The 188,400-nt window shown below is 73.4% G+C and carries 160 protein-coding genes, 2 pseudogenes and 1 riboswitch; of the genes and pseudogenes, 94 read left to right on the top strand and 68 right to left on the bottom strand.

Annotation, left to right across the window (positions count from 1 at the left end; genetic code table 11):
• Positions 1–144 precede the first annotated feature (144 nt).
• The 10 genes and pseudogenes from ACX9I7_RS13975 to ACX9I7_RS13930 form a co-directional block, all read left to right on the top strand.
• Positions 145–735, top strand: coding sequence for a CDP-alcohol phosphatidyltransferase family protein (locus ACX9I7_RS13975; RefSeq protein WP_189450851.1), 591 nt, complete (start codon positions 145–147; stop codon positions 733–735).
• A 128-nt stretch (positions 736–863) separates the two neighbouring features.
• Positions 864–3,359: a mannose-1-phosphate guanyltransferase gene (locus tag ACX9I7_RS13970; RefSeq protein ID WP_126913189.1), complete on the top strand. Its 2,496-nt coding sequence runs from the start codon at positions 864–866 to the stop codon at positions 3,357–3,359.
• Between the two features lie 138 nt (positions 3,360–3,497).
• Complete coding sequence (locus ACX9I7_RS13965) at positions 3,498–4,379, top strand: DUF881 domain-containing protein (protein WP_387578109.1); 882 nt, start codon at positions 3,498–3,500, stop codon at positions 4,377–4,379.
• Entirely contained in the window at positions 4,376–4,708 is a 333-nt protein-coding gene (locus ACX9I7_RS13960) for a small basic family protein (RefSeq protein ID WP_071964751.1), read from the top strand. The genes ACX9I7_RS13965 and ACX9I7_RS13960 overlap by 4 nt, the downstream gene beginning before the upstream one ends.
• 5 nt (positions 4,709–4,713) lie before the next feature.
• Positions 4,714–5,688, top strand: a complete 975-nt coding sequence (locus ACX9I7_RS13955) for a DUF881 domain-containing protein (protein ID WP_387578111.1) — start codon at positions 4,714–4,716, stop codon at positions 5,686–5,688.
• A 130-nt stretch (positions 5,689–5,818) separates the two neighbouring features.
• The gene (locus ACX9I7_RS13950; protein WP_387578113.1) at positions 5,819–6,664 is read left to right on the top strand and encodes an FHA domain-containing protein; all 846 of its coding nucleotides are present in this window, start codon (positions 5,819–5,821) and stop codon (positions 6,662–6,664) included.
• A gap of 41 nt (positions 6,665–6,705) precedes the next feature.
• Positions 6,706–7,485 (top strand): transcriptional regulator FtsR, encoded by a 780-nt coding sequence (gene ftsR, locus ACX9I7_RS13945; RefSeq protein WP_358634625.1) that lies wholly within the window; start codon positions 6,706–6,708, stop codon positions 7,483–7,485.
• A 51-nt stretch (positions 7,486–7,536) separates the two neighbouring features.
• Positions 7,537–8,010: a bifunctional nuclease family protein gene (locus ACX9I7_RS13940; RefSeq protein WP_126913184.1), complete on the top strand. Its 474-nt coding sequence runs from the start codon at positions 7,537–7,539 to the stop codon at positions 8,008–8,010.
• A gap of 148 nt (positions 8,011–8,158) precedes the next feature.
• Positions 8,159–8,800 carry a MerR family transcriptional regulator gene (locus ACX9I7_RS13935; RefSeq protein WP_459387507.1) on the top strand — a complete coding sequence of 214 codons (642 nt, stop codon included), beginning with the start codon at positions 8,159–8,161 and terminating at the stop codon, positions 8,798–8,800.
• 96 nt (positions 8,801–8,896) lie between these two features.
• Positions 8,897–10,228, top strand: a pseudogene (locus ACX9I7_RS13930) (DNA polymerase IV); the annotation flags it as partial.
• A gap of 71 nt (positions 10,229–10,299) precedes the next feature.
• Here ACX9I7_RS13930 and ACX9I7_RS13925 read toward each other — a convergent pair.
• Entirely contained in the window at positions 10,300–10,734 is a 435-nt protein-coding gene (locus tag ACX9I7_RS13925) for a PRC-barrel domain-containing protein (protein ID WP_459387506.1), read from the bottom strand.
• A gap of 120 nt (positions 10,735–10,854) precedes the next feature.
• Positions 10,855–10,964, top strand: a riboswitch (glycine riboswitch).
• 190 nt (positions 10,965–11,154) lie between these two features.
• On the opposite strand from ACX9I7_RS13925, the gene gcvP reads away from it, so the two are divergent.
• Complete coding sequence (gene gcvP, locus ACX9I7_RS13920) at positions 11,155–14,040, top strand: aminomethyl-transferring glycine dehydrogenase (protein ID WP_459387505.1); 2,886 nt, start codon at positions 11,155–11,157, stop codon at positions 14,038–14,040.
• Between the two features lie 106 nt (positions 14,041–14,146).
• Here gcvP and ACX9I7_RS13915 read toward each other — a convergent pair whose 3' ends face one another.
• Together ACX9I7_RS13915 and ACX9I7_RS13910 are read right to left on the bottom strand one after the other, a co-directional pair.
• Positions 14,147–14,353: a DUF5999 family protein gene (locus ACX9I7_RS13915; protein ID WP_459387504.1), complete on the bottom strand. Its 207-nt coding sequence runs from the start codon at positions 14,351–14,353 to the stop codon at positions 14,147–14,149.
• Between the two features lie 358 nt (positions 14,354–14,711).
• A complete protein-coding gene (locus ACX9I7_RS13910) occupies positions 14,712–15,299 on the bottom strand; it encodes a hypothetical protein (RefSeq protein ID WP_387578125.1) in 588 nt (195 codons plus the stop codon).
• Positions 15,300–15,782: 483 nt separating this feature from the next.
• On the opposite strand from ACX9I7_RS13910, the gene ACX9I7_RS13905 reads away from it, so the two are divergent.
• Complete coding sequence (locus tag ACX9I7_RS13905) at positions 15,783–17,288, top strand: glutamate--cysteine ligase (RefSeq protein ID WP_459387503.1); 1,506 nt, start codon at positions 15,783–15,785, stop codon at positions 17,286–17,288.
• Between the two features lie 131 nt (positions 17,289–17,419).
• On the top strand, positions 17,420–18,214 hold the full coding sequence (locus ACX9I7_RS13900) for a CPBP family intramembrane glutamic endopeptidase (protein ID WP_459387513.1): 795 nt from the start codon (positions 17,420–17,422) through the stop codon (positions 18,212–18,214).
• 18 nt (positions 18,215–18,232) lie between these two features.
• On the opposite strand, the gene ACX9I7_RS13895 is transcribed toward ACX9I7_RS13900, so the two are convergent.
• The 4 genes from ACX9I7_RS13895 to ACX9I7_RS13880 all read right to left on the bottom strand — a co-directional run bounded on the left by ACX9I7_RS13895 (position 18,233) and on the right by ACX9I7_RS13880 (position 21,658).
• On the bottom strand, positions 18,233–19,054 hold the full coding sequence (locus ACX9I7_RS13895; protein WP_459387502.1) for a PhzF family phenazine biosynthesis protein: 822 nt from the start codon (positions 19,052–19,054) through the stop codon (positions 18,233–18,235).
• 321 nt (positions 19,055–19,375) lie between these two features.
• Positions 19,376–19,879, bottom strand: coding sequence for a hypothetical protein (locus tag ACX9I7_RS13890; RefSeq protein WP_459387501.1), 504 nt, complete (start codon positions 19,877–19,879; stop codon positions 19,376–19,378).
• A 370-nt stretch (positions 19,880–20,249) separates the two neighbouring features.
• Positions 20,250–21,170, bottom strand: a complete 921-nt coding sequence (locus ACX9I7_RS13885) for an NAD(P)H-binding protein (protein WP_459387500.1) — start codon at positions 21,168–21,170, stop codon at positions 20,250–20,252.
• A complete protein-coding gene (locus ACX9I7_RS13880; protein ID WP_459387499.1) occupies positions 21,167–21,658 on the bottom strand; it encodes a nuclear transport factor 2 family protein in 492 nt (163 codons plus the stop codon). The genes ACX9I7_RS13885 and ACX9I7_RS13880 overlap by 4 nt, the downstream gene beginning before the upstream one ends.
• Before the next feature lie 86 nt (positions 21,659–21,744).
• On the opposite strand from ACX9I7_RS13880, the gene ACX9I7_RS13875 reads away from it, so the two are divergent.
• The 5 genes from ACX9I7_RS13875 to ACX9I7_RS13855 all read left to right on the top strand — a co-directional run bounded on the left by ACX9I7_RS13875 (position 21,745) and on the right by ACX9I7_RS13855 (position 27,682).
• Entirely contained in the window at positions 21,745–22,353 is a 609-nt protein-coding gene (locus ACX9I7_RS13875; RefSeq protein WP_459387498.1) for a TetR/AcrR family transcriptional regulator, read from the top strand.
• Between the two features lie 125 nt (positions 22,354–22,478).
• Entirely contained in the window at positions 22,479–23,090 is a 612-nt protein-coding gene (locus ACX9I7_RS13870) for a PadR family transcriptional regulator (RefSeq protein WP_387578138.1), read from the top strand.
• Positions 23,091–23,188: 98 nt separating this feature from the next.
• Positions 23,189–25,597 carry a glycoside hydrolase family 3 N-terminal domain-containing protein gene (locus ACX9I7_RS13865; protein ID WP_459387497.1) on the top strand — a complete coding sequence of 803 codons (2,409 nt, stop codon included), beginning with the start codon at positions 23,189–23,191 and terminating at the stop codon, positions 25,595–25,597.
• 125 nt (positions 25,598–25,722) lie between these two features.
• Positions 25,723–26,250, top strand: a complete 528-nt coding sequence (locus ACX9I7_RS13860) for a Clp protease N-terminal domain-containing protein (protein ID WP_459387496.1) — start codon at positions 25,723–25,725, stop codon at positions 26,248–26,250.
• A 319-nt stretch (positions 26,251–26,569) separates the two neighbouring features.
• Positions 26,570–27,682: a DMT family transporter gene (locus ACX9I7_RS13855; RefSeq protein ID WP_459387495.1), complete on the top strand. Its 1,113-nt coding sequence runs from the start codon at positions 26,570–26,572 to the stop codon at positions 27,680–27,682.
• Here the strand turns inward: ACX9I7_RS13855 and ACX9I7_RS13850 are convergent.
• On the bottom strand, positions 27,669–28,382 hold the full coding sequence (locus ACX9I7_RS13850) for a pyridoxamine 5'-phosphate oxidase family protein (protein ID WP_459387494.1): 714 nt from the start codon (positions 28,380–28,382) through the stop codon (positions 27,669–27,671). The genes ACX9I7_RS13855 and ACX9I7_RS13850 overlap by 14 nt on opposite strands.
• Positions 28,383–28,417: 35 nt before the next feature.
• Between ACX9I7_RS13850 and ACX9I7_RS13845 the strand changes: the two genes are divergently transcribed.
• On the top strand, positions 28,418–29,749 hold the full coding sequence (locus ACX9I7_RS13845) for an aminotransferase class I/II-fold pyridoxal phosphate-dependent enzyme (RefSeq protein WP_459387493.1): 1,332 nt from the start codon (positions 28,418–28,420) through the stop codon (positions 29,747–29,749).
• On the opposite strand, the gene ACX9I7_RS13840 is transcribed toward ACX9I7_RS13845, so the two are convergent.
• Positions 29,740–30,783 carry a DMT family transporter gene (locus ACX9I7_RS13840; protein WP_387573002.1) on the bottom strand — a complete coding sequence of 348 codons (1,044 nt, stop codon included), beginning with the start codon at positions 30,781–30,783 and terminating at the stop codon, positions 29,740–29,742. The two genes, ACX9I7_RS13845 and ACX9I7_RS13840, sit on opposite strands and share 10 nt — an antisense overlap.
• A 75-nt stretch (positions 30,784–30,858) precedes the next feature.
• Here ACX9I7_RS13840 and ACX9I7_RS13835 point away from each other — a divergent pair, with 75 nt between their 5' ends.
• The gene (locus ACX9I7_RS13835) at positions 30,859–31,773 is read left to right on the top strand and encodes a LysR family transcriptional regulator (protein ID WP_387572999.1); all 915 of its coding nucleotides are present in this window, start codon (positions 30,859–30,861) and stop codon (positions 31,771–31,773) included.
• Between the two features lie 45 nt (positions 31,774–31,818).
• Here the strand turns inward: ACX9I7_RS13835 and ACX9I7_RS13830 are convergent, their stop codons facing one another.
• Complete coding sequence (locus ACX9I7_RS13830; protein WP_459387492.1) at positions 31,819–32,286, bottom strand: pyridoxamine 5'-phosphate oxidase family protein; 468 nt, start codon at positions 32,284–32,286, stop codon at positions 31,819–31,821.
• A gap of 141 nt (positions 32,287–32,427) precedes the next feature.
• Here ACX9I7_RS13830 and ACX9I7_RS13825 point away from each other — a divergent pair, with 141 nt between their 5' ends.
• Entirely contained in the window at positions 32,428–33,105 is a 678-nt protein-coding gene (locus ACX9I7_RS13825) for a cysteine hydrolase family protein (RefSeq protein ID WP_387572995.1), read from the top strand.
• On the opposite strand, the gene ACX9I7_RS13820 is transcribed toward ACX9I7_RS13825, so the two are convergent.
• Positions 33,092–33,631, bottom strand: a complete 540-nt coding sequence (locus tag ACX9I7_RS13820) for a Rieske (2Fe-2S) protein (RefSeq protein ID WP_387572992.1) — start codon at positions 33,629–33,631, stop codon at positions 33,092–33,094. The two genes, ACX9I7_RS13825 and ACX9I7_RS13820, sit on opposite strands and share 14 nt — an antisense overlap.
• Before the next feature lie 122 nt (positions 33,632–33,753).
• Here ACX9I7_RS13820 and ACX9I7_RS13815 point away from each other — a divergent pair, with 122 nt between their 5' ends.
• The 5 genes from ACX9I7_RS13815 (at position 33,754) to ACX9I7_RS13795 (ending at position 37,719) form a co-directional block, all read left to right on the top strand.
• Complete coding sequence (locus tag ACX9I7_RS13815; RefSeq protein WP_189450804.1) at positions 33,754–34,581, top strand: HipA family kinase; 828 nt, start codon at positions 33,754–33,756, stop codon at positions 34,579–34,581.
• The gene (locus tag ACX9I7_RS13810) at positions 34,578–35,039 is read left to right on the top strand and encodes a DUF3037 domain-containing protein (RefSeq protein WP_387572987.1); all 462 of its coding nucleotides are present in this window, start codon (positions 34,578–34,580) and stop codon (positions 35,037–35,039) included. The genes ACX9I7_RS13815 and ACX9I7_RS13810 overlap by 4 nt, the downstream gene beginning before the upstream one ends.
• Before the next feature lie 175 nt (positions 35,040–35,214).
• Positions 35,215–35,976, top strand: coding sequence for a 3-oxoacyl-ACP reductase FabG (fabG, locus tag ACX9I7_RS13805; RefSeq protein WP_459387491.1), 762 nt, complete (start codon positions 35,215–35,217; stop codon positions 35,974–35,976).
• Positions 35,977–36,138: 162 nt separating this feature from the next.
• A complete protein-coding gene (locus ACX9I7_RS13800) occupies positions 36,139–36,909 on the top strand; it encodes an SDR family oxidoreductase (protein ID WP_459387512.1) in 771 nt (256 codons plus the stop codon).
• Positions 36,910–37,032: 123 nt separating this feature from the next.
• Positions 37,033–37,719, top strand: a complete 687-nt coding sequence (locus ACX9I7_RS13795) for a uracil-DNA glycosylase (RefSeq protein ID WP_459387490.1) — start codon at positions 37,033–37,035, stop codon at positions 37,717–37,719.
• Positions 37,720–37,799: 80 nt separating this feature from the next.
• On the opposite strand, the gene ACX9I7_RS13790 is transcribed toward ACX9I7_RS13795, so the two are convergent.
• From ACX9I7_RS13790 to ACX9I7_RS13780, 3 genes are all read right to left on the bottom strand, one after another.
• Positions 37,800–38,507, bottom strand: a complete 708-nt coding sequence (locus ACX9I7_RS13790) for a hypothetical protein (RefSeq protein WP_459387489.1) — start codon at positions 38,505–38,507, stop codon at positions 37,800–37,802.
• Positions 38,508–38,590: 83 nt separating this feature from the next.
• Positions 38,591–39,106 carry a DinB family protein gene (locus tag ACX9I7_RS13785; RefSeq protein WP_387572974.1) on the bottom strand — a complete coding sequence of 172 codons (516 nt, stop codon included), beginning with the start codon at positions 39,104–39,106 and terminating at the stop codon, positions 38,591–38,593.
• A 105-nt stretch (positions 39,107–39,211) separates the two neighbouring features.
• Positions 39,212–39,817 carry a TetR/AcrR family transcriptional regulator gene (locus ACX9I7_RS13780; RefSeq protein WP_387572971.1) on the bottom strand — a complete coding sequence of 202 codons (606 nt, stop codon included), beginning with the start codon at positions 39,815–39,817 and terminating at the stop codon, positions 39,212–39,214.
• 80 nt (positions 39,818–39,897) lie between these two features.
• On the opposite strand from ACX9I7_RS13780, the gene ACX9I7_RS13775 reads away from it, so the two are divergent.
• Positions 39,898–41,118 carry an FAD-dependent monooxygenase gene (locus tag ACX9I7_RS13775; protein ID WP_387572969.1) on the top strand — a complete coding sequence of 407 codons (1,221 nt, stop codon included), beginning with the start codon at positions 39,898–39,900 and terminating at the stop codon, positions 41,116–41,118.
• 54 nt (positions 41,119–41,172) lie between these two features.
• Here the strand turns inward: ACX9I7_RS13775 and ACX9I7_RS13770 are convergent, their stop codons facing one another.
• From ACX9I7_RS13770 to ACX9I7_RS13740, 7 genes are all read right to left on the bottom strand, one after another.
• Positions 41,173–42,150 (bottom strand): terpene synthase family protein, encoded by a 978-nt coding sequence (locus ACX9I7_RS13770; RefSeq protein ID WP_387572966.1) that lies wholly within the window; start codon positions 42,148–42,150, stop codon positions 41,173–41,175.
• Between the two features lie 552 nt (positions 42,151–42,702).
• Positions 42,703–44,238, bottom strand: coding sequence for an apolipoprotein N-acyltransferase (gene lnt / locus ACX9I7_RS13765; protein ID WP_459387488.1), 1,536 nt, complete (start codon positions 44,236–44,238; stop codon positions 42,703–42,705).
• A 114-nt stretch (positions 44,239–44,352) separates the two neighbouring features.
• Positions 44,353–45,783, bottom strand: a complete 1,431-nt coding sequence (locus ACX9I7_RS13760) for a cytochrome P450 (RefSeq protein WP_387572960.1) — start codon at positions 45,781–45,783, stop codon at positions 44,353–44,355.
• Positions 45,780–46,403, bottom strand: coding sequence for a GTP-binding protein (locus ACX9I7_RS13755; RefSeq protein ID WP_126913123.1), 624 nt, complete (start codon positions 46,401–46,403; stop codon positions 45,780–45,782). Before ACX9I7_RS13755 ends, ACX9I7_RS13760 begins: the two co-directional genes overlap by 4 nt.
• Positions 46,384–46,758, bottom strand: coding sequence for a DUF742 domain-containing protein (locus ACX9I7_RS13750; RefSeq protein WP_387572956.1), 375 nt, complete (start codon positions 46,756–46,758; stop codon positions 46,384–46,386). The genes ACX9I7_RS13755 and ACX9I7_RS13750 overlap by 20 nt, the downstream gene beginning before the upstream one ends.
• A complete protein-coding gene (locus ACX9I7_RS13745) occupies positions 46,755–47,141 on the bottom strand; it encodes a roadblock/LC7 domain-containing protein (protein WP_126917876.1) in 387 nt (128 codons plus the stop codon). The genes ACX9I7_RS13750 and ACX9I7_RS13745 overlap by 4 nt, the downstream gene beginning before the upstream one ends.
• 28 nt (positions 47,142–47,169) lie before the next feature.
• On the bottom strand, positions 47,170–48,678 hold the full coding sequence (locus ACX9I7_RS13740; protein ID WP_189450780.1) for an ATP-binding protein: 1,509 nt from the start codon (positions 48,676–48,678) through the stop codon (positions 47,170–47,172).
• 386 nt (positions 48,679–49,064) lie between these two features.
• Between ACX9I7_RS13740 and ACX9I7_RS13735 the strand changes: the two genes are divergently transcribed.
• Entirely contained in the window at positions 49,065–51,845 is a 2,781-nt protein-coding gene (locus ACX9I7_RS13735; RefSeq protein WP_459387487.1) for an ATP-binding protein, read from the top strand.
• Positions 51,846–51,931: 86 nt separating this feature from the next.
• On the opposite strand, the gene ku is transcribed toward ACX9I7_RS13735, so the two are convergent.
• Complete coding sequence (gene ku, locus ACX9I7_RS13730) at positions 51,932–52,942, bottom strand: non-homologous end joining protein Ku (RefSeq protein ID WP_459387486.1); 1,011 nt, start codon at positions 52,940–52,942, stop codon at positions 51,932–51,934.
• A 32-nt stretch (positions 52,943–52,974) separates the two neighbouring features.
• Here ku and ligD (ACX9I7_RS13725) point away from each other — a divergent pair, with 32 nt between their 5' ends.
• Positions 52,975–53,880 carry a non-homologous end-joining DNA ligase gene (ligD, locus tag ACX9I7_RS13725; RefSeq protein ID WP_387572947.1) on the top strand — a complete coding sequence of 302 codons (906 nt, stop codon included), beginning with the start codon at positions 52,975–52,977 and terminating at the stop codon, positions 53,878–53,880.
• A gap of 57 nt (positions 53,881–53,937) precedes the next feature.
• Here the strand turns inward: ligD (ACX9I7_RS13725) and ligD (ACX9I7_RS13720) are convergent, their stop codons facing one another.
• Both ligD (ACX9I7_RS13720) and ACX9I7_RS13715 read right to left on the bottom strand, forming a co-directional pair.
• Positions 53,938–54,861: a non-homologous end-joining DNA ligase gene (gene ligD / locus ACX9I7_RS13720; protein WP_459387511.1), complete on the bottom strand. Its 924-nt coding sequence runs from the start codon at positions 54,859–54,861 to the stop codon at positions 53,938–53,940.
• A gap of 47 nt (positions 54,862–54,908) precedes the next feature.
• Positions 54,909–55,922, bottom strand: coding sequence for a PHP domain-containing protein (locus ACX9I7_RS13715; protein WP_459387510.1), 1,014 nt, complete (start codon positions 55,920–55,922; stop codon positions 54,909–54,911).
• Positions 55,923–56,064: 142 nt separating this feature from the next.
• Between ACX9I7_RS13715 and ACX9I7_RS13710 the strand changes: the two genes are divergently transcribed.
• Positions 56,065–57,486: an NAD(P)/FAD-dependent oxidoreductase gene (locus tag ACX9I7_RS13710; protein ID WP_459387485.1), complete on the top strand. Its 1,422-nt coding sequence runs from the start codon at positions 56,065–56,067 to the stop codon at positions 57,484–57,486.
• A 151-nt stretch (positions 57,487–57,637) separates the two neighbouring features.
• On the opposite strand, the gene ACX9I7_RS13705 is transcribed toward ACX9I7_RS13710, so the two are convergent.
• The gene (locus ACX9I7_RS13705) at positions 57,638–59,071 is read right to left on the bottom strand and encodes a lipase maturation factor family protein (protein WP_459387484.1); all 1,434 of its coding nucleotides are present in this window, start codon (positions 59,069–59,071) and stop codon (positions 57,638–57,640) included.
• 72 nt (positions 59,072–59,143) lie between these two features.
• On the opposite strand from ACX9I7_RS13705, the gene ACX9I7_RS13700 reads away from it, so the two are divergent.
• The 8 genes from ACX9I7_RS13700 (at position 59,144) to ACX9I7_RS13665 (ending at position 70,125) form a co-directional block, all read left to right on the top strand.
• Positions 59,144–61,231 carry a SpoIIE family protein phosphatase gene (locus ACX9I7_RS13700; RefSeq protein ID WP_459387483.1) on the top strand — a complete coding sequence of 696 codons (2,088 nt, stop codon included), beginning with the start codon at positions 59,144–59,146 and terminating at the stop codon, positions 61,229–61,231.
• A gap of 123 nt (positions 61,232–61,354) precedes the next feature.
• On the top strand, positions 61,355–62,386 hold the full coding sequence (locus tag ACX9I7_RS13695) for a CinY protein (RefSeq protein ID WP_459387482.1): 1,032 nt from the start codon (positions 61,355–61,357) through the stop codon (positions 62,384–62,386).
• 82 nt (positions 62,387–62,468) lie between these two features.
• On the top strand, positions 62,469–64,349 hold the full coding sequence (locus tag ACX9I7_RS13690; protein WP_459387481.1) for a methylmalonyl-CoA mutase family protein: 1,881 nt from the start codon (positions 62,469–62,471) through the stop codon (positions 64,347–64,349).
• Entirely contained in the window at positions 64,349–66,550 is a 2,202-nt protein-coding gene (gene scpA, locus ACX9I7_RS13685; protein ID WP_459387480.1) for a methylmalonyl-CoA mutase, read from the top strand. Before ACX9I7_RS13690 ends, scpA begins: the two co-directional genes overlap by 1 nt.
• Positions 66,551–66,554: 4 nt before the next feature.
• Positions 66,555–67,544, top strand: coding sequence for a methylmalonyl Co-A mutase-associated GTPase MeaB (gene meaB / locus ACX9I7_RS13680; RefSeq protein ID WP_387572926.1), 990 nt, complete (start codon positions 66,555–66,557; stop codon positions 67,542–67,544).
• Positions 67,545–67,735: 191 nt separating this feature from the next.
• The gene (locus ACX9I7_RS13675) at positions 67,736–68,620 is read left to right on the top strand and encodes an ATP-grasp domain-containing protein (RefSeq protein WP_387572923.1); all 885 of its coding nucleotides are present in this window, start codon (positions 67,736–67,738) and stop codon (positions 68,618–68,620) included.
• Complete coding sequence (locus ACX9I7_RS13670; protein ID WP_459387479.1) at positions 68,617–69,444, top strand: ATP-grasp domain-containing protein; 828 nt, start codon at positions 68,617–68,619, stop codon at positions 69,442–69,444. Before ACX9I7_RS13675 ends, ACX9I7_RS13670 begins: the two co-directional genes overlap by 4 nt.
• A 132-nt stretch (positions 69,445–69,576) precedes the next feature.
• On the top strand, positions 69,577–70,125 hold the full coding sequence (locus ACX9I7_RS13665; protein ID WP_387572917.1) for a glycoside hydrolase family 25 protein: 549 nt from the start codon (positions 69,577–69,579) through the stop codon (positions 70,123–70,125).
• A gap of 30 nt (positions 70,126–70,155) precedes the next feature.
• Here ACX9I7_RS13665 and ACX9I7_RS13660 read toward each other — a convergent pair whose 3' ends face one another.
• Positions 70,156–71,580: an ATP-grasp domain-containing protein gene (locus ACX9I7_RS13660; protein WP_459387478.1), complete on the bottom strand. Its 1,425-nt coding sequence runs from the start codon at positions 71,578–71,580 to the stop codon at positions 70,156–70,158.
• A complete protein-coding gene (locus ACX9I7_RS13655; protein ID WP_459387477.1) occupies positions 71,561–71,854 on the bottom strand; it encodes a hypothetical protein in 294 nt (97 codons plus the stop codon). Before ACX9I7_RS13655 ends, ACX9I7_RS13660 begins: the two co-directional genes overlap by 20 nt.
• Positions 71,855–71,941: 87 nt before the next feature.
• Here ACX9I7_RS13655 and ACX9I7_RS13650 point away from each other — a divergent pair, with 87 nt between their 5' ends.
• Complete coding sequence (locus tag ACX9I7_RS13650; RefSeq protein WP_459387476.1) at positions 71,942–72,907, top strand: pirin family protein; 966 nt, start codon at positions 71,942–71,944, stop codon at positions 72,905–72,907.
• Positions 72,908–73,027: 120 nt separating this feature from the next.
• Here the strand turns inward: ACX9I7_RS13650 and ACX9I7_RS13645 are convergent, their stop codons facing one another.
• The 3 genes from ACX9I7_RS13645 to ACX9I7_RS13635 all read right to left on the bottom strand — a co-directional run bounded on the left by ACX9I7_RS13645 (position 73,028) and on the right by ACX9I7_RS13635 (position 75,310).
• Positions 73,028–73,969 (bottom strand): M56 family metallopeptidase, encoded by a 942-nt coding sequence (locus ACX9I7_RS13645; RefSeq protein ID WP_387572905.1) that lies wholly within the window; start codon positions 73,967–73,969, stop codon positions 73,028–73,030.
• 146 nt (positions 73,970–74,115) lie between these two features.
• Positions 74,116–74,706 carry a DUF5134 domain-containing protein gene (locus tag ACX9I7_RS13640; RefSeq protein ID WP_387572902.1) on the bottom strand — a complete coding sequence of 197 codons (591 nt, stop codon included), beginning with the start codon at positions 74,704–74,706 and terminating at the stop codon, positions 74,116–74,118.
• A 211-nt stretch (positions 74,707–74,917) separates the two neighbouring features.
• Complete coding sequence (locus tag ACX9I7_RS13635; RefSeq protein ID WP_189450714.1) at positions 74,918–75,310, bottom strand: VOC family protein; 393 nt, start codon at positions 75,308–75,310, stop codon at positions 74,918–74,920.
• Between the two features lie 78 nt (positions 75,311–75,388).
• On the opposite strand from ACX9I7_RS13635, the gene ACX9I7_RS13630 reads away from it, so the two are divergent.
• From ACX9I7_RS13630 to ACX9I7_RS13615, 4 genes are all read left to right on the top strand, one after another.
• Complete coding sequence (locus ACX9I7_RS13630) at positions 75,389–75,940, top strand: GNAT family N-acetyltransferase (RefSeq protein WP_387572899.1); 552 nt, start codon at positions 75,389–75,391, stop codon at positions 75,938–75,940.
• Positions 75,941–76,208: 268 nt separating this feature from the next.
• Positions 76,209–77,606: a DUF6421 family protein gene (locus ACX9I7_RS13625; RefSeq protein WP_387572896.1), complete on the top strand. Its 1,398-nt coding sequence runs from the start codon at positions 76,209–76,211 to the stop codon at positions 77,604–77,606.
• A 26-nt stretch (positions 77,607–77,632) separates the two neighbouring features.
• A complete protein-coding gene (locus ACX9I7_RS13620; RefSeq protein ID WP_459387475.1) occupies positions 77,633–78,397 on the top strand; it encodes an SDR family NAD(P)-dependent oxidoreductase in 765 nt (254 codons plus the stop codon).
• Entirely contained in the window at positions 78,376–79,467 is a 1,092-nt protein-coding gene (locus ACX9I7_RS13615) for a threonine aldolase family protein (protein WP_387572890.1), read from the top strand. Before ACX9I7_RS13620 ends, ACX9I7_RS13615 begins: the two co-directional genes overlap by 22 nt.
• Before the next feature lie 107 nt (positions 79,468–79,574).
• Here the strand turns inward: ACX9I7_RS13615 and ACX9I7_RS13610 are convergent, their stop codons facing one another.
• Positions 79,575–80,291: a lysophospholipid acyltransferase family protein gene (locus ACX9I7_RS13610; protein ID WP_358632708.1), complete on the bottom strand. Its 717-nt coding sequence runs from the start codon at positions 80,289–80,291 to the stop codon at positions 79,575–79,577.
• Between the two features lie 259 nt (positions 80,292–80,550).
• On the opposite strand from ACX9I7_RS13610, the gene ACX9I7_RS13605 reads away from it, so the two are divergent.
• The 4 genes from ACX9I7_RS13605 to ACX9I7_RS13590 all read left to right on the top strand — a co-directional run bounded on the left by ACX9I7_RS13605 (position 80,551) and on the right by ACX9I7_RS13590 (position 83,520).
• The gene (locus tag ACX9I7_RS13605; RefSeq protein ID WP_459387474.1) at positions 80,551–80,892 is read left to right on the top strand and encodes a TlpA family protein disulfide reductase; all 342 of its coding nucleotides are present in this window, start codon (positions 80,551–80,553) and stop codon (positions 80,890–80,892) included.
• An 89-nt stretch (positions 80,893–80,981) separates the two neighbouring features.
• The gene (locus ACX9I7_RS13600; RefSeq protein ID WP_189450703.1) at positions 80,982–81,488 is read left to right on the top strand and encodes a flavin reductase family protein; all 507 of its coding nucleotides are present in this window, start codon (positions 80,982–80,984) and stop codon (positions 81,486–81,488) included.
• A 189-nt stretch (positions 81,489–81,677) separates the two neighbouring features.
• A complete protein-coding gene (locus ACX9I7_RS13595; RefSeq protein WP_189450701.1) occupies positions 81,678–82,466 on the top strand; it encodes an electron transfer flavoprotein subunit beta/FixA family protein in 789 nt (262 codons plus the stop codon).
• Positions 82,467–82,557: 91 nt separating this feature from the next.
• The gene (locus ACX9I7_RS13590; protein WP_358632715.1) at positions 82,558–83,520 is read left to right on the top strand and encodes an electron transfer flavoprotein subunit alpha/FixB family protein; all 963 of its coding nucleotides are present in this window, start codon (positions 82,558–82,560) and stop codon (positions 83,518–83,520) included.
• A gap of 79 nt (positions 83,521–83,599) precedes the next feature.
• On the opposite strand, the gene ACX9I7_RS13585 is transcribed toward ACX9I7_RS13590, so the two are convergent.
• Positions 83,600–84,850 carry a neprosin family prolyl endopeptidase gene (locus tag ACX9I7_RS13585; RefSeq protein WP_459387473.1) on the bottom strand — a complete coding sequence of 417 codons (1,251 nt, stop codon included), beginning with the start codon at positions 84,848–84,850 and terminating at the stop codon, positions 83,600–83,602.
• 238 nt (positions 84,851–85,088) lie between these two features.
• On the opposite strand from ACX9I7_RS13585, the gene ACX9I7_RS13580 reads away from it, so the two are divergent.
• Positions 85,089–85,301, top strand: coding sequence for a hypothetical protein (locus ACX9I7_RS13580; RefSeq protein ID WP_189450695.1), 213 nt, complete (start codon positions 85,089–85,091; stop codon positions 85,299–85,301).
• 119 nt (positions 85,302–85,420) lie between these two features.
• Positions 85,421–86,719, top strand: a complete 1,299-nt coding sequence (locus tag ACX9I7_RS13575) for a DUF6986 family protein (RefSeq protein ID WP_387572881.1) — start codon at positions 85,421–85,423, stop codon at positions 86,717–86,719.
• An 84-nt stretch (positions 86,720–86,803) separates the two neighbouring features.
• Here ACX9I7_RS13575 and ACX9I7_RS13570 read toward each other — a convergent pair whose 3' ends face one another.
• Positions 86,804–87,793, bottom strand: coding sequence for a LacI family DNA-binding transcriptional regulator (locus ACX9I7_RS13570; protein WP_459387509.1), 990 nt, complete (start codon positions 87,791–87,793; stop codon positions 86,804–86,806).
• Between the two features lie 368 nt (positions 87,794–88,161).
• On the opposite strand from ACX9I7_RS13570, the gene ACX9I7_RS13565 reads away from it, so the two are divergent.
• Both ACX9I7_RS13565 and ACX9I7_RS13560 read left to right on the top strand, forming a co-directional pair.
• The gene (locus ACX9I7_RS13565; protein ID WP_387572878.1) at positions 88,162–89,163 is read left to right on the top strand and encodes an ROK family protein; all 1,002 of its coding nucleotides are present in this window, start codon (positions 88,162–88,164) and stop codon (positions 89,161–89,163) included.
• A gap of 216 nt (positions 89,164–89,379) precedes the next feature.
• Positions 89,380–90,417, top strand: coding sequence for an NUDIX hydrolase (locus tag ACX9I7_RS13560; RefSeq protein WP_387572875.1), 1,038 nt, complete (start codon positions 89,380–89,382; stop codon positions 90,415–90,417).
• Between the two features lie 240 nt (positions 90,418–90,657).
• Here ACX9I7_RS13560 and ACX9I7_RS13555 read toward each other — a convergent pair whose 3' ends face one another.
• Genes ACX9I7_RS13555 through ACX9I7_RS13545 form a run of 3 tightly spaced genes read right to left on the bottom strand, consistent with a single transcriptional unit; the run spans position 90,658 to position 93,739 of the window.
• Positions 90,658–91,632: a hypothetical protein gene (locus ACX9I7_RS13555; RefSeq protein ID WP_459387472.1), complete on the bottom strand. Its 975-nt coding sequence runs from the start codon at positions 91,630–91,632 to the stop codon at positions 90,658–90,660.
• Positions 91,629–92,144, bottom strand: a complete 516-nt coding sequence (locus ACX9I7_RS13550) for a potassium channel family protein (protein WP_459387471.1) — start codon at positions 92,142–92,144, stop codon at positions 91,629–91,631. Before ACX9I7_RS13550 ends, ACX9I7_RS13555 begins: the two co-directional genes overlap by 4 nt.
• The gene (locus tag ACX9I7_RS13545; RefSeq protein WP_459387470.1) at positions 92,141–93,739 is read right to left on the bottom strand and encodes an MFS transporter; all 1,599 of its coding nucleotides are present in this window, start codon (positions 93,737–93,739) and stop codon (positions 92,141–92,143) included. The genes ACX9I7_RS13550 and ACX9I7_RS13545 overlap by 4 nt, the downstream gene beginning before the upstream one ends.
• Before the next feature lie 260 nt (positions 93,740–93,999).
• Here ACX9I7_RS13545 and ACX9I7_RS13540 point away from each other — a divergent pair, with 260 nt between their 5' ends.
• Complete coding sequence (locus tag ACX9I7_RS13540) at positions 94,000–95,325, top strand: hypothetical protein (protein WP_459387469.1); 1,326 nt, start codon at positions 94,000–94,002, stop codon at positions 95,323–95,325.
• Positions 95,322–95,735: an SHOCT domain-containing protein gene (locus ACX9I7_RS13535; RefSeq protein WP_387572860.1), complete on the top strand. Its 414-nt coding sequence runs from the start codon at positions 95,322–95,324 to the stop codon at positions 95,733–95,735. Before ACX9I7_RS13540 ends, ACX9I7_RS13535 begins: the two co-directional genes overlap by 4 nt.
• 54 nt (positions 95,736–95,789) lie before the next feature.
• Here ACX9I7_RS13535 and ACX9I7_RS13530 read toward each other — a convergent pair whose 3' ends face one another.
• A complete protein-coding gene (locus tag ACX9I7_RS13530) occupies positions 95,790–97,178 on the bottom strand; it encodes a dipeptidase (protein WP_358628866.1) in 1,389 nt (462 codons plus the stop codon).
• 162 nt (positions 97,179–97,340) lie between these two features.
• On the opposite strand from ACX9I7_RS13530, the gene ACX9I7_RS13525 reads away from it, so the two are divergent.
• The gene (locus ACX9I7_RS13525; protein ID WP_459387468.1) at positions 97,341–98,552 is read left to right on the top strand and encodes a geranylgeranyl reductase family protein; all 1,212 of its coding nucleotides are present in this window, start codon (positions 97,341–97,343) and stop codon (positions 98,550–98,552) included.
• A gap of 56 nt (positions 98,553–98,608) precedes the next feature.
• On the opposite strand, the gene ACX9I7_RS13520 is transcribed toward ACX9I7_RS13525, so the two are convergent.
• Both ACX9I7_RS13520 and ACX9I7_RS13515 read right to left on the bottom strand, forming a co-directional pair.
• Positions 98,609–99,502: a DUF2797 domain-containing protein gene (locus ACX9I7_RS13520; protein WP_459387467.1), complete on the bottom strand. Its 894-nt coding sequence runs from the start codon at positions 99,500–99,502 to the stop codon at positions 98,609–98,611.
• Positions 99,503–99,541: 39 nt separating this feature from the next.
• A complete protein-coding gene (locus ACX9I7_RS13515) occupies positions 99,542–100,849 on the bottom strand; it encodes an MFS transporter (protein WP_459387466.1) in 1,308 nt (435 codons plus the stop codon).
• Between the two features lie 17 nt (positions 100,850–100,866).
• Here ACX9I7_RS13515 and ACX9I7_RS13510 point away from each other — a divergent pair, with 17 nt between their 5' ends.
• Entirely contained in the window at positions 100,867–102,087 is a 1,221-nt protein-coding gene (locus tag ACX9I7_RS13510) for an ROK family protein (RefSeq protein ID WP_387572848.1), read from the top strand.
• A 28-nt stretch (positions 102,088–102,115) separates the two neighbouring features.
• Here ACX9I7_RS13510 and ACX9I7_RS13505 read toward each other — a convergent pair whose 3' ends face one another.
• Together ACX9I7_RS13505 and ACX9I7_RS13500 are read right to left on the bottom strand one after the other, a co-directional pair.
• Positions 102,116–102,715, bottom strand: a complete 600-nt coding sequence (locus tag ACX9I7_RS13505; protein WP_459387465.1) for an ATP-binding protein — start codon at positions 102,713–102,715, stop codon at positions 102,116–102,118.
• A 197-nt stretch (positions 102,716–102,912) separates the two neighbouring features.
• Positions 102,913–103,251, bottom strand: a complete 339-nt coding sequence (locus ACX9I7_RS13500) for a hypothetical protein (protein ID WP_189450666.1) — start codon at positions 103,249–103,251, stop codon at positions 102,913–102,915.
• Between the two features lie 138 nt (positions 103,252–103,389).
• On the opposite strand from ACX9I7_RS13500, the gene cds1 reads away from it, so the two are divergent.
• A complete protein-coding gene (gene cds1 / locus ACX9I7_RS13495) occupies positions 103,390–104,499 on the top strand; it encodes an L-cysteine desulfhydrase Cds1 (protein ID WP_387572839.1) in 1,110 nt (369 codons plus the stop codon).
• A gap of 44 nt (positions 104,500–104,543) precedes the next feature.
• Here cds1 and ACX9I7_RS13490 read toward each other — a convergent pair whose 3' ends face one another.
• The 5 genes from ACX9I7_RS13490 to ACX9I7_RS13470 form a co-directional block, all read right to left on the bottom strand.
• A complete protein-coding gene (locus ACX9I7_RS13490) occupies positions 104,544–105,392 on the bottom strand; it encodes a DeoR/GlpR family DNA-binding transcription regulator (protein ID WP_387572836.1) in 849 nt (282 codons plus the stop codon).
• Positions 105,393–105,531: 139 nt separating this feature from the next.
• A complete protein-coding gene (locus ACX9I7_RS13485) occupies positions 105,532–107,937 on the bottom strand; it encodes a right-handed parallel beta-helix repeat-containing protein (protein WP_387572834.1) in 2,406 nt (801 codons plus the stop codon).
• 110 nt (positions 107,938–108,047) lie between these two features.
• Complete coding sequence (locus ACX9I7_RS13480; protein ID WP_387572831.1) at positions 108,048–108,707, bottom strand: Rv1733c family protein; 660 nt, start codon at positions 108,705–108,707, stop codon at positions 108,048–108,050.
• A gap of 189 nt (positions 108,708–108,896) precedes the next feature.
• Positions 108,897–109,733, bottom strand: a complete 837-nt coding sequence (locus ACX9I7_RS13475; RefSeq protein WP_459387464.1) for an MOSC domain-containing protein — start codon at positions 109,731–109,733, stop codon at positions 108,897–108,899.
• Between the two features lie 64 nt (positions 109,734–109,797).
• Positions 109,798–110,331 (bottom strand): DUF6643 family protein, encoded by a 534-nt coding sequence (locus tag ACX9I7_RS13470; protein WP_387572826.1) that lies wholly within the window; start codon positions 110,329–110,331, stop codon positions 109,798–109,800.
• Between the two features lie 167 nt (positions 110,332–110,498).
• Between ACX9I7_RS13470 and ACX9I7_RS13465 the strand changes: the two genes are divergently transcribed.
• Positions 110,499–111,755, top strand: coding sequence for a TerD family protein (locus tag ACX9I7_RS13465; protein ID WP_459387463.1), 1,257 nt, complete (start codon positions 110,499–110,501; stop codon positions 111,753–111,755).
• Between the two features lie 18 nt (positions 111,756–111,773).
• On the opposite strand, the gene ACX9I7_RS13460 is transcribed toward ACX9I7_RS13465, so the two are convergent.
• Positions 111,774–112,934, bottom strand: a complete 1,161-nt coding sequence (locus ACX9I7_RS13460) for a glycosyltransferase (RefSeq protein ID WP_459387508.1) — start codon at positions 112,932–112,934, stop codon at positions 111,774–111,776.
• A 67-nt stretch (positions 112,935–113,001) separates the two neighbouring features.
• Here ACX9I7_RS13460 and ACX9I7_RS13455 point away from each other — a divergent pair, with 67 nt between their 5' ends.
• From ACX9I7_RS13455 to ACX9I7_RS13435, 5 genes are all read left to right on the top strand, one after another.
• On the top strand, positions 113,002–113,799 hold the full coding sequence (locus ACX9I7_RS13455; RefSeq protein ID WP_387572823.1) for a glutamate racemase: 798 nt from the start codon (positions 113,002–113,004) through the stop codon (positions 113,797–113,799).
• A gap of 90 nt (positions 113,800–113,889) precedes the next feature.
• Positions 113,890–114,477, top strand: a complete 588-nt coding sequence (locus ACX9I7_RS13450) for a hypothetical protein (RefSeq protein ID WP_126913063.1) — start codon at positions 113,890–113,892, stop codon at positions 114,475–114,477.
• Positions 114,478–114,602: 125 nt separating this feature from the next.
• Positions 114,603–115,094: an NUDIX hydrolase gene (locus ACX9I7_RS13445; RefSeq protein ID WP_387572819.1), complete on the top strand. Its 492-nt coding sequence runs from the start codon at positions 114,603–114,605 to the stop codon at positions 115,092–115,094.
• Positions 115,095–115,628: 534 nt separating this feature from the next.
• Positions 115,629–117,119, top strand: a complete 1,491-nt coding sequence (locus ACX9I7_RS13440; RefSeq protein ID WP_387572816.1) for an MFS transporter — start codon at positions 115,629–115,631, stop codon at positions 117,117–117,119.
• Positions 117,120–117,301: 182 nt separating this feature from the next.
• Positions 117,302–118,705: an NADP-dependent succinic semialdehyde dehydrogenase gene (locus tag ACX9I7_RS13435; protein ID WP_387572814.1), complete on the top strand. Its 1,404-nt coding sequence runs from the start codon at positions 117,302–117,304 to the stop codon at positions 118,703–118,705.
• A gap of 16 nt (positions 118,706–118,721) precedes the next feature.
• Here ACX9I7_RS13435 and dhaK read toward each other — a convergent pair whose 3' ends face one another.
• Positions 118,722–119,714: a dihydroxyacetone kinase subunit DhaK gene (gene dhaK / locus ACX9I7_RS13430; protein WP_387572811.1), complete on the bottom strand. Its 993-nt coding sequence runs from the start codon at positions 119,712–119,714 to the stop codon at positions 118,722–118,724.
• A 126-nt stretch (positions 119,715–119,840) separates the two neighbouring features.
• On the opposite strand from dhaK, the gene ACX9I7_RS13425 reads away from it, so the two are divergent.
• The 3 genes from ACX9I7_RS13425 (at position 119,841) to ACX9I7_RS13415 (ending at position 122,490) form a co-directional block, all read left to right on the top strand.
• Positions 119,841–120,641, top strand: a complete 801-nt coding sequence (locus ACX9I7_RS13425; RefSeq protein ID WP_459387462.1) for a GNAT family N-acetyltransferase — start codon at positions 119,841–119,843, stop codon at positions 120,639–120,641.
• Between the two features lie 49 nt (positions 120,642–120,690).
• Entirely contained in the window at positions 120,691–121,059 is a 369-nt protein-coding gene (locus tag ACX9I7_RS13420) for a hypothetical protein (protein ID WP_387572806.1), read from the top strand.
• Between the two features lie 102 nt (positions 121,060–121,161).
• The gene (locus ACX9I7_RS13415; RefSeq protein ID WP_387572803.1) at positions 121,162–122,490 is read left to right on the top strand and encodes a DUF1266 domain-containing protein; all 1,329 of its coding nucleotides are present in this window, start codon (positions 121,162–121,164) and stop codon (positions 122,488–122,490) included.
• 4 nt (positions 122,491–122,494) lie between these two features.
• On the opposite strand, the gene ACX9I7_RS13410 is transcribed toward ACX9I7_RS13415, so the two are convergent.
• Positions 122,495–123,442 carry a glycoside hydrolase family 25 protein gene (locus ACX9I7_RS13410; RefSeq protein ID WP_387572800.1) on the bottom strand — a complete coding sequence of 316 codons (948 nt, stop codon included), beginning with the start codon at positions 123,440–123,442 and terminating at the stop codon, positions 122,495–122,497.
• A 220-nt stretch (positions 123,443–123,662) separates the two neighbouring features.
• Here ACX9I7_RS13410 and ACX9I7_RS13405 point away from each other — a divergent pair, with 220 nt between their 5' ends.
• The 6 genes from ACX9I7_RS13405 to ACX9I7_RS13380 all read left to right on the top strand — a co-directional run bounded on the left by ACX9I7_RS13405 (position 123,663) and on the right by ACX9I7_RS13380 (position 132,027).
• Positions 123,663–124,022: an effector-associated constant component EACC1 gene (locus ACX9I7_RS13405; RefSeq protein ID WP_459387461.1), complete on the top strand. Its 360-nt coding sequence runs from the start codon at positions 123,663–123,665 to the stop codon at positions 124,020–124,022.
• 4 nt (positions 124,023–124,026) lie between these two features.
• Entirely contained in the window at positions 124,027–126,651 is a 2,625-nt protein-coding gene (locus ACX9I7_RS13400) for a substrate-binding domain-containing protein (RefSeq protein WP_459387460.1), read from the top strand.
• Between the two features lie 20 nt (positions 126,652–126,671).
• Positions 126,672–128,159 carry an extracellular solute-binding protein gene (locus tag ACX9I7_RS13395; RefSeq protein WP_459387459.1) on the top strand — a complete coding sequence of 496 codons (1,488 nt, stop codon included), beginning with the start codon at positions 126,672–126,674 and terminating at the stop codon, positions 128,157–128,159.
• A gap of 226 nt (positions 128,160–128,385) precedes the next feature.
• Positions 128,386–129,390 carry a CapA family protein gene (locus ACX9I7_RS13390; protein WP_459387458.1) on the top strand — a complete coding sequence of 335 codons (1,005 nt, stop codon included), beginning with the start codon at positions 128,386–128,388 and terminating at the stop codon, positions 129,388–129,390.
• Between the two features lie 191 nt (positions 129,391–129,581).
• Complete coding sequence (locus ACX9I7_RS13385) at positions 129,582–130,889, top strand: phosphatase PAP2 family protein (RefSeq protein WP_459387457.1); 1,308 nt, start codon at positions 129,582–129,584, stop codon at positions 130,887–130,889.
• A gap of 121 nt (positions 130,890–131,010) precedes the next feature.
• Positions 131,011–132,027 (top strand): aldo/keto reductase family protein, encoded by a 1,017-nt coding sequence (locus ACX9I7_RS13380; protein ID WP_459387456.1) that lies wholly within the window; start codon positions 131,011–131,013, stop codon positions 132,025–132,027.
• Between the two features lie 62 nt (positions 132,028–132,089).
• Here ACX9I7_RS13380 and ACX9I7_RS13375 read toward each other — a convergent pair whose 3' ends face one another.
• The 3 genes from ACX9I7_RS13375 to ACX9I7_RS13365 are packed head-to-tail and all read right to left on the bottom strand — an operon-like array spanning position 132,090 to position 141,092.
• A complete protein-coding gene (locus tag ACX9I7_RS13375; protein WP_459387455.1) occupies positions 132,090–133,298 on the bottom strand; it encodes a cytochrome P450 in 1,209 nt (402 codons plus the stop codon).
• Positions 133,295–133,525, bottom strand: coding sequence for an MbtH family protein (locus ACX9I7_RS13370; RefSeq protein ID WP_387572777.1), 231 nt, complete (start codon positions 133,523–133,525; stop codon positions 133,295–133,297). The genes ACX9I7_RS13375 and ACX9I7_RS13370 overlap by 4 nt, the downstream gene beginning before the upstream one ends.
• Before the next feature lie 31 nt (positions 133,526–133,556).
• Positions 133,557–141,092: an amino acid adenylation domain-containing protein gene (locus ACX9I7_RS13365; protein ID WP_459387454.1), complete on the bottom strand. Its 7,536-nt coding sequence runs from the start codon at positions 141,090–141,092 to the stop codon at positions 133,557–133,559.
• A gap of 460 nt (positions 141,093–141,552) precedes the next feature.
• Here ACX9I7_RS13365 and ACX9I7_RS13360 point away from each other — a divergent pair, with 460 nt between their 5' ends.
• From ACX9I7_RS13360 to ACX9I7_RS13350, 3 genes are all read left to right on the top strand, one after another.
• Complete coding sequence (locus ACX9I7_RS13360) at positions 141,553–142,722, top strand: tryptophan dimethylallyltransferase family protein (RefSeq protein ID WP_387572772.1); 1,170 nt, start codon at positions 141,553–141,555, stop codon at positions 142,720–142,722.
• A gap of 76 nt (positions 142,723–142,798) precedes the next feature.
• Positions 142,799–143,998: an acyl-CoA dehydrogenase family protein gene (locus tag ACX9I7_RS13355; protein ID WP_387572769.1), complete on the top strand. Its 1,200-nt coding sequence runs from the start codon at positions 142,799–142,801 to the stop codon at positions 143,996–143,998.
• A gap of 117 nt (positions 143,999–144,115) precedes the next feature.
• Complete coding sequence (locus tag ACX9I7_RS13350; RefSeq protein ID WP_459387453.1) at positions 144,116–144,685, top strand: hypothetical protein; 570 nt, start codon at positions 144,116–144,118, stop codon at positions 144,683–144,685.
• A 45-nt stretch (positions 144,686–144,730) separates the two neighbouring features.
• Here the strand turns inward: ACX9I7_RS13350 and ACX9I7_RS13345 are convergent, their stop codons facing one another.
• Positions 144,731–146,317 (bottom strand): GMC oxidoreductase, encoded by a 1,587-nt coding sequence (locus ACX9I7_RS13345; protein ID WP_459387452.1) that lies wholly within the window; start codon positions 146,315–146,317, stop codon positions 144,731–144,733.
• A 296-nt stretch (positions 146,318–146,613) separates the two neighbouring features.
• Here ACX9I7_RS13345 and ACX9I7_RS13340 point away from each other — a divergent pair, with 296 nt between their 5' ends.
• The 3 genes and pseudogenes from ACX9I7_RS13340 (at position 146,614) to ACX9I7_RS13330 (ending at position 151,810) form a co-directional block, all read left to right on the top strand.
• Positions 146,614–148,899 (top strand): serine/threonine-protein kinase, encoded by a 2,286-nt coding sequence (locus ACX9I7_RS13340; protein WP_387572760.1) that lies wholly within the window; start codon positions 146,614–146,616, stop codon positions 148,897–148,899.
• A gap of 152 nt (positions 148,900–149,051) precedes the next feature.
• Positions 149,052–150,131, top strand: a pseudogene (locus tag ACX9I7_RS13335) (NAD(P)H-dependent flavin oxidoreductase); the annotation flags it as partial.
• Between the two features lie 128 nt (positions 150,132–150,259).
• Positions 150,260–151,810: an acyl-CoA synthetase gene (locus ACX9I7_RS13330; protein ID WP_459387451.1), complete on the top strand. Its 1,551-nt coding sequence runs from the start codon at positions 150,260–150,262 to the stop codon at positions 151,808–151,810.
• Between the two features lie 50 nt (positions 151,811–151,860).
• On the opposite strand, the gene ACX9I7_RS13325 is transcribed toward ACX9I7_RS13330, so the two are convergent.
• From ACX9I7_RS13325 to ACX9I7_RS13310, 4 genes are all read right to left on the bottom strand, one after another.
• Complete coding sequence (locus ACX9I7_RS13325) at positions 151,861–154,302, bottom strand: penicillin acylase family protein (RefSeq protein WP_459387450.1); 2,442 nt, start codon at positions 154,300–154,302, stop codon at positions 151,861–151,863.
• Between the two features lie 94 nt (positions 154,303–154,396).
• Positions 154,397–155,689 carry a phenylacetate--CoA ligase PaaK gene (gene paaK, locus ACX9I7_RS13320; protein WP_387573051.1) on the bottom strand — a complete coding sequence of 431 codons (1,293 nt, stop codon included), beginning with the start codon at positions 155,687–155,689 and terminating at the stop codon, positions 154,397–154,399.
• A 123-nt stretch (positions 155,690–155,812) separates the two neighbouring features.
• A complete protein-coding gene (locus ACX9I7_RS13315; RefSeq protein ID WP_459387449.1) occupies positions 155,813–157,762 on the bottom strand; it encodes a phosphocholine-specific phospholipase C in 1,950 nt (649 codons plus the stop codon).
• Positions 157,763–157,886: 124 nt separating this feature from the next.
• Entirely contained in the window at positions 157,887–159,563 is a 1,677-nt protein-coding gene (locus ACX9I7_RS13310; protein ID WP_459387448.1) for an acyl-CoA synthetase, read from the bottom strand.
• Between the two features lie 152 nt (positions 159,564–159,715).
• Here ACX9I7_RS13310 and ACX9I7_RS13305 point away from each other — a divergent pair, with 152 nt between their 5' ends.
• From ACX9I7_RS13305 to ACX9I7_RS13280, 6 genes are all read left to right on the top strand, one after another.
• The gene (locus tag ACX9I7_RS13305) at positions 159,716–160,516 is read left to right on the top strand and encodes a crotonase/enoyl-CoA hydratase family protein (RefSeq protein ID WP_459387447.1); all 801 of its coding nucleotides are present in this window, start codon (positions 159,716–159,718) and stop codon (positions 160,514–160,516) included.
• A 15-nt stretch (positions 160,517–160,531) separates the two neighbouring features.
• Positions 160,532–161,476 carry an OB-fold nucleic acid binding domain-containing protein gene (locus ACX9I7_RS13300; protein ID WP_459387446.1) on the top strand — a complete coding sequence of 315 codons (945 nt, stop codon included), beginning with the start codon at positions 160,532–160,534 and terminating at the stop codon, positions 161,474–161,476.
• Between the two features lie 30 nt (positions 161,477–161,506).
• Entirely contained in the window at positions 161,507–162,577 is a 1,071-nt protein-coding gene (locus ACX9I7_RS13295; RefSeq protein WP_387572739.1) for a thiolase domain-containing protein, read from the top strand.
• Positions 162,574–163,740 (top strand): thiolase domain-containing protein, encoded by a 1,167-nt coding sequence (locus tag ACX9I7_RS13290; protein WP_387572737.1) that lies wholly within the window; start codon positions 162,574–162,576, stop codon positions 163,738–163,740. Before ACX9I7_RS13295 ends, ACX9I7_RS13290 begins: the two co-directional genes overlap by 4 nt.
• 79 nt (positions 163,741–163,819) lie before the next feature.
• Entirely contained in the window at positions 163,820–164,059 is a 240-nt protein-coding gene (locus ACX9I7_RS13285; protein ID WP_387572734.1) for a DUF397 domain-containing protein, read from the top strand.
• 94 nt (positions 164,060–164,153) lie between these two features.
• The gene (locus ACX9I7_RS13280; RefSeq protein WP_126913029.1) at positions 164,154–164,654 is read left to right on the top strand and encodes a hypothetical protein; all 501 of its coding nucleotides are present in this window, start codon (positions 164,154–164,156) and stop codon (positions 164,652–164,654) included.
• 90 nt (positions 164,655–164,744) lie between these two features.
• Here the strand turns inward: ACX9I7_RS13280 and ACX9I7_RS13275 are convergent, their stop codons facing one another.
• Both ACX9I7_RS13275 and ACX9I7_RS13270 read right to left on the bottom strand, forming a co-directional pair.
• Positions 164,745–166,742 carry an N-acetylmuramoyl-L-alanine amidase gene (locus tag ACX9I7_RS13275; RefSeq protein WP_459387445.1) on the bottom strand — a complete coding sequence of 666 codons (1,998 nt, stop codon included), beginning with the start codon at positions 166,740–166,742 and terminating at the stop codon, positions 164,745–164,747.
• Positions 166,743–167,001: 259 nt separating this feature from the next.
• Positions 167,002–168,108, bottom strand: coding sequence for an aminoglycoside phosphotransferase family protein (locus tag ACX9I7_RS13270; RefSeq protein ID WP_387572728.1), 1,107 nt, complete (start codon positions 168,106–168,108; stop codon positions 167,002–167,004).
• A gap of 235 nt (positions 168,109–168,343) precedes the next feature.
• Here ACX9I7_RS13270 and ACX9I7_RS13265 point away from each other — a divergent pair, with 235 nt between their 5' ends.
• Positions 168,344–169,831, top strand: coding sequence for a DNA-binding protein NsdB (locus ACX9I7_RS13265; protein WP_358628724.1), 1,488 nt, complete (start codon positions 168,344–168,346; stop codon positions 169,829–169,831).
• 81 nt (positions 169,832–169,912) lie between these two features.
• On the opposite strand, the gene ACX9I7_RS13260 is transcribed toward ACX9I7_RS13265, so the two are convergent.
• On the bottom strand, positions 169,913–171,448 hold the full coding sequence (locus ACX9I7_RS13260) for a PP2C family protein-serine/threonine phosphatase (RefSeq protein WP_459387444.1): 1,536 nt from the start codon (positions 171,446–171,448) through the stop codon (positions 169,913–169,915).
• Between the two features lie 331 nt (positions 171,449–171,779).
• On the opposite strand from ACX9I7_RS13260, the gene ACX9I7_RS13255 reads away from it, so the two are divergent.
• The 3 genes from ACX9I7_RS13255 to ACX9I7_RS13245 all read left to right on the top strand — a co-directional run bounded on the left by ACX9I7_RS13255 (position 171,780) and on the right by ACX9I7_RS13245 (position 174,157).
• Positions 171,780–173,207: a HEAT repeat domain-containing protein gene (locus ACX9I7_RS13255; protein WP_459387443.1), complete on the top strand. Its 1,428-nt coding sequence runs from the start codon at positions 171,780–171,782 to the stop codon at positions 173,205–173,207.
• Positions 173,208–173,295: 88 nt separating this feature from the next.
• Positions 173,296–173,856 (top strand): hypothetical protein, encoded by a 561-nt coding sequence (locus ACX9I7_RS13250; RefSeq protein ID WP_387572719.1) that lies wholly within the window; start codon positions 173,296–173,298, stop codon positions 173,854–173,856.
• 103 nt (positions 173,857–173,959) lie between these two features.
• A complete protein-coding gene (locus ACX9I7_RS13245; protein WP_189450529.1) occupies positions 173,960–174,157 on the top strand; it encodes a DUF5302 domain-containing protein in 198 nt (65 codons plus the stop codon).
• A gap of 89 nt (positions 174,158–174,246) precedes the next feature.
• Here the strand turns inward: ACX9I7_RS13245 and ACX9I7_RS13240 are convergent, their stop codons facing one another.
• Together ACX9I7_RS13240 and ligD (ACX9I7_RS13235) are read right to left on the bottom strand one after the other, a co-directional pair.
• A complete protein-coding gene (locus ACX9I7_RS13240) occupies positions 174,247–174,753 on the bottom strand; it encodes a hypothetical protein (protein ID WP_387572716.1) in 507 nt (168 codons plus the stop codon).
• A 154-nt stretch (positions 174,754–174,907) separates the two neighbouring features.
• Positions 174,908–175,921, bottom strand: coding sequence for a non-homologous end-joining DNA ligase (gene ligD, locus ACX9I7_RS13235; protein ID WP_459387442.1), 1,014 nt, complete (start codon positions 175,919–175,921; stop codon positions 174,908–174,910).
• 78 nt (positions 175,922–175,999) lie between these two features.
• Between ligD (ACX9I7_RS13235) and ACX9I7_RS13230 the strand changes: the two genes are divergently transcribed.
• Positions 176,000–177,076, top strand: coding sequence for an ATP-dependent DNA ligase (locus ACX9I7_RS13230; protein WP_459387441.1), 1,077 nt, complete (start codon positions 176,000–176,002; stop codon positions 177,074–177,076).
• A gap of 109 nt (positions 177,077–177,185) precedes the next feature.
• The gene (locus ACX9I7_RS13225) at positions 177,186–178,247 is read left to right on the top strand and encodes a glycoside hydrolase family 6 protein (RefSeq protein ID WP_387572707.1); all 1,062 of its coding nucleotides are present in this window, start codon (positions 177,186–177,188) and stop codon (positions 178,245–178,247) included.
• 18 nt (positions 178,248–178,265) lie between these two features.
• Here the strand turns inward: ACX9I7_RS13225 and glxA are convergent, their stop codons facing one another.
• The gene (gene glxA, locus ACX9I7_RS13220; RefSeq protein WP_459387440.1) at positions 178,266–180,242 is read right to left on the bottom strand and encodes a radical copper oxidase GlxA; all 1,977 of its coding nucleotides are present in this window, start codon (positions 180,240–180,242) and stop codon (positions 178,266–178,268) included.
• A gap of 55 nt (positions 180,243–180,297) precedes the next feature.
• Positions 180,298–182,127, bottom strand: a complete 1,830-nt coding sequence (locus tag ACX9I7_RS13215; protein ID WP_459387439.1) for a glycosyltransferase family 2 protein — start codon at positions 182,125–182,127, stop codon at positions 180,298–180,300.
• Between the two features lie 207 nt (positions 182,128–182,334).
• On the opposite strand from ACX9I7_RS13215, the gene ACX9I7_RS13210 reads away from it, so the two are divergent.
• From ACX9I7_RS13210 to ACX9I7_RS13200, 3 genes are read left to right on the top strand one after another with little or no spacing between them, the layout of a single operon-like run.
• Positions 182,335–182,520, top strand: coding sequence for a hypothetical protein (locus tag ACX9I7_RS13210; protein WP_126913020.1), 186 nt, complete (start codon positions 182,335–182,337; stop codon positions 182,518–182,520).
• 5 nt (positions 182,521–182,525) lie between these two features.
• A complete protein-coding gene (locus tag ACX9I7_RS13205; RefSeq protein WP_387572699.1) occupies positions 182,526–182,870 on the top strand; it encodes an ArsR/SmtB family transcription factor in 345 nt (114 codons plus the stop codon).
• Positions 182,871–182,925: 55 nt separating this feature from the next.
• A complete protein-coding gene (locus ACX9I7_RS13200) occupies positions 182,926–183,054 on the top strand; it encodes a DUF6126 family protein (RefSeq protein WP_229357789.1) in 129 nt (42 codons plus the stop codon).
• Here ACX9I7_RS13200 and ACX9I7_RS13195 read toward each other — a convergent pair.
• Positions 183,030–183,596: a TetR/AcrR family transcriptional regulator gene (locus ACX9I7_RS13195; protein WP_459387438.1), complete on the bottom strand. Its 567-nt coding sequence runs from the start codon at positions 183,594–183,596 to the stop codon at positions 183,030–183,032. The genes ACX9I7_RS13200 and ACX9I7_RS13195 overlap by 25 nt on opposite strands.
• A 109-nt stretch (positions 183,597–183,705) precedes the next feature.
• Between ACX9I7_RS13195 and ACX9I7_RS13190 the strand changes: the two genes are divergently transcribed.
• The gene (locus ACX9I7_RS13190; RefSeq protein ID WP_387572693.1) at positions 183,706–184,152 is read left to right on the top strand and encodes a nuclear transport factor 2 family protein; all 447 of its coding nucleotides are present in this window, start codon (positions 183,706–183,708) and stop codon (positions 184,150–184,152) included.
• Here the strand turns inward: ACX9I7_RS13190 and ACX9I7_RS13185 are convergent.
• Complete coding sequence (locus ACX9I7_RS13185; protein ID WP_459387437.1) at positions 184,094–184,660, bottom strand: cupin domain-containing protein; 567 nt, start codon at positions 184,658–184,660, stop codon at positions 184,094–184,096. The genes ACX9I7_RS13190 and ACX9I7_RS13185 overlap by 59 nt on opposite strands.
• Positions 184,661–184,672: 12 nt before the next feature.
• Positions 184,673–185,890, bottom strand: coding sequence for a cytochrome P450 (locus ACX9I7_RS13180; protein WP_358628686.1), 1,218 nt, complete (start codon positions 185,888–185,890; stop codon positions 184,673–184,675).
• A 186-nt stretch (positions 185,891–186,076) separates the two neighbouring features.
• On the opposite strand from ACX9I7_RS13180, the gene ACX9I7_RS13175 reads away from it, so the two are divergent.
• Entirely contained in the window at positions 186,077–187,063 is a 987-nt protein-coding gene (locus tag ACX9I7_RS13175) for a DUF6528 family protein (protein ID WP_459387436.1), read from the top strand.
• 4 nt (positions 187,064–187,067) lie between these two features.
• Here the strand turns inward: ACX9I7_RS13175 and ACX9I7_RS13170 are convergent, their stop codons facing one another.
• Positions 187,068–188,276, bottom strand: coding sequence for a hypothetical protein (locus ACX9I7_RS13170; protein WP_459387435.1), 1,209 nt, complete (start codon positions 188,274–188,276; stop codon positions 187,068–187,070).
• Positions 188,277–188,400 lie beyond the last annotated feature (124 nt).

The raw sequence follows: 188,400 nt of genomic DNA, 5'->3' as shown, positions 1-188,400 counted from the left end.
CCTTTTAGAGAAAGCCCTGGTGGGGTTACCCGCCAGGGCTTTCTTGCGTTTACGGCCAGATCTGCCCCCTCTGCGTGACCCCCGGACGGCTGGGGGTAAGGTCAGGGGGAATCGTTGGTACATATCCCCACAGGAGGCCCCCGGGTGGAGGTCCAGGAGACGCGCGTCCAGACCGACCGCGTCCTCACCATCCCGAACATCCTCAGCATGGCGCGCCTCGTCGGCGTTCCCCTGTTCCTGTGGCTGATTCTTCAGAAGTACGACGGCTGGGCGCTCCTCGTCCTGGCGCTCAGCGGTGTCAGCGACTACCTCGACGGAAAGCTCGCCCGGCGCTGGAACCAGGTCAGCAGCCTCGGCCGGCTGCTCGACCCGGCCGCCGACCGGCTCTATGTCCTCTCCACCCTCTTCGGTCTGACCTGGCGTGAGATTCTTCCGCTCTGGCTGACCGTGGCCCTGCTGGCCCGTGAGGCGATGCTGCTGGTCATGGTGTGGATCCTGAGGCGGCACGGCTATCCGCCGCCGCAGGTGAACTTCCTCGGCAAGGCCGCGACCTTCAACCTGATGTACGCCTTCCCGTTGCTGCTTCTCAGTGATGGATCCGGCTGGCTCTCGTCCCTCGCCGCGATTTTCGGATGGGCGTTCGCCGGATGGGGTACAACCCTCTATTGGTGGGCAGGGATCCTCTACGTGGTCCAGGTCCGCCGACTCGTCCGGGCGGATGCCACGGCCGACTGATCTCGCCGTACCCACCGGCCTCGCAGGGCAGGAGCCCCTGCGGGCGCGCGTGGACGCGCGGCCCCGGCCGGGCTCGTCGGGCGGTTTCGTCGGCATGACCGTCGTCTCTCAAGGAGGACGCTTCCGACATGAAGGCCGTCGTGATGGCCGGAGGCGAAGGCACCCGCCTTCGCCCCATGACCTCGAGCATGCCCAAGCCGCTCCTGCCCGTGGCCAACCGCCCGATCATGGAGCATGTGCTCCGCCTGCTGAAGCGGCACGGGCTCACCGAAACCGTGGTGACCGTACAGTTCCTGGCCTCCCTGGTACGGAACTACTTCGGTGACGGTGAGGAACTCGGCATGGAGCTCACCTATGCCAACGAGGAGAAGCCACTCGGCACCGCGGGCAGCGTCAAGAACGCCGAGGAGGCGCTCAAGGACGACGCCTTCCTCGTCATCTCGGGCGACGCCCTCACCGATTTCGACCTCACCGACCTGATCCGTTTCCACAAGGAGAAGGGCGCCCTGGTCACGGTCTGTCTGACGCGCGTCCCCAATCCGCTGGAATTCGGCATCACGATCGTCGACGAGCAGGGCAAGGTCGAACGCTTCCTGGAGAAGCCCACATGGGGTCAGGTCTTCTCCGACACCGTCAATACGGGCATCTATGTCATGGAGCCCGAGGTCTTCGACTATGTGCGGCCCGATGTTCCGGTCGACTGGTCGGGGGACGTCTTCCCGCAGCTGATGAAGGAAGGCAAGCCCATCTTCGGCTATGTGGCCGAGGGCTACTGGGAGGACGTCGGCACCCACGAGAGCTATGTGAAGGCGCAGGCTGATGTCCTGGAGGGCAAGGTCGATGTCGACATAGACGGCTTCGAGATCTCGCCCGGCGTCTGGGTGGCCGAGGGCGCCGAGGTGCATCCCGACGCGGTCCTGCGCGGCCCGCTCTACATCGGCGACTACGCGAAGGTCGAGGCCGGCGCCGAGATCCGCGAGCACACGGTCGTGGGCTCCAACGTCGTCGTCAAGAGCGGCGCCTTTCTCCACAAGGCCGTCGTCCACGACAACGTCTACGTCGGCCAGCAGAGCAATCTGCGCGGCTGTGTCATCGGGAAGAACACCGACATCATGCGGGCGGCCCGGATCGAGGACGGCGCCGTCATCGGCGATGAGTGCCTCGTCGGTGAGGAATCGATTATCCAGGGCAATGTCCGGGTCTATCCCTTCAAGACCATCGAGGCCGGCGCATTCGTCAACACCTCCGTCATCTGGGAGTCCCGGGGGCAGGCCCATCTCTTCGGCGCGCGCGGTGTGTCCGGGATCCTCAATGTGGAGATCACGCCCGAGCTGGCGGTCCGGCTCGCCGGGGCGTACGCGACGACGCTGAAGAAGGGAGCCACCGTCACCACGGCACGTGACCACTCCCGTGGCGCCCGTGCTCTCAAGCGCGCGGTGATCTCGGCCCTTCAGGCCAGCGCCATCGACGTCCGCGACCTGGAGAACGTCCCCCTGCCGGTGGCCCGGCAGCAGACCGCGCGGGGCAGTGCCGGCGGCATCATGATCCGTACGTCGCCCGGGGTGCCGGACTCGGTGGACATCATGTTCCTGGACGAGCGCGGCGCCGACCTCTCCCAGGCGGGGCAGCGCAAGCTCGACCGGGTCTACGCCCGCCAGGAGTACCGGCGTGCGTTCCCCGGCGAGATCGGCGATCTGTCCTTCCCCTCCAGCGTCTACGACTCCTACACGGGCTCACTGCTGAGGTCCGTGGACACCACCGGGGTCGCCGAGGCGGGGCTGAAGGTGGTCGTCGACGCCTCGAACGGCAGCGCGGGGCTCGTTCTGCCCAGCCTGCTGGGCCGGCTGGGCGTGGACGCGCTCACCATCAACCCCGGGCTGGACGAGGCCCGTCCCACCGAGACCGCCGACACCCGCCGGTCCGGGCTGGTGCGGCTGGGGGAGATCGTGGCGTCGGCGCGGGCCGCGTTCGGGGTGCGGTTCGACCCGGTGGGCGAGCGGATCTCGCTGGTGGACGAGCGCGGCCGCATCGTGGAGGACGATCGCGCGCTGCTGGTCCTGCTGGACCTGGTGGCCGCCGAGCGGCGCAGCGGACGGGTGGCGCTGCCGGTGACCACGACCCGGATCGCCGAGCAGGTGGCCGCGTACCACGGGACGCAGGTGGAGTGGACGACGACGTCGCCGGACGATCTGACGAGGGTGGGCCGGCAGGAGTCGACGATCTTCGGCGGCGACGGGCGCGGCGGCTTCATCATCCCGGAGTCCAACAGCGTCTTCGACGGTACGGCCGCTTTCGTCCGGTTGATCGGGCTGGTGGCCCGGACCCAGCTCACGCTCAGCCAGATAGACGCGCGGATCCCCAGGGCGCACGTCCTGCGCCGGGACCTGGCCACGCCGTGGGCCGTCAAGGGCCTGGTGATGCGGCATGTGGTGGAGGCCGCCGGGGACCGTTCGGTGGACACGACGGACGGGGTGCGGGTGGTCGAGGCCGACGGGCGCTGGGTGATGGTGCTGCCGGACCCGGCGGAGGCGGTGACGCATCTGTGGGCGGAGGGGCCTGACGACGCCTCCGCGCAGGCGCTGCTGGACGAGTGGTCGGCGGTCGTGGACGGCGCCGGGCGCTGACGGCCCCGGGGGGCGTCGTCCTGCCCGGGCCGGGGGATGTTCCCCCGGTGTTCCGGGAGTGTCGTGAATCCGTACCGGATCCGGCACGCCGGTGGGGCCATTGGGAGACGACGCCCCCGACGTGCGACGATGTGCGGCATGCCGCAGCAGCCCCCCGTTCGGAGCACCTCGTCGCCACCGTCGCGTCCCGACGCGTCGATGTCGCTGCTGACCAATGTGATGGATCACAGCCTCGACGAGGGCTACGCGGAGGCGGCGGCCCGGCGGGCCGAGGGCGGCAAGGGCCTGCCGAGTACCCTGCGGGCGAAGTTGGGGCTGGCCGCCGCCTTGCTGCTGTCGGCCGTCGTGGTGACGCTGGGGGCCGCGCAGGCGCGGATATCGGCACCGACGCTGGCCAAGGAGCGCGAGCAGCTCATCCAGCGGATCGAGGCGGAGACCTCCGCCGCCGACAGCCTCCAGAAGAACGTCGACTCCCTGCGGGACGCGGTCGGTACCAAGCAGCGTGACGCGCTGCGGAAACACGGTGGGGACAAGGCCGAGTTGGTGTCGCTGCTCGCCGGGGCCACGCCGGTGCGCGGGCCCGGGATCAAAGTGGTGGTCGACGACGCCAAGCAGGCCAGGACCAGTGGGGGCGGGCCCCGGGAGAGCAGTGGCTTCTCCGACACCGGGCGGGTGCGCGACCGCGACATGCAGCGTGTCGTCAACGGTCTGTGGCAGTCCGGCGCCGAGGCGATCGCCATCAACGGTCAGCGGCTGACGGCGCTGTCGGCGATCAGGGCCGCGGGTGACGCCATACTGGTCGACAACAGACCGCTGGTGCCGCCGTACACGGTGCTGGCGATCGGGGACGGGCAGCGGCTCAGCACCGCGTTCCAGGACAGCGTCGACGGCCAGTACCTGCATGTGCTCCAGCAGAACTACGGGGTCCGCGCGAGCATTTCCACTCAGGACGAGGTCCGGCTGCCTCCCGCGCCGAGTCTGATCGTACGTACCGCAACACCAGGGAAGGGCACATCGTGATCGCCGTATTGGGCCTCATCGTGGGAGTCGTGGTCGGGCTGGTCGTCCGTCCCGTGGTGCCGACGGCGGTCGAGCCCTACCTTCCCATCGCCGTCGTGGCGGCGCTCGACGCGGTGTTCGGCGGCCTCCGGGCGATGCTGGACGGGATCTTCGACGACAAGGTCTTCGTGGTCTCGTTCCTGTCCAACGTGGTCGTGGCCGCGCTCATCGTCTTCCTGGGCGACAAGCTCGGCGTCGGCGCGCAGCTGTCCACCGGTGTGGTGGTCGTCCTGGGCATTCGTATCTTCTCCAACGCGGCCGCCATCCGGCGGCACATCTTCCGGGCGTGAGACCGATGAGCGCAGACGACACTCCCGACAAGTCCGGACAGCAGGGACGACCGGAGGAGCCGGGGAAAGAGGAGAAGCGGGAGCGGCCCGAGCCGCCGGCCGGGGCACCGGGCGAGCCGGAGGCGGAGCGCCCGGAGGAGGAGCGCCCCGAGGAGGCCGCAGAGCCGGAGGCCGGGGTGCCCGGGCCCGGGGAGCCCGGTCCGGAGCAGCCCGTACCCGGTCCCGTCCCCCCAAAGAAAACCGTTCCCGAGGCCGCCCCGTTGACGGGACGTCAACGGCTGATGAGCGGGCTGTGGCCCCCAAGGCTGACGCGTGCCCAGCTCACCGTGGCGGTGCTGCTGTGCGTCCTCGGGCTGGGCCTGGCCATCCAGGTCCGTTCGACGAGCGACAACAGCGCCCTGCGCGGCGCCCGGCAGGAGGATCTCGTACGGATCCTGGACGAACTGGACAACCGCACCAAGCGGCTGGAGGACGAGAAGCGCCGGCTGGACGGTCAGCGGTCCGAGCTGGAGAGCAGCTCCAACCAGGCCGCCGAGGCCCGTAAGCAGACCGCGCAAAAGGAGGAGCAGCTCGGGGTGCTCGCGGGTACGGTGGCGGCCGAGGGGCCCGGCATCGAGCTCACGGTGAGCGACAGCAAGGGGACCGTCGAGTCGGACAAGCTGCTCGACACGATCCAGGAGCTCCGGGCCGCGGGCGCGGAGGCGATCCAGATCAACGATGTCCGGGTCGTCGCGGGCACCTACTTCTCGGGCTCCGCGGGAAAGGTGGAGATCGATGGGAAAAAGGTCTCGCAGCCCTATAAGTTCAAGGTCATCGGCAAGCCCCAGGACCTGGAGCCCGCGCTGAACATCCCCGGTGGTGTGGTGCAGACTCTCGAGAAGGAGCAGGCGTCGGTGAGTGTCTCCCGGTCTGAGAAGATCATTGTGGACGCCTTGCGCCCGGCGAAGCGGCCTGACTACGCTCGGTCGTCATCGCAGTGAGACGGGCGCGCGAGCGGGGCCCATGGGGAGGGCGGGAGGTTGCGGGGGGTCGGCGCACCAAGTCAAGGGTGCGTGATGGAAACTGTCTGTTGACTGCGGACGTTGTAGAGATGTCCAGGTCGGACGGTGTGTGCAGCAAGGGTTTGTCCTGCCCCACGGGCGGGTCTGTTTCGGTCAAGGGGAATCGCCCGTGAAGTTGTTTGCGAAGTTGTTCGGCAAGAGCGCACGCCAGGACGGCGGTACCGCCCGGCACCGGGCGCCGCGGTCCGGCGACGGCGGCGAGAACGTCCAGGAAGGCCGCCCGCTGTTCCGGGACCAGGTCGACGCCCAGGGCTACGGGGGCGACATTCCGGGCGGTCCGGGCGCGTCCTCTGTTGACCCTGCCCAGGCGGGGCGCATAGGTTTCGGGGCACCAGCGACCTCAAGTGCGGGTGGAGGGTTTGCCTTGCCGGTATGTACGAGGTGTGGCCACCGGAACGCCGAGGCCAGCCGGTTCTGTTCCAACTGCGGTGCTCCGCTGCGGCCGGGCGCGGTCGCCGAGCGCGCGTCGGAGACGACCTCGACCATCTCCATCTCCGGTCTCGAGGCGTACGACTCGGAGACCACCGGCCAGACGGCCATCCCGGCGCTCTCGCCCGAGGCGCAGGCCGCGGTCGAGGCGCTGCCCCAGGGCTCGGCCCTGCTGGTGGTGCGCCGGGGCCCCAACTCGGGCAGCCGTTTCCTGCTGGACGCGGAGGTGACCACCGCGGGCCGGCACCCGCAGAGCGACATCTTCCTCGACGACGTCACCGTCTCGCGCCGGCACGTGGAGTTCCGCCGGGGCCACGACGGCAGCTTCACCGTCACCGACGTCGGCAGCCTCAACGGCACGTACGTCAACCGTGAGCAGATCGAGTCGGTCGTCCTGTCCAACGGCGACGAGGTGCAGATCGGCAAGTACCGGCTGGTCTTCTTCGGCAGCCAGCGGGGGATCTGACCGTTCCCGGACGTGGTCCGGGGCACCTCCAGGGAAGGGCCATGCTTCGAACACCGTCGGGCGGTACCGGATCCTCCGGTGCCGCCGGCGCGGAGGGCCGGCTGGTGAGCATCGGAACGGTGCTCAACCTGTTGCGCGAGGAGTTCCCCGAGGTCACCATCTCCAAGATCCGTTTCCTGGAGGCGGAGGGCCTGGTGGAGCCCCGGCGCACCCCGTCCGGCTACCGCAAGTTCAGTACGGAGGACGTGGCCCGGCTCGCGTACGTGCTGCGGGTGCAGCGCGATCACTACCTCCCGCTCAAGGTCATCCGGGAGCAGCTGGACGCCCTGGCCCGGGGCGAGCGGGTCCAGCTGCCCGCCCCCGCGCAGCCGAGGGACGCCCTCGACCTCGCGGACGTCCTGGACGAGCCCGGGGCGCCCGCTACGGCCCCCACAGGGCCCGAGGGGCCCGTGACGGCCCGTATCGGCCGTACGGAGCTGCTGGCGGGCGCCGGGGTCACCGAGGAGGAGCTGGCCGAGTGGGAGTCCTACGGGCTGCTCACGGCCCACCCGGACGGCGGATTCGACGCCGACGCCCTCACGATCGCCAAGCTCGTCGCCGACCTGGGCCGTTTCGGTCTTGAGCCGCGCCACCTACGGGCCGTGAAGGCCGCAGCCGAGCGGGAGGCCGGTCTCGTCGAGCAGGTGGTCGCCCCCCTGCGCCGCCACCGCAATCCGCAGACCAGGGCCCATGCCGAGGCCACGGCCAGGGAACTGGCCGCCCTGTCCGTACGGCTCCACGCGGCCCTGGTGAGGGCCGCGCTCCAGCCCCGTGGCCAGTGACAGTGAGTGCCCGACTACCCAAACCCGCCGGGCACGGCCTAGGGTTGCTGTGTGAACGAGCTCGATGTCGTGGGTGTCCGGGTGGAAATGCCCTCAAACCAGCCGATCGTGCTCCTGCGTGAAGTGGGAGGCGATCGCTACCTCCCGATTTGGATCGGACCGGGAGAGGCGACGGCGATCGCCTTCGCCCAGCAGGGCATGGCGCCTGCCCGTCCGCTGACCCACGACCTGTTCAAGGACGTGCTGGAGGCGGTCGGACAGCAGCTCGCGGAGGTTCGCATCACGGATCTGCGCGAAGGCGTCTTCTACGCGGAGCTCGTCTTCGCCAGCGGGGTGGAGGTCAGCGCGCGGCCGTCCGACGCCATAGCGCTCGCGCTGCGCACCGGCACGCCGATCTACGGCAGTGACGGGGTGCTGGACGACGCGGGGATCGCCATCCCGGACGAGCAGGAGGACGAGGTGGAGAAGTTCCGCGAGTTCCTCGACCAGATCTCGCCGGAGGACTTCGGCAGCAGCAGCCAGTAGGGCCGCATTCGAGTAGCTTTTCCCGCTACCTGGACACGTAAAACCACTCTCAGGGTGATTATCACTCGGCGTGCCGAGTGTGGCGATCGTTGACGCACCCCGAGCGACTGCCTACCGTCGAGAAGGCAGGTCAAGGACGGAGGTCGGCGTGAGAAGCACGGGCGACGGTACGGCGGTCGGCGGTCCGTATCCGCTGCATGGGGGAACGGTCGAACCAGTGCCCCGCTATTCCGCGACGGCGGCGGTGACCACCCCACGGGGAAGCGAGTCCGAGGGCGTGGTTGCCTCCCGGAGCTCCGAAGGCATCGGGTACCGGGGGCCGACGGCGTGCGCGGCCGCGGGCATCACCTATCGGCAGCTCGACTACTGGGCGCGCACGGGGCTCGTGGAGCCCAGCGTGCGGCCCGCCTACGGGTCGGGCAGCCAGCGGCTCTACAGCTTCCGGGACGTGGTCGTCCTGAAGATCGTGAAGCGGCTGCTGGACACCGGGGTCTCGCTCCAGAACATCCGCACCGCCGTGCAGCATCTGCGCTCGCGCGGCATGGCGGATCTGGCGCAGATGACGCTGATGAGCGACGGCGCCACGGTCTACGAGTGCACCTCGCCCGACGAGGTCGTCGACCTCCTCCAGGGCGGCCAGGGTGTCTTCGGGATCGCCGTGGGCGTCGTCTGGCGCGATGTCGAGAGCGCCCTCGCCCAGCTCCACGGGGAGCGGGTGGACACCGGTGAGACGCTCGTGGGCCACAACCCGGCCGACGAGCTCGCCCGCCGCCGCAACCGGGCGGGCTGAGGCCCTCCGGGGCCCGTGGTACGACAGCGTGACAGGGCGCCCCGCGCAGGCCGTGACAGCGGCCGGCGCGGGGCGCCTCTTCGTACATCGGTGCGAATGTCAGTGGTATGCGGCAGCATCTGTCCTGTGAGGGGTGCGCCGACGATTCTCCATCTGGACATGGACGCGTTCTACGCTTCGGTGGAGCAGGCGTCCAAGCCGAGCCTGCGCGGAAAACCCGTGGTGGTGGGCGGGCTGGGCCCCCGCGGCGTGGTGGCCACGGCCTCGTACGAGGCGCGGGTCTTCGGCGTCCACTCCGCCATGGCGACGGCGCAGGCCCGCAGGCTCTGCCCCAACGCCGCCTATCTCACCCCGCGGTTCGCCCTGTACCAGCGGGTCAGCCAGGTGGTGATGGCGCTGCTGGGCGAGCTGTCCCCGCTGGTGGAGCCGCTCAGTCTCGACGAGGCGTTCGTCGACCTCGAAGCGGGCGGGGTGCCGCCCACCGGTGCGGCCGCCCGCGCGGTGGCGGAGCGGCTGCGGCGCGACATCGAGGCGGCCACGGGGCTCACGGCCTCGGTGGGGCTGGCCGGCTCCAAGATGTTCGCGAAGATCGCCTCCGAGGAGGCCAAGCCGGACGGCCTCAAGATCATCGAGCCCGGCACGGAGCTGGAGGTGCTCGGCCCGATGTCGGTCCGGACGATTCCGGGCGTCGGCCCCGCCACCGCCGAAACGTTGCGGCGCGCCGGCATCACCACCGTGGCGGAGACGGCCGAGGCCGGTGAGGACGAGCTGGTGCGCCTCCTCGGCAAGGCCCATGGCGCCGGGCTCCACGCCCTGGCCACCGGGCACGACGACCGCCCCGTCGTCGCCGAGCGGGACGCCAAGTCCGTGTCCGTGGAGGACACCTTCGCCGAGGACCTCACCGACCGGACCCGGGTGCAGCTGGAGATCGCCCGCCTCGCCGACCGCTGTGTGACCCGGCTGCGCGGCGCCGGGCGCTCGGGCCGCACGGTCGTCATCAAGGTCCGGCGGTACGACTTCTCGACCCTGACCCGCTCGGAGACCCTGCGCGGCCCGACCGACGACCCCGCCGTGGTGCGCGAGGCGGCCGCCCGGCTGCTGGAGGGAGTGGACACCACGGCCGGGGTGCGGCTGCTGGGCGTGGGCGTCTCGGGCCTCGCCGACTACACCCAGGAGGACCTCTTCGCCCAGGCCGCCGCCGGCGCCGCCGAGGCCGCAGCGGCGGCCAGGGCGGCCGAGGACGCCGAGGCCGCACCCCAAGAGCCCGAGACGTCCCAAGAGCCTCAGAAGGCCCCCGAGGGTCCGCCGCGATGGCTTCCCGGGCTGGACGTCCGCCACGACGAGCACGGGCCGGGCTGGGTGCAGGGCAGCGGCGTCGGACGCGTCACCGTCCGCTTCGAGGAACCCTGGTCGGCGCCCGGCCGGGTGCGGACCTTCCGCGTCGACGACCCGGCGCTCCACCCCGCCGACCCCCTGCCGCTGATCCGCCCGGCCGACGATCAGCCGCCCGCGCCGCCCGCCCCCTCAGGGTCCCCGGACGAGGACTCCCCGGACGCGGGCTCCCCGGCGGCCGTGCCGTCGGGCGCCGGCGCCGGCGGCGGTGGCGGTGCCGGCTCGGGCGAGGGCAGCTCCAGCCCGTAGTGCCGGTAGAGCCGCAGCTCCTGCGCGGGGGAGAGGTGCCGGCCCACCCCGAAACCGGGCGCCTCCCTGATCAGCGCGCGCTCAAAGGGGATGCGCAGGCCGTCGTCCTCCACCCGGCTCGGCTCCAGCGGCACGAAGGCGTCCCGGCCGAACAGGCCGGTGCGCACGGCCGCCCACTCCGGCACCCCGGTCGCGTCGTCCAGGTACACCTCGTCCACGGTGCCGATCTTCACGCCGTCCCGGTCGAAGGCCTTGCGCCCGATGAGGCTCCGGGGGTCGATGTCGGTCTGCACGGCTCCTCCGCTGCTCCCCGCCCATGACGGTCCTCGTCACCACGAAAAACCACGAAGGTGAAACCGGCCACTCGGGAGATCCACCCGGAAACCCTCGCTGGTAGGCTGGCCAGTGGCCGCAGACCCCGTGCGGGAGAGCTCTTCTCGAAGCCCACAAAGGCGTTCGTGGAAGGCGCCGAAGGAGCAAATCCTCCCCGGAATCTCTCAGGCACCCGTACCGCATGGACGAGGTCACTCTGGAAAGCAGGGCGGGCCCAGGTCAGGCAGTAACGCCGAAGCCCCTCCTCACCGACGGTGAAAGCCGGGTCGTGCGCCGCGGTCCGGTGAAGCTCTCAGGTTGAGATGACAGAGGGGGAGGCCGTCCGGGTACCCGCGCCGTGGTGCCCCTCGCAGGTCGCATCGACCAGGAGGCCTCCGCAGATGACCGTCCACCGCATCGCCCTCACCGACCTGGAGCGCGGCACGCCCTTCGAGGCGCGCCACATAGGTCCCGACACCGCCGCCCAGGCCAAGATGCTCGCCCAGGTCGGTTTCGGCTCGCTCGACGAGCTCACCGCCGCCGCGGTGCCGGACGCGATCAAGAGCGCCGGGGCGCTCGGTCTGCCCGAGGCCCGCACCGAGGCCGAGGTCCTCGCCGAGCTCCGCTCCCTCGCCGACCGCAATACCGTGCTCACCTCCATGATCGGCCTGGGCTACCACGGCACGTTCACCCCGCCGGTGATCCTCCGCAACGTCATGGAGAACCCCGCCTGGTACACGGCCTACACGCCCTACCAGCCGGAGATCTCCCAGGGCCGCCTGGAGGCCCTCCTCAACTTCCAGACGGTCGTCGCCGACCTGACCGGGCTGCCCACCTCCGGCGCCTCCCTCCTCGACGAGGGCACCGCCGCCGCCGAGGCCATGTCCCTCTCCCGGCGCGTCGGCAAGGTCAAGGACGGTGTCTTCCTCGTCGACGCCGACACCCTCCCGCAGACCGTCGCCGTCATCGAGACGCGCGCCGAGCCCACCGGCGTCGAGGTCGTCGTCGCCGACCTGTCCGCGGGCATCCCCGAGGAGCTCGCCGAGCGCGGCGTCTTCGGCGTCCTGCTCCAGTACCCCGGGGCCTCCGGCGCCGTGCGCGACCTCCGCCCGGTCATCGAGCGGGCCCACGAGCTCGGCGCGATCGTCACCGTCGCCGCCGATCTCCTCGCCCTCACCCTCCTCACCCCGCCCGGCGAGCTCGGCGCCGACATCGCCGTGGGCACCACCCAGCGCTTCGGCGTCCCCATGGGCTTCGGCGGCCCCCACGCCGGATTCATGGCCGTCCGCGACAAGTTCGCCCGCAGCCTGCCCGGCCGCCTCGTCGGCGTCTCCGTCGACGCCGACGGCGACAAGGCCTACCGCCTGGCCCTCCAGACCCGCGAGCAGCACATCCGCCGCGAGAAGGCCACCAGCAACATCTGCACCGCCCAGGTGCTCCTCGCCGTCATGGCCGGCATGTACGCCGTGTACCACGGCCCCGAGGGCCTCGCCGCGATCGCCCGCCGCACCCACCGCTACGCCGCGATCCTCGCCGAGGGCCTGCGCGCCGGGGGCGCCGAGGTCGTCCACGGCGCCTACTTCGACACCGTCACCGTGCGCGTGCCCGGCCGGGCCGCCGAGGTCGTCGAGGCCGCCCGCGAGCGCGGCGTCAACCTCCGCCCGACCGACGCCGACCACGTCGGCATCTCCTGCGACGAGACCACCACCCGCGCCCACCTGGCCGCCGTCTGGGCCGCGTTCGGCGTGGAGGCCGACGTCGAGGCGCTCGACCGGACGACCTTCGACACGCTCCCCGAGGGCCTGCTGCGCGGCGACGAGTACCTCACCCACCCGGTCTTCCACCAGCACCGCTCCGAGACCGCGATGCTGCGCTACCTGCGCCGCCTCGCCGACCGCGACTACGCCCTGGACCGGGGCATGATCCCGCTCGGCTCGTGCACCATGAAGCTCAACGCCACCACCGAGATGGAGCCGGTCACCTGGCCGGAGTTCGGCCAGCTGCACCCCTTCGCGCCCATCGAGCAGGCCGAGGGCTACACCACCCTCATCACCGAGCTCGAGGAGCGGCTCGCCGAGGTCACCGGCTACGACAAGGTCTCCCTCCAGCCCAACGCCGGCTCCCAGGGCGAGCTCGCGGGCCTGCTGGCCGTCCGCGCGTACCACCGCGCCAACGGCGACACGCAGCGCACCGTCTGCCTCATCCCGTCCTCCGCGCACGGCACCAACGCCGCCAGCGCCGTGATGGCGGGCATGAAGGTCGTCGTCGTCAAGACCGCCGACGACGGCGAGGTCGACGTCGAGGACCTGCGCGCCAAGATCGAGCAGCACCGCGACGAGCTCGCCGTGCTGATGATCACCTACCCCTCCACCCACGGCGTCTTCGAGGAGCACGTCGCCGACATCTGCGCGGCCGTCCACGACGCCGGCGGCCAGGTGTACGTCGACGGCGCCAACCTCAACGCCCTGGTGGGCCTGGCCAAGCCGGGCCGGTTCGGCGGCGACGTCTCGCACCTGAACCTCCATAAGACCTTCTGCATCCCGCACGGCGGCGGCGGCCCCGGCGTCGGCCCGGTCGCCGTCCGCGCCCACCTCGCCCCGTACCTGCCCAACCACCCGCTCCAGCCCACCGCGGGCCCGGCCACGGGCGTCGGCCCGATCTCGGCCGCGCCCTGGGGCTCCGCGGGCATCCTGCCGATCTCCTGGTCGTACGTCCGCCTGATGGGCGGCGAAGGCCTCAAGCGCGCCACGCAGGTCGCGGTGCTCGGCGCCAACTACATCGCCAAGCGCCTGGAGCCCCACTACCCGGTGCTCTACACCGGCCCGGGCGGCCTGGTCGCGCACGAGTGCATCGTGGACCTCCGGCCGCTGACCAAGGCGACCGGCGTGAGCGTCGACGACGTCGCCAAGCGCCTGATCGACTACGGCTTCCACGCGCCGACCATGTCCTTCCCGGTCGCCGGCACGCTGATGATCGAGCCGACGGAGAGCGAGGACCTCGCCGAGCTCGACCGGTTCTGCGAGGCGATGATCGCCATCCGCGCCGAGATCGAGAAGGTCGGCACGGGGGAGTGGCCCGCCGAGGACAACCCGCTGCGCAACGCCCCGCACACCGCCGCCTCGGTGACGGGCGCGTGGGAGCACCCCTACACCCGCGACGAGGCCGTCTTCCCGGGCGGGCAGTCGAAGGCCGACAAGTACTGGCCGCCGGTGCGCCGCGTGGACGGCGCCTACGGTGACCGCAACCTGGTCTGCTCCTGCCCGCCGCTGGACGAGTACGAGGGCTGACAAGTACCCGCACGGGTGGGGGCCGGTCCGGCGCTACGGCGCCGGACCGGCCCCTTCGTGTCGTACGCCGCCGTGCGGCGTGCCGGGCGAGGGCGGTGGGGCCGCGTCAGGCGGCGGTGACCACCTGGTCGGTGCCCAGCGCCCGGTGCGGAGCGATGATCTGTCCGTCCGGCAGCAGCTCACCGGTGTCCTCGAAGCAGAGGACGCCATTGCACAGAAGACTCCATCCCTGCTCCGGGTAGGCGACCACGAGGTGGGCGGCCTCCCGGTCGGCGGAGTCGGCTGACGGGCACGTGGGCTGGTGCGGGCACATGGAAGTGATCTTTCGCTCTGATGTGGTGGCTGTCCTGCGGCTCGACGCGTCGCTCATGCCGCCCCCCGTTGTCATCGTCGGTCGGTCCCAGTCTTGCCCTACGGGCCTCGTTCCGCAGGGATTTCCCAGGGACGCTCCTCACGGGGTGATGACGCGTCACCCGCGCGGGCGGTTGCTCCCAACTGGACGGTCCCTTCGGGGGGTTCGGGATGGCCGCATCGGACTAGCCCGGAAGGGTGAAGGGCGGGGACAGCGGTGCGCCCCGCGACTCCCCTGGTGCGGGGAGGCACGGGGCGCGACGGTTCCGGGGCCCGGCCGGGTCGGCTCCGCCGGTCCGTGAGGTCCGGTCGGGCGGTCGTCAGGCCGTCGCCCGCAGCCGGTGCGGGGGCGCCAGCCGGGGCGTCAGCGCGGGCAGCAGATCGGCGGCCCGGTGCGGGCGGTGGGCCGCGATGCCGGGCGGCGCCGGTGCGAGGGGGACGAGCACGTCGCCCGGGGCGAACAGCTCGGAGGCGGCGTCGGCCGTGATGTCCGCGTGCAGCCAGAGGGTGAGCATGTAGAGCTCGGGCACCGACAACAGCCGTGGCTGGTACGCGGTGGTCAGCGCCTCGGCCTGGCGCAGGGCCAGCTCGGTGGAGGCCACGTACGGCCCCTCGCAGAAGTGGGAGAACGCCCAGCCGTCGGCCGTGAGCACGGCCTCGCCGGCCGCCACGGCCCGCTCTCCCTCCTTGATCTGGAACCGCCAGCCGGTCAGCCGGGTGCGCGGCACCCCGCCGGGCTTGCCCGCCCGCTCCAGCAGGTGGACGGGCAGCGGGAGTTCGGTGCTGAGCGGGGTCCGGGCGGACCGCAACGAGGGGGTACGGGCCTCACGGACGGCGGTGGGGGAACCGAGGGCCGCCAGGACCGTGCGGAGGGCAGGCGCGGGAGCAGGGGGAACATGCAGCGGCATGGTGGGTCGCCTCTCGCTCAAGGAAAGACACGGGGGTGCGGGGCGGGGTGCGGACGACGCTGTCGGCGTGCGGGGTCAGAGGGGGGCCGGGACCGACTCCGGGGCGCCTGCTCTCTGCCTCATTCCGGAGTTTATACGACACTTGTTCACATGATGTTTCGGCTAGCTGTCGCGGGTATTTCCGGCAAGGGCAATTCAGGTCCCGATTCCGGGGGGATTTCGGTGTTTTTGTGAAGGCCGCGCGCCCATGACCTCGGCTTCGTCACCGTATACGGTGGGCCGGATCCGATCGGTGTTTATCACCAGCGCATTGCGCCCCGCCCGCCGCTTGTTTCATGCCGACGGAATGTGCCGGAGCGCACCGGGTGAGAGCCTATCGCTTCCCCGTGCGCCGCGGGGCGTTATGGATCGTCCCGCCTGGGCATCATCGACCGTGACAAGAGGCCGGTGCGGCGGGCGGCCCGTCCGGGAGGGAGGCTTCGCATGGGGGAGAAGGTCGCGGCCCTGGGGTTCGATCTCGCCGACCGGCAGCGCCACCGGGAGAAGCTCCGGCGGTGTCTGGACGGGCTGGCGAGGCTGCTGGAGGAGAAGCGCTTCGACCGTCCCCGCAATCTCATGGGGCTGGAGATCGAGCTGAATCTCGCGGGCCCCGACGGTATGCCGAGCATGGTGAATGCCGAGGTGCTGGAGCGTATCGCCAGCCAGGATTTCCAGACCGAACTCGGGCGATTCAACCTTGAAGTGAACATCGTCCCGCACCGGCTCTCGGGAAGGGTTCTCGACCAGCTCGCCGAGGAACTGCGCACGGGCCTGTCCTACGCGGACCGCAGGGCCATGGAGGTGGGCTCCGGCATCGTCATGATCGGAATACTGCCCACGCTCACCGACCGGGACCTGGTCCATGCGAACCTCTCCGCCGCCGACCGGTACTTCCTGCTCAACGACCAGGTCGTGGCCGCCCGGGGCGAGGAGTTCACCATCGACATCGCCGGAGTGGAACGGCTGACCTGCACCGCCCGCTCCATCGCCCCCGAGGCCGCCTGCACCTCCGTCCAGCTCCATCTCCAGGTCACCCCGGGCCGGTTCGCCGCCGTGTGGAACGCCGCCCAGGCCGTCGCCGCGGCGCAGATCGCCGTCGGCGCCAACTCGCCCTTCCTCTTCGGCCGCGAGCTGTGGCGCGAGTCCCGGCCACCGTTGTTCGTGCAGTCCACCGACACCCGCCCGCCCGAGCTGCGGGCTCAGGGGGTCCGGCCGCGCACCTGGTTCGGGGAGCGCTGGGTCTCCTCCGCGTACGAGCTCTTCGAGGAGAACCTCCGCTTCTTCCCCCCGCTGCTGCCCATATCCGGGGACGAGGACCCGCTGCGCGTCCTGGACGCGGGCGGCGTCCCGGAGCTCGCCGAACTGACCCTCCACAACGGCACGGTCTACCGCTGGAACCGGCCCGTCTACGGCATCGCCGACGGCGTCCCCCACCTCCGGGTGGAGAACCGCGTCCTGCCGGCCGGGCCCACCGTCACCGACGTCATCGCCAACGTGGCGTTCTACTACGGTCTGGTCCGCACCCTCGCCGAGGAGCCCCGGCCGGTGTGGTCCCGGATGCCGTTCGGCGTCGCCGCCGACAACTTCGACACCGCCTGCCGCGACGGCATCGACGCCGTCCTGTGCTGGCCCCGGGCGGGCCGGACCGGCGTCCTCGCGCGGGTCCCGGCCGTCCGGCTCGTCCTGGAGGAGCTCCTGCCCATGGCCTCGGCCGGGCTGGACGCGTGGGGGGTGGAACCCGCCGACCGCGACCACTACCTCGGGGTCGTCGAGGAACGCTGTCTGCGCCGGGTCAACGGGGCCTCCTGGCAGGCCGCCGCCTACCACCGCGCGCTGGAGCACGGCCTGGACCGGGAGCGCGCCCTCGCCGTCACGACCCGCCGCTACCGCGAGCTGATGCACACCGGCGAGCCCGTCCACACCTGGCCCACGGACGCGCCCTCCCTGTGACCCCTCCTTCCGGGGCGTCGCGGCACCCCTGTGCGCGGGGGCCCGGGAGCTTCGGGCAAGCTGTGACCGTCGTGAGGACGGGCAGCTGGGAGGCGACGGTGCGGCAGAACGCTCGGGACGGCGGCGCGGGCATCCGGCCGGAGGCGCCCTCCGGGCCGGCGTCCGGCGCCGGGCCCGCCCGGCGTGTGCTGCGCTCGGAGACGCTGATCGTCCTGGCGCTCTCGCTGGGCGCCAGCGCGGTCTCGGCGCTGATCAGCTTTGTCGGCGCGGCCACCCGGCCGGGTGGCCTCAAGCACCAGGCGGCCACCCTCAACGGCTCGCACGCCCCCGGCCGCCCCTGGCTCGACCTCGCCTGGCAGCTCTTCGGCATCGCGACCGCGCTCGTGCCCGTCCTCCTGGTGGCCCACCTCCTCACCCGCGAGGGCGCGGGGCTGCGGAGCATCGGCTTCGACCGGACGCGCCCCGGCGCCGACCTGGCCCGGGGCGCGGCGGTCGCGGCCGCCATCGGCGGCAGCGGCCTGCTGTTCTACCTCGCCGTACGGGCGGCGGGCTTCAACCTGACCGTCGTACCGGAGAACCTGCCCCACGTCTGGTGGCGGATCCCGGTGCTGATCGCCTCCGCCGCGCAGAACGCGGTGCTGGAGGAGGTCGTGGTCGTCGGCTATCTGCTGCGCAGGCTGGGGCAGCTGGGCTGGACCCCGGCCGCCGCCCTGGTGGCGAGCGCGGCGCTGCGCGGCTCGTACCACCTCTACCAGGGCATCGGCGGCCTGGTCGGCAACGCGGTGATGGGCGTGGTCTTCGTCCTCCTCTACCGGCGGTGGGGGCGCGTCGGGCCGCTGGTCGCGGCGCACGCGCTGATCGACATCGTGGCGTTCGTCGGCTACGCGCTGCTCGCGGGCAAGGTGGGCTGGCTGCCCACGGCGTGACCGCCCCGTTTCGACGGCTCACACCAGCAGTTCGCCGTCGATGACGGTCACGGCGGAGCCGGTCAGCAGGGTGCGGTCGCCGCGCGGCGTGGTGCGCACCAGGCCGCCGCGGGCGGACGCCTGGAACCCGGTGAGCTCGTCGCGGCCCAGCCGGGCGGACCAGAACGGGGCGAGCGCGGTGTGGGCGCTGCCGGTGACGGAGTCCTCGTCGACGCCGACGTTGGGGAAGAAGCAGCGCGAGACGTAGTCGTAGCCGCGCGCCGGGTCCTCGGCCGGCGCGGTGGCGATGACGCCCCGGCGGGAGTGGCGGCCCAGCGCCGCGATGTCCGGGGCGAGACCCCGTACGGTCGCCTCGTCGGCGAGCTCCAGCAGCAGGTCGCCGATGTGCGGGCCGGTGTCGTGGGCCGAGCGGGGCGTGGCGCCGAGGGCCCGCTCCAGCCCGTCGGGGACGGCGGTGGGGGTGAGCGGCGCCGTCGGGAAGTCCAGGGTGATCATGCCGTCCTCATGGGCGGTGGTGACGAGGACGCCGCAGCGGGCCGTGAACCGCACGGTGCCGGTGGCGGTGCCCGTGGTGTGGAGGACGTGCGCCGTGGCGAGCGTGGCGTGGCCGCACATGTCGACCTCGGTGGTGGGAGTGAACCAGCGCAGCGCCCAGTCGGCGTCGGAGCCGGGCGGCAGCGGGTGGGCGAAGGCGGTCTCGGGGTGGTTGACCTCGCTGGCGACGCCCCGCAGCCAGGCGTCATCGGGGAAGCCGTTGGAACCGGAGTCCAGGAGCACCACTCCCGCCGGATTGCCGGCGAAGGAGCGGTCGGTGAAGGCGTCGACGATTCGAATCCGCATGGCCGTGAACCTAGGGGCCCGGCGGGGGCGGTGGCCACGGCCAATTCCCGGAATGTGGCCCGGGATGGGGGCGGGGGGATGGGGCCGGGTGGGATCGGGGTGGCCGGGATCAGGCCGGGGGAGGCTCAGCGTCTGTCGGCGGCTTTCTCGGCCTGTCGTACACGGCGGCCGCCGTACTGCCGGCGCTCCCGAGCGCACGGGCCGACTCGGCACGAAGAGCGCCGCTGTCACGGCGTACGGAGCCCCTGTTCTGTGGCGGGGACAGCGTCGAGGCGGCGCGGCGCCGGCTCTGGGCGGGCGGTCGTCGCAGGGACGCGTCTCTCACATCGCGATGTCGAGGATCGCCCCCAGCAGTCCGCTGCCGAGTGCGCACCAGAAGGTGCCCTTGAGGAGCAGTTCCTGCATACGGGCGCGCCGCGCGTCCATCGGCCCGCCGTAGATCAACGCCGGGACGCCCACGCACAGGAAGGTCAGCCCGAGACACGTCCCCGCGAGCCAGCCGAACGCATACGCGGGGTGGACCACGTAATAGGTCCAGGGGGCCTTGGCCACCTCGACCCGGTATCCCACCGCGTAGTCCGGCTCGACCTTCGCGTGACGATCCATGACTCGCCCGTCCGGCGAACGGAAAGTTCCGTGGGAGGTCACATTGACCCCGCCCCGGCTGCTGGTCGTGTATGCGTGGGTCTCCACCGTGAGCGTGCCACGCGTGCCCGCGATGCCGGCCGCGAACGGGAGGGCACACGCGCTGAAGCCGCCGACGAGACAGGCGAGCAGCAGCACGACCACGCCGCCGAACCGCGCCTTGGCGGGTGATGCGTTCATTCTGGCCGGGTCCTCTCCCGTGCTCGGCTGGCCGGATCGCGGTTCACCGTAGACATCGGTCGCGACGCCGCAGCCGCCCAATTCGGCACAAGGAGGCGGCTGTATAGGCAATCCATATGCAGCCTTGGCCGCGGACCGGTCGTTGATTGACCGCTCGTTTACCCGGGCCGGCCGTCGGCACGAAGGTATAGGGCCATGGGGGAGGGGCCAGGTGGTGGTCGCCGCAGCGCAAGCCGGCGACCGAGACGGACGTGCCGACGGCGGCACGGATGTGGACACCCTCGCCCGTGCGGTGACCGTAGACGTCGTCGGCGCAGGCCGGCGCGGCCAGGGCCGCGCCCCCGTGACGTGCCGTCATATCGCCTGAGCGTCAGCGCCCGGGGCGCAGCTCTCGCTCCGCGACGGCGCGGAAGCCGCGCGCGGGGCGCCCGGTGACGCGCCGGACGGAGTCGGTGACGCGGTCCTCCGCCCCCTCGGCGATGGCCCGGTCCATGCCGGCCAGCATCGCGGCGAACTCCTCGGGCATCAGCGCGGCGAGCCGGTCGCGCAGTTCCTCGTAGGACAGCGGCCGGTGGACCACGGGCCGGCTCGTGACCTCCGTGACGATCGCGGCGATGTCGTCGTGGCTGAGCGCCTCCGGTCCGGTGAGGACGAGGTCGGTGTCGGGGGCCTGGACGTCGGTCAGGGCGTGGGCGGCGACGGCGGCGATGTCGTCGGCGTCGACGAAGCCGACCCGGCCGGTCCCGGCGGCGGTGCGGATGACGCCGTCGGCCCGGATGCTCCGGGCGTGGAGGTGGCCGCCGGTGAAGTTCTGCATGAACCAGGACGGCCGCAGCACGGCCCACTCGTCGAAGATGCCGGGCAGCGCCTGGTGGACCTGCCCCACGGCCGGTCCGCCCTCCGGGATGGAGGAGGCGCTCAGGAGCACCGCGCGCCGCACGCCGCCGGCGCGGGCCCGGCGCAGGAACGGGAGGACGACGGCGGCGGGGTCGGGATCGCCCACGGGCGGGATCACGTGGACGCGGTCGACGCCGTCGAGGGCGGCGGCGTGGGTGCCGGGGTCGTACCAGTCGAAGCGCACCGGCTCGGCCCCGGTCACCGGTGAGCCCTTGCGGCTGGCCGCCTTGACCGCGTGACCGGCGGCCGTCAGCCGTGCGACGGTACGGCTGCCCGTGGTCCCGGTGGCACCGATGACCAGCGTGGAGCCGATGGCGGGAGCGGCACGGGTGGACACAGAGGTGTCGGCAGCGATGGGAGAGACGTCGACGGGAGAGGCGTCGGCGGTGGTCATCGGCCGCTCCCGGTCGCGGTGGCGGTGGCGGTCCCGGTGGTGGTCCCAGTCCCGGTTCCGGTCCCGGCGAAGTCGACGCCGGGTTCGAGGACGGCGAGGGGGTTCCAGTAGTCGCGGTAGGTGGTGAAGCGCCCGTCCTCGACGGTGACCACGGCGATGTACGTCATGTCGAAGGGGCGGTCGTTCCGCACCAGCCGGCCGACGCCGCGCATCTCGGTCACGATGGTCCGGGGGTCGGCGGTCCGGTGGATCCGCAGGTCGGCCTCGGGGAAGTCGTGCAGGTCGATGTGGTCGGGGTAGGGGCGCATGTAATCGGCGATCGCCTCCCGGCCCACCAGTCGCGCGGGCCGGCCCGGGGGCGCGAACGGGAACTCCATCAGGCCGTCCTCGGCCCACAGGCCGATCCAGCCGGGAATGTCCTTGGCGAGCAGAAGCCGCAGGCTGTGGCGGTACAGCTCCGCCGGAGCGGTCGATACGGGTATGGACATGGGTATCCTCCGTCTCAGAAATACGGACCTCGGGTCCGGTTCGAACGATACGGACCCAGGGTCCGTTTTTCAATGGGAGGAACCGCGTGACCGACCCCGAGCGCAGGACCCGCAAGGACGCCGCCCGTAACCGGCAGGCCGTCCTGGAGGCCGCCGACGCCCTCTTCGCCCGCTCCGAAAGCCCCGAGGACCTGACCATGGCCGACATCGCGACGGCGGCCGGCGTCGGCAAGGGCACGCTCTTCCGCGCCTTCGGCGACCGTGCCGGCCTGCTCCGCGCGCTGTACGAGGTCCGGCTCGAACCGGTCCGTGAGGCCGCGGAGTCGGGCCCGCCGCCGCTGGGGCCCGCCGCCCCGCCGCAGGAGCGCGTGCCCGCCCTGCTCGACGCCGTCCTGTGCTTCAAGCTCGATAATCGCCGCCTCGCGCTGGCTCTGGAGGAGAGCGGAAGTGGCGGCCCGTACCAGGCGGAGCACTACGCGCGCTGGCACGCCCTGCTCCGGTCCGTGCTGGAGCGGATCCCCGGCCTGACCGACGCCGACTTCACCGCGCACGCCCTGCTGGCCGCCACCCGGGCCGACCTCGTCGAACGCCTGGCGGACCAGGAAGGCGTGCCGCGCGAACGCCTGCGCGCTCAACTGGCGGCCTACGCCGCCAAGGTCGTGGCCGTCCCTCCGGCCGCATTCCGTCAGGACTGATCGGCCTCCCAGGACTGACCGGCCTCGCCGAAAGTCGATGCCCGCGCCGAAGGGCATTGTCATCCGATCGGTTCCGATATATCGTTGAGGCATCGCGAACGATCGATGAAGAAAGGAGCGGCATCATGCGCTTCCAAGGGCACGGTCATGAGCACCACGGCTACGGCCCCGGGCGCGGCCGGGGGGCCAGCGAGCCCGGTCCGGGCGGTTTCGGTGGGCGCCGGGCCTTCGGGCCCTTCGGGCCTCCGTTCGGCGCCCCGCCCTTCGGCGGGCGCGGGCGGGGCGGTCCGGGCGGCAGGGCGCGGCGCGGCGATGTGCGCGCCTCGATCCTGGCGCTGCTCAAGGACCGCCCGATGCACGGCTACGAGATGATCCAGGAGATCGCCGAGCGCAGTGGCGGCGCCTGGAAGCCGAGCCCCGGCTCGGTCTACCCCACCCTCCAGCTGCTGGAGGACGAGGGCCTGATCAGCAGCGCGAGCGAGGGCGGCAAGAAGCTGTTCACGCTCACCGAGGACGGTCACGCCGAGGCCGAGTCCGGCCCGGGCACTCCCTGGGAGGACGCGGGGCGCGGCGTCGACTGGGCGGCGATGCAGGAGATCCGCCAGGCCGGCTTCGGGCTGATGGAGGCCTTCGGCCAGGTCTGGAAGACCGGCAGCGCCGAGCAGAAGGAGAAGGCGCTCGCGGTCGTCAACGACGCCCGCAAGAAGCTCTACCTCATCCTGGCCGACGAGGGCTGAGCCCGGCGGTCGAGGTCTGGAGCGGGGCGGCCCGGGGATCACCCGGGCCGCCCCGCGCGCTTTCTTGACGGCACGTCAGCGGGTGGGAGACTCCGGCCATGCCCCCGCTCCCACGCCGCCGGCACCCCCTCCCCGCCCTCGTCCCCGGCCCCGTCATCGCCCTCGCTGCCGTCGCCGTGTGCCTGGCGGCGGCCCTCTCCGGCGCCCCGGCCGGAGCGGAGGCCGGGGCCCAGACCGGAGCCGAGGCCGGGGCAGCCGAGGCCGGCGGGCCGCGCTACCGCGACGCGCGCGCCCCCGTGGACGAGCGGGTGGCCGACCTGCTGCGCCGGATGACGCTCGACGAGAAGATCGGGCAGATGACCCAGATCGCCGTGGTCAAGCTCCAGGGCGACTGCGGCGAGACCGGCGGCGGCGAGCTGAACGAGCGCTGCCTGGCGGCCGTGCTCCGCGACCGCGCGGTGGGCTCGGTCCTCTCCGGGGGCGGCAGCGGCCCGCCCGTGAACACGCCGCGCGACTGGGCCCGCATGGTCGACGCGGTGCAGAGGTACGCCGTCGAGCACAGCAGGCTGGGCGTCCCCGTCCTCTACGGCGTCGACGCCGTCCACGGCCACAACAACGTCCTCGGCGCCACCGTCCTCCCGCACCAGATCGGCCTCGCCGCGACCTGGGACCCGGAACTCGTCCGGGCCTGCGCCGAGGCGACCGCACGGGCCGTCGCGGCCACCGGCGCCGACTGGGCCTTCGCCCCCGTCGCCGACCTCGCCCGCGACCGGCGCTGGGGCCGCTACTACGAGACCTTCGGCGAGGACCCGCTGCTCGCCGGCGCCCTGGCCGCCGCGGCCGTGCGCGGCACCGAGAACGCCGGGGGCGCCGGCGGCGCCAAGAACGTCGCAGCGACCGTCAAGCACTTCGCCGGCTACTCCGAGCCGTCCAACGGCCACGACCGCGTGCCCGCCGACGTCTCCGCGCGCTATCTCCAGGACACCCTCCTCGCCCCCTACCGGGCGGCCGTCGAGGCCGGGGCGAAGACCGTCATGGTCAACTCCGGCGCACTCAACGGCGTCCCCGTCACCGCCTCCCGCCATCTGCTCACCACGGTCCTGCGCGAGCGGTGGGGCTTCACCGGCGTCACGGTCAGCGACTGGCAGGACGTCCGTGCCCTGTGGACGACCTACAAGGTGGCCGCCGACTACCCGCACGCCGCCGCCCTCGCCGTCAACGCGGGCGTCGACATGGCCATGGAGCCCTACGAGGCGGGGGAGTTCGCCGACGCGCTGCGCACGGCCGTACGGGCCGGGCTGGTGCCCGGCCGTCGGATCGACGAGGCCGCCGGGCGCGTCCTGCGGCTCAAATTCACCCTGGGGCTCTTCGAGCGACCGTATGTCGACGCCGAGCGCGCAAACACGGAAGTCCTGGGCGCGGGGCGGGAGCTCGCCCGGCGTGCCGCGGCCGCCTCACAGGTGCTGCTGCGCAACGCCAAGGGCGTCCTGCCGTTCGGGCCGTCCGTGAAGAAGATCGTCGTCACCGGCCCCCACGCGGACGATCTCGCCGCCCAGGCCGGCGGCTGGACCGTCGGCTGGCAGGGGCTCCCCGACGGGGTGCGGATCCCGGGCACGACCGTGCTCGAGGGCATCCGGCAGGCGGCTCCCAAGGGCACCCGCGTCGTCCACGCCCCGGCCCCGGCCGACGCCGTGGCGGGGGCCCGGGACGCCGACGCGACGGTCGTGGTGGTGGGGGAGCGGCCGGGCGCCGAGGGCGGAGCCGACAGCCCCCGGCCCGAACTTCCCGCGGACCAGCGGGAGCTGGTGCGGCAGCTGAAGGAGACCGGCCGCCCGGTCGTGGTGGTCGTCCTCGCCGGCCGCCCGCTGGTGCTGGGCGACGCCGACGGGACGGAAGGGCTGCTGATGTCCTGGCTGCCGGGCGGCGAGGGCGGGCACGCCGTCGCGGACGTCCTGTTCGGGGCGGTCGGCCCGGACGGCCGGCTGCCCGTCTCGTGGCCCCGGCGGACCGGCAACGAGCCCCTCTACTACCAGCAGTTGCCGGGCACCAACGCGGGCGCCGAGTCCGGGCACGACGTGGCGTACGACTTCGGGGACGGCCTGTCGTACACCGCCTACCGCGTCGAGTCGCTCACGCTCGACGCGCCCTCCGTCCCGGCCGGCGCGGACGTCGGGATGACCGTGCGGGTACGCGACACCGGGCCGCGCGACGGCGAAATGATCCTCCCCGTCCATGTTTCACGGCCGGTCGGCGACGTACTGTCGCCGCCGCGCAGACTCGTGGCCTTCACCAAGGTGCGCCTGAAGGCGGGGGAGACGAGGACCGTGCGGCTGACCGTGCCGTCGAAGGCGCTCGCGGTCACTCCCGGCGACATCGACGGGGCCGGTCCGCCGCGCGTCGAGCCCGGGCCGTACGTCTTCCGCGCCGGGGCGCGGACGGCCGCGCTGGAGGTCACCCAGAGGGCGGGGGAGGGGGCGCGCCCCCGAGGGAAGTCCGTGCGCCCCTGAGACGGATCCGGCCGCCCTCCTCCTGAAGGATGACGCCCCGGCGGGCCGTGCCCAACTCGCGTCGGACACGCGAATGCAACCTTCCGGGGATGTTCTCACCACTCGGGACTGATGGGGTGGGAAGGGTGCGAAGCCGTACACCTGACACCGGACGGGCCGGGGCCCCGGGCGAGGATCCGCTCAGCGCGGAACTGGCCACGGCGGTCGTGGGCGCCCGCAGGCGGGCCGCGCGCGACGGCGACCGGCAGGCCGACACCGCCCACCTCCTCCACACCCTGCTGGAGGCCGACCCGGCCGCCCGCCATGCCTTCGAGGGCGGCCCGGCCCAGGTCGCCCGGCTGCTGGGCTACCTCGTCCAGCGCACCATCGGCTACGGGTTGCGCTGGAGCGGAACGATCGAGGACTCCGGCGCCCTCCCCTCGCTCGCCGGGAGCGCCGTGCCCGGCTGGTCGCCCGCGGCCGCCGGGGCCATGCGGGAGGCCCGCGACCGGGCCCGCGCACGGGGTGCCGCCCAGGTGGAGGGAACCGATCTGCTCGCCGCGCTGGTGCGCGACTCCCGCTCCCGGGCGGTCGAGGTGCTGCGCCGGGCGGGCGTGGACCCGGTGGCGCTGGGCGCCCGACTGGACGCGGCGGCCCGCTGCGAGTGCGGCTGAATCCTTTCCGCAGAACCCTCTGAACAACCCTTTCCGCTGAAGGCTTCGGCCGAGGGCTTCCGGCACGGACCTCTGCCGAGGGCTCCGTCGGTCGGGGGCTCCGCCGGTCGGGGGCCCCGACGAAGGGAGTTGCCCCGCGGCCGTTCACCCGCCTAGGGTGCCGATCATGCCGACGACCGCTGTTCTTCCGCCTCCCGCCGCCTAGCGCGGGCGGCCGCTTCCCGGAGGACCCGGGCCCGGACGGGCCACGGGCCGATCGCCGCTGCCCGCAGACGGAGCGATCGATCACCGATGTCTTCCGCGGGAGAACAGAACAGTCATGCGCAACTCCTCTCTTCCGGCCTGCCCCGCTCCGGGCGGGCCGTCCGACGACGTGCCCTCGCACGCCGGTCCCGGGCTCTCCGTCGGCCGGGGCCTGGCCTGCGTCGTCGTCGCGGGTGTCGCCTGGGGCACGGCGGGCGCCACCGCCGCGCTCGCCTCCGCCAGCAGCGGCCTGGGTCCCGTCGCCCTCACCTTCTGGCGCACGGTCGGCGGCCTCGTCCTGTTGCTGGCCGTACGGGCCGTGCGGCCCCGGCCCGTCCGCCCTCTGCGCGCGCCCGAGACGGGGCGGCGCCGGGCGACCCGCCTCCTGATCACCGGCGGCGGGCTCGCCGTCTTCCAGGCCGCCTACTTCGCGGCGGTCGACGGGACGGGACTGGCGGTCGGCACGGTCGTCACCCAAGGCGCCGCGCCCGTGCTGGTGGCGCTGGCGGGCAGGCTCTTCATGGGCGAGCGGCTCGGCGCGGGAGGCCGGGTCGCGGTGGCCGGGGCGCTGACCGGCCTGGTGGTGCTGGTGCTCGGCCGTGACGGCGCGGGCACGGTGCGGCCCGCCGGAGTGGCCTGGGGGCTGGTGTCGGCAGGGGGCTACGCGCTGCTCACCCTGTACACCCGGCGCCTCGGCCGTGAGGGCCGGGCCACGGACCCGTTCACCACGACGCTCACCTCCTTCGCCGTGGGCGCGGTCTGCCTCCTGCCGCTCGCGGCGGCCGAGGGCCTGTGGCCCCGGGCCCAGGAACTGGGGCGCACGCTGTGGCTGCTGGGGTATCTGGTGACGGTGCCGACGGCGTTGGCCTACGGGCTGTTCTTCGCGGGCCTCGTGGCTGTCCGGGCCACGACTGCCTCGGTGATCACCCTGCTGGAGCCGGTCACGGCGGCGGCGATCGCCGTGACCCTGCTCGGGGAGCGCCTGACCGCCGCGACCGCGCTGGGCACGTGCGTGCTGCTGGGCGCCGTCGCGGCGCTCGCCCTCGCGGAGGCCGGCGGCAGCGGGCGGCGGCCGGGACCGACGAGGACGGGCAGCGGGGACGCGGTCGCGGACGCGGCGGCGACCGGTGCCGACGGGGACGGGCGGCGGCCCGGGGCCGCGCGGTCGCGGCCGGTCAGCGACCGGTGAGGTAGTCCGGCACGGGGATGCCGGGGGCGAGGTCGTCCGCCGGGACGGGAGTGCCGTAGGACGTCGTCACGGGGACGACCCCGCTCCAGTGGGGGAGGCCCAGGTCCTCCTCGTCGTCACCCGGGCCGGCGTGGCGGACCTTCGCCGACACCTCGGTGAGGTCGACGCGCAGCACGGCCGTGGCGGCGAGCTCTTTGGCCGACGCGGGCCGGGAGTCCGCCGCCCGGCCGGGCACGACCTGGTCCACCAGGGCGTCGAGGGCATCGCGCAGCTCGGCGGGGTCCGTGACCCGCCGGGCCGTGCCGTGCACCACGACGGAGCGGTAGTTGAGCGAGTGGTGGAAGGCGGAACGGGCCAGGACGAGCCCGTCGACATGCGTCACCGTCACGCAGACGGGCATGCCGGGCTCCCGCGCCTCGCCCGCCGAGCGCAGGGGCCGGGAGCCGGTGGAGCCGTGCACGTAGAGGCGGTCGCCGACGCGTCCGTAGAGGGTGGGCAGGACGACGGGGGCGCCGTCGCGGACGAAGCCGAGATGGCAGACGTAGCCCGCGTCGAGTATCGCGTGCACCAGGTCGCGGTCGTAGGACGCGCGGTCGCGGTAGCGGGTCGGGGTCGTGCGCTCGGTCCGCTCGTACTTCCCGGCCCCGGGAATCGGCGCGGCGGCCGTGGGAGTCGGGGTGGCGGCCGTGGAAGAAGGCATTGCGTTCTCCATTGCACTAGTGCATAGTTGGTTTTGTGCTAGGAGAGTATCGGATCGAAGGCCGTCGCGCAGCGGACATCTCCGCGAGCGTGGAACGAGCGGTGGGTGCGGGCAGGCTCGCCCCCGGCGAACTGCTGCCGCCGATGCGGGAGTTGGCGGTGGAGCTGGGGGTCAATCCCAATACCGTCGCGGCCGCCTACCGCACGCTGCGCGACCGCGGAGTGATCGAGACGGCGGGCCGGCGCGGCAGTCGGGTGCGCGAGCGCCCGGCCAGCACGCCCCGCGAGCTCATCCGGGTGGAGGCGCCGGAAGGCGTGCGCGACGCCTCCGCCGGCAACCCCGACCCGGCGCTGCTGCCCCCGCTCGGCGAGGCCCTCGCCGCGGCCGCCGAGCGCGCCCGCCGCAGACCCGTGCTCTACGGCGATCCGGCCGTCGATACGGACCTGGAACGCATGGCCCGCGCCGCCTTCACGGACGAGGGCGTCCCGGAGGGCCCCGTGGCCGTCACCTCGGGCTCGCTCGACGCCATCGAGCGGGTGCTGAGCGCGCATCTGCGGCCGGGCGACACGGTCGCCGTCGAGGACCCGGGGTGGGGGAGCCTGCTCGATCTCATCCCCGCGCTCGGCCTGCGCGCCGTGCCCGTCGCGGTCGACGACGACGGCCCGCTGCCCGACGAGGCCGACCGGGCGCTGCGCCGGGGCGCCCGGGCCATGGTCGTCACCGACCGCGCGCAGAACCCGACGGGCGCCGCGATCGGCGAGGCGCGCGCCCGGGAGCTGCGGGCCGTGCTCGCCAGCCACCCCGAAGTGCTGCTCATCGAGGACGATCACGGCCACGGCATCGTCGATCTGCCCCTGTGCCCCCTCGCCGGGGTCACCGACCACTGGGCGCTGGTGCGTTCCGTCGCCAAGGCATACGGGCCGGATCTGCGCCTCGCCGTACTCACTGGCGACGCCGTCACCGTCGACCGGGTGCGCGGCCGGCAGCGGCTGGGGCCCGGCTGGGTGAGCCATGTCCTGCAGGACGCGGTGGTGCATCTGTGGCGCAGCGGCGCCGTGGACGCGGCGCGGGTCGCCGCCTCGTACGGGCGGCGGCGGGAGGCGCTCGTCGCGGCGCTGCGGGAGCGGGGCGTCGAGGCGCACGGGCGCAGCGGGATGAACGTGTGGCTGCCCGTGCCGGACGAGACGGGGGCCGTGGCCCGGCTGCTCCAGGCGGGCTGGGCGGTGGCGCCGGGGGCGCGGTTCCGGCTCGCGTCGCCGCCCGGTGTGCGGCTGACCGTGTCCGCGCTGGGGATGCACGAGATAGGGCCGGTCGCGGACGCGCTGGCGTCCGCGACCGGCCCGGTGCCGGCGGGGCGCTACGACTGAGCGGCCCCGTTCCCCCGCGTGGCGTCCCCCGCCGCCACGGTCCGGCCGGTCCGGAAGGAACGCCCCTTGCCCGAGCGGCCCTTGCTCTGGGTGAGGGCCGCTCCGGCCAGCACGATCAGCGCGCCGACCGGGGTGTTCCAGGTGAGCTCCTCGCCGAGCAGGGTGACGCCCGCCGCGGTCGCCACGACCGGGATGAGATACGTCGTCATGGTCGCGGTCGTCGGCCCGACCTCGGCGACCAGCCCGTACTGGAGGAGGAAGGCGAGCCCCGTGCCGAGCGCGCCCAGCGCGAAGACCGCGAGCAGCGGCACGACGGGCAGGGCGGACGGCAGCGGGCTGAGCAGCGGCGCGGCGACACCGAGCTGGACCGCGCCGACGAGCAGCTGGCCGCCGGACAGCGCCAGATGTCCGTCGCCGGTGCCCGACAGCGTGCGCCGGACGTAGATCCAGCCCAGGGCGTAGCTCATCGAGGCGACCAGGGCCATGGCGGTGCCCTTCGGGTCCTGCCCCGAGAAGCCCTGCCAGGCCCCGAGCACCACGAGCACCCCGATGAAGCCGAGGCCGAGCCCCGCGAAGCGGCGGCGCGTCGGCCGGTCCTCGGAGAGCGCCACGAGCGAGAGCACCATGCCCCACAGCGGGGTCGTGGCGTTGCAGACCCCGGCGAGGGTGGTGGGGATCGTCAGCTCCGCGTAGGCGAAGAGCGTGAACGGAAAGGCGTTGCAGAGGAAGGCCGCGACGAACAGATGGCCCCAGGTGCGCGGGGAGCGCGGCAGCCGCTGCCGCTTGATCACCAGCGCCGCCATGAGCACGGCCGCGCCGAAGAACATCCGGCCGAAGGAGACATAGGGAGGAGCGAAGCCGTCGGTGCCGAGCTTGATGAAGAGGAAGCTGAATCCCCAGACGACCGAGAGCACGGCGAATTTGATCCGCCAGTCGAGGCCCCGGCGCCCGGGGTGAGTGACCGTCGTGACGGTGGCGGAGGGGGCGGCGGATACGGAGGAGGAGGGGGGTTTCGGCGTCGCGACGGTGCTCATGACCACTACCATGCAGGGCCATGAGTCATTAGAACAAGCAAATAATTCTATGAGACATCGCGTAGCATCGCTTACATGTTGAACCTGGAGCGCCTGCGCACCCTCCACGCCCTCGCCCGCCACGGCTCCGTCAGCGGCGCGGCGGAGGGGCTGCACGTGACGACCTCGGCCGTCTCGCAGCAGCTGTCCAAGCTGGAGCGCGAGGCCGGTCAGCGGCTGCTGGTCAAGAGCGGCCGCGGGGTGCGCCTCACCGACGCCGGGCGGCTGCTCGCCGAGCACGCCGGGCGCATCCTCTCCCAGGTGGAGCTGGCCCAGTCCGACCTGGAGGCCCAGCGCGGCCACGCCGTCGGCGAACTGCGACTCGGCGCCTTCCCCACGGCCGCCCGGGGCCTGTTCCCGGCCGCGCTTATGGCCCTGCGCGCACAACACCCGCAGTTGCGCGCGCGGCTGGTGGAGATGGAGCAGGAGGAGGCCGTCGAGGGGACGGTGCGCGGCGACATCGACCTCGCCGTGGTCCTCGACTGGTACAACAAGCCGCTGCCGGTGCCGGACGAGCTGGTCAGGGCCCCGGTCCTGGACGACCCCGTCGACATCGCCGTCCCCGCCGGGCATCCGCTCGCCGACCGCACGGACGTCTCCCTCACCGACTTCGCGGATTTCGCGGAGGACGAGTGGATCGCCTGGCCCAAGGGCGAGTTCTGCCACGACTGGCTGCTGTCCACGCTGCGCGGCCAGGGCATCGAGCCCCGCATCTCGCACATGGCCGAGGAGCACGCCACCCAGCTCGCCCTCGTCGCCGCGGGCCTGGGCATCGCGGTCGCCCCCCGGCTCGGCCGCGGCCCGCTGCCGGAGGGGGTGCGCGCGGTGCCCGTACGGCACACGATGTGCCGCCACGTCTTCGCCATCTGGCGCGCGGACGCGGACCGCAGGCCCTCGATCCGGGCGGTGGCCGACGCGCTGCGGGAGGCGGCCGGCGGCATAGGGGAGTGACGGGAGCGATCCCGCCCGCGTCGGGTCATCCCCGTCCGCTCCGTGTCATCGTCTCCGCAGTTTGCGGAAGTCCCAGGAGACGACGGCTTCCGGCGTCAGCCGGAGCCAGCCGTGCCGGCTGTCGTGGGGCATCGCCGCCAGGCCGAAGTACTTCTCCGCGAACAGCCGCTCGGGCACCACGAGCTCCGGGCACGCCACGCCCCGGCGCGGGGCCTCGCCCACCACGGCCACCGTGCCGGACAGCTCCGCGCCGCGCAGCTCGTCGTACTCCTCGCCGTCGTCGACCACCACCGCCACCCGCGGGTCGTGCCGCAGATCGGCCCAGCGCCGGCTGCGGACCAGGGAGTACAGCCACAGCGCCCGCCCGTCCCAGACGAACCACAGCGGGCCGACGTGCGGCCGCCCGTCCCGCCCGGCCGTCGCCACCCGGCAGGTGCGCCGCCCGGCGAGGAAGGCGTCCAGCTCGTCCCGCGTCATCATGGCCCGACGGCCCCGCCGCTGTGTGACGGTCATCCCGCGCACCCGCCTTCCCGGACCCGACCGCATCTGACCCCCGGTCAGAAGAATGCTGCCCCTTCCCCGGCACCGCAATGCCCACTAGCCTCACGCGGGCCCCGGGCGGGGCGCGGGTACGAACCGTTGCGGGGGAGCGTCATGGCCACTCAGGATCCGTTCGCCGAGGAGACCGACCCGGCGAGCACCGTGCTGCTGACCGTCGAGTGCCAGCGCGGGGTCGTCGGCCCCGACAGCGCGCTCCCGGAACTCGCGGCCGTCGCCCGTGCCTCCGGGGCACTCGTCAACGTCGCCCGGCTCGTCGCCGGGGCGCACGAGGCGGGCGTGCAGGTCGTGCACGCCATCGCCGAACGCCGCCCGGACGGTCGCGGCGCCAGCCGCAACGCCCATCTCTTCCGCGTCGCCGAACGACTGCCCGTACAACAGCTGACCGGCACCCACGCCGTCCGGGTGGCCGAGCCCGTACCCGTCGGCGACGGGGACCTGGTCGTCCGCCGGCTGCACGGGCTCTCGCCGCTGGCCGGTACGGGCCTGGACGCCCTGCTGCGCAACATCGGCTGCCGCACCCTGATCGTCACCGGTGTGTCGGCCAACGTCGGCATCCCCAACGCCGTCTTCGACGCCGTCAACCTCGGCTACACGGCCCTCGTCCCCTCCGACGCCATCGCCGGGGTGCCCGCCGACTACACGGCGGCGATGGTGCGCCACACCCTCGCGCTGGTCGCCACCGTGACCACGACCGAGGCCGTCCTGCGCGGCTGGCGGCGGCGCGGACGGCCTCGGCGGACGCCCGGCCCCGAGGGGCTCAGCCCAGCGTGATGGAGCCCCCGTTCACCGAGATCCGCTCCTCGGGCAGCGGCTTCTGCGCCGGGCCACCCCTTACGGCTCCGTCGGTCACCGCGAACCTGCTGCCGTGGCAGGGGCAGTTGATGGTGCCGTTCGCGACCTCCTTCACCACGCATCCCTGATGGGTGCAGACCGCCGAGAACGCCTTGAACTGCCCTTTCGTCGGCTGGGTGACCACGACCTTCCGGTCCGGGAAGACCTTGCCGCCGCCCTCGGGGATTTCCGAGGTCCGGGCCAGGGCCGCACCCTCGCCCGCCCCGGACGTGGCGCCCGGCCCGGGCGTGCCCTTGTCACCGGCCGCCTGCCCCGGCGTGCCCTTCGACGCGTCCGACGTGTCCGGCGCGCCGCCCGAATAGCCGGAACCGGAGCCGGAGCCCGTGTCGTCGGAGCCGCCGCACGCGGCGAGGACGGCGGCGAGACCGGCGGCTCCGGTCGCCGCGACGACGGTACGGCGGGTGGTGCCGGCCGGCACGGATGGCTCGGGTGACGAATGCGTCATGATCGTTCCTTTGCTGTCGCTTCGCATCAGCTGGATCGAGTGGTTTGAGTGATGCGAGGACACATACGGCCGCGCCGCGCCTGGCGTTCAACCGGCCGCCGCCGGGCGATTAATCTGGGGCGATGCTCCCCGAAGTCACGGCCACCCGCTATGTCACGCCCTTGCGTGAGGGCGGCTCGCTCCCCGGCATCGTCGAGGCAGACGATCTGGGCACCTACGTCATGAAATTCACCGGCGCCGGCCAGGGCCGCAAGACGCTCGTCGCGGAGGTCATCTGCGGACAGCTCGGCCGCCGCCTCGGCCTGCGCGTCCCGGAGCTGGCCCGCATCCAGCTGGACCCGGTCATCGGCCGCGCCGAGCCGGACCAGGAGGTCCAGGCGCTGCTCAAGGCCAGCGGCGGGCTCAACCTCGGCATGGACTTCCTGCCCGGGGCACTCGGCTTCGACCCGCTCGCCTTCGAGACCGACGCCGCCGAGGCCGGCCGCGTGATCTGGTTCGACGCGCTCATCAACAACGTCGACCGCTCCTGGCGCAATCCCAACCTGCTCGTGTGGCACGGCTGCCTCTGGCTGATCGACCACGGCGCCACCATGATCTGGCACCACAACTGGCCCGGCGCCGCGACCGCCGCCGGCAAGCCGTACGACGCCTCGGACCACGTCCTCGCCACCTTCTCCCCGGACATCGCCGGGGCGGCGGCCGAACTGGCCCCCCGGGTCACCGAGGAACTGCTGACCGAGGCGGCCGCCGACGTCCCCGACGAGTGGCTCGCCGACGAGCCCGGCTTCGACAGCCCGGACGCCCTGCGCCGGGCGTACGTCGAGGTGCTGCTCGAACGCGCGGCGACCATCGGCGAGAGGATCACCATGGGCGAACGCACCGCGGAGAAACCGTCGCAGGCGCCGGAATGGGTACGAGTCAGGCTGAACGGAAAGGGCGCCGCGAAGTGACGGGCCGCGAGAACGGTCACGGGGCGCAGCAGCCGCACCGTGTCTCCCACCCCCAGGACCACAAGGGCCGCGACGGCGCGAAGCGCGACGTCTTCGAGTACGCGCTGCTGCGCGTCGTGCCCCGGATCGAGCGCGGGGAGCAGATCAACGCCGGAGTGGTCGTCTACTGCCAGGCGCAGTCGTATGTGACCGCCCGTGTCCACCTGGACGAGAACCGGCTGCTGGCCCTCGACCCGGCGGCGGACGTGGCCGGCGTACGGGCCGCGCTGCACGCCGTCGAGGGGGTCTGCGCAGGAGGCGAGCGCGCCGGGCAGGCGGCCTGCGACGACGCCGGGCGGCGGTTCCGCTGGCTGATCGCGCCGCGCAGCACGGTGGTGCAGCCGGGGCCGGTGCACACCGGGCTGACGGTCGACGCGGAGCGCGAGTCGGAGCGCCTGCTCGATCTGCTGGTGCGATAGCGCCCGGGCGACGGCGGGGACGCAGGAGAGGGCGGGTGGTGGGGCGTTGACAGCGCGTGGCGGGACTTCTAGCGTCTGATCGACCAAGCTACTGAGCGGTTGCTCACCCCGCCGCCGCTCCCCTGGTCGGAGCGCGCCGCCGGGGCGGGCCGCCTTCGAGGTGAGGAGAACCCGCATGTCCACCACCGAGCAGCGCGTGGCCCTCGTCACGGGCGCGGCCCGTGGCATCGGCGCCGCCACCGCGGTGCGCCTGGCCGCCGAGGGACGCGCGGTCGCCGTCCTCGACCTCGACGAGGCGGCCTGCGCGGGCACCGTCGAGAAGATCACGGCGGCGGGCGGCAGGGCGCTCGCCGTGGGCTGCGACGTCTCCGACGCCGCCCAGGTGGACGCCGCGGTGGCCCGCGTCGCCGCCGAGCTGGGCGCGCCGGTCGTCCTCGTCAACAACGCGGGCGTCCTCCGGGACAACCTGCTGTTCAAGATGAGCGAGAACGACTGGGACACCGTCATGAACGTCCACCTGCGGGGCGCGTTCCTGATGGCGCGCGCCTGTCAGAAGCACATGGTGGACGCGGGCTTCGGCCGGATCGTCAACCTCTCCAGCAGCTCGGCCCTCGGCAACCGCGGCCAGGCCAACTACGCGGCCGCCAAGGCCGGCCTCCAGGGCTTCACCAAGACCCTTGCCAAGGAGCTCGGCAAGTTCGGCGTCACCGCCAACGCCGTCGCCCCCGGCTTCATCGCCACCGACATGACGGCGGCCACGGCCGCCCGCGTCGGCATGAGCTTCGAGGACCTCCAGGCAGCGGCGGCCACGCAGATTCCCGTGCAGCGCGTCGGCGAGCCCGAGGACATCGCCAACGCGATCGCCTTCTTCACCGGGGACCAGGCCGGTTTCGTCTCCGGCCAGGTGCTGTACGTGGCCGGCGGCCCGCTCGACTGACCCGGCCCGCACGGCCCGGCACACCACCCCACCCCCATGCAGGCCGGGGGCCCCGCGAGCGGACGGCACGTACGTGCTCATCGGCCGCCGAGGAGAGAACCGAGGAGAACGGACAGCATGCCCGCCACGCCCGACGCTTCCGCCACGCCCAGCGCATCCGCCATGCCCGCCACGCCCGCTCAGGGAAGCGAACCCTCCGGCAAGGTCGCCCTCGTCACGGGTGCCAGCCGCGGCATCGGTTACGGCATCGCCCGGGCCCTGGTGGCCCGTGGCGACCGCGTCGTCATCACCGGCCGCAACGAGGACGCCCTCAAGCAGGCCGTCGAGTCCCTCGGCCCCGACCGGGCCGTCGGCGTCCCGGGCAAGGCCCACGACGAGGCCCACCAGGCCCAGGCCGTCGAGCGTGCCATGGAGGCCTTCGGCCGCGTGGACTACCTCGTCAACAACGCGGGCACCAACCCCGTCTTCGGCCCCATCGCCGACCTCGACCTCGCCGTGGCCCGCAAGGTCTTCGAGACCAACGTCGTCTCCGCGCTCGGTTTCGCCCAGCGGACGTGGCACGCCTGGCAGAAGGACAACGGCGGCGCGATCGTCAATATCGCCTCCGTCGCCGGGGTCGCGGCCTCCCCCTTCGTCGGCGCGTACGGCATGAGCAAGGCCGCCATGGTCAACCTCACCCTGCAGCTCGCGCACGAATTCGCCCCCGGCGTACGCGTCAACGCGATCGCCCCGGCCGTGGTGAAGACCAAGTTCGCCGCGGCCCTCTACGAGGGGCGTGAGGAGGAGGCCGTCGCCTCCTACCCCCTCGGCCGGCTGGGCGTGCCGGAGGACATCGGCGGCGCGGCCGCCTTCCTGCTGTCGGACGCCGCGGGCTGGATCACGGGCCAGACGCTCGTCGTGGACGGGGGCCTCTTCCTCAACGCGGGAGTCTGAGCACGCGGACGAAGCCGGGCCCGGGACCAGCGGCCCCGGCTCCGGGGACTCCGGGGCGGGCGTTGTCAGTGGTCGGCGGTAAGTTCTCCGGCGAGAACGGAACGAACCCCGGAGGTTGTCGACGTGACCGTCACCGACGTGCTGCCCGAGTCCTGGCACGCTGTCCTCGGCGAAGAGCTGGAGAAGCCCTACTTCAAGGAGCTGACCGAGTTCGTGGAGGAGGAGCGGGTGAAGGCCCCGGTGTACCCGCCGCGCGGAGAGGTCTTCGCCGCCCTGGACGCCACCCCGTACGAGCGGGTGAAGGTCCTCATCCTCGGCCAGGACCCGTATCACGGCCCGGGCCAGGGCCACGGCCTGTCCTTCTCGGTGCGGCCGGGCGTCCGGACGCCGCCGTCGCTGCGCAACATCTACAAGGAGATGCGCGAGGAGCTCGGCTACGACGTCCCGGACAACGGCTACCTCCTGCCGTGGGCCGAGCAGGGCGTCCTGCTGCTCAACGCCGTGCTGACCGTCCGGGGCGGCGAGCCCAACTCCCACAAGGGCAAGGGCTGGGAGAAGTTCACCGACGCGGTCATCCGCGCCGTCGCCTCCCGCCCCGACCCGGCCGTCTTCGTGCTCTGGGGCAACTACGCACAGAAGAAGCTGCCCCTGATCGACGAGGAGCGGCACGTCGTCGTCAAGGGCGCCCACCCCTCGCCGCTGTCGGCGAAGAAGTTCTTCGGCAGCCGTCCCTTCACCCAGATCAACGAGGCGGTCGCGGCCCAGGGCCACGAGCCGATCGACTGGCGGATCCCGACCATCGCGGTCTGAGGGTCTGAGGGCCTGAGGGCCTGACGGTCTGAGGGTCCGGGGGACCGGTGGCCTGACGGCCGACGGTTCCCGGCCGGGGCTCAACGCCCGTACACCTGGTGGCAGATCCGCGACGCGTCGCCGCCCTTCTCCCACTTCCCATAGGTGTCGCCGAGGGCGCACAGGCCCTTGCCCTGCTGGCCCCGCGACGCCGGGGCCGGTGCGGGGGCCGGGGCCGCGTGGTGCTCCTCCGGTTCGGGAGCAGGCCGGGGGGCCTGGCGCTGGGGCTCTGGTGGCGCCGGGGCGGGCTCCTGCCGCTCGGCGCGCCGCTCCGGGGAGGGGGCCTGCCGGGCGCCGCCCGGATCGGTGGCGGGCGGCGGGGGAGCGACGAGCGACGGCGCGTCCGGGGAGCGGCGCGCCCCCTGGTCGCCCCCGGCCGCCCGTGAGGGCGTCGGAGGGTCCCACGGCATGGTCGGGTCGGCCGGGTCCTTGGGATCCGCCGGGACTTTCGGGTCGTACGGGCCGATCCGGAAGGGGTCGGCCGTCCGGCCCGGGGCCCCGTTCGCCTCGGGAGCCCCGTTCACCCCGTTCGCCCCGTTCGCTCCCGGCGTCGGGGTCCCGTCCGGCGAAGGGGGCCGGGAGGCGCCCGGGCCCGTGACGGTCAGCGACTCACGGGCCGGGCCCTGGTGGACGGCCCGGGGCCCGCCGGGCCCGCCGGGCGCGAGGGGCCGGGGGGAGACGGAGACACAGCCGACCGCGGCCGACATGGCCACCGCCACCAGGACGGCGGCTGAGGGCACTCGATGCATTCGGCCAACCCTGCTGCCCACGAAGGGACATGGGGAATTCCCCGCAGGGGTGACATGGATTCACGGGCCCGGCCGCGCTCCGCTCAGAGCCCGGTCGCGCCGTCGACGCGCTCGCGGATGAGGTCGGCGTGGCCGTTGTGCCGCGCGTACTCCTCGATCATGTGGGTGATGATCCAGCGGAGGCTGAAGGGCTCGCCCTCGCGCCACCTGACGCCGGCGCCGGTGTAGTCCAGCGACCGTTCGGCGGCGAGCTCCCGGGCCTTGGCGATCTCGGCCTGCCAGGTGGCGAGGGCCTCCTCGCCGGTGTCCTTCTCCGTGACCTTGAAGTCCTTGTCGCGGTCGTTGTCGTCGTAGTAGATCGGCGGCGCGTCCTCCCCGGACAGCACCCGGCGGAACCAGTGGCGCTCCACCTCCGCCATGTGCCGCACGAGCCCCATGAGGGACATGATGGACGGCGGCGCGGACGCCGTCCGCAACTGCTCGTCGTCCAGGCCGGCACACTTCGCGGCCAGCGTGGCCCGGTGGAAGTCCAGCCAGCCTTCCAGCATTTCGCGTTCGCCCGCGGTGGTCGAGGGCAGGGGGCGCTCATTGATCGTCATGGGGACATCATCGCGGCGAGGTTCGAGCCCAGGCCAGGGATTATCGTTCAGGCGGTCCGAGGGCCGAGGGAGGGCCGGGCGCCGGGGAAGGGCAGGGAGCCGGGGTCATCGTCCCAGCGCTCCCCGCAGCAGCTCCCTGAATCCCCGCCGCAGTTCCGTACGGCCGGGCACCTCGGCGTGGTAGCTCCCCGCCACGCACGAGAACATCAGCCCGTCGCACCACGCGATGAGCGACATCGCGTGCCGCTCCGGTTCGGGGGAGCCCGCGGCCGTCATCAGCGCGATCACCGGAGCGCGGAAGCGGTCCCGGCCCGTCACGTCGTAGACCTCCCTCAGCTCCGGCCGGCGCGCCGCCTCCAGCGCCAGCTCGTAACGGGCGAGGACGAGTTCGCGCTGCCCGGTCAGCGAGCGGTGGAGCGCGAGCGCGAGGGCGTCGGCCAGCGAGTCGAGCCCGTCCGCCTCCGCCGGGTCCGGCATCTCGCGGGGCGTCAGCACCGCCACCTCGCGCTCGGCCAGCCGCCGTACGGCCGTCTCCAGCAGCGCGGCACGGGTACGGGCGTGGTTCGACGTCGAGCCGGGCGGCAGCCCGGCGGCCTCGTCCACGGCGCGGTGGGTCAGGCCCCGCATCCCGCGCTCGGCGAGCAGGGCGAGCGCGGTGTCGGCGATCAGCTGGGCGCGGGGACGGGCGGGGACGGTCTTCTCGGGGCGCACGCCCCCAACCTACCGCTTCCACTACAGGCGTAGTAACTTGGCTGCCACTACACCTGTAGTTCCGCTCTCGGGAGGAACCCATGGCACAGCCCCGCGCCGTCGTCATCGGCGGCGGCATAGGCGGCCTCACCGCGGCCTGCGCTCTGCACCACACCGGCTGGCACGTCACCGTCCTCGAACGCGCCGCCGCCCTCGAACCCGTCGGCGCCGGCATCGCCCTGGCACCCAACGCCCAGCGCGCCCTCGACACCTTCGGCGCCGGCGACGCCGTACGCGCCCTCTCCGGCTGGCAGGCCGACGGCGGACTGCGACTGCCCGACGGCCGCTGGCTCTCCCGCACCAGCAACGAGGCCGCGGCCCGGCGCTTCGGCGGCCCGGTCGTCGTCGCCCACCGCGCCGACGTCGTCGGCCTGCTCGCCGCCCGCCTCCCCGAGGGCGCCGTACGCACCGGCAGCCCCGCCGCCCTCACCGACCCCGGCGCCCCCGACCGGCCCGCCCGCGTCACCACCCCCGACGGCGAACTGGAGGCGGAGCTCGTCGTCGGGGCCGACGGCATCCACTCCGCCGTCCGCGCCGTCCTCTTCCCCGGCCACCCCGCCCCCCGCTACACCGGGGCCACCGTCTGGCGCCTGGTCGTCCCCCGCCCCGCCACGCCCTTCCCGGCCCACGAGACCTGGGGGCCCGGCCGGCTGTGGGGCACCGTCCCCCTGCGCGACGGCCGCGTCTACGCCTACGCCCAGGCCGTGGCCCCCGCCCGGGCCGTCTCGCCCGGCGGCGAACTCGACCGGCTCCGCCGCCTCTTCGGGGACTGGCACCACCCCGTGCCCGACATCCTCGACGCCGCCGACCCCGCCGCGATCCTGCGCAACGACGTCCACACCACGGCCCGCCCCCTGCCCGCCTTCCACCGCGGCCGGGTCGCCCTCCTCGGCGACGCCGCCCACGCCATGCCCCCCAACATCGGTCAGGGCGGCTGCCAGGCCATCGAGGACGCCGTCGTCCTCGCCCACGCCCTGGCCACCGCCGCCCCTGGCGACGCCCTCGCCGAATACACCCGGCAGCGCCTGCCGCGCACCACGGCCGTCGTCCGCCGCTCGGCACGCGTCGCCCGCCTGACCCGCCTCTCCTCACCCTTCGCCTGCGCCCTGCGCACCGCGGCCCTCACCACCGTCAACCGCCTGGGCCCCCGCGTCGCCCTGCGCGGCCTCGACGGCGTGGCCGACTGGCGACCGCCCGCACGCCCCGAGCGTCAGGCGGCGGACCTTCCGGCAAGCCGCACGAGCAACTCCGCGAGCTCGTGAGCGTCGGCACCACCGGCCGACCGTGGGCGACGCCCGACCGCCGCGGTCGGCTCGTTACGGCACCCGCTCGAGATCGGCCGACTTCTGATCCTGGACGGGCGCTCGTAGCACGTCGTCGGTGACGCCGCTCAGGTTCTCCGCCCAACTGACCCGGTCGCCGTGACCCGGCGCGTGTTCCACGTCCAGGTAGCGGGCGGTGCGCAAGGACCAGTCGAGATTTCCTCGGATCCACGATTCGAGGCCGGCGATATAGCGCTCGACCGCCCGCCGCGTCAGGGGAGACGCCTGGGACTCCTCCAGCCACGTTGGAATTCTTTCCTTGTGGTCGAGGAACAGGCGAATCCTCGAGGTCTGCATCGCGTTGACGAGTTCCACGGACTGCTGGACCTCACCGCCGGTCAGATACTGGGCGATGGGGACGATGTTGTTCACCTCGCCACGTGCCATCTCTTTCTCGTGCGACAGGATGTCGTTCGACATGCAGATCACGTCGATGGCCGCGAGCTCCATGGTCCTGAGAAGGAGATCGTCGTTGAGGCGGGCGGGCACCTCCAGGGATTCCGTGAAGGGTATGAGGTCGAAGCCGATCCACGTCGCCCCGGTGTCCCGCCGCATCTCGATGTACATGACCAGGTCCGGAGTGTAGCGTCGGGATCTGTTGGAGATCTCCCAGAAGTACGACATCAGGTAGTCGTGCATGTGCCCTTTGAATCGTTCCTGCCAGGAGAGGGACATCTTGGCCGCCGTCTGGTGCCAGAGATCCAGCAGGCCGGCCTCCAGCGGGTTGGTCGCGGTCTGCGGCTCGATTTCCGGGTTGGTCAGGAACCGGAGCAGGTTGGGAAGAATGCTTTCGGCTTCGACCCTGCTGCGTCCCAGATAGCAGTCGTCGAAATGGTCGTCGAACAGGAACAGCCAGGCGCACCACTTGGCCGCCACCGCGAGACGATCCGCGGGCGCGTCAGGATATGTGCGGGCTGCGAACTCGCCGTAGAGAGCGGATTCGAAACGCTTCTCGGCGGATGACGAAGTCACCAGTTCCCACTCGCGAGCCCACTCCAGTGCCTCGTCGGAGGCTATTTTCAGGTAGGGGCTCAGACGGGAAGGGAACGGGTTGTAGAATTGCGGCAGTGTGAAGGAAGGAATGACGTCCTCCTTTTCCGTGCTCCTCGGTAGGGCGAGGGTTGCTCGGACGGCTGCGACGCGTGCTCGATGAGAGTGTCGACCATCTTGCGTCCAGGAACAATCGCGACGACTTCGTTTTTGGCGCGAACCCGCCGACACTCTCCGGCTGGTCTGGTGCGTTGATCACTACCTGGCCCGGGCCGGACGGTCGCCTGGAGGTGACCAAAGAGGAGGCTCCGGCTCAGGTTGCTTCCACCGTGACGCGAGAGCGATATCCGCAGGCAGAGCGCGAAGCGGGGGCGCTCGAAGCGCCGGTGGCCCGTTCGCAAGCCTGTAAATAAGGCATGAGACAGGCGGTGTTGGCGCGTTTGGGGTGGTTTTGGGGGGCCGTTCCGCGTGATCGGTAAACAGCCATCCTGCGCATTGGGGACCAGTCAGAGCGCATGTGCGAATCGCGACTGGCTACTTCCTGATGGCCAGCCGGGAGACCTCGGTGGCACAGAAGAGGGCCACGATCGCCACCGCCCCGTACAGGGTCCAGTCGCCGGTGCGCACATAAGGGCTGGTCCCACGGGCCAGTGGTACGTCGTAGACGACCGCGGCGCTGCGGTCCGTGCCGAGCGTCCGGCCGACCGTGCGGCCGCGCGGGTCGGCCACCGTACTCACGCCGGTGAGGGTCGCGTGCACCACCGGTCGCCACGTCTCGGCCGCCCGCAGCGCGGCCAGCGAGGCGTGCTGGCGCGGAGCCCAGCTGTCCTGGAACGTCGATGTCGCGGACTGGACGACGAGCAGCTGGGCGCCGTCCTGCGCCAGCCGTCGGCTCATGTCCGGGAACGCCGACTCGAAACAGACCAGCGGGCCGACGCGCAGACCACCGCCGCGCGTGTCCGGCAACCGCATCAGCACCGGACCGTCCCCGCGCCTGCGGTCCTCGGCGGCCGCCTTCCCCACGGACGTCGCCCAGCCGAGCACTGAACGGGCCGGGACGTACTCGCCGAAAGGCACCAGGCGCATCTTGTCGTAGCGGTCCCCGGTCGGGCCGTCCGGCCCGATCAGCACCGAGCTCTTGAAGATGCCGGGCCGATCCGAGCGCCGTGCGTCCACGTTGACGAGCAGGTCCGAACCGACCGTACGAGCGAGCGCGGCCAGCCGGTCACGCAGGTCCGGTCGGCTCCCCAGGTCCTGCCCGACGCTGCTCTCGCCCCACACCACCAGGTCGACCCGCCGGCCGGCCAGCTCCCGGGTGAGTTTCTCCTCGCGGTCGAAGCGCCGCTGTACGCTGCCCGTCCCGTCGATGATGCCGGGCTGTACGAGCGCTACTCGCACTGTCCCCGCGAACTGCGGCGCCGGTGCCCCGGCCCAGACGCCGATGACCGCTGCCGCGCAGGTCACGACCGCCGCCACCGCGACCGCGCGGCCCCGAGGCACGGAAACCAGCGCGGCGAGTGCGGTGTTGACCACCACCAGCAGGAAGCCGACCAGCCAGACACCGCCTACCGAGGCCACCCGCAGCGCCGGGTGCACCTGCCACTGGCTGGCGCCGAGCAGCCCCCAAGGGCCGCCCAGGTACTCCCAGGACCGTACGAGCTCCACGAGCAGCCATCCGGACGGCACCACGACCAATGCCGCGGCCACCCGGCCGGGACCGGCCGAGCCGGCGAGCAGCCGGTGCACGAGCAGCCCCCAAGGGGCCCACAACGTCCCCAGGAGGGCGACCAACACGAGAATGAACACATGCAGGCTGGGTAGCAGCCAGTGATGTACGGCGAGCAGGAATCCGGCCCCGCCCAGCCATCCGTCGAGTGCCGCTCGCCGCCCCGTGGGCGCCGAACGGATGAGCAGCAGCCACGGCACGAGCCCCACCCACGCCAGCCACCACAACGATGGTTCCGGAAAGGCCAGCGCGGGCACTGCTCCGGCGGCGATGGACACCACGGACCGCCACCAGGGTGAGGCGAGGAGTCGTCCGTACCGCTCGGCCAGCGACCACATCGTCATCGTGCGCCTCCCTCATGCGTGCCGATCACTAGTGTTGGGTATGCCCACCCATTCACCTGTGTCACCACGCACGAGAGAGGTCCGGCAAGTGCCGGAGCGAGTGGACGGTGCTCGTCAGCGGCGACGCAGCCATTTCGTGATCGAACGCCACCACGTGAAACGCGCGGAGGCGGGCTCGGCGGTTCCCGCCTCCGGCTCGAGTGCGGGCTTCGTCGAACCGCCCGGCAGCGTCGACGGGGACTCATAGGAGTCCAGGTCCGCCAGCTGCGGCTGATGTGCCGTGAACTTCACGGGCAGCTCGGACAGATGGCGCGTCATCATGGCCGAGCGATAGGTGAGTTCCGATTCCTCGCAGGCGAGGTTGAGATCGGGCAGACGCCACAGCAGAGCATCGATTCCCGTGCCCGCGATGGCCCGTCCCACGTCTTGACCGGGGCACTCGTGCGCTCCGCCACTGAAGGCGAGGTGGGCGCGATTGCCGTGGATGGGAGCGTCCAGGTCCGGCCGGACCGCCTTGTCCATATTGGCGGCGGCCAGTCCCAGCACCAGCGCGTCGCCCGACTTGATCTGCTGTCCACCGAGCTCCGTGTCCTGAGTGGCCCAGCGGCCCAGGATGGTGATGAACGGTGGTTCGTCCCAGAGGACTTGCTCGACGGCGTCGGGGAGCGTCATATGTCCACCCGCCAAGGACGCCCGGAAGCGGACATCGGTGAGCACCATCTTCAGAGTGTTCGCGATGACGTTCGCGGTGGATTCGAAGGCGGCGATCAGGACGAGTCGAAGATGCTGCTGCACCTCGTCGTCCGAAAGACCGGACGGATGTTCCAGCAGCCAGCTGGTGAAGTCGGCACCGGGCTGGGCGTGCTTCCGTGCCACGAGCTTGCGCAGCGTGTCCTGAAGGAACTCATTGCTCGCGACAGCCGTCTCGGTGCCCCTGAGCATGTCGCGGCAGGCATTGACCAGCTGGGGGCTGTACTCCTCGGGCATGCCGAGCAGCTGGGTCATCGCCATCATCGGCAGATGCTCGGCGAACTCGCTCACGAGCTCCGCCTGTCCCGAGGCGCAGAAGCGGTCGACCAGCTGATTGACGCACTGCGTGACGTGGCGCCGGATGCCTCGCTTGTCGAAGCGCGCGATGCTGTCGTTCACGGCGCCACGCCAGCGTTCGTGCTGCTCGCCGTCGGCGAAGGTACAGATCGGCTGCCAGGCGGTGACGGGCGTCAGCGGATGGTCGGGAGCGACCCTGCCCTCGCGGAAGTCGCGCCAGTTCCGGGAGTCGCGGGAGAACCGCGAAGGCGTACGCGTCACATCGAGGGTCTCCCGGTATCCCAGCACCAGCCAGGCCGGGAGATCGCCGTGCAGCAGCACCGGCGCCACGGGGCCGTGCTTGGCCCGCAGTCGTTCGTACAGGCCGTACGGGTCCACCTCGGCTTCCGTTCCGTACAACCGGGTCGCTCCGGCGTGGGACCCGCCCACGTGTGCCGGGCACCCCGGCGGTGGTGCCATGAGGGAGTCGGTGCGGGCGTGTTCGGGGGGGTTGGTCACTGGGGCTCCGGGGAGACGGTCGTGAGGGTGTAGAGGTAGCGCATCAGCGCCATCAGGATGTCGCGGCAGGAGGCGCGGTCGCGGGCGTCGCAGTCGATCATGGGGACGGAGTCGTCCAGGTCCATGGCCGCGCGGAGTTCCGACACGGGGTATCTGGGGGCTCCGGGGAAGGCGTTGACCCCGACGACGAAGGGGACGCCGCGTTCCTCCAGGCGGCCGATCACGTCGTAGCTGACCTCCATCCGGCGGGTGTCGAGGAGCACGACCGCGCCGAGGGCGCCCTCGAAGAGGCCGTTCCAGAGGAACCAGAACCGCTCCTGGCCGGGCGTGCCGAACAGGTACAGCACCAACTGGTCGTTGATGCTGATGCGGCCGAAGTCCATGGCCACCGTGGTCTCGGTCTTCTGCTCGATGCCGGCGAGGTCGTCCACGCCGACACCGGCCTGCGTCATCGTCTCCTCGGTGGTCAGCGGACGGATCTCGCTGACCGAGCCCACCAGGGTCGTCTTGCCGACCCCGAAGCCCCCGACGATGACGACCTTGACGGCCGCGGTGGCCGTGGCGGGGAGGGTGTCCTCGCTGCGCGGCCCGGCGTAGCTCTCAGAGCTTCTGTAGTCCATGCATCACCGCCTCAAGGATTCGGACGTCGGGCAGCGCGGCCGCGGGTACGGGCGGGCGGGCCTCGACCTTTCCGTCGGAGAGCAGCTCGGTGAGCATCGGGGTCAGGGTGCTCACCGGCAGCTCCAGATAGGCGGATATCTCGGCGACCGAGAGGGGGAAGTCGCACATCCGCACGACGGCGGCGTGCTCGGGCTGGAGGCCGGGGTCGGGCTCCGCGCGGGAGACGATGAGGGTGACCAGGTCGAGGTGGGTCCTGGGCCTGGCCCGTGTCTCCGCCGTACTGAGGATGTACAGCCTGTCCGGATTGCCGGGTGGCTCCGCACCGGGCTCGTCGTCGGGTCGGGAACCGTTCACGTGGCCGCCCCGCCGACCCGGGGCGGGCTGGTGAGATGGGAGCCGATGCGGGCCACCAGATCCCGCATCTTCATGCCCATCAGCCCGGCGTCCACGTCGTCGTCGGCCAGCACGGCCAGATACGCCCCGGCCCCGGCGGCCATGAGGTAGAAGAAGCCGCCGTCGACCTCGATCACCACCAGGCGCATCTCCCCGTCCCCGTGCGGGAACTCCTGCGCGATGGCCGTCGAGAGGCTCTGCAGTCCGGCGCAGGCGGCGGCGAGGCGGTCGGCGACCTCCGTGTCCGTACCGTGCTGGGCCATGCGCAGGCCGTCCGAGGACAGCACGATCACGTGGCGGGTCTGGGGGACGCTGGTGGCCAGGTCCTTGAGCATCCAGTCCATGTTGAACCTCGGCTGCTGCGTCACTTGGCTACTCTTCCTTGTCTGACGGGTTATCAGTGATGGGCCGCCCGTTCTGCTCGTGCAGCTCGCCGTTGATGCCGCTGGTGAACGCGGCCAGCCACATTCCCGGCTGTACGGGCGGCTCCTCGGGCACGGACGGGGCGGGCGTGCGCCCCTCGGCCGCGTTCCGGGCCCGCTCGGCGGCCGCGCCGCGGCCGAAGGGGAGCGGGGCCGGCCCGCGCCGCCGACGGCGCTGGGGCAGACCGCCGTCGCCCATCGGCGGCGGCACGGGGCTGTCCATCATCGGCGTCTCGGACGGCTGGAGGGGGATGGAGCCCGGGCGGCGCTTCTTCTTGGCGGGCGGAAGCTTGGGCGCGCGGGCGATGTCGCCACCGGGGAACCTGCTCGCGGTGATCAGGTTCGGCGGGATGACCAGCACCGCGCGGACGCCGCCGTAGGCCGAGGGCCGCAGCGACACGATGAAGTCATAGGTGTTGGCCAGCCGGCTGACCACTGCCAGACCCAGCCGCGGGGACTCGCCCAGGTCGTCCAGGTCGAGGCCGCCCTCCTTGGACAGCACCCGGTCCGTGCGGCGGCGGGCCTCGTCGGTGAGGCCGACGCCGGCGTCCTCGATCTCGACCGCGATGCCGGACTGGATGTCGACGGCGGTCAGATGGACCCGGGTCTGCGGCGGCGAGTAGCGGGTGGCGTTGTCCAGCAGCTCGGCCAGGGCGTGGATGACCGGCTCGACGGCGGGACCCACCACGGCGACGTCGGCCACGGAGTGGAGGTCCACACGGCGGTACTCGAGGATGCGGGACATCGCACCGCGCAGCACGTTGTAGAGCGGGATCTCGGAGCGCCACTGACGGCCGGGGCGCGAGCCGCCCAGAACCGCGATGCTGTCCGCGAGACGGCCGGTCAGGGCGTTGCCGTGGTCGAGGTGGAGCAGGTCGCCGAAGACATCGGGGTTGTTGCCGTGCTTGTGCTCCATCTCCCGGATGTCGTACGCCTGCTGGTGCACGATCGCCTGCATGCGGCGCGCGATGTTGACGAACGCCCGGTGGGCCGCGTCACGCAGCGCCTCCTCCTGCTGCACCGCCTCGATGACGGACCGCACCACGGCCCGGTGGGCGGCGGAGAAGCCGGGCTCCAGCTCATGGGCGGGGACGGTGACCCTGACGACCTGGTCGGTGGGGGCGCCGCGGCGCATCAGCTTGAGCGCCTCGGGGAGGACGTCCCGGGCGAAGCGCCAGGTCTCGGCGTCGTGCTGGTCCAGCCGGCGCTGGAGGAGCGCCTCCCGCTCGGCCAGGCGCCGGCGCAGCCCCGCGATCACCCTGCCGCGCCGCGCCGCCTCGGCGGAGGCCAGCCCCACCGCGACGGTCGCGGCCGCTCCGCACCAGATCACGGGCGCGCGCGCCGCCGGGGTCACGGAGAGGACCGCCGTGACCGCGCACACGGCCAGCACCAGTGGGGAGATCAGCCATATGAGCGCGGAGGCGGGCCGCCTGGGAGCCGACGAGCCTGTACCAACCATCGAGATCCTCGGAACTCTTGAGACAAGGGAGTGGGTGCCGGAGCGCGGCATTTTCCTCGCTTCTTGGGCGGGAAAGACGGCGGCAGCACAGCACTTGACCGCGGCGGGCCGTACACACGTCGGCCCGCTGCGCGACATGGAGCGTAGCCGGTCGTCGGACGCTCCCGGCGCGAACTTGTCATATTCGCGGAATGAGCTGACGAGCGAATTCGAAAGGCTTCATAATGGCCCACGCCTGAGTGGGCGAATGCATTTCCGAATGGCAGGGGGCGCGTTCGGCCCGGAGCGAAGGTCACGCTCACGGGTGGTCCGTCCACCGAACCCTGCCCCTTGGCCGGTGGACGGGGCTAGGCTCGCTCCACCACATCCTCCGGGGAGACACCGTCATGTCGGGGCAACAGCGTGAACGCGTCCTATCTGCCGCCCTGTTCGAGCGAGAGCGCGAGCTATCCGTCGTCGAGCGGGCGGTGTACGGCCTCTGCGGCCGTGAGATGCAGTGTGAGAACCAGAAGGAGAGCACCGAGAACGAAGAGGCCCTCGAGGCCGGGGAGTCCGCCGGGACCACGGGCGTGGCCGAGAGGGAAGGTGGCCTGCTCCTCATCAGCGGCGAAGCGGGCCTGGGCAAAACGGCGTTGCTCACCCATGTGCGCCGCGTCGCCGGTGAGCGCGACGACTGCACCGTGCTCTTCGGGCGCGGCAGCAAGTCCGCCGAGAGAGTCCCCTTCGCCGTCGTCCGGCAGCTCCTCCAGCCCGAGCTCGCCGCGATGCCCCAGGAGGCCCGGCGGGAGCTGCTCGGCGACTGGCACGACATCGCCGGCCCCGCGCTCGGCATCACCCCGCCCGTCGGCCCGCTGGCCGACCCCCAGGGCGTGCGCGACGGACTCGACTGGGTGATCACCCAGCTCGCCTTCAACGGCAAGCCCTTGGTCGTCATCGTCGACGACGCCCACTGGGCCGACCCCGAGTCCCTGGCGTGGATCACCTCCTTCGCCGTACGGCTGCGGGAGATGCCGCTCCTCATCGTGCTGGCCTACCGGCCGGAGGAACTGCCCGACCACACACCGGGCTTCAAGGAGCTGGTCGCCGGGCGGGTGGCTCGGCCCGTCGAGCTGCACGCCCTGACCCCCGAAGCGGTGGCCGGGCTGGTGCGCGAGGCCCTCGGCCCCGGCGCGGACGATCCGTTCTGCCGCGAGGTCTGGGCGGTCACCGGCGGAAACGCCTATGAGGCCGTCGAGCTGATAGCCAAGGCACGGGACCGCGACATGGATCCGGTCGAGGAGTCCGCCGCGCTGCTGCGCGAACTCGGTGCCGCCGCCCGGGGCAAGGGTCTGGTCGCCCGCCTCGAGCAGCTGGGGTCCGCCGTGACCCGGTTCGCCTACGCGTCGGCCGTCCTGGGGACGGAGATCGAGCTCTCGCTCGCCGCCAACCTGGCCGGCATGGGCCCCACCGAGGCCAAGCAGCGCGCCGACCAGCTCCGGGAGGCCCGGATCCTCACGGGTGACACCACGCTGGAGTTCGTCCACCCGCTCATCGCCACCGCCGTCTACCGGGCGATCCCGGCGGGTACCCGCACCGCCATGCACGGGCAGGCCGCCTGGCTCTCGGCCGACGCGGGCAAGGGCGTCGCCGTCTCGGCCCGGCACCTGCTGGAAGTGCACCCGGACGCCGACGCGGACGTGGTCGGTCAGCTGCGCGCGGCGGCCAGGGAGCACCTCGCCGTGGGCGCCCCCGACGCGGCCCGCCGCTGTCTGGAGCGGGCGCTGCTGGAACCTCCGCCGGAGGAGGACCGGGCCATGCTGCTCTACGAGCTGGGCTGTGCCGCGCTGCTGATCTCGCCGCAGACCACGGTCAACCACCTCCGTGCCGCCCTGGCCCTGCCGGACCTCAGCGAAGAGCTGCGCGTCGACGCCACCTTCCGGCTGTCCCAGGCCTACGCGCACAACAGTCAGCTCGACAAGGCCGCCGAGGTGGTCGCCGACCAGGCGCAGCGCATGCCGCCCGGTCCGGGCCGGATGCGCCTTCAGGCGGCCCACTACATGTGGAAGGGCGTGCAGGTCGACGGGGACGACGCGATCGACTGCTCCCGTCGCATCGCCGAGCTGGCCCGTGACCTGAAGGGTCAGGACAACGCCGAGCGCACCTTGCTGGTGCTGCGCGCCTTCGACGGGATGCTCCGCAGCGAGAACTCCCTGGAGATCGGCGAGTTCATCGACCGGGTCCTGGTGGACGGCAAGCTCCCCGACGGTCTGGGCTGGACCAACGCGGAGTGGGGTTTCGAGATCCCCAGCCAGATCGGGATCGTCTGTTCCTACACCGACCGGCTCGACGAGGCCGATGAGCTCTCCTACCAGGCCGTGCGCGCCTTCGAGGTCGCCGGCTGGAGCGGTGCCCATCTCGCGTTCGCCCATGATCTCCGGGGGCTGGTCTTCCGGCGTCGCGGCGATCTCGCGGAGGCCGAGCGGGCCCTGCGCAAGGGGCTGCACCTGGCCCACCGTCTCGGTCCCGGGCTGCCCATCCAATGGGACGGTATGTGCTTGCTGATCGACACCCTCCTGGCCCGGGGCAAGGTCGACGAGGCCCAGGAGGTGGCGGAGGCCAACTCCTTCCTCCCGCCGTACTCACCGGGGATCGCCCTTCCCGACGCCGCCTGCCTGGCGGGCAGGTTGCTGCTCGCCAGGGGCAAGACGAAGGAGGCCGTCGAGGAGCTGGAGGCGGCCGGGCGGAGGCTGGAGGAGCGCGGTCGGCACAACACCCTCTGGGCACCCTGGGCGTTCGACCTGGCCTTCGCCATCAAGGACGAGGAGCCGGAGCGCGCCCGGACCCTGGTCGGCCAGGCGATCCAGCACGCCATGCGGTTCGGCACCGACACGGCCATCGGCGAGGCGCTGCGCCTGGCGGCGAGGGTGGACGCGCCGCGGGAGCGGCCGGAGAGGCTGAGCAAGGCCGTCGCCCATCTGCGGATGTCGCCCTGCCGCTACGAGCTCGCGGCGGCGCTGGTCGACCATGGGGTCGCGCTGCGCGAGTGCGGCCACAAGGCCGAGGCGGTGGAGCGGCTGCGGGAGGGCCTGGAGCTCTCGGAGCGCTGCGGCGCGGACGGGCTCGTCCGTACCGCGCGGGCGGAGCTCGTGGAGCTGGGCGTCGAGAAGGAGGGCGAGCCCACGGACTGAGTTCCCGTGTTGACGCCGTGGGTTAACGTGCGGGTGCGACGTCGTCGCGTGGTGTGAAGAGGGGCCGCCGGCCCGGGGCGACAGGCTCAGGAGGCCCGGCGGCCCGTCTTTTTGGCCGCGGTCTTCTTCGTCGTCGCGGAAGCGCTGGTCTTCGTGGCACGGGTCTTCGAAGAGCCGGTCTTCGAAGACCCGGTCTTCGCGGTGGTCCTGGAGGCCGTGGTCTTTTTGGCCACGGCCTTTTTGCTCGTACCTTTGGTCGAATCTTCGGTCTTTTTCGCGCGCCCGGACGACGTGGTTTTCGCCGCCGTCTTCGTGGGGGCGCCTTTCCCGCTCGCCGAATCGATGGAGGCCTGCAGGGCCGCCATCAGGTCGATGACATTGTCGGGCGCGGCCGTGGTCTTCTTCCGGGGCGTCGGCCGGTGGTCGAGATGGGCGCTGATGAGCTCGCCGAGGGCGATCTCGTACTCGTCCTCCAGTGTGTCGAGGTCGAAGTCCTCCGACAGCGTGTCCATCAGGCTCGTGGCCATCTTCAGCTCCTGCGGTCGCACGGTGACCGAGGAGGAGGGGGCGAGGCCCTTGCTGTCGCGGATCTCGTCCGGCCAGTACATGGTGTGGAGGACCAGCAGGTCCTCGTGGACTCTCAGCAGGGCCAGCGACTCCCGCGTCCGCAGCGCGATCTTGGTGACGGCGACGCGTTCGGTCTGCTTCAGCGTCTCCCGCAGCAGGACGTATGGCTTGTCGGCGGCCGCGCTCTCCGGGGCGAGGTAGTAGGCGCCGGAGAGCCGCAGGGCGTCGATGCGGTCGGCGTCGACGAAGGCCAGGACGTCGATGAGCTTCTTGCTCGGCAGCGGCAGGCCCGCCAGCTCGTTCTTGGTGACGACGGCCGTGTTGCCCTCGTCGTCCTCGAAGCCCTTGGCGACGTGCTCGTAGTCGATCTCCTTGCCGCACGCGTCGCAGACGCGCTTGAGGTGGATGCGGCCGCCGTCCTCGTCATGGACCTGGTGGAGCCTGAGCCCGTGCTCCTGGACGGCGGCGTAGAGCCGTACCGGCACGGAGACGAGGCCGAAACCGATGGCGCCCTTCCACATCGTCCGCATAGATCCGTCCCTCCGCGGGGAATTCCTACTTTATGCCCGCCTCGTCGGACCGGCAGGTGGTGGAGGTCGAGGGCCACCGACTGGCCCTCTCCCATCTGGACCGGGTGCTCTTCCCCGGGTCGGGGCACACCAAGGCGCAGGTGCTGCGGTACTACGCCCGGATCGCCCCGGCGCTGCTGCCGTACGCCCGTGGCCGTCCCACCTCGTTCGTCCGCGCGCCCGAGGGGCCGGCCGGGCAGAGCTGGGTCGCCAAGAATCCGCCGGCCGGTTCCCCCCATTGGGTGCCCCGGGTGCCGGTGGAACACCGGGAGGGGCTCACCGAACAGATCGTGCTGGACTCCACGGCCGCGCTGATCGCCATGGTGAACCTGGGGGCGTACGAGGTGCACGTGCCCCAGTGGACGGCCGAGGCGGGCCCGGACGGGCACGACCGCCTCGTCCTGGACCTGGATCCCGGTCCCGGCACCGACCTCGTCGTCTGCTGCCGGGTGGCCCAGCGGCTGCGCCAGCTCCTCGACGCCGACGGGCTCGCCGCGTACCCGGTGGTCTCCGGGTCCAAGGGGCTCCATCTCTACGCGCCCATCCGGCCCGCTACGGGTCGGGCCGCCTCCCGGTACGCCAAGGAGCTGGCCGGGCGGATGATGGGCGAGCACCCCGGGCTGGTGGTGGTCTCCATGGCGCGCGCCGAGCGCCGGGGCAAGGTCCTCATCGACTGGTCGCAGAACGCGAGCGCGAAGACGACGGTGGCGCCGTACTCCGTGCGTCTCACGCCCGACCGTCCGGGTGTCGCGGCCCCGGTGACCTGGGACGAGGTCGCCGGCTGCCAGGATGCGGCCGACCTGGCCTTCGGCCCGGAGGAGGTCCTCGACCGCGTCGCCGGCCACGGCGACCCGCTGGTGGGCCTGGGAGGAGCACGGGGGAGGGCCCCACTGCCGTGAGAGTGCGGCCGAGGCCCCGGCCCGGTCCGGGCCCCGGCCGTCAGGCGGGGGCGGCGTTCACGTCAGGTCCGTCAGGTCCGGCCGGAGCCGGTGCCACGTGGGGTGGCGGAGGCGACCGGACGCCGTCCAGCCGCTGAAGACGACCTCCGCGACGAGCCGGGGCTCGGCCCAGTGCGCGGCCGGTACGTCGACCGGGCCCGTGAACGGGGAGTCGGGGCGCTGGACGACCGTCAGATAGCGCGCCAGGTCGGCGCGTTCCCGCTCGGCGAGCCCCGAGCCCACGGAGCCCACGTAGCGCAGGCCCTCGGGCTCGCGCAGCCCGGCCAGCACCGCGCCGGGCAGGCCCGTCAGCCGGCCCTGGCCCTCGGTCCAGCCGCCGATGAGGACGTCGATGGTGATCACATGCTTGATCTTGCGCCAGTCGGGTGACCGGAGGCCCGGCGCGTACCGCGAGGTCAGCCGTTTCGCGATCACGCCCTCGAAGCCGCTGCTGAGCGTGGCGTCCCAGGCGCGTCTCCCCTGGCCCTCCAGGTACGCGGGGACCGACCAGTTGGGGCCGCCGATGCCCAGGCCCGAGAGCACGGCCCGGCGCTCGCGGTAGCCGAGGTCGGTGAGGACGACGCCGTCGAGGTACATGATGTCGAAGACCATCAGGTGCACCGGGTACTCCATCGCCAGGTGCGCCGCGCGGCGCGGGTTGGCGATGTTCATCCGGCGCTGGAGCAGCCCGAAGTCGGGGCGTCCCTCCGCGTCCAGGACCACGATCTCGCCGTCGAGCACCACGAGCCTGCCGTGCAGCTGCTCGCCGAGGGCCTGCAGTTCGGGGTAGGTCCGGGTGGCGTCGTTGCCCGTGCGGGTGACCAGGCGCAGGGTCCCGTCGCCGGGTGTGTCGGCGACGCAGCGCACCCCGTCCCATTTGACCTCGAAGGCCCAGTGGGCGTCCTCGCCCTCGGCGGGCAGCGGCCCGGGGGTGGCCAGCATCGGCCGGATCGAGGTGCGCTCGGGCAGCGGGGCGTCCAGCGGGGCGTTCACTTCGAACCGGCCCAGTCCAGCAGGCGGTCCGCCGGCCAGGTGGTGACGACCCGGTCGGCGGGCACCCCGCACTCCTCGGCGCGGGCGCAGCCGTAGATCTGCCAGTCGAGCTGGCCGGGGGCGTGGGCGTCGCTGTCGATGGCGAACAGCACGCCCGCGTCCAGGGCCCGGCGCAGCAGCCGGCGCGGCGGGTCGAGCCGCTCGGGGCGGGAGTTGATCTCCACGGCGGTGCCGAAGCGGGCGCAGGCGGCGAAGACCATGTCCGCGTCGAACTCCGACTCCGGCCGGGTCCGCCCGCCGTTCAGCCGTCCGGTGCAGTGGCCCAGGACGTCCACGAGGGGGCTGGCGACGGCGGCCACCAGTCGCCGGGTCATGGCCGGGGCGTCCATCCGCAGCTTGGAGTGGACGGAGGCGACCACCACGTCCAGCCGCTCCAGCAGTTCCTCCTCCTGGTCGAGCGCGCCGTCGGCGAGGATGTCGCACTCGATGCCGGTCAGCAGCCGGAAGCCGTCGCCCAGCTCCGCGTTCACCTCGGCGACCACATCGAGCTGCTGTCGCAGCCGCTCCGGGGACAGGCCGCGGGCGATCGTGAGCCGGGGGGAGTGATCGGTGAGCACGGCCCACTCGTGGCCGATCGCGCGGGCGGCGCGGGCCATCTCCTCGATGCCGCTGCCGCCGTCCGACCAGTCGGAGTGGAGGTGGCAGTCGCCGCGCAGGGCCTCGCGCAGGGCCAGCCCGCCCTGGACGAGGGGGGCGCCCGCCGTCTCCTCCAGCTTCGCCAGATAGCCGGGCGCCCGGCCGGTGAGGGCCTCGGTGACCACGCCCGCGGTGCTGGGGCCGATGCCGCCCAGCGCCGTCAGGGAGCCGTCGGCCGCGCGGCGCCGCAGCTCCTCGTCCGGCAGGTCGCGGATCACGGCGGCGGCCGTCCGGAACGCCTTCACGCGGTACGTCGGCGCCTGTGAGCGCTCCAGCAGGAACGCGACGCGTTCCAGCGCCTCCACGGGCTCCATGCCACCCATGGCACCACCTCCACACCACCACCGTGCGGTACGGCGGAGCGGCGCGCATGTGTTCCGGGCGGGCGCGGTATGGGCAGACCATCCCGTATGGGCGGACCGTGCGGAGTTCCACCGCGACGGAGGAGGAGCGGGCATGAGCGACGCGCACAGTGACGGCGGTGTCGTTCCCGGGCGCCGGGCCGTGGTGCTGGGCGGCGGGATGGCGGGGATGCTGGCCGCCTCGGCCCTGGCGGACCACGCCGACGAGGTGGTCGTCGTCGAGCGGGACCGGCTGCCGTCCGGGGCCCTGCCCCGCAAGGGGCTGCCCCAGGCGCGGCACGCGCATCTGATGCTCGCGGGAGGGGCGCGGGCGGTGGAGTCGCTGCTGCCGGGGATCACCGACCGGTGGCTGGCCGAGGGCGCCCGGCGGGTGGCGCTGCCGACGGCGCTGGTGTCGCTGTCGTCGCAGGGCTGGATCCCCCGTGCGCCGGAGGCGCAGTTCCTGATCTCGTGCAGCCGGGACCTGCTGGACGCGGTGGTACGGGAGCGGGTGCTGGCCCACTCGCGGATCACGCTCCGGGACGGCGTCGAGGTCCACGGGCTCCTGGGCGACGCCCGGCGGGTGACGGGCGTGCGGATCGGCGAGGTGGGCGCGGGCGGGGTGCGGCCGCTCCCGGCAGCGCTCGTCGTCGACGCCACCGGGCGGGAGTCGCAGGCCGCGCGGTGGCTGACGGAGCTGGGGCTGCCCGCCGTCCGGGAGGAGACCGTCGACTCGGGCCTGGTCTACGCGACGCGGCTGTTCCGGGCGCCCCCGGGAGCGGAGGACTTCCCCGTCGTGAGCGTCGCGCCGCGCCCCGACGCGCTGCTGCCGGGCCAGGGCGTGACGATGCACCCGGTGGAGGGCGGGCGCTGGCTGGTGACCCTGTCCGGTACGAGGGGCGGCGAACCCTCACGGGAGGACGCGGAGTTCGAGCCGTTCGCGCGCCGGCTGCGGCATCCGCTGGTGGCCGATCTCATCGCCCGCGCGGAGCCGCTCACCGGGGTGCGGCGGGGTCGCTCCACGGTCAACCGCCGCCGGTACTTCGAGCGGATGGCCTCCTGGCCGGGCGGTCTCGTCGTCACGGGGGACGCGGTGGCGGCGTACAACCCCGTCTACGGGCACGGGATGTCGGCCGCCGCGGCGGGCGCGGTCGCCCTGCGGGAGGTCCTGGCGGGGGAGGTCCTCGGCGACCCCCGGTCGGCCCGGCGGGCGCAGCGCGCGGTGGCCCGGACGGTGGACGGGCCCTGGGCGATGGCCGTGGGCGAGGACATCCACTACCCGGGCGCGATCGGGGAGCGGCCGCCGGCGGCGGCGCGGCTGCTGCGGGGCTATGTCCAGCGGATGATACTGACCGCGACGGTGGACCCGGCCCTGACCCGGGCCATGGTGGACGTGATGACGCTGGCCGCGCCCATGTCGGCGCTGTTCACGCCCGCCGTGGTGGCGCGGGTGGCTCGCGGGCCCCGGCGGCTGCCGCCCCCGGAGCCGCCGATCACGGCGGCCGAACTGGCCCGGGCGGGCCTGGCGCCGGCCTGACGCCCGGCCGGCGGCCCGGCGCCCGTCCCCGCTGTCAGCAGGCAGGTCGGTACCGCCGGGCCGCGCCGTCGTGGCCGGTCGCCGTCGCGGCGGGAGGCAGGCCCCTTGACCCGCCCCTTCTCGTTTCCCGGGGGCAAGCCCCCGGACCCCCTCACGGCTGTGTTGCCAGCCGTGCCGGCGGCAGGTACTCGCGCACCAGCGTGCGGTGCCACCAGCAGCCCGTCTCGCGGAGCTCGCGCCAGGTCGTGAAGCGGTAGAGGTAGAGGCGGGCGCGGACGTGGGTGGGCGGGGTGGCGGGGAAGGGGTTGTGGCGCAGGAGGCGCAGGGTCGCCGGGTCGCCCGTCAGCAGGCGTTCGACGAAGGGGCCGAACCATTCCCGGGCGTAGCCGGGGGAGATCCCGGCGAACCACATCAGCCAGTCGAGCCGCAGGTGGTACGGCGCGAACTGGCGGGGGAGCCGGCGGGGGTCGCCGGGCTTGCCCCGGAAGCCGTACTCCTTCCACTCCGTGTCCTCGGTGAGCCGTTCGTCGGACGTTCCCTCGACGACGACCTCGTAGCGGCTGCGATTGACGCTGCCGAAAGCGCCGTAGGTGTTCACCAGGTGGAAGGCGTTGAAGGACATGTTCATGCGCTGCCGCGCGGACAGCAGATTGCGCACCGGCCACCAGCTCAGCGTGACCACCAGCGCGGTGGCGGCGAGCACCAGCACCTCGAACCAGAGCGGGGCGGCGCCGGCCGGGGCGTGCCGGGGGAGGCTCAGTAGCTCCGCGAGGGCCGCGCCGTCGACGGCGGAGAGGGCGAGGACGATCGTCAGCCAGTTGAGCCAGGAGAAGTTGCCGGAGGCGACGAGCCAGAGCTGGGTGCAGATGATCACGGCGGCGGCGACGCTCGCCACCGGCTGCGGGGCGAACAGCCCGATCGGTACGACCAACTGGGCGACGTGGTTGGCGGCCGTCTCCACCCGGTGGAGGGGCTTGGGCAGCCGGTGGAAGAACCAGCTCAGCGGGCCCGGCATCGGCTGGGTCTCGTGGTGGTAGTACAGGCAGGTCAGGTCGCGCCAGCAGGGGTCGCCGCGCAGTTTGATAAGCCCGGCGCCGAATTCGACGCGGAAGAGCAGCCAGCGCATCAGCCACAGCGTGAGCACGGGCGGGTCGGTCCGGGCGTTGCCCAGGAAGACGGCCAGGAAGCCGGTCTCCAGCAGCAGGGACTCCCAGCCGAAGCTGTACCAGGTCTGGCCCACGTTGACGATCGACAGGTAGAGCGCCCACAGCGCGGCCCACATCGCCATGGCCGCGCCCAGCGGCACGGCGTCGGCCGCGCCCGCCACCATCGCGGCCGACAGCAGCGCTCCCGTCCAGGCCCAGGCGGCGAAGAAACGGTCGGAGTAGTGGAACTGGAAGACGCTGGGCGCCCGGCGCGGCGGCGCGTACGCCACGTACTGGGGGACCGGCAGCATGCCGCGCTCCCCGATGAGCGCGCGGAACTGCAGGGCCGCCGAGACGAAGCCGACCAGGTAGATCGCCGCGAGCGCCCGCGTCAGGAGCAGCCGGCTGAGCCAGTACCCGGATGCCGTGAACCACTCCATGGCGCCCTCCGCACCGGTCGCATCGAAACCGGTCGCATCGAAGAAACGAACAAAAGATGGCAGAGTGACTCTATGGTTGATCGGGGAGCGACGCCTGCCGCCGTCCCGCCGCCGGACGACTGGCCCGCCCGCCCGGAGGCGGTGCTCGCCCTCAATCGCATGGGCGGCTTCGACTGGGACCTGATCAGCGGACGGCTGCACCTGGACCCGCAGGCGCTGGAGCTCCTGGAGGTGCCGCCGGAGCGGTTCCACGGCCGGATCACCGATCTGACGTACCGCGTCTCGCGCCCGGACGCCGCCCGGCTCGACACCATGGTGGCCCGGGCGCTGAAGGACGGCAGCGAGAGCTACGGCGGCTACTACCTGGTCCGCTGCGCGGACGGCTCCCAGCGCTGGACCTACACCCAGGGGCGCATCCGGCGCGACGCCGACGGGCGGCCCTGCCGGATCATCGGCGTCGTCCGGGACGCCACCGAGGAGCTGGGCCGGACCGGTCCCCGGGAGACCGACGAGGAGCGCCGCCATCAGACCACGGTCGTGGAGACCACGACGGCCGCCCTCGCGCACGCCCGGACCGTCCAGGACGTCATCGACTTCTTCCGCGACGCCCGGGCCCTCGAGCACCTGGGCTCCGACCTGCTCGTCCTCGGCCTGCTGGAGTCCGGCCGCATCCACCTCGTCGCGGAGGGGCCCTCGGAGCACTTCATCCCCGGCACCCGCTACACGCGCGTCGACGACAACTTCCCGATGAGCGAGGTCATCCGCACCCTCTCGCCCCGGTTCATCGAGTCGCCCGAGGAGTTCTCCACCCACTACCCCTGGCTGTGGGAGCGCATCAAGGACATCGGCATCTGCTCCGCCGCCTATCTGCCGCTGGTCGCCCAGGCCCGGCCCATCGGCGCGCTGGGCCTGCTCTACCGCGAGGCGCGCGGCTTCACCCGGCAGGAGCGCAACCTCTTCATCGCGCTCAGCAGCAGCCTGGCGCAGGCCATAGCCCGGGCGATGCTCTTCGACCAGGAGCACGACCTCGCCGAGGGCCTCCAGCAGTCCATGCTGCCGCGCCGCATCCCCGACGTGCCCGGCGCGCAGATCGCGGTGCGCTACCGGTCGGCCCGGATGGGCCGGGACATCGGCGGCGACTGGTACGACGCCATCCCGCTGCCCGGCGGCCGGGTCGGGGCGGTCATCGGCGACGTCCAGGGCCACGACACCCACGCCGCCGCCGTGATGGGCCAGCTGCGGATCGTCCTGCGCGCGTACGCCACCGAGGGGCACTCGCCCGCCACGGTCATGGCCCGTGCCTCGTCCTTCCTCCACGAGCTGGACACCGACCGCTTCGCCACCTGCACCTACGCGGAGGCCGACCTCACCACCGGGGTCGTCCAGCTGGTCCGCGCCGGCCATGTGGACCCCATGCTGCGGCACGCCGACGGCACCTGCCGCCGGCTGCCCGTCTCGGGCGGGCTGCCGCTCGGCCTGTCCGCCGAGTTCGGGCGGCTGGACTACCCCGTGACGACCGTCGAACTGGCCCCGGGGGAGACCCTGCTGATGTTCACCGACGGCCTCGTCGAGCAGCCCGGCTCCGACCTCGACGAGGGCATGCGGCGGCTCGGCGCCCTGGTCCGCGAGGGCCCCTACGACCTCCACAAGCTGGCCGACCTGCTGTGCGGCGTGGTCGGGGAGCGGATGGGCGAGGACGACCTGGCCGTCCTGCTGCTGCGCCGCCAGGGCCCGGCCGCCCGTGGTGGCGGCCGCCTCCAGCAGCACATCGCCCCCGCGGACCCCGAGGCCCTCTCGGCCGGCCGGCACATGATCCGCGCGGCGGTAAGGGCGTGGGGCGCGCGGGAGCGCTCGGACGAGATCGAGCTGGTCGCCGACGAGTTGGTGACCAACGCCCTCCTGCACACCGACGGCGCGGCCGTCGTGACGATCCGGATGCTGACCGGGCACGAACGGCGGGTGCGGGTGGAGGTGGAGGACAAGTCCAGCGTCCTGCCGCGCCGCCGCGAGCCCGGCGAGTCGGGGGTGTCCGGGCGCGGGCTGCTGCTGGTGGACCGGCTGGCTGACGTCTGGGGCGTGGAGCCGCGCGGGAACGGCAAGTGCGTCTGGTGCGAGTTCGTGGTGCCCGAGCGGCACCCGGTGCCGGACGAAGACGACTGAACCGGTTGTCCGGGAGTGCATGCCCTATACACCCTCTCTTGCAAAGGAATTGCAAATTCCGGTCTTCTTGGATCAACTGTTGACGCAATCCCCCCTGACGGACCGTCGACAAGGCCGAAAACCATGGGCACCCCCCGCCACCACCACCCCCTCCGCCGCAGAGCCGGCCGGCTCCTGGGCGCCGCCGCCCTCGCCCCCGCCGTGCTGCTCACCGCCCAGGCCGGGCCCGCCCGGGCCTTCGGCACGGTCAGCGCGTTCGGGCAGCACGCCGAACACGAGGCGATCACCCGCGCCGCCCTGGCATGCGCCCCCGGCACCCGGTCCGACGGCACCTGCTTCGAACCCCGCTCCCTCGACCAGCTCGCCGGCCACAAGCGCACCTTCGGCGCGGTCGGCGCGCCCGACACCGACGAGATCGTCGTCCCCGCCGCCCACTGCGACAACGCCGACTTCCTCACCACCCCCGGCTACCCGCGCGACCGCGCCGACGCCACCCGGCAGCTGCTGGCCTGCATAGCCAGACTCCAGACCCGCTTCACCGAGGGGGTCACCGCCGCCGGCGGCACCGTCGCGGCGGACGGCGAGGTCGTCCCGGGCGAGAACGACCTCGCCAAGGACTGCACCTTCACCCTCGGCATCCGGGGACGCGACAAGTGCGAGGCCATCGAGGGCCTGGGCCGCGCCCTCCACGGCGTCCAGGACTTCTACTCGCACAGCAACTGGACCGACGAGGCCGCCGACGGCCCCCTCGGCAAGGACAACCCGCCCGGCCTCGACCGCCCCGCGCCCTCCCCCCTCCTCGCCCTGGGCACCGGCCGCCCGCCCGCCGCCCCGTCCGTCCCCGCCGACCTGACCACCGGCTGCTTCTCCCTCCTCCCGCTCGGCTGCGCCCGCCACGTCCAGCACGCGGGCCTCAACAAGGACACCGGCGTCATCGACCCGGCCACCGGGAACACCAGCGGCCCCACCAGCCCCCGTGGCAAGGTCGCCGGGAACTTCGACCGCGCCGTCCACGGGGCCGTCACGGACACCCGCCGCCAGTGGGCCGACTTCCGCGCCGCCCTGACCGCCAGATACGGCAAGGACCGCGCGGAGACCATCGGTTGCGCCCTCACCCACGACACCCCGGCCCGCGACTGCGCGCCCAAGAGCTGAATCCCGCGTTCCACCGGGAAGAGGCCAAGGTCACAACCCTTGCCCCTGCTGCGGGAGGCGGCCGCTCACTAGCCTTCCCCCCATGACGGTCCTGCCCGACGACGGCTTCCACCTGGCTGCCGAGTTCCCGGACGCGACCCGTGAGCAGTGGCAGCGCCTTGTCACAGGCGTGCTGAGCAAAACGGGCACCGCGGCCGAGGGACCGGCGGCCGAGGACGCACTGGCCACCGCGCTCCAGGACGGGCTCGCCACCCGTCCCCTCTACACCGCCGACGACGGCGGCGCGGTGCCCGGCCCGCCCGGCTTTCCCCCGTTCGTCCGCGGCGGGCGGCCGGAGGGCACCGCGCTCACCGGCTGGGACGTACGCCAGCACCACGGCGGCCCCGACCCCCGGCGGGTCAACGAGGCCGTCCTCGCCGATCTCGAGAACGGCGTCACCTCCCTGTGGATCGCCGTCGGCGGCGCCGGACTGCCCGTCGAGGCGCTGCCCGCCGCCCTTGACGGCGTCTACCTCGACCTCGCCCCCGTCGTCCTCGACGCGGGCGAGGAGTCCGAGCCCGCCGCGCGGAAGCTGCTCGGCCTGTACGCCGAGCGCGGCCTGCCGCGCGACGCGGCCGCCGGCAACCTCGGCGCCGACCCCCTGGGCACCCTCGCCCGCACCGGCACCGACGCCGACCCCTCCGAGGCCCTGGACGCCGCCGCCCGCCTCGCCGCCCTGTGCGTCCGCGACCACCCGCGCCTGCGCGCCCTGACCGTCGACGCGCTGCCCCACCACGAGGCCGGCGGCTCGCCCGCCCAGGAACTGGGCGCCTCCCTGGCCACCGGCGTCGCCTACCTCCGCACCCTCACCGCCGCCGGGCTCACCGTCGACGAGGCATGCGCCCAGCTGGAGTTCCGCTACTCCGCCACCGCCGACCAGTTCCTCACCATCGCCAAACTCCGCGCCGCCCGCCGGCTGTGGGCCCGCGTCGCCGAGGTCAGCGGCGCCACGCCCGCCGCCCGCGCCCAGCGCCAGCACGCCGTCACCTCCTCGGTGATGATGACCCGGCGCGACCCCTGGGTGAACATGCTGCGCACCACCATCGCCTGCCTCGGCGCCGGCGTCGGCGGCGCGGACGCCGTCACCGTCCTGCCCTTCGACACGGCCCTCGGCCTGCCCGACGCCTTCGCCCGCCGGATCGCCCGCAACACCTCCTCGATCCTGCTGGAGGAGTCCCACCTGGCCCGGGTCGTCGACCCGGCCGGCGGCTCCTGGTACGTGGAGCGGCTCACCGACGAACTCGCCCACGCCGCCTGGGCCTTCTTCCAGGACCTCGAACGCGCCGGGGGCCAGGCCGCCGCCCTGCGCTCCGGATTCCTCGCCGAACGCCTCGCCGACACCTGGCGGACCCGCTCCGCCGACCTGGCCACCCGCCGCGAACCCATCACCGGCGTCAGCGAGTTCCCCCACCTCGGCGAGGCGCCCGTCCACCGCGAACCCGCCCCGCCCGCGCCCACCGGCGGACTGCCGAAGGTCCGCCGCGACGAGGCGTACGAGGCGCTGCGTGCCCGCTCGGACGCCCACCTCGCCGCCACCGGCGCCCGGCCCCGCGTCCTCCTCGCGGCCCTCGGCCCCGCCGCCGCCCACACCGGCCGGGCGACCTTCGCCGCCAACCTCTTCCAGGCGGGCGGCATCGAGCCCGTCACCCGCCAGGTCACGGCCGAGGACGCCGCCGACGCCCTCACCGCCGAGGGCGCCACGATCGCCTGCCTGTGCTCCGGCGACACCCTCTACGCCGAGCAGGCCCCGGCCGTGGCCGAGGCGCTCAAGGCAGGGGGCGCCACCGTCGTCTTCCTCGCCGGAAAGCCCAAGGGCGAGCTGCGGGAAGACTGTCTGCGGGCGGGAGTCGACGCGTTCGTCTTCGCCGGCGGCGACGCCGTCGCCGTCCTCTCCTCCGTCCTCGACCGCATGGGAGTGGCGTGATGCGGATCCCCGACTTCTCCGGCATCGACCTCGACCCCGCCGCCACCGGCCCCGCCGACCCCGGGGCCTGGCGCGCCGCGCTGAAGGAGAGCACCGGCAAGAGCGCCGAGGACCTCCTGTGGGAGACCCCCGAGGGCATCGGCGTCAAACCCCTCTACACCGCCGAGGACCTCGAAGGACTGGACTTCCTCGCCACCTACCCCGGCATCGCGCCCTACCTGCGCGGCCCGTACCCGACGATGTACGTCAACCAGCCCTGGACCATCCGGCAGTACGCCGGCTTCTCCACGGCCGAGGAGTCCAACGCCTTCTACCGCCGCAACCTGGCGGCCGGCCAGAAGGGCCTGTCCGTCGCCTTCGACCTGCCGACCCACCGCGGCTACGACAGCGACCACCCGCGCGTCACCGGCGACGTCGGCATGGCGGGCGTCGCCATCGACTCCATCTACGACATGCGGCAGCTCTTCGACGGCATCCCGCTCGACAAAATGACCGTCTCCATGACCATGAACGGCGCGGTGCTGCCCGTCCTCGCCCTCTACATCGTCGCCGCCGAGGAACAGGGCGTACCGCCCGAGAAGCTGGCCGGGACCATCCAGAACGACATCCTCAAGGAGTTCATGGTCCGCAACACCTACATCTATCCGCCCCGGCCCTCGATGCGGATCATCTCCGACATCTTCGCGTACACCTCGCAGAAGATGCCGCGCTACAACTCCATCTCCATCTCCGGCTACCACATCCAGGAAGCCGGGGCCACGGCCGACCTGGAGCTCGCCTACACCCTCGCCGACGGCGTCGAGTACCTCCGCGCCGGCCAGGGCGCCGGCCTCGACGTGGACGCCTTCGCGCCCCGCCTTTCCTTCTTCTGGGCGATCGGCATGAACTTCTTCATGGAGATCGCCAAGCTCCGGGCCGCCCGGCTGCTGTGGGCCAGGCTCGTCAAGCAGTTCGACCCCAAGAACAGCAAGTCCCTGTCGCTGCGCACCCATTCGCAGACCTCCGGCTGGTCGCTCACCGCCCAGGACGTCTTCAACAACGTGGCGCGCACCTGCGTCGAGGCCATGGCCGCCACCCAGGGCCACACCCAGTCCCTCCACACCAACGCCCTCGACGAGGCGCTGGCCCTGCCCACCGACTTCTCCGCCCGCATCGCCCGCAACACCCAGCTGCTCATCCAGCAGGAGTCCGGGACCTGCCGGGTCATCGACCCCTGGGGCGGCAGCGCCTACGTCGAGCGGCTCACCCACGACCTCGCCCGCCGCGCCTGGCAGCACATCCAGGAGGTCGAGGCGGCCGGCGGCATGGCGCAGGCCATCGACGCCGGCATCCCCAAGCTCCGCGTCGAGGAGGCCGCGGCCCGCACCCAGGCCCGCATCGACTCCGGCCGGCAGCCCGTCATCGGCGTCAACAAGTACCGGGTCGACAGCGACGAGCAGATCGAGGTCCTCAAGGTCGACAACTCCTCGGTGCGCGGCCGGCAGATCGACAAGCTCCGCCGGCTGCGCGCCGAACGCGACGAGAGCGCCTGCCAGGACGCCCTCCACGCCCTCACCCGCGCCGCCGAGGCCGGCCCCGGCCCGGGCCTTGACGGCAACCTCCTGGCCCTCGCCGTGGACGCCGCCCGCGCCAAGGCCACCGTCGGCGAGATCTCCGACGCCCTGGAGAAGGTCTACGGGCGGCACGCCGGGCAGATCCGTACGATCTCCGGTGTCTACCGGGAGGAGGCCGGCATGTCGTCCGGCGTGGAGCGCACCCGCGCGCTGGTCGAGGCGTTCGAGCGGGAGGACGGGCGCCGCCCGCGCATCCTGGTCGCCAAGATGGGCCAGGACGGCCACGACCGCGGCCAGAAGGTCATCGCCACCGCCTTCGCCGACCTCGGCTTCGACGTGGACGTCGGCCCGCTCTTCCAGACGCCCGCCGAGGTCGCCCGGCAGGCGGTCGAGGCGGACGTCCACATCGTCGGCGTCTCCTCGCTGGCGGCCGGTCACCTCACGCTCGTCCCGGCGCTCCGCGAGGAGCTCGCGGCACAGGGCCGCGAGGACATCATGGTCGTCGTGGGCGGGGTCATCCCGCCGCAGGACGTCCCCACCCTCCTGGAGATGGGCGCCGCCGCGGTCTTCCCGCCCGGCACGGTCATCCCCGACGCCGCCCACGACCTGCTGAAGACCCTCGCCGGGGTCCTCGGCCACGAGCTGTGAGCCCATGGCCCGCGCGATAGACCTGGACGCCTACGTCAAGGGCGTGCTGGACGGCGAGCGGGCGGCCGTCGCCCGCGCCATCACGCTCGTGGAATCCCGGCGCGCCGACCACCGCGAACTCGCCCAGCGGATGCTGACCGAACTGCTGCCGCACGCGGGCGGGGCGCGCCGGATCGGCGTCACCGGGGTGCCCGGCGTCGGCAAGTCCACCTTCATCGACGCCTTCGGCACCATGCTCACCGGGCTCGGCCACCGGGTCGCGGTGCTCGCCGTCGACCCCTCCTCCAGCCGCACCGGCGGCAGCATCCTCGGCGACAAGACCCGGATGGAGCGCCTCGCCGTCGACCCGGCGGCCTTCGTCCGCCCCTCGCCGACCGCCGGCACGCTCGGCGGGGTCGCCAAGGCCACCCGCGAGACCATGGTGGTGATGGAGGCCGCCGGCTACGACGTCGTCCTGGTGGAGACCGTCGGCGTCGGCCAGTCGGAGACCGCCGTCGCCGACATGGTCGACACGTTCCTGCTGCTCACCCTGGCCCGCACCGGCGATCAGCTCCAGGGCATCAAGAAGGGCGTCCTGGAACTCGCCGACGTCATCGCCGTGAACAAAGCGGACGGACCGCACGAACGCGACGCCAAGGCCGCCGCCCGCGAACTGTCCGGGGCGCTGCGCCTGATGCACTCCCACGACGCCGCCTGGAACCCGCCCGTCCTCACCTGCAGCGCCCGCGAGAGCACCGGCCTGGACACCCTGTGGGAGCGCGTCGAGGCCCACCGGGGCGTCCTGGAGGCCACCGGCGGCCTGGCCGCCCGCCGCCGCGAGCAGCAGGTCGACTGGGTCTGGACCATGGTCCGCGACCGGCTCCTCGCCGAACTGCGCGACCACCCCGACGTCCGCGCGCTGGCCCCCGGCCTGGAACGACAGGTGCGCGAGGGCGCCCTGACGGCGGCCCTGGCCGCCGAGCGACTACTGGAAGCGTTCCGTCCGCCGGGCTGAGCCGGGAGTCCACAGTGCCGCGACGGGGCGTCGGCCGGCCGCGGTGCCGCCGTGGCCGGCCGCGCAGTTCCCCACGCCCCTTCGGGGCGCCGCCCCGTGCGGAGCGCCCTCGCGCCCATGACATCCTGAGCCGTCACGCCCCGCCGGGGCGGGCACGGCGGACGTCGGGGATTTCGAGGATGATGCAGCACATGAGACTCTGCTTCCTGGTGGAGGAGCAGTACCGGTACGACGGCATGCCGGTGGACGTGATCCGCCAACTGACCGCCTGGGGACACCGGGTGGACGTGCTGCGGCCGGGCGGCTCGCTGATCCGGCTCTCCGAGACGGTGCGCGCCGGGCGCCACGACGCCTGGGTGCTCAAGACCGTCTCCGGCGGCCCCGGGCTCACCCTGCTGGAGGGCGCCGCCGCCGTGGGGCTCACCACGGTCAACGACGCCCGGGCGATCCGGGGCGTACGGGACAAGGCGCTCGCCGCCGTGCTCGCCGAGGCCCACGGGCTGCCGGTCCCCGTCACCTACGCCGCCGCCCGCGCCGAGGACTTCGCGGAGCTGCCCGCCGACGCCTTCCCGCTCGTGGTCAAGCCCGCCGACGGCAGCTCCGGGCGGGCGGTGCGGCTCGTCCCGGACGCCGGACGGCTCACCGACCCCGGCGCCGAACCCACCGGGGACGGCCTGCTCATCGCCCAGCCGTACGTCCCCAACTCGGGCGTCGACCTCAAGGTGTACTGCCTCGACGGTGAGCTCTACGCCACCGAACGCCGCAGCCCCCTCCACCCCGACCGGCCGCCCACGGAGCGCCAGGTCCCCCTCACCCCCGAGGTCGAGGCCATCGCCGGCGAGGTCGGCGCCCTCTTCGGCCTCGACCTCTACGGCGTGGACATCGTCTTCGGCCCCGACGGCCCCGTCGTCGTCGACGTCAACGACTTCCCCAGCTTCCGCCAGGTGCCCGACGCCGTCGCCCGCGTGGCCCGGGCCGTCCTCCGGCTCGCCGAGGCGGGCGGCACCGCGCACGTCGTACCGATGCCCCGCCCGGCGCTGACCGCGCCCGCGCGCGCGATCGGCGGCAACGCATGAGGATCTGCCTGCTCACGCCCGACCCGCACCACCCGCTGCTCGCCGCGACCACCGCCCTGCTGACACCCCGCCACGAGGTGACATGGCTGGACCCGACCGACCTTGAGGACTTTCCCGACCCTTCGGACCTGTCCGACGTCTACCTCCTCAAGACCCGCACCCCCCGCGCCCTGGCCCTCGCCCGCCACCTGGAGGAGCACGGCGCGCCCGTGCTGAACTCCGCCGCGGCCACCGGGCTCTGCCAGGACCGCACCGCCATGGCCGACGTCGCCCGCCGCGCCGGACTGCCGTTCGTGGCCACCCGCACCGAGCCCTCGCTCGCCCCCCTGGTGGCGGCCGGCGAACCGGCGGCGCCCGTCGTCGTCAAGAGCCGCCACAGCCGCCGCCACGACCTCGTCGCCCGCGTCGACGACGCCGCGCGGCTGCGGGAGCTCGCCGCCCGCTGGCCGGACGAACCCGTGGTCGTCCAGCCCTTCACCCCCAACGACGGCTGGGACCACAAACTCTGGGTCGTCGCCGACCAGGTCTTCGCCGCGCTGCGCCGCTCCGAGCTGGCCGACGCCGTCCCCGGGAGCCGCACCCGCGCCCTCGCGCCCGGCGAGCTGCCCGCCGGATGGGCGGAGCTTGCCCGGCGGGTGGGCGAGGTCTTCGCCCTGGACGTCTACGGCGTGGACCTGCTCGACGCCGGGGGAACACCGGTGATCGTCGACATCAACGCCTTCCCCGGCATCCGGGGCCAGCGCGGAGCCCCCGAGGCCCTGGCCGCGCTGGCGCTGCGCACCGCCGCGGGCAGCCGCCGGCCGCGCGTTCCGGCGGTGCCGTAGGCGCGCGGCGGCCCGTAGCGGCGCGCATCCGGAACTCTCTTCGAAGTTTCCGGTCCACGGCCCTCGCTGTCGTGACGGTCCGGGCCGATACTGCGGACGCTCCGTCGTCCGCGGTACCCGGAGGAGAGCGCCATGCTTCACGGCATCGATGTCAGCAGCCACAACAGCACGAACTACGCGGTCCAGGGGCTGGACTTCGTGTTCGTCAAGGTGACCGAGGGCACCTCGTACACCAACCCCAAGTGGGTGACCCAGCGCAACCGGGCCCGGAACGCCGGGCTCGTCGTCGGCTACTACCACTACGTCACACCCGGCTCGATGTCCGCCCAGGCCGGTTACTTCCTCGACAAGATCGCCTTACGCGCGGGCGACGTGCTCGCCCTCGACTGGGAACACCCCGACGTCTGGTGCCTGGACAAGGACCGCTGGCTGGAGGACGTCAAGGACGCGGCCCCCGGCCACCGCGTCGTCCTCTACTGCAACCGTGAATACTGGTTCAACCGCGACACCACCGACAACGCCGGCGACGGCCTGTGGATAGCCGACCCCGACCACGCCGCCGGCCGCCCGGCGGTCCAGCACCAGTGGACCTTCCACCAGCACAGCTGGGCCGGCGGCCTGGACCGCGACGTCGCCCGCTTCGACACCCGCGCGGCACTGCGGGAGTGGGCGGGCGCGTAGGCGCGCAGGACAGCGCGGGTGTCGCGCGGGTCACCGAGGCGCGACGCGGAAGACGGGGACGGGGCAGGCGCCGGCGCTGACGTTGATCAGGGAGCCGGTGGACACCCGCGAGACGCACCCCGGGGCGTCGGCGCCGAAGAGGAACGGGTCGGTGCTCTCGCCCGACCGCTCGACCCGCAGACGGCCGTCTGCGAGGACGGGGTAGGGGACGACCGGAACGGGAACGCGTTCCTGAACGACGTGCGGGGTCGCGAGGGCCCGGCCGAGGGCGGTCCGCCAGTCCGCGTCCGTGGTGCGCCAGCCGCACACGACGCCGTTGCCGCCGTAGTCGTCGTTGGGTTTGAGCACCAGACGCTCGCGCCGGGAGCGGGCGAAGTCCAAGAGGTCCACCGTGCGCCCGTCGGGACAGGCCGTGGACCCCGGGCGCACCAGCCTCGTCCACGGGACGAGGGCCCCGGCGGCGGCCGCCTCCGGCGCCGGCAGGAGGCAACGGGTGCGCGGGTCGGTGAGCAGGCCCAGGGCCGACTTCTTGTTCGCCAGGTTGCTGGTGTACGGGTTGACCATGACGCACGCCCCGCTCGCCCAGGCGCGCGTCATCGGATGCTCGGCGAAGGCGGGCCCGTAGCGGGAGAGCAGATCGGCGAGGACGGCCCGCCGGTGGACCACGGTGACCGGCCGCGCCCGCCCGTCGGCGTCCCGCGTGAACAGGCCCCGCCCGGTGTCGTAGTGCAGATCGTCCGGCGTGCACACCACCGTCGGCACGCCGCGCCGCCGCAGCCGCGCCTGGAGCGCGCCGAACTCCCAGGGGAGTTTGGACTGCCAGTCGACGATGGCCGCGTGGGGCGCGCCGCCCGGGGAGCCGCCGGCGGCCCAGGCGCCCACCAGAGTGTCGGCCATGCGTGGGAGCCCCGGCACGGGCCGCGCGGTGTACTCGCGGGTGAACGCCTCCATGACCGGGGTGTCCAGGTAGGCGTCGGCCAGCAGGTCCTGCGAGATGACGCCGCCGGGGCTGTGGGAGTTGTACTCGACGAAGAGCGTCCGCCCGACGGCCCGGAACCCGTCGAGCCGGGAGTGCGAGCCGCAGTCGCCGGCCGGCGGGGCCATCGCGACGAGCGTCCTCTCCTCGTCGGACAGCGCCAGTTGGCGCCGCACGAGCTCGCCCGCCTCTCCCGGCCGCAGGGCGTACGCGGCCAGCCGGTGGATCGCCCGCGCGAGCAGCGCGCCGTCCGCGCACCCCTGGGCGTGTTCCGCCTCGCTCATGAAGCGCGGCCGCAGCATGCGCGTCAGCGGCCGGCCGTCGGACGTCATGCGCGCGTCGCGCTGGTGCTCCAGCAGCCGGTGCTGGGTGACCTGGGCCGCGCGGTCGTGGCCGAGGAGTTCGTGGAAGCGGTCGATGGCGGCCTCCACGACGCCGGGTGCGGGACCGGCGGGCAGGTCACCGTGTCGTGGGTCCATGGCCGTCGCCGCCCGTGCCGGGTTCCCCGTTCACGTCCATGTCCTCGTCGGGACCGGCGCTGATGATGTCGTGCGCCCCTTGGACCACTTGCTGCGGCGTGACCTGCCGCCCTCCTGGCTCGGCGGTACGGGCCTGCTGGACGGCCTCCTTGACGGACATGCCGAAGTCGAGGCACTCCACGGCCTCCTTGGCCACCGCGTACCGCGCGCCGAGCTCCTCCGCCGCGAGGTGCGGAGCCGCTTTCTCGCCCCTGCCGGGGCGGTCGTTCCCCACGCTCACAGGGGACCACGGCGGTCGGCGGGGCGCACCGGGCTGTGGGCCGAACGGGTGAAGGAACGCCGCGCGGGCTACGTTGTCGGCATGAGCAATCTGGATCTGCATCCCGCCCCCTCCCTCTGTGGTGGACGCGCCGATACTCCCGGCGGACCCGTGCGCGAGCTGCTCGAACCCAAACGAGTGCCGCTCGGCGAATCCACCTACGTCCGCCGGCTGCTCCCGAACCTGGGCCGCCGCATGGTCGGCGGGTGGGCCTTCGTCGACCACTACGGACCGGACGACATCGCCGACGAGCCGGGGATGCAGGTTCCGCCGCATCCGCACATGGGTCTGCAGACCGTCAGCTGGCTGCACGAGGGAGAGGTGCTCCACCGGGACAGCGTCGGCAGCCTTCAGGCCGTTCGTCCCCGGGAGCTGGGCCTGATGACGTCCGGCCGGGGCATCGCGCACTCCGAGGAGAGCCCTCGGCCGCATCCCCGCTACCTCCACGGCGCGCAGCTTTGGGTCGCCCTGCCCGACGCCCACCGGCACGTGGAACCGCACTTCGAGCACCATCCCGACCTGCCGACCGTCAGCGCGCCGGGGGTGACCGCGACGGTGATCCTGGGCGAGCTCGACGGCGCCGCCTCACCCGGCACCATCTACAGCCCTCTCGTCGGTGCCGACATCGCCCTTGCCGCCGGCACGCGGACGAGCCTGCCGGTGGAGCCCGACTTCGAGTACGCGGTGCTCGTCATGTCCGGTGAGGCGGAGGTGGACGGCGTCCGCGTCCTGCCCGGTTCCATGCTCTACCTCGGGTGCGGGCGCACCGGACTGCCGGTGCGCGCCGAGTCGGATGCCGGGCTGATGCTGCTGGGAGGCGAACCCTTCGAGGAGAAGATCGTCATGTGGTGGAACTTCGTCGGTCGTTCCCACGAGGACGTGGCGCGGGCCCGGTCGGAGTGGATGACCGGCTCCCGCTTCGGCGAGGTGCACGGCTATGAAGGAGCCCGACTGCCCGCTCCCGAACTGCCTCCGGTAGCGCTCAAACCGCGAGGAAGGACACGCTGAGCCGGGCGAACCGGCTTCGCCCGCCCCGCCGGTCTCACCACCCTCACCGACTCCGCCCACCGCGCCGCGGCCGCGCGAGACAGTTGACGCGTCGTCGGCGAAGGCCCGGACGTCCCCGGCTCACCTGCCCAGCGCGCTCAGCCCCGGTACGAACGTCACCAGCACGGGGACGACCGGCACCAGTGCCGCCGTCGCCGTCAGGCGGAGCCGCTGGAGGGCCGTCAGCCGGGGCGCGGGGGCCAGGAGGCGGTCGACCCGGTCGGGGAGTCCCGAGACGCCGGCCGGGCAGGGGCCGAACACGCCCCGGTCCTCGTTGAGTTCGACCAGCGCGAGCGCGGTCGTCAGGCGGCCGAAGCGCCGGGAGGCGGAGTCGTCGGCGGCCAGCTCGACGAGGTGGTGCATCTGGTCGCGGAAGGCCGCGAACACCGGCACCTGCGGAAAGCCCCGGGCCAGCGCCGAGGAGACGTGCAGCAGCCAGTCGTGGCGGGCCCGGGCGTGCCCCTGTTCGTGGGCGAGGACCGCGTCCAGCTGGGAGCCCTTCAGCCGGCGCAGCGCCGCCGTCGTGATGACCAGCCGGGGCGCGGCGCCGCCCCGCAGCAGCCACGCCTCGGCGCGCTCGCCCTCCAGTACGACGAGCCGCTCGGCGCCGCGCTCCTCCCCGGGCAGCAGGGGCGCCCGGACGAGCAGGTCCGCGCGGCGGCGCCGGCGCCGGGCCCGGGCGGTGCGGATCTCGCGGGTGAGCATCGCCGCCGTCCAGACCGCCCCGGAGGCGAGGGCGACGGCCAGGGGAGCGGCCCAGGCGCCGCACCCGGTCAGGGCGTACGCCTCCATCACCCCGCGCGGCGCGGGCGCGAACACATGGCCGCGCACCGCCTCCCACGCGGCGGCGGCGCTCAGCGCCATGGCCAGCGCGCAGCACAACAGCACGGCGGCCACGACGCATTGCCACACCAGCAGAGCGAGCACGGGTTCCCGAGTGGGCCAGTCGGCACGTGCCAGCACGCGCGGCGCCAGCGCCGCGGCCAGGCCGCCGAGGACCAGCAGCGCGAGCGGGACCATCATGGGTGCCAGCCTATGAGGGCCGCGCCGTGCCCGGATACGGGCACCGTGCCGAAGTGACACAGGACACGTGACCCGGGGAACGGCGGCCGGACCGCCTGCCACCCGGACCGCCTGCCACCCGGACCGCCCGTCATCCGGACCGCCTGTCACATCGTCAGGAGCATGACCACCATTCCTATGGCCATCGACAGCCGGCACGCCGTGATCAGCCCTGCCCCCGTGTCCGGCCCCGGGCGCACCGGGCCGTTCCCCGCCACCGACGGCCCCGCCGGCACGGGCACGACGCCCGCCACCGTGCGGACGACGTACACCGCGAAGTACACCAGCAACAGCCCCGTGAGCAGCGGCGCTCCGGCCGGCGCGCGGTCCGCGCCGGTGTGGCCCGCGTGGGCGCCGGCCGGGGCGGCGGCCATGGCGAGGGACATATAGGCCATCGCGAAGGCGCCCACCGCGTGGTGCAGACGACGCAGGCCGGGGGGCGCTCCGGCGGACGTCAGGGCGTGCAGCCCCAGCACCCCGAACAGGGCCGCGAAGAGCACATGACCCCATGGCGGGGTGTCCAGGACGGCCGCGGGCACGGCCATGGCCGCCATGCCGAGGGCCATGACGGCGTCGCCCCCCGCGACCGCGGCCCGGCGCTCCCCCGCCGCGCCGGGCCGCGCCCGCAGAAGGCAGTACAGACCCGCGGCGGCGCACAGCGCGACCAGCGACCAGCCGAGAAGCGGCGGTCCGTGCACGGCATACCTCCCGACGCGGGCCTACCTCCGGAGGATGCCCGGGCCGGGGGCCGCACACGGGAGCGCACAGGCGCACGGCAGTAGCACGCGTGGGCCCCCGCGTGCGCCCGCGCAGCGCCGGTGCGCGACGGTGGTGCGCCGGGCCGGGGGGCGCGTCCGAGGGAGCAGGCGCGTCCGGGGGAGCAGGCGGGCGAGCAGGCGGGGGAGGCGTTCAGACCGTCGGCCGGTAGCGGATCGGATGCCCCTCCGGCACCTCCACCACCGCGATGCGCACGCCGTCCGGGTCCGCGATCCACATCTCGATCAGCCCCCACGGCTTCTTCTCCGGCGGCTCCAGCACCACCACGCCCCGCTCCAGGAACTCCGCGTACGCCGCCGCCGCGTCCGCCACCTGGAACCAGAGCTCGAGCCCGGGCGCGGGAGGGGTCCGCGACCTGCCCGACACCTCCAGGAAGCCGCCGCCCAGGAAGTAGACGACACCGCGCTCCGGGCCCGTGCCGAACTCCCGGTAGACCGCGAGCCCCAGGGTCTCGCCGTAGAACCGCCGCGAGCGCTCGGGATCGGTCGGTCTCAGTAACAACCTGCTGCTCAGTACATGCACCATGCCCGCGACTGTACGCACACCTCCTCCGTTAGGGTCGTTCATACGCCCGAAAAGCCGCAGGAGAGGACCAGGGAGCCCATGGAGACCGCCAGCCGCCCCATCACCGCGCCGGACTTCCGGATCGCGACCGCCGACGACGTGCCGGCGCTCGTCCGGCTGGTCGAGTCGGCCTACCGGGGCGAGGAGAGCAAGGCCGGCTGGACGACGGAGGCCGATCTGCTCGACGGCCAGCGGACCGACCCCGAGGGCGTGCTCGCCGTCATCGCCGACGAGAACAGCCGGCTGATGATCGCGGAGCGCGACGGCGAGCTGCTCGCCTGCTGCCACCTCGAGCACCGTGGCGACCACGTCTACTTCGGCATGTTCGCGGTCCGGCCCACCGCCCAGGGCGGCGGCCTGGGCAAGCTCGTCATGGCGGAGGCCGAGCGCGTCGCGCGCGCCGAGTGGGGCGCCCACGCCATGCACATGACCGTGATCAAGCAGCGCGACGAGCTGATCGCCTGGTACGAGCGCCGCGGCTACCGGCGCACCGGTCAGATGAGTCCCTTCCCCTACGGCGACGAGCGCTTCGGTGTGCCGCAGCGCGACGACCTGGAGTTCGAGCTCCTGGTCAAGGAGCTGGCGGGCTGACCACCCCAGGCGCCGGCGGGCTGCCCCCCGAGGAGCAGGCGGGCCGACCACCCGAGGATGGCCGGAACGCGCCTAGAACGGTCCCGGTGGCGGCAGGGGCCGGTGAGGCGGATGATCGGAGCTGATGCCCCGGACGGGGGAGGCCGACAGGAAAAACAGCGGCGTCACCGGGGGGTCGGCAGGATAATTTATGGCTGCACCTCTTGAGCCGGAGAACCTCGCATGGATACGGTGTCTTAACGCCAGGTTCTTCAGAGGAGGGTTAGTCGTGACGGAAATCCTTGCGTCGACGGCAACGCAAACCGACATTTTGTCTGTGGATCGTGTTGTCGAGCATCCCGCCTGGGCTGCCCTCAAGAGCGCCGTGGAGACAATCAGGCCCTGGCAGTCCGCCGACGGCTCCATCGACCTGGCCGCCGAGGGCGCGCCACCGGGCGAGGCCGTCCGCGCCGAGGTCGAGGTGGTCATAGCCGCGGTGGAGCAGCTCTCGCCGCTCCTGCCGCACGACGTGGAGTACCACACCGCGCTCGTCGCCGACCTGCGCCGCTGGGCCGACGGCGGCTTCGGCGTGCCGGACTTCCTGGAGGCCCTGCTGGCCTTCCAGCCCGCCGCCCAGCGCGCCGACGGCCTCCAGCACCTCGTCGTCTTCCCCATGTACACCCAGAACGGCAACCCCGACCGCAATCTCGAGGCGGTCGTGCTGCGCGTGGTCTGGCCGGAGTGGCTCGCCGAGCTCGAGCGCACCCGCTACGACAACCCGCTGTTCCTCGGCATCACCTTCGAGGACTTCACCTCGGGCTACGACACCAACTCCGCCGTCCTCTTCCCGGAGACCATCGCCGTGCGCGAGGCCCCCGAGCGCTTCACCTGGGGCGGCATCTTCTGCGACCGCGAGGCCGCCCGCTTCCGCCGGGTCACCGAGGCCGCCGTGGAGACCCTCAAGCTGGAGCTCCCCGAGGACATCGCCGCCATGCTCCACGACCAGCAGCGCTGCCAGGAGGCATTCGTCCTGTGGGACATGGTCCACGACCGCACCCACAGCCACGGCGACCTGCCCTTCGACCCCTTCATGATCAAGCAGCGGCAGCCGTTCTGGATGTACGGCCTGGAGGAGCTGCGCTGCGACCTCACCGCCTTCAAGGAGGCCGTGAAGCTGGAGGCCGACGGCTACACCCAGGGCCGTGACGTGCAGTACGCCGTGCTCTTCGACCGGATGTTCCGCTTCCCGCTCACCGGCGACCGCGTCCGCAACTACGACGGCCTCGGCGGCCAGCTGCTCTTCGCGTACCTCCACAAGCACGACGTCGTACGCTGGACGGACAACACCCTGCACATCGACTGGGACCGTGCCCCGCAGGTCACCAACCAGCTGTGCGGCGAGATCGAGAAGCTCTACCGCGACGGCATCGACCGGCCCAAGCTCGTCCACTGGTTCGCCGCCTACGAGCTCGTCTCGACCTACCTCGCGCCGCACCCCGGCTCCGTGTGGGCCAAGGGCCCCGACGCCCTCGACCTCACCCTCCCCCCGCGCAAGCTGGTGGACGAGGTGCTCGCGGACGAATTCCCGCTCAGCATGTTCTTCGAGGCCCTTGCCAAGAAGCTGCGCGGCGTGATCGCCTCGACCAAGGGGATCACCGCGGCCGACGCCGAGCAGGTGGCCGCGTGAGCGAGCGCGAGAAGGAGGTGACGGGTATGAGCATTCCGACGAACGGGAACGGCGGCCCGCTGGACGGTGCCGTCGTGGCGGTGGCCGGAGCGGCCGGCCCGGCGGGCCGGGCGACCCTGCTGCGGCTCGCCGAGGCCGGAGCGACCGTCGTCGCCGCCGACGCGGACGCCGCGCGCCTCGCCGAGGCCGTGGACGCCGCCCGCTACGCCCACGGCGGCGCCACCGTCACCGGCGACACCGTGGACCTGCTCGACCTCGACGCCGCCCGGGCCTGGGCCGACCGCACCGAGAAGGAGTTCGGGCGGGTCGACGGCCTGGTCCACCTGGTCGGCGGCTGGCGCGGCTCGGCGACCTTCGCCGAGACCGACCTCGCCGACTGGGAGCTGCTGGAGAAGCTCCTCATCAAGACCGTCCAGCACACCTCCCTGGCCTTCGAGGCCCCCCTGGCCCGCAGCGGCAACGGCCGGTACGTGCTGATCAGCGCCGCCGGCGCCAGCAAGCCCACCGCCGGGAACGCCGCCTACTCCGCCGCCAAGGCCGCCGCCGAGGCCTGGACCCTGGCCCTCGCCGACTCCTTCCGCAAGGCGGGCGGCGAGGGCGCCCCGCCGGCCGCCGCCACCGTCCTGGTGGTCAAGGCGCTGGTGCACGACGCGATGCGCGCCGAACGACCCAACGCGAAATTCGCGGGCTTCACCGACGTCAAGGACCTGGCCCAGGCCATCGCCGGCGTCTGGGACACGCCCGCCCAGGAAGTGAACGGAACCCGTCAGTGGCTGACCCCGCAACCGTGACCCCGCCCGCGACCGACGCGATACGCCGGCACGACCCCGAGGTGCGCGGCTTCGCCAGCGACAACTACGCGGGCGCGCACCCCGAGATCCTCGCGGCGCTCGCCCTCGCCAACGGCGGCCACCAGGTCGCCTACGGCGAGGACGACTACACCGCCCACCTCCAGGACGTGATGCGGGCCCACTTCGGCCCCACCGCCCAGGCGTTCCCCGTCTTCAACGGCACCGGTGCCAACGTCGTCGCCCTCCAGGCCGCGACCGAGCGATGGGGCGCGGTCGTCTGCGCCTCCTCCGCGCACATCAACGTCGACGAGTGCGGGGCGCCCGAGCGCGTCGGCGGGCTGAAGCTGCTCCACGTGCCCACCGAGCACGGCAAGCTCACCCCCGAGCTGATCGACCGTGAGGCGTTCGGCTGGGAGGACGAGCACCGGGCCCAGCCGCAGATCGTCTCGATCACCCAGACCACCGAGCTCGGGACCTGCTACACCCCCGAGGAGATCCGGGAGATCTGCGACCACGCCCACGAGCGGGGCATGAAGGTCCACCTGGACGGCTCCCGGATCGCCAACGCGGCGGCCTCCCTGGGCCTGCCCCTGCGCGCGTTCACCACGGACGCCGGGGTCGACCTGCTCTCCTTCGGCGGCACCAAGAACGGCATGGTCTTCGGCGAGTGCGTCGTCGTCCTCAACCCGGACGCGGTGCGGGCGATGAAGCACCTGCGCAAGATGTCGATGCAGCTCGCGTCGAAGATGCGCTTCGTCTCCGTACAGTTCGAGGCGCTGCTCTCCGGCGACCTGTGGCTGCGCAGCGCCGGGCACGCCAACGCCATGGCGGCGCGGCTGGCCGAGGGCGTCCGGGGCATCGAGGGCGTCGAGGTGCTCCACCCGGTGCAGTCCAACGCCGTCTTCGCCCGGCTGCCGCACGACGTGAGCGAGCGCCTCCAGAAGCGCTACCGCTTCTACTTCTGGAACGAGGCCGCCGGGGACGTCCGCTGGATGTGCTCCTTCGACACCACCGAGGCCGACATCGACGCCTTCACCGCCGCGATCGCGGAGGAAATGGCCAAGCGGTAGCGGTCGGCCCTACCGGTACCCAAGGGTGCGGGGTACGTACGGTGACGTACGTACCCCGCTTTCCTTTGACGTAGCCGGACCGGCTGTTCCGGTAGGCGCTGTTCTGATCAGCTCCGGGCGATCGCCGGGGCGGGGGCCGTGCCGCCGAGGTGGGCGGGGATCCACCAGCTGTCCCCGGGGCCCTCCGCACGGACCGGATAGGCGCGCTGGGCGGCCTCCAGGAGGTCCTGGACCCGGGCGCGGACGCGCTCGGTGACCTGCTCGGCGGGCTCCGCCGGATCGGCGGCCACGGGCTCGCCCACCCGGATGGTCACCGGGATGTGGTTGCGGCCCAGATCGCGCTTGTGGCCCTTGGTCCACAGCCGCTGGGTGCCCCACAGTGCCATCGGCACCAGCGGCACCCCGGCCTCCTGCGCCAGCCGGGCCGCGCCGGACTTGAAGTTCTTCAGGGTGAAGGAGGTGGAGATCGTGGCCTCGGGGAAGACGCCGATGACCTCGCCCGACCGCAGGGCGGAGAGCGCGTGCTTGTAGGCGTCCATGCCCGCCGCACGGTCGACGGGTATGTGCTTCATCGCCCGCATCAGCGGCCCGGAGACCTTGTGCCGGAAGACGGACTCCTTGGCCATGAAGCGCACCAGCCGCTTGGCGGGCCGGGCGGCCAGCCCGGCGAAGACGAAGTCGAGGTAGCCGATGTGGTTGCTCACCAGGACCGCCCCGCCCCGGGCCGGGACGTGCTCGCTGCCCTGGATGTCGAAGCGCAGGTCGAGCGCCTTGAACATGGTGCGGGCGATACCGATCACCGGGGGGTAGACGAGCTCTGCCATATCGGGAAGATCCTTCCGGCCTGGGGAGGGTGCTCCCGGCTGAAACGCTGATGTGCTGAAGCCCCTAAGTTACGCGAACGTAGGGACGTGGCCCGTCGCCGACTATCTGCCAGATCGTGCCCGAATGCCCGCCCAGGAGCCAGCCGGGCGGCCCCGGGGCACACGAGATCCTCGTCACGTCGGGAAATTTCCGCGTGGGCGATGATGCTGCAAGCAGCGACCGGAGGTCGACACCGGTTACGGACGAGGGAGGGTGAGCGTGCCCGTAGGGGACGAGCGGGAAGGCGTACCGGAGCGGCTGAGCGCCGCCGGGATCGGAGTGGCGGAGCTGGGGGAGCGGGCCACGCTCGTCCAGTTCTCCAGTGCCTTCTGTCAGCCGTGTCGCGCGACCCGGCGCGTCCTCGCGGACGTCGCGGCCATGGTCGACGGCGTCGCCTACGTCGAGGTCGACGCGGAGGCACGGCTGGCGCTCGTCCGCGCGCTGGGCGTCACCGCCACCCCCACCACGCTCGTCCTGGACGGCGCGGGGCGCGTCGTGCGGCGCGCCACCGGGCAGCCGAGACGGGCCGATGTCATCGCGGCACTGGGCGCGGCGGTCTGACGCGCCGTGCACCGCCTCGCCGTGTACCGCCTCGCCGTGCACCGTTTCGCCGTGCCCCACTTCGTCCACTTCGGCAGAAGGGCAACCCCATGACGGCCTCCCCCGGACTCGACGCCGCCGATCCGGCCGGTCCCGAGCTGCTGCGCTCGGTGTTCCGCCGGCACGCGGCCGGCGTGGCGGTGATCACCGCCCAGGGCGCCCGCCCGGTCGGCTTCACCGCCACCTCCCTGACCTCGGTGGCGGCGACGCCCCCGCTCGTCTCCTTCGGCGTGGGCACGGGCTCCTCCAGCTGGCCCGTGCTGGCGGAGGCCGAGCACGTCGGCGTCCACATACTCGGCGAGCACCAGCGGGAGCTGGCCGCCACCTTCGCGCGCAGCGGCGCGGAACGGTTCGGCGCGGCCACGGGCTGGCGGCCCGGCCCGCACGGGGTGCCGCTGCTGGAGGACGTCCTGGCCTGGATGGTCTGCCGCGTCGTGGCCCGGGTGCCCGCCGGGGACCACCGTCTGGTGCTCGCCGAGGCGGTCGCCGGCGACCCCACGGGTACGGGCCGGCCCCTTCTCTACCACCAGGGAAGTTTCAACGCTCTGCGCGACTGAGGAGTCCCTTCTCCGCGCGTTGGGCAGATCACAGTCGACCGGCCTTGCGTTCGGTGAACAGCCTCGATGTACTGACGAGTAACATTCCGGTCGAGGGCGGGTGCCGTACCGACCGGGGTCCGCCCCACCAGGCGCCTATGCTGCCTGCCAAGGCAGCTTTGATAGAGACGATGCAGTAGGAGAGCCGGCGTGAGCTTGAGGATCGTTGTCACTGTGAAGTACGTGCCCGACGCCACCGGCGACCGGCACTTCGCCGAAGACCTGACCGTCGACCGCGACGACGTGGACGGTCTGCTCTCGGAGCTCGACGAGTACGCGGTCGAGCAGGCGCTGCAGATCAAGGAAGCGGCCGACGACGACGCGGAGATCACCGTCCTGACCGTCGGCCCGGAGGACGCCAAGGACGCCCTCCGCAAGGCGCTGTCCATGGGCGCGGACAAGGCCGTCCACGTCGAGGACGACGACCTCCACGGCACCGACGCGCTGGGCACCTCGCTGGTGCTGGCCAAGGCCCTGGAGCACGTCGGCTACGACCTGGTGGTCTCCGGCATGGCCTCCACCGACGGCGGCATGGGCGTCGTCCCGGCGATGCTCGCCGAGCGCCTGGGCGTGCCGCAGGTGACCCTGCTCTCCGAGGTGGCCGTCGAGGGCGGCAAGGTGACCGGCCGCCGCGACGGCGACGCCGCGAGCGAGCGACTGGAGGCGTCCCTCCCGGCCGTCGTGTCCGTCACGGACCAGTCCGGCGAGGCCCGCTACCCGTCCTTCAAGGGCATCATGGCCGCCAAGAAGAAGCCGGTGGAGTCCCTGGACCTCTCCGACCTGGGCCTCGAGGCCGACGAGGTCGGCCTGGAGGGCGCCTGGACCAAGGTCGACGAGGCCACGGAGCGCCCGGCCCGCACGGCCGGCACGATCGTCAAGGACGAGGGCGAGGGCGGCAAGCAGCTCGCCGAGTTCCTCGCGGGCCAGAAGTTCGTCTGACGGCTGGGGCCCGGGGTTCGTCCCCCGGGTCGGCACAGCGTCTGAGCCCGAACGCCCACCCCTCCCTTCGTACTTGCAGGAGAGCAACACCATGGCTGAAGTTCTCGTCTACGTCGACCACGTGGACGGCGCCGTCCGCAAGCCCACCCTCGAGCTGCTGACCCTCGCCCGCCGCATCGGCGAGCCCGTCGCCGTGCACCTGGGCGCCGGCGCGGACACCGCCGCCGCGACGCTCGCCGAGTACGGCGCGGTCAAGGTCCTCACCGCCGACGCCCCCGAGTTCGCCGACTACCTCGTCGTACCGAAGGTGGACGCGCTCGAGGCCGCGTACCGGGCCGTCTCCCCGGCCGCCGTGCTCGTCCCGTCCTCCGCCGAGGGCAAGGAGATCGCGGCCCGCCTGGCCGTCCGCATCGGCTCCGGCATCATCACCGACGCCGTCGACCTGGAGGCCGGCGCCGAGGGCCCGGTGGCCACGCAGTCCGTCTTCGCGGCCTCGTACTCCACCAAGTCCCGCGTCACCAAGGGCACCCCGGTCATCACCGTCAAGCCCAACTCCGCCGCCCCGGAGGCCGCCCCGGCCGCCGGTACGGTCGAGCAGCTGGCCGTCTCCTTCGGCGAGCAGGCCACCGGCACCAAGGTCGTCTCCCGCACCCCGCGCGAGTCCACCGGCCGCCCCGAGCTGACCGAGGCCGCGATCGTGGTCTCCGGCGGCCGCGGTGTCAACGGCGCCGAGAACTTCACCATCGTCGAGGCCCTCGCCGACTCCCTCGGCGCGGCGGTCGGCGCCTCCCGCGCCGCGGTCGACGCCGGCTGGTACCCGCACACCAACCAGGTCGGCCAGACCGGCAAGTCCGTCTCGCCGCAGCTCTACATCGCGGCGGGCATCTCCGGTGCCATCCAGCACCGCGCCGGCATGCAGACCTCGAAGACGATCGTCGCCATCAACAAGGACGCCGAGGCCCCGATCTTCGAGCTCGTCGACTACGGCGTCGTGGGCGACCTCTTCGAGGTCGTCCCGCAGCTGACCGAGGAGATCAAGACCCGCAAGGGCTGATCCCGCCCGCTCCTGACAGGGCCCTCGCCCCGGCCGCGCGCCGGGGTGGGGGCCCTGCGGCGTTCGCGCGGCACCGTCGTCAGGTGCAGGCCGTGCCGCCCGGGCCGCCGTGGAAGAAGTACTCGTTCCATGGGGGAGCGGCGTGCCGCACGTCGCAGGTGAAGCAGTTCGCGGAGGGCTGGGACGCCGTCAGGGATGCCTGCGCCGCGCCGCCCGCCGTGGGGTAGTAGACGACGTCGCGGTGGTAGGCGGCGAACTGCCAGCCCGCCGAGGCGAACAGGCCGCTGCCCATCGGGGGCCAGGCCGTGTTGTCCACGACCTCGCCGCCGTAGTCGACGTCCGACGCCGCGCCGGAGGCGAGCGGGCCGCTGCCGAACAGCGAGCCGGGGTAGTAGCCCACGGCGTTGCCGACGGTGGTGCCCCCGAGGTAGAGCCACCAGTTGCCGCCGTTGAAGTACCAGGTGACCTCCAGCTCGTACTGCGCGCCGCCCAGCACGCTCACCGGGCCCAGCGTGCCGCCGAAGGCCCAGTTGGGGTTCGTCTGGACGAAGGCGGAGCAGTCGTGGTTGTAGCAGCCGGTGCGCTGATAGCCGTCGGCGGTCCAGTAGATGAAGAGGCACGGCTGGGTGGTGCCGTACTTCCCCGGGTAGACCTGCCAGCCGCACTCCACCGTCTGCACCGGCGAGCCCGCCGCGTACCACTGCTGGGAGAGTGAGAAGATCTGCGAGCCGACGGCGGGGTCCCAGACATTGATGAAGCTGTGACCACCGAGATTGCCGGCCACCTGGTAGGCGTGGGCGTACTTGTGGAGCCCCGCCTGTACGGCGGGCGGGCTGAGCCGGGGGTGGCGGCCGGTGCCCAGGGGGCTCTTGCGGAAGAAGTCCCGGAGGGTGCCCCTGCGGGCCAGCTCGTCCAGGGTGATCCGGCGCAGCGCGATCGTGCCCGGCGGACACGCCATCGCGTGCCCGAACCTGTCGATGCGGTCCGACCGCAGCTGCTGGAGCAGCGGCAGGCTCTGCGGGGCGACGGCGGGGCCGGGGGCGGCCGGGGCGTCGACCGGAGCGGCCGGGGCCTCGGCGACGCCGCGCAGGGCCGGCTGGCTCCCGACGGGGACGCAGTCGAAGATCTGGCCGTTGTCGTCCACGAAGCTGTGGGGGACGTCCACGATGCCGGCGTAGAGGGATTGGACGTGCGCCTTCATCGCGTCGAAATCCTCCGCCGCCACGGGCGTGGCGGGGCGGGCGGCGCTGAATCGCGCATGGTCCATGGCACGCACGCCGTCGATGAAGGCGGAGAAGTCGGGGAAGTGCGGCTCTTCGCGAGGGGACATGATCGGGCTCTCCGTTCCGATCCGTGCGGGCGCGCAGTGCGCGGCCTCTGCTGAGCCGATCCCCCCGGGATCACCCGTTCAGTCGAAAGACCACCCGAACGGTCCAGTCCGCTCTCGGTCGGCCCGGTCCGCTCCCGGACGACGCCGCCGAAGGGGAGCCGTCGGGGCCGCCGCCGTCCGGGTGATGTGGGCGGGGGCCGGGGTGTCCGTCGTGACCGGGCGTTGGAAGAGATACGGCATGCAGACTGACACCGTGACGCGGTTCCTCCATGCTCTGAGCCCCGCGAGCCGAGACGACGTCGAACAACTGCCGCGCGAGCAGCAGGAGAAGATGGCCGAGGAATGGGAGAAGTATCTGCGCGACGACACCGACCTGCTGTCGCTGAGCGAACTGGACCCGCCCACGGCGGAGAACCGGGCGGCCGAGCACGTGGTCCGGGACTACTTCTGAGCCCCCGCGGAGGGGGTGTTGACCCCTCGGCGCTCCGCTGACTAACTTCGCGGCACGGATGGTCGGTGTGGATGGTCGATTCCGCGAAGTGGAAGTCGCGGTGGGGTGGGAGGGCATTCATGGGGCAGCAGTCGGTTATAGCGACGACCTTCAGCAGCGCGGTGCGGGAGAGCGTCGGCAGCTCCCTCGCGGCGGTCGACGCCGAGCTCGCCCGGCGCTATCCGGGCGACGCCGGCGCCCGTCAGCCCGTGCACACCGTCTACGTCCCGGCCGACGCCTTCACCGCCGGCACCGTACGCGAGTGGGGCGACCGGGCGCTCGCCGCCCTCGACGAGCACGCCCCCGACGCGGAGGCGTTCGCCGCCGTCCTCGGGCTGCCCGGTGAACTCGCCGGGCCCGTGTACGAGCGGGTGCGGGCCAAGCTGGAGCGCGAGCCCGTCGAGGACCTGCGGATCGACTTCGAGGACGGGTACGGGCCGCGCCCGGACGCCGAGGAGGACGCGGCCGCCGCCCTCGCCGCCCGGCTGGTGTCGAAGGCGTACGCCGACGGTACGGCCGCCCCTTACATGGGCGTGCGCGTCAAGTGCATGGAGGCGGCCGTCCGCGACCGGGGCATCCGCACCCTCGACGTCTTCCTCACCGGCCTGATGGAGGCCGGCGGACTCCCCGACGGGCTGATGCTCACCCTCCCCAAGGTCACCTATCCCGAACAGGTCGTCGCGATGGCGCGGCTGGCCGGGGAGTTCGAGACGGCGCACGGGCTGGCGGAGGGCCGGATCCGCTTCGAGATACAGATCGAGACCACCCAGGCGATCCTCGGGGCCGACGGCCGGGCCACCGTCGCCCGGCTGATCGACGCCGGCGCCGGACGCGTCACCGCGCTGCACTACGGCACCTTCGACTACAGCGCCGCCTGCGGCGTCGGCGCCGCCCACCAGGCGCCGGACCACCCGGTGGCCGACCACGCCAAGGCCGTCATGCAGGTCGCGGCCGCCGGCACGGGCGTCCGCCTCTCGGACGGCTCGACGAACGTGCTGCCCGTCGGCACGACCGCGCGCGTCCACGAGGCGTGGCGGCTGCACCACGGGCTCGTCCGCCGGTCGCTGGCCCGCGCGTACTACCAGGGCTGGGACATGCACCCGGGACACCTGCCGACCCGTTACGCCGCCGTGTACGCCTACTACCGCGAGGGGCTCGAACGGGCGGCCGCCCGCCTCGTGGCGTACACGGAGCGGGCCGGGGGCGACGTGCTCGACGAGCCCGCCACCGCCCGGGCGCTCAGCGGCCACCTGCTGCGCGGGCTGGACTGCGGGGCCGTCGACACGGCGGAGGTGACCGGCCTCACCGGGCTCGACCGGGGCGGGCTGGAGCGGTTGGCGGGACGGCCGGAGGTGCGGCCGCCGGTGCGGGGGGTCTGACCGGGCGGGTGTGGTGCCCCCCCCGTCAGGGGCGCGGGAATTGCGCGACCGGCCACCGACGGCGCGCGGTCGTCCAGCCGTCGTTCAGCGTTCCGCCGGTGGGAGTTCGCCCGAGCCCCGGACGATCAGACGGGTCGGCAGCTCGACGCGGCGGGGCGCGTCCTCCGCGCCGTCCAGCCGGTGGAACAGCAGCTCCGCCGCCGTGCGGCCGAGGCGGGCCGCGTCCTGCGCGACGACCGTGACGCCGGGGGAGAGCAGGTCGGCCAGTTCGAGGTCGTCGAAGCCCACGAGCGCCACCGGGTGGGGCGACCGCGCGATGACACGCAGGATCGTGACCGTCACCCGGTTGTTTCCTGTGAAGAACGCTGTCACCGGGTGTTCGCCCGTCAGCATGCGTTCCGCTTCGGCCCGTACGCGCTCCGGGGTGGTCGGGCCGAGCGAGACCCAGCCGTCGGAGACCGGCAGCCCGGCGTCCGCCATCGCGGTGCGGTAACCCCGCAGCCGCTCCCCGGCGGTGTGGATGCGCGGCCGGTCGCCGATGAAGCCGATGCGGCGGTGGCCGTGGGCGATCAGGTGGGCGACGCCGGCCCGGGCGCCGCCGTGGCTGTCGGAGAGCACCGCGTCGGCGGCTATCTCCCCGGCCGGGCGGTCGACGAAGACGGTGGCGACGCCGGCGGCGATCTCGGGTTCGAGGTAGCGGTGGTCGTGGCCCGCCGGGATGACGATCAGTCCGTCGACGCGGCGGGCGCAGAACGCCAGGGCGAGCTCCCGCTCCCGCTCGGGGTCCTCGGCGCTGGAGCCGTTGATGAGCAGGGCGCCGTGGGCGCGGGCGACCTCCTCGACGGCGCGGTTCAGCGGCGCGTAGAAGGGGTCGGCGAGGTCCTCGAGGACGAGGCCCACCGACGAGGTGCGGCCCTTGCGCAGGACGCGGGCGCTGTCGTTGCGCCGGAAGCCGAGGGCGGTGATCGCCTCCTGGACGCGCCGCTCGGTGTCCTGGGTGACGCCGGGCTCGCCGTTCACCACGCGGGAGACGGTCTTGAGGCCCACCCCGGCGCGGGCCGCGACGTCCTTCATGGTGGGCCGGTTGCCGTAGCGGGGGAGCCGGCCGGTGGCGGCGTCGTTCACAATCGCTGGTCCTTTGCGCGGGGAGGGGCGGCTGAGGCGTGCGTCCGGTGTCCGGAGTTCCGAGTGCGGGGTTCCGAGTGCGGTTCCGGTGTGCGGAGTTCCGGGTGCGGGTTCCGATGTCCGGAGTGACGTCGAGCATAGGGCCTGGACAACGTTGTCAAGCCCGGAGAGACTGACGTCCCGAAAACCCTGCGGCGGCCTTGCGGTGAGCTTGTGGCGGTCGCGGCGGCCCGGTCGCGATTGCGGCAGCCTTGCGGTGGGCCCTCCCGTGGGACTTCCCGTGCAACTTCCCCTGGAACAGGAGAGAGACCGGCACCGTGCACACCGACTCCGGCGACCTCGTCGCCGCTCTCGACATCGGCGGCACCAAGATCGCCGGAGCGCTGGTGGACGGTGCGGGACGGCCGCGCGTCCGCGCCCGCCGGCCCACCCCGGCCCGGGAGGACGGCGCGACGGTCATGGCCGCCGTGGCCGCCGTCCTCGACGAGCTGGCCCGCTCCGCCGAGTGGCCGCTGGTCCGGGCGGTGGGCATCGGCAGCGCGGGCCCGGTCGACGCCTCCGCCGGAACCGTCAGCCCCGTCAACGTGCCCGGGTGGCGCGGGTTTCCGCTGGTGGCCGAGGTCACCCGGCGGGTGGGCGGGCTGCCGGTGACGCTCGTGGGCGACGGGGTCGCGATGACCGCCGCCGAGCACTGGCAGGGCGCCGCCCGGGGACGGGCCGACGCGCTCTGCATGGTCGTGTCCACGGGGGTCGGCGGGGGGCTGGTCCTGGGCGGCCGGCTGCGGTCGGGGCCCACAGGTAATGCGGGTCATATCGGTCATATCAGTGTTGATTTGGATGGGGATCCTTGCGCCTGCGGATCCCGGGGGTGCGTGGAGCGCATCGCCAGCGGGCCCCATATCGCCCGGCGCGCCCTGGAGGCGGGCTGGCGGCCGGGGCCCGACGGCGATCGGAGCGCGGCCGGCGTCGCGGCGGCCGCCCGCGCGGGCGACCCGGTCGCGCTCGCCTCCTTCGCCCGGGCGGCGCGCGCCCTCGCGGCGGGCATCGCCGCCACCGCGACGCTCGTGGAGATCGAGGTGGCGGTCATAGGCGGCGGTGTCGCGGAAGCCGGCGACGTCCTTTTCGGGCCGCTCCGTGAACACCTGCGCGACTACGCGGCGTTGTCCTTCGCCTCCGGCGTCGAGGTGCTCCCGGCCCGGCTCGGTTCCGACGCGGGCGTGGTGGGCGCGGCCGCGGCGGCCGCCGCGGAGGCGGGGCTGTGGGGGCTGGGGAGCGGGACGGGGGAGGCAACCGTCAGTGGAACCGCCAGCGGCATGTGACGGCTGATCAGGCCGCTGGCCGGTGGCTTCGGGCGGGGTGGACGGCGGTCCGCGGTGCCCCGCCGGTGCTTCCTCGGCGGGCCGTGGCCGGGAGCGCGCCCCATGCCGCTCGTACACGTTTCCGTGGCAAGGTGGTGCGGGCACTGTGTTCCCGAGCCCGTCACAGGGGGCTACGGAGCCGGGGCCGTCACCGGGGGCTACGGAGGAGGGGGAACCGTGATCGTCTGGCTGAACGGCGCGTTCGGTGGGGGCAAGACCAGCACGGCGAGGGAACTGACCCGGCTCATCCCGGGCAGCACTCTTTACGACCCCGAGGTGACCGGCGGGGCGCTGCGGTATCTGCTGCCGCCGAAGAGACTGAGCGAGGTCTGCGACTACCAGGACCTGCCGATCTGGCGGCGGATGGTCGTGGACACCGCCTCCGCGCTGCTGGCCGAGGTGGGCGGGGTGCTCATCGTGCCCATGACGCTGTTGCGGCAGGAGTACCGGGACGAGATCTTCGGGGCGCTGGCCGCGCGGGCGATCCGGGTGCGGCATGTGGTGCTGACGTCCGAGGAAACGATCCTTCGGAGGCGGATCGAGGGACGCGTCGAGTTTCCGGACGACGCCGTTCGGAGTGAGGCCGTGCGGCAGTGGGCGCGGGACCATGTCGCCGCTTATCGGGAGGCGCGGTCCTGGTTGTCGGGGGACGGGCTCGTCGTCGACAACGGGCGGCTGACCCCGTTCGAGACGGCCGAGCGCATCGCCGAGGCCGTGCGCGACGGGACCGCCGGGTACTGCCCGATCGTCCAGACTCCCGAGCCGAAGGCGGCGACGCTCGCGGCCGGGGTGCTGCTGTTCGACGAGGACGACCGTGTGCTGCTGGTCGACCCCACGTACAAGCCGGGGTGGGAGTTTCCCGGCGGTGTCGTCGAGCAGGGGGAGGCGCCCGCACGGGCCGGGATGCGGGAGGTCGCGGAGGAGATCGGGATCGAGCTCACCGCTGTGCCGCGGTTGTTGGTCGTCGACTGGGAGCCGCCGAAGCCGCCGGGTTTCGGGGGGTTGCGGTTTCTGTTCGACGGGGGGCGGTTGAGTTCGGGGGAAGCGCGGAAGGTGTTGCTGCCGGGGGCGGAGTTGCGGGGGTGGCGGTTCGTTACGGAGGACGAGGCGTCGACGATGCTGCCGCCTGTGCGGTTGAGGCGGTTGCGGTGGGCGTTGCGGGCGCGGGAAGGGGGGCGGGTGATGAATCTGGAGGCTGGGGTGCCGGTGGGGTGATGTGCGGGGTGCGTTGTGGTGCGGCACCGTCGTGGGTCGGGGGCGGGGTGGGGTGGACGGGCCCTTACGGGGCTGAGCTCTTCGCGGTGCCTGCCACTTTGGTATCGGGTGCCCCGTATTGTGCTCCAGCGGCGAAGAGCTCTTTACGCCCCTACCAGGGCCCGTCCACCCCACCCCGCCCCCTTCCGTCACCCCCTTCGGGGTGGCTTCTGCCGGGACCTCCACCCCCGCCCCCTCACGTCACCCCCTTCGGGGCGGCTTGTGCCGGGACCTCGGCCTCGCGCCGGCCCATCGGCGTCCGTACCAGATGGCGGCCGTCACCAGTGAGACCGCGCACAGGACGATCAGGGCGGTGCCCCACGGGCCGCCGGCGATGCGGGCCTCGGCCAGGATCGCCGCGCCCGCCGTCGCCACCGGCAGGAGTGCCAGGGCCACGAACCGCAGCACGGAGGCGATGCCCGGGGCCTTCAGGCCGCGGCGGGTCCACCGCCGGTGTCTGCGGGCGGTGGCCTGACCCTGTGCGTAGAACGTTGCCGCTTTCGTCCCCAGCTGCGATGTCGCTTGTTGGTAGAACAGGGCCAGTACCGGCATCCAGATCCACGGCAGGGCCAGCCCGATGAGGAAGAGGGCGGAAAAGGACACGACGGACAGGGCCTGGCGGGCCCTGCTCCGTTTTCCGCCGCCGATGAGTCCCAGCAGCGCCGCCATTTTCAGGATCAACCGCCAGCGCGTCCGTCGTGGTACCCGCCCCGCCCCTCCTGGAGGGTGTCGCTCCGTGCGCGCCAGTGCCTTGTTCGCCTCGTCCAGCGAGGCGTAGACGTCCTGCAGGAGCAGGAGTTCGGCGACCCGTCGCTCGCTCTCCGGGGCGTGGCCCGCCACCGCTGCGAGCTCCAGCACCATCTGGGCCCGCGCGAGCAGTGCCGCCACGAAGCCCAACGGGACGAAGACGACGAACGGGCCGCCCACCACCGCGCCCTCGGCGATCGTCGCGCGCGTGCCGCGGCTGATGATGCCGGCGTTGAGCTCGTCGGGTCCCGCGCCGGGCGCACGCTCCCGCCGGCGTTCGACCGCCGCGGCCGCTCGGGGTCCGAAGCGGCGGACGGCGAAGAGGGCGAGCTGTTCGGGCATGTGCTCGGGGTCGCCCCAGATCATCGGCAGCAGTGCCTGTGCTTCGACCGCCACCGGCTGGACGGGCCGGGCGGAGGACGGTCTCACGCGTCCTCCCGCGGAGCATCGCGGCGGCGCAGGCCCGTCTCGACCGCGCCGACCACCACCCGGGCCGCGACCCCGACCAGCAGGACGTCGGCGGTCATCTGGGCCATCGTGATGACCCTGGCCGCCGCCGAGGTCGCGACGATGTCGCCGAAGCCGACCGTGCTGAAGACGGTGAGGGTGAAGTAGAGGGCTCCCGTGCGGTCGAGGGGCGCGCTGAAACTTCCCGGAAGGCTCCGCTCCAGCAGGTAGTACGTGGTGGCGAAGATCAGCAGGAACAGGGGCACGGTCGTCGCGAGCGTCTCGACCGCGCGCAGGCGGGGCCGGGACGAGGAGGAGATCGAGCGCAATTGCCGCAGGAAGAGCAGCAGGAGCGCGGCGAGCCCCAGGACGAGCGTCACCGCCGCCCCGCCCGTGAACCTCTTGTCCATGGGCAGCAGGTAGTAGGCGAGCACCATGGCCGTCGCGGTGGCCAGGGGGCGCACGATCGCCCCTACCGGCGGGCGGTCCGTCACGGGGCCGCCCCCTGGCCGGGGGTGGCCGTCAGCCGGGCCGTCGGAAGGCGGCGGGTGAAGGCGAAACCGACGAGCGTGATGGCCGAGGTGGCCAGGACGGCCGCTTTGAGGCTCTCGATCTGGGCGCTCGTGTAGGCGTCCACGACGGCGTCCGTCTCCTGTGGCGACAGCCCGGACCGTTCGGCCGCGTGCTTGACCTGCGTCGTGCTGACGAAGCTGACGCCCCCTTCGACGGCGACGCCGGTCTCCTGGCGGACCGCGTCCGAGATCCTGGGGTCGCCCTCGATCCGCGTCGTGAAGACGCTCACGAGCGCGCCGATCAGCAGGGAGCCGATGAGCGCGGTGCCCAGGGACGAGCCGAGGTTCTGCGCCGTGTACTGCAGCCCTCCCGCCTCGCCGCGCTCGTCCTCCCCCACGCTGGACTGGGTGACATTGCCGAGCTGGGAGGCGAGCAGCCCCATGCCCAGGCCCAGGACGGCCATGGCCGACCCGAAGGACAGATTGTCGATGTCGGGCCGGATGGCGCTGATCAGCCACAGCGTCGCGATCAGCAGGACCACGAGGCCCGACCGGACGATGGTGCGCGGTCCGGCGATCCTGCCCAGTGCCGGGCCGGACAGGGCGGACACCAGCATCGTCACCGACGTGGGCAGCAGGCGCAGTCCGGTCTGGAAGGCGTTGAACCCCTGGACGATCTGCAGGTAGAGGGGGACGGTGAAGAACAGGCCGAGCAGGATGAGGTTCTGGGCCAGCAGCATGCTCAGGCCGGCGCGCAGGGGAGGGATGGTGAAGAGCGAGAAGCGCACCAGTGGATCCCGCCCCCGTGCCTCACGCCGCTGTTCCCAGGCGTGGAAGAGCCACAGGAGCACGCCGCCCGCGGCGATGACGAAGAAGGTGGGGGAGTAGCCCAGGACGGTGAAGGGGACGTTGCGCGGCCGCAGCCAGCCCCACGCACCGCTCTGCAGGACCCCCAGCACCACGAGGGCGAGCCCGGCGGCGGACAGCAGCACACCCACCACGTCCAGCCGGGGCCGGGAGCTCGGCGGTGAGTCGGGAATCCAGCGGACGCACGCCAGCATGGCGGCGACCACCACGACCTCGGCAGCGAACACCAGACGCCACGTCAGGTACGTCGTCACCCACCCGCCGATCAGCGGTCCCACCGCGATGCCCGCACCGGCGAGGCCCCCGATCACCCCGTAGGCGATCGCCCGTTCCCGGCCCCGGTAGGCGCCGGCGACGAGCGCCGCCAGGGCCGGCAGGACCAGGGTGGCGCCCAGTCCCTCGATCACCGACCAGCCCAGGGTGAGCACCCACAGGGCGGGGGCCAGGGCGGTGAGGGCGGACCCGACGCCGTACACGGCGAGGCCGACGGCGAAGGCGCGCCGCCGCCCGGCCATGTCCCCGAGCTTCCCGCCTGTGATCATGAACGCGGCCATGACGAGGGTGTAGAGGGTGATCACGGCCTGGATCGACGTGACATCGGTGTGGAAGTCCTCGACCAGCCGGCTGATCGACACGTTCATGACCGAGGTGTCCAGGACCATCAGGAACTGGGCCGTGCCGAGGACGGCCAGGGCCCGCCAGCGTTTCACGGCATGAGCCTCCTCCCTGCTGCCACGGCCGGCGCGCTCGCGCACGGGCACGACGATCACCATAGGTCGGCGGTGGCGGACCGAAGGCGTGGTGGACGTTCCCGGCGCCGCGGGTCACCCGGCCGGACCGCTTCCGCTCGCGTGGCGGGCGTGCCCCGTGAGGACCACGATGGAACGAGAGCCGCACCAGGGCACACCCGCCCCGAACCGGCTCCCGCCCTTGTGGGGAGCGACGAAGTCCCGCGCGGAGGGAGGCAGCCATGGACCCGTCCGGCGTACACCCACCCGCCCCCGAACCCCTGAGTACGGCGGAGCGCCACGAGTACGAGCGACTGCGCCGGCTGGCGACCATGCGTCACCGGCGAGCGCGTACGGTCACGGCGTCCGTGCTGCTGGTCCTCACCTTCCTTCTCTCCCCCCTGGCCGTCGTGGCCGCGTGGGTGAACAGTCAGATCTCCGACTCCGACCGCTATGTGCAGACGGTCGCCCCCCTCGCGACCGCGCCGTCCGTGCGGAACGCCCTGACCGACCGGCTGACCGCCCACGTGGTCGACAAGGTCGACTTCCGCGCCCTCACCGACGCGCTGGGGCGCGCCCTGGCCAAGACCGAAGCGCCGTCCGCCGTCGTGGACAACACCGCACTCCTGACGGGCCCGCTCAAGAACGCCATGACCACGGCCGTTCACACGGTCGTGAACAAGGTCGTCACCAGTGACCAGTTCACCGAGGCATGGGACATCGCCAACCGGCGCGCCCACGCGGCGGTGGTGAAGACCCTCACCGGCGAGGGCAACAGCGCCGTTCAGGCCCGGGGCGACACCATCGTCCTGGACATCGGCACACTCGTCGACAACGTCAAGAAGCGACTGGTCGACGAGGGGTACCAGAAGGCCGCCGCGATCCCGGACGTCGACAAGACGGTTCCCCTGCTCACGACGGACAAGCTGGACAAGGCGCAGGGCCTGATGCGCCTGCTCGACGTGGTCGGCACCTGGCTGCCCGTCACCACCCTCGCCCTCGCGGCGATCGCCGTCTGGACCGCGCCCTCGCACCGGGTCGGCCTGATGGCCGCCGCCATCGGCATCGGCGTCATGATGGTCGTGCTGCTCATCGGGCTCGCCGTCATGCGGAGGGTCTACCTGGGTTCCGTCCCCACGGACGTGCTCCCCGCCGACGCGGCGAGCACCATCTACGACACGTTCGTACGGTTCCTGCGGGCCAGTACCCGCACCGTGCTCGTCACGGCTGTGATCACCGCCGTGGCCGGCTATCTCTACGGACCCGGGCGGGGGGCGCGCTTCGTACGGTCGGTGACCGCCCGGGGCACCGGGGCCACCGGCAGGGCCCTCGCCCGGTCCGGCCTGCGCACGGGTGCCACGGGCCGCTGGCTGGGGGCCCACCGTGCCTGGACGACCGGCGTCGTCATCACCGGCGGGGCCGTGGCCCTGGTCCTGTGGAACTACCCCACGGCGGCCTGCGTCGCCCTGGTCCTCGGCATCGTGGTCGTCGTCCTCGCGCTGCTCGGCATCCTCGCGGCGGCCTCCGGACCACCGCCTACGGGCGATCAGATGAGGAGAACGACATGAGCGCTTATGTGAACCTCGCCTACGACTACCCCGTCCTGGGCGCGTTCTGGACCATCCTGTGGATCTTCCTATGGGTCCTGTGGGTCATGCTGCTCTTCCGCGTCATCGGGGACATCTTCCGCGACGACCAGCTCGGCGGATGGGGCAAGGCGGCATGGCTGATCTTCACGGTCTTCCTGCCGTTCCTCGGCGTCTTCGTCTACGTCCTCGCCCGGGGCCGGGAGATGGGGAACCGCGAGATACGGCACGCCCAGGCCCAGCGCCGGGCGTTCGACGAGTACGTCCGTGAGGCCGCCGGCCCGGGGAGCAGGAGCGCTGCCGACGAACTGGCCAAGCTCTCCGAGATCAAGGCCAGGGGCGACATCTCGGACGCGGAATTCCAGCGGGCCAAGGAGAAGATCCTGCACTGAACCCCGGCCGGGTCCGGCAGGTCGTGGACGACCTGCCGGACCCGGCCGGCGGTTTCAGGCCTTGCTCGCCGCGTACTTCGTGAGGAAGACCGCCTCCGCGAGGGACAGGCGCTCGAGCTCCTCGGGGGAAACGCTCTCGTTCACCGCGTGGATCTGCGCCTCCGGCTCGCTCAGGCCGATGAGGAGGATCTCCGCGTCCGGGTAGAGCGTGGCGAGCGTGTTGCACAGGGGGATCGAGCCGCCCATGCCGGCCGTCTGCATCTCCTCGCCCGGGTAGGCGACGCGCATGGCCTCGGCCATCGACGCGTACGCCGGGCTGTCCGTGTCGGCCTGGAACGGCTGGCCCTGGCCGACCTGTTCCGTGGTCACGCGGGCGTTCCACGGCGTGGTCCGCTCCAGGTGCGCCCGCAGCAGCTTCGTCGCCGCGGCGGCGTCCATGCCCGGCGGAACGCGCAGGCTGATCAGCGCGCGGGCGCTCGCGTGGACGGACGGGGTGGCGCCGACGACCGGCGGGCAGTCGATGCCGAGGACGGTGACGGCCGGGCGGGCCCAGAGGCGGTCGGCCACCGTGCCGTCGCCGATGAGGCCGACGCCGTCGAGGACCTTCGCGTCCTGGCGGAAGTCCTCCTCCGGGTACTGGAGGCCCTGCCAGGTGCCCTGGGCCTCCAGGCCGGCGACGGTGGTGGAGCCGTCCTCCGCGCGCAGCGAGTCCAGGACGCGGATCAGCGCGGCGAGCGCGTCCGGGGCGGCGCCGCCGAACATTCCGGAGTGGAGGTTGCCCTCCAGGGTGTCGACCTGGACCTGGACGAGCGTCATGCCGCGCAGCGTCGCCGTGACGGTGGGCAGGCCGAGGCGGAAGTTGCCCGCGTCGCCGATGACGATGGTGTCGGCGGTCAGCAGCTCCGGGTGGGCCTCGGCGTAGCGTTCCAGGCCGCCGGTGCCCTGCTCCTCCGAGCCCTCGACGATGACCTTGACGTTGACCGGGACGCCGCCGTGCTCCTTGAGGGCGCGCAGGGCGGTGAGGTGCATGATCAGGCCGCCCTTGCAGTCGGCGGCGCCGCGCCCGTACCAGCGGCCGTCGCGCTCGGTGAGCTCGAAGGGCGGGGAGATCCAGGCGGCCTCGTCCAGCGGCGGCTGCACGTCGTAGTGCGCGTAGAGGAGCACCGTCGGGGCGCCGGCCGGGCCGGGGAGGTAGCCGTAGACGGACTGGGTGCCGTCGGGGGTGTCGAGGGTGGCGACGTCCTGGAAGCCCTCGGCGGTCAGCGCGTCGGCCACCCAGCGGGCGGCGGCCTCGCACTCGCTCTTGGGGAACTGCGCCTCGTCCGCGACCGACTTGAAGGCGACCAGCTCGGCGAGCTCGGTGCGGGCGCGGGCCTGAAGGCCGGCGACGGTCGCCGCGAGCGCTGCCGGGTCCGGCTGCTGGCGGGTCGGGGACGTGTCCATGGAACGCTCCTTGGGGGCGCGGCGTTGAGTCCGTACGTACGGGCGATATCGCCCCCGATCCTCCCATGGCCTTCACCGGCTCCGGCCGCTGGCCCGTCAGGTGCCTGGCCTTAGGATGCGGGCGACAGCCTTAGCCGGTGTTCGAGGGGAGCAGAAGCACAGGTGAGCAGCGACAACGCAGCCCGGGAAGCCGCGGGGGAGAGCGTCTGGGACGTCGTGGTGGTCGGGGCCGGGCCCGCCGGTGCCTCGGCCGCGCGTGCCGCCGCCTCCGAAGGACGCCGGGTGCTGCTCCTGGAGAAGGCCGAACTGCCGCGCTACAAGACCTGCGGGGGCGGCATCATCGGCCCCTCGCGCGACGCGCTGCCGCCCGGCTTCGAGCTGCCGCTGCGCGACCGCGTGCACGCCGTGACGTTCTCGCTGAACGGCAGGATGACGCGGACGCGACGGTCCAAGCAGATGCTCTTCGGGCTGATCAACCGGCCGGAGTTCGACGCCGCCCTGGTCGAGAGCGCCAAGGCCGCCGGTGCCGAGGTGCGTACGGGCGTGACCGTCTCCCGCGTGGAGCAGCACGGCCCGGCCGTGCCCGACCGGCGCACCGTGGCCCTCGTGCTCGGCGACGGGAGCACCGTGCTGGCCCGCGCCGTGGTGGGGGCCGACGGCAGCGCCGGCCGCATAGGGGCACACGTGGGGGTGAAGCTCGACCAGGTGGATCTCGGTCTGGAGGCCGAGATCCCGGTGCCCGCGACCGTCGCCGAGGACTGGGCCGGGCGCGTCCTGATCGACTGGGGGCCGATTCCCGGCAGTTACGGGTGGGTCTTCCCCAAGGGCGACACCCTCACGGTCGGGGTGATCTCGGCGCGGGGTGAGGGCGCGGCCACCAAGCGGTATCTGGAGGACTTCATCGCCCGGCTGGGGCTGGCCGGCTTCGAGCCCAGCGTCTCGTCCGGGCACCTGACGCGCTGCCGGGCCGACGACTCGCCGCTCTCCCGCGGCCGGGTGCTCGTCTGCGGTGACGCTGCCGGGCTGCTGGAGCCGTGGACGCGCGAGGGCATCTCCTTCGCCCTGCGCTCCGGGCGCCTGGCGGGGGAGTGGGCCGTGCGGATCGCCGAGGCGCAGGACGCCGTGGACGCCCGCCGTCAGGCCCTGAACTACGCCTTCGCCATCAAGGCGGGGCTGGGCGTGGAGATGGGCGTGGGGCGCCGGATGCTCGCCCTCTTCGAGCGTCGGCCCGGTCTCGTCCATGCCGCCGTCACCGGTTTTCGTCCGGCCTGGCGGGCCTTCGCCAGGATCACGCGCGGCTCGACCACGCTCGCCGAGATCGTGCGGACGCATCCGGTGGCCCGGCGCGTGCTGAGCTCCGTCGACCGGGGCTGAGCCGGTTCCGGCGGAGGCTGCCGCTTCGGAGGCGTCCTACGGCCCGGAGGCCGTCGTCAGAACAGGGCGTCCTGCGGGCCCGCCGTCCCCTGCCGGGCCGTCGCCGTCGTCGGGGCGGAGGGATCCGCGGCGGTGAGGGGCCAGCCCGCGAGCTTGCGGGCGTCCAGCAGCAGGGGGCGTCCGTCCGCCGCCTCCAGGTAGACGTCCGGGCCCGCTACCGCCGTCACCCGGCCCGCGACCGTGCGGTCGGGGGCGAGCTCGACGACGGCCTGGCCCGGGCGTATCCGGTCCAGGCGGTAGGCCGTGTCGTGGTGCGTCGGGGAGAAGGGGCGTCGCGTCAGCGATTCCGGCAGGGCGGCCAGGGCCAGGGCCTGGGCGTGTATCCGGGCCAGGTCCGTCGTGCGCCGCTCCTGCGGGGGGACGGGGTGGCGTGCCGCCCGCTTCGCCGCGTACGGGAAGCGGTCCGGGACCGCGAGCGCCGCGCCCAGCACCGCCTCCGCCCGGCGGGCCGCCATCAGCGGGCCCCGGGCGAGGAGCGCCGAGGACAGGGCGGCCTGTTCGAGGAGGCGGGTGCCCTTCCGTTCGGCGGCCGTGATGCCGACCTTGATCAGGCCGGGGGCGAACCAGGCGAGGTAGAGGTCGTACGGGCGGGGGTCGTCGGCGATCGTGTCCGCCGCGACCGAGTGCGAACGGTCCAGGCGGGCGCACTCCGGGCATTGGGCCGAGACCGCTGACGGCGGGATCGTCTCAGCGGTCGGGCACGGCGTGTGGCGCCCGGCCCTGCGTACTCCGACGCACCGCCGGGCGGCGCCCGTGGCGAAGGCCAGCGGCCGGTCCGGCGGCAGGGGGGAGAGGCGCTCCCCGTGCCGTGGGTGGCGCCAGACCAGCGCCGGGCCCGAGGCGCTCCACCGTGGGCCCGCGCAGAGCCAGCCCTCGTTCCGGTCGCTCATCGTGCCCACCCCCACGGTCGCCGTGTTTCCTCCATGGTGTCAGCCGGCACTGACAGCGGCGCCCGCCCGGCGGGTGGCGTACGCGACGAGCGCCGACCCCGCCGCCAGCGCGGCGACCGTGGTGAGCGCCAGGGGCAGCGAGAAGCGCTCGGCGAGGATGCCGATGGCGGGCGGTCCCAGCAGCATGCCGCCGTAGCCGAAGGTGGAGGTGGCGGCCACACCGCCCGGACCGGCCAGCTCACCGGCCCTGCCGACCGCGACCGGGAAGATGTTGGCCAGCCCCAGCCCGGTGATCGCGAACCCGGCGAGGGCCGCCCACACCGACGGGGCCAGCGAGCCCAGCAGCATGCCCAGCGCGGCCGTCGTACCCCCGGCCACCAGAAGTCTCGTCTGCCCCAGCCGTTCCAGGAGGGCGGTGCCGCTCAGCCGGCCGAGCGTCATGGCGAGCGCGAAGACGGAGTAGCCGAGGGCGGCGAGCCCGGCCGGGGCGGCGAGGTCCTGCCGCAGATGGAGCGCGCCCCAGTCCGCGAGCGCGCCTTCGCCGTAGGCGGTGCACAGGGCGATCAGGCCGAAGACGGTCACGAGGCGCCGTTCGCGCGGTTTCCCGCGTCCCTCGGAGTCGGTCCGTGTGACGACAGACGCGGGCGGTCGGTGGCCGGCCGCGTGGTTCCCCTCATCCCTTTCGGGGCGAGCCGCGTTCCGGCACGATTCCTCGGGCCCCTTGCGGGGCGGCGGCGTATGGGCCAGGAGGACGCGGCCCGCCGCCGCGCCGGCGATCAGGCCGGTCGCGGTGAGGAGCAGCAGGTGCGCGGTGACGGACAACCGGCCGGCGAGCAGGGCGCCGAGCCCCGCGCCGAGCATGCCCCCGACGCTGAACGCGGCGTGGAAGCTCGGCATCACGGGTCTGCGCAGCGCCGCGACGAGGTCGACGGCCGCGCTGTTCATCGCGACGTTGAGGCCGCCGTAGGCGGCGCCGAAGACGAGCAGCACCAGACCGAGGGCGAGCGGCGAGCGTGTCAGCGGGGGCAGCGCGATGCCGAGGGACATCAGGAGGGCGGCGACGACGGTCACCGGATGGCTGCCGCAGCGCCGGCACAGCCGTCCGGTCAGCGTCATCGTGGCGACCGCTCCGGCCGACACGCCGAGCAGAGCGAGCCCCAGAGCACCGTCGGAGGCGCCCGTCTGCTGCTTGATCGCGGGAATGCGGACCACCCAGCCGGCGAAAAGGAAGCCGTCGAGGGCGAAGAAAAGGGTCAGGGCGGAACGAAGGGGACGGAGGGCGTCGGCGCCGGAGGTTACTCGTGGTTCTCCGAGGATGGCCGTCCGTATTTTGTTTAGCGTCGGCACAAAGTCAGAATAGAGGCGTGACGCAGACTCGGACAACACGTTTGGAGCGGGGACGGGGCGCCCTCGGCCCCGCCCTTGAGCTCGTACACACCGGCCGCGCCCCCACGCGCGCCGTGCTCACCACCGAGCTCGGGGTGACCCGGGCGACCGCCGGTGCCGTGGCGGCGGAGCTGGAGGCGCTCGGCCTGATCCAGGTCGACCCGCGCCCGGTGGCCGCCGGTTCCCAGGGCAGGCCCTCCCACCGGCTGTCCATCGCACCGCGCGGGCCCGTCGTGCTCGCCGCGCAGATCCACGCCGACGGGTATCGCGCCGCGCTGGTCGGCCTGGGCGGCCGGATGGTCGCCACGGCCCCCGGCTGCATGGACGTGCCCGCCGACCCCGCGCACATCATCGACGCCGTCGTCGAGGCCGGGGCCGCGCTGCTCCGGGAGTCCGGACGGCGCTGTCTGGGCGCCGGGCTCGCCGTGCCGTCGGCCGTCGCCGAGCCCGAGGGCACGGCGCTCAATCCGCTGCACCTGTCCTGGCCCGTCGGCGCCCCCGTGCGCGAGCTGTTCGGCGAGGCCCTCGCCAAGTCCGGGGTCCTGGGCCCGGACTCCTCACCCGTCCCGGGCGTCACGGGCAACGACGTCAACCTCGCGGCCCTCGCCGAGCACCGCCACGGCGCGGGCCGGGGCGCCCGCCATCTGCTGTGCGTGGCCACCGGCCACCGGGGCGTGGGCGGCGCGCTCGTCCTCGACGGGCGGCTGCACAGCGGCAGTTCCGGGCTGGCCCTGGAGGTGGGACACCTCACCGTCAACCCCGCGGGCCTGCCCTGTCACTGCGGCAGCCGCGGCTGCCTCGACGTCGAGACCGACCCGCTGGCCTTCCTCACCGCCGCCGGGCGCGCTCCGGGCCCCGCCGTCTCGCTGCTCCAGCAGGCCCGTGACCTGCTGCGTTCGGAATACGACGACCCGTCCGTCCGGGCCGCCGCCGAGCTGATCGTCGACCGGCTGGGCCTGGGCCTGGCCGGGCTGGTGAACATCCTCAACCCCGACCGCATCCTCCTCGGCGGCCTCCACCGCGAGCTGCTGGAGGCCGACCCCGAGCGGCTGCGCGCGGTCGTCGCCGACCGCAGCCTGTGGGGCCGCAGCGGTGGCGTCCCCATCCTCCCCTGCACCCTGGACTTCAACAGCCTCATCGGCGCGGCCGAAGCGGCCTGGCAGCCCGTCCTCGACGACCCGCTGGCCCTGCTCGGCTGACGGATCGTCCGGTCCGCCGTCCTCCGCTTCAGCCCGGGACGGCGGACCGGACGGGGGCGTGGAGGCGCGGCACCGCGCGGCGCGGTCCGGCCGCCGTCCCCGTGAACGCGGGGTCCTCCAGCTCGTCCAGGTCCTCCAGGGCGGGCCCACCGCGGAGGACCTGCACGGGCCGGGCGAAGGGGGTGACGGTGCCCGCGCTCCGCGCGGAGCGCGGTGGCGCCGCCGGGGCGGCGGCCGGCACGGCCAGGGTGAACCAGACGACCTTCCCGCCGTCCTGCCGCTGCTGCACCCCCCAACTGGAGCTGAGCGCCGCGACGAGCGCCAGCCCCCTGCCATGGGTGCTGCCGGTGTCGGCATCGCCGATCGCGGGCAGCCGCGGATCGTGGTCCCGCACCGAGACGGTCAGCCGGGACGGCACGAGGTCGATCTCCACCGTGCAGCGTTTGTCCGGTTCGGCATGCTGGTGAACATTGGTCAGCAGCTCGGTGACGCCGAGCGCGGCAAGGTCGATGAGGGCGTCGAGATGCCAGTACCGCAACTGCGCAGATACGATTCTGCGCACTTGCCCGATGCGCTGCGGGAGGGCCTGGAGCTCAACGGTGCAGTGCTTGTTCAGTCGGCTGATCACGGCTGCGACTCCCGGAAGAAGTAGGGCTAGCCTGATTCCGATGGACGGTGCGACACACGCCCGACACGGTCCCGCGGCGCCTTCGGCCGGCCCGCCCGGCGGCCCGGACCGCTTCGGTGACCACCGATGGACCCTCGGTGATGCCAATATGAGTCAAGGGTCGACTCTCGCGGCCGTGTTCGCAACTCCTGCACCCGTCAGTGCTTCACCGTGCTTCCGTGCGCCGACCGCACCACCTCAAGGAAGCGGTTGACCTCCGCCTCGCCCGTGGTAGAGCCCACCTCCCCGGCGCCCTCGGGGCCGCCCAGGGTGAGGACGTAGCGATTGCCGTTGACGGTGGCGCGGGCCCGGTCCCGGGCGGCGAACCAGGGCTTGCCGGCCCGCACCGAGTCCACCGGCGCGCTGTCGATCTCCCGGCCGTAGCTGGTCAGCAGCCGTAGCCGGCCGTCCTGGATCCTCACCTGGCCGGCCCGGGTCAGATTGCGGTGCGCCCGTTCTATCCGCACTCCTGTCGCGCTGAACTCCGGTTCCGTCACGGTGCACCGCCTCTCGGCCGAAATCGCTGTCCCGTGCGCAGTCTGCCCGTGAGCAGGCCCGCGCACCAGTGCCCCTTTATGATCGAAACGCCCGAGTGATCCGCCTGAGCCCCATCCGCCAGCCATGAGGAGCGGCGTGTGACCGGCACCGTGCGCACCATCGACATCGACCGCGGCGACGCGGCCTACCGCTCCTGGCTGAAGGAGGCGGTCCGCAAGGTCCAGGCGGACGCCAACCGTTCCGCCGACACCCATCTGCTGCGCTTCCCGCTGCCCGCCGAGTGGGGCGTCGACCTCTACCTCAAGGACGAGAGCACCCACCCCACCGGCAGCCTCAAGCACCGCCTCGCCCGCTCGCTCTTCCTCTACGGTCTCTGCAACGGCTGGATCCGCCCCGAGGTCTCGGTGATCGAGGCGTCCAGCGGTTCCACCGCCATCTCCGAGGCCTATTTCGCCCAGCTGATCGGCGTCCCCTTCATCGCCGTCATGCCGCGCACGACGAGCCGGGAGAAGTGCCGGCTGATCGAGTTCCAGGGCGGCCGGTGCCATTTCGTGGACGACCCCCGGACGATGTACGCGGAGGCGGCGGCCCTCGCGGAGCGGTCCGGCGGACACTACATCGACCAGTTCACCTACGCCGAACGGGCCACGGACTGGCGGGGCAACAACAACATCGCCGAGGCGATCTACAGCCAGTTGCGGCGGGAACGCCACCCCGAGCCCGCCTGGATCGTCGCCACCGCGGGCACCGGCGGCACTTCGGCCACCATCGCCCGCTACACGCGCTACATGCAGTACGACACCCGGGTGTGCGTCGCCGACCCGGAGAACTCCTGCTTCTTCGAGGGCTGGCGGGACAACGACCCCGACGCGACCAGCGACCGCGGCTCCCGCATCGAGGGCATCGGCCGGCCCCGCATGGAACCCAGCTTCCTCGCCGCCGCGATCGACCGGATGATGAAGGTCCCGGACGCCGCCACCGTCGCGGCCGTGCGCGCCCTGGAGACGGCTCTCGGCCGCAAGGCCGGCGGCTCCACGGGCACCGGCCTGTGGAGCGCGCTGAAGATCGTCGCGGAGATGGTCGCCGAGGGGCGCGCGGGCAGCGTCGTCACCCTCATCTGCGACCCCGGCGACCGCTACCTCGACAAGTACTACTCCGACGCCTGGCTCGCCGCGGAGGGCCTGGACATCCAGCCCTACGCCATGGCCATCGACGCCTTCCTGTCGACCGGCCGCTGGCCCGACTGACCACGGGCCCGACTGATCACAGGCGCGGCCGGCCACGGTTCGGCTCAGGCCCGCGCGCCCTTGCCGCCCCCGGCCTCGGCCACCACCAGCTCCGGCAGCCGCTCGGCGATCTCCGCGCGGGCGCGCGGCGGCAGGCCCCCGTCGGTCACCAGCACATGGACGTCGTCCAGCGTGGCGAACGAACTGAGCCCCACCGTGCCCCACTTGGTGTGGTCGGCCAGCACCACGACGCGCCGGGCGGAGCGGACGAAGTGGCGGTTGGTCTCGGCCTCCGCGAGGTTGGGCGTCGACAGCCCCGCCTCCACGGATATCCCGTGCACCCCGATGAACAGCACGTCGAAGTGGAGCGACCGGATCGCCGCGTCCGCGACCGGCCCCACCAGCGTGTCCGACGGCGTGCGCACCCCGCCCGTCAGGACGACCGTGGCCGCGCCCGGCCGGGCCTGCGGCCCGTTCGCCGACATCGAGTGCTGGGCGGTGTGGAACACATCGGCCACCCGTACCGAGTTGGTGACCACCGTCAGATCGGGGACGTCCACCAGCCGCTGGGCCAGGGCGAAGGCCGTCGTCCCGCCCGCCACCGCGATGGCCGCGCCGCGCGCGGCCATGCGGGCCGCCGCCCGCGCGATGTCCTCCTTGGCGCCGAGCTCCAGCACCGACTTCGCCTCGAAGCCGGGCTCGTGCGTGGTCGCCTCCGCGACCGGCACCGCGCCGCCGTGGACCTTCTCCACGACGCCCTGCCGGGCCAGCGCGTCCAGGTCCCGGCGGACCGTCATGTCCGAGACGTTCAGGCGCCGCGTCAGCTCGTTGACCCGCACCCCGCCGCGCCGCCTGACCTCGTCGAGGATCAGGGCGCGCCGCTGCTCCGCCAGGAGATTCTGCTGGTCGCTCACGCGGTCCCTCCTTGCCGGCCGACCGCCGCCCATGATGCGCACACATCCTTTCACGCGCGAACGACAACGAACGGTTTCGCTCAGGCCGCTTCCGGGCTCCCCCTTTCTCCCGCCCCTTTTCCCACAACCCGGTTCGCCCTCATTCGGGCAGATCCCCCGCGTACAGCAGGGTGAGGTCGTCCGTGCTGGGCGCGGCCAGCTGCGCCACCCGGCCCGCGTGCCGCTCGACCATCGCCTCGAAGGTGCGGCGGGCGGTGCGGCCGTTGCCGAAGGCCGGCCCCTTGGGGATGTCGGTGAAGTACCGCAGCAGCGCCTCGGCGGCCTCGTCGCTGATCCGGTACTCGTGCTCGTCGGCCTGCTGCCGCACGATGCGCAACAGCTCCTCCGGCGCGTAGTCGCCGAAGGTGATGGTGCGTGAGAACCGGGACGCCACACCCGGGTTGACGGTCAGGAAGCGCTGCATCTCGGCGGTGTACCCGGCGACGATGACCACGACCTCGTCGCGGTGGTCCTCCATCAGCTTCACCAGCGTGTCGATCGCCTCCCGGCCGAAGTCCCGCCCGGAGTCCTCGGGGCACAGCGCGTACGCCTCGTCGATGAACAGCACCCCGCCGCGCGCCCGGTCGAAGGCCTCCTGGGTGCGCAGCGCGGTGGAGCCGATGTGCTCGCCCACCAGATCCACCCGGGCCACCTCCACCAGATGGCCGCGCTCCAGCACCCCGAGGGAGGCGAGGATCTCCCCGTAGAGGCGGGCCACGGTGGTCTTCCCGGTGCCCGGCGAGCCGGTGAAGACCAGATGCCGGCGGGGGGAGGCCGCCTTCAGCCCGGCCAGCCGGCGCCGCCGCCCGACCTCGAGCATGTCCGTCAGGGCCCGCACCTCGCGCTTGACGCTCTCCAGGCCGACCAGCGCGTCCAGTTCGGCCAGCGCCGCCGCAGCCGTGCGCGAGGCCCCGGCGGGCGGCGGGTCGGCGACGGCGGGGGCGCGCTGGGCCGGCACCCCCGGCGCCCCCCGGTCGGGCGGCCGCGCCGCCCGCTCCACGGCGGGCACCGCGGCCCGGTGCCGCACGGTGTCCTCGTCGCTGGTGCAGCCCCGGCTGACCGGGCCGTCCTCGGCGAACTCGTAGCCGCCGCGCGCGCACCGCTCGGTGCGGCACGCCGTCAGCGTCGACCGGCAGCCGTCGATGACGTGGAAGCCGTAGCCAGCGCTGCCCGTCACCCGGCAGCCGTCGAAGGTGCCGCGTCCCTCGGCGGAGACGTAGAACCCGGCCTCCCTCGGGGAGGTGACCGTGCAGCGCTCGACGAGCGGGTCCGCGCCCTTGGTGACGATGACGCCGGTCGACGTCGCGTCGACGGCGCAGCCGCTCAGGGTGCCCCCGCTGCCGTGGCCCCGGAACCAGACGCCCGTGGTCGCCTCCCGGATCCGGCAGTCGGCCAGCCGCGCGGTCGCCCCGCCGCTCACGGAGACCGCCGTGCCGCGCACCCGCGCCAGATCGCTGTCGGTGACGTCCGCGCTGGACTCCCGGTCCAGGACGAACAGCGCGTCCGGCACGTCGTGCACCCGGCAGGAGACCAGCTCGGCGCCCGCGCCGTCGCTCACCCACACCGCCGGGTAGTCGCCCGTGCTGTCGTGGATCTCGCACTGCCCGGCCTCCACGCGCGTGCCCGGATCCCACACGGACAGGCCGTTGCGGCCGAAGCGGCGCACCGCCGAGCGCGTCATCGTCAGCACCGAGCGGGAGCGCAGGTCGATCGCGTTCTCCGGGACGTCGTGGATGTCGCAGTCGGTCAGCGACAGCACGGCGTCGGTGTCCAGGGTCACGCCGTCGGCGGACGTGCGGTGCACCCGGCAGTCCGTCAGCAGCCCGGTGGCCCGGGAGGTCAGCTGGACGCCCGTCCCCTGGATCTCGTACACCTCGCAGCCGACGGCCTCCAGGGTGCTGCCCTCGCCCGTCAGCGACAGGCCCGCCCCCCGGGTGTGGTGCACCCGGCAGCGCTCCAGGCGCGGCGCGGCGCCGCCGCGCACCGTGACGCCCGACTGGCCCGCCGCCACCACCTCGCAGTCCTCGAAGAGCCCGGTCGCGCCGTCCAGCACGCTGATGCCGACGCCGCCCGGATTGTCGACGGAGCAGCGGCGCACCGTGGGCCGGGCCCCGTCGCGCACCTCGATGCCGGCCGCCGAGCGCGTCACCACCCGCAGGTCCGCGAGTTCCGGCGCGCCGTCCTCGACGAGCAGCGCCGGCGCGGACGCGTCGTGCCCCTCGATCAGCAGATCGCGCAGCGTCGCCGAGGCGCGCACGGTCACCGCGACGCCCTCGGTCGGGGCGATCCGCACCGTGCCCCGCCCGCCCTCGCCGCCCCGCAGCGTGACGGGCCGGGAGACGATCAGATTCTCCCGGTATGTTCCGGGCGCGACGGACAGCACGTCGCCGTCGGCCGCCGCCTCCAGGGCGGAGGCCAGGGAGTCGTACTCGCCCGTACGCCGCCGCCAGCGCGACGTGCCCGTGTGCGTCACCTGGACCGATCCCGTGCTCGAACCCTGTGCCATGGTGCTGCTGTGCCCCCACGTAAGCGTGTGTGTGCATCCGGGACGGAGGAGTACCGGCCGCACCACCGTAGCGCGCGCGGAGCACGGGAGTTGGCTGTCCGGGACCCTCGTCAGCTTCCCGCGTCGGCCCGTCCCCAGGTGTGCCCGGCGCGCTCCCATGCCTGGTCCCACTCGGCGTACCGGCGGCGCGCGAGCCGCCAGACCACCAGCCTGCGCGCCCCCTCGACCAGGCCGGCGGCGGCGCCCGCCGCCCCCAGGCCCGCGAGCACCGCGTGGACGGCGGCGGCCGCGCCGTCCATGGGACGGCTCACGGCGGCGCCCCGGTCGTCGGTCCACAGCGGGAACGGCTCGCCGGGCCGCGCGTACTGACGGACGGCCACCAGGCCCGTGCGCTCCAGGCCGTCCGGACCCCGCCAGCGGGCGAGGACCCGCCGGTAGCCGTCGCGCCCGGCACCACCGTCGCGCCCCGCACCGGCCTCCCGCCCGGCACCGGCCTCGTGGCCGTCGCCGTCGGTGCTCCCGGAGGCCGGGGCCAGGGCGGTGGCGGTCACCAGATGGCGGTGGAGGTGCTGGTCCCGGACGGTCTCCCGGAGCGCCTCGTGGGCCAGGGAGCCCGCCGTCCAGCCCAGGGCCGGACCCACGAGCAGCGTCAGCACCACGGCGGCCACCCCCGCCCAGGCCTCGACGACATCGCTCCGGCGCCGCAGCGGACTGCGCCGCCGGCGCCACAGGGACAGCCAGAAGGAAAGCGTCGCGCGTATGGTGTTCACCCCCTTACGCGTCCGTAAATACCTCACACCGGGCACCGCATGCGGAGGAAGGCGACGGAGGGCGGAAAATCACCCCTCGCGGCTGCCGTGCGCGGCGGCACGTTGACGGAAGACGGGACGACGAAGGACGAGCCGGACGAGCGGGACAGGACGGACGGGGCAGGGCGGACGGGGCGCGGCGAGAAGGGCTCAGGCGAGGATCTCGACCGGATCGCCGACCCGGACGGTCCCCGTGTGCTCGGGTATCAGGTTCCTGCCGAACACGGCCTTGCCGTCGATCCGGTGGTGCCGGGCCAGGGTGCGCAGGGGTTCCTTGCCGCGCTCGGCCGTGCGCTGGTCGGTGGTGGTCACGACACAGCGGGCACAGGGTTTTACCGCGCGGAAGGTCACCTCGCCGACGCGCACCCGCCGCCACGCGTCCTCCGCCCAGGGAGCCGTGCCGTCGACGACCATGTTGGGCCGGAAGCGGTCCATGGGAAGCGGCCCCTCGGTGGCGCGGTCGCCCCGGGCGATCAGGGAGTTGAGCTCCCGCAGCGACGCGGTCGTGGTGACCAGCAGCGGATAGCCGTCGGCGAAGCTGACCGTCTCGCCGGGCCGCGCGTAGTCGGGGTCGACCGGGCGGCGGCGGGCCGGGTCGTCCATGTGGAGGAGCCGGGCGCCGGTGCCCAGGAACGCCGTCAGCCAGGCCGCGGCGGCCCCGCCCGCGGGCACCGCCTCCACCTTGTCCCGGAAGATCTCCGCGACGACCGTGCCGCCCGGCCCGTCGGCCGGAGCGGGCACGGCCACCTCCAGGGGCTCGGCGCCGGGGGCGGTCAGCCGCACCCCGCCGCCCGGCAGCGGCTCGGCCGCGGCCAACGCGAGCCGCGGCTCCTGTCGTTGGGTGATCATCCGGTGCTCCGGATCCACCACCATCCATCTGCGGTCCCCGGCGAGCCCCCAAGGCTCCACGGCCGCCTCGCCGGGAGCACACCCCGCCATCGACTTCACCGGGTAGAAATGGACCGAGGACAGCACGGAACTGGGCATGCGCTCATTTTGCCAGCCGGATATGACAGTTGGCCGCCCCCCGGTACCCGCGCCGGGCCGCGGGTCAGTAGCCCCGCTGCTCCGGGTACGGGCGGCCGCCGCCGTACGGGTCCTCGTACTGCGCCTGCGCCGGGCGGGGAGCCACCGGGCGCATCGCGTCGAAACCGGCCGGGCTCGCGGACGCGGCACCCGGACGCTGCTGCGTCTGCAGCGGCGCCGGACCCGCGTAGCCGGCGCGCGGCGTGGCGGCCTGCTGCGGGATGTACGGGGCGGGCGTCTGCTGGAGGCCGGGGCCCGGGGCCTGCATCGGCTGGCCCATGCCGGCGGGCTGGCCGCCGTACTGCGGGGCCGGCGCGGCGTAACCCGCCGGGGGCGCCTGGTGGGAGGAGGGGCCGGAGGGCAGGGCCGGCAGCGCGGGCAGGTTGCTCTGGGCCGGGGCGGGGGCGGGGCCGCCACCGAAGTCGTACGGGGAGGACACCCGGATCGGCGCGATCTGCGGGGTGCCCCGCTCGGCGACGAGGCTGTCGTAGATGGGGGTGTCCGGGAAGGACGACGAGGCGTAGTAGCCACCGCCGTAGGTGCTGCGGGGGGAGGTCATAGCCCATAAGTTAAGCCCATGCTGTGCCGGTTGGGGAGACGGGTACGGGGGTTGTTTGCGGGGCCCGGAACAGGGCCGCTTTACCAATCCCATCGAACCTGGGGAAATCGGTCGTCAAGGTACGTTGGGATCGTGTAAAGAGCCGGGTCATTTCGGAGGGGTTGAGGATGGAAATGCTCAAAGGCGCCAATGTCCGGATACCTTCGCAGGTGGTACGGATCGAGCTGCGCTGGCGTACGGGGCCGGGGGTGCCCGACGCCGACGCGTCGGCGCTGCTCCTCTCGGCGGGCCGGGTCCGCTCGGACGCGGACCTCGTCTTCTACAACCAGCCGGTCCATCCCTCGGGCGCCGTGCGCCACGGCGGCAAGCGCGCGGCGGACGGGACGGTGACCGACACCCTCACCGTCGATCTCGCCGCCCTGGAACCCGCCGTCGAGTCGGTCGTGCTCGCCGCCTCCGCCGACGGCGGCCCCTTCGGACGGGTGCCGGGCCTCGGCATCCGCGTCCTGGACGCGGCGGCCGGTACGGAGCTGGCGCGCTTCGAGAGCCGGGACGCGACCGTCGAGACCGCCTTCGTGCTGGGCGAGCTCTACCGGCGGCAGGGCGAGTGGAAGTTCCGCGCGGTGGGGCAGGGCTACAGCAGCGGCCTGGAGGGCCTGGCGACCGACTACGGCATCACCGTCGACCGGCCGGCGGCCCCGATCCCTCCGGCCCCGACTCCGGCGCCCGCCCCTTCCACCGGTCCCGCGCCCGCCCCTGTGCCGATGCCCGCACCGGTGCCCGACCGGACCGTGCGGCTGACCAAGGTCACGCTCACCAAGGACGCCCCGAGGGTCTCCCTCGCCAAGCAGGGCGGCACGTCCGGCGTGCTGCGGGTCAACCTCAACTGGTCGATACGGCAACAGACCAGGAGCTGGGGACAGCGGCTGGGCCTGGCGCTCCAGCCCGGGATCGACCTCGACCTGGGCGCCCTCTTCGAGCTCACCGACGGCACCAAGGGCGTGGTGCAGGCCCTCGGCAACTCCTTCGGCTCGCTCCACCGGCCCCCGTACATCCACCTTGACGGCGACGACCGGACCGGGGCGGTGGAATCCGGGGAGAACCTCACCGTCAACCTCGACCACACGGCCGCCTTCCGGCGCGTCCTCGTCTTCGTCACGATCTACGAGGGCGCCACCAGCTTCGCCGGCCTCCACGCCACCGTCACCCTCCAGCCGCAGCACGGGGCGCCGATCGACTTCTCGCTCGACGAGTGCGTCGTCGCCTCCAACGTCTGCGCCCTCGCCCTGATCACCAACAGCGGCGGCGAGCTCGTCGTCCAGCGTGAGGCCCGCTACCTCGTGCCCGACCGGGGCGTCAGTCCCCAGCGCACCCTGGACCGCGCCTACGACTGGGGCCTGAACTGGACCCCGGGCCGCAAATGACTCGACGGCGCCGCCCGGTCAGGGCGCGGCCTCCGGGCGGGCGTACGTCCGCCCCTTCCAGGCCGCGCCCCGGCCCCGGTGGTGCCGCACCGCCGAGTCCACGGTCATCAGCAGGTACAGCAGCCCCGTGACCGGCAGCAGCGGGGCGAGCCACAGCGGCTGCCGGTAGTGGCGCAGCATCGGCGCGTACGTCCCCGCCATCACCGCCCACGCCAGCGCCCCGCACACCAGCGGTACGACGGCACCGGTCAGCGCGCCCGCCACGACGGCCACCGGCGGCGCGAGGTACACCACCGCCAGCCCGGCGACCGTGGCCGCCAGCAGCGCCGGGCTGTGGAGCAGCTGGGCGTAGGCGCTGCGCGAGACCATCCGCCACAGCGGCCCCAGGCCCGGATACGGCCGCACGCTCTCGACCCGGTCCGCCAGCCCCAGCCAGATCCGGCCGCCCGAGCGCCGCACCGCCCGCGCCAGCGCCACGTCGTCGATCACCGCCTGCCGGATGCTCTCCGGCACCCCGGCCCGCAGTGCGGCCTCGCGGCGCAGCAGCACACAGCCGCCGGCCGCCGCGGCCGTCCGCCCGCCGGGCCGGTTGACCCACCGGAAGGGGTACAGCTGGGCGAAGAAGTACACGAAGGCCGGGACGACCATCCGCTCCCAGAACGTGGCGACCCGCAGCCGGGCCATCTGCGACACCAGGTCCAGCTCCCCGGTCCGGGCCGCCGCCACCAGCTCCCGCAGGCTGTCCGGGGCGTGGGCGATGTCCGCGTCCGTGAGCAGCAGGTACTCGGCGCCGGTACGGTCCAGGGCGAGCGCCATGCCGTGCCGCACGGCCCACAGCTTCCCCGTCCAGCCGGGGGCGGGCTCCCCGGGCGAGGACACGGTCAGCGGCGGCCCGCCGGGCTCCCCGGCCAGGGCCCGGGCCAGCTCGCCCGTGCCGTCGGTGCTCCCGTCGTCGACGAGGAAGATCTCCAGCGGCCCCGGATAGTCCTGCGCGAGCAGCGACGGCAGGCTCGTGGGCAGCACCTCCGCCTCGTCGCGGGCGGGGACGACCACGGCGACCGCGGGCCAGTCCTCGGGCGGGGTCCGGGGCGGCAGCCCGACGTCCGTACGCCAGAAGAACCCCTGCCCCAGCAGCAGCCAGCCCCATGCGGCCAGGGAGGCCGCAGTGATCCACGTCAGCGCGCTCACCGTCGCAGTCTGCCGCAGCCCGGGCCGTCACGACGGGCACATCGATTAAAGTGACCGGGTGAAGATCGCGCTCATCGACTCCGGAAACGGCCTGCTGGCAGCGGCCGCCGCCGTGCGCCGGCTGCGCCCCGACGCCGATCTGGTCCTCTCCTCCGACCCGGCCAGCATGCCGTGGGGCCCCCGCACCCCCGAGGACCTCACCCAGCACGCCCTGGCCTGCGCCCGCGCGGCCGCCGCGCACCGGCCCGACGCGCTGATCGTGGCCTGCAACACGGCCTCGGTCCACGCGCTGGAGGCCATACGCGCCGAGCTGGAGCCCGGCCTCCCCGTCATCGGGACCGTCCCGGCGATCAAGCCGGCGGCGGCCGACGGCGGACCCGTCGCCATCTGGGCCACCCCCGCCACCACCGGCAGCCCCTACCAGCGCGGGCTGATCCGCGACTTCGCCGCCGGGGTCGAGGTCACCGAGGTGCCCTGCCCCGGCCTCGCCGACGCCGTGGAGCACGCCGACGCGGACGCCATCGCCGCCGCGGTGCGCGCCGCCGCCGCCCGCACACCGGCCGATGTGCGCGGCCTGGTCCTGGGCTGCACCCACTACGAGCTGGTCGCCGAGCGCATCCGCGCCGCCGTCGCCGAGATCCAGGGGCCCGGCGCCCGGCCGGTGGAGCTGTACGGCTCCGCCACGGCCGTCGCCACCCAGGCGCTGCGCCGCGCCGGTACCGAGCCCGACCCCGGCGCCGCGCCCACGGGCCGGGTGACCGTGCTGCTCACCGGTCGCGAGGGGGAGCTGGGGGCGGCTTCGCTCGGCTACGCCGAGGGCCGTTCGCTCGGTGCCGTGAGCGCCGCGCGCTCCTGACCCGTCCGTTACGTCCCGCTTCACGCCCCGTTCCTGGTGCGTCCGCGCGCACCCCTGCCGCGGTGGCGGAACGTGAGTAGGCTGCCCGGTATGAGGGACCACTCCGAGGACCCGCGGGAGCAGGGGAGCGCGTCGCGCCCCGGTGACGACGAGCGGCCGGAGGCGCCCGCTGTCTGGACGGGACGCGCGACCAACCGCGTCCAGTGGCTGCTGGCCGCCGTGGGCGCCGCGTGCGTGGCGCTCGGCGTCGAGCTCGCCGTCGACAGCGCGTGGACGTCCGGGCTCGCCCCCCTGGTGATGGCCGTCGTCGGCTGCGTGGCGGCGGGCCTGCTGATGCTGTACGGCACCATCGCCTTCGTGCACGTGGCCGTGCGGGTCGACAAGGACACCCTGGAGATCCGCTGCGGTCACATCGGCGTACCGCGCACCCGCATTCCGCTGACCCATGTGGTCGGCGCGGACTTCGACCCGCGCGTCACCCCGCGCCAGTGGGGCGGCTGGGGCTACCGCTGGCGCCCGGAGAAGGGCACGGGCGTGGTCGTCCGGCGCGGCGAGGGCTTCGTCGTCCGGCTCGGGGACGGCCGTATGTACACGGTCACCGTGGACGACGCCGAGGCCGCCGTGCGCGTGATCCGCGACCGGCTCCGGATGCTCGGCGGCCGCTCCGCGCACGCCTGACGGGGCGCGCGTACGCTTTCGAGCGCCCTGGCGTGTGCGCCTCCGGTGCGCGCCTCCGGGACGCTCGCGGTGTGCGCCCCGGGACCGGGCGGTGCGGCCGGGCGGCCGTTGGCTAGGCTCGGCGCATGCCCACCCCCGATTTCATCCGAGAGCTCCGGTCCCTCATCGGCGACCGGCTGTTGTGGATGCCCGGAACGAGCGCGGTCGTCCTCGACGACGAGGGCCGTGTGCTGCTCGGGCTGCGCTCCGACACCGGGAAGTGGTCGATCATCGGGGGGATCCCCGAGCCGGGGGAGCAGCCGGCCGCCGCGATCGTGCGCGAGGTGTTCGAGGAGACCTCGGTCCACTGCGTGCCGGAGCGGGTGCTGCTGGTCGAGGCCCTGGAGCGGGTCGTCTACCCCAATGGCGACGAATGCCAGTTCATGGACATTTGTTTCCTGGCCCGCGCGGTGGGCGGGGAAGCGCGCGTCAACGACGACGAGTCGCTGGAGGTCGGCTGGTTCGCGGTGGACGCGCTGCCGCCGATGGAGTCGTTCGCGGTCGCACGGATCAAGCTGGCCGCGAAGGGCGCGCCGACGTGGTTCGCGGGATGCGGCGAGGAGTTGGGCGAGGGCTGACAGCCCGTCAAGCCATCTGTTGACGTCCCGTCAGGCACGCCCCGCCGATGCGCGCCCGGTCGTGACGGACGTATTCCCCGGGTTTTCCGGCCGGTGTGATCGTAGGTCAGTTCGCCAGCACCCTCGTTCCAGCGCTCGAAGAAAAAACCGGTAGCAATTCTCTGCGGATCCTTTGGCTCCGGAGCCGTCCTGGCTCGTACGCGCGCACTGTTGGGAAAGAGGTTGCTTTGCTAAAGTGTCCTCTGCTCATTCTTCCGAGAGCAGTCGGGGGTCAGTGAGGATGCAACTCAAAAGCATATGATCGACCACCCTCTCACCGTCAGCGAGTGCGACCGTTCCTGTGAACGGAAAAGCGGGCCAATGATCTGGACGCCGGGGTGCGCTGACCCTTGATCAGGCTTCTGATCAGGAAGAAGTCCCAAACGCAGCCTCGGTCGCCGTCCCTGCCGCTTGACGCACGGTCAAACCCCCGGAGCTTGGCGCACCTGTGGTTCAGGGTGTCTCGGCCTGCCCGGGCTGGATTCAGGAACGCGCATGAGAAACATTCAGGCGACGCGCGAGTTTCCACTCGCATTGCGATTGCTATTGCTCAATCAGTTTGGGATCGACATTGGCTTCTACCTCCTGATGCCGTTTCTCGCGGCATATCTGGAGCAGGGCCTGGGAATGTCGGCCGCGCTCATCGGGCTGGTGCTCGGGGCGCGGAATCTCAGCCAGCAGGGCCTGTTCATCCTCGGTGGCTCCGCCACCGACCGGCTGGGGCCACGCGTGGTGATCATCACCGGCTGTGCCCTGCGCACCGTGGGCTTCGCCCTCTTCGCCTTCGGCAACTCGCTGCCGCTGCTGCTCGGCGCCTCCGTGCTCACCGGGCTGGCGGCCGCGCTGTTCTACCCGGCCGTACGCACCTACGTCGCCTTCGAGTCGGGCGAACGCAAGGCCGAGTCGTTCGCGCTCCTCAACGTCTACGCCACCATCGGCTCACTGATGGGGCTGCTGCTGGGGAGCGTGCTGTTCCTGACCGACTTCCGGCTGTGCGCCGTGGTGGCGGCGGCGATCTTCGGGGCGCTGACGGTCGCCCAGGCGCTGGTCCTGCCCACAAAGGGGGAGCCGCCGCGCGGCCCCTCCGCCACCGTCCTCGGCGACTGGCGCGAGGCATTCTGCAACCGCCGGTTCCTGCTGTTCTCCTTCTCCACCATCGGCATGTTCACGATGGAGAACCAGCTCTACCTCCTCCTGCCCGAAGGAGCCCTCAGCGCCTCGGGCTGGAAGGGCTCGGCCGGGGTGCTGCTGGCCGCCGGGGCCCTCGCCAACATGCTGTTCCAGCTGCGGATCACCAGAGCGCTCCAGCGCAACGGGGGCGGCACCCGGTGGGTCAGCTCCGGCCTGGTCGTGATGGGCCTCAGTTTCCTGCCGCCGCTGCTCGTCTGCGGTGGCGAGAGCCCGGCCGGCACGAGTGAGGCGGTGGCGCGGATGACCGTCATGGTGGTCGGCTCGGTCATGCTCTTCTTCGGCATCATGGTCGCCCACCCGACCGTGCTGGAGATGGTGCCGATGTTCGGGCGGGAGAGCCTGACCGGTACGTACTTCGGGCTCTTCTACGTCTTCTCCGGCCTCGCGGCCACCGCGGGCAACGCCGTGGTCGGCCGGGCCATGGACTTCGGGGGGCGCACCGGCCTGTGGTGGGTGCCCTGGCTGGTCTGCCTCGCCTTCGGGCTCTCCTCGGCGGCCTCGGTGGCCCTGCTCCAGCGCGGCGGCATGCTGCCGGGCCTGCCGGTGCCGTCCGGCGCGCCGGTGGTGGAGGGGCCGGTCGTGGGCAAGACCGTCGTCAAACGTGCGGCGGCGCCCGTGGTCCCCGTGGCTCCCGCGGTCCCGCCCGGGTCCCAGGCCGCCGGTACCCCGGCGTCCGGCCGGGAGGCCACGGGCCCGGCGAACGACGCCGTCGACGCCCTCCGGCAGCACGACCCGGCCCGGCTGCCGGGCCCGTCCAGAGCCACGGACGAGGCCACCGACCAGCCGCCGAGATAGCGGGGAGGGGAGGACGACGGCGGTGTGGCGGAACGTTCCGCCACACCGCCGTCACGTGTGTCGCCCGTGGTCACCCGTATCTCCCGCGGTCACCCGTATCACCCGCCTCCGAACGGGGCGCGGGGCCCCGCCTGACGCGTGTACGCCTTGCGCGGCCGGGCGGAGCGCCGCAGAGTCGAGGCATGCCCATCGCAACGGTGAACCCCGCGACCGGCGAGACCCTTAAGACCTTCGCCGAGCTGGGCCCCGAGGACGTCGAACGCCGCCTGGCCACCGCCGACGCCGCCTTCCGCGCCTACCGCACGACCGGTTTCGCCGAACGGTCCCGGCTGCTGCGGCACGCGGCCGAGCTCCTGGACGACGACCGCGACGACATCGCCCGCACCATGACGACCGAGATGGGCAAGCCGCTGGCCGCCGCCCGCGCGGAGGCCGCGAAGTGCGCGAAGGCGATGCGCTGGTACGCCGGGAACGCCGAGGCCCTGCTGGCCGACGAGACGCCGCCCGAGGCCGAGGCGCGCGACGCCGGGGCGTCCGTCGCCCGCGTCCACTACCGTCCGCTGGGCGTGATCCTCGCCGTCATGCCCTGGAACTTCCCGCTCTGGCAGGTCGTCCGGTTCGCCGCCCCCGCCCTGATGGCGGGCAACGTCGGGCTGCTCAAGCACGCCTCGAACGTGCCGCAGACCGCCCTCTACCTGGAGGACCTCTTCCTGCGCGCCGGATTCCCCGAGGGGTGCTTCCAGACCCTGCTGATCGGCTCGGGCGCCGTCGAGGCGGTGCTGCGCGATCCGAGGGTCGCCGCCGCGACCCTCACCGGCAGCGAACCGGCCGGCCGCGCGGTGGCCGCCGTCGCCGGGGACGAGGTCAAGAAGACCGTCCTGGAGCTCGGCGGCAGCGACCCGTACGTCGTCCTGCCGTCCGCCGACCTCGCCCGCGCCGTGCGCACGGCCGTGACCGCCCGCGTCCAGAACAACGGCCAGTCCTGCATCGCCGCCAAGCGCTTCATCGTCCACACCGACGTCTACGACGCCTTCGCCGAGCGCTTCACCGCCCTGATGGAGGGCCTGACCGTCGGCGACCCCATGGACGGGTCGACCGACGTCGGCCCCCTCGCCACCGAGCGGGGCCGCGCCGACCTCGAGGAGCTCGTCGACGACGCGCTGCGGCGCGGCGCCACGGCCCTGTGCGGCGGGCGCAGGCCCGCAGGCCAGGAACACGGCTGGTACTACGAACCGACCGTCCTCGCCGGTGTCACCCCCGAGATGCGCATCCACCGCGAGGAGGCCTTCGGCCCGGTGGCCACGCTGTACCGCGTGGACGGCGTCGACGAGGCGATCACCGTGGCCAACGACTCGCCCTTCGGGCTGAGTTCCAACGTCTGGACGCGCGACGAGGAGGAACAGCGGCGGTTCGTCCGGGACATGGAGGCGGGCGGCGTCTTCTTCAACGGCATGACGGCCTCCCACCCCGCCCTGCCCTTCGGCGGCGTGAAGCGCTCGGGCTACGGGCGGGAGCTGTCGGGGCACGGCATCCGCGAGTTCTGCAACGTCACGACTGTCTGGTACGGGGCCGAACCCGGCGCGTGACGGGGACGGGCGCCGCTCACATGCCCCAGCGCAGCGCGGGCGTCCGTACGGGTGCGTCGTAGAGCCGCAGCAGCTCGTCGTCGACCTGGCAGAGCGTCACCGACGCGCCGGCCATGTCCAGCGACGTCACGTAGTCGCCGACGAGCGTCCGCGCCACCGGCACCCCGCGCTCGCGCAGCACCCGGTGCACCTCGGCGGCGAAGCCGTAGAGCTCCAGCAGCGGGGTACCGCCCGCGCCGTTCACCAGGACCAGCACCGGGCCGGCCGGCCGGAGGTCCTCCAGCACGGCGTCCACCGCGAAGTCCGCGATCTCACCGGACGTCATCATCGCCCGCCGCTCCCGCCCGGGCTCGCCGTGGATGCCCACGCCCAGCTCCAGCTCCCCCTCGGGCAGATCGAAGGTCGGCCCGCCCTTGGCCGGGGTGGCACAGGCGGTGAGGGCGACCCCGAAGCTCCGTGACGACTCGTTCACCCGGCGCGCGATCGCCTCCACCCGCTCCAGCGGGGCGCCCTGCTCCGCCGCCGCGCCCGCGATCTTCTCCACGAACAGCGTGGCGCCGGTGCCGCGCCGCCCGGCGGTGTACAGGCTGTCCGTCACGGCGACATCGTCGTTCACCAGCACGCTGGCCACCTGGACGCCCTCGTCCTCGGCGAGCTCGGCGGCCATGGTGAAGTTGAGGACGTCGCCCGTGTAGTTCTTCACGATGAACAGCACGCCCTCGCCGCTGTCCACGGCCGCGGCGGCGCGCACCATCTGGTCGGGCACGGGCGAGGTGAAGACCTCCCCGGGGCACGCGGCGTCCAGCATTCCCACCCCCACGAACCCCGCGTGCAACGGCTCGTGCCCGGACCCCCCACCGGACACCAGCCCCACCTTCCCGGCCACGGGCGCGTCCCGCCGCACGACGACCCGACGCTCGACGTCGACCGTCAGCTCGGGATGCGCGGCGGCCATCCCGCGCAGCGCGTCGGCGACCACGGTTTCGGGCACGTTGATCAGCATTTTCATGCGGGGCTCCTCGGTTGAGGGGTGGATTCGGTGAGAGGGAGGTGGGGAGTGGCTGAGAGTGAGTGCTGGAGTCGCGTACTACCTATGTGATGTGTTGCTGAACCCTCAATAATTCCTGGAGGTACGGTGAATGATCTCGCGGAGTCCATCGAGTCGGTGGAGCAGCTCGCCGTGGTCTGGCGGGCCATGGTGCTCGACCGCGACGCGGGTGCGGATGTGCGCGACCTTCCGGGCATCGCCGTTCGCTGGGCGGACTGCCGGTTCCCCTTCTGGAACTGCCTCACTCTGACGGACGTGGGTGCGGGCGCCGAGCTCGTCGGGCGTCGGCTGCGCCGGGCGGCGGACATCATGCGCGCGAAGAAGCACCCGGGCTTCCTCTGGGTCTTCGAGGACCTCCTCGACGAGGAGGCCCGTTCGGCGCTGGGAACGGCGGCGGAGGAGGCGGGACTCCAGTACGCCTTTCCGGGCACGGGCATGGCCGGAGATCTGCTTCCCCTCCCCGAGCCGGTCCACCCGGACCTGACGTTCGTGCGGGTGTCGACCGACGAACAGGTGCGAGCCTACGCGGACCTCAACTCACGTGCCTACGACTTCGCCTTGGACGAGGGCCGGGATGGACTCGTCGGGTCCGCCCTCTGGAAGAAGGAGGTGTTCGCCTACCTGGCCATGCGGGGGGACGTTCCCGTGGCGTGCGCCGGCGCGGTCGAAGCGGAAGGCCGGCTCTTCGTCGTGCTCGTCGCCACGGACCCGCGGTGGCAGCGCAGGGGCTACGGCGAGGCGGTCACGCGCAAGGCGCTGTACGAGGGGGCCCGGGCCACGGGGCTGACCCGCGCCACTCTGCACGCGACCGCCGCCGGGGCCCCGGTGTATCCGCGCATCGGGTTCAGGCCGAACTCGCCGATCCACTTCTATGCCCTGAAGGGCTGACCGGATCCGTGATCGCCGGGCACACGATCATGGTCATAAAGTCTTGATCATGCACGCCAGCCTCACAGAACACGCTCGATGCCTCTACGACGACGAATACCAGGACGCGCCCGGGTGCGGCGGTGACCACCACGAGCAGTACTTCGTGGAGGAGCTCACCTTCGCCGACGCCGACTCGATCGTCGCCATGCTCCGTGACCTCTCTCCCCGCGTCGTCGAAGGGCGCCTCCCCGTCTGGGTCCGCAACCTCGCCTACCGGCTGGCGATCCTTCAGCGTCCCGACGATCCCGTGCTGATGCGCGAGGCGGCCGACAGCCTCTATCTGCACGGGCCCGTCTGGGACGACGTGGCCGCCGACTTCCGGCGCCGGGCCGACGCCCTGGACCCGGCGGGCGCGGTCGTCGGCTCCTCCCGGTAGCCGTGGGGGCCCCTCCCGGGCCGGGCGGGGACCGTCGGTAACGTACCCGCGTGATCTTGCGGTCGTCATCGCGGCGACGGCCATGGAACGGGAGGAAACCGCATGCGGACGGCGTCCGGGGACGAGCGTCAGGACCATGACGCCCAAGGGGACCGTGAAGCCCGAGGGGACCTCGAAGCGGGCCATGAAGAGGACCACGAAGAGGTCTTCCCCTTCGTCCCCGCCCCCGAGGACGGCACCCGCTGGACCGCGCCCACCGACGTCGAACAGCAGCTGTACCGGCTGACCCGGACCGGCAACGCCTACGCGTACCTGCGCACCCTCGCCATCGAGGGCGTCTACTACCCCGTGCGGCTCGACGAGGCGCGGGCGGCCGGTGAGGACGAGTTCCCCATGCTGACCGTCCCGCTCGGCGACGGGCGCGTCGCGGCGCAGGTCTACACGGCCGGCCTGCTGCCGCGCACCCACCCCCACCTGGTCTACGAGTACGCGACGCTCGGCGCGCTCGCGGGGATCCTCCCCGGTGACGTGGACATCCTGGCGGTCAACGCCGCCACGCCCTGCGAGGAGTACTTCTCCACCGACGACGACGAAAGGGAGACCTGGCTCGACCTCCACCACGAGCTGTTCGAACCGGACGGCCTGGGCGAGCGCGTGGTGACCCGCCGTACGGGCGCCCCGCCGCCCGGCCCGCTGCTGCACGGCCTGGCCTGCGGCGCCCATCTGTGCTTCCAGAACGGCGACGCGTGGAACACCCCGCACTGGCACGGCTCGGGCTACCGGGGCGAGGTCGGCCGGATCGCCGCGGGCTGGGGCGTCCACGGGCGCGAGGACTGGCGCTCGACACAGGAGCGGCTGCTCGGCCTCGAAGTGAGCCCCTGGCACTGGGACTTCGTCCTCGGCGCCCGCGTCGCGCTCGCCCCCGGAGGCAGGGGCGGCCACGTCGATCCGCAGCGGTGGCGCGCCCTGGTCGAGGCGGAGCTGCGGGCCCGCGCCCGGGAGAACGGAGTCCCCGCCGACGACCCGGAGTTCGCCGAAATGATCGCGGACCTCCGCACGCTGGTGGGCGAGGTCCTGCGGTACGAGGCGCGGTTCCGCGCCGACGGGCTGCTGCCCCCCGACGGGTTCGTGCGCACGATCGCCGCCTGGGACATCGGCCGCGGCTCCAACATGGCCCGCTGGGGCCGCGGCGCCCGGTACGCCACGGAGGCCGAGACGCTCGCGGCCCTCGAGCGCGCCTCCAAGGCGGCGCGGGACGCGTACGGCTCGTGGGAGGAGTTCTCCGCGGGCTATGTGCTGGGCCGGTGCCTCCACTTCGACGAGGAGCGGTTCGGCTCCTGGTACACGGAGGTCCTCGACGCCCATCGCGCCCTCACCGTCGACCCGGAGAGCCCGTGGCGTACCGTCCCCTTCACGGACGAGCCCGGCTAGGCGACTACGCGACCTGCCGCCCCACGAGATAGCCCGTCAGCGGAGCCGTCGAGCGGATCCGGACCTTGTCCACGAGCCGGTCGGTCGGCAGGTGGAGGACGAGCTTGTCCCCGGTGAGGGTGACCGGGACGGGCCCGGCCGGGCGGCCCCACGCGCCGCCCTCGACGTGGAAGGCGGTGGTGACCTGCGCGTCCCTGCCCTGCGCGGAGAGGACCAGCCAGATGGGGCCGTTGCGGGCTCCGCCCGCCGGCGCGGCGAGGGTGCCGGCGGGTTCGACCGGCAGGTCGAAGTCCGCGTTCGCCGGGACGTCGAAGTAGGAGTACATGTCTTCCTCCGTATAACGGGCGGGAGGGGTGGGGGGAGTGCGCTGGAACGACAGGCTCCAGTCGCGGAGTTCCGCCGTGGAGCCCAGGGGGCAGTAGTCGCGATCGACGCCGCCGGCCTCGCTGTACTGGTGGAAGAGCCACGGGTCCTGGATGCCGGGCCGGCCGGCCGTCCGGCCGGACGTGGCGATCCACAGGAAGTCGCCGCAATTGGAGGTCCGGTCGACGTTCAGCCAGTAGTCGAGGTTGCAGTACATGCCGACCGGGTAGTCCGGCATCTCCGCCTTCACGTAGGCCAGCCAGGCGTCGCGGTAGACGAGCTGGCGGGATTTCGGGACGCCCGCGTTGGCGTCGTCGTAGCCCTCCCAGTCCAGGACGATGATGTCGCCGGGGCGCCAGGCGACCTGGCGGAGGAAGTAGTCGGCCTCCGCCCGGGGGTCGTTGGCCATGTGGGGGTAGTGGTAGGCGCCCCAGACGAGACCGTTCGCCTTGGCGTGGTCGCGCTGGGAGACCCATTTGGGGTTGAGGTAGCCGAGCCCTTCGGTGATCTTGACGAAGGCGAAGGAGAGGCCGCTGGTGTCGGGGGTCGAGGACTGGTACGAGGCCCAGTCCTGGCCGTAGATGCCCATTCGGAGCCCCTTTGCGGTGAGCCGAGTGCGCATGGCGTCGGGGGTGGGGGATCGCGCCCGGGCCGGCCGGGGGCGGGCCGGCCGGTGGTGGCCGGGACAGCGTCGTACAACGGTTCGCTTCCGGCAAGCGCTCCGGCGGACGAAATGCCGCTCCCGGCGGGCGAAATGCCGCTCCCCGGCCTCTCCTCGAACGCCGTGCTCCGTGTCACCATGTCCAGTTATGACGCGGGGAGAGGGCGAATTACGGCACAGCGTGCGGGTCTCCGCGCCCGGGCACGTCGCGGAAGGGGACGTCGGCTCCCTGGAGGCGTGGCTCAGGGGCGAACCCGAACTGAAGGACCTGGCGCAGGTCAAGCGGGGCGCCCGGCCCGCCGAGACCGGCGCCCTGATGGGCCCTCAGCTGGACATCGTGATCGAGTGGATCGGGGCCGCGACCACGACCGAGATCGTGCGCCTGGTGACGGCGTCGATCAAGGAGTGGGTGCGCAGCCGGCGGGCCCTCGGCGACGACAGCCCGCCCGGATTCCGCGCGGAACCGGACGACCAGCGGAACGACCGGCCGGACGACGAGCGGGACTAGCGCGATGGCCGGATCCGGACGGCGGGAGCGAGCCGACCGAGCCCTGCTCATCGGCGTGTCCCAGTACGCCAGCGACCGGCCGCTCGAAGTGGCGGAGGGGCTCGGCGACATCGCGGCGGTCGAGCGCAACCTCACGGAGCTGCGGGCCGCGCTGAGCGCGGGCGGCGTCTTCGCCGAGGACCGGATCGAGTCGCTCCACTCGCCCGGCGTCGAGCAGTTCGAGCACCGCCTGGGGCACGTCCGCGACGCCACCGACGGACTGCTCCTGGTCTACTTCGCCGGGCACGGCATCGTCGACACGCGCACCGGCGGCCACGGCCGGCTGTTCCTCGGCCTGCGGGACGCCACGGTGGAGAACGGGCCGAGCTTTCCCGGCTGGATCCGCTGGGACGACACGCTGCGCCGGCTGTGCTCGGGCGCGAGCGCCCGCCGCCACACCGTGGTGGTCCTCGACTGCTGCTACGCCGGCAACGCGGCCGGCGCCTGGGAGGAGCTCGACGAACGGGACCAGGAACGGATCTCGCTGCTGCTGGCCGTCCAGAAGAACCAGCGCATCGACGCGGGGGACGCCGCGACGCCGACGCCGTACACGGCGGAGCTGGTCCGGTACCTCGCGGGGGAGCCGGCCGGGCCCCTGACCCTGGGCGGCCTCCAGGAGCGGCTGGTGGCGGGCCTCAAGGAGGCCCGGACGGCCGGGGGCAGGGCGTGGAGCCCGCAGGTCTGCCGGAAGGACGCGGGCGAGCACGTCGTCCTGGCCCGGCCGCCCGCCGGCGTCCGGCCCGGCGTCCCGCCGCCCCCGGCGACACCGCCCCGGCCGACACAGCCGGCCCGACCACCCGAGCAACCTCAGCCGTCCCCGAAGCCGCCCGCCCGCCGCCGGGTGCGGCTGATCGGCGCGAGCCTGGCGGCGGTCGTCGCGCTCACCGCCGGCGTCTGGTGGCTCGCCTCCGGCGACTCGCGCGGCGACGGCCCCTCGGCCTCCTGCGCCCGGCACCCGCCGCTCGAACTGCGGGTCCTCGCCGACCCGGACCTGCAACCGGCCGTCCGCGAGGCGGCGAACGGCTTCGTCGCCTCCGCCGCCAACGAGGACGGCGACGGCTGCCGGCGCTCCGGCGTCACCGTCTACAGCGCCGGGTCCGCCGAGACGGTGGAGGCGTTCCGCACCCAGTACGGCGAGTGGGCCCACGCCGGCCGGTCCGGGTTCAACCCGGTGGGCACGGTCGGGCCGCAGCCGGACGTGTGGATCCCGGCGTCCTCGGCGAGCGCGCGCAGGGCCCGGGACGAGACCGGCAACCAGCCGTCGGTGCTCTCCCTGGACTTCGACGACGCCGAGCCGCTGGCCTACGCGCCGCCCGTGCTGCTGGTGCCCGACCGGCTCGCCGAGGCCGGGAGCGGGCGCACGGGCCGTACCCTCGCCGAGCTGATGACGGCGATGCGGGCGAAGGACGAGCGGGCCCAGGTCCGGCGCGCCGACCCGCGGTACACCGACGCCGCGCTCGCGGCGGCCCGGGGGCAGTACCGGGTGGACGCCCCGCGCGCCGTGGAGCTGGGGCAACGGCGGCAGGGACGGTCCATGCCGACGGGCAAGGACCTCGTCTGCGCGCTGGCCCGGGGCGGCTCGGCCGAGGACCGGGCGGTGGACCGGCGCACCGCCGTCCTGGCGGCGGAGCCCACCCTCGGCCGGTACCGCGACTGCGCGGGGACGACCGGGGTGACGCGCGTGGCCGAGTACCCGGCCGACGTCCCCGGCCTCGACCCGGTCTTCGTCCACGTCCGCTGGAACGACGCCCGGCTGGACGAGGCGGAGCGGGACCGGGCCGTCCAGCGGTTCCGGGACTGGCTGGCGACGAAGGACGGCCGGAAGACCTTCCGGGACGCGGCCTTCCGCGGCTCGCCTCGGGAGCCCCTGCCCTCGCCGCCGCCCGGCCTGCTGAGCGACCCCGGCCCGCTGCCGCGCGCCCTGACGGCGGACGAGGCCGCCGACACCATGGAGAAGCACCGGCAGGCCAACGCCGCGAGCCGGGTCCGCTTCCTGCTGGACAGCTCCGGGTCCATGAGCCGCTGGTGGGACGGGCCCAACGGGGCGCGCGAGATCCTCAAGCAGGCGATGGGCCGCTTCGGCGCCGAGGACGTGTTCGGCGTGTGGAGCGTCGCCTCCGCCGGATCCGAGCCCCCCTACCGCGACCTGCTCCCCTTCGGCACCCACGGCTCGTGGTCCAGGGCCGCCGCCCGGAACGAGCAGGACAAGGCCGCCGAGGCGGCGAAGAAGGTGGACGACGCCGAGCCCGACCTGTCCAAGGAGGCCGACATCGGCGGCGCGCTGAAGGCCGCGCTGGAGGGGATGCCGCAGGGGACCGAGGACGACGGCCACCCCCAGCTCGTCGTGCTCCTCACCGACGACGAGGACAACGACCGGATGAACGCCGCGCGGCAGGACGAGCTCGTGGCGGCCGCCGCCGCACGGAAGGTGCCCGTCGTCATGGTCTCGTTCGACTCCGGCGGCTGTCTGAAGGACCGGTTCGACCTGCGCGTGGCGGACGCGAGCGGCGGCAGGTGCCTGGACGCCCGGGGCGACCTGGCCAGGGATCTCGGAACCGAGATCGCCCAGGTCGCGCAGGGCCGGGACTAGCGCGACGGGGGGCGGGGGAGATGAGCGGCGGCAGGAGACGCGCGGGAATCGTCCGGTCTTCCCTCCGGTGTCCCGTCCGGTTCCTCGTGTGGTGCGCCGCCCTGCTGCTGGGCGCGACCGGCTGCTTCGGCGGCGGCGAGCCGGGCCCGCCCACCGGGACGGCCTCGGCGCGACCGGTCACCGGCACCCAGCTCGTGATCGCCACAGGCGTGGACGTCACCGGCAAGAACGGCGTCCGCAAACGCCTGGTCGACGCGTGGAACGACCTCCAGGAGAAGCAGGACTCCCCCTGGCGCGCCCGCGCCGTCATCCTGCCCGGCTCGGCGGACCTGCAGCGCAGCCAGCTCCTCGCGGCACTGCAGTCGGGCAGTGCCGCGTACGACATCGTCAACCTCGACGTCACCTGGGTCCCCGAGTTCGCCGCGGCCGGTCTCGTCCGGGAGCTGCCCGAGTCCTTCGCCGACGACGGCGACATCCTCGCGAAGGCGTCCGCCACCGCCCGCTGGAAGGGCAAGGTCTACGCCGCCCCCTACAACAGCGACGTCGGCCTCCTCTACTACCGCCGCGACTACCTGGCCGGCGGCGCGGGCGTCGACGAGGGGAAGCTCGACGCGCTCGCGCGGGGGCGGACGACCTGGGACGACCTGGCCTCGCTGATGGACGCGGTGGACGCCTGGGCCCGCGCCGACAAGTCCGACAGGTCGAAGAACTACCGCAGCGCCTGGACGAGCCAGCTCAGCCCCTACGAGGGCCTCACCGTCAACGGCGTCGAGGCCTTCACGGCCGCCGGCGTACGGCTGACCGACGAGGACGGCGCGTACACCGCCTCGCCCCGGACGCTGGAGAAGGGCGTGACCGAGTTCCGGCGGCGCGTCGCGAGCGCCCACACCTACGAGGACGCCTTCGCGTCGGACGAGGCCGGCACCCTCAAGGACTTCGCCGAGGGCCGCACCGCCTTCCTGCGCCACTGGCCCTACGCGTACCGCACGCTCCACGCGGCCCTGGGCGACGACAAGCTCGGCGTCGCACCCCTGCCCGGCGCCGCCGTGCTGGGCGGGCAGAACCTCGCGGTGTCCGCCGGCGCGGCCATGCCCGAGGAGCGGGTGCGCAAGGCCCGGGAACTCGTCGCCTTCCTCACCGGCAGGACCAGCGAGCGCTGCCTGCTGGACGCCGGCTTCGCCGCCACCCGCGCCTCCTCCTACACGGACCCGAACGTCTCCTGCGACGACCGGCGCGCGCTGCCCGGCACGTCCGGGCCGTCCGAGGGCAGCGGCGGCGACGTGCCGCGCGACGCCGCCCGCCGCCCCCGCTACGCCCGCGACACCCTCCTGCCCGCCCTGGAGGCCGCCGCCCTGCGCCCCCGCACCCCGCTCTACGGCGCGTTCACCCACGCGTTCACCACGGAACTCGCCGCGCTCCACACCTCCGCCACGGCCCGGGCCGCGCCCGACGAGGACATCGCCCGCCGACTCGACGCCGCGCTCCGCGCCGTCCTGCCGAGCGGCTGAGCCCGCCGGCCCGCGACCCGCTCCACGCCCGCCGGTCAGGGCGTCCCGCACGGCGACGGCGGACCGGCCGCCGTGCCGCCGGGACGAGCGGGCCCACGACGCCGGGTAAGGCGGGCCGGGGTCCCGACCCGCTCGGCGGAGCGTGACGGGCACCCCCGGCCCCCGGCTTGGTACTACTGCGATGAGGACGGGTGCGCGAGGGCACCGCCCGGACGGAGGCGAGCGGATGGCGCCGATCACGGTGGCGATGGCGGGCGACACCATGCTGGGCCGCGGGGTCGGCGAGCTGCTCGGGGAGGCCCCCGAGCCCGCGACGATCCTCAGCGAGGAGATCCGGGAGGTCGTCGCCGGGGCGGACCTGTTCGTCCTCAACCTGGAGTGCTGCGTCTCCGGCCGGGGCGAGCCCTGGGCGGCCCCGGGCAAGCCCTTCTTCTTCCGGGCGCCCCCGCCGGCCGCCGCCGTCCTCGCCGAGCTGGGCGTCGACTGCGTGACCCTCGCCAACAACCACGCCCTCGACTACGGCCACGACGCCCTCGCCGACACCCGCGAGCTGCTCACGGCGGCCGGGATCCGGGTCGTCGGCGCCGGGGCGGACACGGCCGCCGCCCGCGCGTACGCGGTGCTGGAGGCGCGCGGGGTACGGCTGGCCGTGATCGGCGTCACCGACCACCCGGACGACTTCGCCGCCGGCCCCGACCGGCCCGGCGTGGCCTTCGCGGATCTCCACAGGGGAGTGCCGGACTGGCTCGCCGAGCTGGTCCGGCGGGCCTCGGCCGAGGCCGACGCCGTGCTGGTCACCCCGCACTGGGGTCCCAACATGACCTCGACGCCGCCCCACCACGTACGGGTCGCCGCGGCGGAGCTGCTGGCGGCCGGGGCGACCCTGGTCGCCGGGCACTCCGCGCACGTCTTCCACGGCGTGGCCGGGTTCGTGATCCACGACATGGGCGACTTCGTGGACGACTACGCCGTCGACCCGGTGCTCCGCAACGACCTCGGGCTGCTCTTCCTCGTCACCCTGGACGACACCGCGCGGCCCGGCGACCCGGACCCGGGCCGCTACCGGCCGGTCCGGCTGGAGGCCGTCCCCCTCCGCCTCGACTACTGCCGCACCGAGCCGGCGCGCGGCGAGGACTGGGAATGGGTCCGCGAGCGCTTCTCCCGCGCCTGCGCCGCCTTCGGCACGCCCGTGACCGTACGGGGCGAGCGACTGTTGGTGGAGTGGCCGTGACCTTCGGGTGACCCCCGTCACATGGAGGGCCGTGCGTCCACGGCCGCGCCGGAAGGGTGTCACGCCGCGCGTGTAGCTTTTGCTGTGCAGCCGCGCCGATGACATCTGCGCGGCGTCACCCGTCACCCGAACGTACGCCTACCGTGCTGCCGCCCCGGTACCGCCGTACCGATACGAAGGACGCCCCACCCATGCCCTACGTGCGCCACTGGTTGCGCAACTCCATCCTGCTGTTCGCGGCCGCGATCGTGCTCGGGCTGGTCGCCGCGCACACCACGCTGATCCAGCCGCACGACCTGTCGCTGGACCGGACGATCCAGACCAATCTGCGCACCTCCTGGCTCAACCACGCGATGGAGCTGGTCAGCTACTGCGCCTCGCCGGTCGCCGGCGTGCTGATCCTCGCGGCGTGGAGCGGGTGGCTGTTGTTCGTACGGCGCCGGCCGACCGCCGCGGTGTCCACCTTCCTCGTGGTCGCCGTCGGCTGGAACAGCACCCAGATCGCGAAGGCCATCGTGGCCCGTGAGCGGCCGCCGCGGCAGTTCTCGCTCGACCCGGAGATCGGCTCCAACAGCTTCCCCAGCGGCCACACCGCCTTCACCGTCGCCGCCGTCGTGGCCGCGTACTTCCTCCTCCGCGAGACCCGGCACCGCCGTACCGTCCTGATCGGCGGAGTCTTCGCGGTCCTGCTCGTCGCCTTCTCCCGGATGTACATCGGCGCCCACTACCCCACCGACACCTTCGGCTCGGTGCTGATCGCGGGCTCCGCCATCCTCTTCGTCACCGGCGTGTGGCACGCCTGGCTGCTGCCGAGGCTCGACACGCTGCCGCTGGTGGGGCCGCTGCTGGCGCGCTTCGGCCTGGCGGAGGAGCGGGCCGCGCTCGCGCCCGCCGAGGACGACGGCCATGGCGGCGACGACGACCACGACGGTCACGACGGCCACCCGGAGCAGGGCCACTACGGCCAGTACGGCGGGTACGCGCAGCAGGCCCAGCAGGCCCCTCACGCCCAGCAGCCCCAGCACAACCCGTACGGGCAGCACGACGCGTACGGCCGGCAGGACCAGTACGGCCAGCAGGGCCAGTACGGGCAGCCCACCGCCCAGGGCCAGTACGGTCAGGCCGCCCAGGGGCAGTACGGGCAGCAGGGCGCCTACGCCCCGTACGGGCAGCAGCCCGAGCAGAACGGCCAGTACGGGGCGTACGGCCAGCACGGCCAGCACGGCCAGCAGGGCCAGAACAACCAATACGGGGCGTACGGGCAGTACGGGCAGCACAACGGCCACGCCGGGCAGGGCGGCCAGTACGACGGCGGTGGCCACGCCGGCCAGGGCGGCGGCTACGGCGGCCAGTACGACGGCCACGCCGGGCATGGCGCCGGCTATGGCGGTCACGACGGCTACGGCGGCCACCCGGGCGAATGGACCGGCGGCCCGTCCGAGGGCGGACGGCACGGGGCGGGCGGCGACCCCTCCTCCGACGGGTGGCACCGCCGCTGAGGCGGCGGCCCGAACCGGAAAACGGCCGAAGAACACCACGTCATGGCGGACTTCCCACGGGGGGTCCGCCATGATCCTTGTTAACCCCCGCCGCGCGCGGGCCCGTTGGTAGCGTGCCGCCATGGACTTCCGTCACCTGGGACGCAGCGGACTGATCGTCAGCCGGATCGCCTACGGAAACTGGCTCACCCACGACGCGTCGCGCGGCGAGGAGACTGAGCGCGCCTGCGTACGCGCCGCCCTCGACGCCGGCATCACGACCTTCGACACCGCGGACGTCTACGCGGACACCCGCGCCGAGGAATCCCTCGGCCGCGCCCTGAAAGGGGTGCGTCGCGAGGGGCTGGAGATATGCACCAAGGTCTTCGCCCCCACGGGGCCGGGCCGCAACGACCTCGGGCTCTCCCGCAAACACATCCGCGAGTCGATCGACAACTCCCTGCGCCGCCTCGGCACCGACCACGTGGACCTCTACCAGGCCCACCGGTTCGACCCCTCCACACCGCTGGAGGAGACCATGGAGGCGTTCGCCGATGTGGTCCACGCGGGCAAGGCCCACTACATCGGCGTCTCCGAGTGGACCGCCGACCAGATCCGCCGGGGCGCCGCGCTCGCCCGGGAGCTGCGGATCCCCCTGATCTCCAGCCAGCCGCAGTACTCCGCCCTGTGGCGGGTCCCCGAGGCCGAGGTGATCCCCGCCTGCCAGGAGCTGGGCATCGGCCAGATCGTCTGGTCGCCGCTGGCCCAGGGCGTGCTCACCGGCAAGTACGAGCCCGGCGGCCGGTGGCCGGACGGCTCCCGTGCCACCAGCGAGAACGACGGCTCCGAGCTGCTGGGCGGCTGGCTCAAGGACGACGTCCTGCGCAGGGTCGCCGGGCTGCGGCCCGTCGCCGACGGGCTCGGGCTGACCCTCGCCCAGCTCGCCCTCGCCTGGGTGCTGGCCCGCCCCGGAGTCGTCACGGCCGTCATCGGCGCCTCCCGGCCCGGGCAGATCACCGACAACGCGAAGGCCGCCGACGTCACCCTGGACGAGGAGACCGTCGCCCGGATCGACGCCGCGCTCGCCCCGGTGGCCACCACGGACCCGGCCGAGACCGCGAAGAGCAGCCCGGGCTCGCCCGACTGGCGCCTGGCCTGACAGCGTGAAGGAGGTCCCGGACCCGCTCGCGCGGGTCCGGGACCTCCCGTCCGTTCATCCGGCTACCACACGACGGGCAGCCTCAGCAGGCTCCGCACCTGCATGCCGTCCTTCCACTCCAGCTCCTCGAACGGGACCGCGCAGCGCATCCCCGGGAAGCGCTCCAGCAGCACCCGCAGCGCCACCTGGAGCTGGAGCCGCGCCAGCGGCGCGCCCAGACAGCGGTGGATGCCGTAGCCGAAGGCCAGATGGGGGTTGTGCTCCCGGCCGATGTCGAAGCGGTCGGCGTTCTCGAAGACCGTCTCGTCGCGGTTGGCCGAGGGGATCGCCGGCAGGACCGACTCGCCCGCGCGGACCAGCGTGCCGCTGAGCTCCACGTCCTCCGTGGCGTAGCGGGCGAAGGTGACGTGCGAGATCAGCGGGACGTAGCGCAGCAGTTCCTCGACGGCCTGGGGGACGAGCCCGGGCCGCCGGACGAGGGCCGCCAGCTGGTCGGGGTGGGTGAGCAGGACGTAGAGGGAGTCGATGAGCTGGGACGAGACCGTCTCGTGGCCCGCGATCAGCAGCACGCTGATCAGCTCGACCATCTCCTTCTCGGAGAGCCGCTCCTCCTCGTCGCTGGCCTTGACCATGCCGCTGATCAGGTCCTCGCGCGGCTCGGCGCGCCGCTCGCGCGTCAGCTTGGCGATATAGGCGTGGAGGGCGTCGGTGCCGTCCTGGGTCTCCTCGGCCGTCATCACGGTCGTGGCGGAGAAGGCGTCCAGCCACTGCCGGAAGTCGTCGCGGTCCTCGAAGGGCACGCCGAGCAGATCGCAGATGACGGCGCCCGCCATCGGCACGGCGAACTCCTCCATCAGGTCGCCGGGGGCGCCGCGCGCCACCAGCCCGTCGAGGAGCTCGTTCGCGACCCGCTCGATGCCGGGGCGCATCAGCTCGACCCGGCGCATGGTGAACACCCGCGACAGCAGCCGGCGCAGCCGGGTGTGGTCGGGGGAGTCCATGCCCAGGATGCTGGTGTGGATGGGCAGCGGCGTCAGCCGTGACTCGTCGTGCAGCGCGGCCAGCGCCCGGCTGAAGCGGGGGTCGCCGAGGATCGTCTTCATGTCGGCGTGGTTGGTGACGAGCCAGGAGTCCTCGCCGAAGGGGCAGCCGACGCGGACGACGGGCTCGTCCCTGCGCAGCTTCGCGTAGATCGGGTCGACCTCGATCCCGACGGCCTCGTTGAACGGGTAGGCGGGCGGGGTCTGCGCGGTGTTCCGGGTCTCGCTCACGCGCTCCGCACCTCCGCCACCCGCTCGTACCGCGCCACGAGGCTCTTGGGCCGCATGTCGGTCCAGTTCTCCTCGACGTACGCGAGGGCCTCCGCGCGCGTGCCCGGGCCGCGGGCCGTCGCCCATCCGGCGGGGACATCGCTGAAGGACGGCCACAGGGAGTGCTGGCCCTCGTCGTTGACGAGGACCAGGAAGGTCCCCTCGCTGTCGTCCCAGGGGTTGTTCACGATGCTCGTACCTCTCTGTCGTTGCGTGCGATCAGGGAGTGCGGGGTTCGGCGGGCGGCCCGTCGGGGCGCGGGAAGAACCCGGTGGAGACGAAGTGACGGGCGTAGGCGTGGATCAGACGGCGGTCGGGGGCGGGGAAGGCGGGGCCCGGCAGTCCCGCGCGGGCGTTGGCGTCGTCCAGTCGGACGCGGCCCAGCCGGACGAGGGCGGGCAGGACGTCGCTCAGGAGCACCGCCGCGTCCAGCCCGGCGGCGGGGTCCGCCTCGGCCCGTTCGCGCAGCGCCCGCACCCACTCGTCCCGCTCGACGACCGCCAGCGGGTGGCCGTGGGCCCGGAGGTCGTCCAGCAGGGTGTCCAGGGGCAGCGGCCGGGGGCAGACCAGGTGATGGGTGAGGCCGCGGCTCTCCGCCCGGCGCGCGAGGCGGACCACGGCGGCCGCCGCGTGGTCGGCGGGCACGAGGTCGACCACGGCCGCCGGCCCGTCCGGCCCGGTGAGCCGGGGCGCGGCGCCGAGGACGAGCATGGCCCGGACGAGCTGCCACAGGACGTCGTCCTCCGGCCCGGCACCGCCGGTGGAGTGGCCGCCGATCCGGCCCAGGCGGTGGACGGTCACCGGCAGGCCGCGCCCGGCGGCCGCCCGGACGAGCTCTTCGGCCACCCACTTGCTCGCCGTGTATCCGTCGGAGGCGACGTCCGGTGCCGGGACGCGATGGCTCTCCGGAATGACGTCCGGCAGCGTTCCCGTGCCCACGGCGACCGATGCGGTGGAGATGTAGTGGACCGGAACGCCGCTTCCGGCAGCGAGTCGCAGCACCTCGCGCGTCCCGCCCACGTTCGCCGCCCGCAGCCGGTCGTAGGGGTCGACGGCGCTGACGCGGGCGCCGTTGTGGTAGATCGCGTCCAGCCGCCCGGCGAGCCCGGCGAAGGCGGCGGGGTCCAGGCCGAGCAGCGGCTGCTCCAGGTCGCCGGGGACGGGCACGACCCGGGCGGCGACGCCCTCGTCCCCCAGCCCGTACCGGGCCAGGCCCGCCCGGATCCGCCGCTCGGCCCGCCCGGCGTCCGCCGCCCGGACCAGGCAGTGGACTTCGGCGTCCGTGCGGTCGAGGAGCTCGCGCAGCAGGAACGAGCCGACGAACCCGGTCGCGCCGGTGAGCAGCACCCGCTCGGGCCCGGGAGCCCGCTCCGCCCGCCGGCCGACGGTGAACTCCGCGTCCAGGACGGCCTCGGCGGCCAGGTCCGGCTCCGGCGACGCGGCCGGGTCCGGTGCGGCCGTGCCGTCGACGGCCGCCAGCAGGGCCGCGACCGTCTGGTGCTCGAAGAGCGCGCGGACGGGCAGGTCGACGCCCAGCCGCCGGCGGAGTCCGCTGATCACCCGGGTGGCGAGCAGCGAATGCCCGCCCAGGACGAAGAAGTTGTCGTCGAGGGTGACCCGGGGGACGCCCAGGACCTCGGCGAACAGCTCGCACACGATCCGCTCGCGGGGGCCGCGCGGCTCGCGGCCCGCCGAGAGCGCCCCGAAGTCCGGTGCCGGGAGCGCCGCCCGGTCGACCTTGCCCGTGGCCGTGACCGGCAGCGCGTCCAGCACCAGGACGGCCGAGGGCACCATGTGGCCGGGCAGCAGCGCGGCCGCGTGGGCGCGCAGCGCGGCCCCGTCCGGGGCCGGGGCGTCCCCGGCGGGCACGACGTAGGCGGTGAGGTACGTCCCGGCCCGGTCGTCCCGGCGGGCGACGACGACCGCCTGGGCCACCCGCGGGTGGGTGCCGAGCGCGGCCTCGACCTCGCCGGGCTCGACCCGGAAGCCGCGCAGCTTGATCTGGCCGTCGGCGCGGCCGATGAACTCCAGCTGCCCGTCCCGGTTCCAGCGGGCCAGGTCGCCCGTGCGGTACATCCGCCCGCCCGGCTCCCCGAACGGGTCGGCCACGAACCGCTCGGCCGTCAGCCCCGGCCGGCCCAGATAGCCCCGCGCCAGCCCCGCCCCGGCGATGTGGAGCTCGCCGGGGATCCCCGGCGGCACCAGGCGCAGGTCGCGGCCGAGGACGTAGGCGCGGGCGCCCACGGTGGGCCGGCCGATGGGCGGCGTGCCCCCGCCGGACAGCGGGGCGCTCAGGGTGGCGCACACGGTGGTCTCGGTGGGCCCGTAGCCGTTGAGGAACCGGCGCCCGGCGGACCAGCGGCGGACCGTCTCCCCACTTGCCGCCTCACCCGAGACGATCATCGAGGTGAGCGAGGGCGCGTCCGCGGGATCGAGCACCGAGAGGGCGGCGGGCGGCAGCGTCGCGTGGGTGACGCGGTGCCGTCGGACCAGCGCGGTCAGGCCGGGGCCGGGGGCGGTGACCCCGGCCGGGGCCATCACCAGCGTCGCCCCCGTCAGCAGCGCGCCGCACAACTCCCACACGACGCCGTCGAAGCTGTGCGAGGCGAACTGCAGCACCCGGCTGTCGGCGGTCACCCCGAACCGCCGGATCTGCGCCCGCACGACGCCGGTGAAACCCGAGTGGGTGACGACCACGCCTTTGGGGCGGCCGGTCGAGCCGGATGTGTGGATGACGTAGGCGGGGCTCGCGCTGTCCAGGGGGCGCGGCCGCTCGGCGTCGGTGACGTCGCCGTCCCAGTGGGCGCCGACCGCGCGCCGGGTCTCCTGGTGGTCGAGGACGATCCGGGGCAGGTCCGGGGCGCCCGGCAGGGCCAGGGACGTCGCGAGGTCCGTCAGCAGCAGGCGGGGCGCGGCGTCGTCGAGCATCAGGCGCAGCCGGGCCTCCGGGTAGCCGGGGTCCAGCGGCAGATAGGCGGCGCCCGCCTTGAGCACGGCCAGGGTGGCCACGACCGCGTCGGGCTCGCGCGGCAGCGCGATGGCCACGGTGTCCTCGGGCCCGGCGCCGCGTTCGAGCAGCTGGCGGGCCAGCCGGTTGGCACGGGCGTTGAGCTCGCGGTACGTCAGCGTCCGTACGGTGCCCTCGCCGTCGTCGAAGAGCACGGCGGTGGCCTCGGGCGTCCGCCGGGCCTGCTCCTCGAACAGCTCCGGCAGCGTGCCGGGCGGCACGTCCTCGCCGGGGTCCCCGGCGCGGGCCAGCAGCTCGGCGCGTTCCCCGGGCAGCAGGACGTCGAGGGCGCCCAGGCGGCGGCCGGGTTCGGCGGTGACGGCTTCCAGGAGGCGGACGAAGCGCCGGACGATCCGCTCGACGCCCTCCCGGTCGAACAGGTCGGTGCTGTACTCGGCCACCCCGTCGACGCCCAGCGGCCGCCGGTCCGGGCCGTGCCGCTCGGTGAGGGAGACGGACAGGTCGAAGCGGCAGGCCCCGGTCGCCCACGGCAGTTCGGTGACCCCGAGGCCCGGCAGCTCGGGTGCGCCCTGCGGGGCGTTCTGCAGGGCCAGCATCACCTGGAACAGCGGGTGGTGGGCGAGGCCGCGCGCGGGTGCCAGGGCGTCGACCAGCCGCTCGAAGGGCAGGTCCTGGTGGGCGTAGGCGGCCAGGTCGGTCTCCCGGACCCGGGCCAGCAGGTCCCGGAAGGAGGGGTCGCCGGAGGTGTCGGCGCGCAGCACCAGGGTGTTGACGAAGAACCCGACGAGCCCGTCGAGGGCCGGGTCGGTACGGCCCGCGACGGGGCTGCCGATCGCGATGTCGGTGCCCGCGCCCAGCTTGGTCAGCAGGGCGGCCAGCGCCGCGTGCACGACCATGAAGGGGCTCGCGCCGCAGGAGCGGGCCAGCTCGGTGATCCGCCGGTGGAGGTCCGCGTCCAGGGTGAAGCGCAGGGTGTCGCCCCGATGGCCGGCCGCCTGCGGGCGCGGCCGGTCCAGGGGAAGTCCGGTGCGTTCGGGCAGCCCGTCGAGGGCGCCCTTCCAGTGGGCGAGCTGGCGCGCGGCCGCGCTGCCCGGGTCGTTCCCGTCGCCCAGCAGCTCGCGCTGCCACAGCGTGTAGTCGGCGTACTGGACCGGCAGCGGCGACCGGCCGGGCGCGCGGCCCGCCCGGCGCGCGGTGTACGCGGCGGACAGGTCGCGCCAGAGGGGGGCCAGCGACCAGCCGTCGCAGGCGATGTGATGGACCACCAGCACCAGGACGTGCCGGCCGGGCCCGGTGGTCAGCAGTGCGGCGCGGACGGGGATTTCGGCGGCGAGGTCGAAGGGCCGGCGGACGGCCGCGTCGACGGCGGCCTCCAGGACCTCCGGGGCGACCTCGGCGACGGTCAGCGGCGGCCGGGCGGCGGCCGGGTCCAGGACGAGCTGGTACGGCACCCCGCCCTCCTCGGGCAGGACGGTGCGCAGGCTCTCGTGCCGCTCGACGAGGTCGCCGAGCGCCGCCTGAAGCGCCGCCCGGTCCGGCTCGCCGTCCAGGGCCAGCACCAGCGGCACGTTGTAGGCGGCGCGGGCGGTGTCCCCTTCTTGCTGGAGGCGTTCGAGGAACCACAGCCGCCGCTGGGCGAAGGACAGCGGTACGCGCACGGGGCGCTCCGCCGGGAGCAGCGGCGGCCGTTCGCCCTCCGCCGCCTTCCGGAGGGCGTCGGCGAGCCCGGCGACCGTCGGCGTCTCGAAGACGGCGCGCACCGGGAGTTCCAGGCCCAGCGTGGACCGCAGCCGGGCGGTGAGCCGGGTGGCGGACAGGGAGTGGCCGCCGAGGGCGAAGAAGCTGTCGTCGGCGGTGACCCGGGAGACGCCGAGGATGTCGGAGAACAGCCCGCACAGCAGCTCTTCCAAGGGGTCGCGCGGGGGTCGGCCGTTCGCGGCCGAGCCGGTGTCGGGCTCGGGCAGGCGGCGCCGGTCGACCTTGCCGTTGGGGGTGAGCGGCAGGGCGTCGAGGACCACGGTCGCGGCGGGCAGCAGGTACTCGGGGAGCCGCTCGCGCAGATAGGCGCGGACGGAGGCGAGCAGGGCGCCGGTGTCGCGGGCGGTCGCGGGGGCGTTGACGAGCGAGGCGAGCGGGGCGCCGGTGGGTTCGCCGCCGCCCGGGGCGCCGGGGGCGCGGCCGGTCAGCTCGATGTCGAGGGCGGCGTCGGCGGCGGGGGAGGTGGTGGCGATCACCCGGAGGCCGAATCGTTCCGCCAGGTCGTGGAATTCTTCCAGCAGTTCGCCGCCCGTCTCGTCGCGGCCGCTGCCGAGGGCGGTGACCTCGCCGCGTTCCTCCAGCGCCCGGTCCGCCGCCGCGACGGGCGCGAGCCGCCCGTCGGGGACGCCCGTGACCCGCAGCCCGCCGGGGTGGGTGCTGCCCAGGAGCGGGGCCAGCGCGGCCGTGGAGGTCACGTCCCGGCCCCACCGGAGCGCCGGGGAGACCGGCGGGCGCTCCGAGGGGCCCCCGGTACCGGCCTTGCGCAGGACGGCGTCGTAGCGGTAGCGGGTGAGCTCGTTGGCGTACCGGCCGCGTTTGACGCGCACTTCGGCGCCGTCGGCGCCGGGGACGGCGGCCGCGAGTTCGGTGAAGTAGGCCGGGTCGACGAGGAGTTCCTTCTCGCGCACCACGCTGTGCTCGACGGCGGCGCGGAGCGCGGCGGGGTCCGCGGGTGGCTCCGGGCGGCGCAGCCGGACGTCGGTGTGGAAGCGGCGCAGCCGCCGCAGGTCGCGGATGTCGCCGGCGAAGACGGCGCCGCCGGGCGTGAGCAGGCCGAGGGCCTTGGTGAGGACGTCGGTCAGGTAGCGGCCGTCGGGGAAGTACTGGGTGACGGAGTTGACGACGACGGTGTCGAAGAACCCGGCGGGCAGCTCGTCGATCCGGTCGGCGGGCAGGGCGCGCAGCTCCACGAGGTCGGCGAGGGCGGGGTCCCGCCCCACGAGCGTCCGCAGTCCCTCGATGACCCGGCCGGAGAAGTCCGTGCCCCAGTAGACCTCGCAGTCGGGGGCCAGCCGGGACATCAACAGGCCGGTGCCGACGCCGATCTCCAGCACCCTGCGGGGCCGCAGTTCGCGGATCCGCTCGACGGTGGCGTCGCGCCAGTGACGCATCTGGTCCAGGGGGAGGGGTAATCCGTCGTAGCTGCTGTTCCAGCCGGAGAAGTCCTCGCCGAAGCGGGCGTCGGCGACGTCGCTGTAGAGGGTGTCGTAGATCTCCCGCCATTCGCCGAGCTGCCGCGGCGCCTCGCCTTCGGCCTCGTCGGTGCCGGCCTGGAGACCGGCGGGGACGACGTAGCCGACGAGCCGCCTGTCGCCGGGGCGGTCCTCGCGGACGACGACGGCCGCCCGGGCGACGCCGGGGTGTCCGGCGAGGACGGCCTCGGTCTCGCCGGGCTCGACGCGGAAGCCGCGGATCTTCACCTGGTCGTCGCCGCGGCCGACGAACTCCAGCAGCCCGTCCGGGCCGCGGCGGACGAGGTCGCCGGTGCGGAACAGCCGCTCGCCGGGCCGGCCGAGGGGGTCGGCGACGAACCGTTCGGCCGTCAGGCCCGGGCGCGTCCAGTAGCCCCGGGCCAGGCCCGTGCCGCCGAGGTAGAGCTCCCCGACCTCGCCCGGCGGCACGGGCCGCAAGGCGGCGTCGAGGATCTCGGCCCGCATGCCGTCCATGGCGGAGCCGATGGGCACGACCGTGTCCAGGCCGCCCGGTTCGGTGACCCGGTGGCAGGTGGCGAACGTGGTGGTCTCGGTGGGCCCATAGCCGTTGACGACGGCCGTGCCGGGACAGGCCGCCAGCACCCGGCGGACGGCGGCGGCGGGGACGGCGTCGCCGCCGGTCCACACCTCGCGCACGCCCCGGAAGCACGCGGGGTCCTCCTCGGCCAGCACCGCGAACAGCCCGGCGGTCACCCACAGTCCGGTGACCCCGGCGGCGGCCGTGACGGCGGCGACGCCGCGCGCGTCCAGCTCGCCCGGAGGCGCGACGACGACGGTGCCGCCGGTGAGCAGGGGCACCCACAGCTCGTAGGTGGAGGCGTCGAAGGCGTGCGGCGAGTGGAGCAGGACGCGCTCGTGGGCGCCGCCGTGCCACGCCGGGTCCCGGACGAGGCCGGTGATGTTCCCGTGGGTGACGGCGACGCCCTTGGGGGTGCCGGTGGAGCCGGAGGTGAACATCACGTACGCGAGCTGGGCGGGATCGGCGACGGCTTCGGGATCGGCGACGGCTTCGGGGGCGGCGACGGCTTCGGGGGCGGCGTGACCGGCCGCCGGCTCCTCGGCGTCGTCGGCCCGCAGGACGAGCACGCCGTCGCCGAGCCCGGCGGGCGGGGCCGTCCCGGCGTCGGTGAGCAGGGCGCGGGCGCCGGTGCGGGAGAGGATCCACTCCAGCCGGGAGGCCGGATGCCGGGGGTCCAGCGGCACATAGCAGCCACCGGCCTTCACGATCGCGAGGAGCGCGACGACCAGGCCGGGGGAGCGGTCCATCAGGACGGCGACGGTGTCCTGCGGCGCCACCCCCTGCCCGGCCAGCCGTCCGGCCAGCCGGTCCGCCCGCGCGTCCAGCTCCCGGTAGGTCAGGGACGTCTCCCCGGACACCACCGCCGTCGCGGCGGGCGTCCTGCGGACCTGCCGGGCGAACGCTTCGGTGAGGGTGTCGAGTTCGTCGAAGTCGCCGAGCTCATCGGGTACGGGGGAGGCGGTGCGCCGGCCGCCGGTGAGGGGCCGGAGTGCGGCGGAGCGGTGCTGTGCGGACACGCGTCAACATCTCCTCTGCGCGGACTTCGCAGGACTGCGGCGGTGTGCCGGCGGTCCGTTCGGCCGCGGTCGGACAGCCACAAGTGATCGCCGGGAGGGCCGGGAACGGCCGCCGGGCGACGCCTTGCGATCATGTCTCGGTCTGTCGGATCGCAAACCCCTGGGGTGAACCCTTCCGGCCTTTCTCGGCGCACCGGCTCCCGGGAGCCGGTGCGACCCCGGGTAAGGCCCTGATGGGCCCCGCTGATCAGCGGCGATACCGGGCCCGGAAGCCCGGCGGAGGGACCGGCCGGGGCTTCCCGGCCAGCCACCCGTCGGTACCGGCGAAGCGGCGAATTGGCGTGAACACGCGCCCTGAGATGAACACTTGGGAGCGTTGTCGAGCGAAAGGCGGACGCAACCTCTGACCTGGTGAGACGATCCCGATCGTTTTTGTCCGCGATCTGTTCAGGGAGTGACGATGGAAGCCGCCAGCCCCGTGACCGGCCGTCCGGATCCCGCCTTCGCCGACCCGGGCACCGGGGTCGTGGCCGAGATGGTCGGGCGCGCCGTACGGTTCGACTCACGTCGCTACGCCCCCACCGACAGCTACGCGGACATCGCCTGCGACAAGGTCGACCGGGCCGCCGCGAGCCTCGGCGTGGGCGGCCCGGACCGCGAACCGATGCTCTCCCTCGTCCGGGAGCTGTGCGGCGCCTGGGGCGAACTCCCCGCCGGCACCCCGCCGCAGCGCGCCTGCTGGGTGTCCATCGACGGGATGCCCTTCGAGATCTCGTTCGCCTGGGCCGACGGCGGCGCCGAGCTGCGGCTGTCGCTGGAGTCCCCGAGCCATCCCGGCACGCCGCGCGGCCGGATGGCGGACGGCAGGGCCTTCACCCGCCGGCTGGCCCGGCGGCCGGGCGTCTCCCTCGACCGCTATCTGCTGATCGAGGACCTCTTCACGGACGAGGACCCCCAGGGCTTCTTCGCCCTCTCCCACGGCGTCGCCTGGCGCCGGGGCGGCGATCCGCTGTACAAGGTCTACCTCAACCCCGCGGTCGCCGGCCGCGAACACTCCCTCGCCCGCACCGAGGAGGCGCTGGTCCGCCTCGGCCTGGAACGCCCCTGGCGGGCCCTGGTGGAGCACCTGGGCACGGCCGCCGACGTGGCCCACGAGCCGGCCGCCCTGGCCCTGGACCTCTCCGACGGCGACGAGGCCCGCGTCAAGCTGTACATGGCGCACTCGGGCGTCTCCGCCGCGGACATCGACGCCAAGTCGGCCGTCGCGTACGACCACGTGCCCGGCTCGTTCGCCCGCGCCCTGGAGCGCGTCACCGGCCACCGCGACGCGTCCGGCTGGCGGAAGCCCCCGGTGACCTGCTTCTCCTTCAGCGGCGGCAAGGACCTGCCGGGCGCGACGCTCTACGTGCCCATGGTCCCCGGCCATCCCGACGATGCGACGGCCCGCGACCGCGCGGCGGCCTTCATGCGCGAGGAGGGCGTGGACCCGGCGCCCTACGTCGCGGCCCTCGACGCCCTCGCGGACCGCCCGCTGACCGAGTCCGCCACCCAGAACTTCCTCTCCTACCGGGGCGGGCCCACCCCGAGGTTCGCCGCGTACGTCGCCCCGGGCACGTACCGCCCCGTGTGACTTCCCTCTTGTTGTCACGCGTTCTACCGTGTGCGCCGGCATCCGCAGGGGCTGCCGGCGCACATCGGGAGGGGCCGTGGATCTCCAGTACACCCCGCAGCAGCGGCGGTTACGGGCCGAACTGCGCGAGTACTTCGCCGACGTGGTGCCCGACGACTCCGACGCGCGTCGACAGCGGCTGCACGCCGACCCCGCCGAACGCAAGAGGTTCTACCGGCGGACCATCCGCCGCCTCGGCGCCGACGGCCGCCTCGGGGTGGGCTGGCCCGAGGAGTACGGGGGCGGCGGGCTGACCCCCATGGAACAGTTCATCTTCTTCGACGAGGCCGCCCAGGCCGGGGTGCCGCTGCCGCTGATGGCGCTCAACACCGTGGGCCCGACCCTGATGCGCTACGGGACCGAGGAGCAGAAGGCCACCTTCCTGCCCGGCATCCTCTCCGGCGAACTGGACTTCGCCATCGGCTACAGCGAGCCCGGCGCCGGCACCGACCTCGCCTCCCTGACCACCCGGGCCGTGCGCGACGGCGACGGCTATGTCGTCAACGGGCAGAAGATCTGGACCACCAACGGCGACACCGCCGACTGGGTCTGGCTCGCCGTCCGCACCGCCCCCGCCGAGGAGGGCGTCCCGCTCCACAAGGGCATCAGCATCCTCCTGGTCCCCACCAGCGACCCCGGCTATTCCTCCACCCTGATCAACACCCTCGCCTCCCACGACACCACCGCCAGCTACTACGAGAACATCCGCGTCCCCTTCACCCGCCGGGTGGGCGCCGAGAACGACGGCTGGCGGCTGATCACCAACCAGCTCAACCATGAGCGCGTCACCCTCGCCGCCCACGGCTCCGCCGCGATCCGCGCCCTGCGCGACGTCCGCGACTGGGCCGCCGCCACCAAGCTCCCCGACGGCCGCCGGGTGAGCGACCTCGGCTGGGTCCGCGGCCTCCTCGCCCGCACCCACATCCGGCTCGATGCCATGAAACTCCTCAACTGGCGCATGGTCGACGCCCTCCAGCGCTCCGCCCTCACCCCCCAGGACGCCTCGGCCGTCAAGGTCTACGGCTCCGAGGCCCGCCGCGACGCCTACGCCTGGCTGATGGAGATCCTCGGCGCGGCGGGCCCCCTCAAGGACGGCTCCGCCGGCGCCGTCCTCCACGGCGAACTGGAGCGCGGCTACCGCAGCGCGGTCATCTTCACCTTCGGCGGGGGCAACAACGAGATCCAGCGGGAGATCATCTCCTGGATCGGACTGGGGATGCCCAGGGTGCGGCGCTGAGGTCGTTCGCCCCGGCGCTGGCCCTGGCCCTGGCCTTGGCCTCGGCCCGGGGCGCCGGCCCGCCCGTGTCGGCGTGCGGTGGACGCCGTTGTTCCCGGTATGAACATCACACGTGCTGTGCGTTCGGATCGTCGTCGCCGTTCCGTCGTCGCCCTCGCCCTGGGAGCCGTCGTCGCGCTCTCGCTGTCCGCCGCTCCCGCCCAGGCCGCCGCGCGGCAGTGCGTGGTGCGCGGTGACGGCGAGCAGGCCGCCGAGGAACTCGGCAGGTGCGACCGCGTCGCGTTCGACCGGCTCTTCCGGCGGGCCCCCGCCGGCCGGATGCCCCATGGGCCCATGCGCGGGCGGCTGCTGAGGTGCACCGCGTGCGGACAGCCGGCCGTCGACCCGGTGCTCGGTCTGCTGGCGGGTGCGGTGTGGCACGGCAAGGTCTTCCACACCGACGAGCGCGGAGGCCATCTGTTCCAGGTCGTGGGCCCGGAACTGCGCGTGATCCGCGGCGAGGTGGGCTACGCCGCCTACCCGGACGACGGCCGCGAGGCCATCCGGATCGTTCACCCGCGCGACATGGGCGGACTCGTCACGGACTGGATGCGTGAGGTGCGGCCGGGGGTGTACGCGGGAGTGACGACACTGACCGAGGAGGGCTACCAGCCCTGGCGCGTGGCGGACTTCGTGCTCCACCGCTGACGCGCGGCGTAGGGATCGGGACCGGCCGGGCCGCTCGCGGCCTCGTCATCCGCCCGCGGCGACGATGCCCGCGAGGGCCCGTTCGGCGATCGCCGCGATCGTGAGGGAGGGGTTGGCGCCCCCGACGTTTCCCGGCAGCAGCGAACCGTCCACCACGTACAGGCCCGCGCAGCCCTTGACCCGGCCCTCCAGGTCCGTGGAACGGCCGATGACGCAGCCGCCGACGGGGTGGCCGGTGAACGGGTGGAGGTTGTTCACCGTCACCGGGAGGGTGCCGGGATTCGCCTCGACGACCCGGGCGCTGAAGGCGAGTACGGCCCGGGCCGCGGCCGCCGACTTCTCCCTCGTCCAGTCCGCCAGCACCACGCGCCGGCTCGACGGGTCGTACCGGAAGGTGCCCCGGTGGTCGGTGTCCACCGTCATGGCGAAGGTGGCCGTCGCCGGGAGGGAGGCGAAGCCCGGCAGCACCCAGTTCTCCACGCGGATCGGGAGGCCGAATCCCGTGGGGAGGAAGGCGGTGGAGGCGCAAGGGGAGCCCTGGGCGGGACCGATGGGTTCCAGGGGCTGGGAGCGCAGGTTCACCTGGTCGCCGTTGTCCCCGAAGCCGGTGCCGACGGTGTCCGGCAGGTCCGGCAGGCGGCCTTCCTCCCGGGCGGCCACGAGGAGCCGGTTGGTGTTCAGGGCGCCGGCCGCGAGGAAGAGCATCTCGCAGGTGAACTCGGTGGTGCCGAGGGTGGCGCCGTCCTCGCCCAGGCGCCGTACGACGACGGAGTAGCCGCCGTGACGTCTCCGGCCGACGGAACGCACCTCGTGCAGGGCGCGCAGCCGGACGTGCCCGGTGGCCAGGGCGGCGGGGAGGTAGGTGCGGGTGAGGTCGCGTTTGGCCCCCGTTCCGCAACCGAAGTCCGACTCGCCGATGGTCGCGGACGGTGGGAGCGTGCGGGCGAGCTCCTGCCGGACCACATGCCAGTCGAACGTCGAGTCGGCGGGGCGGGTCGTCATCCGCGCGTCGGCCAGCTGCCGGTCCCACAGCCGGGAGTGGGTGAAGGGCGCCGAGTCGTAGACGTCCTTGGGCATGGGGGCGGCGCGCAGCATGGCCCGCACGGTGGGAAACCACTTGCCGGTGAACTCGTCGTAGGGGAGACCGGGCGGGTACAGCCGCTCGAAGAAGCGTCGCGGTGGGGCGATCGTCACCCCGGTGTAGACGACGGAGCCGCCGCCGACGGCCGCCGCGCAGGCGATGTCGAGGTCGCGCTCCTCGGACAGCTCCATGACGCCGGGGGCGGGGGTGACGGGGACGGGGAGCATGCCGGGCCACCGGGTGGTGCGGCGGAACCAGAACATCGTGTCCGTGATCCGGGCGGGCGAGCCGAACAAGGGCCGGGCGGGGAGGACGGGCCACTCCCGGCCGCGCTCCACGACCAGCGTGTCGACTCCCGCCCGCCCCAGGCGCAGCGCCGCGACCGAGCCGCCGAAACCCGAGCCGATCACCACGGCGCGGAAGTGGGTGCGGGACGCCGCCGCGGCGAGGGCCGCGCCGCCGCCGGACCGGCCGAGGGCGGCACCGGCGATGCCGGCCAGCGCCCCCTTGGCCGCGAGCCCCAGTACGTCCCGGCGACGCGGATCGGTCATGGATCCTCCTGGCGTTTTCGTGCGAACGATCATTGCGTAGCCGAATCGAGCAAAGCACTCCATTGGCGCATTGGTCGTTCCATCACTCGAAATGATGAAAACGGACAAGCGGCGTCCTGGTCATATCGAGTGACGACGCGTCGCCGCCCTTGCCCACCGGGGCGATCGGCTTCCTCGGCTGCCGTATCCTTCGCGCGCTCGCCCCGGCCTCGTCGTCGGCCTACAAGCCGCCTGGCCCGGCCGCCATACTTGAGGGGCCGGGGGAGGCACAGCGAATCGACGGGGGCGGCGGCAGCATGGCGGACACCAGGCTGATCCAGGGCCGGTACCAGCTGCTCGACCTGATCGGGCGGGGCGGCATGGGCGAGGTGTGGCGTGCCCGTGACGAGTCCCTCGGCCGGCACGTGGCCGTCAAGTGCCTCAAGCCCATGGGCCGTCAGCACGAGCCGTCCTACCTCCGGGTGCTCCGCGAGCGGTTCCGCAGGGAGGCGCGCGTGGCCGCCTCCCTCCAGCACCGGGGGATCACCGTCGTCCATGACTTCGGCGAGTCGGAGGGCGGCGTCCTCTATCTGGTGATGGAGCTCCTCGACGGCCGCAACCTCAGCCAGCTCCTGGAGGACAACAGGCACCACCCGCTGCCCGTGCCCGAGGTCATCGAGATCGCCGCCCAGGTGGGCGCCGCCCTCGACTACACCCACCGGCAGGGCATCGTCCACCGCGACCTCAAGCCCGCCAACATCGTCCGCCTCGCCGACGGCACGGTGAAGATATGCGACTTCGGAATCGCGCGCCTCGCCCACGACATCGGCTTCTCCGCCCGGCTCACCGGCACCGGCATCGCCATGGGCACCCCGCACTACATGTCGCCCGAGCAGATCGGCTCCGGCAACGTCGACCACCGCAGCGACCTGTACTCGCTGGGCTGCGTCCTCTACGAGATCGCCACCGGCGCCCCGCCCTTCGACATGGACGACGCCTGGGCCGTGCTCGTCGGCCACCGCGACACCCCGCCCCGCCCGCCGCGCGAGCTCCGGCCCGAACTGCCCTGCCCCTTCGAGACGGTCGTCCTCGACCTGCTCGCCAAGGACCCCGACGACCGGCCCCAGGACGCCGCCGCCTTCGTCCAGGACCTCGCCGGTCTCACCCCGTACCGGATGGCCACGCCCCCCGGCGGCACCCTGTCCGAGGGCCGGCCGCGGCCCGTACGGGCCGCCGCGCGGATCCCGGAGCCGCCCCGGCTGCCCGGCTGGGCCCGGAACATGACCACCGGCTCCAAGGCCGCCGGCACCGGCCAGCTCCAGCCGCCGCCGGACCCCTCCGCCGCGCTCACCGGCGCGTGGACCGGCACCCGGGAGGACGGACCCGTCGGCACCGGCACCCGCCGGATCCCGCCGCAGCCGTCCGGCTCCGAACGCCCGTGCCCGGACGAGCGCGCGGCCGAGCTCGCCGCGCGCTACAGCGAGGGGCTGCGCCTGGCCCGGCTCGACCGCTGGGCCGAGGCCGCCGAGGTGCAGCGCGCCGTCGCCACCGAACGCGACCGGCTGCTGGGCCCCGACCACCCCGACACCCTCGCCGCCCGCTACGAGCTCGGCTTCGCCCTGAGCCGGCTGGGCCGCCCCCAGGACGCCCTGCGGGAGTTCGCCCGGACGGCGGCGGGCCGCGAGCGCGCCGCGGGCCCCGACCACCCCGACACCCTGGCGGCCCGTCAGGAGACCGCGTACGTGCTCGGCCAGCTCGGCCGCCACTTCGAGGCCCACCAGGTCTACACGTCCGTGCTCGCCGCCCGCGAGCGCGTCATGGGCGGCGACCACCCCGACACCCTGCGCTGCCGCCACAACCTGGCCTTCAACCTCAGCAGACTGGGCCGCCTGGAGGAGTCCTACCGGATGGCGAGCGACGTCGCGGCCGCCCGCTCCCGGGTCGTGGGCCGGGAGCACCCCGACACCCTCGTCACCCGCTACGAGGTCGGCTACGCGCTCGGCCAGCTCGGCCGCTGGACCGAGGCGCTGCGCACGTACCAGGAGGTCGCCGCCTCCCGCGCCCGGGTGCTCGGCCCCGACGAGCCCGACACCCTCGCCGCCCGCTACGAGGCCGGGATCTGCCTGGGCCGGCTGGGCCGCAGCGAGGAGGCCCTGGAGCTCTACCGCGAACTGGTCGAGGACCGCACCCGCGCCCAGGGCCCGGCCCACCCCGACACCCTGCGCGCCCGGCACGGACTGGGCGTCAACCTCGGCCGCCTGGGCCGTTGGGAGGAGGCCCTCGCCGAGGCGCGCGACGTCTGCGCGATCCGCGCCCGGGTGCTGGGCCCCGACCACCCCGACACCCTCGTCAGCCGCCGTGAGGTGGCGGTCGGCCTCGGCTGGCTCGGCCGCTGGACGGACGCCCTCGCCGTCTACCGCGAGGTGGCCCAGGCCCGGCAGCGCGTGCTGGGCGCGGACCACCCCGACGCCCTGGCCAGCCGGCACGACGAGGCCCACTGCCTGGAGCAGCTCGGCCGCTCGGCCGAGGCCGTCGAGCTCTACCGCCAGGTCGCGGCGGTCCGCCGGACCAGCGCCACCCGGGGGAACCAGCAGCCACGCTGAACCGACGAAGCCGACCGACGAGGCTGAACCGACGAAGCCGACTGACGAGGCTGAACCGACGAAGCCAGCCTGACGAGGCTGAACTGACGGAGCATCAGAAAGTCTGCTCCGGTGGCTTCCCTCCGCCACCTCCGTGCGGCATCCTGCCGCCCATGCGGACCGAGCTGAGCCGCCGGCTGGGCATCGAGCACGCCCTCTTCGGCTTCACGCCCTTCCCCCCGGTCGCCGCCGCGATCAGCCGCGCCGGAGGACTCGGCGTCCTCGGCGCGGTGCGCTACACCGCGCCCGGCGAACTCGAGCGCGACCTCGACTGGATGCAGGCGCACACCGACGGCAGACCCTACGGCCTCGACGTCGTCATGCCCGCCCGCACCGTCCCCGGCCTGACCGAGGCCGACGTCGAGGCCATGATCCCCGACGGGCACCGGGAGTTCGTCCGCAGGACGCTCGCGGAGCACGGCGTACCCGAACTGGCCGAGGGCGAACGTTCCGGCTGGCGCATCACGGGCTGGCTGGAGGACGTCGCCCGCACCCAGCTCGACGTGGCCTTCGACTACCCCCTCGCGCTCCTCGCCAACGCCCTCGGCCCACCGCCCGCCGACGTCATCGAACGCGCCCACAGCCGGGGCGTCCTCGTCGCCGCGCTCGCCGGCAGCGCCCGGCACGCCGTCCGGCACGCGGCGGCGGGCGTCGACATCGTCGTCGCCCAGGGCTACGAGGCGGGCGGCCACACCGGGGAGATCGCCACCATGGTGCTCACCCCCGAGGTCGTCCGGGCCGTCGACCCGCTGCCCGTCCTGGCGGCGGGCGGCATCGGCAGCGGCGAGCAGATCGCCGCCGGGCTCGCCCTCGGCGCCCAGGGCGTCTGGCTGGGCTCGGTCTGGCTCACCACCGAGGAGGCCGGCCTGACCTCCCGCGCCCTGACCGCCAAGCTCCTGGCCGCGGGCTCCGGGGACACCGTCCGCTCCCGCGCCCTCACCGGCAAGCCCGCCCGCCAGCTCCGCACGCCCTGGACCGACGCCTGGGACGACCCCGACGGCCCCGGCACCCTGCCCATGCCCCTCCAGGGCCTCCTCGTCGCCGAGGCCCTCTCCCGCATCCAGAAGCACGAGGTGGTACCGCTGCTGGGCACGCCGGTGGGCCAGATCGTAGGGGCGATGGACACGGTCCGCAGCGTCCAGGCGGTGGTCGACGACCTGACGAGAGGCTTCGAGCGAGCAGTGAGGAAGTTGTGGGCAACCGTTCCGCAGGGCGATGGGGGTCCCCCCTGCTCGAGCGAAGCCGAGAGCTTGGGGGAGGGTGGGCACAACGCCACCCACAGGCCCGCACCCGGCGGCGCTCCCCAGGAGGGCACGACCTCATGACAGAACAGAGCAACGGCTTCTGGGCCCAGGCCACCGCCGACCCCGACCGGGAGGTCCTGGTCACCCCGTCCGGGGAGCAATGGACGGCAGGCCACCTCCACGCCGAGGCCAACCGCCTCGTCCACGCCCTCCGGGCGGAAGGGCTGCGCGAGGGCGACGCCTTCGCCGCCGTCCTCCCCAACGGCGCCGAATTCCTCACCGCCCATCTCGCCGCCACCCAGGCCGGCCTGTACCTCGTCCCCGTCAACCACCACCTCGTCGCCCCGGAGATCGCCTGGATCCTCGCGGACTCCGGCGCCAAGGCGCTCATCGCCCACGAGCGCTGGGCGGACACCGTGCGGGCCGCCGCCGACGAGGCCGGACTGCCGCCCTCCGGGCGGTACGCGGTCGGGGACATCGCCGGCTTCCGGCCCTACGCCGCCCTCCTCGACGGCCGGCCCACCACGCCGCCCGGCGACCGGACCCTCGGCTGGGTCATGAACTACACCTCCGGCACCACCGGCCGCCCGCGCGGCATCCGCCGCCCCCTGCCCGGCATCCCGCCCGAGGAGGCCCATCTCGGCGGGTTCCTCGGCATCTTCGGCATCAAGCCCCACGACGGCAACGTCCATCTGGTGTGCTCACCGCTCTACCACACCGCCGTCCTGCAATTCGCCGCCGCGTCCCTGCACCTCGGGCACCGGCTGGTGGTCATGGACAAATGGACCCCCGAGGAGATGCTGCGACTGATCGACGCCCACCGCTGCACCCATACGCACATGGTCCCCACCCAGTTCGGCCGGCTGCTCTCCCTGCCCGCCGGCGTACGGGCCGCCTACGACGTCTCCTCGCTGCGGCACGCCATCCACGGCGCCGCGCCCTGCCCGGAGCATGTGAAACGGGCGATGATCGAGTGGTGGGGCGGGTGCGTCGAGGAGTACTACGCGGCCAGCGAGGGCGGTGGCGCGTACGCCACGTCCGAGGAGTGGCTGCGCAAGCCCGGCACGGTCGGCCGTGCCTGGCCCATCAGTGAGATCGCCGTTCTCGACGACGACGGCGAGCCCGTGCCCACCGGGCAGGTCGGCACGGTCTATCTGCGGATGACCACCGGCTCCTTCGCCTACCACAAGGACGCCGACAAGACCCGGCGCGGCCGCGTCGGCGACTTCTTCACCGTCGGCGACCTCGGCCGTCTCGACGAGGACGGCTATCTCTTCCTCCACGACCGCAAGATCGACCTGATCATCTCGGGCGGCGTCAACATCTACCCCGCCGAGGTCGAGTCCGTGCTCCTGGCCCACCCGGCCGTCGCCGACGCCGCCGTCTTCGGCGTCCCGCACGACGACTGGGGTGAGGAGGTCAAGGCCGTCGTCGAACCGGAGCCCGGCCGTTCCCCGGACGCCGCCCTCGCCGCCGAACTCCTCGCCCACTGCGCCGCCCGGCTCGCCGGCTACAAGCGCCCCAGGAGCGTGGAGTTCACCGAATCCATGCCGCGCGACCCCAACGGCAAGCTCTACAAGCGGCTGCTCCGCGACCCGTACTGGCACGGTCGGGCCCGCCCCGTCTGACGGGACCCATCCCGTCGGACAGGACTCGTCCTGTCAGACGGGATCGCGCCTCAGCGCTCGCTCACCTTCACCACCTTCAGCCCCGGCGACGCGAGGATGTCCTTCTCGCAGAACCGGCCCTTGACCATGCGGCCCCGCGAGAACAGCTCGGTCTGGTCGCTGAAGTGCGGCGACGCGGTGTTCGAGGACTGGGAGTACGTCAGCAGCGTCCGTGCCACCGGGCAGCCGCTGCCGTCCCAGCCCACCGCCTGGATGTAGCTGGAGCCCATGCCCACTTCGGTGTAGCCGCCGTGCCCGGCGTCCCAGCGGGCCTCGACGATGTTCCAGACGCCCAGACGGTTGGACCCGCCGGGGACGGGTATGCGCTTGCCTCCGCGTATGACGAACTGGTGCTCGCCCAGCGGGGCGTCGAGGGGTATGCCCGCCGCCCGGAGCTCCGCGACCGCGTCGGCGAGCGAGCGGGTGAATCCGTCCGCCGTGGTGTCGAGCGTGTTCGGCGTGGTCACGGGAGAGGCGGGGGAGAAGGGCACCCGCCACCGCCGGTCGTCCGGGACCGCGTCGGTGAACTTGCGCCAGAAGCGGTCGAAGAGCAGGGCGCCCTTGCTGTCGGTGCGCGTCGTACGGTCCCAACGGGCCAGCACGCCGCACGCCGCCGACACGTCGACGGCCTTGCCGTCGCTGCCCGTCGCCCTGCCGCCCGGCAGCGCGGCGCACGCCTTCGCCGCGTCGGCGGCGGCCAGATCGCCCGCGGGCGCGCGGTCGGAGAACTGGAGCTTCTGGAGGTCGTCCACCGTCAGCTTGCCGCGCCGCGCCATGGCGGCGACGTCCTCGACGGCGCCGCGCGTCCGGTAGGACCGCTCCGTGCCGGTGTCGCCGAAGATCCGGGGGTAGCCGGTGAGCGGCCGGTCCGCGTTGGCCAGCCAGGGACTGTCGTTGGAGTTCTCGGCGTACGGGGCGTCGACCAGGGTCGGCATCGCGGACGGGCCGAAGACACCGGGCTGCAGGGCGTCGGCGTCGGAGCCCGGGACGCAGTCGCCGCGCGAGCCGTCCAGGACCGCCAGGCCGGACGCCTGGAACGTCTGCCGGCCCATCGGCGTGGAACACCGGCCCGCCAGCTCGTCGGTGACGCGCGGCAGCACCTGGGACTGGGTGTAGAGGCTGTGCCCGGCGGAGTCGGCCGCGACGGTGTTCACCCAGGGCAGCCCCTGGGTGCGGCGCAGCGCGTCCTGGGCGCCGCGCACGCCGCGGGCCTTGCTCAGGCCCAGCGAGGTGTCCGTGAAGCGGAGGTTGGCGGCGTTGGGGTCGGCCAGGGCGAACAGCGACGTGTTCGTCCAGGGCGTGGGCAGGTCGCGCCCGAGCCCGCTGATGACCGGGCCGTAGCGCGTCCACCACTGGGTGCGGCTGACCCGCGACAGCCGGCCGTCCTTGCCGCGCACGGAGACGGTGACCTCGCGCTTGGTCAGCTTCTCGGGCTTGCCGTCCACCAGGTACGCGTACGGGTCGGAGGGCGCGGTCTTCAGCTCGTACAGGTTGAGGGGCACGCCCGTGGCCACGGTGTGGCTCCAGGCCATGTGGGCGTTGTGGCCGATGGAGATCATCGGGAGGCCGAGCAGTGAGCCGCCCGAGACGTCGAGTTCACCGGGGATGGTCAGCTGGGACTGCCAGAAGCGGCGGTTGCCCGCCCAGGGGTAGTGCGGATTGCCGAGGAGCAGCCCGCGCCCGCCGGCGGTGGTGGCGCCGGAGAAGGCCACGGCGTTGGAGCCCATGGCGGCGTCGCCGCGCGAGAACAGCTCGCGGGCCGCCCGCGCCGGATCCGCCGGCGCCGCGGCGTTCTTCGGCCGGTGGGCGCCGGGCCCGGACGGGGGCTCGGCGCCGGTGATGCCGTCGGCCACGGCGCCCTGCCCGCCGAGGATGGTGATGGCGTAGCCGCGCCGGGCCACGTCCAGCGCGGTGACGGGACGGACCCACTCGGCGCCCTTGCACGCCGGGTCGTCGACGCGGTTCTGGCGGAGCCAGGCGTTGTAGCCGGCGGCCCAGCCCCGCATCAGCTCCTTGGCCTGGTGGCTGGGCCCGGCCGGCGCGGGCCGGTCGAGGAGCTTCTCCACGGTCCGGGCGTCGTTGATCCCCTGGAAGAACAGATCGCTGGAGAGGTTGTCGCCGGCGTCGGACAGGGACCGGTCGGTTCTGCCCTCGGGGCCGAAGAAGCGCGAGCGCTCCCCGCGCAGGGTGACGAATCCCGTGGCGAGCTCGCACACCTGGTCGGCGGCCTGGGCCCAGCCCGAGCCGAAGCCGACGTTCGCGTAGTCCTTGCCGACGATGTGCGGAATGCCGTATTCGGTGTAGCGGACGACGGCGGAGAGACCGCCGTCCGACGGGTGCCCCGTACGCTCCGGGGCGGCGGCAGCGGCCCCGCTCGGCAGGGAGGCGGCCGCGGCGGCCAGCAGGGCGAGCGAGATGCCCGCGAATGATCGTAAGCGACGGCGAGCGGTCATGGAATCCCCCTGAAGTGACAGAAGTTGACCTCAGTTGAGTGCGTGAAGAAGGACGCCCCGTACGTCCCCACGGTTGACCTTCTTCTCCACGACGTCACTTCGGGCGTTCGTCGACGATCCGTTTGAGCTTGCCGAGGGAGCGCTCCAGGGTCTCGGGCTCCACGATCTCGACGCCCGCCGTCACCCCGATGCCGTCCCTGATCCGCCGCTCCACCTCCGCGGCGGCCGCCGCGCGCCGCTCCGGGGTCGCGTCCGGCCGGGCCTCGGCACGGATCGTGAGCCGGTCCAGCCGGCCCTCTCGCGTGAGCCGCAGCTGGAAGTGGGGTGCCACACCGGGGATGTCCAGCACGATCTCCTCGATCTGCGAGGGGAAGAGATTGACCCCGCGCAGCACGATCATGTCGTCGCAGCGGCCGGTGATCCGCTCCATGCGCCGGAAGGCGGGCCGGGCGGTGCCCGGCAGCAGCCGGGTGAGATCGCCGGTGCGGTAGCGGACCAGCGGCATGGCCTCCTTGGTGAGCGAGGTGAGGACCAGCTCCCCGAACGCCCCCTCGGGCAGGATCTCACCGGTGACCGGATCGACGATCTCCGGGTAGAAGTGGTCCTCCCACAGATGCGGGCCGTCCTTCGTCTCCACGCACTCCTGCGCGACGCCGGGCCCGATCACCTCGGAGAGCCCGTAGATGTCGACGGCGTCGATCGCGAAGCGCTCCTCGATCTCACGGCGCATCTCCTCGGTCCACGGCTCGGCACCGAGGACGCCGACGCGCAGGCTGGTGCTCCGGGGGTCGATGCCCTGGCGCTCGAACTCGTCGAGCAGCGTGAGCATGTACGAGGGGGTCACCATGATGACCTCGGGGCGCAGGTCCTGGATCAGCCGGACCTGGCGGGCGGTCATGCCGCCGGAGGCGGGGACGACCGTGCAGCCGAGCCGCTCGGCCCCGTAATGGGCGCCGAGCCCACCGGTGAACAGGCCGTACCCGTAGGCCACATGGACCGTGTCGCCCGGCCGCACGCCGGCCGCGCGGAGGGAACGGGCCACCACGTCGGCCCACACCTCCAGATCGCGCTCGGTGTAGCCCACGACGGTCGGGGTGCCCGTGGTGCCGCTGGAGGCGTGCAGCCGCCGGAGCCGCGACCGGTCGACCGCGAACATGCCGAAGGGGTACTGCGCCCGCAGATCCGCCTTGGTGGTGAAGGGGAAGCGGACGAGACCGTCCGGCGTCCGGCAGTCCTCCGGGTGCAGCCCGGCGGCGTCGAACGCCCGCCGGTAGAAGGGGACGTTGTCGTAGACATGCTGGAGCGTGGCGCGCAGGCGCTCCCGCTGGAGCGCCTCCAGCTCCTCGCGGGACATGAGCTCCGCCGCGTCGCGCACGCCTGTCCGCATGCCGGCCCCCAGGCCCGCCCGCGCGTCCGTCATCGTCTCCCCCTGCCTCGCCGTGACCCCGAGTGCCCGACCGATCGTTCGGTAGATTCGATGGGATCAAGTATCCAGGGTCACGGCCGGGCGTCAAGGGCTCTTGAGAGTGAACGCCGGAAAGAGGCGCCCCGCGAAGCGGCGCTCGAAGCCGTCGCCCACGTCGGCCGTGACGGTGTGGTCGTAGCCGCCGTCCCGCTCGGCCGTGAGCGTCAGCCGGGCGCTCCCACCCGCCGCCACGGTGGCCCACTGTCCGTCGGAGACCTTGAAGACGACGGGTGCGCCACCGCCGTTGGTCAAGGTCAGACGCAGCGTCCCGGGCACGGCGGGATCAGGCGTCACGGCCGCCTCCGGGTGCCCCTTGGTGCCGTCCGACCAGGTGCGGACGTCGCCCTTGAAGCCGCGCAGATAGCCGTCGGGGCCGTGGAGGTCGACGTCGTACTTCCCGCCGCCGTAGGTCAGGGCGCTGAAGTAGTCGCTCGCCTCGCCGCCCACCGGAACGGTGTAGTGCCACGCCGCGTAGGCACGGTAATTGACCGTGTAGGCGCTGAAACCGGCGCCGAGCGTACCGGTGTTGACCACCTTGAACCACAGCCTGCCGATGGCGGTGTCGGTCCAGGACGTGGTGTCGAAGCCGTAGCCCGTGCGGCGGGCGGGCCGGGTGCCGGGCTCCTGCGCGGGCTGCGGCGGGTCGGCCGGGGGCCGGGCCTCGGGGAGGGAGTGCTGCCGGTCGCAAGCGGCGACGAGCGCGGTGGTGTCCGGCAGCGCGGGGAAGGAGACGTTCTTCGAGGCGAAGTCGAAGGCGCTCATCAGATCGCCGCACACGGTGCGCCGCCAGGCGGAGATGTTGGGCTCCTTGACGCCCGTCCAGTTCTCCAGGAACCGCAGCGGCGAGGTGTGGTCGAGGACCTCGGAGTGGACGTACCCGCCCCGGCTCCACGGCGAGATCACCGTCATCGGCACCCGTGGCCCCAGCCCGATCGGCGCGCCGCCCACGAACTCGTCCGGCGTGCCCGCCGGGGGGACCGGCGGGGCCACGTGGTCGAAGAAGCCGTCGTTCTCGTCGAAGTTGAGGAACACCACCGTCCTGGCCCAGACCTCGGGACGGGCGGCCAGCGACGTAAGGACGTACTTCGCCGTGAAGTCCGCGCCGTACGCGGGCGGGTAGGCGGGGTGCTCCGACTGGCTCTCGGGGGCGACGACCCAGCTGACCGCCGGGAGCCGGCCCGCCGCGACGTCCTGGGCGAAGGCGTCGGCGGGGCGGCGCAGCATGCCGTTGTCGTACAGGGACGAGCCGGGCTTGGCGGCGCGGAACCGGGTGAACCAGGCCAGGGGGTTGTCGTCGTAGTTGTCCTGCTGTTGGTAGACGCGCCAGGAGATCCCGGCCGCCTCCAGGCGTTCGGGGTAGGTCGTCCAGGAGTAGCCTTTCTCGGAGTTGTCGGTGACGGGCCCGCCCTGCTTGCCGCCCGGGTCGACCGTCCCCGTCCACTGGTAGAGCCGGTTGGGGTTGGTGGGGCCCTGGACCGAGCAGAAGTACTGGTCGCAGATGGTGAAGGACTCGGCCAGCGCGAACTGGAACGGGATGTCCTCGCGCCGGTAGTGCCCCATGGTCCAGGCGCTCTTGGCGGGGATCCAGTTGTCGTAGCGGCCGCCGTTCCAGGCGCGGTGGGTGCCGGACCAGCCGTGGTCGAGGTCGCGGACCCGCTGGGCGTCGGTGGTGGCCGTGTCCAGGTGCCAGGGCCGCACCACCCGCCCGCCGAGCGGGCCGAGCGTCGTCTGTCTCAGCACGTCGGAGCCGTCCGGGAAACGGAGCAAGGAACGGTCGCCGAAGCCGCGTACGCCCTTGAGGGTGCCGAAGTAGTGATCGAAGGAACGATTCTCCTGCATCAGGATGACGACATGCGCGACATCGTCGAGCGTGCCGGCGGGAGAGGTCGCCGCCATCGCCTGCTGGAGCGACGAGGGCAGCGCCGAGCTCAGGGCCGTGGCGGCGCCGGTGGCCGCGGCCGCGCCGAGGAAACCGCGACGGGTCAGGGGAGTCATGGGATCTCCTGGGACCGGGGAAAGGGACGGGCGCGTTCAGTGAAGGGCGCCGGGATGACCACCCGCCGCATCCGAGGTGTCCGGCGGCCCAAGAGACGGTGTGGGATGGGTCGGCCGCCCGGACTCAGCCCTGAGCACCCTTCTCCGCCGCCCCGTCGGCGGGACGCTCAGCTCCGGATCCCCGCTCCGCCGCCGCCCGCGCCCAGCGGTAGTCCGCCTTGCCGCTCGGCGAGCGCTCGACGCGCTCCGTCAGCACCAGGCCCCGCGGCACCTTGTATCCCGCCAGCCGCGCCCGGCAGTGCGTCTGGAGCGCGTCCAGGGTCGGGGGCTCCATCCCCTCCCGGGGCTGGACGACCGCCGTGACGCGCTGGCCCCAGCGGGCGTCCGGAACGCCCGTGACCAGCACGTCGTAGACGGCCGGGTGGGCCTTGAGGACCTGTTCGACCTCCTCCGGGAAGACCTTCTCGCCGCCCGTGTTGATGCACTGGGAGCCGCGCCCGAGGACGGTCACCACCCCGTCGGCGTCCACGGTCGCCATGTCGCCGAGCAGCACCCAGCGTTCCCCGCCGGAGGTGAAGAAGGTCTCGGCCGTCTTCACCGGGTCGTTGTGGTAGCCGAGCGGCACGTGCCCGCGCTGGGCGACGCGGCCCGGCACGCCCGGGGCGACCGGCCGGTGGGTCACCGGGTCCACCACGGTCGTACGGTCGTTGACGCGCAGCCGGAAGCCCCGCTCGGGCCCGGAGTCCTCGGTGGCGGTGCCGTTGAAACCCGACTCCGAGGAGCCGAAGTTGTTGACGATCCGCACCCCGGGCAGCAGCGCCGTGAACCGCTCGCGTACAGCCTCCGACAGCACGGCCCCCGAGCTGCTGACGCTGAGCAGCGACGAGCAGTCGGTTCCCCGCAGCGGGCCAGCCAGGGTCTCCGCCAGGGGGCGCAGCATCGCGTCGCCGACCAGGGAGACGTTGGTGACCCGCTCCCGGGCGATCGTGCGCAGCACCTCCTCCGGGACGTACTTGCGGTGCAGGACCACCTTCTGTCCGAGGAGGTGGGCGATGAGCGCGGTGAGCGTGGACGTGCCGTGCATCAGCGGCGCGGTGGGGAAGAAGACCAGGCCCTCGCCGCCCGCCGCCACGCGCTCGGCCACCTCCTCCGGCCGCTCGACCGGCTCGCCCGTCGGCGCGCCCCCGCCGAGCCCGGAGAAGAACAGGTCCTCCTGCCGCCACACCACGCCCTTGGGCATCCCGGTGGTGCCGCCGGTGTAGACGATGAACCGGTCGTCGCCCGAGCGCGGGCCCACGGTGCCGCGCACGGCGGAGCCGGACGCCTCGGCGTCGGCGAGGTCCACCGGGGTGACGGCCGGTTCCGGGGCGCCGGCGGGCGGCGGCCCCACCCGGACGAGGTGCCGCAGCCGCCCCCCGGACCGGGGGAGGGCCGCCGCCACCCGTGCGGTGAAGGAGCCGTCGAAGACCAGCGCGACCAGGTCCGCGTCACGATAGAGGTAGGCCAGCTCGTCCTCGACGTAGCGGTAGTTGACGTTGACCGGTACCGCCCGGACCTTCAGGCAGGCCCAGAGCGTCTCCAGGTACGCCACGCCGTTGTAGAGGTGCAGCCCCACGTGGTCGCCCGGGCCGACGCCGCTGCCGAAGAGGTGGCCGGCGAGCCGGCCCGCCGCCGTGTCCAGCTCCTCGTACGTCAGCCGGCGCTCGGCGCCGCCGCCGGGGAGGTCGAGGTGGACGAGGGCCTCCCTGGCGGGGACCACGTCCACGACCGACTCGAGGAGATCCGCGAGGTTGTAGTCCACGGCGGTCATTAGAGCGCCGGGGCGCGGCGACCGGAAGGGCCACGACCCAAGAAATCTGACGATCAGTCAGAAAACTATTGAACCGTGCCCCCGCCTCCTGCACGCTGTTCCGGTCCTCGCAACCGGAGAAGAACCACGACGGGAGGTCCGCCATGGGCGGGACCGAGCACCTCACCGTGGAGCGCGTCGGCGCCACGCTCGTCCTCACCCTCGACCGGCCGGAGGCGAGGAACGCGCTGTCCCTGCCGATGCTCGCCGGCCTCCACGACGCCTGGCTGCTCGCCGACGCCGACGACGGCGTCCGCTCGGTCGTCCTGACCGGCGCGGGCGGCGCGTTCTGCTCCGGCATGGACCTCAAGGCGCTCGCGGACCGACGGGATCCGGACGACCCCGTCCGCGCCCGCTTCAAGGCCGACCCCGACCTCCACTGGAAGGCCATGCTTCGCCACCACCGGCCCCGCAAGCCCGTGATCGCCGCCGTCGAGGGCCCCTGCGTCGCGGGCGGCACCGAACTCCTCCAGGGCACCGACATCCGCATCGCGGGCGCCGGCGCCGTCTTCGGCCTCTTCGAGGTCCGCCGCGGCCTCTTCCCCATCGGCGGCTCCACGGTCCGGCTGCCCCGGCAGGTCCCCCACACCCACGCCATGGAGATGCTGCTCACCGGACGCCCCTACACCGCCGCCGAAGCCGAGCGCATCGGCCTCATCGGCCACGTCGTCCCCGACGGCACCGCCCTCGAACGGGCCCTCGCGACCGCCGAACTCGTCAACGCCAACGCCCCGCTCGCCGTCGAGGCCGTCAAGGCCTGCGTCCACGACGCCGCGGCCCTCCCCGAACCCGACGCGCTCGCCCTCGAACTCGAACGCGGCCGGCCCGTCTTCGACACCGCCGACGCCCAGGAAGGCGCCCGCGCCTTCGCCGAGAAGCGCCCCGCCGTCTTCCGCCGCGCCTGACGAGGAGGCGAACCGATGCCGGAACAGCTCACCGCGCCCCTCGTCGTCTCCTTCCCCTTCACCCGGTCCCTCGGCCCCGTCCAGAGCGCCTTCCTCACCGGCCTGCGCGAACGCGTCGTCCTCGGCGTCCGCGCCCACGACGGCCGCGTGCTCGTACCGCCCGCCGAATACGACCCCATCACCGCCGAGGAGATCCGCGAACTCGTGGAAGTGGGCACCACCGGCACGGTCACCACCTGGGCCTGGAACCCCGCCCCCCGCCCGAACCAGCCGCTGGCCACCCCCTTCGCCTGGGTGCTCGTACGCCTCGACGGCGCCGACACCGCCCTCCTCCACGCCCTCGACGTCCCCGGCTCCGAAGCCGTCCGCACCGGCGCGCGCGTCCGCGTCCGCTGGGCGGCACAGCGCACCGGAGCCATCACCGACATCGCCTGCTTCGAGCCCCACGACGGACCGGAAACCGGCCACGCCACCCCGCACGACGGCACGTTCAGCGACCCCGTCACCAGCCTCACCGCCCCCGCCCGCCTCGACTACACCTACACACCCGGCCGCGCCCAGACCCGCCACCTCGGGAACCTCGCCCGCCGTCTCCTCACCGGCGAACGCTGCCCTTCCTGCCGCAAGGTCCACGTACCGCCGCGCGGTGCCTGCCCCACCTGCGGAGTCGCCGCCACCGAGCAGGTCGTCGTCGGCCCCCGCGGCACGGTCACCACCTTCTGCGTCGTCAACATCAAGGCGAAGAACCTGGCCATCGACGTGCCCTACGTCTACGCCCACATCGCCCTCGACGGCGCCGACCTCGCCCTCCACGGGCGCATCGCCGGCATCCCCTACGACCAGGTGCGCATGGGGCTGCGCGTCGAGCCCGTCTGGCGCGACGGCGACCGCCACCCCGACCACTACCGGCCCACCGGCGAACCCGACGCCGACTACGACACCTACAAGAGGCTGCTGTGACCAAGAGGCTGCCGTGACCAGGAGGCCGCTGTGACGCCGCGCCCCCGCGACGTGGCCGTCGTCGCCTTCGCCCAGAGCGACCACCGCCGCGCCACCCCCGGGCTCTCCGAGACGGAACTGCTCCTCCCCGTCCTGCGCGAGGTCCTCGACCGGGCCGGACTCGCTCCCGGCGAGGCCGACTTCACCTGCTCCGGCTCCAGCGACTACCTCGCCGGCCGGCCCTTCTCCTTCACCCTCACCCTCGACGGCGTCGGCGCCTGGCCCCCGATCGCCGAGTCCCACGTCGAGATGGACGGGGCCTGGGCCCTGTACGAGGCCTGGGTGAAGATCCTCACCGGCGAGGCGGACACCGCACTCGTCTACGCCCACGGCAAGTCCTCCGCGGGCGACGTCCGCGACGTCCTCACCCGCCAGCTCGACCCCTGCTACCTGGCACCCCTGTGGCCGGATTCCGTCTCGCTGGCCGCCCTCCAGGCCCAGGCCCTCATCGACGCCGGAGAGACCGACGAGGACGACCTCGCCGCCATCGCCGCCCGCAACCGCGCGGCCGCCACCGGCAACCCCCATGCCCAACTGCGCGGCGCCGTCCCCCACGGCGACTACGTCGTACGCCCCCTGCGCACCGGCGACTGCCCGCCCGTCAGCGACGGCGCCGCGGCCGTCGTCCTCGCCGCGGGCGAACGCGCCCGGCGGATGTGCCGCCGGCCCGCCTGGATCCGCGGCATCGACCACCGGATCGAACCCCACGACCCGGGCCGGCGCGACCTCACCGACTCGCCCTCCACCCGCCTGGCCGCCGAACGCGCCGGGGCCTTCGACGCGCCCGTCGACACCGCCGAACTCCACGCGCCCTTCACCGCCCAGGAAGTGATCCTGCGCAAGGCGCTCCGCCTCACCGGCGACGTCCGCGTCAACCCCTCCGGCGGCGCCCTCGCCGCCCACCCCCTCATGGCCGCCGGGCTCGTCCGCATCGGCGAGGCCGCCGCCCGTATCCACCGGGGCGAGTCCCATCGGGCCCTCGCCCACGCCACCTCCGGCCCCTGCCTCCAGCAGAACCTCGTCGCCGTGCTGGAAGCCGAGCTGGAAGGAGAACCCGCGTGAGCAAGGAACCCGTGGCCGTCGCCGGCATCGGACAGACCCACCACGCCGCCGCCCGCCGGGACGTCTCCCTCGCCGGACTCGTCCGCGAGGCCGCCCGGCGCGCCCTCGACGACGCCGCCCTCACCTGGACCGACATCGAAGCCGTCGTCATCGGCAAGGCCCCCGACTTCTTCGAGGGCGTCATGATGCCCGAGCTCCACCTCGCCGACGCCCTCGGCGCGGCCGGCAAACCCGTCCTGCGCGTCCACACCGCCGGCTCCGTCGGCGGCTCCACCGCCCTCGTCGCCGCGAACCTCGTCGCCGCCCGCGTCCACCGGACCGTCCTCGCCCTGGCCTTCGAAAAGCAGTCCGAGTCCAACGCCATGTGGGGCCTCTCCCTGCCCGTCCCCTTCCAGCCACCCCTCCTGGCCGGCGCGGGCGGCTTCTTCGCCCCGCACGTCCGCGCGTACATCCGCCGCACCGGCGCCCCCGCCGGCACCGGCACGCTCGTCGCCCACAAGGACCGCCGCAACGCCCTGAGGAACCCCTACGCCCACCTCCACGAACACGGCCTCACCCTGGAGGCGGTGCGCTCCTCGCCCATGCTCTGGGACCCCATCCGCTACTCGGAGACCTGCCCCTCCTCCGACGGGGCCTGCGCCATGGTGCTCACCGACCGCGCCGGCGCCGCCCGCGCCCCGCGGCCGCCCGCCTGGGTGCACGGCGGGGCCATGCGCAGCGAACCCACCCTCTTCGCGGGCAAGGACTTCGTCTCCCCGCGCGCCGGCCGCGACTGCGCCGCCGACGTCTACCGCCAGGCCGGGATCACCGACCCCCGCCGCGAGATCGACGTCGCCGAGCTGTACGTCCCCTTCAGCTGGTACGAGCCGATGTGGCTGGAGAACCTCGGCCTCGCCGCCGAGGGCGAGGGCTGGAAGCTCGTCGAGTCCGGCGCCACCGAACGGGACGGCGACCTTCCCGTCAACCCCTCGGGCGGGGTCCTGTCCACCAACCCCATCGGGGCCTCCGGCATGCTCCGCTTCGCCGAGGCCGCGCTCCAGGTGCGGGGCGCGGCGGGGGAGCACCAGGTGCCCGGCGCGCGCAGGGCCCTCGGGCACGCCTACGGCGGCGGCGCCCAGTTCTTCGCCATGTGGCTCGTCGCCGCCGCCCCGCCCACCGGATGAGGCCGGATCCGGGGGCCTGTCGGGCACCGGCCGCGCTCGCTAGTGTGGGCGGCGACGACGAGCCGGAAGGGGTACGGACGTGGCGGACAGCACGACCGAACAACTGGCGGGCGACATGAGGCCGGAGCTCGACCTCGCCACGGCCACGTGGCAGTCGAGCGACCGGGGGAGCCGGGGCAACGTGCAGATCGCCTTCGTGGAGGGCTACATCGCCCTGCGGGACCGCAGGGACCCCGACGTCCCGGCGGTGATCTTCTCACCGGGCGAGTGGCGGGCGTTCATGCTGAGCGCGCGGGCCGGGGAATTCGACCTCACCTGACCGGGCGCGCCGGAGCGGCCGGCTCCCCGTGAAGGGACCCGCCCGACGGGTTCCCCGGCGGCACGGCGCCGCGGCGGGCACGTACGATGTGGGCATGTCCTTCCTCCGCCGCCGCAGCGCCGCCACCCCCACCGGGCCGGACTTCGACGTCCTCGCCATGGACCCCGGTGACTGGCCGGGTGATCTCGGTGCCGGGCTGCTCCCCGCGCCCGACGGCAGCTGCCAGGGGGTCTTCCTCCGCTACGACCTGTTCGGCGGCCGCGGTCCCGCGATGATCATCGGCAATCTGCCCGAGGGGTCCCCGGCCCGGGAGCTCGGCGAGGGCCAGGTGCCCTTCGAGGTGGCCCAGCTGCTGGCCGCCCTCGGCAACGACGAGCCGGTCCAGGTGGTGGAGACCGAGGACGTGCCCGTCATGCACGAGGACAACCTCCTCATCGTGCGCCGCCTGAAGTGCTCCGAGAGCCGGATCTCCTGCACCCAGTTCGACCGCAGCGACGGCGTCCTCGTCACCATCGCCAGCTGGGACCGGCCGATCACGGACGACCTCTACCAGCTGCTGAAGCCCCTTCCGGCGGAGATGTTCCAGGCCGGTTAGGACGCCAGGCCGGTTGGGATCGCCACCGGCCCCACGGATCAGCGGAGCCCGGCACGCCGTCGCGTGCCGGGCTCCCGCCGTGCCGGGCCGCTACCACCGGGAGGAGTGGACCTCCACGTCGGCGGCCTTCACAAAGGCCACCCGGTGCCCGAACTGGATCTCGTAGTAGACGTCCTTGCCCCGGACGATCCGGTGGCCCGCCGGCTCGAAGGTCGCCGCCCACAGGTATTCGCTCGGCGAGGTCGCCCCCACCACGTACGACTGCCCGGCGAGCAGCTTGTACGGCAACGGCGTCACGGTCTGCACCGGAACGCCCGCCGGATAGGCCTCCTTCTCCGGGTAGGCGCGCCCGTACACCGGGATCTCGGCCAGGCCCTCCCTCGGAGTGATCAGCCGGCCGTGGGCGCCCACCGCCGTCGGATCCCACCAGGGGTTGCGGAACCACGCCTTCTGGCCCAGGTACCAGATCGCCGTCCAGCCGCCCTGCCGGTCGGCCACGGCGAACTGCTGACCGGTGGAGGCCCGGGCACCCGTGTCGTTGACGTCGATCGTCGACGGGCTGCCGTCCGGGCGCAGACCGATGTCCCGGATCAGCGGGGCGTCCTCGCGCGGGGCGGTGTGCAGCCGCACGGCACCCGAGCCGTGGGGGGAGCACTTCTCGCCCGGCTTGGCGCAGCCGGTGTAGACCGGCTGGTGGTCCTCGTAGTCGGGCGCGATGGTGACCATCCCGCTGAGGGGACTGGCGTCCGCCTCGAAGGGCTGGCCCATCAGGTCGAAGTAGTGCGCCCAGTCCCAGTACGGCCCGGGGTCGGTGTGCATGCCCCTGATGGTCGACGGGACGGTGCCCGGGACGTTGTCGTGGCCCAGGATGTGCCGGCGGTCCAGCGGGATGTCCAGCTTGTCCGCCAGATACTCCACCAGCCGGGCCGACGTGCGGTACATCTCCTCGGTGTACCAGGCGTCGGGCTGGGCCAGGAAGCCCTCGTGCTCGATGCCGACGGACTTGGCGTTCACGTACCAGTTCCCCGCGTGCCAGGCGACGTCCTTGGTGGGAACGTGCTGGGCGATGTGGCCGTCCCCGGAGCGCACGGTGTAGTTCCAGGAGACGTACGCCGGATCCTTGATCAGCTTGATCGTCGTCTCCCACGTCCCCTCGGTGTCGTGGATGACGATGAAGTCGACCTTCTGCGAGGCGGGCCGGTCGGCGAGGTCGTGATTGCCGTAGTCCTTGCCCTCCAGCCGCTGGTACGGCGCCGGGATCGACTCGCAGGCCACCGACTCCGGGCACTCGGTGCCCCGGGAGGGGGCCGTGCCGAGCCCCAGCCGTCGCACCTGCTCGGCGTGGGGGGCGACCCGGGGGGCGGCGGGCAGGACGACCGTCTGGCCGCTGTCGGTGGTGCGCCGCTGTCCCTTGCGGATGACGTCGAAGACGTCGTTGGCGAAGGTGGTCGCCGTGGCGGCGTCGGTGGCGCCGGAGTAGCCGGCCACCGCCGCGTACCAGTCGGCGGCGTCACCGCTCAGCGGCAGGCCGAGGCGCTTCTGCTCGGCGGCCAGCAGGGCCGCGCCACCCTGGAGGTTGGCGGCGGTGCTCGCGCGCAGCTCCTTGGGGGAGCGCCCGGTCAGCTCGGCGGCCCGCGCCAGGGTGCGCAGCCGGGCCGGGAGGGCGGCGGGCGCGGGGACGTCCATCGCGCGGCGGCTCGCGGCGCGCGGGCGGGCGAGATCACCCCGGGCGTCCTCGCCGGGGTCGCTGTGGTGGGGGGCGGCGGCCAGGGCGGTGGCGGCGTCGGTGAGATGCATCGGGCCGTAGCCGGCGGTGACGCTGGGGGCGCCGCCATGGCTGTCCCAGCGGGACTCCAGATAGGAGACGGCGAGCAGCACACTGCCGGGTACGTGGTAGCGGGCGGCCGCCTGGGCGAACTCCCGCTGGAGCGCGCCGGCGGCGGGTTTGCCCGCCGTGGCGGCCGGGCCGGCCGTGGCCATCGGCAGGAGCAGGGCCGCCGAGGCGACCGCACCGAACACCCGGGTCCGGTGGCTTCTTCGTCTGCCGGTCCTCGCGTTCCGTCGTGACTCCGGTACGGATCCTCGCAATGCGGCCTCCTCGGGACGGGCCGTGCCGAGCGCTTGGACTGCTGATGGACCGAACTTACCAAGAGCAAAGCCCCGGCAGACGATCCGTCAATATGACTGGAGTGGCGCTCATCAGACTGAGTGGCTGGCGCAATCCACGTCAACGCCCGCGCCGGGGGTTTCCCGACGCGGGCGAGGGAACGCACCGGAGCCGTGCTCGCCCGTCCGGGCGAGCACCGACACGCCGTAAGTCGGCGGAACGGCGTGTCGGTGCGGCCCCTCAGCGTGTACCGACGGCGGCCCGGACGGCCCGGCGGGCCATCGCGCAGTCGTCGTGGAGCCGACGGAGAAGGAGTCGCTGCTCCTCACCGGACTCGGGGGTGCTGCCGGGCGGTGCGGGCTCGTGCATCGAGCGCTGCACGGCCGTCTCGTACGTCCTGATCTCCCGGGTGAGGACCAGCATCAGGTTGACCAGGAAGGCGTCCCGGGCGGTCGTCCCCGCCTGCTGGGCGTGCTGGCTGATCTGACGCCGTGCCAGGGGGGCGTCGCCGAGGACGGTCCACAGCGTCGCCAGGTCGTACCCCGGCAGGTACCAGCCGGCGTGGTCCCAGTCGACGAGCACCGGCCCGGCGGGGGAGAGCAGGACATTGGACAGCTGGGCGTCGCCGTGGCAGAACTGCCCCTGGACATGGGCCAGGCCGTGGAGCAGCTTCTGGAGATCGCCCATATCGCGGTCGGTCAGCAGACCGAGCTCGTGATAGCGGGCGATGCGCTTTCCGTAGTCCAGCGGCATGTCGAACATCCCGGCGGGCGGCCGCCAGAGGTTGACCCGGCAGATCGCGCCGAGCGCCGCCCGGACGTCCGCGCGGGGCAGGGTGTCCACCGGGTGCCGCTGGGTGGCGGCGGGCCGGCCGGGCATCCGCTCGATGACCAGGGTGCAGTGCTCCGGATCGGCGGCGATGAGCCGCGGGACCCGGACCGGGGGGCGATGCCGGACAAACGCCCGATATGTGGCTATTTCATGACGGAATCGCTCGGCCCATGCGGAGGAATGATCCAGTAAACACTTCGCCACGGCCGTACTCCGACCGGTGGTGCCGACCAGGAGGACGGAGCGCCCGCCCCGGCGCAGCACCTGGACGGGGTTGAACTCGGGGCAGATGCGATGGACCGATGAGATCACCGTGCGCAGCTGCGCGCCCTGGGGGCCGGACAAGTCGATTCTCCCGCTGAGCGGTTGGGTGCCCGGCCCCGGGGCCCTCCGCGCCCGCCCGCCCCCGAACGCGGCCCCCACGGCGTGGGACGGATCGAGGTACGGGCCGCCGCCGCTCTGCTGGGGGCGGAGCGGCCGGGGCGGAGCGGACACGGAGGTCGAGGCTGCATACATGAGCGGAACAGGTCCCTTCGTGTCGGCGAATTGCGGCGCTACCCGGTCCCCGGTCCCTTGGGCACCCTGGGGAATGCGGCCGGGTTGCCGGGTGGCCGGGGTTGCGCGTTCCTACATCACACCCGATCGCGGGTGGCACACCATCTGGCGCACCCTGGCGAACCCTGGCGAATACTCGCTTGGCCCATGACGGCCCGAGTACCTTCAAGTCAGCCGAGGAACCTGGGGGCTTGACGTGACGAGGGAACCCAACACCCGCCTCGCGGACCTGTTCGGCCTGGCCGGCTGGTCCAAGGGCGAGCTCGCGAGACTCGTGAACCGGCAGGCGGCGGCCATGGGCCATCCGCAGCTGGCGACCGACACCTCGCGGGTGCGGCGTTGGATCGACATGGGGGAGTCCCCTCGCGATCCCGTGCCCAAGGTGCTGGCCGCCCTGTTCACCGAGCGACTCGGCCGTGTCGTGACCATCGAGGACCTCGGGTTCGGCCGGCGCGGGCGCGCCGGCAAGGCGCAGACCCCTGACGGGCTGCCCTGGCCGCCCGAGCGGACCGCCGCGGTCCTCACCGAATTCACGGGAATGGACCTCATGCTCAACCGACGCGGCTTGGTGGGCGCGGGCGCCGCGCTCGCCGCAGGCTCAGCAATCAGCGGCGCGATGCACGACTGGCTCCACATGGACCCGGTCCTGGCCTCCGACGCCCCGCACTTCGACGATCCCCTGCGCGTCAAGGCCGCGCAGGCGGACCCCGCCGCCTTCGACCGCTACGAGGCGGCCCCGGTCGGCTCCCTCGAGATCGACGCGCTGGAGCACTCGGTCGAGATCTTCCGGGTCTGGGACGCCCAGCGCGGTGGCGGGCTCCAGCGCAAGGCCGTCGTCGGCCAGCTCAACGAGGTGGGCGGCATGCTCTCCTACCGCCACCCCGACCACCTCCAGCGCAGGCTGTGGGGTGTCGCCGCCAATCTGGCGGTGCTGGCCGGCTGGATGTCCCACGACGTGGGCCTGGAGCCCACGGCCCAGAAGTACTTCATCATCGCCGCCCACGCGGCCCGGGAGGGCGGGGACCGCCCGAGGGCCGGCGAGGCCCTCTCCCGCTGCGCCCGTCAGATGGTCCACCTGGGCCGGCCGGACGAGGCGATGGATCTGATGAAGCTCGCCAAGTCCGGTTCCGGCCCCGAGACCCTGCCGCGCACCCGGGCGATGCTCTACACGGTCGAGGCCTGGGCCCAGGCATCGATGGGGCGCGGCCAGGCCATGCGGCGGACGCTCGGCGAGGCCGAGGATCTCTTCGTCGCCGACAAGGGGGACGTCGCCCCGCCGAGCTGGATGCAGATGTTCGACGAGGCGGATCTCCACGGAATGCAGGCCCTGGCCTACCGCACCCTCGCCGAGCACGATCCCACGGCCGCCCCAGTCGCCCAGCAGCACGCCAAGCGGGCGCTGGAGCTGCGCGGGGGGCAGCGCCAGCGGTCGATGATCTTCGACTACATCTCCATGGCGTCCGCCTGTTTCATCGGCAACGACCCCGAGCAGGCCGACACCTTCGCCCGGATGGCGCTCACCACGATCAATGAGACGTCCTCCCACCGCACCTGGGACCGGCTGCGGGAGATGTACCGGCTCACCGGGAAGTACGCGGACTACCCCGCCCTCTCGCCGCTGCGGGAGGACATCCAGCGGGCCCTGTCCAAGGCTCCGGGGAAGAACCGCCCGACGGCCGTATGACCCGAGCCGCCGGCCGGAAGTCAACCATGAGCCCCATGAGGCCATGAGCCCCATGAGGCCATGAGCCCTATGAGCCGAGCCCTATGAGCCGATGCGGGCGATCAGTACGCACGCGTCGTCCTCACGCTCCTTGTCGCCGAACTCCTCCAGTACCGCCCGCAGGCAGTCCTGAGCGGTGTCCGCCATGGCGAATCGCGGCGCGAGCTCCAGCAGCCGCCGGGCACCGGCCCGGTCCGCCAGCCCCTCGGTGTGGAGCAGCAGCACATCGCCGGGCAGCAGCCGCTCCTCGGTCTGCGCGTAGGCGGCATCCGTCATCGCGCCGAGCAGGACGCCCTCCGGCGGCCGCAGCGCCCGGCCCGCCCCGTCGCGGAAGAGCAGCGGGGCGGGGTGGCCGGCCTGGGACCACAGGAGGGTGCCGGAGGCGGGCTCGTAGCGGCAGCAGACCGCGCTGCCCAGGGCGGGCTGGGCGGAGGATTCCAGGAGGTGATTGAGCCAGCCCATCAGGGGGCCGGGCTCGGCCCCGGAGACCGCCATGCCGCGCACCGCGCCCAGCAGCATGGCCATGGTCGAGGTGGCGGCCACCCCCCGGCCGGCAAGGCCGCCGACGGTCAGCAGCGTCCGGCCGCCGGGCAGCTCCATCGCGTCGAACCAGTCGCCGCCGATGAGGCTGCTGGTCGAGGACGGGAGGTAGTGCCCGGCCAGGTCGAGGACGCCCCCGCCCGGGGCCGCGGGGCCGGCGGGGACGCTCTGCGGGAGCCGCAGGGAGCCGCGCCACGGTGGCAGCACGGCTTCCTGCAACTCGACCGCAAGCCGGTGCTCGGTCCGGGCGGCATCCCGCCGGCGGTGCGCCGAGTCACGGGTCTCGTGCACCTCCCGGCGGAAGCGCCGCAGATCGCTGACGTCCCGCAGCACGGCCCACATGGAGCTCGTGCAGCCGTCGGCGTCGAGCACCGGCTCGCCCATCATGTGCACCGTGCGCACGGCGCCGTCGTCGCCGCGCACGATGCGGAACTCCCCGTCGATCGGCTTCCCGTCCACCAGGCAGTCGGTGACCATCGTGGTCAGCAGCCCGGTGTCCTCCTCCAGGAGGGTGGAGGGGAGCTCGTCGAGGGTCAGCGCGCCGTCCTCGGGGCGGCGGCCGAAGAGCGCGAAGAGCTCGTCGGTCCACGCCACCTCGTCGGTCAGCAGGTTCCACTCGGCGCTGCCCGCCCTGCCGGGCGTCGCCGGGCCGCTCCCGGCCGCGAGGCCGTCCCCGTCCGCGCCGTCGTCCTCGGCGACGCGCGTGGCCGTGCCGGCACCCCGGGTCGCCGTGCCGCCCTCCGCGCCGACGGAGGCGGCCGTGCCGCTCCCCGCCCCGGCGTACCGGGAGGTGGGCAGGCCCGCGCGGAGCTGGCCCAGCTGCTCGCCGAGATCGTCCGCGTGGTGGGCTGCCAGCTCGCACAAGGCGCGCTGCCAGTGGAGCCGGGGGTCGTCCGAGGTCTCCGCGCTCGCCACCGCCTCCCGGCGCACGGCGTCGATGCCGCCTCTGAGCCGCCGCGTCTGCGAGATGAGCGCGTCCACCTGGCCGCGCTCGGGCGGCTCGGCGGCGGGACGGTCCGCGGACTGTGGGGACGGCATCACGTACTCCGATACAGGCGGGGCGCGGCCGGCTCCGGGGATCCGCTGGAGCGGCCGGCAGGACTGCTGTCACGACTGTGGCACAGGGAGCGACGGGCTGTAAGGGCTTTGGCAATACCCGATACGGTGGTGCTTGAGGCATATGCCGACGGCATGGGTGGGACATTTCCGGCGGCACTCCGCGGAACCCACCGCTCCGGGTAGGCTGCGGCGCTTGGGAGTACCCGAGTTTCCACAGTTCACCAGGCATAGCACAGGTGGACACCGGCAAGAATGCCGTCCGGAAGGAAATCCCGTTGCCAGCCGACTCCTCGCACCGGATGCTGACCCCATGTTCGATCCAGACATAGCGCCCAGCGGCACCCTGCTCGGCCTCCTCCAGCGAGGCCGCGGCGACGGGACCCTGCATGCCCTCGCGGCGCCGCGGGCCGAGGCGCTCGCGGCGCTGAACCACTGCGTGCTCCGCGACCCCCGCCGCGACTGGCAGGTGGAGAACCGCTCCCTCTACTACGCGCGCCTCTATCTGGACCTCGGCGGCAGGCTCGGCGAGATCGAACAGCACCTCTTCCACCCGGACGACCTGATCGACACCTCCGAGGAGCGCACGGGCCTCGCCCTGGCCGTCCTCGGCCACCTCGCCTCCTACGGCCGCGACGACGCCCTCGTCCTGCTGCGCCGCTACGCCGCCACCGGCGGGAACTGGGCCTGGGCCCTCGACGAGCTGGCCCTGCGCGACGACGACGCCGGGCTGCGCGCCCTGGCCGCCCCCGTCCTCGCCCGCTTCCCGCACACCCCCGAGGGCGAGGCCGAGCTGGCCGCCGCCGTCCGCGACGCCTTCGAGCCCCGGCCCTGGCGGCTGTGGGCCGACGACCGCCGGGCCCCCGCCACCGCGGCCCGGGTGCGCGCCGCCCGGGAACAGGGCTCGTTCGACCGCTGGCAGCGCCAGCTGCGCCCCACCGGCCCCCGCCCGGGCTGGAGCGTCCGCGAGGTCCTCGACTGGGCCCAGCAGGGCCTCGACGCCCACCCCACCCAGCACCGCCATGTGCCGGCCACCCGCTGCCTGACCGCCGTGGCCGGGCCCGAGGACCGCCTGGAGATCATCGAGGCCGCCGCGTTCGGCCCCGAGGCCGCCCGTGCCACCGCCCTGCGCTACCTCGCCGAGCACCACGACCCCCAGGCCCTCGACCTCATCGAGACGGCCGCCGCCGACCCCGGCGAGCTCGTCTCCTCGGCCGCCGTGACCGCCTTCGAACGGATGCGCAGCACGGCCGCCCTGGAACGGGCCCGCGCCTGGATCCACCGGGGCGACGCGCTGGGCGCGGCCGCGGCCGGGATGCTCGCCTGCCGGGGCGCCGCCTACGACTCCGCGCTCGTCCTCGCCGCCCTGCGCCGCACCGTGCGGACCGAGGGCTGCGACGCGCCCGTCCTGTGGGACCTCGTCGACGGGGCCGGCCGGCTGGCGATCACCTGCGCCGCACCCGTGCTGCGCCACATCTACCGCGAGACGGCCTCGTCCCATCTGCGGGGCCGGGCCGCGCGCGCCCTCGCCGCGACCGACCCCTCCTTCGCGACGGGCTTCGCCGTCGAGTGCCTGTGGGACTGCGAGGAGTCGACGCGGGAGCTGGCCGCCCGCCACGCGACGACGGCCGACGCCCGCGTCGTCGACCAGCTGCGCAGGCTCGCCGCCGATCCGGCCGAGGAGGCGGAGGTGCAGACGGCGGTGCGCAGCCGCTTCGAGCCGGAGGCTCCGACGGTCTGACCCCCGGAGCCGGCACCCCGGCCCGCACCCGGCGACGGACGCGGGCCCCGGTTCCCCGCCGCTCCGCGCGGGCTGCGAAGCTGACGGTATGTCACGATCAGCATCCAGGGGCGTCCCCACCGGGGCCGCCCCCTCCCGCCGCGCCCTGCTCGCCGGAGCCGCCGCGCTCGCCCTGTGGCCCACGGCGGCGATGGCCGCCGAGCCCGCCCGCGCCGCCGGGGGCGCGCCCGTCCGCGTCACGGAGGGGCAGGTCGCCGAGGCCGCCCCGGGCCAGGCGATCCTCTACCCCAGCGTCACCAGCTGTCTCACCGTCACCGTGCGGCTGGGCGGCGGAGCGAAAGTCGGCGCGCACGCCAGTCTGTTCCGGGTGCCCGGTGAGCTGCGCTCGGACGAGATCCTCGGTGCCGTGCGGCGCCGGGTCGCGGGGCGCCGGGTGCTCGCCGTCGAGGTCAGGGGCGCCGTCGGCGCCTGGGACCCCTCGTACTTCACCAAGGCGATCGAGGCTTACGGCGACGGCGAGACCGTGCCCTTCCCGACGCGGCCCGACCCGGAGGGGCTGGCGCGCGCGGTGGCCGCCGGTCTCGGGCTGCCGCAGTCGGTGCGGGTGAGCGTCGAGGACGTGCCCGACGGCGACCAGACGGTCCGCTGACACCGGCCGTCCACCGGGGGCCCGGCGGCCCGGAAAACGGGCGGCCGACCCCGGCCGGTGTGTGTCAAGCTGTGGCGAAGGCCCCTATGACCAGGAGGTTTCAATGGCGGACGACACAAGCGCCCAGGCCCCGGAGGGGCAGGAGGACGACGTGAAGCGCAAGTTCCGGGAAGCGCTGGACCGCAAACGCGGGAAATCGCCGGAAGGCGCCTCCGGCGGCCGGGGCCGTGACGGCTCCAAGATCCATGGCACTCACGGCAAGGCGGGCGGGCAGCGTTCGTTCCGCCGCAAGAGCGGCTGAGCGGCTGACCGCGCCCGGCGGCCCGGCGCCGCGCCCCATGGCCTGACCAGTCCGGGAGCCCGGACTGGTCGGTGCCGTCGGGCGGGACGTCACCCCATGGGGCCGGAGGGCTGCTCGGCCTCGACGCTGCGGGACTGCGGGGGTCGGGCCGGCTGCGGGGGCCGGGCCGGCTGCGGCGGGCGGACGTTCTGCGGGCGCGTCTGCTGGGCGTCCTCCAGCATGCCCTTGCTGACGTTCTTGCAGACGGGCACGGCGCCGGTGTTCTCCACGTACTTCGCCGAGACCCAGGTGTTGCGGTCCCGCAGCAGGTACCAGACGGGGTTGCCCGCGACGTCCTGGGCGTGGGCCTTGCAGCGCAGGGCCACCTGGGTGTGGTACTTTAGCACGCCCTTGACCGCGGAGTCCGTGGTGGGGAAGCCGCGCTCGTTGATGCCCGTGCTGGAGACGACCGCACCGTACGGCCGGATGGGCGGGACCGGCGGCGCATCGGCGGAGTGGGCGGCGGGGGCGGCGGCCAGCAGGGAACCGCCGAGGGTGACGGCCGCGATCACACCGGCCGAGACCCTTCTGCTGCGGATCGCGAGTGTACTGATCATGGGAACTCCCTCGATGCGAAGTGGATCACGCATTGACCGGGTTCCACATGAAATGTCGCCATAAACACAAATCAAGTTGACGGCCCGCATGGACGGCCCGGATGGCTGATCCGGGCGCTCCTCCGGGCGCGTTCGGCGTGCGCCGGCCGTCCGTTCAGTCATCGGTCCGCCGGGCCCGGCTGGGCTGCACCCGCTTGGGCTCGCCCTTCATCTTCGGGTGCTCCGGCGGATAGGGCAGATCGCCCAGGCCGTGCTCCCGCTCGTCGCGCGCGGCCAGCTCCAGGGCCGCCTCCAGGTCGCAGGGCTGTTCGTCCATGCCCGCGTGGAGATCGCCGACCTCCGCGAACCGGGCCGGCATCGTCGCCAGGTCGAAGTCCTCGGGCACGGCATCGGTCAGCTCGTCCCAGCGCAGCGGCGCCGAGACGGGCGCGTGCGGCCGGGGCCGCACGGAGTAGGCGCTGGCGATGGTCCGGTCCCGGGCGGTCTGGTTGTAGTCGACAAAGATCTTTTCGCCGCGCTCCTCCTTCCACCAGGCCGTGGTGATCCGCTCCGGCGCGCGGCGCTCCAGCTCCCGGGCGACCGCGATGGCCGCCCGTCGCACCTGGACGAAGGTCCACCGGGGCGCGATCGGCACGAAGACGTGGAGGCCCCGCCCGCCCGAGGTCTTGGGCCAGCCGATCAGATCCAGCTCCGCCAGGACGTCCTTGAGCTCCAGCGCCGCCCGCACCGCGTCGGCGTAGCCGGTGCCCGGCTGGGGGTCGAGGTCGATGCGCAGCTCGTCGGGGTGCTCGGTGTCCGAGCGCCGCACCGGCCAGGGATGGAAGGTCAGACAGCCCAGGTTCGCCGCCCACAGCACGGCGGCCGGCTCGCCCGGGCAGATCTCGTCGGCGTACCGGCCGCTGGGGAAGGCGATGCGCCCGGTCGGGATCCACTCGGGCAGGTTCTTGGGCGCCCTCTTCTGGAAGAACGACTCGCCCTCCACCCCGTCCGGATACCGCTCCAGCGTCGTGGGCCGGTCCTTGAGGGCCCGTACGATGCCGTCGCCGACGCTCAGGTAGTAGCGGGCGAGGTCGTACTTCGTGAACCCGCGCTGGGGGAAGTACACCTTGTCCGGGTTGGACAGCCGTACGGTCCGCTCGCCGACGGTGAGCTCGAGCGCCTCTGCCATGCGTTTCACGCTAGGCCGGGCGGCCGGGCGGCGCCTGTCGGCGGGCGGCCGGGAGGCCCCGCCCGCACAATCACGACCATGGACCTTCCGGTGATGCCCCCGGTCCGGCCGATGCTGGCGAAGACCGCCGCCACCATCCCGCCCGGGATGCAGTACGAGGCCAAGTGGGACGGCTTCCGGGCCATCGTCTTCCGCGACGGCGCAGAGATCGAACTGGGCAGCCGCACGGGCAAACCGCTGACCCGCTATTTCCCCGAGCTCACCGGCGCCCTCCTCGAACAGCTGCCCGCCCGCTGCGTCCTCGACGGGGAGATCGTCATCGCGCGCGGCGGCGGGCTGGACTTCGACGCCCTCCTGGAACGCATCCACCCCGCCGACTCCCGGGTGCGCCATCTGGCGGAGGTCACCCCGGCGAGCCTGATCGCCTTCGACCTGCTCGCCCTCGGCGACGCCTCGCTCCTCGACACCCCGCAGAGCGAGCGCAGGGCGGCCCTCACCGAAGCGCTCCGCGACGCGCGCGCCCCCCTCTTCACCGCGCCCGTCACCCACGACCTCGACGTGGCCCGGGGCTGGTTCGAGCAGTTCGAGGGCGCCGGCCTCGACGGGGTGATCGCCAAGCCGCCCGGGCTGCCCTACCGGCAGGGCGAACGCGTCATGGTCAAGATCAAGCACGAGCGCACCGCCGACTGCGTCGTCGCGGGGCTGCGCCCGCACAAGAGCGGCCCGGTCGTCGGCTCGCTGCTGCTCGGCCTCTACGACGCCGGGGGCAGGCTCCAGCACGTGGGCGTGTGCGCCTCCTTCCCCATGCGCCGCCGCCAGGAGCTGATGGCCGAACTGGAGCCGCTGCGCATGCCGGACGCCACCGGCCACCCCTGGCAGGACTGGGCGGACGCGGAGGCCCAGGCCGCCGGCCGGCTCCCCGGCGGCCCCAGCCGCTGGACCGGCAAGAAGGACCTGTCCTGGACCGCCCTGCGGCCCGAGCGGGTCGTCGAGGTCGCCTACGACCACATGCAGGGGGACCGCTTCCGCCACACCGCCCAGTTCCGCCGGTGGCGCCCGGACCGCACCCCCGAGAGCTGCACGTACGACCAGCTGGAGGAGCCGGTCCGCTACGACCTCGCGCGGGTCCTCGGCGGCGAGCCGGAGCCGCGGTAGACCTTCCGGAGCAACGACGCCCCGTACGGCCGCCCCAATGCACGCCTGACGAGTCGCCATATTTCACGCTGGTACGACCACCTGATACCGGCTTGAAGAGGTGACGCTCATGACCGGTGCCCGTACGGTCCGCTTCCGCGCCGGCGCGCGGTACGGCGCGGCGGTCCTGGTGTGCGCCGGGGCCGTGTGCCTCGCCTGGGGGCCCGGTCCCGCGGCGGCCACGGATTCCGGGGACGGCGCGGACTCGCCGTTCTGGGTCGAACCGTCGAGCCGGGCCGGCAAACAGGCCCGGACCTGGGAGGAACGGGGCCGGGACGAGGACGCCGAGGTGGTGCGGCGCATCGCGGAGCAGCCGACGGCCGTCTGGCTGACGGGCGACGACCCCAGGGCTCAGGCAGCCCGCGTCACCGAGGAGGCCGAGCGCGCCTCCCGGATCCCCCTGCTGGTGGCGTACAACGTCCCGCACCGCGACTGCGGCCAGTACTCCTCGGGCGGCGCGCCCACGGCCGCCGCCTATCGCGCCTGGGTCTCCCGCGTGGCCGCCGGCATCGGCGAGCACCGGGCCTGGGTGGTGCTGGAGCCGGACGCGGTCGCCCAGTGGGCCTCCGGCTGTCTGCCGAAGGCCGCGGCGCGCGAGCGGCTGGGGCTGCTGGCCGAGGCGGTGCGGACGCTCAAGGCCCGGCGGGGGGTGTCCGTGTACGTGGACGCGGGCAACGCGGGCTGGATCTCGGACCAGGCGCTGCTCGCCGGCGCGCTGCGCGGGGCCGGGGTCGGGGCGGCGGACGGCTTCGCGCTGAACGTCTCCAACTTCCATACGACGCCGGTGACGCGGGAGTACGGCGACCGGCTCTCCGCGCGGCTGGGCGGGGCCCACTACATCATCGACACCAGCCGCAACGGGAACGGGCCGCTGAGGAGCGACGAGCCGGGGGCGGAGAGCTGGTGCAATCCGCCGGGGCGGGCGCTGGGCACGCCGCCCACCACGGCGACCGGCGATCCGAGGGTCGACGCGTTCGTGTGGGTCAAGCGGCCGGGGGAGTCGGACGGCAGCTGTCGGGGGGCGCCGCCGGCCGGGCACTGGTGGTCGGAGTACGCGCTGGGGCTGGCGAGGCCGCCGGAGGAGGCGGCGCCCGCGCGGCCGCCGGCGGCGGCCGCGACGACACCGGGCTGACGGGGGCCCGGAGGGACGTCAGCGTACGTACACCCACGCCGCGCGGGACGGCGTGCCCGCGCGGTCCGTCAGGAAGAGCATGTACCAGCCGCCCGGCACCAGCGAGGGGTCCTGAGGGATCGTCACGGCCACCGCCCCGCCGTGGTTGGCCAGGGGCAGTGCCACGGACCGCTGTTCGACGTCCGTCGCGTGGGTCACCGCGCTGGGCCGCATGAGCCGGGCGGTCGCCACCTCGCCCGCGTCGGTGCCCGGCAGGACGAGCGTGGCGCCGTGGGCGGTGCGGAGGGGGCCCGTGGGCGGGGCGGGCCGGTGGGCGCGGTAGAGGTACGGCGGCGTGTACACCTCGATGCGCTTCTCGAAGACCCCCATGCGGGTGTCGTCCTTGTCCGCGAAGAGCGGGTTGGAGCCGAAGACCGCGATCCGCCCGTCGGGCAGCAGCAGGGCCTCCGCGTGGTAGTCGCGGCCGACGGCGGGCGCCGCCGCCGTCTCGAAGGCGCGGGTCCTGGGGTCGTAGAACTGGGCGCGCAGGATGTCCGAGCCGCGCTTGCCCCGGTAGTCGCGGGAGCCGCCAGAGGTGAAGACCCGGTCGTCGGGGGTGAGCACGGCGTTGAGGTAGCGGGTGCCCTGGGGCAGATCGGGCCCGGGGACGTAGTGGGGGGCCGGGGCGCGGAGGTCGGCGATGGCGGTCCGCCCGGTGGACTCGTGCGACTCGCCGACCCCGCCGCCGCCCATGATCATCACCTTGCGGTCCTGAGCCGGGGGCAGCAGCACGGAGGCCGAGGTCTCCGTCATGTCCTGCTCCTCCAGACCGGGTACGGGCACGAAGGCGTTGGTGTCCACGTTCCACAGGCCCGGGGTGCGGCCCGCGTGGGCGGGCCCGTAGCCGGCGTTGGAGCCGGAGTAGAAGAGGCGGCCGCCGGCGGTGAGGAAGAGCGCGGGGTAGGTGGGGAAGTAGCGGTTGGGGCCCGGGGACCATTTGTGGGTCCTGGGGTCGTAGATCTCGTTCTTGCCCGGGATGATCTCGCCCATGTCGTCCAGGCCGGAGACCGCCAGGACCCGGCCGTCCTTGAGGGTGACCAGCGTGGGGTACCAGCGGGCCTCGGACATCGGGTCGACGCGGACGTAGCGCTCGGCGACGGGGTCGAACTCGTAGGCGTCCTTGAGGCCCTGGAAGTCCTTCTTGTCCAGCCCCAGTTTGGCGGCGAGGCCGTAGAGGTCCTGGGCGTCACGGCCGCGCAGCCCCTGGACGCGGTACTGGTCGGCGGTCTGGGTGATGCCCTGCTCCCCGTCGGTGACCGCCTCGACGTAGACGCGGGCCTGGGCGGCGGTGACGGTGACCTTCTTCGGCGCGCGGTCGGTCTGCTCGACGACGTTCTTCTTCGCGCGCGGCACGAGGACGGGCAGCAGCGTGCGGTACCGCTTGCCGGTGGAGCCCACGAACACGGTCCCGGCGGGGAAGGTCCGGGGGGCGTCGGGGTTCTCGTTCTTCACCAGCATCGCGCCGCCGGCCCGTTTCACGTCGCCGGTGAGCTTCTCGTAGCGGGCGGTGCCGCCCGCGACCAGCAGCCGGCCGTCGGGGAGCTGGGCGTGGCCCGAGCAGAACATGTCCTTGGGGGTGTCGATCTCCCGGAAGGTGTTGCGCGCCGGGTCCCACAGGACGCTCTGGAAGGTCCCCGCCCGGAAGTTCTTCTCGTCGTTGCCGGACCCGGCGATCAGCAGCACCTTTCCGGTGCGCAGCAGGGCCGCGTGAATGGCGTTGATCCGGAACCGGGCGGGGACGTCCACCACGTCCCAGTGCCCGTACCGGATCTTGTACGACTCCTGGTTGATCGTGTACTCGTGCCAGGCCCGCTCGGCGAAGCCGGTGGCGGCCGGGCCGTTGGCCGCGATCAGGGCCAGCGCGGCACCGGCGCCCAGCACCGCCTTGCGCGCCTTCCTGTTCGCCCGGAACCGGGCCCAGGACCTCGCCGGGTATGTCTTCCTCGGGAACCTCACCGCATCCACGTCCCATCGCTCGTACGAGTCCCGCGCGCGGTGCGCGCGGCCCCCCTCACCAGGCCCGGCGCCGCTCCCGCCGGCGCCCGGCCCGCCAGACGGCGACCGGGCCGAGGGAGGTCACCAGGGCCAGCAGCGCCCAGCACCGCATCGCCGCGTGGGCGTGGCCGAGCGCCCAGGAGGCGGCCAGCGACAGGGCGAACAGCCCGGCCCACAGCAGATGGCCGCGGAAGGTCGCCAGGCGGTCGGGGCTGGCCGAGTCGCCCTTGGGCGTCACCACGAAGCGCGAGCTCCGTCGCAGCACGGCCTGGGCGAGCGAGCGCGCGTAGAGGGGGGCGGAGAGCGCGGACATCACCATGCCGGCGGCCCCGGAGGAGCCGGCCGGTTCGTGGGGGCTGACGTTGTGGCGCCGGTTCCAGACGTACAGGCCGATCTGGAGGGCGGCCGCGTCGCAGTAGAGCATCAGCCACAGCGACGGCTCCACGGAGATCCCCGAGGCCCCGAAGCCGAGGAAGAGCACGCAGGTCAGGGCGCCCAGCACCCAGTTGAGCGCGGCCATGGGGTAGTAGGCCACCATGAATCCGTAGTTGAGCAGCCGGCCGGGGGAGAGGGACCAGGCCGCCCGCCAGAACTGCCGCAGCAGCGTCTCGTACGTCCCGCGCGACCAGCGCAGCTGCTGGCTGAAGAAGTCCGTCCAGGTCGAGGGGCCCTCGCCCACGGCGAGGACGTCGGGGGTGTAGACGGACTTCCATCGGCGGCCCGTGGCGGGGTTGCGGCGGCGGTGGATCTCCAGTCCGGTGGCCATGTCCTCGGTGATCGAGTCGTAGAGGCCGCCGATCTGCCGCAGCACGCCGACGCGGACGCAGTTGCTGGTGCCGACGAACATGGGCGAGCCGTAGGCGTTGCCGGCCCGCTGGATCAGGGCGTGGAAGAGGAACTGCTGGCTCTCGGCGGCCTTGGTGACCGCCGTGGTGTAGTTGCCGTAGACCTGGGGGCCGACGACGAACGCCACGTCGGGGTCGCGGAAGTAGCCGAGCATCCGCTCCAGGAAGTTGGGCAGCGGCACGTGGTCGGTGTCGACGCAGGCCATGAACTCGTAGGCGTCGCCGTGCGCGTCCAGCCAGGCGTTGTAGTTGCCGTGCTTGGTGCGGGCCCGGTAGCGGCCGGAGGGCTGGTTCCAGCGGGCGACCCCCTTGCGGGAGAAGTGCCGTACGCCCAGCCGCCGGCACAGCCGCTTCACCTCCGGGTCGTCGCCCTCGTCGAGCAGCCAGACGTCCAGCGGCCCGTCGTGCTCGATGCGCACCGCCCCCTCCAGCGTGGCCCGGACCATGGACAGCGGTTCCTTGCCGGGGACGAAGCTGGTGAGGAAGGCGACGCGGGTGCCGGGCCGGGCGCGGACGGGGACGGGGTCCCGGGCCGCCCAGGTGGCATGGGCGTTGGAGGCGACGTTGACGACGCGGAACAGCTCGATCAGCCCGATCGAGACCAGCATCACGGTGTCGAGCGCGCGCTCCCAGCCGCTGACGTAGGGCCGGTACAGCCAGTGCTCGGGGGAGACGAGCCACAACAGGAGGGCGAGGCAGACCAGCGGGCCCGCGGCGACCAGCAGCATCACTTTCACGCCGCCGCCCCCGCCGGGCCCGAGGAGGCGCCGGTAGCGCACCCGGTAGCCGCTGTCGGGGGCCTCGGTGAGCGGCCCGGCCAGTCTGCTGTAGCGCGCGTAGTCGTAGGCCGCGCTCCCGCCGGGCCCGGCGGGAGCCGGGACCCCCGGCGCGCCCGGGCCGAGGCTCCCGGTGTCGCCCACCGCGCCGCCGGGGGCGGGTACCGCGCCGTCGGGGCGGCCACGGGCCGCCGCCAGCCGGGACTCGCTCGTCGAGATCGCCACCACAGACCCCCAGTCGGACCAGGAGGGACAGTGGGAGAAAACCTAACAAAACGGACCTACGATCATGTGATGAACGCCCCGAAAACCGACATCACATCACCTGCACAGCCGAGGGCTACGGTCCGTTCGCCCGCGCGGCCTAGAATTGCGTAATTCTTCAATTCACCAGGTCTGCGAAGAGCCGGACGAGTCAGCGAGGGGGCCGCCGTGAGTGCGTTCGCCGAAGCGATGCGGGAGCGGGTGCGCGCCGCGCGCGCCGACCTCGCGGCCGCGCGGGCGGCCGGGGACGTCTACGCGGCCGCGGTCGCGGAGGACGAACTGGACGACGCCCTGCGGCTGGCCCTCGCCCACGGCATCACCACGGACGAGGACGACGAGCGGGGTGGGAGTTGAACGGCGTGAAGGTGCCGCTGTACCAGGCCAAGGCGGAGTTCTTCCGGATGCTCGGCCACCCGGTGCGCATCAGGGTGCTGGAGCTCCTCCAGAACGGGCCCATGCCGGTGCGCGACCTGCTCACCGAGATCGGGGTCGAGCCGTCGAGCCTCTCGCAGCAGCTCGCGGTGCTGCGCCGCTCGGGCATCGTCACCGCCACCCGCGAGGGCGCCACCGTCGTCTACGCCCTGGCCGGCGGGGACGTGGCGGAGCTCCTCGGCGCCGCCCGGCGCATCCTGACACAGGTGCTCAGCGGCCAGGAGCAGCTCCTCACGGAGCTGCGGGGCGCGGAGAGCGCGGCGGAGCGATGACCCCGTCCACACACTCAAGGGCAAGACGAACCACGACGACCGGAGAGATACGGCCATGACCCACGATTCCGAGAAGTACGCCGAGAAGGCGGTGGGCTGGCGCGTGCTGATCTACATCGTCTTCGGCCACGTCCTGGCCGGCTTCATCTGGCTGCTCTTCTACCTCGGCTCGCACGCGAAGTAGGGCGCCAGCAGGACGGACGCCGCCTCCCGGGCCGTCCGGGCCGCCCCCGGGTCGCCCGACACGGCCGCCGTCACGATCGCGCCCTCCGCGAGGAGGGCGATCTGGCCGCCCACCGGAGCCGGCGCGCCCGCCTCCGTGACAAGACCGCCCAGGTAGCGGCGGAAGGCGTCCTTGTGCGCCCGGGCCGCCTCCGCCACGGCCGGCGAGACGCCCCCCAGCTCGCCGAAGGAATTCACGAACGCGCACCCTCGGAAGCCGTCCTCCGCGAACCAGCGCTCCAGCCAGTCGAACACGGCGAGCACCCGCTCCCGCCCGGCGGGCAGCGCCTCCGCGTGGCGCGCCAGCGCCGCGCGCCAGCGCTCGTCGCGGCGCCGCAGATACGCCTCCACCAGCACGTCCTTGGAGGGGAAGAGCTGGTAGAGGCGCTTGAGGGAGACCCCCGACGCGCCCCGGATCGCGTCCATCCCCACGGCCTGGAGCCCCCGGGCGTAGAAGAGCTCCTCGGCCGCGTCCAGGACCCGGCCCTCGGCCTCCGTCGCCATGGCCTTCATCGCTCCCCCTTTTCGTGCCGCTTGCGCGAGAACCATCGTTCTCCTACGCTACCGCACATCGTGGAGAACGATCGTTCTCCGTGTGGAGAGAGGGAGAACCATGCCCGAGATCACACCGCCGGTCCCGCCGTTCACCACCGAGACCGCCCTCGCGAAGGTGCGCGCCGCCGAGGACGCCTGGAACACCCGGGACCCCGAGCGGGTCGCGCTCGCCTACACCGAGGACTCCGAGTGGCGCAATCGCGACGTGTTCCTGACCGGCCGTCGGCGGATCGTCGCCTTCCTCCGCGAGAAGTGGGAGCGCGAGCTCTGCTACCGGCTCCGCAAGGAGCTGTGGGCCCACACCGACGACCGCATCGCCGTGCGCTTCGAGTACGAGTGGCACGACGCGGACGGCCAGTGGTACCGCAGCCACGGCAACGAGAACTGGGAGTTCACCCCCGACGGCCTGATGCGCCGCCGCTACGCGAGCGTCAACGACGTCGCCATCACCGAGCGGCAGCGACGTCTCCACCTGCCCCCGGAGGCGTCATCCGCAGCGGCGTGAGCTGCTCGATGTCATAGCGGAGGCGCAGCTCGGCGATCGCCTCGTGGTCCACCGCCGGGCCGGAGTTCAGGATCTCGAAGAGCTCCTCGAAATACCGCTCGTGATCGGGCGGCGGCGACGCCTGGAAGAACATCCGGGCCGCCTCGCCCGTCACATTGGCGAACGCGTGCGGACAGCCCGGAGGCACGACGATCACCGTGCCGGCGCGGGCCCTGACACAGCGCTGACCACTGGCGGACTCCCACTCCCGCCAGTTGTCCCGGGTGCGCACGCGCGGCTCGAAGGCGAGGACGTCCAGCTCGCCCTCGAGCACGTAGAAGAGCTCCTCGCTGCGCGTGTGCCGGTGGGCGCCGACGTCGAAGCCCGGGGGGACGACCACCTCGAAGCTGGAGGCGGCCCGCGAGTGCTCCCCGGTCACCTTGAAGGTGACCCGCTGGGCCGCGGTGACCAGCGTCCGGCCCTCGCCCGGGGGCACGACCAGACCGTCGGGGGCGCTGATGAGCGTCATGGCGGGAGCCTTTCACCAGGTGACGGGAAGGTTCTCCGGGCCCCGGATGAGCGCGCTGCGCTGCCAGCGGATCTTCTCCACGGGCTCCGCCAGCCGCAGTTCCGGGAAGCGCCGCAGCAGCGTGGAGAGGATGATCTCCTCCTCCAGCCGGGCCAGCATCGACCCCAGGCAGAAGTGCGGCCCGTGCCCGAAGGACAGGTGCGGGACGTGCTCGCGGTCGAAGTCCAGCTCGTCGGGGCGGTCGAAGACGCTCGGATCGCGGTTGGCCGTGAGGTAGGAGGAGTGCACCACCTCACCGGCCTTGATCGGCACCCCGGCGACCTCGACGTCCTCGGTCGCGATCCGGGCCAGCCCCACGGCGTTGCGGTGCGGGATGAAGCGCAGCAGCTCCTCGATGGCCTGCGGCAGCAGCTCCGGCTCGGCCCGCAGCCTGGCCAGCTGTTCCGGGTGGGTCAGCAGCGCGTAGACCATGTTGGCGCTGTTGTTGCGCACGGCGTGGGCGGCGCTCGCCTGGATCAGCAGGGCGATGGCCACCGCCTCCTCCGTGCTGAGCCCGCCCTGGGCCGTGGCGTCGGCCAGCTCGCCCGCCAGGTCCTCCTGGGGCTCGGCGAGCCGCTGGGCCAGCAGGTCGGTGAAGTACGTCGCCATCCCGTTCTTCGCCCGCTCGCTGGCCTCGCGGCCGTACCCGGCGGAGAGGATCACGTTCGTCCACAGCGCCATCTGCCGCCGGTCGACCTGGGGCACGCCCATCAGATCGCTGATCACGGCCAGGGGCAGCGGCCCGTGGAGATGCTCCATCAGATCGGCGGGCGGCCCCTCCTGCTCCATCTCGTCGAGCAGCTCGTCCGCCGCCCGCTGGGCGCCCGGCCGCAGCCGCTCGAGGCTACGGGTGGTGAAGGACCTGGCCACGGCCTTGCGCAGCCGGGTGTGCTCGGGCGGGTCGGCGAAGCCCACGGCCTCGTCCAGCGGGATGAAGTGCGGGGCGAGCCGGGTGATCGGGCGGCCCAGCACCGCCTGCCGGCTGAACCGGGGGTCCGAGGTGACGAACTTGACGTCCTCGTAGCGGGTCACGAACCAGGCGTGCCCCTCGCCGTTGGGCAGCTTCACGCGCGAGATCGGCTCGTCCCGCAGCTGCGCCGCCATGAAGGGGTCGAAGTCCAGCCCCCGGAGGTCCCCCACGTCCCAGAACCGTACGGGGAACCGCTCCTGCGCTGAATCGGTCGTCGTCATCGATGAGTACTCCCACCCGGGCCGCGAGCACGTCCGTCCGACAGACACGCTCCCCCAGAACGGGCACGCGCGGCGGGCCGCGCCGGGTAAATCACCCGTCCGGCCCACGTCGCGGCGGGGCCGTTCGCGTGACGCGCGGGCGTGGTGCCGCGTCCGTCCGGGGGGTGCGGCCCGACGCTGTGCGACGTGAACACAGGGGTGAGCGGGCCGGTGGCCCTGCTGCTGGCGGGGGTGCTGACGTTCGCGGCACCGGGCGTGGCGGGCGCCCGGGCGGGGGAGCGCGCGGCGGCCGCGCCGATCGTGGCGGCCGACCAGGCGACGCGGTCCGTGTACGTCCTGGACTCCGCGCGGACGCGGTGGGACGCCCGGGACGAGGACGACCCGGGGGTGCTCTGGTCGTGGAGCGCGGACGGCCGGTCCGAACTGTCCGACCTGGACCCCGGCACGACGTGGACCAACCCCAGCGAGGTCAAGTTCCGTTCGCTGAACGGCAGGCGCTATCTGCTGGCCACGGCCTCCGGCGGACTGGCCGCCGTGGTGGGCTACCCCGACCGGGAGGTGTACTGGGCGGCGGACACCGGTACCGGCAACGCCCACAGCATCGACCTGCTGCCCGACGGGAACGTGGCCGTGGCGGCGAGCACCGGCGGCTACGTCCGGGTGTACGCGGCCTCCGCCGGCCCGCGCGCCACGGATCACGCGCAGGTGGCGCTCCCCGGGGCCCACGGGGTGCACTGGGACCCGGGCACCCGGCTGTTGTGGGCCCTGGGCAGCCGGCAGCTCGTCGCCCTGCGGGTGGACGGCTCCGCCCCGGAGCCCGAGCTGACCGTCGTCCGGCGCGTGGACCTGCCCACCCGGGGCGGCCACGACCTGGCGCCCGTGCTGAGCAGGCCGGGGCACCTGTGGGTGGCTACGGCGTCGGCGGTCTATCAGTACGCGACGGGGGAGCAGGCGTTCGTCGGCTACCCGCTCCAGTCGAGGATCAGCGGCCCGGACGTCAAGAGCGTCGGGGACGACCCCGCCACGGGCCGGATCCTGATCTCCCGCCCCGAGCCGGGCCACTCCTGCTCGTGGTGCACCACCACGCTGATCCTCTACCGCCCGGACGGCACCCGGACGCTGCTGCGCGGCGGCATGTACAAGGCCCGCTGGTGGACGACCCGACGCGGGTGAGGACCTAGCGCGACCCCACCGGCGGCAGCTCCCCCGCCAGCCGCGCCCGTACGTCGGCGGCGGCCTCCTCGCTTTCCGGCACCCGCTCCCACAGCGCGAGCAGCGCGGGCGCCAGGAGCGCCGCGCGGTCGCCGCTGTGCTGCCAGCAGTAGTGGGCCCGTTTCAGCGCGGCGAGGGCCTCCGCGTCGGCCGGGCCGCCCCGGTCCAGGCGGTGGGAGGCGGCCGACAGCCACAGCTCGGCGGCGCGCGGATGGTCCCCGGCGAGGCGGGCGAGGTCGGCCCTCACCTCGATCCAGAGGGCGGCCTCGGGGCTGTGGGGGCCGTGGCGGCGCAGCGCCTGCTGTTCCCAGGCGGCGGCCATGGCCGCCGCCTCGTTGTGCCGCCCGGCGTGGGCGGCGGCGAGGATGTCCGGCAGCGGATCCTCCGCCCGAGCCGCCGGTGCGGGGACGGCATGGGCGGCGGGGACGGGCGCGGCCGGCGCGGGTTCGGCGGCGGGCGTGGCCCGGGGTGGCGCCGTGGCGCGCGGCGGGGCCGCCCGGTTGGCGAGGACGGGCCCGGCGTCGCCGTACTGGAGGGGCAGGAAGCCCTCGGGGAGCGTCGCCTGAGCGAGCGCCAGCTGGTGCGGCAGCGCCGGGTCGAGCGCGGGCCCGGCCGTGGGGTGGCCGACCGACAGGGCGGTGAGGAAGGCCCGGGTGTAGGGCCCGGCCTCCAGTGAGGGCTTGGGCGGGCTGGGGGTGATCACCCCGTGGAGGGCCAGGCCGTCGGCGAGCCGGCCGTCGTGGGCGGCGGCGGTGACGTGGGGCCAGGCGTGGGCGTCGGCCTCCGCGTCGACGAGGAGCAGCGTGGGGCCCGCGTGCTCGCGCAGCGTCCGGGTGAGCCACTCCCACGGCAGCCCGGTGTAGCGGACGGTCGTGGCGGTGCTCTCGCGCAGCGCCAGGTGCAGTTCGGCGTTGCGGCGGGTCGGGACCATCAGATGGCCGGTGATCCAGATCAGCAGCGGCCCGGGCACCCGGACGGCGTCCTGGAGGTAGGCGAGGACGCTCTGTGGCCCGGCCATGGCGGGGAGCTGCACCACGTCGGCCGAGGCGGCGGCGAGGAAGCCACGGGGGTTCGCTCCGGCGATGGCGTGGGCGGTCGGGTTCGGCAGGGCGCCCCGCCGCCGGTCGGGAGTGCCGTCCAGCAGCAGAACACAACCATGGGTCGGCTGATCCAACGCGTTCTTCCTTCCGGCCGTTTCGGGAGCCCGTGACGCAACTCTAGGCTCCGGTCCGCGCGTCGCGGCCCGCATTCCCCACCCCTGTCCGGCGCCCGGCATCGACAATCACGACATGGCCGTA

This window comes from Streptomyces sp. L500, assembly GCF_054551825.1.
This window is presented reverse-complemented; position numbering and strand designations above follow the sequence as displayed.

Excerpts from the sequence above, each read along its gene's own strand:
- ACX9I7_RS13785 (WP_387572974.1), bottom strand. The coding sequence starts at position 39,106 with ATGACGATCAATGAGCGCCCCCTGCCCTCGACCACCGCGGGCGAACGC.
- meaB (WP_387572926.1), top strand. The coding sequence starts at position 66,555 with ATGGCCCGCGCGATAGACCTGGACGCCTACGTCAAGGGCGTGCTGGAC.
- ligD (WP_459387442.1), bottom strand. The coding sequence starts at position 175,921 with ATGGCAGAGGCGCTCGAGCTCACCGTCGGCGAGCGGACCGTACGGCTG.
- ACX9I7_RS13325 (WP_459387450.1), bottom strand. The coding sequence starts at position 154,302 with ATGACCGCTCGCCGTCGCTTACGATCATTCGCGGGCATCTCGCTCGCC.
- ACX9I7_RS13470 (WP_387572826.1), bottom strand. The coding sequence starts at position 110,331 with ATGACCTCCCCCCGCAGCACCTACGGCGGTGGCTACTACGCCTCGTCG.
- gcvP (WP_459387505.1), top strand. The coding sequence starts at position 11,155 with ATGACCGTCCACCGCATCGCCCTCACCGACCTGGAGCGCGGCACGCCC.
- ACX9I7_RS13955 (WP_387578111.1), top strand. The coding sequence starts at position 4,714 with ATGAGCGCAGACGACACTCCCGACAAGTCCGGACAGCAGGGACGACCG.
- ACX9I7_RS13385 (WP_459387457.1), top strand. The coding sequence starts at position 129,582 with ATGCCCTACGTGCGCCACTGGTTGCGCAACTCCATCCTGCTGTTCGCG.
- dhaK (WP_387572811.1), bottom strand. The coding sequence starts at position 119,714 with ATGAAAATGCTGATCAACGTGCCCGAAACCGTGGTCGCCGACGCGCTG.
- ACX9I7_RS13225 (WP_387572707.1), top strand. The coding sequence starts at position 177,186 with ATGACCGGTGCCCGTACGGTCCGCTTCCGCGCCGGCGCGCGGTACGGC.
- ACX9I7_RS13195 (WP_459387438.1), bottom strand. The coding sequence starts at position 183,596 with ATGGCGACGGAGGCCGAGGGCCGGGTCCTGGACGCGGCCGAGGAGCTC.
- ACX9I7_RS13915 (WP_459387504.1), bottom strand. The coding sequence starts at position 14,353 with ATGTGCCCGCACCAGCCCACGTGCCCGTCAGCCGACTCCGCCGACCGG.
- ACX9I7_RS13380 (WP_459387456.1), top strand. The coding sequence starts at position 131,011 with ATGGACTTCCGTCACCTGGGACGCAGCGGACTGATCGTCAGCCGGATC.
- ACX9I7_RS13530 (WP_358628866.1), bottom strand. The coding sequence starts at position 97,178 with ATGGACACGTCCCCGACCCGCCAGCAGCCGGACCCGGCAGCGCTCGCG.
- ACX9I7_RS13630 (WP_387572899.1), top strand. The coding sequence starts at position 75,389 with ATGGAGACCGCCAGCCGCCCCATCACCGCGCCGGACTTCCGGATCGCG.
- ACX9I7_RS13895 (WP_459387502.1), bottom strand. The coding sequence starts at position 19,054 with ATGCGGATTCGAATCGTCGACGCCTTCACCGACCGCTCCTTCGCCGGC.
- ACX9I7_RS13820 (WP_387572992.1), bottom strand. The coding sequence starts at position 33,631 with ATGACGCATTCGTCACCCGAGCCATCCGTGCCGGCCGGCACCACCCGC.
- ACX9I7_RS13450 (WP_126913063.1), top strand. The coding sequence starts at position 113,890 with ATGAGGGACCACTCCGAGGACCCGCGGGAGCAGGGGAGCGCGTCGCGC.
- ACX9I7_RS13740 (WP_189450780.1), bottom strand. The coding sequence starts at position 48,678 with ATGGTTGGTACAGGCTCGTCGGCTCCCAGGCGGCCCGCCTCCGCGCTC.
- ACX9I7_RS13300 (WP_459387446.1), top strand. The coding sequence starts at position 160,532 with ATGCCGGAACAGCTCACCGCGCCCCTCGTCGTCTCCTTCCCCTTCACC.
- ACX9I7_RS13610 (WP_358632708.1), bottom strand. The coding sequence starts at position 80,291 with ATGGCAGAGCTCGTCTACCCCCCGGTGATCGGTATCGCCCGCACCATG.
- ACX9I7_RS13635 (WP_189450714.1), bottom strand. The coding sequence starts at position 75,310 with ATGGTGCATGTACTGAGCAGCAGGTTGTTACTGAGACCGACCGATCCC.
- lnt (WP_459387488.1), bottom strand. The coding sequence starts at position 44,238 with ATGACGATGTGGTCGCTGGCCGAGCGGTACGGACGACTCCTCGCCTCA.
- scpA (WP_459387480.1), top strand. The coding sequence starts at position 64,349 with ATGCGGATCCCCGACTTCTCCGGCATCGACCTCGACCCCGCCGCCACC.
- ACX9I7_RS13415 (WP_387572803.1), top strand. The coding sequence starts at position 121,162 with ATGCGGACGGCGTCCGGGGACGAGCGTCAGGACCATGACGCCCAAGGG.
- ACX9I7_RS13180 (WP_358628686.1), bottom strand. The coding sequence starts at position 185,890 with ATGACGACGACCGATTCAGCGCAGGAGCGGTTCCCCGTACGGTTCTGG.
- ACX9I7_RS13230 (WP_459387441.1), top strand. The coding sequence starts at position 176,000 with ATGGACCTTCCGGTGATGCCCCCGGTCCGGCCGATGCTGGCGAAGACC.
- ACX9I7_RS13885 (WP_459387500.1), bottom strand. The coding sequence starts at position 21,170 with ATGACCACCGCCGACGCCTCTCCCGTCGACGTCTCTCCCATCGCTGCC.
- ACX9I7_RS13590 (WP_358632715.1), top strand. The coding sequence starts at position 82,558 with ATGGCTGAAGTTCTCGTCTACGTCGACCACGTGGACGGCGCCGTCCGC.
- ACX9I7_RS13855 (WP_459387495.1), top strand. The coding sequence starts at position 26,570 with ATGCGCAACTCCTCTCTTCCGGCCTGCCCCGCTCCGGGCGGGCCGTCC.
- ACX9I7_RS13745 (WP_126917876.1), bottom strand. The coding sequence starts at position 47,141 with ATGGACTGGATGCTCAAGGACCTGGCCACCAGCGTCCCCCAGACCCGC.
- ACX9I7_RS13410 (WP_387572800.1), bottom strand. The coding sequence starts at position 123,442 with ATGGGCATCTACGGCCAGGACTGGGCCTCGTACCAGTCCTCGACCCCC.
- ACX9I7_RS13965 (WP_387578109.1), top strand. The coding sequence starts at position 3,498 with ATGCCGCAGCAGCCCCCCGTTCGGAGCACCTCGTCGCCACCGTCGCGT.
- ACX9I7_RS13800 (WP_459387512.1), top strand. The coding sequence starts at position 36,139 with ATGCCCGCCACGCCCGCTCAGGGAAGCGAACCCTCCGGCAAGGTCGCC.
- ACX9I7_RS13710 (WP_459387485.1), top strand. The coding sequence starts at position 56,065 with ATGAGCGACGCGCACAGTGACGGCGGTGTCGTTCCCGGGCGCCGGGCC.
- ACX9I7_RS13440 (WP_387572816.1), top strand. The coding sequence starts at position 115,629 with ATGAGAAACATTCAGGCGACGCGCGAGTTTCCACTCGCATTGCGATTG.
- ACX9I7_RS13330 (WP_459387451.1), top strand. The coding sequence starts at position 150,260 with ATGACAGAACAGAGCAACGGCTTCTGGGCCCAGGCCACCGCCGACCCC.
- ACX9I7_RS13645 (WP_387572905.1), bottom strand. The coding sequence starts at position 73,969 with ATGATGGTCCCGCTCGCGCTGCTGGTCCTCGGCGGCCTGGCCGCGGCG.
- ACX9I7_RS13910 (WP_387578125.1), bottom strand. The coding sequence starts at position 15,299 with ATGCCGCTGCATGTTCCCCCTGCTCCCGCGCCTGCCCTCCGCACGGTC.
- ACX9I7_RS13535 (WP_387572860.1), top strand. The coding sequence starts at position 95,322 with ATGAGCGCTTATGTGAACCTCGCCTACGACTACCCCGTCCTGGGCGCG.
- ACX9I7_RS13540 (WP_459387469.1), top strand. The coding sequence starts at position 94,000 with ATGGACCCGTCCGGCGTACACCCACCCGCCCCCGAACCCCTGAGTACG.
- ACX9I7_RS13715 (WP_459387510.1), bottom strand. The coding sequence starts at position 55,922 with ATGGAGCCCGTGGAGGCGCTGGAACGCGTCGCGTTCCTGCTGGAGCGC.
- ACX9I7_RS13270 (WP_387572728.1), bottom strand. The coding sequence starts at position 168,108 with ATGTATGCAGCCTCGACCTCCGTGTCCGCTCCGCCCCGGCCGCTCCGC.
- ACX9I7_RS13665 (WP_387572917.1), top strand. The coding sequence starts at position 69,577 with ATGCTTCACGGCATCGATGTCAGCAGCCACAACAGCACGAACTACGCG.
- ACX9I7_RS13735 (WP_459387487.1), top strand. The coding sequence starts at position 49,065 with ATGTCGGGGCAACAGCGTGAACGCGTCCTATCTGCCGCCCTGTTCGAG.
- ACX9I7_RS13840 (WP_387573002.1), bottom strand. The coding sequence starts at position 30,783 with ATGAGCACCGTCGCGACGCCGAAACCCCCCTCCTCCTCCGTATCCGCC.
- ACX9I7_RS13695 (WP_459387482.1), top strand. The coding sequence starts at position 61,355 with ATGGGCACCCCCCGCCACCACCACCCCCTCCGCCGCAGAGCCGGCCGG.
- ACX9I7_RS13305 (WP_459387447.1), top strand. The coding sequence starts at position 159,716 with ATGGGCGGGACCGAGCACCTCACCGTGGAGCGCGTCGGCGCCACGCTC.
- ACX9I7_RS13600 (WP_189450703.1), top strand. The coding sequence starts at position 80,982 with ATGACGGCCTCCCCCGGACTCGACGCCGCCGATCCGGCCGGTCCCGAG.
- ACX9I7_RS13475 (WP_459387464.1), bottom strand. The coding sequence starts at position 109,733 with ATGCCCAGTTCCGTGCTGTCCTCGGTCCATTTCTACCCGGTGAAGTCG.
- ACX9I7_RS13850 (WP_459387494.1), bottom strand. The coding sequence starts at position 28,382 with ATGCCTTCTTCCACGGCCGCCACCCCGACTCCCACGGCCGCCGCGCCG.
- ACX9I7_RS13445 (WP_387572819.1), top strand. The coding sequence starts at position 114,603 with ATGCCCACCCCCGATTTCATCCGAGAGCTCCGGTCCCTCATCGGCGAC.
- ACX9I7_RS13870 (WP_387578138.1), top strand. The coding sequence starts at position 22,479 with ATGCGCTTCCAAGGGCACGGTCATGAGCACCACGGCTACGGCCCCGGG.
- ACX9I7_RS13250 (WP_387572719.1), top strand. The coding sequence starts at position 173,296 with ATGTCACGATCAGCATCCAGGGGCGTCCCCACCGGGGCCGCCCCCTCC.
- ACX9I7_RS13190 (WP_387572693.1), top strand. The coding sequence starts at position 183,706 with ATGCCCGAGATCACACCGCCGGTCCCGCCGTTCACCACCGAGACCGCC.
- ligD (WP_387572947.1), top strand. The coding sequence starts at position 52,975 with ATGCCCGCCTCGTCGGACCGGCAGGTGGTGGAGGTCGAGGGCCACCGA.
- ACX9I7_RS13520 (WP_459387467.1), bottom strand. The coding sequence starts at position 99,502 with ATGAGCGACCGGAACGAGGGCTGGCTCTGCGCGGGCCCACGGTGGAGC.
- ACX9I7_RS13825 (WP_387572995.1), top strand. The coding sequence starts at position 32,428 with ATGGCCACTCAGGATCCGTTCGCCGAGGAGACCGACCCGGCGAGCACC.
- ACX9I7_RS13405 (WP_459387461.1), top strand. The coding sequence starts at position 123,663 with ATGACGCGGGGAGAGGGCGAATTACGGCACAGCGTGCGGGTCTCCGCG.
- ACX9I7_RS13280 (WP_126913029.1), top strand. The coding sequence starts at position 164,154 with ATGTCCTTCCTCCGCCGCCGCAGCGCCGCCACCCCCACCGGGCCGGAC.
- ACX9I7_RS13245 (WP_189450529.1), top strand. The coding sequence starts at position 173,960 with ATGGCGGACGACACAAGCGCCCAGGCCCCGGAGGGGCAGGAGGACGAC.
- ACX9I7_RS13395 (WP_459387459.1), top strand. The coding sequence starts at position 126,672 with ATGAGCGGCGGCAGGAGACGCGCGGGAATCGTCCGGTCTTCCCTCCGG.
- ACX9I7_RS13580 (WP_189450695.1), top strand. The coding sequence starts at position 85,089 with ATGCAGACTGACACCGTGACGCGGTTCCTCCATGCTCTGAGCCCCGCG.
- ACX9I7_RS13790 (WP_459387489.1), bottom strand. The coding sequence starts at position 38,507 with ATGCATCGAGTGCCCTCAGCCGCCGTCCTGGTGGCGGTGGCCATGTCG.
- ACX9I7_RS13675 (WP_387572923.1), top strand. The coding sequence starts at position 67,736 with ATGAGACTCTGCTTCCTGGTGGAGGAGCAGTACCGGTACGACGGCATG.
- ACX9I7_RS13420 (WP_387572806.1), top strand. The coding sequence starts at position 120,691 with ATGCACGCCAGCCTCACAGAACACGCTCGATGCCTCTACGACGACGAA.
- ACX9I7_RS13905 (WP_459387503.1), top strand. The coding sequence starts at position 15,783 with ATGGGGGAGAAGGTCGCGGCCCTGGGGTTCGATCTCGCCGACCGGCAG.
- ACX9I7_RS13620 (WP_459387475.1), top strand. The coding sequence starts at position 77,633 with ATGAGCATTCCGACGAACGGGAACGGCGGCCCGCTGGACGGTGCCGTC.
- ACX9I7_RS13890 (WP_459387501.1), bottom strand. The coding sequence starts at position 19,879 with ATGAACGCATCACCCGCCAAGGCGCGGTTCGGCGGCGTGGTCGTGCTG.
- ACX9I7_RS13240 (WP_387572716.1), bottom strand. The coding sequence starts at position 174,753 with ATGATCAGTACACTCGCGATCCGCAGCAGAAGGGTCTCGGCCGGTGTG.
- ACX9I7_RS13705 (WP_459387484.1), bottom strand. The coding sequence starts at position 59,071 with ATGGAGTGGTTCACGGCATCCGGGTACTGGCTCAGCCGGCTGCTCCTG.
- ACX9I7_RS13585 (WP_459387473.1), bottom strand. The coding sequence starts at position 84,850 with ATGTCCCCTCGCGAAGAGCCGCACTTCCCCGACTTCTCCGCCTTCATC.
- ftsR (WP_358634625.1), top strand. The coding sequence starts at position 6,706 with ATGCTTCGAACACCGTCGGGCGGTACCGGATCCTCCGGTGCCGCCGGC.
- fabG (WP_459387491.1), top strand. The coding sequence starts at position 35,215 with ATGTCCACCACCGAGCAGCGCGTGGCCCTCGTCACGGGCGCGGCCCGT.
- ACX9I7_RS13340 (WP_387572760.1), top strand. The coding sequence starts at position 146,614 with ATGGCGGACACCAGGCTGATCCAGGGCCGGTACCAGCTGCTCGACCTG.
- ACX9I7_RS13345 (WP_459387452.1), bottom strand. The coding sequence starts at position 146,317 with ATGACCGATCCGCGTCGCCGGGACGTACTGGGGCTCGCGGCCAAGGGG.
- ACX9I7_RS13390 (WP_459387458.1), top strand. The coding sequence starts at position 128,386 with ATGGCGCCGATCACGGTGGCGATGGCGGGCGACACCATGCTGGGCCGC.
- ACX9I7_RS13835 (WP_387572999.1), top strand. The coding sequence starts at position 30,859 with ATGTTGAACCTGGAGCGCCTGCGCACCCTCCACGCCCTCGCCCGCCAC.
- ACX9I7_RS13880 (WP_459387499.1), bottom strand. The coding sequence starts at position 21,658 with ATGTCCATACCCGTATCGACCGCTCCGGCGGAGCTGTACCGCCACAGC.
- ACX9I7_RS13465 (WP_459387463.1), top strand. The coding sequence starts at position 110,499 with ATGGAAATGCTCAAAGGCGCCAATGTCCGGATACCTTCGCAGGTGGTA.
- ACX9I7_RS13360 (WP_387572772.1), top strand. The coding sequence starts at position 141,553 with ATGGAAGCCGCCAGCCCCGTGACCGGCCGTCCGGATCCCGCCTTCGCC.
- ACX9I7_RS13315 (WP_459387449.1), bottom strand. The coding sequence starts at position 157,762 with ATGACTCCCCTGACCCGTCGCGGTTTCCTCGGCGCGGCCGCGGCCACC.
- paaK (WP_387573051.1), bottom strand. The coding sequence starts at position 155,689 with ATGCGGACAGGCGTGCGCGACGCGGCGGAGCTCATGTCCCGCGAGGAG.
- ACX9I7_RS13775 (WP_387572969.1), top strand. The coding sequence starts at position 39,898 with ATGGCACAGCCCCGCGCCGTCGTCATCGGCGGCGGCATAGGCGGCCTC.
- ACX9I7_RS13200 (WP_229357789.1), top strand. The coding sequence starts at position 182,926 with ATGACCCACGATTCCGAGAAGTACGCCGAGAAGGCGGTGGGCTGGCGC.
- ACX9I7_RS13400 (WP_459387460.1), top strand. The coding sequence starts at position 124,027 with ATGGCCGGATCCGGACGGCGGGAGCGAGCCGACCGAGCCCTGCTCATC.
- ACX9I7_RS13570 (WP_459387509.1), bottom strand. The coding sequence starts at position 87,793 with ATGAAGGACGTCGCGGCCCGCGCCGGGGTGGGCCTCAAGACCGTCTCC.
- ligD (WP_459387511.1), bottom strand. The coding sequence starts at position 54,861 with ATGCTGGCCACCCCCGGGCCGCTGCCCGCCGAGGGCGAGGACGCCCAC.
- ACX9I7_RS13865 (WP_459387497.1), top strand. The coding sequence starts at position 23,189 with ATGCCCCCGCTCCCACGCCGCCGGCACCCCCTCCCCGCCCTCGTCCCC.
- ACX9I7_RS13650 (WP_459387476.1), top strand. The coding sequence starts at position 71,942 with ATGAGCAATCTGGATCTGCATCCCGCCCCCTCCCTCTGTGGTGGACGC.
- ACX9I7_RS13485 (WP_387572834.1), bottom strand. The coding sequence starts at position 107,937 with ATGGCACAGGGTTCGAGCACGGGATCGGTCCAGGTGACGCACACGGGC.
- ku (WP_459387486.1), bottom strand. The coding sequence starts at position 52,942 with ATGCGGACGATGTGGAAGGGCGCCATCGGTTTCGGCCTCGTCTCCGTG.
- ACX9I7_RS13660 (WP_459387478.1), bottom strand. The coding sequence starts at position 71,580 with ATGGACCCACGACACGGTGACCTGCCCGCCGGTCCCGCACCCGGCGTC.
- ACX9I7_RS13255 (WP_459387443.1), top strand. The coding sequence starts at position 171,780 with ATGTTCGATCCAGACATAGCGCCCAGCGGCACCCTGCTCGGCCTCCTC.
- ACX9I7_RS13670 (WP_459387479.1), top strand. The coding sequence starts at position 68,617 with ATGAGGATCTGCCTGCTCACGCCCGACCCGCACCACCCGCTGCTCGCC.
- ACX9I7_RS13435 (WP_387572814.1), top strand. The coding sequence starts at position 117,302 with ATGCCCATCGCAACGGTGAACCCCGCGACCGGCGAGACCCTTAAGACC.
- ACX9I7_RS13260 (WP_459387444.1), bottom strand. The coding sequence starts at position 171,448 with ATGCCGTCCCCACAGTCCGCGGACCGTCCCGCCGCCGAGCCGCCCGAG.
- ACX9I7_RS13575 (WP_387572881.1), top strand. The coding sequence starts at position 85,421 with ATGGGGCAGCAGTCGGTTATAGCGACGACCTTCAGCAGCGCGGTGCGG.
- ACX9I7_RS13830 (WP_459387492.1), bottom strand. The coding sequence starts at position 32,286 with ATGACCGTCACACAGCGGCGGGGCCGTCGGGCCATGATGACGCGGGAC.
- ACX9I7_RS13700 (WP_459387483.1), top strand. The coding sequence starts at position 59,144 with ATGGTTGATCGGGGAGCGACGCCTGCCGCCGTCCCGCCGCCGGACGAC.
- ACX9I7_RS13815 (WP_189450804.1), top strand. The coding sequence starts at position 33,754 with ATGCTCCCCGAAGTCACGGCCACCCGCTATGTCACGCCCTTGCGTGAG.
- ACX9I7_RS13755 (WP_126913123.1), bottom strand. The coding sequence starts at position 46,403 with ATGGACTACAGAAGCTCTGAGAGCTACGCCGGGCCGCGCAGCGAGGAC.
- ACX9I7_RS13185 (WP_459387437.1), bottom strand. The coding sequence starts at position 184,660 with ATGACGCTCATCAGCGCCCCCGACGGTCTGGTCGTGCCCCCGGGCGAG.
- ACX9I7_RS13690 (WP_459387481.1), top strand. The coding sequence starts at position 62,469 with ATGACGGTCCTGCCCGACGACGGCTTCCACCTGGCTGCCGAGTTCCCG.
- ACX9I7_RS13970 (WP_126913189.1), top strand. The coding sequence starts at position 864 with ATGAAGGCCGTCGTGATGGCCGGAGGCGAAGGCACCCGCCTTCGCCCC.